This window comes from Epibacterium sp. ABV4_022 (genome assembly GCF_056159345.1).
The window spans coordinates 3549496-3770563 of sequence record NZ_JBSWVA010000001.1; the positions used below are offsets into that span (position 1 = coordinate 3549496).

At 61.7% G+C, this 221068-nt stretch carries 244 protein-coding genes and 1 tRNA gene (2 of these 245 running past the window's edge); 80 read left to right on the forward strand and 165 right to left on the reverse strand.

Annotated elements, in window-relative coordinates; translation table 11 throughout:
* Positions 1-1317, forward strand: partial view of a multicopper oxidase family protein gene (locus ACXAF5_RS16610; RefSeq protein ID WP_474947447.1) — the 3' portion only. The gene continues 63 nt to the left of window position 1, outside the view; the window shows 1317 of its 1380 coding nt (coding positions 64-1380); the start codon falls outside the window, past its left edge; the stop codon is at positions 1315-1317.
* A 65-nt stretch (positions 1318-1382) separates the two neighbouring features.
* On the opposite strand, the gene ACXAF5_RS16615 is transcribed toward ACXAF5_RS16610, so the two are convergent.
* The 3 genes from ACXAF5_RS16615 to ACXAF5_RS16625 form a co-directional block, all read right to left on the reverse strand.
* Positions 1383-2714 (reverse strand): replication-associated recombination protein A, encoded by a 1332-nt coding sequence (locus ACXAF5_RS16615; protein ID WP_474947448.1) that lies wholly within the window; start codon positions 2712-2714, stop codon positions 1383-1385.
* 3 nt (positions 2715-2717) lie between these two features.
* Positions 2718-4115, reverse strand: coding sequence for a trypsin-like peptidase domain-containing protein (locus ACXAF5_RS16620; RefSeq protein WP_474947449.1), 1398 nt, complete (start codon positions 4113-4115; stop codon positions 2718-2720).
* A 191-nt stretch (positions 4116-4306) separates the two neighbouring features.
* Entirely contained in the window at positions 4307-5401 is a 1095-nt protein-coding gene (locus ACXAF5_RS16625) for a 3-deoxy-7-phosphoheptulonate synthase (RefSeq protein ID WP_474947450.1), read from the reverse strand.
* Positions 5402-5731: 330 nt separating this feature from the next.
* Here ACXAF5_RS16625 and ACXAF5_RS16630 point away from each other — a divergent pair, with 330 nt between their 5' ends.
* A complete protein-coding gene (locus ACXAF5_RS16630) occupies positions 5732-7129 on the forward strand; it encodes an MATE family efflux transporter (RefSeq protein ID WP_474947451.1) in 1398 nt (465 codons plus the stop codon).
* On the opposite strand, the gene ACXAF5_RS16635 is transcribed toward ACXAF5_RS16630, so the two are convergent.
* On the reverse strand, positions 7116-7769 hold the full coding sequence (locus tag ACXAF5_RS16635; protein WP_474947452.1) for a YitT family protein: 654 nt from the start codon (positions 7767-7769) through the stop codon (positions 7116-7118). The two genes, ACXAF5_RS16630 and ACXAF5_RS16635, sit on opposite strands and share 14 nt — an antisense overlap.
* 139 nt (positions 7770-7908) lie before the next feature.
* On the opposite strand from ACXAF5_RS16635, the gene ACXAF5_RS16640 reads away from it, so the two are divergent.
* The 3 genes from ACXAF5_RS16640 to ACXAF5_RS16650 all read left to right on the forward strand — a co-directional run bounded on the left by ACXAF5_RS16640 (position 7909) and on the right by ACXAF5_RS16650 (position 10356).
* Positions 7909-8808: an NAD-dependent epimerase/dehydratase family protein gene (locus ACXAF5_RS16640; protein WP_239323277.1), complete on the forward strand. Its 900-nt coding sequence runs from the start codon at positions 7909-7911 to the stop codon at positions 8806-8808.
* An 85-nt stretch (positions 8809-8893) separates the two neighbouring features.
* A complete protein-coding gene (locus ACXAF5_RS16645) occupies positions 8894-10009 on the forward strand; it encodes a glycine cleavage T C-terminal barrel domain-containing protein (RefSeq protein ID WP_474947453.1) in 1116 nt (371 codons plus the stop codon).
* A gap of 8 nt (positions 10010-10017) precedes the next feature.
* The gene (locus tag ACXAF5_RS16650; protein ID WP_474947454.1) at positions 10018-10356 is read left to right on the forward strand and encodes a zinc ribbon domain-containing protein YjdM; all 339 of its coding nucleotides are present in this window, start codon (positions 10018-10020) and stop codon (positions 10354-10356) included.
* Between the two features lie 25 nt (positions 10357-10381).
* On the opposite strand, the gene ACXAF5_RS16655 is transcribed toward ACXAF5_RS16650, so the two are convergent.
* The 22 genes from ACXAF5_RS16655 to rpmC all read right to left on the reverse strand — a co-directional run bounded on the left by ACXAF5_RS16655 (position 10382) and on the right by rpmC (position 23456).
* Positions 10382-11287 (reverse strand): hypothetical protein, encoded by a 906-nt coding sequence (locus ACXAF5_RS16655; protein WP_474947455.1) that lies wholly within the window; start codon positions 11285-11287, stop codon positions 10382-10384.
* Between the two features lie 135 nt (positions 11288-11422).
* Entirely contained in the window at positions 11423-11848 is a 426-nt protein-coding gene (gene rplQ, locus ACXAF5_RS16660) for a 50S ribosomal protein L17 (protein ID WP_474947456.1), read from the reverse strand.
* Between the two features lie 146 nt (positions 11849-11994).
* Positions 11995-13011, reverse strand: a complete 1017-nt coding sequence (locus tag ACXAF5_RS16665) for a DNA-directed RNA polymerase subunit alpha (protein WP_005621805.1) — start codon at positions 13009-13011, stop codon at positions 11995-11997.
* A gap of 113 nt (positions 13012-13124) precedes the next feature.
* Complete coding sequence (gene rpsK, locus ACXAF5_RS16670) at positions 13125-13514, reverse strand: 30S ribosomal protein S11 (RefSeq protein ID WP_239323282.1); 390 nt, start codon at positions 13512-13514, stop codon at positions 13125-13127.
* A 15-nt stretch (positions 13515-13529) separates the two neighbouring features.
* Complete coding sequence (gene rpsM / locus ACXAF5_RS16675; protein WP_011537626.1) at positions 13530-13898, reverse strand: 30S ribosomal protein S13; 369 nt, start codon at positions 13896-13898, stop codon at positions 13530-13532.
* Between the two features lie 319 nt (positions 13899-14217).
* Positions 14218-14799: an adenylate kinase gene (locus ACXAF5_RS16680; protein ID WP_239323283.1), complete on the reverse strand. Its 582-nt coding sequence runs from the start codon at positions 14797-14799 to the stop codon at positions 14218-14220.
* On the reverse strand, positions 14796-16160 hold the full coding sequence (gene secY / locus ACXAF5_RS16685) for a preprotein translocase subunit SecY (RefSeq protein ID WP_239323284.1): 1365 nt from the start codon (positions 16158-16160) through the stop codon (positions 14796-14798). The genes ACXAF5_RS16680 and secY overlap by 4 nt, the downstream gene beginning before the upstream one ends.
* 110 nt (positions 16161-16270) lie before the next feature.
* Positions 16271-16741, reverse strand: a complete 471-nt coding sequence (rplO, locus tag ACXAF5_RS16690) for a 50S ribosomal protein L15 (protein ID WP_239323285.1) — start codon at positions 16739-16741, stop codon at positions 16271-16273.
* Positions 16742-16923: 182 nt separating this feature from the next.
* The gene (locus tag ACXAF5_RS16695; protein ID WP_474947457.1) at positions 16924-17616 is read right to left on the reverse strand and encodes a hypothetical protein; all 693 of its coding nucleotides are present in this window, start codon (positions 17614-17616) and stop codon (positions 16924-16926) included.
* Positions 17617-18048: 432 nt separating this feature from the next.
* Positions 18049-18264, reverse strand: a complete 216-nt coding sequence (locus ACXAF5_RS16700; protein ID WP_239323287.1) for a DUF1127 domain-containing protein — start codon at positions 18262-18264, stop codon at positions 18049-18051.
* A gap of 265 nt (positions 18265-18529) precedes the next feature.
* Positions 18530-18910, reverse strand: a complete 381-nt coding sequence (locus ACXAF5_RS16705) for a COG4315 family predicted lipoprotein (RefSeq protein ID WP_474947458.1) — start codon at positions 18908-18910, stop codon at positions 18530-18532.
* A gap of 167 nt (positions 18911-19077) precedes the next feature.
* Positions 19078-19266: a 50S ribosomal protein L30 gene (rpmD, locus tag ACXAF5_RS16710; protein ID WP_239323289.1), complete on the reverse strand. Its 189-nt coding sequence runs from the start codon at positions 19264-19266 to the stop codon at positions 19078-19080.
* 12 nt (positions 19267-19278) lie between these two features.
* Positions 19279-19857, reverse strand: coding sequence for a 30S ribosomal protein S5 (gene rpsE / locus ACXAF5_RS16715; protein ID WP_239323290.1), 579 nt, complete (start codon positions 19855-19857; stop codon positions 19279-19281).
* Between the two features lie 166 nt (positions 19858-20023).
* Positions 20024-20383: a 50S ribosomal protein L18 gene (gene rplR / locus ACXAF5_RS16720; protein ID WP_474947459.1), complete on the reverse strand. Its 360-nt coding sequence runs from the start codon at positions 20381-20383 to the stop codon at positions 20024-20026.
* An 11-nt stretch (positions 20384-20394) separates the two neighbouring features.
* Complete coding sequence (gene rplF, locus ACXAF5_RS16725) at positions 20395-20928, reverse strand: 50S ribosomal protein L6 (RefSeq protein ID WP_239323292.1); 534 nt, start codon at positions 20926-20928, stop codon at positions 20395-20397.
* 15 nt (positions 20929-20943) lie between these two features.
* On the reverse strand, positions 20944-21336 hold the full coding sequence (rpsH, locus tag ACXAF5_RS16730; RefSeq protein WP_239323293.1) for a 30S ribosomal protein S8: 393 nt from the start codon (positions 21334-21336) through the stop codon (positions 20944-20946).
* Between the two features lie 12 nt (positions 21337-21348).
* A complete protein-coding gene (gene rpsN, locus ACXAF5_RS16735; RefSeq protein WP_239323294.1) occupies positions 21349-21654 on the reverse strand; it encodes a 30S ribosomal protein S14 in 306 nt (101 codons plus the stop codon).
* 19 nt (positions 21655-21673) lie between these two features.
* Positions 21674-22237, reverse strand: coding sequence for a 50S ribosomal protein L5 (gene rplE, locus ACXAF5_RS16740; protein WP_239323295.1), 564 nt, complete (start codon positions 22235-22237; stop codon positions 21674-21676).
* Complete coding sequence (gene rplX, locus ACXAF5_RS16745; RefSeq protein WP_239323296.1) at positions 22237-22542, reverse strand: 50S ribosomal protein L24; 306 nt, start codon at positions 22540-22542, stop codon at positions 22237-22239. Before rplX ends, rplE begins: the two co-directional genes overlap by 1 nt.
* The gene (rplN, locus tag ACXAF5_RS16750; RefSeq protein ID WP_005621870.1) at positions 22542-22910 is read right to left on the reverse strand and encodes a 50S ribosomal protein L14; all 369 of its coding nucleotides are present in this window, start codon (positions 22908-22910) and stop codon (positions 22542-22544) included. Before rplN ends, rplX begins: the two co-directional genes overlap by 1 nt.
* A 102-nt stretch (positions 22911-23012) precedes the next feature.
* Entirely contained in the window at positions 23013-23243 is a 231-nt protein-coding gene (gene rpsQ / locus ACXAF5_RS16755) for a 30S ribosomal protein S17 (protein ID WP_239323297.1), read from the reverse strand.
* Positions 23244-23255: 12 nt separating this feature from the next.
* Positions 23256-23456, reverse strand: coding sequence for a 50S ribosomal protein L29 (rpmC, locus tag ACXAF5_RS16760; RefSeq protein WP_005621881.1), 201 nt, complete (start codon positions 23454-23456; stop codon positions 23256-23258).
* Positions 23457-23800: 344 nt separating this feature from the next.
* Between rpmC and ACXAF5_RS16765 the strand changes: the two genes are divergently transcribed.
* Positions 23801-24412, forward strand: a complete 612-nt coding sequence (locus tag ACXAF5_RS16765; protein WP_239323298.1) for a hypothetical protein — start codon at positions 23801-23803, stop codon at positions 24410-24412.
* Between the two features lie 60 nt (positions 24413-24472).
* On the opposite strand, the gene ACXAF5_RS16770 is transcribed toward ACXAF5_RS16765, so the two are convergent.
* The 16 genes from ACXAF5_RS16770 to ACXAF5_RS16845 form a co-directional block, all read right to left on the reverse strand.
* Positions 24473-25516 carry a succinylglutamate desuccinylase/aspartoacylase family protein gene (locus ACXAF5_RS16770; protein ID WP_474947460.1) on the reverse strand — a complete coding sequence of 348 codons (1044 nt, stop codon included), beginning with the start codon at positions 25514-25516 and terminating at the stop codon, positions 24473-24475.
* 91 nt (positions 25517-25607) lie between these two features.
* Positions 25608-26318 (reverse strand): sulfotransferase family protein, encoded by a 711-nt coding sequence (locus ACXAF5_RS16775; RefSeq protein WP_239323300.1) that lies wholly within the window; start codon positions 26316-26318, stop codon positions 25608-25610.
* A 119-nt stretch (positions 26319-26437) separates the two neighbouring features.
* Entirely contained in the window at positions 26438-27058 is a 621-nt protein-coding gene (locus ACXAF5_RS16780) for a TIGR02466 family protein (protein WP_474947461.1), read from the reverse strand.
* 149 nt (positions 27059-27207) lie between these two features.
* Entirely contained in the window at positions 27208-27918 is a 711-nt protein-coding gene (locus ACXAF5_RS16785; RefSeq protein WP_474947462.1) for a substrate-binding periplasmic protein, read from the reverse strand.
* 134 nt (positions 27919-28052) lie between these two features.
* Entirely contained in the window at positions 28053-28376 is a 324-nt protein-coding gene (locus ACXAF5_RS16790; RefSeq protein ID WP_474947463.1) for a hypothetical protein, read from the reverse strand.
* Between the two features lie 237 nt (positions 28377-28613).
* On the reverse strand, positions 28614-29027 hold the full coding sequence (gene rplP / locus ACXAF5_RS16795) for a 50S ribosomal protein L16 (RefSeq protein WP_239323304.1): 414 nt from the start codon (positions 29025-29027) through the stop codon (positions 28614-28616).
* Positions 29028-29040: 13 nt separating this feature from the next.
* Positions 29041-29760 carry a 30S ribosomal protein S3 gene (gene rpsC / locus ACXAF5_RS16800; protein WP_239323305.1) on the reverse strand — a complete coding sequence of 240 codons (720 nt, stop codon included), beginning with the start codon at positions 29758-29760 and terminating at the stop codon, positions 29041-29043.
* A complete protein-coding gene (gene rplV / locus ACXAF5_RS16805; RefSeq protein ID WP_005621907.1) occupies positions 29760-30140 on the reverse strand; it encodes a 50S ribosomal protein L22 in 381 nt (126 codons plus the stop codon). Before rplV ends, rpsC begins: the two co-directional genes overlap by 1 nt.
* A 3-nt stretch (positions 30141-30143) precedes the next feature.
* Positions 30144-30422 carry a 30S ribosomal protein S19 gene (gene rpsS, locus ACXAF5_RS16810; protein WP_005621910.1) on the reverse strand — a complete coding sequence of 93 codons (279 nt, stop codon included), beginning with the start codon at positions 30420-30422 and terminating at the stop codon, positions 30144-30146.
* A gap of 3 nt (positions 30423-30425) precedes the next feature.
* Positions 30426-31268, reverse strand: a complete 843-nt coding sequence (rplB, locus tag ACXAF5_RS16815) for a 50S ribosomal protein L2 (RefSeq protein ID WP_005621914.1) — start codon at positions 31266-31268, stop codon at positions 30426-30428.
* Positions 31269-31520: 252 nt separating this feature from the next.
* Positions 31521-32393, reverse strand: a complete 873-nt coding sequence (locus tag ACXAF5_RS16820) for a hypothetical protein (RefSeq protein WP_474947464.1) — start codon at positions 32391-32393, stop codon at positions 31521-31523.
* An 82-nt stretch (positions 32394-32475) separates the two neighbouring features.
* The gene (locus tag ACXAF5_RS16825) at positions 32476-32772 is read right to left on the reverse strand and encodes a 50S ribosomal protein L23 (protein WP_005621923.1); all 297 of its coding nucleotides are present in this window, start codon (positions 32770-32772) and stop codon (positions 32476-32478) included.
* Complete coding sequence (rplD, locus tag ACXAF5_RS16830) at positions 32769-33386, reverse strand: 50S ribosomal protein L4 (RefSeq protein ID WP_413220150.1); 618 nt, start codon at positions 33384-33386, stop codon at positions 32769-32771. The genes ACXAF5_RS16825 and rplD overlap by 4 nt, the downstream gene beginning before the upstream one ends.
* Positions 33383-34102: a 50S ribosomal protein L3 gene (gene rplC, locus ACXAF5_RS16835; protein WP_239323307.1), complete on the reverse strand. Its 720-nt coding sequence runs from the start codon at positions 34100-34102 to the stop codon at positions 33383-33385. The genes rplD and rplC overlap by 4 nt, the downstream gene beginning before the upstream one ends.
* A gap of 18 nt (positions 34103-34120) precedes the next feature.
* Positions 34121-34435 (reverse strand): 30S ribosomal protein S10, encoded by a 315-nt coding sequence (gene rpsJ / locus ACXAF5_RS16840; protein WP_005621947.1) that lies wholly within the window; start codon positions 34433-34435, stop codon positions 34121-34123.
* A 170-nt stretch (positions 34436-34605) separates the two neighbouring features.
* Positions 34606-35166 carry a hypothetical protein gene (locus ACXAF5_RS16845; RefSeq protein WP_474947465.1) on the reverse strand — a complete coding sequence of 187 codons (561 nt, stop codon included), beginning with the start codon at positions 35164-35166 and terminating at the stop codon, positions 34606-34608.
* A 337-nt stretch (positions 35167-35503) separates the two neighbouring features.
* On the opposite strand from ACXAF5_RS16845, the gene ACXAF5_RS16850 reads away from it, so the two are divergent.
* The 3 genes from ACXAF5_RS16850 to ACXAF5_RS16860 all read left to right on the forward strand — a co-directional run bounded on the left by ACXAF5_RS16850 (position 35504) and on the right by ACXAF5_RS16860 (position 38560).
* On the forward strand, positions 35504-36358 hold the full coding sequence (locus ACXAF5_RS16850) for a glycosyltransferase family 2 protein (RefSeq protein ID WP_239366052.1): 855 nt from the start codon (positions 35504-35506) through the stop codon (positions 36356-36358).
* A 444-nt stretch (positions 36359-36802) separates the two neighbouring features.
* The gene (locus ACXAF5_RS16855; protein WP_474947466.1) at positions 36803-37642 is read left to right on the forward strand and encodes a phytanoyl-CoA dioxygenase family protein; all 840 of its coding nucleotides are present in this window, start codon (positions 36803-36805) and stop codon (positions 37640-37642) included.
* 3 nt (positions 37643-37645) lie between these two features.
* Positions 37646-38560 carry an aldo/keto reductase gene (locus ACXAF5_RS16860; RefSeq protein ID WP_474947467.1) on the forward strand — a complete coding sequence of 305 codons (915 nt, stop codon included), beginning with the start codon at positions 37646-37648 and terminating at the stop codon, positions 38558-38560.
* A 203-nt stretch (positions 38561-38763) separates the two neighbouring features.
* Here ACXAF5_RS16860 and tuf (ACXAF5_RS16865) read toward each other — a convergent pair whose 3' ends face one another.
* From tuf (ACXAF5_RS16865) to rpsL, 4 genes are all read right to left on the reverse strand, one after another.
* Complete coding sequence (gene tuf, locus ACXAF5_RS16865) at positions 38764-39939, reverse strand: elongation factor Tu (RefSeq protein WP_239322645.1); 1176 nt, start codon at positions 39937-39939, stop codon at positions 38764-38766.
* A 62-nt stretch (positions 39940-40001) separates the two neighbouring features.
* Positions 40002-42119, reverse strand: coding sequence for an elongation factor G (gene fusA / locus ACXAF5_RS16870; protein ID WP_474947468.1), 2118 nt, complete (start codon positions 42117-42119; stop codon positions 40002-40004).
* Positions 42120-42139: 20 nt separating this feature from the next.
* A complete protein-coding gene (gene rpsG, locus ACXAF5_RS16875) occupies positions 42140-42610 on the reverse strand; it encodes a 30S ribosomal protein S7 (protein ID WP_239325784.1) in 471 nt (156 codons plus the stop codon).
* Between the two features lie 18 nt (positions 42611-42628).
* Positions 42629-43000, reverse strand: a complete 372-nt coding sequence (rpsL, locus tag ACXAF5_RS16880; RefSeq protein WP_005621086.1) for a 30S ribosomal protein S12 — start codon at positions 42998-43000, stop codon at positions 42629-42631.
* A 366-nt stretch (positions 43001-43366) separates the two neighbouring features.
* On the opposite strand from rpsL, the gene ACXAF5_RS16885 reads away from it, so the two are divergent.
* Entirely contained in the window at positions 43367-44173 is an 807-nt protein-coding gene (locus ACXAF5_RS16885) for a putative rhamnosyl transferase (RefSeq protein ID WP_474947469.1), read from the forward strand.
* On the opposite strand, the gene ACXAF5_RS16890 is transcribed toward ACXAF5_RS16885, so the two are convergent.
* The 13 genes from ACXAF5_RS16890 to secE form a co-directional block, all read right to left on the reverse strand.
* The gene (locus ACXAF5_RS16890; RefSeq protein ID WP_474947470.1) at positions 44152-45033 is read right to left on the reverse strand and encodes a DMT family transporter; all 882 of its coding nucleotides are present in this window, start codon (positions 45031-45033) and stop codon (positions 44152-44154) included. The genes ACXAF5_RS16885 and ACXAF5_RS16890 overlap by 22 nt on opposite strands.
* Position 45034: 1 nt before the next feature.
* A complete protein-coding gene (locus ACXAF5_RS16895) occupies positions 45035-45847 on the reverse strand; it encodes a glycosyltransferase (RefSeq protein ID WP_474947471.1) in 813 nt (270 codons plus the stop codon).
* Between the two features lie 163 nt (positions 45848-46010).
* On the reverse strand, positions 46011-50243 hold the full coding sequence (rpoC, locus tag ACXAF5_RS16900) for a DNA-directed RNA polymerase subunit beta' (protein ID WP_474947472.1): 4233 nt from the start codon (positions 50241-50243) through the stop codon (positions 46011-46013).
* A gap of 53 nt (positions 50244-50296) precedes the next feature.
* Positions 50297-54436 (reverse strand): DNA-directed RNA polymerase subunit beta, encoded by a 4140-nt coding sequence (gene rpoB, locus ACXAF5_RS16905; protein ID WP_474947473.1) that lies wholly within the window; start codon positions 54434-54436, stop codon positions 50297-50299.
* Positions 54437-54731: 295 nt separating this feature from the next.
* Positions 54732-55106: a 50S ribosomal protein L7/L12 gene (rplL, locus tag ACXAF5_RS16910; protein WP_239325797.1), complete on the reverse strand. Its 375-nt coding sequence runs from the start codon at positions 55104-55106 to the stop codon at positions 54732-54734.
* Positions 55107-55186: 80 nt separating this feature from the next.
* Entirely contained in the window at positions 55187-55705 is a 519-nt protein-coding gene (rplJ, locus tag ACXAF5_RS16915) for a 50S ribosomal protein L10 (protein ID WP_474947474.1), read from the reverse strand.
* Between the two features lie 313 nt (positions 55706-56018).
* Positions 56019-56924 (reverse strand): glycosyltransferase family 2 protein, encoded by a 906-nt coding sequence (locus ACXAF5_RS16920; protein WP_474947475.1) that lies wholly within the window; start codon positions 56922-56924, stop codon positions 56019-56021.
* 28 nt (positions 56925-56952) lie between these two features.
* Positions 56953-57909: a glycosyltransferase family 2 protein gene (locus ACXAF5_RS16925; RefSeq protein WP_474947476.1), complete on the reverse strand. Its 957-nt coding sequence runs from the start codon at positions 57907-57909 to the stop codon at positions 56953-56955.
* Between the two features lie 149 nt (positions 57910-58058).
* Positions 58059-58757 (reverse strand): 50S ribosomal protein L1, encoded by a 699-nt coding sequence (rplA, locus tag ACXAF5_RS16930; RefSeq protein WP_239325805.1) that lies wholly within the window; start codon positions 58755-58757, stop codon positions 58059-58061.
* Between the two features lies 1 nt (position 58758).
* Positions 58759-59184, reverse strand: coding sequence for a 50S ribosomal protein L11 (rplK, locus tag ACXAF5_RS16935; RefSeq protein ID WP_474947477.1), 426 nt, complete (start codon positions 59182-59184; stop codon positions 58759-58761).
* 160 nt (positions 59185-59344) lie between these two features.
* Positions 59345-60592: a glycosyltransferase family 4 protein gene (locus ACXAF5_RS16940; protein ID WP_474947478.1), complete on the reverse strand. Its 1248-nt coding sequence runs from the start codon at positions 60590-60592 to the stop codon at positions 59345-59347.
* 104 nt (positions 60593-60696) lie between these two features.
* Positions 60697-61230, reverse strand: a complete 534-nt coding sequence (gene nusG / locus ACXAF5_RS16945; RefSeq protein ID WP_474947479.1) for a transcription termination/antitermination protein NusG — start codon at positions 61228-61230, stop codon at positions 60697-60699.
* A gap of 192 nt (positions 61231-61422) precedes the next feature.
* Complete coding sequence (gene secE, locus ACXAF5_RS16950; RefSeq protein ID WP_239325811.1) at positions 61423-61620, reverse strand: preprotein translocase subunit SecE; 198 nt, start codon at positions 61618-61620, stop codon at positions 61423-61425.
* A 212-nt stretch (positions 61621-61832) separates the two neighbouring features.
* Between secE and ACXAF5_RS16955 the strand changes: the two genes are divergently transcribed.
* The 3 genes from ACXAF5_RS16955 to ACXAF5_RS16965 all read left to right on the forward strand — a co-directional run bounded on the left by ACXAF5_RS16955 (position 61833) and on the right by ACXAF5_RS16965 (position 65071).
* Positions 61833-63983 carry an O-linked N-acetylglucosamine transferase, SPINDLY family protein gene (locus tag ACXAF5_RS16955; RefSeq protein ID WP_474947480.1) on the forward strand — a complete coding sequence of 717 codons (2151 nt, stop codon included), beginning with the start codon at positions 61833-61835 and terminating at the stop codon, positions 63981-63983.
* Between the two features lie 330 nt (positions 63984-64313).
* Complete coding sequence (locus tag ACXAF5_RS16960; RefSeq protein WP_474947481.1) at positions 64314-64847, forward strand: hypothetical protein; 534 nt, start codon at positions 64314-64316, stop codon at positions 64845-64847.
* Positions 64847-65071 carry a helix-turn-helix domain-containing protein gene (locus ACXAF5_RS16965; RefSeq protein WP_474947482.1) on the forward strand — a complete coding sequence of 75 codons (225 nt, stop codon included), beginning with the start codon at positions 64847-64849 and terminating at the stop codon, positions 65069-65071. Before ACXAF5_RS16960 ends, ACXAF5_RS16965 begins: the two co-directional genes overlap by 1 nt.
* Positions 65072-65731: 660 nt before the next feature.
* Here ACXAF5_RS16965 and ACXAF5_RS16970 read toward each other — a convergent pair.
* From ACXAF5_RS16970 to ACXAF5_RS17090, 25 genes are all read right to left on the reverse strand, one after another.
* The gene (locus ACXAF5_RS16970) at positions 65732-66052 is read right to left on the reverse strand and encodes a hypothetical protein (protein WP_474947483.1); all 321 of its coding nucleotides are present in this window, start codon (positions 66050-66052) and stop codon (positions 65732-65734) included.
* 154 nt (positions 66053-66206) lie between these two features.
* Positions 66207-67499 carry a phospholipase effector Tle1 domain-containing protein gene (locus ACXAF5_RS16975; protein WP_474947484.1) on the reverse strand — a complete coding sequence of 431 codons (1293 nt, stop codon included), beginning with the start codon at positions 67497-67499 and terminating at the stop codon, positions 66207-66209.
* A gap of 3 nt (positions 67500-67502) precedes the next feature.
* On the reverse strand, positions 67503-68156 hold the full coding sequence (locus ACXAF5_RS16980) for a hypothetical protein (protein WP_474947485.1): 654 nt from the start codon (positions 68154-68156) through the stop codon (positions 67503-67505).
* Positions 68157-68329: 173 nt separating this feature from the next.
* Positions 68330-69001 carry a hypothetical protein gene (locus tag ACXAF5_RS16985; RefSeq protein WP_474947486.1) on the reverse strand — a complete coding sequence of 224 codons (672 nt, stop codon included), beginning with the start codon at positions 68999-69001 and terminating at the stop codon, positions 68330-68332.
* 158 nt (positions 69002-69159) lie between these two features.
* Positions 69160-69804, reverse strand: coding sequence for a hypothetical protein (locus ACXAF5_RS16990; protein WP_474947487.1), 645 nt, complete (start codon positions 69802-69804; stop codon positions 69160-69162).
* Positions 69805-69806: 2 nt separating this feature from the next.
* Positions 69807-70835, reverse strand: a complete 1029-nt coding sequence (locus ACXAF5_RS16995) for a DUF4123 domain-containing protein (RefSeq protein ID WP_474947848.1) — start codon at positions 70833-70835, stop codon at positions 69807-69809.
* A gap of 410 nt (positions 70836-71245) precedes the next feature.
* The gene (locus tag ACXAF5_RS17000; protein WP_474947488.1) at positions 71246-71521 is read right to left on the reverse strand and encodes a hypothetical protein; all 276 of its coding nucleotides are present in this window, start codon (positions 71519-71521) and stop codon (positions 71246-71248) included.
* On the reverse strand, positions 71518-72240 hold the full coding sequence (locus ACXAF5_RS17005; protein WP_474947489.1) for a lysozyme: 723 nt from the start codon (positions 72238-72240) through the stop codon (positions 71518-71520). The genes ACXAF5_RS17000 and ACXAF5_RS17005 overlap by 4 nt, the downstream gene beginning before the upstream one ends.
* A gap of 65 nt (positions 72241-72305) precedes the next feature.
* Complete coding sequence (locus ACXAF5_RS17010; RefSeq protein ID WP_239369115.1) at positions 72306-72632, reverse strand: hypothetical protein; 327 nt, start codon at positions 72630-72632, stop codon at positions 72306-72308.
* Between the two features lie 11 nt (positions 72633-72643).
* Complete coding sequence (locus ACXAF5_RS17015; RefSeq protein WP_474947490.1) at positions 72644-74209, reverse strand: tail fiber domain-containing protein; 1566 nt, start codon at positions 74207-74209, stop codon at positions 72644-72646.
* Between the two features lie 13 nt (positions 74210-74222).
* Positions 74223-75128: a hypothetical protein gene (locus ACXAF5_RS17020; RefSeq protein WP_239322891.1), complete on the reverse strand. Its 906-nt coding sequence runs from the start codon at positions 75126-75128 to the stop codon at positions 74223-74225.
* The gene (locus ACXAF5_RS17025) at positions 75128-79945 is read right to left on the reverse strand and encodes a hypothetical protein (RefSeq protein WP_474947491.1); all 4818 of its coding nucleotides are present in this window, start codon (positions 79943-79945) and stop codon (positions 75128-75130) included. The genes ACXAF5_RS17020 and ACXAF5_RS17025 overlap by 1 nt, the downstream gene beginning before the upstream one ends.
* Positions 79946-80224 carry a hypothetical protein gene (locus ACXAF5_RS17030; protein ID WP_474947492.1) on the reverse strand — a complete coding sequence of 93 codons (279 nt, stop codon included), beginning with the start codon at positions 80222-80224 and terminating at the stop codon, positions 79946-79948. It lies immediately after the preceding gene.
* A gap of 38 nt (positions 80225-80262) precedes the next feature.
* Complete coding sequence (locus tag ACXAF5_RS17035; protein WP_474947493.1) at positions 80263-80628, reverse strand: GTA-gp10 family protein; 366 nt, start codon at positions 80626-80628, stop codon at positions 80263-80265.
* 3 nt (positions 80629-80631) lie between these two features.
* On the reverse strand, positions 80632-81075 hold the full coding sequence (locus tag ACXAF5_RS17040; RefSeq protein WP_474947494.1) for a phage tail protein: 444 nt from the start codon (positions 81073-81075) through the stop codon (positions 80632-80634).
* A gap of 47 nt (positions 81076-81122) precedes the next feature.
* The gene (gene gp17 / locus ACXAF5_RS17045) at positions 81123-81485 is read right to left on the reverse strand and encodes a tail completion protein gp17 (protein ID WP_474947495.1); all 363 of its coding nucleotides are present in this window, start codon (positions 81483-81485) and stop codon (positions 81123-81125) included.
* A complete protein-coding gene (locus ACXAF5_RS17050) occupies positions 81482-81955 on the reverse strand; it encodes an HK97-gp10 family putative phage morphogenesis protein (RefSeq protein ID WP_474947496.1) in 474 nt (157 codons plus the stop codon). The genes gp17 and ACXAF5_RS17050 overlap by 4 nt, the downstream gene beginning before the upstream one ends.
* Complete coding sequence (locus tag ACXAF5_RS17055) at positions 81955-82290, reverse strand: phage head completion protein (RefSeq protein ID WP_474947497.1); 336 nt, start codon at positions 82288-82290, stop codon at positions 81955-81957. Before ACXAF5_RS17055 ends, ACXAF5_RS17050 begins: the two co-directional genes overlap by 1 nt.
* Entirely contained in the window at positions 82290-82856 is a 567-nt protein-coding gene (locus tag ACXAF5_RS17060; protein WP_474947498.1) for a head-tail connector protein, read from the reverse strand. The genes ACXAF5_RS17055 and ACXAF5_RS17060 overlap by 1 nt, the downstream gene beginning before the upstream one ends.
* 9 nt (positions 82857-82865) lie before the next feature.
* Entirely contained in the window at positions 82866-84149 is a 1284-nt protein-coding gene (locus tag ACXAF5_RS17065; RefSeq protein ID WP_474947499.1) for a phage major capsid protein, read from the reverse strand.
* A gap of 73 nt (positions 84150-84222) precedes the next feature.
* Positions 84223-84816 (reverse strand): HK97 family phage prohead protease, encoded by a 594-nt coding sequence (locus ACXAF5_RS17070; RefSeq protein WP_474947500.1) that lies wholly within the window; start codon positions 84814-84816, stop codon positions 84223-84225.
* Between the two features lie 11 nt (positions 84817-84827).
* On the reverse strand, positions 84828-86120 hold the full coding sequence (locus tag ACXAF5_RS17075) for a phage portal protein (protein ID WP_474947501.1): 1293 nt from the start codon (positions 86118-86120) through the stop codon (positions 84828-84830).
* A complete protein-coding gene (locus ACXAF5_RS17080; RefSeq protein WP_474947502.1) occupies positions 86120-87955 on the reverse strand; it encodes a terminase large subunit in 1836 nt (611 codons plus the stop codon). The genes ACXAF5_RS17075 and ACXAF5_RS17080 overlap by 1 nt, the downstream gene beginning before the upstream one ends.
* Positions 87952-88431 (reverse strand): P27 family phage terminase small subunit, encoded by a 480-nt coding sequence (locus tag ACXAF5_RS17085; RefSeq protein ID WP_239321439.1) that lies wholly within the window; start codon positions 88429-88431, stop codon positions 87952-87954. The genes ACXAF5_RS17080 and ACXAF5_RS17085 overlap by 4 nt, the downstream gene beginning before the upstream one ends.
* A gap of 134 nt (positions 88432-88565) precedes the next feature.
* Positions 88566-88928, reverse strand: coding sequence for an HNH endonuclease signature motif containing protein (locus ACXAF5_RS17090; RefSeq protein WP_474947503.1), 363 nt, complete (start codon positions 88926-88928; stop codon positions 88566-88568).
* A gap of 389 nt (positions 88929-89317) precedes the next feature.
* Between ACXAF5_RS17090 and ACXAF5_RS17095 the strand changes: the two genes are divergently transcribed.
* The 5 genes from ACXAF5_RS17095 to ACXAF5_RS17115 all read left to right on the forward strand — a co-directional run bounded on the left by ACXAF5_RS17095 (position 89318) and on the right by ACXAF5_RS17115 (position 94994).
* The gene (locus ACXAF5_RS17095) at positions 89318-89746 is read left to right on the forward strand and encodes a hypothetical protein (protein ID WP_474947504.1); all 429 of its coding nucleotides are present in this window, start codon (positions 89318-89320) and stop codon (positions 89744-89746) included.
* A 383-nt stretch (positions 89747-90129) separates the two neighbouring features.
* Positions 90130-90921: a helix-turn-helix domain-containing protein gene (locus ACXAF5_RS17100; protein ID WP_474947505.1), complete on the forward strand. Its 792-nt coding sequence runs from the start codon at positions 90130-90132 to the stop codon at positions 90919-90921.
* Positions 90896-92434: a GNAT family N-acetyltransferase gene (locus tag ACXAF5_RS17105; RefSeq protein ID WP_474947506.1), complete on the forward strand. Its 1539-nt coding sequence runs from the start codon at positions 90896-90898 to the stop codon at positions 92432-92434. Before ACXAF5_RS17100 ends, ACXAF5_RS17105 begins: the two co-directional genes overlap by 26 nt.
* Positions 92431-92970, forward strand: a complete 540-nt coding sequence (locus ACXAF5_RS17110) for an ATP-binding protein (protein ID WP_474947507.1) — start codon at positions 92431-92433, stop codon at positions 92968-92970. The genes ACXAF5_RS17105 and ACXAF5_RS17110 overlap by 4 nt, the downstream gene beginning before the upstream one ends.
* A 482-nt stretch (positions 92971-93452) precedes the next feature.
* Complete coding sequence (locus ACXAF5_RS17115) at positions 93453-94994, forward strand: P-loop ATPase, Sll1717 family (RefSeq protein WP_474947508.1); 1542 nt, start codon at positions 93453-93455, stop codon at positions 94992-94994.
* A 250-nt stretch (positions 94995-95244) separates the two neighbouring features.
* Here ACXAF5_RS17115 and ACXAF5_RS17120 read toward each other — a convergent pair whose 3' ends face one another.
* From ACXAF5_RS17120 to ACXAF5_RS17140, 5 genes are all read right to left on the reverse strand, one after another.
* A complete protein-coding gene (locus ACXAF5_RS17120) occupies positions 95245-95979 on the reverse strand; it encodes a hypothetical protein (protein WP_474947509.1) in 735 nt (244 codons plus the stop codon).
* Complete coding sequence (locus tag ACXAF5_RS17125) at positions 95976-96560, reverse strand: hypothetical protein (RefSeq protein ID WP_474947510.1); 585 nt, start codon at positions 96558-96560, stop codon at positions 95976-95978. The genes ACXAF5_RS17120 and ACXAF5_RS17125 overlap by 4 nt, the downstream gene beginning before the upstream one ends.
* Before the next feature lie 170 nt (positions 96561-96730).
* Positions 96731-97378, reverse strand: a complete 648-nt coding sequence (locus tag ACXAF5_RS17130) for a hypothetical protein (RefSeq protein WP_474947511.1) — start codon at positions 97376-97378, stop codon at positions 96731-96733.
* Entirely contained in the window at positions 97378-97644 is a 267-nt protein-coding gene (locus ACXAF5_RS17135) for a hypothetical protein (protein ID WP_474947512.1), read from the reverse strand. Before ACXAF5_RS17135 ends, ACXAF5_RS17130 begins: the two co-directional genes overlap by 1 nt.
* Positions 97641-97964, reverse strand: a complete 324-nt coding sequence (locus ACXAF5_RS17140; RefSeq protein ID WP_239321455.1) for a hypothetical protein — start codon at positions 97962-97964, stop codon at positions 97641-97643. The genes ACXAF5_RS17135 and ACXAF5_RS17140 overlap by 4 nt, the downstream gene beginning before the upstream one ends.
* Positions 97965-98281: 317 nt before the next feature.
* Here ACXAF5_RS17140 and ACXAF5_RS17145 point away from each other — a divergent pair, with 317 nt between their 5' ends.
* The 5 genes from ACXAF5_RS17145 (at position 98282) to ACXAF5_RS17165 (ending at position 101155) form a co-directional block, all read left to right on the forward strand.
* A complete protein-coding gene (locus tag ACXAF5_RS17145) occupies positions 98282-98584 on the forward strand; it encodes a transcriptional regulator (protein WP_065321304.1) in 303 nt (100 codons plus the stop codon).
* 229 nt (positions 98585-98813) lie between these two features.
* Positions 98814-99095, forward strand: coding sequence for a hypothetical protein (locus tag ACXAF5_RS17150; protein WP_474947513.1), 282 nt, complete (start codon positions 98814-98816; stop codon positions 99093-99095).
* Between the two features lie 50 nt (positions 99096-99145).
* Positions 99146-99619 (forward strand): hypothetical protein, encoded by a 474-nt coding sequence (locus ACXAF5_RS17155; RefSeq protein WP_474947514.1) that lies wholly within the window; start codon positions 99146-99148, stop codon positions 99617-99619.
* Positions 99620-99927: 308 nt separating this feature from the next.
* A complete protein-coding gene (locus tag ACXAF5_RS17160; protein WP_474947515.1) occupies positions 99928-100119 on the forward strand; it encodes a hypothetical protein in 192 nt (63 codons plus the stop codon).
* Complete coding sequence (locus tag ACXAF5_RS17165; protein ID WP_474947516.1) at positions 100109-101155, forward strand: tyrosine-type recombinase/integrase; 1047 nt, start codon at positions 100109-100111, stop codon at positions 101153-101155. The genes ACXAF5_RS17160 and ACXAF5_RS17165 overlap by 11 nt, the downstream gene beginning before the upstream one ends.
* A 56-nt stretch (positions 101156-101211) precedes the next feature.
* Here the strand turns inward: ACXAF5_RS17165 and ACXAF5_RS17170 are convergent.
* The 4 genes from ACXAF5_RS17170 to parC all read right to left on the reverse strand — a co-directional run bounded on the left by ACXAF5_RS17170 (position 101212) and on the right by parC (position 105906).
* A tRNA-Trp gene (locus ACXAF5_RS17170) sits at positions 101212-101287 on the reverse strand.
* Positions 101288-101537: 250 nt separating this feature from the next.
* Positions 101538-102713 carry an elongation factor Tu gene (tuf, locus tag ACXAF5_RS17175; RefSeq protein WP_239322645.1) on the reverse strand — a complete coding sequence of 392 codons (1176 nt, stop codon included), beginning with the start codon at positions 102711-102713 and terminating at the stop codon, positions 101538-101540.
* Positions 102714-102826: 113 nt separating this feature from the next.
* On the reverse strand, positions 102827-103423 hold the full coding sequence (locus tag ACXAF5_RS17180) for a hypothetical protein (RefSeq protein ID WP_474947517.1): 597 nt from the start codon (positions 103421-103423) through the stop codon (positions 102827-102829).
* Between the two features lie 134 nt (positions 103424-103557).
* The gene (parC, locus tag ACXAF5_RS17185; RefSeq protein WP_474947518.1) at positions 103558-105906 is read right to left on the reverse strand and encodes a DNA topoisomerase IV subunit A; all 2349 of its coding nucleotides are present in this window, start codon (positions 105904-105906) and stop codon (positions 103558-103560) included.
* A 314-nt stretch (positions 105907-106220) separates the two neighbouring features.
* On the opposite strand from parC, the gene ACXAF5_RS17190 reads away from it, so the two are divergent.
* From ACXAF5_RS17190 to ACXAF5_RS17205, 4 genes are all read left to right on the forward strand, one after another.
* Entirely contained in the window at positions 106221-106865 is a 645-nt protein-coding gene (locus tag ACXAF5_RS17190) for an SH3 domain-containing protein (RefSeq protein WP_474947519.1), read from the forward strand.
* 32 nt (positions 106866-106897) lie between these two features.
* Entirely contained in the window at positions 106898-107728 is an 831-nt protein-coding gene (locus ACXAF5_RS17195) for an SDR family NAD(P)-dependent oxidoreductase (protein WP_474947520.1), read from the forward strand.
* 69 nt (positions 107729-107797) lie between these two features.
* Positions 107798-108001 (forward strand): twin transmembrane helix small protein, encoded by a 204-nt coding sequence (locus ACXAF5_RS17200; protein WP_239322640.1) that lies wholly within the window; start codon positions 107798-107800, stop codon positions 107999-108001.
* A 3-nt stretch (positions 108002-108004) separates the two neighbouring features.
* A complete protein-coding gene (locus ACXAF5_RS17205) occupies positions 108005-108577 on the forward strand; it encodes a cob(I)yrinic acid a,c-diamide adenosyltransferase (RefSeq protein WP_474947521.1) in 573 nt (190 codons plus the stop codon).
* Between the two features lie 142 nt (positions 108578-108719).
* Here ACXAF5_RS17205 and ACXAF5_RS17210 read toward each other — a convergent pair whose 3' ends face one another.
* Positions 108720-109466 carry a CatB-related O-acetyltransferase gene (locus tag ACXAF5_RS17210; RefSeq protein WP_474947522.1) on the reverse strand — a complete coding sequence of 249 codons (747 nt, stop codon included), beginning with the start codon at positions 109464-109466 and terminating at the stop codon, positions 108720-108722.
* A gap of 357 nt (positions 109467-109823) precedes the next feature.
* Here ACXAF5_RS17210 and ACXAF5_RS17215 point away from each other — a divergent pair, with 357 nt between their 5' ends.
* Both ACXAF5_RS17215 and ACXAF5_RS17220 read left to right on the forward strand, forming a co-directional pair.
* Entirely contained in the window at positions 109824-110582 is a 759-nt protein-coding gene (locus ACXAF5_RS17215) for an electron transfer flavoprotein subunit beta/FixA family protein (RefSeq protein WP_474947523.1), read from the forward strand.
* Positions 110582-111511, forward strand: coding sequence for an electron transfer flavoprotein subunit alpha/FixB family protein (locus tag ACXAF5_RS17220; protein ID WP_239368949.1), 930 nt, complete (start codon positions 110582-110584; stop codon positions 111509-111511). Before ACXAF5_RS17215 ends, ACXAF5_RS17220 begins: the two co-directional genes overlap by 1 nt.
* A 103-nt stretch (positions 111512-111614) precedes the next feature.
* Here the strand turns inward: ACXAF5_RS17220 and ACXAF5_RS17225 are convergent, their stop codons facing one another.
* The gene (locus ACXAF5_RS17225; RefSeq protein WP_239322636.1) at positions 111615-112439 is read right to left on the reverse strand and encodes a DUF6473 family protein; all 825 of its coding nucleotides are present in this window, start codon (positions 112437-112439) and stop codon (positions 111615-111617) included.
* Between the two features lie 168 nt (positions 112440-112607).
* Here ACXAF5_RS17225 and ACXAF5_RS17230 point away from each other — a divergent pair, with 168 nt between their 5' ends.
* Positions 112608-113483 carry a 3-hydroxybutyryl-CoA dehydrogenase gene (locus ACXAF5_RS17230; RefSeq protein WP_239322635.1) on the forward strand — a complete coding sequence of 292 codons (876 nt, stop codon included), beginning with the start codon at positions 112608-112610 and terminating at the stop codon, positions 113481-113483.
* A 212-nt stretch (positions 113484-113695) separates the two neighbouring features.
* Here the strand turns inward: ACXAF5_RS17230 and ACXAF5_RS17235 are convergent, their stop codons facing one another.
* The 7 genes from ACXAF5_RS17235 to ACXAF5_RS17265 are packed head-to-tail and all read right to left on the reverse strand — an operon-like array spanning position 113696 to position 119152.
* Positions 113696-114604: a lysophospholipid acyltransferase family protein gene (locus ACXAF5_RS17235; protein ID WP_239368994.1), complete on the reverse strand. Its 909-nt coding sequence runs from the start codon at positions 114602-114604 to the stop codon at positions 113696-113698.
* Positions 114605-114641: 37 nt separating this feature from the next.
* Positions 114642-114911, reverse strand: a complete 270-nt coding sequence (locus ACXAF5_RS17240) for an HPr family phosphocarrier protein (RefSeq protein WP_239322634.1) — start codon at positions 114909-114911, stop codon at positions 114642-114644.
* Positions 114912-115319: a PTS sugar transporter subunit IIA gene (locus ACXAF5_RS17245; RefSeq protein ID WP_239322633.1), complete on the reverse strand. Its 408-nt coding sequence runs from the start codon at positions 115317-115319 to the stop codon at positions 114912-114914.
* Positions 115320-115328: 9 nt separating this feature from the next.
* Entirely contained in the window at positions 115329-116228 is a 900-nt protein-coding gene (gene rapZ / locus ACXAF5_RS17250) for an RNase adapter RapZ (RefSeq protein WP_474947849.1), read from the reverse strand.
* Positions 116212-116664 carry an HPr kinase/phosphorylase gene (locus tag ACXAF5_RS17255; RefSeq protein ID WP_474947850.1) on the reverse strand — a complete coding sequence of 151 codons (453 nt, stop codon included), beginning with the start codon at positions 116662-116664 and terminating at the stop codon, positions 116212-116214. Before ACXAF5_RS17255 ends, rapZ begins: the two co-directional genes overlap by 17 nt.
* A 10-nt stretch (positions 116665-116674) precedes the next feature.
* Positions 116675-118411, reverse strand: a complete 1737-nt coding sequence (locus tag ACXAF5_RS17260; RefSeq protein ID WP_474947524.1) for a sensor histidine kinase — start codon at positions 118409-118411, stop codon at positions 116675-116677.
* Between the two features lie 39 nt (positions 118412-118450).
* Positions 118451-119152, reverse strand: coding sequence for a response regulator transcription factor (locus ACXAF5_RS17265; protein ID WP_239322631.1), 702 nt, complete (start codon positions 119150-119152; stop codon positions 118451-118453).
* Positions 119153-119539: 387 nt separating this feature from the next.
* Between ACXAF5_RS17265 and ACXAF5_RS17270 the strand changes: the two genes are divergently transcribed.
* Positions 119540-121138 (forward strand): phosphoenolpyruvate carboxykinase, encoded by a 1599-nt coding sequence (locus ACXAF5_RS17270; protein ID WP_474947525.1) that lies wholly within the window; start codon positions 119540-119542, stop codon positions 121136-121138.
* 100 nt (positions 121139-121238) lie between these two features.
* Here ACXAF5_RS17270 and ACXAF5_RS17275 read toward each other — a convergent pair whose 3' ends face one another.
* Complete coding sequence (locus tag ACXAF5_RS17275) at positions 121239-121931, reverse strand: SGNH/GDSL hydrolase family protein (RefSeq protein WP_474947526.1); 693 nt, start codon at positions 121929-121931, stop codon at positions 121239-121241.
* Between the two features lie 121 nt (positions 121932-122052).
* Complete coding sequence (locus ACXAF5_RS17280; protein ID WP_474947527.1) at positions 122053-123750, reverse strand: acyl-CoA dehydrogenase family protein; 1698 nt, start codon at positions 123748-123750, stop codon at positions 122053-122055.
* Between the two features lie 144 nt (positions 123751-123894).
* Here ACXAF5_RS17280 and ACXAF5_RS17285 point away from each other — a divergent pair, with 144 nt between their 5' ends.
* The 3 genes from ACXAF5_RS17285 (at position 123895) to dgt (ending at position 127231) form a co-directional block, all read left to right on the forward strand.
* Positions 123895-124662 (forward strand): sulfite exporter TauE/SafE family protein, encoded by a 768-nt coding sequence (locus ACXAF5_RS17285; RefSeq protein ID WP_474947528.1) that lies wholly within the window; start codon positions 123895-123897, stop codon positions 124660-124662.
* 4 nt (positions 124663-124666) lie between these two features.
* Positions 124667-125581: a cation diffusion facilitator family transporter gene (locus ACXAF5_RS17290; protein WP_474947529.1), complete on the forward strand. Its 915-nt coding sequence runs from the start codon at positions 124667-124669 to the stop codon at positions 125579-125581.
* Positions 125582-125854: 273 nt separating this feature from the next.
* Positions 125855-127231, forward strand: coding sequence for a dGTP triphosphohydrolase (gene dgt, locus ACXAF5_RS17295; protein WP_474947530.1), 1377 nt, complete (start codon positions 125855-125857; stop codon positions 127229-127231).
* Between the two features lie 190 nt (positions 127232-127421).
* On the opposite strand, the gene ACXAF5_RS17300 is transcribed toward dgt, so the two are convergent.
* Positions 127422-129305 (reverse strand): PhoX family protein, encoded by a 1884-nt coding sequence (locus ACXAF5_RS17300; RefSeq protein ID WP_474947531.1) that lies wholly within the window; start codon positions 129303-129305, stop codon positions 127422-127424.
* 322 nt (positions 129306-129627) lie between these two features.
* Between ACXAF5_RS17300 and ACXAF5_RS17305 the strand changes: the two genes are divergently transcribed.
* Entirely contained in the window at positions 129628-130554 is a 927-nt protein-coding gene (locus ACXAF5_RS17305; protein ID WP_474947532.1) for a ricin-type beta-trefoil lectin domain protein, read from the forward strand.
* Positions 130555-130577: 23 nt separating this feature from the next.
* Here ACXAF5_RS17305 and recO read toward each other — a convergent pair whose 3' ends face one another.
* From recO to folK, 14 genes are all read right to left on the reverse strand, one after another.
* Positions 130578-131303, reverse strand: a complete 726-nt coding sequence (gene recO / locus ACXAF5_RS17310) for a DNA repair protein RecO (protein ID WP_474947533.1) — start codon at positions 131301-131303, stop codon at positions 130578-130580.
* A gap of 3 nt (positions 131304-131306) precedes the next feature.
* Positions 131307-131636 (reverse strand): DUF1491 family protein, encoded by a 330-nt coding sequence (locus tag ACXAF5_RS17315; RefSeq protein ID WP_474947534.1) that lies wholly within the window; start codon positions 131634-131636, stop codon positions 131307-131309.
* Positions 131637-131847: 211 nt separating this feature from the next.
* On the reverse strand, positions 131848-132753 hold the full coding sequence (era, locus tag ACXAF5_RS17320) for a GTPase Era (protein WP_239368968.1): 906 nt from the start codon (positions 132751-132753) through the stop codon (positions 131848-131850).
* Positions 132750-133436, reverse strand: a complete 687-nt coding sequence (gene rnc, locus ACXAF5_RS17325) for a ribonuclease III (RefSeq protein WP_239368970.1) — start codon at positions 133434-133436, stop codon at positions 132750-132752. The genes era and rnc overlap by 4 nt, the downstream gene beginning before the upstream one ends.
* Positions 133437-133657: 221 nt before the next feature.
* Positions 133658-134494 carry a signal peptidase I gene (gene lepB, locus ACXAF5_RS17330; protein WP_239322618.1) on the reverse strand — a complete coding sequence of 279 codons (837 nt, stop codon included), beginning with the start codon at positions 134492-134494 and terminating at the stop codon, positions 133658-133660.
* A gap of 346 nt (positions 134495-134840) precedes the next feature.
* The gene (gene acpS, locus ACXAF5_RS17335) at positions 134841-135272 is read right to left on the reverse strand and encodes a holo-ACP synthase (protein ID WP_474947535.1); all 432 of its coding nucleotides are present in this window, start codon (positions 135270-135272) and stop codon (positions 134841-134843) included.
* A gap of 19 nt (positions 135273-135291) precedes the next feature.
* Positions 135292-135921, reverse strand: a complete 630-nt coding sequence (locus tag ACXAF5_RS17340) for a LysE family transporter (protein ID WP_474947536.1) — start codon at positions 135919-135921, stop codon at positions 135292-135294.
* A 23-nt stretch (positions 135922-135944) separates the two neighbouring features.
* Positions 135945-136571: a LysE family translocator gene (locus ACXAF5_RS17345; RefSeq protein WP_474947537.1), complete on the reverse strand. Its 627-nt coding sequence runs from the start codon at positions 136569-136571 to the stop codon at positions 135945-135947.
* A 23-nt stretch (positions 136572-136594) separates the two neighbouring features.
* Positions 136595-137032, reverse strand: a complete 438-nt coding sequence (locus ACXAF5_RS17350; RefSeq protein WP_474947538.1) for an ABZJ_00895 family protein — start codon at positions 137030-137032, stop codon at positions 136595-136597.
* A complete protein-coding gene (locus ACXAF5_RS17355) occupies positions 137029-137787 on the reverse strand; it encodes a pyridoxine 5'-phosphate synthase (RefSeq protein ID WP_474947539.1) in 759 nt (252 codons plus the stop codon). The genes ACXAF5_RS17350 and ACXAF5_RS17355 overlap by 4 nt, the downstream gene beginning before the upstream one ends.
* 174 nt (positions 137788-137961) lie before the next feature.
* On the reverse strand, positions 137962-138666 hold the full coding sequence (locus tag ACXAF5_RS17360; protein WP_474947540.1) for a DUF2062 domain-containing protein: 705 nt from the start codon (positions 138664-138666) through the stop codon (positions 137962-137964).
* A 31-nt stretch (positions 138667-138697) separates the two neighbouring features.
* Positions 138698-140830, reverse strand: a complete 2133-nt coding sequence (locus ACXAF5_RS17365; protein WP_474947541.1) for a RelA/SpoT family protein — start codon at positions 140828-140830, stop codon at positions 138698-138700.
* A 36-nt stretch (positions 140831-140866) separates the two neighbouring features.
* Positions 140867-141220, reverse strand: coding sequence for a DNA-directed RNA polymerase subunit omega (gene rpoZ, locus ACXAF5_RS17370; protein WP_005615037.1), 354 nt, complete (start codon positions 141218-141220; stop codon positions 140867-140869).
* 113 nt (positions 141221-141333) lie between these two features.
* A complete protein-coding gene (folK, locus tag ACXAF5_RS17375; protein WP_474947542.1) occupies positions 141334-141921 on the reverse strand; it encodes a 2-amino-4-hydroxy-6-hydroxymethyldihydropteridine diphosphokinase in 588 nt (195 codons plus the stop codon).
* A gap of 120 nt (positions 141922-142041) precedes the next feature.
* Between folK and ACXAF5_RS17380 the strand changes: the two genes are divergently transcribed.
* From ACXAF5_RS17380 to ACXAF5_RS17410, 7 genes are all read left to right on the forward strand, one after another.
* Positions 142042-142611, forward strand: coding sequence for a LabA-like NYN domain-containing protein (locus ACXAF5_RS17380; protein ID WP_239322609.1), 570 nt, complete (start codon positions 142042-142044; stop codon positions 142609-142611).
* A 160-nt stretch (positions 142612-142771) separates the two neighbouring features.
* Complete coding sequence (gene ispH / locus ACXAF5_RS17385) at positions 142772-143722, forward strand: 4-hydroxy-3-methylbut-2-enyl diphosphate reductase (protein WP_474947543.1); 951 nt, start codon at positions 142772-142774, stop codon at positions 143720-143722.
* Positions 143723-143861: 139 nt separating this feature from the next.
* Positions 143862-144479: a LysE family translocator gene (locus ACXAF5_RS17390; protein ID WP_474947544.1), complete on the forward strand. Its 618-nt coding sequence runs from the start codon at positions 143862-143864 to the stop codon at positions 144477-144479.
* Positions 144479-144937 carry a DUF3429 domain-containing protein gene (locus ACXAF5_RS17395; RefSeq protein ID WP_474947545.1) on the forward strand — a complete coding sequence of 153 codons (459 nt, stop codon included), beginning with the start codon at positions 144479-144481 and terminating at the stop codon, positions 144935-144937. The genes ACXAF5_RS17390 and ACXAF5_RS17395 overlap by 1 nt, the downstream gene beginning before the upstream one ends.
* A complete protein-coding gene (locus ACXAF5_RS17400; protein WP_474947546.1) occupies positions 144934-145533 on the forward strand; it encodes a class I SAM-dependent methyltransferase in 600 nt (199 codons plus the stop codon). The genes ACXAF5_RS17395 and ACXAF5_RS17400 overlap by 4 nt, the downstream gene beginning before the upstream one ends.
* Positions 145526-145999: a ribonuclease HI gene (gene rnhA, locus ACXAF5_RS17405; protein ID WP_239322604.1), complete on the forward strand. Its 474-nt coding sequence runs from the start codon at positions 145526-145528 to the stop codon at positions 145997-145999. Before ACXAF5_RS17400 ends, rnhA begins: the two co-directional genes overlap by 8 nt.
* A gap of 96 nt (positions 146000-146095) precedes the next feature.
* Positions 146096-146719, forward strand: coding sequence for a trimeric intracellular cation channel family protein (locus tag ACXAF5_RS17410; RefSeq protein WP_474947547.1), 624 nt, complete (start codon positions 146096-146098; stop codon positions 146717-146719).
* Between the two features lie 183 nt (positions 146720-146902).
* Here ACXAF5_RS17410 and ACXAF5_RS17415 read toward each other — a convergent pair whose 3' ends face one another.
* From ACXAF5_RS17415 to def (ACXAF5_RS17440), 6 genes are all read right to left on the reverse strand, one after another.
* Positions 146903-147139, reverse strand: coding sequence for a GlsB/YeaQ/YmgE family stress response membrane protein (locus ACXAF5_RS17415; protein WP_239322602.1), 237 nt, complete (start codon positions 147137-147139; stop codon positions 146903-146905).
* Positions 147140-147214: 75 nt separating this feature from the next.
* Positions 147215-147451, reverse strand: a complete 237-nt coding sequence (locus ACXAF5_RS17420) for a hypothetical protein (protein ID WP_239322601.1) — start codon at positions 147449-147451, stop codon at positions 147215-147217.
* Complete coding sequence (gene fmt, locus ACXAF5_RS17425; protein ID WP_474947548.1) at positions 147448-148374, reverse strand: methionyl-tRNA formyltransferase; 927 nt, start codon at positions 148372-148374, stop codon at positions 147448-147450. Before fmt ends, ACXAF5_RS17420 begins: the two co-directional genes overlap by 4 nt.
* Positions 148375-148542: 168 nt before the next feature.
* Positions 148543-149040 carry a peptide deformylase gene (gene def / locus ACXAF5_RS17430; RefSeq protein WP_474947549.1) on the reverse strand — a complete coding sequence of 166 codons (498 nt, stop codon included), beginning with the start codon at positions 149038-149040 and terminating at the stop codon, positions 148543-148545.
* A 14-nt stretch (positions 149041-149054) separates the two neighbouring features.
* Complete coding sequence (gene def, locus ACXAF5_RS17435; protein WP_474947550.1) at positions 149055-149546, reverse strand: peptide deformylase; 492 nt, start codon at positions 149544-149546, stop codon at positions 149055-149057.
* A complete protein-coding gene (gene def / locus ACXAF5_RS17440; protein WP_474947551.1) occupies positions 149543-150067 on the reverse strand; it encodes a peptide deformylase in 525 nt (174 codons plus the stop codon). The genes def (ACXAF5_RS17435) and def (ACXAF5_RS17440) overlap by 4 nt, the downstream gene beginning before the upstream one ends.
* Positions 150068-150229: 162 nt before the next feature.
* On the opposite strand from def (ACXAF5_RS17440), the gene ACXAF5_RS17445 reads away from it, so the two are divergent.
* The gene (locus tag ACXAF5_RS17445; protein WP_474947552.1) at positions 150230-151402 is read left to right on the forward strand and encodes a MalY/PatB family protein; all 1173 of its coding nucleotides are present in this window, start codon (positions 150230-150232) and stop codon (positions 151400-151402) included.
* Between the two features lie 535 nt (positions 151403-151937).
* On the opposite strand, the gene ACXAF5_RS17450 is transcribed toward ACXAF5_RS17445, so the two are convergent.
* Entirely contained in the window at positions 151938-152303 is a 366-nt protein-coding gene (locus ACXAF5_RS17450; protein WP_239322595.1) for a hypothetical protein, read from the reverse strand.
* Positions 152304-152567: 264 nt separating this feature from the next.
* On the opposite strand from ACXAF5_RS17450, the gene ACXAF5_RS17455 reads away from it, so the two are divergent.
* The 4 genes from ACXAF5_RS17455 (at position 152568) to ACXAF5_RS17470 (ending at position 156793) form a co-directional block, all read left to right on the forward strand.
* Positions 152568-153542 carry a glutathione S-transferase family protein gene (locus ACXAF5_RS17455; RefSeq protein ID WP_474947553.1) on the forward strand — a complete coding sequence of 325 codons (975 nt, stop codon included), beginning with the start codon at positions 152568-152570 and terminating at the stop codon, positions 153540-153542.
* Positions 153543-153646: 104 nt separating this feature from the next.
* A complete protein-coding gene (locus ACXAF5_RS17460; RefSeq protein ID WP_474947554.1) occupies positions 153647-154645 on the forward strand; it encodes a threonine-phosphate decarboxylase in 999 nt (332 codons plus the stop codon).
* On the forward strand, positions 154642-155553 hold the full coding sequence (gene cbiB / locus ACXAF5_RS17465) for an adenosylcobinamide-phosphate synthase CbiB (RefSeq protein WP_474947555.1): 912 nt from the start codon (positions 154642-154644) through the stop codon (positions 155551-155553). The genes ACXAF5_RS17460 and cbiB overlap by 4 nt, the downstream gene beginning before the upstream one ends.
* 43 nt (positions 155554-155596) lie before the next feature.
* Complete coding sequence (locus tag ACXAF5_RS17470) at positions 155597-156793, forward strand: lytic murein transglycosylase (protein WP_474947556.1); 1197 nt, start codon at positions 155597-155599, stop codon at positions 156791-156793.
* On the opposite strand, the gene ACXAF5_RS17475 is transcribed toward ACXAF5_RS17470, so the two are convergent.
* Together ACXAF5_RS17475 and ACXAF5_RS17480 are read right to left on the reverse strand one after the other, a co-directional pair.
* Positions 156794-160249 (reverse strand): chromosome segregation SMC family protein, encoded by a 3456-nt coding sequence (locus ACXAF5_RS17475; RefSeq protein WP_474947557.1) that lies wholly within the window; start codon positions 160247-160249, stop codon positions 156794-156796.
* 129 nt (positions 160250-160378) lie between these two features.
* Positions 160379-161593 carry an aminotransferase-like domain-containing protein gene (locus tag ACXAF5_RS17480; RefSeq protein WP_474947558.1) on the reverse strand — a complete coding sequence of 405 codons (1215 nt, stop codon included), beginning with the start codon at positions 161591-161593 and terminating at the stop codon, positions 160379-160381.
* A 153-nt stretch (positions 161594-161746) separates the two neighbouring features.
* Here ACXAF5_RS17480 and ACXAF5_RS17485 point away from each other — a divergent pair, with 153 nt between their 5' ends.
* Entirely contained in the window at positions 161747-162514 is a 768-nt protein-coding gene (locus tag ACXAF5_RS17485) for a FadR/GntR family transcriptional regulator (protein ID WP_239322588.1), read from the forward strand.
* 6 nt (positions 162515-162520) lie between these two features.
* Here the strand turns inward: ACXAF5_RS17485 and ACXAF5_RS17490 are convergent, their stop codons facing one another.
* From ACXAF5_RS17490 to ACXAF5_RS17520, 7 genes are all read right to left on the reverse strand, one after another.
* Positions 162521-163345 carry a phosphate ABC transporter ATP-binding protein gene (locus tag ACXAF5_RS17490; protein WP_474947559.1) on the reverse strand — a complete coding sequence of 275 codons (825 nt, stop codon included), beginning with the start codon at positions 163343-163345 and terminating at the stop codon, positions 162521-162523.
* A 160-nt stretch (positions 163346-163505) separates the two neighbouring features.
* A complete protein-coding gene (locus tag ACXAF5_RS17495; RefSeq protein WP_474947851.1) occupies positions 163506-164063 on the reverse strand; it encodes a F0F1 ATP synthase subunit B in 558 nt (185 codons plus the stop codon).
* A 4-nt stretch (positions 164064-164067) separates the two neighbouring features.
* Positions 164068-164613 (reverse strand): F0F1 ATP synthase subunit B', encoded by a 546-nt coding sequence (locus ACXAF5_RS17500; RefSeq protein WP_474947560.1) that lies wholly within the window; start codon positions 164611-164613, stop codon positions 164068-164070.
* An 86-nt stretch (positions 164614-164699) separates the two neighbouring features.
* Positions 164700-164924, reverse strand: coding sequence for a F0F1 ATP synthase subunit C (locus tag ACXAF5_RS17505; protein ID WP_005636439.1), 225 nt, complete (start codon positions 164922-164924; stop codon positions 164700-164702).
* Between the two features lie 56 nt (positions 164925-164980).
* Complete coding sequence (locus ACXAF5_RS17510) at positions 164981-165784, reverse strand: F0F1 ATP synthase subunit A (RefSeq protein ID WP_239322584.1); 804 nt, start codon at positions 165782-165784, stop codon at positions 164981-164983.
* Between the two features lie 39 nt (positions 165785-165823).
* Positions 165824-166165 (reverse strand): AtpZ/AtpI family protein, encoded by a 342-nt coding sequence (locus ACXAF5_RS17515; RefSeq protein WP_239322583.1) that lies wholly within the window; start codon positions 166163-166165, stop codon positions 165824-165826.
* 209 nt (positions 166166-166374) lie between these two features.
* Positions 166375-167262 (reverse strand): DMT family transporter, encoded by an 888-nt coding sequence (locus ACXAF5_RS17520; RefSeq protein ID WP_474947561.1) that lies wholly within the window; start codon positions 167260-167262, stop codon positions 166375-166377.
* Positions 167263-167349: 87 nt separating this feature from the next.
* On the opposite strand from ACXAF5_RS17520, the gene ACXAF5_RS17525 reads away from it, so the two are divergent.
* Positions 167350-167679 carry an ArsR/SmtB family transcription factor gene (locus ACXAF5_RS17525; protein WP_005636424.1) on the forward strand — a complete coding sequence of 110 codons (330 nt, stop codon included), beginning with the start codon at positions 167350-167352 and terminating at the stop codon, positions 167677-167679.
* 39 nt (positions 167680-167718) lie between these two features.
* Here the strand turns inward: ACXAF5_RS17525 and ACXAF5_RS17530 are convergent, their stop codons facing one another.
* Together ACXAF5_RS17530 and ACXAF5_RS17535 are read right to left on the reverse strand one after the other, a co-directional pair.
* The gene (locus ACXAF5_RS17530; RefSeq protein WP_474947562.1) at positions 167719-168639 is read right to left on the reverse strand and encodes a DMT family transporter; all 921 of its coding nucleotides are present in this window, start codon (positions 168637-168639) and stop codon (positions 167719-167721) included.
* Positions 168639-169517: a LysR family transcriptional regulator gene (locus tag ACXAF5_RS17535; RefSeq protein WP_283966641.1), complete on the reverse strand. Its 879-nt coding sequence runs from the start codon at positions 169515-169517 to the stop codon at positions 168639-168641. The genes ACXAF5_RS17530 and ACXAF5_RS17535 overlap by 1 nt, the downstream gene beginning before the upstream one ends.
* 140 nt (positions 169518-169657) lie before the next feature.
* Here ACXAF5_RS17535 and ACXAF5_RS17540 point away from each other — a divergent pair, with 140 nt between their 5' ends.
* The gene (locus tag ACXAF5_RS17540) at positions 169658-170239 is read left to right on the forward strand and encodes an FMN-dependent NADH-azoreductase (RefSeq protein ID WP_474947563.1); all 582 of its coding nucleotides are present in this window, start codon (positions 169658-169660) and stop codon (positions 170237-170239) included.
* Positions 170240-170399: 160 nt separating this feature from the next.
* Here ACXAF5_RS17540 and ACXAF5_RS17545 read toward each other — a convergent pair whose 3' ends face one another.
* Positions 170400-170927, reverse strand: a complete 528-nt coding sequence (locus tag ACXAF5_RS17545) for a prolyl-tRNA synthetase associated domain-containing protein (RefSeq protein ID WP_474947564.1) — start codon at positions 170925-170927, stop codon at positions 170400-170402.
* Positions 170928-171026: 99 nt separating this feature from the next.
* Positions 171027-171731, reverse strand: coding sequence for a hypothetical protein (locus ACXAF5_RS17550; protein ID WP_474947565.1), 705 nt, complete (start codon positions 171729-171731; stop codon positions 171027-171029).
* 458 nt (positions 171732-172189) lie between these two features.
* Here ACXAF5_RS17550 and ffh point away from each other — a divergent pair, with 458 nt between their 5' ends.
* From ffh to rimM, 8 genes are read left to right on the forward strand one after another with little or no spacing between them, the layout of a single operon-like run.
* Positions 172190-173728 carry a signal recognition particle protein gene (ffh, locus tag ACXAF5_RS17555; RefSeq protein WP_474947566.1) on the forward strand — a complete coding sequence of 513 codons (1539 nt, stop codon included), beginning with the start codon at positions 172190-172192 and terminating at the stop codon, positions 173726-173728.
* Between the two features lie 9 nt (positions 173729-173737).
* A complete protein-coding gene (locus ACXAF5_RS17560; protein WP_239322575.1) occupies positions 173738-174268 on the forward strand; it encodes a GNAT family N-acetyltransferase in 531 nt (176 codons plus the stop codon).
* Positions 174265-174870: a GNAT family N-acetyltransferase gene (locus ACXAF5_RS17565; RefSeq protein WP_474947567.1), complete on the forward strand. Its 606-nt coding sequence runs from the start codon at positions 174265-174267 to the stop codon at positions 174868-174870. Before ACXAF5_RS17560 ends, ACXAF5_RS17565 begins: the two co-directional genes overlap by 4 nt.
* Positions 174863-175171, forward strand: coding sequence for a chorismate mutase (locus ACXAF5_RS17570; RefSeq protein ID WP_474947568.1), 309 nt, complete (start codon positions 174863-174865; stop codon positions 175169-175171). Before ACXAF5_RS17565 ends, ACXAF5_RS17570 begins: the two co-directional genes overlap by 8 nt.
* 58 nt (positions 175172-175229) lie before the next feature.
* The gene (gene rpsP / locus ACXAF5_RS17575; protein ID WP_474947569.1) at positions 175230-175598 is read left to right on the forward strand and encodes a 30S ribosomal protein S16; all 369 of its coding nucleotides are present in this window, start codon (positions 175230-175232) and stop codon (positions 175596-175598) included.
* Positions 175599-175602: 4 nt separating this feature from the next.
* Positions 175603-176256 carry a 5,6-dimethylbenzimidazole synthase gene (gene bluB / locus ACXAF5_RS17580; protein WP_239322571.1) on the forward strand — a complete coding sequence of 218 codons (654 nt, stop codon included), beginning with the start codon at positions 175603-175605 and terminating at the stop codon, positions 176254-176256.
* A gap of 6 nt (positions 176257-176262) precedes the next feature.
* On the forward strand, positions 176263-176412 hold the full coding sequence (locus ACXAF5_RS17585) for a hypothetical protein (protein ID WP_474947570.1): 150 nt from the start codon (positions 176263-176265) through the stop codon (positions 176410-176412).
* Position 176413: 1 nt separating this feature from the next.
* Positions 176414-176929 (forward strand): ribosome maturation factor RimM, encoded by a 516-nt coding sequence (gene rimM, locus ACXAF5_RS17590; protein WP_474947571.1) that lies wholly within the window; start codon positions 176414-176416, stop codon positions 176927-176929.
* A gap of 32 nt (positions 176930-176961) precedes the next feature.
* Here the strand turns inward: rimM and ACXAF5_RS17595 are convergent, their stop codons facing one another.
* Positions 176962-178005, reverse strand: coding sequence for an aminoglycoside phosphotransferase family protein (locus ACXAF5_RS17595; protein ID WP_474947572.1), 1044 nt, complete (start codon positions 178003-178005; stop codon positions 176962-176964).
* Between the two features lie 54 nt (positions 178006-178059).
* Here ACXAF5_RS17595 and trmD point away from each other — a divergent pair, with 54 nt between their 5' ends.
* Complete coding sequence (gene trmD, locus ACXAF5_RS17600) at positions 178060-178863, forward strand: tRNA (guanosine(37)-N1)-methyltransferase TrmD (RefSeq protein WP_474947573.1); 804 nt, start codon at positions 178060-178062, stop codon at positions 178861-178863.
* Between the two features lie 79 nt (positions 178864-178942).
* Positions 178943-179275, forward strand: a complete 333-nt coding sequence (locus ACXAF5_RS17605; RefSeq protein WP_474947574.1) for a YegP family protein — start codon at positions 178943-178945, stop codon at positions 179273-179275.
* 37 nt (positions 179276-179312) lie between these two features.
* Here ACXAF5_RS17605 and ACXAF5_RS17610 read toward each other — a convergent pair whose 3' ends face one another.
* Entirely contained in the window at positions 179313-179756 is a 444-nt protein-coding gene (locus ACXAF5_RS17610; protein ID WP_239322565.1) for a helix-turn-helix domain-containing protein, read from the reverse strand.
* A gap of 67 nt (positions 179757-179823) precedes the next feature.
* Here ACXAF5_RS17610 and ACXAF5_RS17615 point away from each other — a divergent pair, with 67 nt between their 5' ends.
* The 4 genes from ACXAF5_RS17615 to ACXAF5_RS17630 all read left to right on the forward strand — a co-directional run bounded on the left by ACXAF5_RS17615 (position 179824) and on the right by ACXAF5_RS17630 (position 182992).
* Positions 179824-181032 carry an MFS transporter gene (locus ACXAF5_RS17615; RefSeq protein ID WP_474947575.1) on the forward strand — a complete coding sequence of 403 codons (1209 nt, stop codon included), beginning with the start codon at positions 179824-179826 and terminating at the stop codon, positions 181030-181032.
* 302 nt (positions 181033-181334) lie between these two features.
* Complete coding sequence (rplS, locus tag ACXAF5_RS17620) at positions 181335-181706, forward strand: 50S ribosomal protein L19 (protein WP_239322563.1); 372 nt, start codon at positions 181335-181337, stop codon at positions 181704-181706.
* An 11-nt stretch (positions 181707-181717) separates the two neighbouring features.
* Positions 181718-181939 (forward strand): 50S ribosomal protein L31, encoded by a 222-nt coding sequence (gene rpmE / locus ACXAF5_RS17625; protein WP_239322562.1) that lies wholly within the window; start codon positions 181718-181720, stop codon positions 181937-181939.
* Between the two features lie 243 nt (positions 181940-182182).
* Complete coding sequence (locus ACXAF5_RS17630) at positions 182183-182992, forward strand: division plane positioning ATPase MipZ (RefSeq protein WP_239322561.1); 810 nt, start codon at positions 182183-182185, stop codon at positions 182990-182992.
* Between the two features lie 183 nt (positions 182993-183175).
* Here the strand turns inward: ACXAF5_RS17630 and ACXAF5_RS17635 are convergent, their stop codons facing one another.
* Positions 183176-184423 (reverse strand): adenylate/guanylate cyclase domain-containing protein, encoded by a 1248-nt coding sequence (locus tag ACXAF5_RS17635; RefSeq protein WP_474947576.1) that lies wholly within the window; start codon positions 184421-184423, stop codon positions 183176-183178.
* Positions 184420-184878: a MarR family winged helix-turn-helix transcriptional regulator gene (locus ACXAF5_RS17640; protein ID WP_474947577.1), complete on the reverse strand. Its 459-nt coding sequence runs from the start codon at positions 184876-184878 to the stop codon at positions 184420-184422. The genes ACXAF5_RS17635 and ACXAF5_RS17640 overlap by 4 nt, the downstream gene beginning before the upstream one ends.
* Before the next feature lie 76 nt (positions 184879-184954).
* Between ACXAF5_RS17640 and hmgA the strand changes: the two genes are divergently transcribed.
* The 6 genes from hmgA (at position 184955) to maiA (ending at position 191289) form a co-directional block, all read left to right on the forward strand.
* Complete coding sequence (gene hmgA / locus ACXAF5_RS17645; RefSeq protein ID WP_474947578.1) at positions 184955-186310, forward strand: homogentisate 1,2-dioxygenase; 1356 nt, start codon at positions 184955-184957, stop codon at positions 186308-186310.
* A gap of 116 nt (positions 186311-186426) precedes the next feature.
* Positions 186427-187683 carry a fumarylacetoacetase gene (gene fahA / locus ACXAF5_RS17650; protein ID WP_474947579.1) on the forward strand — a complete coding sequence of 419 codons (1257 nt, stop codon included), beginning with the start codon at positions 186427-186429 and terminating at the stop codon, positions 187681-187683.
* An 82-nt stretch (positions 187684-187765) separates the two neighbouring features.
* On the forward strand, positions 187766-188716 hold the full coding sequence (locus ACXAF5_RS17655; protein ID WP_009178110.1) for an MBL fold metallo-hydrolase: 951 nt from the start codon (positions 187766-187768) through the stop codon (positions 188714-188716).
* Between the two features lie 125 nt (positions 188717-188841).
* Positions 188842-190449: an FAD-dependent oxidoreductase gene (locus ACXAF5_RS17660; protein ID WP_474947580.1), complete on the forward strand. Its 1608-nt coding sequence runs from the start codon at positions 188842-188844 to the stop codon at positions 190447-190449.
* A gap of 5 nt (positions 190450-190454) precedes the next feature.
* The gene (locus ACXAF5_RS17665) at positions 190455-190661 is read left to right on the forward strand and encodes a DUF2783 domain-containing protein (RefSeq protein WP_005631765.1); all 207 of its coding nucleotides are present in this window, start codon (positions 190455-190457) and stop codon (positions 190659-190661) included.
* Positions 190654-191289 (forward strand): maleylacetoacetate isomerase, encoded by a 636-nt coding sequence (gene maiA, locus ACXAF5_RS17670; RefSeq protein WP_474947581.1) that lies wholly within the window; start codon positions 190654-190656, stop codon positions 191287-191289. Before ACXAF5_RS17665 ends, maiA begins: the two co-directional genes overlap by 8 nt.
* A 51-nt stretch (positions 191290-191340) precedes the next feature.
* Here the strand turns inward: maiA and ACXAF5_RS17675 are convergent, their stop codons facing one another.
* Genes ACXAF5_RS17675 through ACXAF5_RS17705 form a run of 7 tightly spaced genes read right to left on the reverse strand, consistent with a single transcriptional unit; the run spans position 191341 to position 197772 of the window.
* Positions 191341-191634 (reverse strand): amphi-Trp domain-containing protein, encoded by a 294-nt coding sequence (locus tag ACXAF5_RS17675; protein WP_474947582.1) that lies wholly within the window; start codon positions 191632-191634, stop codon positions 191341-191343.
* Between the two features lie 38 nt (positions 191635-191672).
* On the reverse strand, positions 191673-193013 hold the full coding sequence (locus ACXAF5_RS17680) for a metallophosphoesterase (protein WP_474947583.1): 1341 nt from the start codon (positions 193011-193013) through the stop codon (positions 191673-191675).
* An 11-nt stretch (positions 193014-193024) separates the two neighbouring features.
* Complete coding sequence (locus ACXAF5_RS17685) at positions 193025-193723, reverse strand: histidine phosphatase family protein (RefSeq protein ID WP_474947584.1); 699 nt, start codon at positions 193721-193723, stop codon at positions 193025-193027.
* The gene (locus ACXAF5_RS17690) at positions 193716-194804 is read right to left on the reverse strand and encodes an HprK-related kinase B (protein WP_474947585.1); all 1089 of its coding nucleotides are present in this window, start codon (positions 194802-194804) and stop codon (positions 193716-193718) included. The genes ACXAF5_RS17685 and ACXAF5_RS17690 overlap by 8 nt, the downstream gene beginning before the upstream one ends.
* Positions 194801-195688 (reverse strand): GAK system ATP-grasp enzyme, encoded by an 888-nt coding sequence (locus ACXAF5_RS17695; RefSeq protein WP_474947586.1) that lies wholly within the window; start codon positions 195686-195688, stop codon positions 194801-194803. Before ACXAF5_RS17695 ends, ACXAF5_RS17690 begins: the two co-directional genes overlap by 4 nt.
* Positions 195681-197315 carry an aminoglycoside phosphotransferase family protein gene (locus ACXAF5_RS17700; RefSeq protein ID WP_474947587.1) on the reverse strand — a complete coding sequence of 545 codons (1635 nt, stop codon included), beginning with the start codon at positions 197313-197315 and terminating at the stop codon, positions 195681-195683. The genes ACXAF5_RS17695 and ACXAF5_RS17700 overlap by 8 nt, the downstream gene beginning before the upstream one ends.
* Positions 197302-197772, reverse strand: coding sequence for an NUDIX domain-containing protein (locus tag ACXAF5_RS17705; RefSeq protein ID WP_474947588.1), 471 nt, complete (start codon positions 197770-197772; stop codon positions 197302-197304). Before ACXAF5_RS17705 ends, ACXAF5_RS17700 begins: the two co-directional genes overlap by 14 nt.
* A gap of 66 nt (positions 197773-197838) precedes the next feature.
* On the opposite strand from ACXAF5_RS17705, the gene ACXAF5_RS17710 reads away from it, so the two are divergent.
* Together ACXAF5_RS17710 and ACXAF5_RS17715 are read left to right on the forward strand one after the other, a co-directional pair.
* On the forward strand, positions 197839-199020 hold the full coding sequence (locus ACXAF5_RS17710) for a GAK system CofD-like protein (protein WP_474947589.1): 1182 nt from the start codon (positions 197839-197841) through the stop codon (positions 199018-199020).
* 187 nt (positions 199021-199207) lie between these two features.
* A complete protein-coding gene (locus ACXAF5_RS17715; RefSeq protein WP_474947590.1) occupies positions 199208-199630 on the forward strand; it encodes a hypothetical protein in 423 nt (140 codons plus the stop codon).
* Between the two features lie 70 nt (positions 199631-199700).
* Here the strand turns inward: ACXAF5_RS17715 and ACXAF5_RS17720 are convergent, their stop codons facing one another.
* Positions 199701-201917, reverse strand: coding sequence for a transglycosylase domain-containing protein (locus ACXAF5_RS17720; RefSeq protein ID WP_474947591.1), 2217 nt, complete (start codon positions 201915-201917; stop codon positions 199701-199703).
* Between the two features lie 288 nt (positions 201918-202205).
* Between ACXAF5_RS17720 and ACXAF5_RS17725 the strand changes: the two genes are divergently transcribed.
* Both ACXAF5_RS17725 and amt read left to right on the forward strand, forming a co-directional pair.
* Entirely contained in the window at positions 202206-202544 is a 339-nt protein-coding gene (locus tag ACXAF5_RS17725; RefSeq protein WP_239322547.1) for a P-II family nitrogen regulator, read from the forward strand.
* Positions 202545-202574: 30 nt separating this feature from the next.
* The gene (gene amt / locus ACXAF5_RS17730; protein WP_239322546.1) at positions 202575-203894 is read left to right on the forward strand and encodes an ammonium transporter; all 1320 of its coding nucleotides are present in this window, start codon (positions 202575-202577) and stop codon (positions 203892-203894) included.
* Positions 203895-204045: 151 nt separating this feature from the next.
* Here the strand turns inward: amt and ACXAF5_RS17735 are convergent, their stop codons facing one another.
* The 4 genes from ACXAF5_RS17735 to ACXAF5_RS17750 all read right to left on the reverse strand — a co-directional run bounded on the left by ACXAF5_RS17735 (position 204046) and on the right by ACXAF5_RS17750 (position 207732).
* Positions 204046-205230 carry an amino acid aminotransferase gene (locus ACXAF5_RS17735; protein WP_474947592.1) on the reverse strand — a complete coding sequence of 395 codons (1185 nt, stop codon included), beginning with the start codon at positions 205228-205230 and terminating at the stop codon, positions 204046-204048.
* Positions 205230-206081 carry a 3-mercaptopyruvate sulfurtransferase gene (gene sseA / locus ACXAF5_RS17740; protein WP_474947593.1) on the reverse strand — a complete coding sequence of 284 codons (852 nt, stop codon included), beginning with the start codon at positions 206079-206081 and terminating at the stop codon, positions 205230-205232. Before sseA ends, ACXAF5_RS17735 begins: the two co-directional genes overlap by 1 nt.
* Before the next feature lie 129 nt (positions 206082-206210).
* Positions 206211-206711: a hypothetical protein gene (locus ACXAF5_RS17745; RefSeq protein WP_474947594.1), complete on the reverse strand. Its 501-nt coding sequence runs from the start codon at positions 206709-206711 to the stop codon at positions 206211-206213.
* Positions 206712-206964: 253 nt separating this feature from the next.
* Positions 206965-207732 (reverse strand): DUF1013 domain-containing protein, encoded by a 768-nt coding sequence (locus tag ACXAF5_RS17750; protein WP_474947595.1) that lies wholly within the window; start codon positions 207730-207732, stop codon positions 206965-206967.
* Positions 207733-207906: 174 nt separating this feature from the next.
* On the opposite strand from ACXAF5_RS17750, the gene ACXAF5_RS17755 reads away from it, so the two are divergent.
* Together ACXAF5_RS17755 and ACXAF5_RS17760 are read left to right on the forward strand one after the other, a co-directional pair.
* Positions 207907-208551 carry a ribonuclease T2 family protein gene (locus tag ACXAF5_RS17755; protein ID WP_474947596.1) on the forward strand — a complete coding sequence of 215 codons (645 nt, stop codon included), beginning with the start codon at positions 207907-207909 and terminating at the stop codon, positions 208549-208551.
* A 222-nt stretch (positions 208552-208773) separates the two neighbouring features.
* Complete coding sequence (locus ACXAF5_RS17760; protein WP_474947597.1) at positions 208774-209640, forward strand: DUF2189 domain-containing protein; 867 nt, start codon at positions 208774-208776, stop codon at positions 209638-209640.
* Between the two features lie 48 nt (positions 209641-209688).
* Here ACXAF5_RS17760 and ACXAF5_RS17765 read toward each other — a convergent pair whose 3' ends face one another.
* Both ACXAF5_RS17765 and ACXAF5_RS17770 read right to left on the reverse strand, forming a co-directional pair.
* A complete protein-coding gene (locus tag ACXAF5_RS17765; protein WP_474947598.1) occupies positions 209689-210693 on the reverse strand; it encodes an NAD(P)H-quinone oxidoreductase in 1005 nt (334 codons plus the stop codon).
* A 154-nt stretch (positions 210694-210847) separates the two neighbouring features.
* On the reverse strand, positions 210848-211552 hold the full coding sequence (locus tag ACXAF5_RS17770) for a COQ9 family protein (RefSeq protein WP_474947852.1): 705 nt from the start codon (positions 211550-211552) through the stop codon (positions 210848-210850).
* A gap of 117 nt (positions 211553-211669) precedes the next feature.
* Between ACXAF5_RS17770 and rpsU the strand changes: the two genes are divergently transcribed.
* Positions 211670-211876, forward strand: a complete 207-nt coding sequence (rpsU, locus tag ACXAF5_RS17775) for a 30S ribosomal protein S21 (protein WP_005614280.1) — start codon at positions 211670-211672, stop codon at positions 211874-211876.
* A 176-nt stretch (positions 211877-212052) separates the two neighbouring features.
* On the opposite strand, the gene ppk2 is transcribed toward rpsU, so the two are convergent.
* Positions 212053-212970, reverse strand: a complete 918-nt coding sequence (gene ppk2 / locus ACXAF5_RS17780; protein WP_239322537.1) for a polyphosphate kinase 2 — start codon at positions 212968-212970, stop codon at positions 212053-212055.
* Positions 212971-213188: 218 nt separating this feature from the next.
* Complete coding sequence (locus ACXAF5_RS17785) at positions 213189-213650, reverse strand: Lrp/AsnC family transcriptional regulator (RefSeq protein WP_239322536.1); 462 nt, start codon at positions 213648-213650, stop codon at positions 213189-213191.
* A 139-nt stretch (positions 213651-213789) separates the two neighbouring features.
* On the opposite strand from ACXAF5_RS17785, the gene ald reads away from it, so the two are divergent.
* Positions 213790-214914, forward strand: coding sequence for an alanine dehydrogenase (gene ald, locus ACXAF5_RS17790; RefSeq protein WP_474947599.1), 1125 nt, complete (start codon positions 213790-213792; stop codon positions 214912-214914).
* A 252-nt stretch (positions 214915-215166) separates the two neighbouring features.
* Entirely contained in the window at positions 215167-215973 is an 807-nt protein-coding gene (locus ACXAF5_RS17795; RefSeq protein WP_239322534.1) for a mechanosensitive ion channel family protein, read from the forward strand.
* A gap of 28 nt (positions 215974-216001) precedes the next feature.
* On the opposite strand, the gene ACXAF5_RS17800 is transcribed toward ACXAF5_RS17795, so the two are convergent.
* The 5 genes from ACXAF5_RS17800 to ACXAF5_RS17820 all read right to left on the reverse strand — a co-directional run bounded on the left by ACXAF5_RS17800 (position 216002) and on the right by ACXAF5_RS17820 (position 219109).
* On the reverse strand, positions 216002-216571 hold the full coding sequence (locus tag ACXAF5_RS17800; protein ID WP_474947600.1) for a hypothetical protein: 570 nt from the start codon (positions 216569-216571) through the stop codon (positions 216002-216004).
* Between the two features lie 149 nt (positions 216572-216720).
* Positions 216721-217344 carry a hypothetical protein gene (locus ACXAF5_RS17805; RefSeq protein WP_474947601.1) on the reverse strand — a complete coding sequence of 208 codons (624 nt, stop codon included), beginning with the start codon at positions 217342-217344 and terminating at the stop codon, positions 216721-216723.
* A 37-nt stretch (positions 217345-217381) separates the two neighbouring features.
* Entirely contained in the window at positions 217382-217945 is a 564-nt protein-coding gene (locus ACXAF5_RS17810; RefSeq protein WP_474947602.1) for a GNAT family N-acetyltransferase, read from the reverse strand.
* Positions 217942-218391 (reverse strand): YtoQ family protein, encoded by a 450-nt coding sequence (locus ACXAF5_RS17815; protein ID WP_239322530.1) that lies wholly within the window; start codon positions 218389-218391, stop codon positions 217942-217944. Before ACXAF5_RS17815 ends, ACXAF5_RS17810 begins: the two co-directional genes overlap by 4 nt.
* Before the next feature lie 82 nt (positions 218392-218473).
* On the reverse strand, positions 218474-219109 hold the full coding sequence (locus ACXAF5_RS17820; protein WP_474947603.1) for a class I SAM-dependent methyltransferase: 636 nt from the start codon (positions 219107-219109) through the stop codon (positions 218474-218476).
* A gap of 88 nt (positions 219110-219197) precedes the next feature.
* On the opposite strand from ACXAF5_RS17820, the gene ACXAF5_RS17825 reads away from it, so the two are divergent.
* Positions 219198-220088, forward strand: coding sequence for a LysR family transcriptional regulator (locus ACXAF5_RS17825; RefSeq protein WP_474947604.1), 891 nt, complete (start codon positions 219198-219200; stop codon positions 220086-220088).
* Positions 220089-220170: 82 nt separating this feature from the next.
* On the opposite strand, the gene pheT is transcribed toward ACXAF5_RS17825, so the two are convergent.
* Positions 220171-221068: the 3' end of a phenylalanine--tRNA ligase subunit beta gene (gene pheT, locus ACXAF5_RS17830; RefSeq protein ID WP_474947605.1), read on the reverse strand. The gene runs 1499 nt beyond the window's last position; only the last 898 of its 2397 coding nucleotides appear in the window; its start codon lies beyond the right edge, outside the window; the stop codon is at positions 220171-220173.

Consider the following 221068-nt stretch of genomic DNA (forward strand, 5'->3'; position numbering starts at 1 on the left):
CCCCGGCTGGCACAGGCGGCGCCGCACCGCCTGACGCTTGCACCGGCAACGCAGCAGATCGCCCCGCCGAACTACCCGGCCACGGATCTGTGGTGCGTCAACGGCACCATGCCAGGCGAGACCCTGCGCCTGAAACAGGGCGCGCGGCTGGTGGCCGAAGTCGAAAACCGCCTGCCACAGCCCACCAGCCTCCATTGGCACGGCATCCGCATCAACAACGCCATGGACGGGGTGCCCGGCGTCACACAAGACCCGATCCAGCCCGGTGAAACCTTCACCTATGATTTTGCCCTGCCCGATGCAGGCAGCTACTGGTACCATTCCCACGCGCAATCGGTGGAACAGGTCGAACGCGGCCTGCAAGGCGTGTTGATCGTAGAGGAACCGGATGCGCCGGATGTGGATCAGGACCTGCCGCTGGTGATCGACGACCTGCGTGTCACGGCTGAGGCCGCTGTCGATACCACGTTCAATGCCCCGCATGACCTGTCGCACGCGGGCCGCATGGGCAACGTGCTCTTGTGCAACGGCAAGATGGTGGCGGACCACCCCGTCAAAACCGGCGACCGCCTGCGCCTGCGCCTCATCAACAGCGCCAATGCGCGCATTTTCACCCTCGGCCTTCAGGGACTGGAAGGCTGGGTGATGGCCTATGACGGCATGCCACTGGCCACGCCCATGCCTCTGCCGGACCAGCTTGTCCTCGCCCCCGCCCAGCGCATCGACCTCTTTGTCGACGTAACTTCCAAGGCTGGCGAGGACGCATTTCTCGTCCAATTTGAGCGCGATGGCGGCTATGAGCTGGCCCGCTTTCCGGTGTCACCCGGCACCCGCACACGCCGCACCGCGCCCGCGGCACTACCGCCCAATCCCAACTTTCCCATCGATCTGAACGCCGCCCGCAGCGTCGATCTGATCACCGAGGGCGGCGCGATGGCGTGGCTGCAAAGCGCCAATTTCAAAGGCGAAGACCTCTCCGGCCAGGACCTCGCCCAATTGGGCCAGTTCTGGTCCTTCAACGGCACCGCAGGCCGCCCGATTGACCCGCTGATCACCGCAAGCCGAGGCGAAACCATCCGCATCCGCATGGTCAACGACACCCAGTTCCCGCACGCCATGCATCTGCACGGCATGCATTTTTCCGAGGTCCTGCCAGACGGCACCCTCGGTCCCTTACGCGACACGCTCCTGATGCTGCGCGGAGAAACCCGCGAGATCGCCTTTCAGGCCCATAACCCGGGTGATTGGCTGTTTCACTGCCATATGCTGTCGCATCACGCTGCGGGCATGGGCACATGGGTGCGGGTGACAGCGTGAGCCTTTCGGCTTCTTCGTGAAATATCCCCGCCGGAGGCCTTCAGGTTTTGCCCGCAAAACCTGAATTACTCTCCCTGGCGCTGGATGCGCTTCTTGGCAAAGAACTCCGTGCGCTTGCGCAGCTCGCGCTCAAACCCGCGCTCCACCGGCTGATAGAGCACAGGCCGCTTCACCCCGTCGGGAAAGTAGTTCTGCCCCGAAAACCCATCCTCGGCGTTGTGGTCGTAGTCATAGCCTTTGCCATAGCCCTGCTCTTCCATCAGCTTGGTCGGCGCATTGAGGATATGTTTGGGCGGTGGCTCTGACCCCGTCTCCTTGGCCAGGCGCCGCGCCGCCTTATAGGCCATGTAGCCCGCGTTGGTTTTGGGCGCGAGCGCGAGGTAAATCACCGCCTGCGCCAGCGCCAACTCCCCCTCGGGCGAGCCAAGCCGCTCATAGGCCTCCCAGGCCTGAAGGCAGATCGCCTGCGCCTGCGGATCGGCAAGCGCGATATCCTCCACCGCCATGCGGGTCAGACGCCGGGCGAGATACTTGGGGTCCTCGCCGCCCTCCAGCATGCGTGCAAACCAATACAGCGCCGCATCCGGGTCGGAGCCGCGCACGGATTTATGCAGCGCCGAGATGAGGTTATAATGCTCATCGCCGGATTTGTCGTATTTCGCCGCCCGCCGCATCAACCGTGTCGCCAGCGCCTCTCGGCCCAGGGGCTGATCGACCTTCCAGGCTGCGACCTGCTCGATCAGGTTCAAGAGCGCCCGCCCGTCGCCATCGGCCATCTGATGCAGCGCATCGCGCGCCTCGGGCAACAGCGGCAACCGGCGCACCAGCGCCTGTTCCGCGCGCTGCGTCAGCCGCTCCAGATCCGCAAGGCTCAGACGTTCCAGCACCAAAACCTGCGAACGCGACAACACGGCGGCATTGAGTTCAAAGCTCGGGTTTTCCGTCGTGGCCCCCACCAGAAGGATGGTGCCATCCTCCATATGCGGCAGGAACCCGTCCTGCTGGGCCTTGTTGAAACGGTGGATCTCGTCAACGAACAGCAGCGTGCCCTGCCCGTTCTGGCGCCGGATCTTGGCCGCCTCGAACACTTTCTTCAGGTCCGGCACACCGGTGAAAATGGCCGAGATCTGCACAAAATGCAGATCGGTTTCCTGCGCCAACAGCCGCGCGATGGTGGTCTTGCCCACCCCCGGCGGCCCCCAGAAGATCAGCGACGACAGCGCCCCGGAGGCCAGCATCACCCCCAGCGGTGCCTCTTCGCCCAAGACCTGCTCCTGACCGATCACCTCGGCAAGCGTGCGGGGCCGCAACCGGTCCGCGAGCGGGCGCGGAGCGTCATTGGCCGCATCGTGATCGCGCTGAGCGCCCGCCTCCCCGCTGTCAAACAGATCCGCCATGGCTCAGAGCCGGAACCGCAGCGACACGCGCTGGCCCTGTCGCAACAGATCCAGCCGCATCCAGCGACCACTGTTCATCAGAAGGTTCGCCACATCCTCAGGCGCTGTGATCTCCTCGCCATTGATGGCCAGCAACAGATCCCCCGCGCGTACCCCGCCGCGCCCGGCATAGGGGCCGGGGTCCATCACCACCACGCCTTCGGTCGACAGCGGCAGCTGCATCTTGGTGATGACCTGCGGGTTTACCTGCCCCACCACCAGCCCCGGCATCGGGGTTTGCTCGTTCAGCGTGATCGGATCAGCGGCCGGGGTGTCGGGCGCTTCCATCAGCGCGACCTCAACGGTCTCGGTTTCGCCCTGACGCACCCGCGTCACCTTGCTGGTGCCGCCCAGTTCCGCCACCGACAGGCGAAAGGCCATCTCGGAGGGCGAGTTCACCGGCTCACCGTCCACGGCCAGCACCACATCGCCCACCTCAAAACCCGCCGCGACAAAGGGGCTTTGTGGATGCAACTCGGAGATCAGCATGCCGTCCACCTGCCCGAGACCCAGCGCCTCGGCCAGATCGGAATCCACCGGCTGGCCCGTCATCCCCGCCCAGGGGCGCTGGAAGTCCTCTTCGCCCGCACGCGCCTGACGCACAAACTCGCGCACCAGATTGGCCGGGATGGCAAAGCCAATCCCGTTCGAGCCGCCCGAGCGGCTGAGGATACGGGTGTTGATGCCAATGAGATCGCCATTCACATCAATCAGCGCCCCACCGGAGTTGCCCGGATTGATCGGCGCATCGGTCTGGATGTAATAGCCAAACCCCTGCCCGCCGCCGGTGCCCGTGCGCGCAAGGCCCGAGATAATGCCCGAGGACACCGTCTGCCCCACCCCAAAGGGGTTGCCGATGGCCAGGGTCAACTCGCCCACCTCGACCTCATCGCTGTTGCGCAAGCCAAGGAATGGCAAGCCTTCGGCGTCCTTCAACTGCAAGATCGCCAGATCGGACGCCTGATCCGCAAGGATCACCTCGGCCTGATACTCACGCCGGTCATTGGTCACCACGCGGATATCGGATGCCTCGCCAACGACGTGATAGTTGGAGACCACGATGCCATCCTCGGATAGGATCACGCCAGAGCCGAGCGAGTTCTGCACCCTTGGGCGCGGCTGGGCAAACTGGCGAAAGAAATCATCAAAGAACGGGTCATCCGCAAAGGGGCTGCGGGCGCGGTCCTGACGGATGATCTTGGCGTAAATATTCACAACCGCCGGTGCGGCCTCTTTGACCAGTGGCGCAAACCCCAGTGAAATCTCGGTCTGGCTCTGTGGGACTTTGGTCTCGGCCTGCGCCGCAAGCGGCAAGCTGGTCACCAGAGCGAGGGTCAGGGGAAGGGCAAGACTGCGGATCATGGGGCCTCCGGGACGTTATTTTGGTCCTGATGATATGCGAAGGTGCGCAGGGGATTGCAAGCATGTGCAGAAAAACCGGGGCTTAAGGGGCGCTGCCCCTCCTGACCTGCGGTCAGTTCACCCCGGGATATTTTGGGTTAGAAGATGAAGGGGGGCGGGATTGCGCCGCCCCGTTTCGTTTTGATCCGGTCTCAGCCCGCTAGGCGGGCGCCCTGGGTGCGGCGGGTTTGGACCGCCTGCGCCAGTTTACGAAGCTCGGCCTCGGTTTCCTCCCAACCGATGCAACCGTCAGTGATCGATTGACCGTAGGTGAGTTGTGACAGATCCCCGTCCTTGGGCAGATCTTGGCGGCCATGCACCAGATGGCTTTCGATCATGATGCCGGTGATACGGGTTTCGCCCTGCGCCATCTGACCGGCCACATCCGAGAGCACCTCGGGCTGTTTGGCCGGGTCCTTGGCGGAATTGGCATGGCTTGCGTCGATCATCACCTGCGGGCGAATGCCGTCGGCCGCGGCCTTTTGGCAGGCGGCATCAATGCTGGCCGCATCATAATTGGTGCCACCGCCCCCACGCAGGATGATGTGGCAATCCGGGTTGCCCGCTGTGGCCGCAATCGCCGCAAGGCCCGAGGGCGCCAGCGCCATGAAATGATGCGGCGTTGCGGCAGATCGCACCGCGTCGATGGCAATCTGCACATTGCCGCGGGTGCCGTTCTTGAACCCCACCGGACAGCTCAGGCCCGAGGCCATCTCGCGGTGGATCTGGCTCTCGGTGGTGCGGGCGCCGATCGCGGCCCAGCTGACCAGATCGCTGATGTATTGCGGCACCGCCGCATCGAGGAATTCGGTCCCCACCGGCAGGCCCATCTCGCTCAGGTCGAGGCAGAGTTTGCGGGCAATCGACAAGCCCTTGTTGATGCGGAAAGACCCGTCGAGGTTGGGGTCGTTGATCAGCCCCTTCCAGCCCGCGATGGTGCGGGGTTTTTCAAAGTAGACCCGCATCACGATCTCCAGCTGGTCGCCCAGCTCGGCGCGCAGCGGGGCGAGGCGGCGGGCGTAGTCCAATGCGGCCTCCGGGTCGTGGATGGAACAGGGGCCGACCACCACAACCAGCCGGTCATCCGCGCCATGCAGGATCTTTTGAATGCTGGCGCGTGCGGACAGGACGGTCTCGCGCGCGGCGTCGGTCAGCGGGTGTATCACCGCGAGGGCTTCGGGGCAGATCAATTCCTGCATATCGGTAATCCGGAGGTCATTTGTCGGGGTCGTAGAGAGCGTTGTCATCGGGGCTTTCCTTTGGCGGGTGCCCCGTCTGGACCTCTGGACAACAAAAAACCGCCCTTGGTCCCGGGGCGGTTTGGTGCGGTGTTCTGGTGTTTCTGTCAGTTCAATTCAGAAACGCGAAGACCCTCCGTCCGCCATGTGGCGCGGATAAAAGTAATACCAGAACTGGGCGAACTGTTGGGTCATGCGCCGGACGCTAGCGGAGATTCGCGCCCCTGTCGATCCCCAAACGCAGAGGTTTGCCGGCGCAAGGTGATTGTACCTGCGCGCCGTGCGACTAAATAGGACCGGCGGATGCTCCGCAAAGATCAAGATGACGGAGACCCGCACATGCAACAGGCCAAGTTTCTCAAAGGCAATTTGCTGCGCCATATCACGGTGATGTCGCTCACCTCCTCGGTGGGGTTGATGGCGGTGTTTGCGGTGGATTTCATCGACATGGTCTTTATCGCCATGCTCGGCAAAGAAGAGCTAGCCGCCGCCGTGGGCTATGCCGGTGCGATCCTGTTTTTCACCACCTCATTCAACATCGGGATTGCCATTGCGGCAGGCGCGTTGGTGGCACGGGCCTTGGGCGCGGGGGATCATGTCCTGGCCCGGCAGCAGGCCTCTAACGCCTTGATATGGGGCGGGGTTTTCTCGACTCTCTTTGCCGTGGTGATCTGGATATACCTCTCGCCGCTGGTGTCGCTTCTGGGGGCCAGTGGGCGGGCGCATGATCTGGCGGTGGACTATCTGCAAATCATCGTGCCGACCTTGCCGCTCCTGTTGATGGGGATGGCGGGCGGGGCAATCCTGCGCGCCCATGGCGATGCGCGCCGCGCCATGATGGCCACCATTGCCGGGGGGCTGGTCAATGCGGTCTTGGACCCGATCCTGATCTTTGGCCTCAATATGGAACTGACCGGCGCGGCCCTGGCCAGTGCGGCCTCGCGCGTGGCGGTTGCGGTCTTTGCCTTGGGGCCGATCTTTCGCCACCACGGCGGGTTGGAGCGCCCGCCGCTGTCGCTGTTCATTGCCGGGCTTGCGCCGATCTTTGCGATTTCCTTTCCGGCGATTCTGACACAGCTGGCCACTCCGGTCGGGCAAGCCTTTGTCACCCGCGCCATGGCGGAGTTTGGCGAGGACGCGGTGGCGGGCATGGCGATTATCGCCCGGATGTCGCCGCTGGCCTTTGGCACCATCTTTGCGCTGTCGGGTGCCGTGGGACCAATTGTCGGACAGAACTACGGGGCAGGGAATTTTGCCCGTGTGCGGCGCGCGTTCTGGGATGCGCTCCTGTTCACAGGCATCTTTGTGACGGTGATGACGGCGATCCTGTTTGCCCTGCGCACGCATGTTGCAGCCCTGTTTGACGCCGATGGCACCGCGCTCACGCTGATCTATCTGTTTTGCGGCCCGCTTGCGCTGGCGTTCTTCTTCAACGGAGCGATCTTTGTGGCCAATGCCAGCTTCAACAACCTTGGCCGCCCGTTCAACTCCACCTGGCTGAACTGGGGGCGCAATACAATCGGGACCATCCCGCTGGTCTGGCTGGGCGCGCATTTTTATGGCGCATCCGGCGCATTGATCGGTCAGGCGGTGGGCGGTGTGATCTTTGGCGTCTTTGCGATCTGGCTTGCGCGGCGCGTGATTGCAGAGGTTGAGGCCACGGGTGGCGCCCCCAAGGGCCCCGGCCTGTTCCAGCGCCAGGCGCGTCAGATCATCCTTGCCTTCAGTCGGCGCTAGGCTCTTTCGGCGTGGCACGACCATAGCCGGGGCGCCCGGTGCCGCTTTGGGCGACGTCGAAATTCCACACGATGCAGAGGTTGGTGATCATCGCGCCGAAAAAGGAATAGATCAGCTGTTCGGGTGACAGCACCAGCGCCGCAGCGGCAAAAACGCAAGCGTCGACGCCCAGTTGGAACCAGCCGGCCTTGAACCCGGTGCGGTGCTCGATGATGATGCCAAGAATGGTCATGCCACCGGCAGAGGCATTGTGGCGAAAGATCGCGATCAGCCCGGCCCCGCTGCAGGCCCCACCCAAAAGCGCCGCAACGCCGATGTGCAGCGCATCAAAGCTCAGGTAGTGCGGCAGGATCTGCGCCCCTGCGGAGATCCCCAGAACCACCATCACCGTGCGCAGGGCAAAAACCGCGCCGCGTCTCGTCCAGGCGAGGATCAGGAACGGCACGCCGATGGCAAAGAACAGCGGCCCGAACCCCAGCGGCAACACATAAGAGAGCAGCAGCGCGATGCCCGCGGTCTGCCCGGTCACCAGCCCGGCGGCCTTGAGGAACACCACGCCGAGCGAACACATCACCACGCCAAAAACCAGACCTTGCAGGTCGAAGGCGGTCAACAGGGGCTTTGGGGCGGCGCTGCGCATGGTGGATCCTCGGTGATGGGGTGCCTCCGTGATAGGCCGCTGCATTGCAGAAAACAACGGTCGAGATGTCGACATCTTCGACTGGACCTTGCCCGGATCACCACTATCCTCCCCCGCAAGGATAATGAGGAGGCTCACAATGCGCATTCTGTTCACCGGCGGCTCCGGCAAGGCCGGACGTCACGCCATCGCCTATCTGCTGGCGCAGGGGCATCGGGTGGTCAATGTGGATCTCAAGCCGCTCGACCTGCCGGGAGTCGACAATCGCATCGCCGATATGACCGACGCCGGCCAGATGCATGACGTGATGCACGCCTGGGCCGGATATGACGAGATGGAAAGCCACCGCAGCCCGCCCCGCTTTGACGCGGTGGTGCATTTTGCCGCCGTGCCGCGCCTGCTGATGACCTCGGACAACGAATGCTACCGGATCAATACGGTTGGGACCTACAATGTGATCGACGCGGCGCTGAAGGCTGGCGTGCACAAGGTGATCTTTGCCTCCTCGGAAACCACCTACGGGATCTGTTTTGCGGGCGGGGAGCGCCTGCCGGAGTATCTGCCCATCGACGAGGATCACCCGGTGGTGCCCGAGGACGCCTATGCCATGTCCAAAGTCGCCAACGAGCACGCCGCGCAGAGCTTTCAACGCCGCACCGGCGCCGACATCTACGGGCTGCGCATCAACAATGTGATCGAGCCGCATGAGTACAAGGCGAACTTCCCCGCCTATATGGCCGATCCGGACATGCGGCGGCGCAATATCTTTGCCTATATCGACGCCCGGGATCTGGGCCATATGGTGCAGAAATGCCTCGAGGCGGACGGGCTGGGGTATCAGATCTTCAACGTCGCCAATCGCGATCATTCCGTGAACCTCTCCACCTCGGAGATCATCACCCATTATTACGAGGGTGTCCCCGCCCGGGAAATGGGCGCGCGCGAGACCTTCTATTCGATCCGCAAGGCGGAGCGGATGCTGGGCTTTGATCCGCAGCACAATTGGCGCATGTATCTGGACGACCCGCGCGAGGTCTGAGCCGGGACGCGGCAAATCCCCTTGCGCTTGCGCTGCCCGGGTGGAATGCAGGACACAGATGATGTGCCATGCCCGGGGAGCGCCCATGACGTTTTCGATCGCGATCGGACCCAACATCCGGAAATCCGCCTATTTCGACGCCACCGTGCGCGACGGGGTGCGCGGGTTTTCGGTCTACAATCACATGTATATCCCCGGCAATTTCGGCGACCCGGCGGGCGAATACGACCGGCTCATCAATGGTGTCGCCATGTGGGACGTGGCAGCACAGCGGCAGGTGGAGTTGCACGGGCCGGACGCCGGACGGCTGGCGCAATATCTGACACCGCGCGACCTGTCCAAGACCAGGGTCGGTCAGGGGCGCTATGTGCCCCTGTGCGATCATGCCGGCTGGCTGATCAATGACCCGGTGCTGCTGAAGCTCTCGGAGGATCGCTACTGGCTGTCGGTGGCCGACAGCGACATCCACCTCTGGGCCGCCGCCATCGGGCGCGAGCGTGGCTGGGCGGTGGAGGTGCGCGAGCCCGATGTCTCGCCGCTGGCGATCCAGGGGCCAAAGGCCGCGGACGTCACCGCCGCCTTGTTCGGCGACTGGGTGCGCGAGCTGCGCTATTTCGGCTTCCGCCAGACGGAGCTTGACGGCATTCCGCTGGTGCTGGCGCGCTCGGGCTGGTCCAAACAGGGCGGATTTGAACTCTACCTGCAAGACCGCAGCCGCGGGCTGGAGCTCTGGGATCGGGTCAAGGCGGCAGGCGCGCCCTTTGACATCGGCCCCGGCGCCCCCAACGACGTCGAGCGGCTGGAGAGCGGCCTCATTTCCTACGGCGCCGACATGCGCTGGCAGGACACCCGTGCCACGCCGTTCGAGATGGGCTTTGGTCCGCTAATCGACCTCGACAGCGGGCATGACTTTGTCGGCCGCGCCGCCCTGTCGCGCCTGGCTGCGGAACCGCCCGCGCGCCAGCGGGTTGGTCTGACCATCGCCGACACGCCGCCCCTGCCAGGCAGCCCGGTGCCGCTGTGGCAGGGCGACACGCAGGTGGGCCATGTGACCGAATTTGCCTTCTCGCCCCGCCTCGGCACCACCATCGGCCATGCGCTGATCCGCGCGGATCTCGCCGAGGCTGCCGACGGGCTGCACCTGCGCCTTGAAGGGCGGCACCATGCAGCCGCCCTGCACCCCATCCCCTTTGTCAAGTGAGCCCGCTGATGCCTGAGACCCTGCCCCCCTGCCCCGCCTGTGCCTCCGTCTACACCTACGAGATGGACGCGCTGCTGGTCTGCCCGGAGTGCGGCCACGAGTGGTCCGCCACCGCGGAAGCGGACGCCGCCGTGGTGCGCGACAGCGTCGGAAACATCCTGACCGACGGCGACACGGTGACGGTGATCAAGGACCTCAAGGTCAAGGGATCGTCGAGTGTCGTCAAAGTCGGCACCAAGGTGCGCGGCATCCGTCTTGTTGACGGCGATCACGACATTGATTGCAAGGTGCCGGGCATCGGGCAGATGGGCCTGAAGAGCCAGTTTGTGAAAAAGGCGGCAGACTGATGCGGATCGCATAGGCCGGGGGGGGTCAGGCGGTCGATTTTTCCACCGTGCTGGCCAGCTCCCTGATCTTGAGGTCTGCAAGCTTCAGAGATTTGTCGAAACCGTCGAGGAGATCGGTCAACGTCTTGCTGTTGTCCGCCGCCTTGATGTCCTTGACGCATTTCTTGCGCGCCTTCTGATAATCTCCGACCAGTTTTTTCAGGTCTTTCAGTTTTCGCGCGCCGGCCTTCAGTTGACCTTCGGCGCCCCGCGCATCGGTTTCGGCGAGGGCGCTGCCCTTCTTGTGCGCGGCAAGGATCTCGCCGAGCAGCTTCTTGATCCGGGCGCCGTTGCGCTTCAGCTGGGCCGCGTCCAGCAGCTTGGGCAGATCGGCCTCCGCGGTGGCCTCCTTGCCTGCGTCCTTGATCATCTTGTCGAGGATCTTCTTGTACTGAAGCGCATAGAACTTTTCGGCTGGCTTCAGCTTGCCCTCACATTTGACCACCGTGGCCAGCTCCTTGCCGGCCGCTCCCAGCCGCGCCGCCAGCGCCTCTGCGGCCTTCTTGTCGGCAGAGCCCTTGGCGGCGACCTTGGCCTCCTTCTCCGTCAGCTTGGCGAGGCTGTCGATGTCCTTTTGTGCAGCCTTGGCGGCGACGATCATCTGCGCCAGCGCGGTCAGCTCTTTCTTCTGCGCCGCCACTGCCTTTTCCCACAGCACCCGCGCGGATTTGAAGCCGCGGTCCTTGTCGAGCTCGGACACCGATTTGCCGGCGTGGCCGTTCTCGCGGGCGGCGGCGAGTGCGGCGCGCAGGTCGTCCTCGCGATCCCAGCATGTATTGAGCGCAAGGGTAATGGATTTGAGCTGCTTCAGCGCATCCGCCTTGGTCAATGGCTTCAGCTTGGGCAACAGCTTTTTGAAATCACCTTCAATCTTGTCCAACCCTTTGGGCATGACACAACTCCCACTGGCAAACTCTCAACACGTGAATGCCCGCGAGTATGCCGCAGTTTTGCCTGCAGCCCAAAGAAAAACCCCGCCCTGTTGCCAGAGCGGGGGTAAGTCCGTCGGTCAGATGACCGCGAGATCTTATTCTTCGTCTTCGACGGCTTCCAGCTCCGCCAGGCGGGCCTTGTCGGCTGCGCCTTTGGCGTTGAGGTCGCGGTCGACGAATTCGATGATCGCCATCGGTGCCATGTCACCGTAACGGAAACCGGCCTTCAGGATGCGGACGTAACCGCCCTGACGATCCTTGTAGCGCGGGCCCAGGACTTCGAACAGCTTCGCGACGTCCTTTTCCTCTTTCAGCTTGGACGCGGCCTGACGGCGGGCGTGCAGGTCGCCGCGCTTTGCCAGCGTGATCATCTTTTCGATGATCGGACGCAGTTCTTTTGCTTTCGGAAGGGTGGTCTTGATCTGTTCGTGTTCGATCAGCGAGCCAGCCATGTTGGAGAACAGGGCCTTACGGTGCTCGTGAGTACGGTTCAGGCGGCGATAACCACGTGCGTGACGCATTTTTGATATCCTTTAACTTGCGTTTTGCTTTGTCAGGCAGCTGATGCGTGTCGGCTGCTCACCTTGGGGCGGAAGGCCCAGATTTTCCCCGGCAACTCCGGGAATTTTGAAGGGGGCCTTAGCCCCCTTCGGATCGAAAGTCCAGCTTAGAAGCTGTCTTCGAATTTCTTGGCCAGCTCTTCGATGTTGTCCGGCGGCCAGTCCTCGACGTCCATACCGAGGTGCAGACCCATGCCAGACAGCACTTCCTTGATCTCGTTCAAGGACTTGCGGCCGAAGTTCGGGGTGCGGAGCATCTCGGCTTCGGTCTTCTGGATCAGATCGCCGATATAGACGATGTTGTCGTTCTTCAGGCAGTTCGCCGAACGCACGGAGAGTTCCAGTTCGTCCACTTTCTTCAAGAGAAGCGGGTTGAACTCGAGACCATCGTCCTCGTCCTGACGGCCTGCGGATTCCGGTTCGTCGAAGTTCACGAAGATCGACAGCTGGTCCTGCAGGATGCGGGCTGCAAAAGCCAGCGCGTCCTCGGGCGTGATGGAGCCGTCGGTGTCAACTTTGAGGGTCAGCTTGTCATAATCCAGCACCTGGCCCTCACGGGTGGGCTGAACGTCATAAGAGACCTTCTTGACCGGGGAATAGATTGCGTCGATCGGGATCAGACCAATCGGCGCGTCCTCGGGCTTGTTCTTGTCGGCAGAGACATAGCCTTTGCCGGTGTTGACGGTCAGTTCCATGAACAGATCCGCACCATCGTCGAGGTGGCAGATGACGTGCTCGCGGTTCAGAACCTCGATGCCGGCGGTTTCGGCAATGTCGCCTGCGGTGACGACGGCCGGACCCTTGGCATTGATCGACAGGCGCTTGGGCCCTTCGACTTCCATGCGCAGGGAGACCTGCTTGAGGTTCAGGATGATGTCGGTGACGTCTTCACGAACACCGGCCACGGAGGAAAACTCGTGCAGCACGTTGTCGATCTGAACGGATGTGATGGCGGCGCCTTGCAGCGAGCTCATCAGGATGCGGCGCAGTGCGTTGCCGAGCGTCAGACCAAAGCCACGCTCCAGCGGTTCCGCCACAAGCGTTGCCTGACGTGCCGGATCATTGCCCGGTTTCACCTCAAGCTGCGTGGGCTTGATCAATTCTGCCCAATTCTTATGGATCATGCGTTCCCTCCATTCCTGTCTGGTCCCCATGTCCAAAGGATCAGACGCCCGAGGTTTCTAATGACGAACGGGGGCCCTGCGCGTGGCAAGGCCCCTGTTTTTCTGGGTGTCGCTTAGACGCGGCGGCGCTTCGGCGGGCGGCAGCCGTTGTGGGCGATCGGGGTCACATCACGGATGTTGGTGATGTTGAATCCGATCGCGGCCAGCGCGCGCAGGGCGGATTCACGACCCGAACCGGGGCCCTGAACTTCGACCTCAAGCGTCTTTACGCCGTGATCCTGAGCCTTGCGGCCTGCGTCCTCGGCAGCCATCTGCGCAGCATAGGGCGTGGACTTACGGGAGCCCTTGAAGCCCATGGTGCCAGCGGAGGACCAGGAGATCGCATTGCCCTGAACGTCGGAGATCAGGATCTTGGTGTTGTTGAACGAGGAATTCACATGCGCAACACCGGAGGCGATGTTCTTGCGTTCCTTGCGTTTAACGCGGGTTTTGTCACGTGCCATTGGTCAGACCCTCCCTTACTTCTTCTTACCGGCAATGGCCTTTGCGGGGCCTTTGCGAGTACGAGCGTTGGTGTGGGTGCGCTGACCACGAACCGGCAGGTTGCGACGGTGGCGCAGGCCACGGTAGCAGCCCAGGTCCATCAGGCGCTTGATGTTCATCTGCACTTCACGACGCAGGTCACCTTCGACGGTGTAGGTCGCGTCGATGTGCTCGCGGATGGCCAGAACTTCTGCGTCGGAGAGTTCGTTCACACGACGGGTTGCGTCGATGTTCACGGCCTCGCAGATGGCTTTGGCGGAGGCAGGACCGATACCCGTGATATAGGTCAGGGCGATCGGAACCCGTTTGGCAGTCGGGATGTTAACGCCGGCAATACGTGCCACGTGTCACTTTCCTTTTTGGTTGCGGTTCCGTAACTCCAGAACCTTTTTTCACAACACTTGACCGTGGCAGTGAGGCCAGAGGGTCCAGCATGTCTCGAGGTGGTCAGGTGGACAACGCAAATTGCCCGCCTGGAATGATTCCCAGCAGGGATGTCGGTTCGTATTTGGAATTGGCGGATGGGTCAACCCTCAAACCAGCATCCGGCGCCGCTGGCTGCGGGCTCCGCGATATTCTGCCGCGACCTGCCCCCTGCCCGATTACAAAACAGGCCGCCCTGGGGCGGCCTGTTGTCAGAACGTTCCGTGCTGGATGCGGGGATCAATCGCCCAGGATCCAGGCGATGGATTTCTGCACCTCGTCGATGGAGGCCATGCCGTCCAGCCGTTGCAGATTGCCCTTGGCCCAGTAGTAACCGATCAGCGGCGAGGTCTTCTTGTAGTATTCCATCAGGCGAATACGGACCGATTCCTCGTTGTCGTCCGCGCGCGCTTCCTTGCCGGCAGCGCGGGCTTCTTCGGCGCGGTTGACGATGCGCTTGACCAGCACCTCGTCATCGACCTGCATCTCGATCACCGCGTCGAGTTTCAGATCCATGTCCGCCAGCAGTTTCTCCAGCGCATCCGCCTGCGCCAGCGTGCGCGGGAAACCGTCGAAGATGAAGCCGCCCTTGGACCCTTCTTGCAGGCGTTCGCGGATCAGGCCGATCACGATCTGGTCGGTGACCAGCTTGCCTTCGGCCATGATCGCCGCGACCTTCTTGCCCATCTCCGTGCCGGAGGACTGTGCCGCGCGCAGCATGTCACCGGTGGACAGTTGGGTCATGTTGCGGCTTTCGACCAGATGGCTGGCCTGCGTACCCTTGCCGGCGCCCGGCGGGCCCAGGAGAATGATATTGGTCATCGACGTGCGGGCCCCCGTTTGGTGCGTTTCTTGTTGCGCCCGCGCAGCTGGCTCTTCTCGATGAGGCCTTCGTATTGATGCGCGAGGAGATGGCTCTGAACCTGCTGGATGGTGTCCATGGTCACGGAGACCACAATCAGTACCGAGGTACCGCCAAAATACACCGGAATGGCAAAGTTGGCGCGCAGGACTTCGGGCAGCAGACAGACAAGCGCCAGGTAGCCGGAGCCCAGAACCAGGATGCGGTTCACCACATATTCGATGTATTCCGCAGTCTTCTTGCCGGGACGGATGCCGGGCACAAAGCCGTTCTGGTTCTTCAGGTTCTGCGCCACGTCATCCGGTTTGAAGGAGACGTTGAAGGTGTAGAAATAGGCAAAGAACACGATCATCGCGGTAAAGAACAGCAGATAGAGCGGCTGACCGGGACCGAAGTTCGCCAGGAGCCAGCTCATCACCGGGCTGGTGGCAGAGCCCTGGCTGAAGGTGGAGATCGTGGTCGGCAAGAGCAGCAGCGAGGAGGCAAAGATCGCCGGGATCACGCCCGCCGGGTTGACCTTGACCGGCAGGTGCGAGGAGCCCCCGTCATAGACCTTCATACCGACCTGGCGACGCGGGTACTGGATGTGGATTTTGCGCAGGGCGCGCTCCATGAACACCACGAACATGATCACAGCCACCACCATCACGATCACCGCGATGATGACCGCCGGCGAGATCGCACCGGAGCGACCGGAGGCGAAGAACTGCGCCATGGCGGCGGGAACCTCGGCGATGATGCCGACAAAGATGATCAGCGAAATGCCGTTGCCGATGCCGCGGTTGGTGATCTGCTCACCCAGCCACATCAGGAACATGGTGCCGCCCACCAGGGTGATCATGCAGGCCAGACGGAAGTACAGGCCGGGATCGAGCGCCAGGTCACCGGCCTCAAGCGAAGCGGCCAGACCGTAGGACTGCGCGGTGGCCAGCAACACCGTGCCGTAGCGGGTGTACTGGTTGATCTTCTTGCGGCCCTGCTCGCCCTCTTTTTTCAGCTGTTCGAGCGCGGGCACCATGGAGGTCAGCAACTGCACGATAATGGAGGCCGAAATATAGGGCATGATCCCGAGGGCAAAGATGCCCATGCGCCCAAGCGCGCCGCCGGTGAACATCGACACCATGCCGCCAATGCCCTGCCCCGCTGAATCCATGAACTGGCGCAATGCATCGGTGTCGATTCCCGGCACGGGAATCCAGGTGCCCAGACGATAGACAATCAAAAGTCCGATCGTGAACAGGATGCGGTTGCGCAGATCAGTGGCCTTGCCGAGCGCGGCCCAGCTGGTGTTCGCCGCCATTTGTTCTGCTGCTGATACCATGAAATAGGTCTCTTCTTGCGAAAACGCCGCCCGGAACCGTTTTCCGGCTCGGACGGCGTATAGGAAAACTGATGACTTATGTAAGCGGCTTGCGCGCCGCTCACAAGCCGTTACTCAGCTGCGGCCTCGGATGCCACGGTCAGGGCGCCGCCTGCCTTGGAAACTGCCTCGACGGCAGCTTTGGATGCACCGGTCACGGCGATGGTCGCCTTGGCGGTGAATTCACCCTTGGCCAGCACGCGAATGCCGTCCAGCTTGCGGCGCACGACACCGGATGCCACCAGGCTGTCCTCGGTCACGGAAGCCGCGTCGAGCTTGCCTGCGTCGATGAATTTCTGGATCAGGCCGAGGTTCACAACAGCGTATTTCTTGGCGTTGGGCTTGTTGAAGCCACGCTTGGGCAGACGCTGGTAGAGCGGCATCTGGCCACCTTCGTAGCCGTTGATCGCCACACCGGAACGGGACTTCTGACCTTTGATACCGCGGCCACCCATTTTACCTTTGCCGGAACCCGGACCACGGCCAACGCGGGTCCGTTTCGGGGCTGCACCTGGGTTGTCGCGCAGTTCGTTGAGTTTCATATCGCTTCTCCTAAAGCCGGAAGTGGCCCCCTGAAGCGTATGGGGCCAGACACGGCATTTCTTGGTTTTGATTCTGTGGCGCGGGACGCCACCGGGGGCGTATAGACGGGATACCCCGCAGGATCAAGAGCACCCTCGCCCGATCCCGCCTCACGGACCAAGCCGGGCGCGGCGCCGAGGGGCTATTTCTTCAACGCGCTGGTGATGGTGACCGTCTCCTTGGCGCCGGATTCCAGATTGACCGTGCCGCCCGTCACCGAGACCTCACCCAGAAGGCGCCCCAACTCATAGCCCCAGGCATGATAGTCATGACACCCCGGCTGTACCGAAAACGCACGGGTCTGACCGGGCTCGATGGTCTCTTTCGGGGCCATGGCATCAGGGGTGCGCTTGCCGCAGGGGCTGATGCTGACCGATGTCAGCGCAAAAGGAGTGGCATTCCTGACGATCACTTGCGCCTTGGCCTGCGCCGCAGGGGGCGTAGTTGGCGTGGTGGATCGCCCCGCGCCGGAGCCGTCCTTGCGCGCCTCCAGCACATATCTCTGCGCCGTCGCATCAAACCGGTAGTTCTCCACCCGGTAGATCACTTCGGTGTCGGCATTATACTGCACTGCGCTATACCCCGACGTGCCGGAATAGCTGGAGAAATTCGCCTGCATGGTCCGTCCACCCTGCGGGTTTTTGGCCACCGGCTTCCCGTAGAGCGCAATCACCTCGGATATCGTGGTGCGCCCGGGGTCAATCGCGCTCATCAGTGCTGCGCGCCCCTCCGGTGAATCCCCGATCTGGTTGGAGCCGCTGATGTCATCGCTCATACAGCCTGCGGCCACAGTCAGACAAAACAGGGCGATCAGGCTGCGTCGGGCGCGTGACATTGCATATTCCTCTCAGACAGGTTGAGTGGACCGTGCCGTATCGCGGCCACGGATGCAAATCCCCGATGCACCGTCACCGGCGCATGGGATCGATATGTGTCGTGTCTGTGTCGCTGGCGCTATGGTTGAGAAAGGCGGCGCCGCCGGATCGGAAGAGGATCGGAGGCGTCACCCTCCAAGAAGACCAGATATCTGACCTCGCGCTCCGGGGCGTCACCCCCAAAGCCCAGTTCCAGGTTGGGTCCGGCTTGCCACACCGGCCCGCGAGTTGCGCAACTCGCCGAACACAATGCCCTATCCGCCCAAAGATCCCCTCACCAGGGCGCGCGCCGGGCGCGCAACAAAAACGCCCCCACGATGTGGAGGCGTTCTGTTCAGCCGGCATGCACCCCGAGGGAGGAGGAAGGGCGCGGCCGCTGTATGGGAATGTCTTCAGGCGCCGTAGACGTGGGTCCGGGCCAGATCCGCGATGTCGCAGCGGCGGATGCCGATGTCGGCCAGGTCGCGGTCGGTCAGCGCATCCAGCTCCTCGTAGGTCCGCTTGTACTCCTTGTAGAGATCCCAGCTGGTGCGGGCGTTCTCTGCCAGGCCGCGCAGGCGGGCGACGACGGAGGGGGTTGCAACGGTGCTGTTCAGTGCGTGTGCCATAGTGGTCTTTCCTTATCTCTAGCCGGGACGGGTTTCCGCGGCTCTTGGTGTCTCTGTTCAATTCCTTTGACACTTGCGAAGATAAGGCAGGGCGTTGGCGCTAACAACTGACGGTTCGGAACACCCGCTATGCCGCAGATGCATAGTAAGCGCAGTTGTCGTTAACGCGACTTTCACATGTTTTGCACAAATCCGCGCCACATCATTTGGACTGCCCAAAAAAGCGCCTCCGCAGGCATGCGAAGGCGCCGGAATCAGTCGCGTCTTACGGCTTTACGATATGCCAGGCGCCGCCGACACCGTCGCCGCTGGTCTGTCCCGGGGCCGTGTCATTGACCCAGAGGTACAGCGGCTTGCCGTCAAAGGCGACCTGCTGGCTTCCATCCGTGCGGGTCACCAGCGAGGCCCCCTCGGGCAGGTCGGTGCCCGCCTCGACCACCAGCGGCGGCCATTTCTGGGCGCAACCGCCATAGCAATTGGATTGGCCGTCGGCATCCTTGTCGAAGGAATAGAGCGTCATCCCATGCGCATCGGTCAGGTAGCCGGCGTCAGAGGTCTGCAAGGCTGCGGCGCTGTGGTCGCCGGCAATGGCGCTGGCGGCAGCGGTGAGGGCAAAACAGGTTGTGAGGGCGGCAAAGCGGATCATGTCATTCTCCAGTCAAGTGCCTGCGTCGGTGCAGGTACAAGGAGAACACCCCGGCGACGGTTTCTATTCGCCCCGCCGGCAATTTTTTCTGTGTCACCCCCCCCCGCCAATAAAAAACGCCCCCGGATCACTCCGAGGGCGCTTCTATTCGGAAGGTCGAAAGAGGCTTAGCCGCGCTCTTCGACGATTTCCACCAGATGCGGGATCTTGTTGATCATGCCGCGCACGGAGGGGGTGTCCTCCAGTTCGCGGGTCTTGTGCATCTTGTTCAGGCCCAGACCGATCAGGGTTGCGCGCTGGTCGGCGGGGCGACGGATCGGAGAGCCGATCTGTTTCACGACGATGGTTTTAGCCATGGATCAGGTTCCTTACGCTTCTTCAGCCACTTGGCTGGACTCGGCCGGAGCCTCGTCCCGCTTGGGCAGGATGTCCGCAACTTTCTTGCCACGACGCTGAGCAACAGCGCGGGGGCTCTGCTCTTTCTTCAGACCGTCGATGGTGGCGCGGATCATGTTGTAAGGGTTCTGAGAGCCAACGGACTTGGAAACCACGTCCTTGATGCCCAGCATCTCGAAGACGGCACGCATCGGACCACCTGCGATGATCCCGGTACCTTCCGGAGCGGTGCGCATGACCACCTTGCCGGCGCCGTGGCGACCATACATGTCGTGGTGCAGGGTGCGACCCTCTTTCAGCGGCACGCGGATCATCTGGCGCTTGGCTTGCTCGGTTGCCTTGCGGATCGCCTCGGGCACCTCTTTGGCCTTGCCTTTGCCGAAGCCGACGCGACCTTTTTGGTCACCCACGACGACGAGCGCGGCGAAGCCGAAGCGCTTACCACCCTTAACGGTTTTGGACACGCGGTTGATCGCGACCAGACGATCTGCGAATTCCGGTGTCTCTTCACGGTCGCGGCGGTTGCCGCGGCGGTTTTCACGTTCTGCCATTTGGCATTCCTTCATGATGTGACGAGGACGTCAGACCGCCCCGTCAAATGTTCCAATCCTGGTGAGCAGGTCAGCGGACCTGCTCCCGGATCATCGGGACCACTGACGTGATCCACTCTGTCAAAATCGGTCGGGCGCCCCGGCCAGCGCGGCGCCCGGTTGATCCTTAGATGTTCAGACCACCTTCACGCGCCGCGTCGGCCAGAGCCTTCACTTTGCCGTGGTACAGGAAACCGCCGCGATCGAAGTAGGCTTCGCTCACGCCAGCGGCTTTCGCGCGCTCTGCGATCACGGAACCCACTTTGGTTGCCGCTTCGATGTTGTTCTTGCCCACAAAACCAAGATCCTTTTCCAGGGTCGAGGCTGCGGCCAGGGTCACACCTTTGACGTCGTCGATCAGCTGAACAGAGATGTTCTTGTTCGAGCGGTGCACGGAGAGACGCAGACGGCCTGCGTTCACCTTGCGAAGCTTGTTCCGGACGCGCAGACGACGCTTCAGAAACAGGGTACGTTTGCTGTTTGCCATTTTGCTTGTCCTTACTTCTTCTTGCCTTCCTTGCGGAAGATGAATTCGCCCTTGTAGCGGATGCCTTTGCCTTTGTAGGGCTCGGGACGACGCCAGTCGCGGATCTGTGCCGCCACTTCGCCCACCACTTGTGCGTCTGCACCTTCCACAACGACTTCGGTCTGCTTCGGCGCGGTGATGGTGACACCTTCCGGAGCAGTGAAATCGACGTCGTGGCTGTAACCGAGGTTCAGCTTCAGGGTGTTGCCCTGCATCTGCGCCCGGTAACCAACACCCTGGATCTCAAGCTCTTTCTTGAAGCCCTGGGTGACGCCGTGAACCATGTTGGCAACCATGGTGCGGGACATGCCCCACTGCTGGCGCGCGCGCTTGGATTTGCCGCGCGGCTCAACTTTCACCAGGTTGTCCTCGACGGTCAGGGTGACGTCGTCGGTTGCGGTGAAGGTCTGGGCGCCTTTCGGGCCCTTCACTTCGATGGTCTGGCCGGACAGGCTGGCGGAGACGCCGCTGGGCAGTTCGACCGGTTTCTTACCAATACGAGACATTGTGCTGAGGCCTCCTTAGAATACGGTGCAAAGCACTTCGCCACCGACGTTGGCCGCGCGTGCATTTGCATCCGACATCACACCTTTGGGGGTGGAGACAATCGACACGCCAAGGCCCTGACGGACCTGCGGAATGTCATTGACGCCCATGTACACGCGACGACCGGGCGTGGAGACACGCTTCAGTTCGCGAATGACAGGTTCGCCTTCGTAGTACTTGAGGCTGATTTCCAGCGCCGGGTGGCCGCGTTCATCAGTCGCTTTCTCATAGCCGCGGATGTAACCCTCGGACTGCAGCACATCCAGAACCCAGGCGCGCAATTTGGACGCCGGAGTCATGACAGTGGATTTGCCACGCAGCTGAGAGTTACGGATACGGGTGAGCATATCGCCGATAGGATCGTTCATATTGTCTCTCCCTTACCAGCTCGATTTCACCATGCCGGGGATCTGGCCGTTGGAGCCAAGGTCCCGCAGAGCGATACGGCTGACCTTCAGCTTACGATAGTAAGCGTGGGGACGGCCGGTCAGCTGGCAGCGGTTATGCAGACGGGTTGCCGACGAGTTGCGCGGCAGTTTCGCCAGTTTCAGACGCGCTTTGAAACGCTCTTCCATCGGGCGGGATTCGTCATTCGCGATCTCTTTGAGCTCGGCACGTTTGGCAGCGTATTTGGCCACCAGGCGCTCGCGCTTCTTTTCGCGTTCGATCATTGCTTTTTTAGCCATGGTCTCTTCCTCTCCGCGATCAGCTGTTGAAGGGCATGTTGAAAGCTTTCAACAGCGCCTTAGCTTCCGCGTCGGTGTTCGCGGTGGTGGCAATTACGATGTCCATGCCCCAGGATTCGTCGATCTTGTCGAAATCGATTTCCGGGAACACGATGTGCTCTTTCAGGCCCATGGCGTAGTTGCCACGACCGTCGAAAGAGGTGCCGGACACACCGCGGAAGTCGCGGATCCGGGGCATCGCGATGGTGATCAGACGGTCGAGGAATTCATACATCCGCTCGCCACGCAGGGTCACCTTTGCACCCATCGGCATGCCTTCACGAACGCGGAAGCCAGCGATGGAGTTCTTTGCAACGGTGGTCAGCGCTTTCTGACCGGCGATCTTGGTCAGGTCTTCCTGAGCCGATTTCGCCTTCTTGCTGTCCTTGACGGCCGCACGGCCGCAGCCGATGTTCAGAACGATCTTCTCCAGCTTGGGGATCTGCATCTCGTTCTTGTAGCCGAATTCCTCTTTCAGGGCGCCACGGATGGTGTCCTTGTAGAGGGTCTTCAGACGCGGGGTGTAGGTTGCATCGTCAAGCATCAGACAGTCTCCCCGGTGGTTTTTGCAAAGCGCACCTTCTTGCCGTCTTCTTCGCGGAAGCCGACGCGGGTTGCCTTGCCGTTGGAGTCCAGCAGAGCCAGGTTCGACAGGTCGATCGGCAGGGCCTTGGGCAGGCGGCCGCCTTGCGACGTCTGGGTCTGACGGGTGTGACGGATGGCCATGTTCACGCCATCTACGACAGCTTTGCCGGCTTTGGGGTCAACGGAAGAAATGGTGCCTTCCTTGCCCTTGTCGCGACCAGCAAGCACGACGACCTTGTCGCCTTTGCGCAGTTTAGCAGCCATTAGAGCACCTCCGGAGCGAGCGAGATGATCTTCATGAAGTTCTTCGCGCGAAGTTCGCGAACAACCGGGCCGAAGATACGGGTGCCGACCGGCTCGTTGTTGTTATTCAGGATAACAGCAGCGTTGCGGTCAAAACGGATGGCGGTGCCGTCTTCACGACGGACCTCTTTGGCGGTGCGAACGACAACGGCCTTGCGGACGTCACCCTTCTTCACGCGACCGCGCGGGATGGCTTCTTTAACCGAGACGACGATGATGTCGCCAACGGAAGCGTATTTACGCTTGGAGCCACCCAGAACCTTGATGCACTGAACTCGGCGTGCGCCGGAGTTGTCAGCTACATCCAGATTTGTTTGCATCTGGATCATGTGGTTTCTCCCGACCTTTGGGGCAGCGATGCGTGCTGTGATCCCCCAGGGTTTCGACTGTGCTGATCAGCAAAGTCGCCAGGAGCCTGTGGTTACAGGCTCTTAGGCGTCAATGACTTCCCAGCGTTTCGTTTTCGATTTCGGCGCGCATTCGATGATGCGTACGGAGTCGCCGACCTTGAAAGCGTTCTTTTCATCGTGAGCCCGGTACTTCTTGGACTTACGGATGGTTTTCTTCAGAACCGGGTGTGTGAAACGACGTTCCACGGACACGGTGACGGTCTGAGCGTTTGCGTCGGAGGTCACGACGCCTTGCAGGATACGTTTGGGCATCTGTAGAGCTCCTTATTCAGCCGCTGCTGCGGCTTTTTCGTTCAGGATGGTTTTCACGCGAGCAGCGTTGCGGCGGGCCGCCTTGATGCCTGCAGTGTTTTCCAGCTGACCGGTCGCTTGTTGAAAGCGCAGGTTGAAGCTCTCTTTTTTGAGGTTTGCGAGTTCGTCGCGGAGCTCGTCCACGGTTTTGTCGCGCAGATCCTTGGCGTTCATCGCCTTGCGTTCCTTTCCTTGGCACCAGAGGGCCCCTTATGGTGGGTCACCCTTTACCCTGGTGGGTTATGTCGTCTGCACAGGACGTGCAGAAAAAAGAATCGCCCGACACAATCCGACTCGCGAATTGCGGGAGCGATGCGTCCCTCTACAGGAGGGCGGCCGGGAGGGCAAGGGAAACCTCCGGATTATCCGGCGGGTCGGGTTTTCCCCCTGCGGGTCCGGTGCGGTTGCATCGGCAACGGCGTCTGCGCCGGGCCGCCCCGCCGCCGGGCGCGGGCTTGACTTTGATCCTGCGAGCACGCAGCACTGGGCGTTGCGCACACCTGTAAAAGGCCCCTGTTATGGTTGCAACCGAGACCGATGATGCCTTGGTCGAACGGCCGAAACTGACCTTCGCACCCGAGGTCTGTGCCTGGGTCGAGGCGCATTATGCCGCGGCGGATGTGATCCTGGAATACGGCAGCGGCGGCTCCACCGTTCTGGGCGCGGAAATGCCGGGCAAGACGCTCTATTCGGTCGAGAGCAGCCGGGACTGGCACCTGATGATGCAGCGGTATTTCGAACAGAATGACGTCCCCTCGCCGCCCGAGCTGCACTATGTCAATATCGGCGAGACCGGCAAATGGGGCCTGCCGGTCAATACCGAGCAGCAGCACCGTTATCACAAATACCCGCTGGCGATCTGGGACCAGGAAGGGTTTCGCCATCCGGATCTGATCCTGATCGACGGAAGGTTTCGCGTCGCCTGCGCGCTGACGGCGATGCTGCGCTGCACCCGGAAGGCAACGATCCTGTTTGACGACTACCGCGACCGCAAACGCTATCAGGTGCTCGAAGAGTTCCTCGAGCTCAAGGAAATGCGCGGCTACATGGCGCGCTTCGAGGTGGAGCCGACCGCCCTGCCCCGAGACAAGATGACCCGTATAATCGGCTTGTTCGCGCGCCCGTTTTAAGCGCCCCGATCAGCGCGCTCACGCCTGGGCAACGCACCCCCGCGCCTTTGTGCGGACGCGTCAGATAATCTCGTCCTCATCAAACATCGCCGCGCCTTCAAGCTGCGCGTTCAGGCTCTCGATCCGGCTTTCCGCCTCTGACGTGTTCACGACGCGGGCGATATGAAACAGCGCGTCGCCTTCGTTGACGATGGGCAGGTTGGCGCGTCCGATCACCAGGCCGGACTGGCTGGCGGTCAGCTCCATCTCTTCCTCGCCAAAGGGGTCAGCCACGATGCCAAGCACGTCGCCGGCCTCCACCATCTCGCCGGTGGTCTTGTAGGCCCTCAGCAGCCCGCCCGCCGGCGCGCGCTCCCAGGTGGAGTCGCTGGCACGTACCGGCACCACTTCGGCCAGGGGCACGCCGTCATCGGGGATCATGCCAAGCGCGTGCATCACCCGCAGGATGCCCGCCACCCCGACCCGCGCCGATTGTTCGTCGAACCGCAGCCCCTCCCCCGCCTCATAGAGCAGGATGTCGACGCCCGCCTTCTGGGCCTCGTGCCGCAGCGAGCCGTCGCGCAGGGCCGAGCGGATCACCACCGGCGCGCCAAAGGCATCGGCATAGGCCAGCGTCTCCTGCGCCTTGGGCGAGACCCGGATCTGCGGCATGTTGGTGCGGTGGATGGCGGCGGAATGCAGATCGATCCCGAGGTCGGAGCGGGCGACGATCTCGGTCATGAACAGATGCGCCAGGCGGCTGGCGAGCGAGCCGCCCTCGCTGCCCGGGAAACAGCGATTGAGATCCCGCCGGTCCGGCAGATAGCGCGAGTGATTGAGAAAGCCGAAGGTGTTGACGATCGGCACCACGATCAATGTGCCTTTCAGCCGCGCGAACTGTCGGCTGCGCAAGAGCCGGCGGGCAATCTCCACCCCGATCACCTCGTCGCCGTGGATGGCGGCAGAGACAAACAGCGTCGGCCCCTCCTCCGCGCCATGGATCACATGGGCCGACATGTTGACCGGCGTGTGATCCGACAACACGCTGACCGGCAGATCCACCGTGCGCCGGGTGCCCGGGGGAATGTGAAAGCCGCCGATGTCAAAGGGGGAGCGCCGCGCCATATTTGTGCCTCTTGGAAAACTTCGCCCAGACGCTAAGCGGCTTTGATCGTTTTGACAATCACACCCGTGCCGCGTGCAGCACGGTCTGCGCTCACTGTGCGTAGGCGGCCTCGGTCACCCCGGCCAGCGGCGCCTCCGCTTTGGGCCGCAGTTTCTGGGCCGCACCGATCCGGCGATAGCCGAAGTTGTCGAAATCGGCGGCATAATAGTCCTCGATAATGGCGCGGCTGCGGGCATTCAGATCGGAGACGGTGGTGCCGCACAGCCGTTCGGTCCGGTTGCGCATCGGCAGGTCCACATCGGATTGCGTCAACCGCTGGACCATGGTCCAGTCGTCGTCGATTTCCTCGAGGCGACAGACCAGTTTCACCAATGGTGCCCCGGCATCGTCGACCACCCAGGGCAGACAGGGGTGCAGGGACATTTCGGTGTCGAGCGCCTCCGGATCACGATCCTCAAGAGCCTCGGCCACCCAGTCATTGAGCGACAGATCGATCCCCGCCTCTTCGCCCTCCGCGATCTGGGACCGGTACCGGTAGAGCGAACAGACCCGCTCGTAAGGGCGACGCACCAGAGCAAAGGTTCGGAGCGAGTCCCAGGACGCACCGCCGGTCTTCTGCCGCCATTCCCGCGCCTTGCCATGCAGGTAGTATCCCTTCAGCGCGTCGGCGACGGCGGTGCCGCCACATTTTGGAATGTGGACAAAGAAATACGGCCGCTGAAAGGTCTCAACCAGCCACTTTATGGCCAGATCACCGGGCACGGTCTGCTTTGCAGCAGCGTGTTCTGGATATTCGATCATGGGGCACCTGTTGGTCGGGGGTCACCGCGGCAGGCTCGCAGAGGGCCCTTAAGGAACCCTGAAGTCCCCGGTGATTTCACGACCAAATTGCGCCGGCGCCCTCTTACACCCTTGCCTGCTCAGGCCCAGGCGTAGTTGAAGGAGACCGAGATCCGCTCGTCCTCGGCCATGTTCATCGGCACCTCATGGCGGATGAAGCTTTCCCACAGCAGCACGTCGCCGACCTTGGGGCTCTCATAGACAAAGGTCTTCAGCTCCCGGCGGCAGTCCTGATTGCGTGGCGGATGCGCCATCATCATCGCGTGGCGCGGGTCCTCCAGCTTCAGCGCGGAAGCGCCATCGGGCATGGCCACATAGGTGGTGCCCGAAATCACCGAATGCGGGTGGATGTGGCTGGCATGGGTGCCCCCTTCGGGCAGGATGTTGATCCAGAGATCCTCCAGCTTCAGCGCGCGCCCATCCAGGTTCAGTTCCAGATCCTGCGCAAAGGCCATCACATGCGCATCGAGCGATGCCACCAGATCGGCAAAGATCGGGAACCGCCACGGCAGATCCGTGAGCGAGGCATAGGAGGTATAGCCGGGATAGCCGTTCTGCTCGCACCAGTCCTGCCCCGCCTCGTCATCTTCGGCGATGGTGATGCAGGAGGTTTCCATCTCCTGCGGGTCAATGCTGGGGCCATGCTCGGACAGCGCGGCACGGTAAAGGCGGGTCACAAAGAGGGAATCGATCTGGGCCATGGCGTCCTCTTACCGCAGGCCGCAGCGATTTGGCGAGAGGCTTCTGTGCCCATAAGATCTGCACCCATGAGAAAAGACCCCGCGCCCCGGCTGGGGGCACGAGGTCGTTTCGGCAGGTCGGCCGGGGCGCGCTGCCCGGGCCGCCAGTGTTATTCGTATTTCGCCGCGATCTCGGCCTGGGTGCCGTCGTCGATCATCGTTTGCAGCGCCGCCTGCATGCGGTCGACCAGCTCCTGATCGGTCTTCAGGCTACAGGCCAGCGACATGGTCGTGGTGGAGAGAACTAGGGCTTCTTCGACCTCGACCCCATCCGCGCGCGAGGCTTCGAGGAAGGAACCGGAGGTGGCCATCAGGTCGATGCGCCCTTGCAGCAGCTTCTTGACCGTCGCGGCCTGATTGGGCGCCAGGTCGATTTGCTGAAAGCCCGCTTCCTCCAGCACGCCAACGGTATAGTCGCCGGTCTGGCTGCCGGTGCGGTAGGCTGCAGCCTCTTCGATCGTGGCGGGCGCCACATCGCTGCCGGCCTTGCGCACCAGAATGGTGCTGTCGGAGGCCAGAGGCTCCACCCATTTGAAATTCGGATCACGCTCTTCGGTATGCGTGGTGCTGAACACGCAGGTGTTGGGGCGACGCTCCGCCTGACCGATGGCACGGGACCACTGGGTCAGCTCCACCTCGTAGGAGATACCGGCCCGATCCATCATTTCGAACACCTGATCCGCGCCGAGACCGACGATCTCGCCGTCCCGCTCAAAGTTCAAGGGCGCGTAGTCTTCGGTAAACAGCATGACATCTGCTGCCTGGGCGCCGCCGGCAAGGCCGAGAAAAAGCGCGGTGGCAAAGGTGGGAGCAAGCTTCATCGTGAGGGTCCTTCCGTGATCACTGAACTGCCCGGACCGTAGCGCGCAAGATTAAAGGAAACGTTCCCGGATTTGAGGTTTTCAAATCTAATTTTAGCGCTTCAAAAGCGGGCATCGCCGCCTTCCAAATGGTGTCATATTCCCGGGCCATCCCCCTCGAACACATAGGCACAGCCCTCGTGCACCATCGGCCGCTCCGGTGACAGCGGATTGTTCACCAGGAACCAGCGCCAGCCCCCGGTCGAACCCGGCGCGCCGGGTGCGGGGGAGTAGGTACATCCGTTGGCCAGCGTCCAATAGGTGGCGTGCCGGTAGCGATAGGGCGCCTGGCTGATCGCCGTCAGCCGCGCCTGCCGGGTGACGGCCTCTGTCGCATCGTCCTGTCCGGTCGACCCGACGTAAAGATCACAGCCGGCAACCGCGACCAATGTCACCAACAGCCCAACCTGCAGTCTCATCACCTGCCCTCCTGAGGATCAAAAGCGGAGGTCAACAGATATAGGGGTATAAGGTGAACATTTGCTCTCCGTTCCGACAACTGATCGCAAAACGGGGCAGTTCTCCCCCGCGCGCCCGCCTGCGGAGGACGTTCAGCCGGCACATCGGGCCGCATCCAACGGAAGGCAGCGCGCAAAGAAAAAACCCCCCGCCAGTTTCCTGACGAGGGGCTTTCAATCATTTGCAGAAGTCTGGAGTTACCAGTCTTCACGCACCACGATGCGGGTCTGCACCGGCAGCTTCATGGCTGCGAGGCGAAGCGCTTCGCGGGCGATGTCTTCATTGACGCCGTCAATTTCAAACATCACACGGCCCGGCTTCACTTTGCACGCCCAGAAGTCCACGGAGCCTTTACCCTTACCCATACGCACTTCGACGGGTTTGGAGGTCACCGGGGTGTCCGGGAAGATCCGGATCCAGACACGACCCTGACGCTTCATGTGACGGGTCATGGCACGACGGGCTGCCTCGATCTGACGGGCGGTCACACGCTCGGGTGTCACTGCCTTCAGGCCGTAGGTGCCGAAGTTCAGATCAGAGCCACCCTTGGCGTCGCCCTTGATCCGGCCTTTGTGCATCTTACGGAATTTAGTACGCTTTGGCTGAAGCATATCGCGTTACTCCTTAGCGGTCGCCACGACGGTTACCGCCTGCACCGCGAGGTGCCGGACCGTCCTGGATTTCCTGAGCCTTGCGATCACGCGCCTGGGGATCATGCTCCATGATCTCGCCTTTGAAGATCCACACCTTGATACCGATGATACCATAGGGGGTGGAGGCTTCAGAGTGTGCGTAATCGATGTCTGCGCGCAGGGTGTGCAACGGCACACGACCTTCACGGTACCATTCGGTCCGTGCGATTTCTGCACCGCCCAGACGACCAGCGACGTTCACCCGGATACCCAGGGCGCCCATGCGCATGGCGTTCTGCACGGCCCGCTTCATCGCGCGACGGAAGGACACACGGCGCTCCAGCTGCTGGGCGATGGACTCGCCAACGAGCTGTGCGTCGAGTTCCGGCTTGCGAACCTCAACAATGTTCAGGTGCAGCTCGGAGTCGGTCATGGAAGCGATCTTCTTGCGAAGAACTTCGATGTCCGCGCCTTTTTTGCCGATGATCACGCCCGGACGCGCGGTGTGAATGGTCACACGGCACTTCTTGTGGGGGCGTTCGATGATCACGCGGGCAACACCGGCCTGCTTGCACTCTTCCTTGATGAACTCACGGATCTTGATGTCCTCGAGGAGGAGATCACCGTAGTCCTTGGTGTCAGCGTACCAGCGGCTGTCCCAGGTGCGGTTGATCTGCAGGCGCATGCCAACCGGATTGACTTTATGTCCCATTAGGCTTGCTCCTCAACTTGACGCACCTTGATGGTGATCTCAGCGAACGGCTTCAGGATCTTGCCGAAGCGACCACGGGCCCGCGGACGACCGCGCTTCATGGTCAGGTTCTTGCCGACCCATGCCTCGGCGACGATCAGTTCATCGACGTCAAGGTTGTGGTTGTTTTCGGCGTTCGCGATGGCGGACTGAAGGCATTTCTTCACGTCCTGCGCGATCCGCTTGTTGGAGAAAGTGAGGTCGGTCAGAGCCTTGTCCACTTTCTTGCCACGGATCATCTGAGCCACCAGGTTCAGTTTCTGCGGGCTGGTGCGAAGCATGCGGATTTTCGCCATTGCTTCGTTGTCTGCCACGCGGCGGGGGTTTTTATCCTTGCCCATGACTTACTTCCGCTTCGCTTTTTTGTCAGCGGCGTGACCATAATAGGTGCGGGTCGGGGAGTACTCACCGAACTTCTGACCAATCATGTCTTCCGAGACGTTGACAGGAATGTGCTTCTGGCCGTTGTACACACCAAAGGTCAGACCCACGAACTGGGGCAGAATGGTGGAACGACGGGACCAGATCTTGATCACTTCATTGCGGCCGGATTCGCGCGCTGCTTCGGCTTTTTTCAGCACGTAAGCATCGACGAAGGGGCCTTTCCATACAGAGCGAGTCATAGATTAGCGCCCTTTCTTCTTAGCGTGACGCGAGCGGATGATCAGCTTCTGCGACGCCTTGTTGGTGTTGCGGGTGCGCTTACCCTTGGTCGGCTTACCCCATGGGGTCACCGGGTGACGACCACCGGAGGTCCGACCTTCACCACCACCATGGGGGTGGTCGATCGGGTTCATAACCACACCACGGACGCTCGGACGCTTGCCTTTGTGGCGCATACGACCGGCTTTACCGTAGTTCTGGTTGGAGTTGTCGGGGTTCGACACGGCACCGACGGTGGCCATGCATTCCTGACGGACCAAACGCAGCTCGCCCGAGGACAGGCGGATCTGAGCGTAGCCACCATCACGACCAACGAACTGAGCATACGTACCGGCAGCACGGGCGATCTGGCCGCCTTTGCCGGGCTTCATTTCGATGTTGTGAACGATGGTACCGATCGGCATGCCCGAGAACGGCATTGCGTTGCCCGGCTTGATGTCTGCCTTTGCGGAGGCGATGACCTTGTCACCAACTGCCAGACGCTGCGGCGCGAGGATATAAGCCTGCTCGCCGTCGTCATACTTCACCAATGCGATGAAGGCAGTCCGGTTGGGGTCATATTCAATGCGCTCGACGGTCGCGGCGACATCAAATTTATTCCGTTTGAAGTCAACGATCCGGTAAAGACGCTTTGCGCCACCACCACGGCGGCGAGAAGTGATCCGTCCGGTGTTGTTCCGGCCGCCCGATTTGGTCAAACCCTCAGTGAGAGACTTGACCGGACGCCCTTTCCAAAGCTCCGAACGGTCGATCAGAACCAGCCCACGCTGGCCCGGCGTCGTCGGTTTATACGACTTAAGTGCCATGCTTTCTGTCTTCCGTTTAGCGTGCCGAGCCTTAGGTTATTATCTTTGGCCCAGCTATGTTAAAGCCCCCTGCCTTGGCGTATCCGCGCCGGGTTCAGGTGACCGATGAAGGGCCCCGAAGGTCCCTGGGTCGAATGTCCCGACAAAGATAACGGCCCCGGAACGAATCCGAGGCCTGTCAGGATTGGTGCGATGTAGCAGAGGTTGGGGGAGGTGGCAATGGGGAAGGTGTGGCACTATCCGGTTCAGCACTTAGACGAACTTTTTCAGTTGCTCACGCAACTTGGGAAACAACTCATCTGAAGGCATCGCATTCTCAACTTCAGGCAAAAGCTCGAAACGCAGTAGCCCCTCATCTCTTTTGAGCGTATTTTCAAATGCTATTAGCTGATCGAGCACTAACCGCCAAAAATCCATAGAGAAATCTGTATTCTCAACTAATGCGTTGGCTTCGCCAGCAAGCATTTGGCTAAAGTACAAAACTCGTCCCTCCGGTAGCCCGTGCGGAGCAGCACTTTCCTTCGCGAGTTCCGAAATAAGTAAATTCCTAGCTTCGCCAGCCCTATTACACTCCTCCATGCAACCCAAAGCCCTGTGCACAAACAGACTTAAGGCTGGCATCTGACGACTACCCGACGAGAACTCACTGAAATCGGGAGGGCGCATTATTTGAATGGGTTGAACGCTTTGATAGAAATATCGCATCGTGGAACAGAGTTCGACTAATTCTTGGACCTTCGCGGGGCGGCTCGATGGGTCGGATTCAAAAGCGGCCTCTGCTAACTCCTTTACACGATCAGCCTCCGGCTTGAGATCGTCCAACAACTGCAATTTCAATTGGACTAGTGCTTCAACATTAGCACCTGCGGAAGTTATCAAACGGTTCAGCGCATCTAACAGCGCCAGACGCTCCTCTCTTGCGGCCGCACGAAGGTGGCTGCGTTGCTGCAATCCGAAAGCCAATATACCAAGGAAAAAACCTAGAAAACTACCAATCGCGGCCTTTCCAACCTCGCTCCAAAATGAAGTCGGCACGGTTCCGAAGCACTTCAGTAGAGAAACGAAGCCATTAGAAATCTGATCTATTACCGCAATCACTTCGGAAAGTAAGTTTAGGACCCACATAGAAAACAATTCCTGCTTAAGCTTGGTAAAAAAAAGGCCCCCGCTTTCGCAGGGGCCTTCTCAATTCTCAGACAACCAAATCTCAGAGTCCGGTGGACACGTCGATGGTGTTGCCTTCTTCCAGGGTGACGTAGGCTTTTTTCACGTCTTTCCGCTTGCCCAGCTGGCCGCGGAAGCGCTTGACCTTACCCTTGGTGACGGTGGTGTTGACCGCTTTGACCTTCACACCAAAGAGAGCTTCGACAGCTTCCTTGATCTGCGGTTTGTTGGAGTCGATTGCCACCTCGAACACCACTGCGCCGTGCTCGGACGCCATGGTGGATTTCTCGGTGATGATCGGCTTGCGGATCACGTCGTAGTGTTCTGCCTTCGCGCTCATTTCAGGCGAGCCTCCAGTGCTTCGACAGCCGACTTCGTGAGCACGAGGGTGTCACGCTTCAGGATGTCATAGACGTTTGCGCCCATCGACGGCAGGATATCCAGACCTTCGATGTTCTTGGCGGCACGAGCGAAGCCTTCGTTGACGGCAGCACCGTCGATGACCAGAGCGCGTTTCCAGCCCAGGTTTGCAACCTGTTTGGCCAGAGCGGCGGTCTTGCCTTCGGCTTCTGCGTTCTCGATCACGACCAGTTCACCCGCTTTTGCTTTGGCGGACAGCGCGTGGCGCAGACCCAGCTTGCGGAATTTCTTGGTCAGATCGTGGCCGTGGCTCCGCGGGGTCGGACCCTTGTAGATACCACCTTTGCGGAAGATCGGCGCGTTCCGGTCGCCGTGGCGTGCGCCACCGGTGCCTTTTTGGCGGTAGATCTTCTTGGTGGAGTAGGAGGTCTCGGAGCGGGTCTTCACCTTGTGGGTGCCGGCCTGCGCGTTGTTGCGCTGCCAACGGACCACACGGTGCAGGATGTCCGCACGCGGCTCCAGGCCAAACAGCTCTTCGGACAGTTCGATGTCGCCCGCTTTGCCGCCGTCCAGTTTGATCACGTCAAGTTTCATGCTTCACCCCCTTCCGCGGGTGCTTCAGCCGCAGCTTCAGCAGCAGTCTTCAGAGCCGCCGGGAACGGCAGACCTTCGGGTGCTTTCTTCTTCACGGCGTCTTTGACGGTGACCCAGCCGGATTTCGGACCGGGAACAGCGCCTTTGATGAAGACCAGACCACGGTCGGCGTCGGTTTTGACAACCTCGAGGTTCTGGGTGGTCACGCGTGCAGCGCCCATGTGACCGGCCATCTTCTTGCCTTTGAAAACTTTGCCCGGATCCTGACACTGACCGGTGGAACCGTGCGAACGGTGAGAGATCGACACACCGTGGGAAGCCCGCAGACCGCCGAAGTTGTGACGCTTCATCGCACCGGCGAAACCTTTACCGATGGAGGTCCCGGTGACGTCGACTTTCTGGCCTTCGAGGAAGTGCTCGGCGGAGATTTCCGCGCCGACTTCGATCAGGCCATCCGCGGGGACGCGGAATTCGACCAGCTTGCGCTTGGGCTCAACCTTGGAGGCCGCGAAGTGACCGCGCATCGCCTTGGAGACGCGCTTGACCTTTGCGGAACCGGCACCGAGCTGAACGGCGGTGTAGCCGTCTTTGTCATCGGTACGCTGAGCGACAACCTGCAGGCCATCGAGGGAAAGAACGGTCACAGGGATCTGCTTGCCGTCTTCCATGAACAAGCGGGTCATGCCCACTTTCTTTGCGATAATACCAGAGCGCATATGAATTACCCTCCGATCTTATGACTGCAGCTTGATTTCGACGTCAACGCCAGCAGCCAGGTCGAGCTTCATCAGCGCGTCCACGGTCTGCGGGGTCGGGTCGACGATGTCGAGAAGACGCTTGTGCGTCCGGATCTCGAACTGATCGCGGGATTTCTTGTCCACGTGGGGACCACGCAGAACAGTGAATTTCTCGATCTTGTTCGGCAGCGGGATCGGGCCGCGCACTTGGGCGCCGGTCCGCTTGGCAGTGTTGACGATCTCTTGTGTGGACGCATCCAGCACACGATAGTCAAATGCCTTCAGCCGGATACGGATGTTTTGGCTTTGCATCGTATAGCCTTTTAGTCAGGCGTTGGGGTTGAGAGGAAGGTCCCGTGCCCATCACGTACCCTCATCGAACCCAAAAGGCGGGAATCACCCCGCCCATTTCCCGCAGTGCGGGATGGGGCCTGTTACACCTGTTGGTACAGTGTGGCAAGGGGGAGGAGCGGCTTTCTAGATCATCGCGCGGTCTCTCTCTCTGAACGGATCAAAACAAAGCCAACAAACACCATAACGACACTAAAGCCCAGGAGACCAACTTCACGGCCCCAAAGGAAAGCAAGTGTTCGCCTGCGCCGATCCGTGAAGACCTCCACATAGTATATTCGGCCTCGCAGAACGTGCCCCTTGCGTCGAAGGTCCCGCTTAATCTCGAAATCGTAATACTCCCGGACGTCCATAAAGCCACGGATGCGAACCTGTGCCGGCAACGACCGCTTCCCCCGCAAGATTGCGCGCAGATACGCGCGAATGCCATCATCTTGTCGCACTGCAATCAGATGCGGGCCGTCGGCACCACCGGGGGTGGCGCTGAACACGGCGTAGGATTTGACGACGTTCTTTTCGACAACGAAGGAGCCAAACAAACCGTTGAACCAACCGCTGGCTTCAAACTCATTGAAGGCACCGACAAAATAGCCGGGATGCAGAAAACGAAGCTGAACAGCCTCCGGACGCACGCCATTGTCATTGATGGATTTCTCGGCATTGTCCTGAAGCGAAAGGAGCGCAACAAGCATGAGGGCACCTCCCATGCACATAACAACAGCGCCCCATATCCCAATCGCAACGCTCCGCAGAAAAGAGAACAGCTGCGCAATCAAATCCGAACCCCAAACATGCAGTCGTCAATCTGGCCGATCACCGCAACGGCGTGCCAGCCACATGCCACTTAGTCCGCGCGACGTACATCAGAAAGGGGATAGCGACTCGGCGCTTCCCCCTCCCCCAAACGGGTGCACCGCTGGGCGGCCTGCCTCGCAAGCAAGCGCAGAGGCTTCACTCGATTTAAAGGAATTGAACGTACCACGTTTGCACGCGGCTTAGAGGGCTGTTCAGTTGAGGTGTAACCGATCCATGCATATTGAAAATCTTTCGATGCAACTGCCAAAACCCAATCTTGAGATGGACCATTTGGACGTCGTTGTCATCACGGTCACCTACAACCACGAAGCTTTCATCGAGCAGTGCCTGAATTCCGTACTGACCCAAGAGTTTTCGGGTACATTAGGGCTCGTGATCTTTAATGATTGCTCGACCGATCAGACACCCCAGAAAATACATGAGTGCCTTGAGAGATTTCGGGACAAACCCATCGAAGTCAGAGTGATCAATGCCGCAGACAACTTCTGGAGCAAAGGCGCCTTTCCGTTCAAACGCATCGTCAACGCCATGAGTCCGAAGTACATCGCTCTTTGCGATGGAGATGACGCCTGGTCAGATGTATCCAAGATCCAGAAGCAATTTGACTTCTTGGAAGCAAACAAGAGCTTTGTCGCATGCGGGCATAACTCTACCGTCGTTGATGTGAATTACGACGTACAATCCGACAGTAAGCTACCACCGGCCTTTCAACGCGACTATTCTCCCGCGGAGTTGAAGAGATGTGCCTGCTGGCTGTTGACCAACACACTCTTCTTCCGCGGTGGAATCTCGATCCCTGAGAAAATCGGCACTGTGGTCAATGAGGACCGGGTTCTCTGGAGCACGCTCGGCAGCTACGGTGGCTTCAAGTATATGCAGGACGTGGAGCCGTCCATTTATCGTGTCCACGCTGGCGGGGTGTGGTCACCGCGGGAGCCGCTGGATCAGATTCTGACGCAGTCAGGCACTGATTTGAGGCTGTCCCAATACCATCTTTCGGAGGGGGACCAACAGACCGCGTTACACATGCTCCTGGCCGTGCGCAAACAGTTGGACAGAATTCGCTAGCCCGCCACCTATCGGCGCGCGAATTCGACAACCATTCATGACGACGCGCACCTCGGATCACGTCCACACCACGTTGGGCGCGTCAGCGAGCCAGAGCATCTCACCGCCGTCATCGCGGGTGCGGTGCGACCAAGGGCCAAATTCAGCAAAGTCGGTTCCACAGGTAACGCGCTGTAAGGGTGCCGATCCCGACACTCCAGCGGCGGCAATGGCTTGTTTGACCTTTGCGCAAAGTCTCGGAGCGCAAGGCCGCACCGTCACCTACTTGGTCCACGATCTCCTAAGTCGGTTTCGCCTTTCCCCCTTTGGACTGATCGCGATGCGCCACTGCCCCGCACGTGGCCAGCGCCCCAATCGCTAGAATTTTTCACTCGTTTTAAACGAATTACGGACATCATTCTGAGAGACTCGCAACGGGTCCAATCAACTTTAGAGCGACCAATTATGAAAACCCAATATCTCATCAACGGCACAGAAATCCCAGTACAGCTTGCAGCTGAGGACGTTTACGGTGTGGGATCAGACGAGGTGTTGTCCACCAAGTTCGACGATATCACCAAACACACCGACTGGTATGACGCCGGCTATACGACGCTGAAGGCTGATGACTTTTATGATCCAGCCACGATCTATACAGAAACCACAGCAGCAATCATGCAGATCGTCACAGAGTTGCGCCCGGAGATCGACCTCAGCGGTTTCACGCTTGAACGGTATCACGCTTACGTCGACGATGCGCTCCATGGCGAGGTGATCAAACGCAGCCGACGCCTGTTTCCCGCCGACCTCGGCTTTGACAGTGCCAAGATCGTCAAGAATTTCAGCACCTATCTCGGGGTTGATCTGAGCTTTACCAATCCGCAGACCAATACGGATGTCTGGATGATCGCGCGCATCAACAAGCCCCAAAGTCACAACTACAATACGGTTCACAAAGACATCTACGAAGCCTTCGACCAACACGGTTCCGTGCCCAAAATGGTCAATATCTGGATCCCTGTGTGTGGCGTAAATGATTGTAGTGGGCTCCCGATGGCCCCTGGAAGCCACCTTCTGCCTGAGAGCAAGATCACCCGCACCAAAGCCGGCAGCACGATGAACGCTCAGCGCTACAGCGTTGCAAGTATTCTCGATTGGGGCGGAAACACCGCTCTGGTCCGTGAAAACCCCAAACCTGATGAATTCCTGATCTTTTCCTCCCACCTGATTCATGGTCTCGCCCTGAACAACAACGAGGATGAAACGCGCGTCTCCTTTGAATTCAGACTGTACGAAAAGCTCTGACAAATGGGCTATGGCAAGATCGGGTTTGGTTGCTGGCAACTTGGCGGGGAACAGACCCTCAACGGAATGCAAAACGGTTGGCGCGCCGGTCCCGAGGCGCAACGCATCAAGCTGATCGAAGACGCAATCTCGAGCGGGATTGATGTTTTCGACACGGCGCAAGCCTATGGTGACGGTGTCAGTGAAACCCTGCTGGGGACAGCCGTAAACCGTTCCGGGCAGAGAGATAATCTGCTGATTGTGACAAAACTCTCGCGCCTCAACGCAGCTGCACCGGACGAGATCAATTGGCAGACATTCCTCTCCTGCCTCGATGACAGCCGCAGGCGGCTCCAGATGGATGCGATCGATGTGGTCTTGCTGCATGGTCCACCCCCAGCGCTGCTCTCCGATAAGATCCGGACGCTGTTCGCGAGGGCGCAGGAGGAGGGCTACATCGGATCTTATGGTGTCAGCCCGCGCAGCTGGGAGGAGCTGCAACATGCGGCTGACATCGGGTTTGGCAGCTATCTGCAATGGAACTATTCAGCACTCGAGCGTCGATGCGATGAGCCGTTCTTATCGAGGCTACATCAGCGCGGGCAGAAGTTTATTGGCCGCTCCACCTTATTTCGCGGCCTGATAACCGAGACCTTCTTTCGCGAAGGTCCGGCCTGCCGCTTTCATGACGCCAGAGACCAGCTCCCTCAGGCGCTCTTGGCCGAAATCCACGAGAAAATCTCCGCCTTGCGCCCAGTCGCACAGGCGCTTGATCTCACGCTCAGCGAGTTTGCTGTTGCTGCGACTCTGTTGAATGAGGTGTCGCTGTGCAGCCTTGTCGGCATCAGCAAACCAGACCATCTGACCTCTATCATCAAGGTCAGAACCCTCCCGCAATTCAAGCTCGACGAGATCAAATCTGCGCTTGTGTCCCTATAGATGTACCACAGCGCTAGGGTGGAGTGCCGCCTAACCTCCTAAGGCGGGCGCTTCATCTTTTTACAAATACCTCGGAGCGCGAGGCAGCGCCTCGCAACAAAAAAGGGCCTCCCGTTGGGAGGCCCTCTCTATTCCCAGATCTTCGCGAGACTTACGCGAGGATCTTCGACACAGTCCGTATGGCGCGTCGATGCGATCCTGGCTTACGCCAGGATCTTCGACACGACGCCCGCGCCGACGGTGCGGCCGCCTTCGCGGATGGCGAAACGCAGACCGTCTTCCATCGCGATCGGGGCGATCAGTTCAACTTCGAACTTCAGGTTGTCGCCCGGCATCACCATCTCGGTGCCTTCCGGCAGGGTCACGGTGCCGGTCACGTCGGTGGTGCGGAAGTAGAACTGCGGACGGTAGTTCGCAAAGAACGGGGTGTGACGGCCACCCTCTTCTTTGGTCAGAATGTATGCTTCTGCCTCGAATTTGGTGTGCGGGGTCACGGAGCCCGGCTTACACAGAACCTGACCACGCTCAACGCCGTCACGGTCAACACCGCGCAGCAGCGCGCCGATGTTGTCGCCGGCTTCACCGCGGTCCAGCAGCTTGCGGAACATTTCCACACCGGTGCAGGTGGTTTTCTTGGTGTCGTGGATGCCGACGATTTCGATTTCGTCGCCAACATTGATCACGCCACGCTCCACACGGCCGGTCACAACGGTACCGCGGCCGGAGATCGAGAACACGTCTTCGATCGGCATCAGGAACGGCTGGTCGACAGCGCGCTCGGGGGTCGGGATGTAGTCATCCACGGCCGCCATCAGTTCCTTGATCTTCTCTTCGCCGATTTCCGGGTTGTTGCCTTCCATCGCCGCCAGCGCGGAGCCCGCGATGATCGGGATATCGTCGCCCGGGAAGTCGTAGGAGGACAGCAGTTCGCGGATTTCCATCTCGACGAGCTCCAGCAGCTCTTCGTCGTCGACCTGGTCAACCTTGTTCATGAACACGACCAGCGCGGGAACGCCAACCTGACGCGCCAGCAGGATGTGCTCGCGGGTCTGGGGCATCGGGCCGTCGGCTGCGTTCACAACCAGGATGGCGCCGTCCATCTGCGCCGCACCGGTGATCATGTTTTTCACATAGTCAGCGTGGCCGGGGCAGTCGACGTGCGCGTAGTGGCGGGTCTCGGTTTCATATTCCACGTGGGCGGTGGAGATGGTGATACCGCGAGCTTTTTCCTCCGGTGCGCCGTCGATCTGGTCGTAGGCGCGGAAGTCGCCGAAGTATTTGGTGATTGCTGCGGTCAGCGTGGTTTTACCGTGGTCAACGTGGCCAACGGTGCCGATGTTGACGTGCGGTTTATTACGTTCAAACTTTTCCTTAGCCATGATGGCCTCCTTTTAGCTTTGGGAGGGAGCGCCGCCCCCGGCACTCCCCCAAATCGTCACGCTTACGCGTATTTCGCCTGGATCTCGTCAGAGATGTTCTGCGGGACCGGATCGTAGTGAGAGAACTGCATCGTGAACTGCGCGCGGCCCGAGGACATGGAGCGCAGGGTGTTGATGTAGCCAAACATGTTCGCCAGCGGCACGTTTGCGTCGATCGCAATCGCGTTGCCGCGCGGCTCCTGGCCGGACACCTGGCCGCGACGGGAGGTCAGATCGCCGATGATACCGCCGGTGTATTCTTCCGGGGTGATCACTTCGACTTTCATGATCGGCTCGAGCAGCTTCGCACCAGCCTTGCGCATGCCTTCACGCATACACATGCGCGATGCGATCTCGAACGCCAGAACGCTGGAGTCAACGTCGTGGAACTTACCGTCGATCAGGGCAACCTTGAAGTCGATCACGGGGAAGCCAGCCAGCGGGCCGCTGTCCATGACCGAGGTGATGCCTTTTTCAACACCGGGGATGTATTCTTTCGGAACGGCACCACCAACGATGCGGGACTCGAAGGAATAGCCTTCACCGGCTTCTGTCGGCGAGATGATCATCTTCACCTCGGCGAACTGACCCGAACCACCCGACTGTTTCTTGTGGGTGTAGGTGTGCTCGACCTCGTGACCAATGGTCTCGCGGTAGGCAACCTGCGGGGCACCGATGTTGGCCTCAACCTTGAACTCGCGCTTCAGACGGTCCACCAGGATGTCCAGGTGAAGTTCGCCCATGCCCTTCATGATGGTCTGACCGGACTCGAGGTCGGTTTCGACGCGGAAAGACGGGTCTTCGGCGGCCAGACGGGCCAGACCCTGGGACATTTTCTCCTGGTCGCCCTTGGTTTTGGGCTCCACGGCAATCTCGATCACCGGATCCGGGAAGGTCATGGTTTCCAGAACCACCGGCTCCTTGGCGTCGCAGAGGGTGTCACCGGTGGTGGTGTCCTTCAGACCCGCCAGCGCGATGATGTCGCCTGCAAACGCTTCTTCGATCTCCTCGCGGTTGTTGGAGTGCATCATCATCATACGACCGATGCGCTCTTTCTTACCTTTGGTGGAGTTCAGGATCGAGTCGCCCTTGTTCATCACGCCGGAGTAGATCCGGGTGAAGGTCAGGGAGCCGACGAAGGGGTCGTTCATGATTTTGAACGCCAGACCGGCAAACGGCATCGAGTCGTCTGCACGACGCGGAATGTTACGGGTCTCGGTTTCGTCGCCCGGCTTAAAGCCCATGTAATCAACAACGTCGAGCGGGCTCGGCAGATAGTCGATCACGGCGTTCAGCAGCGGCTGCACACCTTTGTTCTTGAACGCGGAACCGCCCAGAACCGGAACGAAGGCCATGTCCAGGGTCCCTTTGCGCAGCAGTTTGCGCAGGGTCGGAACGTCGGGCTCTTCGCCTTCGAGGTAGGCCATCATCGCGTCGTCGTCCATTTCGACGGCCGCTTCGATCATCTTGCCGCGCCATTCGTCCGCCATCTCCTTGAGGGAGTCGCGGATGTCTTCCTGGTACCAGGACGCGCCGAGGTCTTCGCCGCGCCACACCCATTCTTTCATGGTGACGAGGTCGACGAGGCCTTCCAGCTCGTTCTCGGCGCCGATCGGAATACCGACGGGAACGGCGCGGGCGCCGGTGCGGTCTTCGATCATGTTGACGCAGTTGAAGAAGTCAGCGCCGATCTTGTCCATCTTGTTGACGAACACGATGCGCGGAACCTTGTAGCGGTCAGCCTGACGCCACACGGTTTCGGTCTGGGGTTCAACGCCGGCGTTGGCGTCAAGCACGCAGACAGCACCATCGAGAACCGCCAGCGAGCGTTCAACTTCAATGGTGAAGTCAACGTGGCCGGGGGTGTCGATGATGTTCAGACGGTGCTTTTCGGTGTCGGCAGTCTTACCGTCCTCAGTGCGTTCCCAGAAGGTGGTGGTTGCAGCCGAGGTGATGGTGATGCCGCGTTCCTGCTCCTGCTCCATCCAGTCCATGGTGGCTGCACCATCGTGCACCTCACCGATGTTGTGGGATTTGCCGGTGTAAAACAGGATGCGCTCAGAGCAGGTGGTTTTACCTGCATCGATGTGCGCCATGATACCGAAGTTACGGTAGCGGTCTAGCGGATAGTCGCGTGCCATTTGGATGAGCCTCTAAAGAGTTACCAGCGATAGTGCGAGAAGGCTTTGTTTGCCTCAGCCATCTTGTGCGTGTCTTCGCGCTTCTTAACGGCAGTACCCCGGCTTTGTACAGCGTCGAGGAGTTCACCGGCGAGGCGTTCTTCCATTGTGTTCTCGTTGCGACCACGCGCAGCGGTGATCAGCCAGCGGATCGCCAGCGCTTCACGACGCTCGGGGCGGACTTCAACGGGAACCTGGTAGGTTGCACCACCCACACGACGCGAACGGACCTCGACGGAGGGTTTCACGTTGTCGAGGGCCTCGTGGAACACTTCCACGGGCGCGCGCTTGATTTTCGCTTCAACGCGGTCAAAGGCGTTGTAAACGATGCTTTCTGCGACCGATTTCTTACCATCGATCATCAGGTTGTTCATGAATTTGGTGAGAACGCGGTCGCCGAACTTGGCGTCGGGCAGAACTTCGCGTTTTTCAGCAGCGTGACGACGGGACATCTATGCTTATCCTTCTTCTTACTTAGGACGCTTCGCGCCGTACTTGGAGCGACGCTGCTTACGGTCTTTGACACCCTGGGTATCCAGAACACCACGCAGGATGTGGTAACGGACACCCGGAAGGTCTTTTACACGACCGCCACGGATCAGAACCACGGAGTGTTCCTGAAGGTTGTGGCTTTCACCCGGGATGTAGGAGATCACTTCGAAACCGTTGGTCAGGCGGACCTTCGCAACTTTCCGCATCGCGGAGTTCGGTTTCTTCGGCGTGGTGGTGTAGACGCGGGTGCAGACGCCGCGCTTCTGCGGGCACTGCTCCAGGTGCATGGATTTGGAGCGTTTTACTTTCGGCTGACGCGGCTTGCGGATCAGCTGTTGGATCGTTGGCATTCCGGTTGGTTCCCCGTTTTGCAACACTATGTCATGCACGCGGACCGGAATGCCCGGAGACGTGCGGCGAATTCATCTGCATCTGCCACATACGCAAACGCAAAAACCGCAAACGTTCCCATTCCGAGGTGAACGTCGCGGTGGGTTTACAGAGGGTCGGGGTGGTAAAAGTGCCCTGACCTTGAGCCACTACAGATATGATATCGGCGTAGGAGGGACTTCTCCCCTGAGCCGGATAGCGCGCGTATATTGAGAGTCGCGAGGGATGTCAACACGTGGCCCGGCGGGCGGGCCTTGCTCAGCACCGGTTGCCCCGGCATAGTCGCAGGCGGACGAGAAGTGTTTTATTCACAGGAATTGTCAGGAATGCAAGTCATTGGTCTGTGCCGGTTTTCCTACCCCGCCATCGGCGGTTTTCAGGTGGAGCACGACAGCATCGAGGACCGCATTGCCTTTCTTTATGCCGAGGCCCGGCTGGAAGAGCGCTTTCGCCTGTTCGAGACGGTCGCCCTGCCCTGCCTGCGGGCGCAGACCGATCCCGATTTCGATCTGATCGTCGTCATCGGCGACAGCCTGCCCGCCCACCACCAGGCGCGCCTGCGGGATCTCGTGGCGGGAATGCCGCAGGTCCGCATCGAGACGCATCCGCCCCGGCGCCAGCGCGCCGTCATGAAGGACATCCTGAACGCGGCCCGCCGCGACCCCGACGCGCCCTGTCTGCAATTTCGCCATGATGATGATGACGCGGTCTCGGTCGATTTCATCGAGCGCCTGCGCGGCACCATTTCGGATTGCCCCGGGCTGGTGGCACGGCACCGCAGCGTGGCGGTGGATTTCAACATGGGCTACGCGGCGGAGTTCGGCGCCGACGGGATCGCCGCGTCAGAGATCCATCGCCCCTATTATGTCGCCGGGCTTGGCATGTATGTGCGGGGCGGCGACAAGGTGACGATCATGAACTTTGCCCATGAAAAGATCCTGCGGTTCATGCCCACGATTACCCTGTCGGACGCGCCGATGTTTGTGCGCGGGCTGCATTCCTCGAACGACTCCCGGCAGAAACCCGTGAAACCCATCCCCGTGACGCCGCTTACCCCTGAACAGGCCGCAGAGTTCGAGGCCCGTTTTGCCATCTCCGAGGCCGAGGTGCGTCAGGTGTTCTCGGCCACCTGACGTTCGCGCAGCAGCGTGAACAGCCCCGCCGCCACCACGATGCCAGCACCGAGGAGCGTGAGACCCGAGGGAAACTCGCCAAAGACAACCCACCCCAGCAACAGCGCCCAGACCAGCCCCGTATAGCGCAGCGGCGCCACCGCCGAGACCTCGCCCACACGGATGGTCATCACCGCCGAGAGATAGGCCAGCAGGATCAGAACCGCCGTGGCGCAGAGCAGGCCCCACTCTCTCAGCCCCACCGGTTGCCAGCTTTCTCCCACCCCCAGCCCGATACCAAACAGCATCACGGAAAAGGCCGCCAGAAAGGTCACGGTCAGCGATGGCACCGCGGGCGACATCTTGCGCGTGACCAGGTCGCGCAGGGTCAGCACTGCCACCGCCAGCAGCGCATAGATCGTCGCGGGGCCGAAATCCGCCCCCCCGGGCCGCACGATCAACAACATCCCGACAAAGCCGACGCCGATCGCCAGGCTGCGGCGCCAGCCGACGCTTTCGCCCAGGAACAACGCCGCACAGAGCGTGACCGTGAGGGGCAGGATTTGCAGCACCGCTGTCACATTCGCCAGCGGCAGTTGCAGCAGCGCCGACAGAAAGAAGTAGGTCGCCGCCATCTCGGTGGCGCAGCGGGCCAGGACCAGCGCCCAGTCGCGGCGGCAAAAATCGAACCGCAACGCCCCCATCGCCCGCGCCAGCCCGGCGAGCAGCAGGCTCGCCAGTACACCGCGGATGGTCACGATCTGCCACAGGGGAACGGTTTCGCCGACCAGTTTCACCAGCGTATCGTTGAAGGTGAAAAAGGCCATGCTGCCCAGCATCAGGAGCGCGCCTTTCTGGTTCGGGCTCAGAGATCCTGTCATGTCAGATCGCTTTCAATTCGCTGAGGCTCAGACCGAAATGGGCGTGCAGGTCGGCATCGATCTCCGCCTCGCTCTGCCGCGCCGTCAGCCCCATCATCGCCGGGGTGGAATGGTTGTCCCCGTGCACCGTGCGGATAAAGGACGGCACGGATATATCCGAAAACAGCGGATAGTGCTGCGCGAATTTGCGGTGGTTGTAGCGATAGGGATTGCCCTTGCCCGACACAGGCCGCACCAACGCAGTCCCCGCCGAGAGCGGCGCCCGTTCGCAACTGTCCACCACGGCGGGCGGCTGGCCTTCTTCGCGGACCAGGTAGAGGCCGCGGTTGAACGCCATGGCAAAGGGCGTCTCGGCGCTGGCCTGAAGCGGAAGCAGACCCGTAGCCAGCCGCTTGCAGCGGGCCACATAGTCGCGATCCAATGCGTCATCATCATCCAGACGGAACAGGATACGGTGGCTTTCGCCCTGTTCCGGTATTGCGGCATAGGCCTCTTTCAGGATCTGAAAGTGGTTGTCCGGGGCGAATTGCAGCAGTGTCATATGGGCGTGCGGCGCAAGCAAATCCTGTAGGCGCGTCAATACTGGTTGCGGCAGGCGATCAGAGGTCGCCACCACCAGGTGAAACTCAGCATCCCCCTGCCGCACGAGGGATGGCAGGCACAGCTTTTCGAACAGATGCAGCCGCAGTGCCATGCGCTCGGGCGCAAAGATGGCCTCAGCCGCGGTCTCCAGATCCGGGTAGCGATCAGCGTTGAAGGTCGGCGTCAGGAGCGAAAAGCGGATCACGCCGACCATATTGAATGTTGCCGCCATCGCGTTGCCTCTCTCCCCGGCCTTGACCTCCAACAGAAACCACGCCCCCGGCCGCTTGCCAAGGGTCTTGATGCACCGCCTGCCCGGCCCCGCGCGCGCAACGAAAAAGCCCCGCGTCACGGTGGACGCGGGGCTTTCTCAAGTCAGTGACACGAGGTCAGGCTCAGTCGCGGCTTTCCGGGGTTTCCACCAGGAAATCCGCATCCGCAACATCATCCGCCATCGGCGCTGCAAGGGCTGCTGCCGCTTCGGCCTCTTCGCGACGGGCCTCCAGGACCACATTGTCGCGCGAGGACGCGATATGGCGCACCTGCTGGGTGGCACCGCCGGTACCCGCCGGGATCAGGCGACCCACGATGACGTTTTCCTTGAGGCCGACCAGCTTGTCCTTCTTGCCCTGCACGGACGCCTCGGTGAGGACCCGTGTGGTCTCCTGGAAGGAGGCCGCGGAAATGAAGGAGCGGGTCTGCAGCGACGCCTTGGTGATACCAAGCAGGATGGGCTCGCCCTGCGCCGGGCGCTTGCCACGGCTGAGCGCCTTCTCGTTGGCGGCGTCGAACTCCTGCTTGTCCACATGTTCGCCCTTGAGGAGCGTGGTCTCGCCGGAGTCGGAGATCTCCCACTTTTGCAGCATCTGGCGAACGATCACCTCGATGTGCTTGTCGTTGATCTTCACGCCTTGCAGACGATAAACGTCCTGGACCTCGTCGATCATGTAGTTCGCCAGCGCTTCGACCCCCATGATGGACAGGATGTCATGCGGCGCCGGGTTGCCGTCCATGATGTAGTCGCCCTTCTGAACGAAGTCGCCTTCGACCACCGGGATGTGCTTGCCCTTGGGCACCATGTATTCCACGGCCTCCATGGACTCATCTGCCGGCTCGATGGAGATGCGGCGCTTGTTCTTGTAGTCGCGACCAAAGCGCACGTAACCATCGATTTCGGCGATGATCGCGTGATCTTTCGGACGACGGGCTTCGAACAGTTCGGCCACACGCGGCAGACCACCGGTAATGTCCTTGGTCTTGGCACCTTCACGCGGGATACGCGCGACAACGTCACCGGTTTCGATCTTCTGACCATCTTCGCAGGACAGGATCGCATCCACCGACATCGGGTAGGTCACCGGGTTGCCCAGGTCGTTGCGGACCGGTTCACCGTCGGCATCCACGAGGATGATTTCCGGCTTCAGGTCAGAACCCTTCGGTGCCGCACGCCAGTCGATCACGATCTTCTGGGTCATGCCGGTGGCATCGTCGGTTTCTTCGCGCACGGCCAGACCGGAAACAAGGTCCACGTATTTCGCGGTACCCGGCTTCTCGGCGATGATCGGCAGGGTGTAGGGGTCCCACTCGAACAGCTTATCGCCGCGCTTGACGTCCTGACCTTCCTTGACGAACAGCTTGGTGCCGTAGCCCAGCTTGTGGCTGGAGCGTTCTTCACCGTGCTCGTCCTGGATGATCAGCTTCATGTTCCGACCGACGGTCAGCACTTCGCCGTTGACGTTGGTGAGCGTGTTCGTGTTCTCGAACACGATCTTGCCCTCCTGGGACGCCTCGAGGAAGGACTGCTGACCACCCTGGGCCACGCCGCCGATGTGGAAGGTCCGCATCGTCAGCTGGGTACCGGGTTCACCGATCGACTGCGCCGCGATGATGCCGACGGCCTCACCGGAGTTGACCATGGTACCGCGCGCAAGGTCACGGCCATAGCACATGGCGCAGACGCCCTCTTCGCTTTCACAGGTCAGCGGGCTGCGGATGCGCATGGACTGAACGCCAGCGTCCTCGATGGCGTCGGCCATACGCTCGTCGATGAGCTGACCCGCGGCAACGAGGATTTCTTCGGTGCCCGGACGCTTGACGTCATCTGCCGCCACACGACCCAGCACACGCTCGCCAAGGGAGGCCACAACCTCGCCGTCGTTGACCGCGGTTTCCGCCGTGATCGCACGCTCGGTGCCACAGTCGTGCTCGCGCACGATGCAGTCCTGCGCAACGTCCACCAGACGACGGGTCAGGTAACCGGAGTTCGCCGTCTTCAGAGCGGTATCCGACAGACCCTTACGGGCACCGTGGGTGGAGTTGAAGTACTCCAGAACGGTCAGACCTTCTTTAAAGTTCGAGATAACCGGGGTCTCGATGATGTCGCCGTTCGGCTTTGCCATCAGACCACGCATCCCGCCCAGCTGACGCATCTGCGTCACGGAGCCACGCGCACCGGAGTGAGCCATCATATAGACCGAGTTCGGTTCCATGTCGGAGCCGTCTTCCGCCTTTTTGACCGCCGAAATGGTGGACATCATGGCTTCGGTCAGCTTGTCGTTACACTTCGACCAAGCATCCACGACTTTGTTGTACTTTTCGCCCTGAGTGATCAGGCCGTCCATGTACTGCTGTTCAAAGTCTTTCACCTGATCGCGGGTGTCGTCGACGATGGTCCACTTGGAATCCGGGATCACCATGTCGTCCTTGCCGAACGAGATGCCCGCCTTGAACGCCTCGCGGAAGCCCATGGTCATGATCTGGTCACAGAAGATCACGGACTCTTTCTGACCGCAGTAACGGTAGACGGTGTCGATGACCTGCTGAACTTCACGTTTGCGCAGCAGACGGTTGACCAGTTCAAACGGAGCTTTGGCGTTCTTCGGCAGCAGCGCACCAAGACGGGCACGGCCCGGCGTGGTCTCGAACCGCTGGAAGACCTCGTTGCCCTCTTCGTCGATCTGCGGAACCCGCACGGTGACTTTGGAGTGCAGATGCACCTCGCCGGCGTCCAGCGCGTGCTGAACTTCGTTGAGGTTACCAAAGATCTTGCCTTCGCCCTTCATGCCTTCACGCTCCAGCGTGAGGTAGTAGAGGCCCAAGATCATATCCTGCGACGGAACGATGATCGGCGCGCCGTTTGCCGGCGACAGAACGTTGTTCGTGGACATCATCAGGACGCGCGCTTCCAGCTGAGCCTCAAGGCTCAGCGGGACGTGCACAGCCATCTGGTCACCGTCGAAGTCCGCGTTGAACGCCGAACAGACCAGCGGGTGCAGCTGGATCGCTTTACCTTCGATCAGCGTGGGTTCGAACGCCTGAATACCAAGACGGTGCAGCGTCGGTGCGCGGTTCAGCATCACCGGGTGTTCGCGGATCACCTCGTCGAGGATATCCCAAACTTCGGGACGCTCTTTTTCAACGAGCTTCTTCGCCTGCTTCACGGTGGAGGACAGACCTTTGGCCTCCAGACGCGAGTAGATGAAGGGCTTGAAGAGTTCGAGCGCCATCTTCTTGGGCAGGCCGCACTGGTGCAGCTTCAGCTCGGGGCCGGTCACAATGACCGAACGACCGGAGAAGTCGACGCGTTTACCCAAAAGGTTCTGACGGAAGCGGCCCTGCTTACCCTTCAGCATGTCGGAGAGCGACTTCAGCGGGCGTTTGTTGGCACCGGTGATGACGCGGCCACGACGGCCGTTGTCGAACAGAGCATCAACGGATTCCTGCAGCATCCGCTTTTCGTTGCGGACGATGATGTCAGGCGCGCGCAGCTCGATCAGACGCTTCAGACGGTTGTTCCGGTTGATCACACGACGATAGAGGTCGTTGAGGTCGGAGGTCGCAAAACGGCCCCCATCCAGCGGAACCAGCGGACGCAGTTCCGGCGGGATGACCGGGATCACGGTCATGATCATCCACTCAGGACGGTTGCCCGACTCGAGGAAGGATTCCACGACTTTCAGACGCTTGATGATCTTCTTGGGCTTCAGTTCGCCGGTGGCCTCGGCCAGTTCGGCGCGCAGGTGCTCAGCTTCTGCCTCAAGATCGATCGCCGCCAGCATTTCGCGGATCGCTTCCGCACCGATATTGGCGGTGAAAGCGTCCATGCCATAGGCGTCTTGCGCGTCCATGTACTCTTCTTCGGTCATCATCTGGCCGTATTGCAGGTCGGTGAGACCCGGCTCGATGACAACGTAGTTTTCGAAATACAGAACGCGTTCGAGATCACGCAGGGTCATGTCCAGCATGAGGCCGATCCGGGACGGAAGCGACTTCAGGAACCAGATATGCGCAACGGGTGCCGCCAGTTCGATGTGGCCCATGCGCTCGCGGCGCACTTTTTGAAGGGTAACTTCAACACCACATTTCTCGCAGACAACGCCGCGATACTTCATGCGCTTATATTTGCCGCAGAGACATTCGTAGTCTTTGATCGGGCCAAAGATACGCGCGCAGAACAGGCCGTCACGCTCGGGCTTGAACGTGCGGTAGTTGATGGTTTCCGGCTTTTTGATCTCGCCGTAGGACCACGAGAGGATCCGTTCCGGGCTGGCCAGCGACACCTTGATCTCGTCAAAGACCTTCGGCGGGGTCAGCGGGTTGAACGGGTTATTGGTGATTTCCTGGTTCATTTTGATACCTCAAATCTTGCGGAAGGGGGGACGTGGGGTGAGGGGAAGCCCCCTCACTCCTCAACCTCCGCATCCAGGAGTTCCATGTTCAGGCCGAGGCCACGGACTTCTTTCACCAGAACGTTGAACGATTCCGGGACGCCCGCTTCGAAGTTGTCCTCGCCCTTGACGATCGACTCATAGACCTTGGTCCGGCCAGCGACGTCATCCGATTTCACGGTGAGCATCTCTTGCAGGGTGTAGGCGGCGCCGTAAGCTTCCAGAGCCCAGACTTCCATCTCACCAAAGCGCTGACCACCGAACTGCGCCTTACCACCAAGCGGCTGCTGGGTAACCAGCGAGTACGGACCGGTGGAACGGGCGTGGATTTTGTCATCCACGAGGTGGTGCAGCTTCAAGAGATACTTGATGCCCACGGTCACCGGACGTGCGAACTGCTCACCCGTGCGGCCGTCGAACAGGATCGACTGACCGGACTGGTCAAAGCCCGCGCGCACCAGCGCATCGTTGACGTCATCTTCTTTCGCACCGTCAAAGACCGGCGTTGCGATCGGCACACCACGGGTCACGTTGCCTGCGGCCTCGATGAGCTGGGTTTCGTCCATGGAAGAGATGCCCTCTTCATAGACGTTCTCACCATAGGCGTCGCGCATCGCATCACGCACGGGGGTCAGATCGCCAGTGCGGCGATAGTCCTGCAATGCGTCGTCGATTTTCAGACCCAGACCGCGTGCGGCCCAACCCATGTGGGTTTCAAGGATCTGACCAACGTTCATACGCGACGGCACGCCGAGCGGGTTAAGGCAGAAGTCCACCGGGGTACCATCAGAGAGGAACGGCATGTCCTCCATCGGCACCACGCGGGAGATAACACCTTTGTTCCCGTGACGACCGGCCATCTTGTCGCCCGGCTGCAGCTTGCGCTTCACGGCGATGAAGACTTTGACCATCTTCATCACACCCGGGGGCAGATCGTCGCCGCGACGGACTTTCTCGACCTTGTCCTCGAAACGGGCGTCCAGAGCACGTTTTTGTGCTTCGTACTGCTCGTTCAGAGCCTCAAGGATCTGGGCGTCCTGCTCTTCTTCCAGAGCAAGCATCCACCACTGACCACGGGTCAGCTGGTTGTCCAGCAGATCCTCGTCGATGACGGTGTTGCCACGCACGCCTTTGGGGCCTTTGACGGCAGTTTTGCCGAGCAGCAGATCCCGCAGACGGGCGTAGATGTTGCGGTCCAGAATGCCGAGTTCGTCGTCCCGGTCACGGGCCAGACGTTCGACTTCTTCACGCTCGATCTGCAGCGCACGTTCGTCTTTTTCAACGCCGTGACGGTTGAAGACGCGGACCTCAACAACGGTACCGTAATCGCCCGGCTTCACGCGCAGCGAGGTGTCACGCACGTCGGAGGCTTTCTCACCAAAGATGGCGCGCAGCAGTTTTTCTTCCGGCGTCATCGGGCTTTCGCCCTTCGGTGTGATCTTACCCACGAGGATATCGCCCGGTTCCACATCGGCACCGATGTAGACGATGCCCGCCTCGTCGAGGTTGCGCAGGGCTTCCTCACCGACGTTCGGGATGTCGCGGGTGATCTCTTCCGGCCCAAGCTTGGTGTCACGAGCGGCGACTTCGAATTCCTCGATGTGGATCGAGGTGAAGACGTCGTCACGCGCGATGCGCTCGGAGATCAGGATGGAGTCCTCATAGTTGTAACCGTTCCACGGCATAAACGCGACAACCACGTTCTTGCCGAGGGCCAGTTCACCCATATCGGTAGAGGGACCATCTGCGATCACTTCGCCCTTCTCGACCGTCTGACCCACTTTCACCAGCGGACGCTGGTTGATGCAGGTGTTCTGGTTCGAGCGCTGGAACTTGCGCATGCGGTAGATGTCCACGCCTGCGTCGCCCAGTTCGAGGTCGGAGGTGGCACGGATCACGATACGCTGAGCGTCGATCTGGTCGATCACGCCTGCGCGCTTCGCCATAATCGCCGCGCCAGAGTCGCGGGCCACGATTTCCTCAATCCCGGTGCCGACCAGCGGCGCTTCTGCGCGCAAGAGCGGAACCGCCTGACGTTGCATGTTCGAACCCATCAGAGCGCGGTTGGCGTCGTCGTTTTCCAGGAACGGAATGAGCGAGGCCGCAACCGACACCAGCTGCTTGGGCGACACGTCGATCAGGTCAACGCTTTCGTTCGGTGCCAGCGTGTAGTCGCCCGACTGACGGGTGGACACGAGGTCGTTCACAAAGCGGTTGTCTTCATCGAGGTTGGCGTTCGCCTGCGCCACGGTGTGACGCATTTCCTCGGTGGCGGACATGTAGTGAACCTCGTCGGTCACCTGTCCTTCTTTCACCACACGATACGGGGTCTCGATGAAGCCGTATTTGTTCACGCGGGCAAAGGTCGCCAGCGAGTTGATCAGACCAATGTTCGGACCTTCCGGCGTTTCAATCGGACACATCCGGCCATAGTGGGTCGGGTGAACGTCGCGCACCTCAAAGCCGGCACGCTCGCGGGTCAGACCACCGGGGCCAAGCGCCGAGAGACGGCGTTTGTGGGTGACTTCCGACAGCGGGTTGGTCTGGTCCATGAACTGCGACAGCTGCGAGGAGCCGAAGAATTCGCGCACAGCCGCGGCAGCGGGCTTGGCGTTGATCAGGTCCTGCGGCATCACGGTGTCGATCTCGACAGAGGACATACGCTCTTTGATCGCGCGCTCCATGCGCAAGAGACCAACGCGGTACTGGTTCTCCATCAGCTCGCCCACGGACCGCACACGACGGTTGCCGAGGTGGTCGATGTCGTCGATGTCGCCCTTGCCGTCGCGCAGTTCCACCAGCGCCTTGATGCAGGCGACGATGTCTTCTTTGCGCAGGGTGCGCTGGGTGTCTTCGGCATCCAGAGCCAGACGCATGTTCATCTTCACCCGGCCAACGGCAGAGAGGTCATAGCGCTCGCTGTCGAAGAACAGGGTGTCAAACAGCGCAGAGGCCGCTTCGACGGTGGGCGGCTCGCCCGGACGCATCACGCGGTAGATGTCCATCAGCGCGGTTTCGCGGGACATGTTCTTGTCCTGCGCCATGGTGTTGCGCATGTAGGGGCCGACGTTGACGTTGTCGATGTCCAGAACCGGAATGTCGGTGATACCCGCATCCAGCAGTTCCTTGACGGTGCCACCGATGATGTCGCCGTCCTTGTCAAACTCGAGGGTCAGCTCATCGCCGGCCTCGACGTAGATGGCGCCGTTTTCCTCGTTGATGATGTCCTTGGCGACATATTTGCCAACGATATGCTCGAAGGGCACCAGAAGCTCGGTGATGGTGCCTTCGTCGATCATCTTCTTGACCGCGCGCGGGGTCACTTTCTTGCCCGCTTCGCAGATGATTTCGCCGGTGGCGGCATCCACGAGGTCATAGGTCGGGCGGGTGCCGCGCACACGCTCGGGGAAGAAGGGGGTGACCCAGCCGCGCGACTTCTCAAGCTTGAAGTCGACGGTGTTGTAATAGGCATCCATGATGCCTTCCTGGTCGAGACCCAGCGCATAAAGAAGCGTGGTCACCGGCAGCTTGCGGCGACGGTCGATGCGGGCAAAGACGATGTCTTTGGCGTCGAATTCGAAATCGAGCCAGGAGCCGCGATACGGGATGATGCGGCAGGCAAACAGCAATTTACCGGAAGAGTGGGTCTTGCCCTTGTCGTGGTCGAAGAACACACCCGGTGAGCGGTGCATCTGGGACACGATCACACGTTCGGTGCCGTTCACGATGAACGTCCCGTTCGGGGTCATCAGGGGCATATCGCCCATAAAGACATCCTGTTCCTTGATGTCTTTTACCGATTTCGCGCCGGTGTCCTCGTCGACATCGAACACGATCAGACGCAGGGTGACCTTCAGCGGGGCCGAATAGGTCATGTCGCGCTGCATGCATTCGTCGACGTCGTATTTGGGACGCTCAAGCGCGTAGCTCACGAACTCCAGAACGGAGGTTTCGTTGAAATCCTTGATCGGGAAAACCGATTGGAACACCCCTTTGATGCCCTCGCCGTCAAGCGGCTGGGGTTCATCACCGGAGCGCAGGAAAAGATCGTAGGAAGATTTCTGGACCTCGATGAGGTTCGGCATGTCCAGCACTTCGCGGATCTTGCCGTAATATTTGCGAAGACGTTTCTGGCCAAGGAACGTTTGAGCCATGTCAGATGTCACCTTTCAGAGTTCTCAACACACAAGGATGCCGCCGGGCCCCGGCACCTCGTCCGTCAGAGACAGCGTGGTCTGGATCAATTCATGGCCACCGTCCCGAATGGCGACCTCCCGATCCAGCGAACCTCGCCTGAAAAAAGGGCCCACCCGCGTCAGGTGAAAAAGGCCCCTTTCTGAGACAGGTTCAGCCGGACCCGGGTTTCCCCGGATCCAGCCAAATGATGTGAGGCCTATAGAGCAGATATCCTGATCGGAAATCCAGCCCGAATGTCCTCTATCGCGGTGCTTAGGCCAGCTCGACTTCGGCGCCAGCTGCTTCCAGCTTGCCTTTGATGTCTTCGGCTTCGGCTTTGTCCACGCCTTCTTTGATCTTGCCGCCGGCTTCAACGAGCTCTTTGGCTTCTTTGAGGCCCAGGCCGGTGATGCCGCGGACTTCTTTGATGACGTTGATTTTGGACGCGCCGGCGTTCTTCAGAACGACGTCGAATTCGGTTTTCTCTTCCTCAGCAGCAGCTTCGCCGCCTGCCGGGCCAGCCATCACAACAGCGCCGCCAGCTGCGGGCTCGATGCCGTACTCGTCTTTGAGGATGGTTTTCAGTTCTTGTGCTTCCAGCAGGGTCAGACCAACGATGCTTTCCGCGAGTGCTTTCAGATCAGCCATTTTATCAGCTCTTTCCGTTTACAGATGTGTGTTCCAACGTGGGTGAGTTCACCCTACGCCAGTCAATAAGTGCCAACCGCTTACGCAGCTTCCGCCTTCTCTTCGATGGTCGAAAGGATGCTTGCGATGTTGCTTGCAGGTGCGCCAATCGCGCCGGCGATGTTGGAAGCGGGTGCACCGAGCATGCCTGCGATCTGAGCAATGAGCTCATCACGGGAGGGCATTTTCGACACGGCTTCAACGCCTGCACGGTCCAGAGCGTTCTCGCCCATTGCACCGCCGAGGATCTCAAACTTCTTGTTATCCTTGGCGAAGTCCTCGGCCACCTTGGCTGCTGCCACGGGGTCCTCGGAATAGGTCAGAACGGTCATCCCTGTCAGCAGGTCAGACATGCTTTCACACGGCTTACCCTCGAGGGCGATTTTGGCGAGCCTGTTTTTGGCAACACGCACGGAGCCACCCGCGTCACGAGCACGTGCGCGAAGGTCCTGCATCTCGGCAACTGTCAGACCGGTGTAGTGGGCAACGACCACCACGCCAGAGCTTTCGAAGATCTGGCCGAGTTCCTCGACCACTTTCTCTTTCTGGGCTCTATCCACAGTTCTCTCCAAGTTAGGGGCAGATGCCCCGGCTCATTTTCTGCCGCACCCCGAGAGGCACGGCGGTCAAGTCCGTTTTACGGGGTTTCAGCCAAAGTCGCCCGAGAGTAGGAAACTCTCGATCTATCATTGGTCTTACCCGTCTCAGGAGGGAAATTAAGGCCTGATCGACCGGCCACCCACCATCTTGGACGAAAAGGCACAAAGCGCGCGACGAATCGCACGCTTTGCACCGTGGGAGTTCTATAGTCCTGCAAACACGGATTTCCAACCCCTTAATTGGGCGGAAAGGCACCGCACGGATGCCACGCACTTAGGCCAAGGCAAGCTCAGAAAGCGGCGGATACGCGGTGTCCACCTCCAACAAGCGGCCGCGGGAGGCCAGCAAATTCACCTGACGGGCATTGAGGTAATGCATCCGCATGTAGAAGTCGCGAAGCCCCTCTTCATCCCCGGCCTCCAAGTACCCCTGCAGCGCCTTGAGAATCTCGTTGCGCCGGTTGCGGGCTTGCGCACCGACACGATATTCGAGCTTGCGGCGCCAGACATCATAATCGTCGCCATAATAATGGAGGATACCGACGCCGTCTTCTGCAGTGATTTTCTGGTCGACGATCCGCTTGCCATCCTCCCCAACCAGCCAGTGCGGATGAAACCGTTTGGAGGGGAGACCCGTTCGGACGACACTCTTGCCCACTGTGTGCCCGATCAACCCCCGGTTCGGCTCCATGTAACAGGAGAAGTCCCGGTAGACGCGCCGCGACAGACCGGGCCACATGGGGAGCCGGAACTGATCGCATGCCGCCGCCGCGTCGTCGCGCCTCACGTGCTCTGCCACACCCATCAGGATGCTGCGGACATCCGCCGGCTGCCGGGCGAGCAGATCTGACAAGCGATCATCGCGGCAATAGACCAGCTCATCCCCGTCAAGGTTCACAACCCAGTCGCTGGTCGCCCGCTGATAGAGGTAGCGCATCGCATGGTTCTGACGACGGGTGAAATGCTCCGCTTTGCCAATGCCGCACGCCTGCCAGAAGGCCTCTGTCGCAGGGTGAATATCCAGAGCGGGGATCCCCTCCAATCGCGGGATGGCCGGATCATCCGGATCGTCGAACACCAGATGCATGCGTTCCGCTCCCGCCGCGAGATGCCACGCGATGAAACGCTCAAGCACCGGCCAAGGCTCTCGGAGGATCGCAACCACCGACCATGTTGTCATGTTTTGCCCTCCCAGCATCACGCTGCGCCTAAAGCTTCGCCCCCAATGCGCCCAGATCCGCGAGCGACACCCCAAAGTGCTGCTGCATGGCTGCATCTATATTCATGTTCAACGTCAGGAGCACCCCATACGCCTCCATACGCTTCAGGCGATCAGACGTCGAACAATGAATACGAGAATGCAAATCCCGCAGCGCCTCATCCGGAGCGCTGCATGTCAGCGCCGATGCGACCCGCTCCGTCAGCCCGTCCGTAAATCCCCGCGAACCAGAACGCCAGTCAAGCTTCTGACGCCAGACGTCATAGTCCGCCCCGATCATATGGAGCAGGTAGGCATCGTGCTCGGGCCTCAACACCACCTCGTCGGCACCCCCCGGGCGCAATCCGCGGGGCCAATGCTGACGCAGAGCCAGGCCGTTGATGCCGCAGCGCACCAGAGATTTGCCGTGCGAATGCCCCACCAGCCCCTCGCGCCGCGGCCCGAACAAGGGGGCATCCTCGCCATAGACCGCGCGTCGCACCGCGCGTTCCATCGGCAGGCGAAAATGCAGTAGCGTATCCTCCCCTTCGACCAAGACCCGCTCCGCCGTGCGCACACGCACGGAGATCTTGCCCGTCGGCACCGCCGCCAACAGCGATGCGACCGAGCCCCCGTCCACAAACAGGAATTCATCCGCATCCACATTCAGCAGCCAACCGTCCGCATACTGCCGATAGACCCAGGTCAGGGCCGCGTTCTGGCGGGCGACAAAGGTCTCCGAGGGCGACAGCCCGAGCTGCGCCCAAAACGCTGGCGTGCAGGGGATGCAGCGGATGCGGGGATGCTCCGACAGAACCTCCAGCGCCGGGTCCTGCGGATCGTCGAAACAGATGACCAGCTCATCGGCGCCCTGCGCGAGGTACCAGGCGCAGAACTTCAGCACCTCGGCGAGGGGTTCGTTCATGATCGCCCCGACCCGCCAGACCGGCATCATGGTCTCTGCCATTCCCGCGCCTTCCCCATTGCTCCCGGCTTTCTGCCATCCCTCGTGCCCGCGCCAGCGGCCACGACTTGCATGTGCTTAGCCCGCGATCATGGACAAAAAAAGGCGGCACCGCAGCGCCGCCTTTCTTTTCGATCATGGAAGGGGTCCGATTACTCGGAAACCGCGCCTTCCACGTCAACAGTCACGCCCGGGCCCATGGTGGAGGACAGAGCGATTTTCTTCATGTAGGTGCCTTTGGCGCCCGAGGGCTTTGCCTTGGACACGGCAGAGATGAAGGCACGCACGTTTTCGACCAGCTTGGCTTCGTCGAAGGATGCCTTGCCAACACCGGCGTGCACAACGCCGCCTTTTTCCGCTTTGAACTGGACTTCGCCACCCTTGGCTGCTTCCACGGCCGCTTTCACGTCCATGGTCACGGTGCCGACCTTGGGGTTCGGCATCAGGTTGCGCGGGCCGAGGATCTTACCCAGACGGCCGACGACGGGCATCATGTCCGGGGTTGCGATGCAGCGGTCAAATTCGATGGTGCCGCCCTGGATGGTTTCCATCAGGTCTTCTGCGCCAACGATGTCTGCGCCAGCGGCCTGAGCTTCTTCCGCCTTGGGGCCACGTGCGAACACGGCAACACGCATGGTTTTGCCTGTGCCGTTGGGCAGGCCAACAACGCCGCGAACCATCTGGTCTGCGTGACGGGTGTCAACACCGAGGTTCATCGCGATTTCGACGGTCTCGTCGAATTTGGTGTTGGCGTTTGCCTTCACCAGTGCGACGGCTTCCTCGACGGTGAGGTTCGATTTGCCAGCGAAGGCTTCGCGCGCTGCGCGGGTACGTTTACCGAGCTTTGCCATCTTACTTCACCTCGATGCCCATGGAGCGGGCGGAGCCCAGGATGATCTGCATCGCGGCTTCGATGTCGTTCGCGTTCAGATCTTTCATCTTCGCTTCGGCGATCTCTTTCACCTGAGCGGCAGTGACGGTGCCTGCGGTCTCACGGCTCGGGTTGTTCGCGCCGGATTTGATCTTCGCAGCCTTCTTCAGGTAGTAAGACGCGGGCGGCGTCTTGATGTCCATGGTGAAGGACTTATCCTGATAGTAGGTGATCACGGTCGGGCACGGCGCACCGGGCTCCATTTCCTGCGTCTTGGCGTTGAACGCCTTGCAGAATTCCATGATGTTGATGCCGCGCTGACCCAGCGCCGGACCTACCGGCGGGGACGGGTTTGCCTGACCTGCAGGAACCTGCAGTTTCATCGTACCAGCAAGCTTCTTAGCCATCTGGTTGTCTCCTTTTCAACAGCCTCCGGGCGCGCCCGTCAGCTCTTTTGCGTTGCGTGGTCCGACCCCGTGCGTCGCGACGTCGGGGCCTCCCACAAGAATCACACCCGGTTGAGGAACCGGGCGGATTGGCGGCTGATACGCCCCATTGCTGCGGGAATCAACCCCCGGCGCGGCGCTTTGCTGCATGCTCGGCCGTGCTGCCGGGATCGGACGCGGCCTTGGCATGCGCCGCCAGCGCGGCGGCATACCAGCTCTGCGCCACCTGCGACCACGGGAACTCGGTCTCCGCCTTGATCCGCGCCGCTTTCGACAGGGCCTCCGCCCGCTCAGGGTGCTGCGTCAACTGCGTGACCGCCGCGGCCAGATCCCGCACGACCTGGGCTTCGTCCCCTGCCTCGACAAACAGCGCCTCCTCCTCGGTGGCCAGCCCAAGCGGCCCGCCCCACCGCAAGGGGACCACCGGCAGGCCGATGGCCATGCATTCCTGCACGATGATGCCGTTTGCTTCCTTGAGGCTCGGAAACAGGAGCGCGCGGTATTGGCCCAGCGCCTGCGACAGATCCTCATGCGCAAGCCAGCCCGCAAATGTCACCCGCTCGGACAGGCCGAGATCGCGCGCCAGCGCCTCCAGCTCTGTGCGTTGCGGGCCATCACCGTATAGCGTGAGGCGCGCCTCTTGCGGAGCCTGCGACAGGGCGCAAATGGCCAGATCCGCGCCCTTGTAAGGCACCATGCGGCCGATCCAGACAAAATGCGCGGGATTGTCGGCCGGGCGCACACGGGGCCGCGCAAGGAGGTCATCGCTGAGCCCGGCATCCCAGACATCCAACATGCGCCCCTCGGGGCAACCGGCCCAGCGCAGCGCCTCTCGCGTGCGGTCATAGCCCGAGACCAGCACCCGATCCGCGCGGGCAAACTGTCGCGACACCAGTGCCAGCGCTTGTTGCAGCGGTCGATAGACGCGCTGCTGCATCCGCAATCCGCGCCCGGCCAGATGCCGGAACCCCGGAGGATAGAAGATATTGCCCGACAGCGGCCCGATCACATAGCGGTAGCCCTTAGGCGGAAAGCGCTGCTCCACCGGGGAAATCGGGCACAGGTAGTGGATCACCACCTGAGCGGGATCAAAGCCGCGGCAGATCCGGGCGACCTCGAGATGGAAAAAACTGTTCACAAACCGCGCCAGTCCCGGCGTGCGCCAACAGGCCTTCATCAGGGTGCTGTCACGCACATAGATCACCCGATCCGCCGGCAGTTCTTCGGCAAGGGCGTCGCGGCAGCGTTCGTGGGTAATCAGCGTGGCGTCACGTCCATCTGCCAGCAGCTGCTGCATGTATTGCAGCGCCTTCATCGCCTCCCCGCCCATGGTCAGGGCAGCATTCGTCGACACGACGAGCAGTTTCATGGGCGCGGGCCTCCAATGGGACAAAACAAAATCGGCCCCACTCTAGGGGCCGATCGTCAGGTTCCCAATGGGAATTAAGGATAGCGCGCCGATACTCGCGGCGATCAGGCCTGCTTGGTGACCTGGGTGAAGTCCAGCTCCACCGGGGTTTCGCGACCAAAGATCGACACGGTGACCTTGAGCTTCTGGTTCTCGTCGTCGACGCCCTCGACCATACCGTCGAAATCCTCGAACGGGCCGTCGTTGACTTTGACCTTCTCGCCCACCTCGAAAGAGATCAGCGTGCGCGGTGCCTCGACACCTTCTTCGACGCGGCCCAGGATGCCCTGCACTTCGGCGTCGCGCATCGGCATCGGACGGCCTTGAGGGCCGAGGAAGCCGGTGACGCGGTTGATGGAGGAAATCAGGTGATAGCCCTGATCGGACATCTCCATATGCACCAGCACGTAGCCCGGCATGAAGCGGCGCTCTGTCGAGACTTTCTTGCCCCGACGAATTTCGATCACTTCCTCGGTGGGAACCAGAACCTCGTCGATCTCGTCCTCAAGACCCTGCTCCGCGACCGCGGTGCGAATCTGTTCTGCGATTTTCTTTTCGAAGTTCGAAAGAACGCTGACCGAATACCACCGTTTCGCCATGAACCTGCTCGTCCTTCTTGTTCCCTGCGGGCCTTGCCGCGTATCTCCGTGCAGCCTTTGGCTGCGGTCCAACAAAAATCGGCGTGCGAATCGCCGCACGCCTCATCCAGTATCGGCTGACCTATCCCTGTGCGCGGGCAAGATCAAGAGGCAACGGCGCACGGACCGCCATCGCACACTCGGGCACGCCCCTTAGCCGAACATCCCGAGAATGCCGTTCAGCCCGGTGCGGATCAACAGGTCCACCAGTGCAAAGAACACAGCAGTCAGCGCCGCCATGATGAACACCATGACCGTGGTCAGCAGAACCTCGCGGCGGGTCGGCCAGACAACCTTGCTGACTTCGGCGCGCACCTGCTGGATGAACTGTACGGGATTGATGGTGGCCATCGGGCTCTCACACTCTCTCTTGTCGACTGGAGCGCGATGTAACCGAGCAGCCCGGTAAATTCAAGGCCCCGTGCCGGGAATGCAGGTCGGGTGAGGTCAATTCAATCTTAATTGTTTGGGACGACAGTTTCAGCACCGGCAGGCAGAACCGCCTTCCTGTCCCTCGACAGGTCCGACCGGGGACATAGTGCGCGAATACGAGATTGGATTCCATGACCCTTGCACCCGCTCTGCAGAACGCTGACCTCCTGTCCCAGACCGCTTCGCAAGAAGCCCCCCACAGACCGAGCACCCCGCCCCCCATCCAACTGCACCCCGATCCGGAGGCCGACCCGCTGCCCGCGGAGCTGGCCCGCAATCTCTCCATCGTTTATGACGCCGGGCAGTACGACGATACCAGTGCCGCCTGCGCGAAACTGCTGACCGCCTATCGCGACTCCGCCTTCCTGTGGACCCTGCAAGGCCTGTGCCACCTGCGCCGCCGGGCGTTGAACGATGCGCTGACCTGCCTCAACCGCGCCCGTGAACTGGCGCCGCGCCAGCCCGACGCCTATCTGGGCATGGCGGATGTGTATGTGCAGCAGAATCGCGCCGCAGACGCGGAGACCCATTTCCGCATGGCGCTCAACCTCGACGCCAACCACGTCATGACGCTGAACAACTATGCCAATTTCCTGACCGCCTGCGGACGCATCGACGAGGCGGCGCCCCTGCTGGAAGCCGCAGTGCACCAGGCCCCCCACAACGCGATTCTGCGCTACAACCTGGCCAATGCCAAACGGCACCTGGGGGAGACCGACATCGCACGCAGCCTCTATGAGGAGGCGCTGGAACGCGCTCCGGGGCTGCTCGAAGCGCGCTACAACCTAGGCCAGATGCTCTATGTTGACCGCGCCTACGAGGCGGCGGCGGCACAGTTTGACATCCTGCTGGAGGCCAACCCCGAGGATGACCGCGCCCGGGCCTACAAGCTCTTTGTCACGGCGATGCTGAACGATTTCAGCTGGGTGGACGACTATCAGACCCATCGCCGCCACCTGGGATTGCGCGGCAGTCCGGTGTCGCCCTTCACCGCCCTGGCCCTGGAAGACAACCCGGACCTGCTGCGCCTGCGCACGCAGGCCTACGCCAGTCCGATCTATTGCGCCCGCCTGCCCGCGCCCCCGGACCGGGAGCGCCCCTCGATCCGGCCGCCGCGGCTGCGCATCGGCTATTTCTCCGCCGATTTTCACAGCCACGCGACCATGTATCTGATGGCTGGCCTTCTGCGCGAACACGACCGCTCCCGTTTTGAGATCCACGCGTTTTCCTACGGGCCGGAGCGCGACGACAGCCAGCAGGCCCTGGCCCGCACTAGTGTCGAACACTTCCATGAGGTTTCAGGTCTGTCGGATCAGGATCTGGTCGCCCTCGCCCAAGAGCAGCAGCTGGACATTGCCATCGACCTCAAGGGGTTCACCGGTGGCACCCGCGCGCCCCTCTTTGCCGAACGGCTGGCGCCGGTGCAGATCTCCTACCTCGGTTATCCCGGCTCTCTGGGCACCCCCGCGATCGACTATGTGATCACCGACAATGTGGTCAGCCCCCCGGGCAGCGAGCGTCATTTCGAAGAACATCTGATCCGCCTGCCGCACAGCTATCAACCCAATGACGACCAGCGCCACATCGTGCCGCGCCAGTTCACCCGCGCGGATTGCGGCCTGCCCGAAGAAGGCTTCATCTTCTGCTGCTTCAACAACAGCTACAAGATCACACCGCGCGAGTTCGACGTCTGGATGCGCCTGCTTTGTCAGGTCGAGGGCAGCATCCTGTGGCTGCTCTCCAGTGGTCCGACATCAGAAGCCAATCTGCGCCGCGAGGCCGCCTCCCGTGGCGTCGATCCCGCGCGGCTGGTCTTTGCCGAACGCATGGCCCAGGATGAGCATCTGGCGCGGCAGAAGGTGGCAGATCTCTTTCTCGACACCTTTACGGTCAATGCCCACACAACCTGCAGCGACGCGCTCTGGGCCGGCCTGCCGGTGCTCACCCTGCCCGGGCGCCAGTTTGCCGCAAGGGTCGGCGCCAGCCTCGTCAGCGCGGCCAACCTGCCGGAACTGATCGCGGACAGCGAGGCCGATTACGAAGCCCGCGCATATGCGCTTGCGCTGGATCCGGAGCATCTGCTGTCCCTGCGCAGCAAGCTGATGGTGAACCGCCGCAAGGCGCCATTGTTTGACAGCGCAGGCTACGCCCGCCACCTGGAAGCCGCCTTCGACGCGGCCTTCGAGCGCTGGCGGACCGGCGAAGCGCCGACACATCTGACGCTGCTTGCGAACGACCATGCGCAAAGCGGGCCCGCATCCGCGGTGATCGCCGCCGAATAACTCCGCTGCAACTGGCGCGCCGGTGCATCCCCTATGGACCTGCGCGCCAAACACGCCGCGCCCCCGGGGGGCTTGTCACCGGGCTCATGTCGGCAGCGCAGCTCACGCGCTGCTGCAACGCGGCGTCACAACGCGCCATCCTCCGCTCACTCCGCTTCCCTGCCCTCGGGGCGACAACTGCCCGCTGCGCGAACACCTGACCCGCGCGGCAAGGCGCTTAGATGATGCGGCACGTCAGAAGATCACCCATAGCAGCAATTATTTATTGCAATACGATAAGAATCAGTCCAAATGCGATAAGCACATATCTACAACGCTATGAGGTTTCACATGGGTGAACATCGCCTGTCCCGCTTGTCGTGGTGGTTGCATCTGCTCTCCACGCTCTTTGTCGTCGGCATCGTGGTCCTGGTCGTGGTCGTTGGCTTTCTCTTTGCCACCGACCCCGGCGCCATCGATCTGACGAGTTTTCAGGTTCCCGCTGAGGTGATCGTGATCGGTCCCATGTTCTGGCTGGGCTTCGCCGTCAGCCTGATCCCCACCGGCTTTGCCATTTGGGCGATCCTGCTGCTGCGCAGGCTGTTTCGCTGCTACATGGAGCGCGAAGTCCTGACCGCCAATTGCGCCACGCTGATCAAGAAAAGCGGCCTCGCCCTACTGTTCATGGCCGTCTCCCGCATCCTCCTCCAGCCGCTCGTCACCGCGTTGATGAGCTGGTCGGCACCGCCGGGCGAACGTGTGCTGGCGTTGGGATTTGGAACGGAGGATCTCAACTTCTTCTTTGTCGCGGGCGTATTGGTGGTGATCGGCTGGGCCATGCATGAGGCCGCAAGCGCCGCAGAAGAAAACAAAGCGTTTGTCTGATGGAAGTCATCGTCAGGCTGGATGTCGTGATGGCGCAGCGTAAGGTGAGAGGGCGCGAACTGGCCAAGGAGATCGGCATCACCGAACAGAACCTGAGCCTTCTGAAGTCTGGCCGTGTCAAAGGGATTCGCTTTGAAACCCTCGCCAAACTGTGCGCTGCGCTGGAGTGTCAGCCGGGCGACCTGCTCGAAGTGATCGACCCGGTCGCATCAGACCCGCCCTAGGCACTCCCGACCTCCCCGGCACGTCATCCGCGCCATGAGGCAGGCTGCCGGCACAAGACAACCAAATCGGTTGCACGGGACGATCTGACTGGCTGTGGCCATCGGGTCGTCCCTATCCGTCGCGCTGTTTTTTGTGCCAAGCACCCGTACAGCTCTGCGCCCCCTAGGGTGTACGTAGCCCAGACATGGGCCGAGAGCACGAAGAAACGCCCACCAATCCGTCAGCGACAGCAGAAATTTGCGCCGCCCCCGCAAACGGGGCTCTTAGCCAAACGTTGAATCGGCTTTTGTGCGGGAGGAGACTGGCAGGGGCAGCAGGGTTCGAACCCGCGACCTACGGTTTTGGAGACCAAATTAACACTCTGAAATTAAACAGTACTCCCTCAAAAAGCTCGAATTCTCATCTCAATAGTATCAACGAGTTAGGGGAGTTTCTCCAATCAAAGAGCAACGCTCTAGTGAGGCAATCTCGTGAACGTGCGGAACACCAACCACATCGAAGACGACGCGGATTTCAGCAGCCTTGCCAACCTCCTCCACACGTCCCTCGTCAACGCTCAACTCAATGCGTACAACGGCGAGACGAAGCGGCGGCGGAACGAATTCCGCCCTTCCCCATGCTGAGGAGAATTTCCATAGCTGCGGGATCGAATGAATGATTCATTTCGCGACACGCTGAATTGAATTGACCTCGGTCACAACACCGTCTTCACCGTATCGTATCTGTACCTGCGCACGCAGATCGGCCTGCCAAAATCTTCTGGCCAAACCAAATGTAGCAAAGGCGAATTGGTCACCAGCCTTCACCCCATCACCGAGATCATTTCCTTTTGGAAGATCGCTTGCACCGATGTCTACTAGCAAGGGGCTATTGGCTCCCACATTCGCTAGGACTTCATCCACTTCGGACAAAGGCACCCCTACTAGAGCGTTTTGAAGGTAAGCCTCAAGCTGATCTGGCTTGTCAGTAGATTTCAGCATAGTAGTTTCACTTCTCGCCAAGGTAGGAAGCGCGTTTAATCCGAGCACGCACAAACGCCGGTTAATCACAGCTTCATGCCTACACCTAGAGCTGTCCCTGGATGATGCTTAAGCGGAAAGGGGGCGTCGACCTCGTACCACGGGCGTGCATCGATCAGGGCTGGTTGGGATAGACTTCTCGTCTGTGATTGATGTCCAGCATGTTCGGCCCAGCCCCACCATGCGACATGCGGATGTATTTTGTCCGGATCAAACGGCGCTCACTCTCCGGCAAGCTACGGCCTTCGATCATGAGTTGTGTCATGACTTGCAGATCCGGTGGAACAGGCACCGGTTTGTTACGCAAAGGCGCGCCCGCTTGCTGAGCGCGCGCGAGCATCGCCGTGTAGCCGACGGTCCAAATCCCTGGCTCAATCGTGCGCCGATAGTTGTAGTCCCAGTTCCGCATTAGACGGTCGACGTTGTTGGTCGGGGCAATGTCCTCGCGATAGCTATTGTCCCAATACCCACGCTCGAGCAGGAAGCGCGGCGGGTTCATCGTCTCTTCGATATACTGCGCAGGAGGGCTGGAACCACCGACGTCGCCGTGGCTCCCTGGCATCACCACTTCAACCCCGTGACCCGGCTTCACACTAGACAACGGGAAGAACGCGCGAAATTCATCATCGGCGACGATGTGATACACGTTTGTCGCGGTGTTGGCGCGCACATCAAGGTCCGCTGCTTCCTGCTTTGGAACCAACAAACACATCGGACTAAGACCAAGATTCACCTCGCAAACAAGATTTGCGAGGTCGTCTCCGACCGTGTATTCGGAGTCATCCCCAGGAATACCGAAAGAACCAACGGTATCGTAGAGACCAAGGAAACGAACCTCCGCATTCGCCAGTTCACCCTGTGCGATGATATTGGCGAATACCCGCGCCGTCGCAGCGCCACGCGAGAAGCCGAAAATATCAAGTTTGATCGAACGAATTGAGGCGGGACCGCCGAAATCATCGATAGCTTCCCTTAGGTCTTGCGTCGCCTTTTCAATGGCGTTCTCAAGCCCATATTTACCAAAGCCAGTGGCGCCGGCAGCGGCATCGTCAGGCTTGCCATTGGATGAACCAATACCTGGAACGTAGGTGGATCGATAAGCCTCACCCGGCTGGCCACAATCATTCGGGACATCGTCGTCGAAGGTATAATACTGCTGGCTCAACCGCGCGACGTTAGTGATGTAGTTGTCATAGCTCCCGCCAGTCTCAGACGTGGTGCCACTGTTAAAGGCAGCCACATTGGCGGCATTATTGTAGGTGCCATCGAAAAACACACCGAAGTTCAGTGCAACATCAGGGCAGGTTGAAACTGCTGCATCTACTTGCGCATTCGCACTCGGCGATCCATCCGCGTTGACCGCTTGAGCGCCGTCAAGCAGGGCGGTCAAGTTGTTGCCGTCTGCCATCTTCTAATCTCCGAATCCAGAACATCTGGCAGGGGGCAACGGACTATCTCGATTGGCTTCGAGGCGCTCGATATCCGCGGCCCATATTTGGTTCAATTGCGCTCTAATCTCGGCTTCGCCAAGTGATGGTCCGTCCAGTCGAGATGCACATGTGTCGAAAGCGATAATGTAGTCCGCCAATGCAAGCGGCCCAGAGCTCTTCATCTCAATAACTTCTTCCCAAAGTTCCTCTGAAGCGAGCCGTATGGTCAATCCGCCGTTTTGTTCGAAGGTTATATTCATTCTCATCACTTCCTCAAACCACGGATAGTGCTCTTCGTTGAGTAGCGTTTCTGCCTGGTACCGTTGTCCGGACCATATTTCGGTCCATTCGACCTTGATATCAATTTTTGTGGTGTTCGGAGCCGATAAGCGAGGAACATAAGCCACGATAGCCCCACTCCCAACAGGAGGTACTCTTGCTGCGCCGAAGCTTGCGATGCCAGGTGGATGCAGAACACTTCCGTTTACCGTCAGAGTGTATATCACCGGAGCGCCAGCATGCGCTCCGACGGCGTATGAAACAGTGACAGGCAATGGCTGACGTGACATCGCTTGAGTTGCAAGCGTCGTACACAAGCTGACCGTTAGAGCGAAGAACACGCGAGCAAAGAACATTTTTTATCCGTTCATAATTAGCTAATCAACGTCACGACCTTAGAAAACGGTTGAATGTCAGGGCGGAGGGAAGCCGTAGCATCCACCAGCGCATTCGCGTTCGGTGGCTCATCCGCATTGACCGCTTGAGCGTCATCAAGAACAGAACTTGAAAAAGATCCATCTGCAATATTTTAGTCCTCCGACGCAACGCAGCGTGAAGGGGGTAAAGAACGGTTTCGGTTTGCCTCCAACCGTTCAACATCAACTCCCCAAATAGCGCTCAGCTGCTCTGAAATTTCGGCTTCGCTGAGAGCTGGCAGCTTCTGTCGAGGGGCGCATGTTTCGAAAGCTATGGGGTAGTCTTCAAGCGTCGGCAAAGTGGTGGAGCTCATGGTCATAGCATCTTTCCAACGCTCCTCGGATATAATCCGAATTGCAAATCCACCATGATCCTCAAAAATCATGTTTAAGCGCAGGCCCTTCCCTTCAAACCATGGATAGTGCTCTTCGTTAAGTAGCGCTTTCGCCTGGTACCGTTGTCCGGACCAGATTTCAGTCCACTCGACCTTGATGTCCAATCTCGTGTCATCGGGAGCAGGCAATCGAGGAAAATAGGCTACGATTGATCTACCATTATCCGGGGGCACGCGTGACGCACCAGAAGCCGCTACACTCGAAAAAGAAAGGACCTGCCCATTGATCGTCAATTTGTAGATAACCGGGGATGCACGATAGGCTCCCACGGCGTATGAAACACTCATTGGTACCGGCTGACGTGACATCGCTTGTGTTGTAAGCGTCGTACACAAGCTGACCGTTAGAGCGAAGAACACGCGAGCAAGAAACATTTCATATCCGTTCATAAATAGCTGATCAACTTCACGACCTTAGAAAACGGTCGAAGGCCAGTGCCGGCGGAAGCCGCAGCATCCACCAGCACATTCGCATTCGGTGAGGAACCTGCACTGAACGCTTCGGGTGCATGGAGAACCGATTTTGGATAGGATCCATCCGCCACCTCTTACCTTCCAGGATTAGGGCATCGTGGCTCCGGAAGTGGGTCTTTCCGGTGCTTTTCAACGAACGCGGCATCATGGCCGAAGACCTGCTGCAACTGGGTCTTGAGCTGCGTCTCGCTCCATGCCTTTGTCGCTATTCGCCGAGCACAGCCTTCTGCAACAATATCCATATCGTCTAGTTCAATCGCTTTCGCTACTGGTTCTGTTACACGGGCTTTTGACAGGGTGCGCACCGTATATTCGCCGTGTTGCCCAAACGTAACATACAACGGAATGCCTTCGTCCTCGAACCAACTATAGGAATTTTCATCGACCTCGAAATCAGCGATATAGTGGCGCCCGGTAGACAACTCGGTCCAATTGATTGTGGTTTCCAGAATATGGCTACGCGGGCTTTGCAAACGAGGAATTGTGGCAGCGTAAGACGCTCCGTTTGTAGGAGGAACTGCATCGGCACTGCTGAGCGCATCATTTACAAATCCAACCGTCACGTTGTTGACAGTGAACCGATAGATAACAGGCCAAGCTCGCCATGCGCCGGTTTCAAACACTACCGTAGCCGGCTTGTTGCTGCGCGCCATGGCCTGCATTGCAAATGCCAAGCATAGACCGCCCGCTAAGATAGAAAAGAAACGGGCAAACGTCATTCTCAAACCGTTCTCAAATAGTTGATTAACATGGTCAATTTATCAGCTTCCGGCGCCTGGGACAGCAGGATCTCATTTGTTCTCAATGCCTGGTCGTCAAAGGCCTGAGGCATGGCATTGCGGATCATTAGGTAACTGTGTAGCGACTTGCGCTTACGCAGCCCGTAGGCTTGTCGCGCGTGAACACCCAAACTCACCAGTCTGTCACGTTGCTTGGGCCAATCCAAAGACGACGGTGCCACGCTACCATCCAAAATGATTTTCTCAGCGATATCAACAAGCACCTGATGCTGGCGGATCTCTGACAGAACTGAAAGAGTTTCCTTTGACAGCACGACCCGTTCAGTTCGTTTGATCGCAGGGGAGAGGTTGATGACATGCCCCACCGTGTGCATGTCCAGCGGGGCCACCACAGACTGGAGCGGCGCACAAATCTGGTTGGCAATCGGAAGCGCATGTGCCGCAAGGCCATAAAGAACGAACGGCTCCCAGAACCTAAAATAGTACCACTTTCCGGCCTCATCTTGCACCCTAGTGAACCTACGGAAATGCGCGCAAATACCGTCAAGCGAGCCGAGCGAGCGTAGAAAAATCCCCGGCCGATTGCTCCACACGTGTAGCGGGGCATCAGAGCACGTGAAGAGGTCTCGCGTGAGGGAGTTACCCTCCTCGAGCCGCACGATCCACGGCGCGACATCTTTCATGTCGTCGTAGGCGGCCCCTTTGAACAAGCATCTGTGCTCCAGCCCCGATGCCTCTAACAATTCACCAAGGTTCACGACCTTGGCAGCATCAAGAACAGCGTAGGTATTCGGGAGGGGGGATGGTTTCGTTGAGCGCGCAGCATTCTGTAGCTCGTCTATTGAACCAAATAACGCGGAATAGAGCGTATCCGGCACTGCTTTGAGCGTCTCTAAGCCAAACTGGGCATCAAGAGGCTCAACACCTTCTATTGCACAGAAGTTGAAAGATAATTCGACAGGCTCATCTCTTGGTGGCAGTTGTGTCCACGGATCGAAGTCGTCTTCCACTCTCAACACGAAACTCCAGCACCAGATAAAACTCTGTAACATATGCGATATTTAGAATTTCCCGATCTATCGGGCTTACTTCCTGACTAAGTCTCTCGCGCATAGTTTTCAAGGCTCGTGCTGGCTGTGAGCGCCCAGACGGTAGATGCGAAGCGAAACGCATGAACCGATAGGCACTCGCATCTGGATGGCTACAAGGCACCCTCAACCGCCCTCGCTGCTCGTGCAAAAGGGACGGCCTGTCCGCCTCTTACCCGTCCGCCCCCGCCACCGCTCGCCCACTGAGCACCTCGACCTTCCCGCCACAATCCAGCAATGCGCGCCGGTCCTGCGCCCACATCAGTTCGACCTCCCTGTCCGACAGCCACCGTTCCGGCAGCAGCACCGGTACTGCGCAAGGGTCGGTGCTTTTAACGGAGATGGTTGAGGCGGCGCAGGCGTTGAGGGCCAAGGCAGCGAGGCACGGCAACAGGATCCGCATGGGCTTTCTCCTCGAGGGTTCTGGCAAGGGTGGCGCGGGCGCGTTCGCTGGCAATGCGGGCGCGATCCAGTTGATTGGCCCGCTCGATCTGCGCGAGCGCGCGGGCTTGATAGCTGGCGCGACAATCGGAGGCCCCGCGTTGGTAGGCAAAGCCCGCGACCACCGCGATCAGCGCCAGGGCGGGCAGAAGGGTGATCGCCCTCACGCCTCCAGCGCCTTCAAGCACATGGCGCGTTCAGACATGCGCCGATTGGTGAGCCCTCGGATCACCCGGCCACCTGCGCGGTTCCAGCGTGGCAGCTCATTGCAGGCGCCGGTGAGATCGCCCGCATTGGCTTTGCGCAGCAATGTGGAGCGACAGGCGGCAGCGGGGCCGACATTGTAGGTCCAGGAGACCAGAGCGACTTTCATGCCGATGGGCACATCAGCGGTGAGGCAACGGTCCAGCGCCGCCTCATAGGCAATGATCTCGCGCGCCAGCATCGCGTCGCATTCAGCTTTGCTGTAGCTGTCACCGGGGCGCACGCTCTTGGTTTCGCCATAGCACACGGTCCAGACGCCGATGACATCGCGGTAAGCTTCTGTCCTGAGCCCTTCCCATTGGCCGATGAAGCTGATCGCGGTGGCAAGGGCAACGCCGCCCCCGGCCAGCACACCAATGGTGCGTTTGCGCACGACCCCGCTTTCATCGCGTCGGAAGGCCGACCACAAGCCGGAGGTTGGTTGCACCAGGATCCGCGCCGGGATGGCGGCAAGATTCACCAGGGCGGCAATCCCGGCAAAGACCAGGGGATCGAGGCCCAGAAGATCCGGGCTGACCAGCGAGACAAAGACCGGCAGTACCGAGATCACAGCGGCGAGGATCAACAGCCGCACCGACCAGGCTCTGGTGAGAGTGGTTTTCCAATTGGGTGTGAGTTTCATGGGGATCTCCATGGCAAAAAAGCCCGCAGGCGGGCTTGGTGTGGATTTGATTGTCGGGTGGTGGATCAGCGGATCGGAGCGCGTTCCATGCGTTCGAGCCGGTTGTCGATCTTGTTGAGGGTGGAGAGGATGAGGGACAAGCGCTCATCCTGGCGGGCGAGCGCGGTTTCATTGGTGCGCACGCGGGCGGTCAGGGTCACCTGGCGCGCCTCCGAGGCGGTCAGATCCGCGCGCAAGGCGTTGATGGTCCTGGACAGCCCGGCGGTTTCCCCGCGCAGGGTGGCCACCTGAATGCCGACCCAGAGCCCTGCCCCAACCAGCCCGCAGGCCACGGTCCAGGCAAGGGATTTGTTCATGGTGATCCCGCGATCGCTGTTTTCAATCATGGCCATTCTTCTGCCCCTCAGATCGCTGCGAGAATAAAGGCGAACAGCTCGTCATAGCGCACGCCTTGCCGGTTGTGGTACGTGGCACCCGCTGGGGCGTCCTCGGCGCTGGTGAAGGTCTGAAGCTCTGTGCGGGCTTCCACGAGGGTTTCGAATTCCCCGGTCAGCACGCCGTTTTCATCGGTGATCGGCGCGGTCTCGGCCGGGATCTCCACCTCGGCTGACCACCATTCATCCCAGCACAACACGCCATACCGCCAGGGGTCCAACCCCTCGGCTTCGAAGGCAGCTGCAAGCTCCTGGGCGATCACGCCAAAGTGCCAGCGGGCAGTGTCGCCTTTCTTAGCCACGGCATCGCGCATGCGGAACTTCTTCAGCAGACCTTTTGCCACCACCGCCACCCGGCGCTCGGCGGCATCCAGGCCCTGAATGTCCTGCTTGCTGCGCGCGTCAGAGGTGTTGATTGTCCCGGTGCCCGCATAGACCTGAGACCACCGGAACGAGGGGAACCCGAGGGGCTGCGTGTTGTCATTGCCGGGACGAAAGGTCCCGTCCGGGGCCAGCCGCGCATTGGACATACCACCGGTGTAAAAATTGATCCCACCGTTTTCGCCGGTGGATCCTGTGCCGCTGATCAACACATCAAAGGACACAATGCCGACAGCCCCCGTGACATTGCCCCGCTGGAACACCGCCCGGCTGTCCTGGACGCCTGAACCTTTTATGTGCAGGGCAGCCACAGGGTCATCTGCACCGATGCCAAGGGAGCCCTTGATCGGCACCTCGAACTCAACCTCATCCTTTGAGACAGTGATTTGACGCCTGCCCTGTGTCTCGATGACCAGATCCGCACCCTCCAGCGTTTCGCCCGGGTCCGTCCTGATGTAGAGGTTCCCGACACTGGAGGATCCGCTGATTTCATGTTTCACCCCGGTGCCACTGTCCGTGACAGCCAGGACGGGAGCGCTGTTCCTGACCTCAATGTCCCGCGCAGTCCTCCCGTACTCATCCAGCGCCAGGACCTGATGCCAACCGGACCAGCTCACGCCATCATCGTCGGAGCGGCGCATAAATATCGTCTGCTCGCTGCTGCCCTCATAGGCCACTTGCCGCAAACGCGCCCCGCCCGTGCGATAGACGATGACAGCCCCCTCGCGGCCATGCCCTGAAGGTTCATCCGGATCACTGCCGCTGTAGCGATAGATACCATTGCACAGCGCCGCCGCGAGAGGCGTTGTCTCGATCCCGCCAGAGTTCATTCCCAGCCCAAACGCTGGGACAGTCATCAACCTGCCCGCTGTCACATCATAGGGGCCTTGCATGACAGCAGTACCGCCAACGCTGTCCGCCTCCAGCGTGGTGAACTTCGCCGCCGCCGGATCGGTGAGGCCGATGGTTGTGCCGTTCAGCGCCGCATCGATCACGGTGGAGTTGGTTTCCAAGAATTCGATAAAGGCCAGCAGCTCATTGCGATGGGTGGTCGCGAAGTGCTGGAACAGAGCGTACATCTTGGCGTCAAAATCCGCCTCTGGCGTGCTGCGCTGAGGGATCTCAGGGAAGGGTGAGAAGCCTGGAATGCTCATCTGTGGCACTCTCCTATTTTAAGGTTTTCAAAATCAGGGGGAAGACGGACTCGCCGGCCACATCGATGGGCTGGCTGTGGTCATCGACAAAGCCCAGGCCCTCGATCCCGAAGGACGGGGCATCGCCGGAGACGTAAAACGCCGTCGCCAGACCATCGACCTCGGCCACGATGTCCATCACCCGCTGCGCCTGGTGCGTCGGCACCAGGAGCGACAGGTCGACCTTGCGGGTGGAGCCGCGCTTGACCAGGATCTCATTGCCAAAGTCGTCATAGCCCTTGCGGCTGTGGCTGACGAACTGGACCGTGGGCCGGTTGCGCACCCGCCCCAGCAGATTGTTGCGCCCCATGACGATATGGCCCACCTCGGCCATGGCGCCGGTGGCATCGATGGTGATGTCGATGCGGTGGCCGATATAGCCGGGAAAGCCGTTCAGCACCTTCTGGCGGGCATAGACCACGCCGCCAAAGAACCAGGTATAGGCGCTGACCACATGGCCGGTGTCCGCCATGGCAAAACTCCGGTCATAGATGCGCGCCGCCCCGTCCCAGACCTCGATCCGCACCGTGCCCGCGGTCAGACCAAAGAGCGCAATCGCATCGCAATCCTGCGTCGGCACCACCGAATAGGTGATGCGATCCGCCTGTTTTGCGGTGTTGGAGCGGCGCTGGTCGAAGGCCCGCCAGCGGTTGGTGGCGCTGATCTCCAGCCAATGGCTGCCGTCATCCCCCAGCGGATCATGGCCCTGGTTGTTGTCCACCAGACTTTCATAGATCCGGTGCGACAGGGTGGAGATCACCCGCGCGCCCTGGTCATAGGTGGCGGCGCTGTCCCAGTCCGGATGATCATCCTCTGGGATGTTCGAGGCGATCAGCTCCACCTCACTCACGGGCATCGGTGCAATGATGTTGAAGTCCATCAGCTCCGCTCCCCCGGCAGGCCGATCTCGTCCCAATCGTCCATCTGATTGGCGATCCGGTCCACGACCAGCTGCAGCGCCTGGCCCTGCGCCACCACATGGCGGGTCAGATCCTCGATCCCGCGCGCCAGCGGGCGGTTGTCGAGCATCGCCACCGACTCCGCATGGCTGTGGATGCGCGCGGGGCCGGTGTGCTCGATCTCCCAGCCGCGCTCGCCGACGATGCGCGCGCCGCCCTTATGCGCCCCGCCCCGGGCAAAGGCGGGAATGCCGCCGAGATCCCGGATCTGCGCTCGCAGGGTCTCGATCTGATCCTCATTGACGTTGTAGCTCTGGTTATAGGCGCGGATCTGCGCCTCCAGCCCATCCGCACCCCAGAAGGCAGAGCGGAAGCCCGCCAGATCCGCCCCGCCCCCATAGGTGACATAATCCGCGTCATAGATGATCCGCCCGGAGACCTCTGAGAGCCGCAGCTCCGCATCGCGGCCGCCAGAGCGGGTCAGGCTCACGCCGGTGCGGCGCTCCAGCGCCTCGATCTGGCCAATCAGCCCCGCCGCCTCGCTGCGATCCGCAAGGCTGCTGGCCACGGTCTGCCCCTGCGCCTGCAGTGCGGCAATCTGGGTCTGCGCCGCCCGTGCCAGCCGATCCGCCTCTACCGCATCGCGCAGCTCGCCCAGCATGCCGCGCAGCCGGTCCAGCGGGTCCTGCAGCCGTTCGGTCTGTGTCGCCAGATCGGCAAAGACATCATCGGCCTCCAGCACCACGCCGCCGCCAAAGGTCAGCCGACCGCTGCCGCCGCCATCGCCGATCAGCCCGGCGATCTCGCTCAGCCGCGCCACCGTGTCGGCCCCCGCCCCGGTCAGGGCCACAGTCACCCGGCGCGACAGGTTGGCGGAGCGGGTCAGCACCAGCGACCGGGTCTCCGGGTCGAGATCCCGGGTCAGATCCAGCATCACACGGCGGCGCAGATCCGCCGCCGTGGTCAGCGCCAGCCTACGGCTTTCCGCATCCAGATCGGCGCCCAGCACCAGATCCAGCGTTGCCACATGCTGCGAGAGCGCATGGGTGGCGATCCAGCGATCCGCCGGTGTCAGGTCATCGCGGCGGATGATAAAATCGAGCGTGGTGCGAATGCCGGTGTCGGCCTGTTCGACCAGCTCGCGCAGCCAGCCCGGGGCGCTGTCATCCAGGGTCACCGCCACATCCAGCGCGCCGACCAGATCGTCATAGCTGAAGGCCTCGGCACTCTCGATGGCGCTTTCCAGCGCCGTGAGCGACGCCTCGAAGGAGGCCACCGTGCCATCCCAATCCTCGGCCAGCGCCTGCACGCCCGCGCTCAGATTGGCGACCTCATCCGCCGTCAGCCCCTCAAATTGCAGGAAGGTGCCAAGCGCGGTCAGAACCTCGATCTGCTGCTCGTAAAGCCCCGCCAGCACCTCATCATTGCCCGCTTCCAGATCCGCGATCCCCGCCGCATAGGTGAGGCGCGCCTGCACCTCGGCAGCAATCCGGCGATAGTCGAGATCCGATCCAGCCATGTCTCGGGCGCTGCGCAGGTAGCTGCGGGCGAGATCCGGCAGCGCCGCTGCCGCTGATGCATCGCCCGCCTGCACCCCGGCAAAGGCCGCATCAAGGCGCGCCTTCTGCGCCGTGGCGGTCTGGGCATCGCTGGCCGCGCTTAGTTCGGTGCTGAGCAGGTCGGAGACAAAGCCGCGCAGATCCTCGGAGGTGCGCCGCCAGTCCGCCGCCGCCTCTCGTGCGGCGCTGACCATATCCTGGGCCGCATCGATCTGGACGCCAATCTCGCCGCCGATCTCCTGCGCCAGCCCGGCCAGTTCCGCCGTGAAGGCGCCCACCTGGGGCAGCACCTCATCCATCGCCCCGGCCAGCCGCAGCAGCTCCGCATAGAGGCTCTGCCCGCCCTCGGTGCTGAGATCGAGACTTTCGACCAGCTCGCGGAAGGCGGCGCGCGAGGCGGGCATGGCAAGCCCCAGCTCTTCGAATTCCTCTTCCAGCCGCCGCAGGACGGTCTCGCTGCGCTCCGCCTCCGTATAAAAGCCGTCAAAATAGCGCGAGATTGCCACCGAGAAGGCCTCCGAGCCGCCGAAGGCCGCCAGCAGGTCAGAGGCCAGATCACCGCCCGCCAGCGACACGTCAAAGGCCGCGCCGCCCAACAGATCCATGGCGTCATTCACCGCCACCAGGCTGCCCGAAAGCCGCGCCAGCGTGTCCGAGGCGCTTTCCCCGGCGCGCGTGAAGTCATCGGTGCCGAGGATCAGATCCGCCATCTGATTGGAGGCCGCCGCCATGTGATCGGCGATGTCCTGCTGGATCTGCTCCTGCGTGCGTCCGGAGGTCATCACCGACAGCGTATAGCCCTCAAACTCCGCCAGCGCATCGGAGCCCAGCCCCAGCGCCTCCGACATCGACAGAAGGCCCGAGGTCAGCCCGGCAACCTGCTGATCCAGCGCCGCATCCAGCCCCGCATCCACCGCGCCATAGACATTCTTGTCGCTGCGGAACCAGCCGCCCTTGTAAAAATCCCGGGTGTAGCCATCGAAGCCATCGGCCCCGATGGTGCCCTCCAGCGCCGAATATTCGAACTTGCGGCTGAAGGCCTTGGACAGGAGGGCAACGCCGCCCGCCAGAAGCCCCACAACAGGCAGGGCCGCGCCAATGGTCGAGACAAGCGCGCTGGCTCCTGTTGCGGCCGAGGCCAGGGCCGCATTGGCCCCAACGCTGAACAGCCCCGCGCTGGTAAAGCCGCCGAGCCCCAAAGCCGCCTGGAAGCCGCCGCCCAGACCCGCAACAAGGCTGGTGCCGCCCAGAAGGCCGCTTGCCCCCTGCCCCAGAATGCCGGACAGCAGACCACCGCCACCACCGCCGCCCGAGAGCAGCCCGCCCGCCGCATTGGCTGCGGTGCCAGCACCGCCGAGCGACAGCCCCAGGGCAATGCGGATCTGGTTTTTGGCAAAGCTTGCCGCCAGCTCCGCCAGCCCGCGTTTGGCCGCCTGTTTGATCCCGTCCCACATCGAGCGAAAGTCGCTCAGGCCATCGGCAATCCAATCGCCAAAGGAGCGCGCCACCCCATCCACTGCCGAGGACAGCGGCCCGTCCAGTTCCGCGCCAAGATCCCCCGCCGCCTCGGTGGTTTTGGACAGATCGCCCGCAACACCGCCGCCGCTGCCGTCATCCAGCGTGTCGCCGAGCTGATCCAGCCTGGTCTTCAGCGCGTCGGTACTGTCGTCCCCCGCATCCAGTTCGGCATTGGCAGATCCCATTTGCGTCGACAGCTCACCCATGGCCGCAGCCGCCTTGTCAAAGCCCTTCTGCAGCTTTTCCCCTGCTTCCCTGCGCAGGCGGATCGCGGACCCCTCCAGTTTGCTGGCGGCCAGATCCAGCTTCATCACATTATCGAGGGCACCAGCGGAGGCTTTGGCGAGGTTTTCCCGCACCTCCGCGAGCCCCGGCACACCGCGCATCCCCTGTGTCAGGGTCGCCAGGAAGTTCCGCCACTCCATAGACAGATCCTGCAGCATGCGCGTGAACCCCGCCTGCACATCCGCCCAAATCGCCGAGAGTGACGGCGCAATTGCCGAGGCGCTGGTCCTGATCCCCTCCCAGACGCCCACCGCCAGAGTGCCAAGTGATCTGAGCGCCGCGCCCCAACCGCCGGTAGCCACCACCAGCTCGTGGAACTTCATCGCCAGATAGCCCGCCCCCACCACCAGCGCGCCGATCCCGGTCGCAATCACCGCGCCGCGCAAGAGCACCAGCCCCCGCTGCAGGCCTTTCATCGCCAGGCTGGTCACCGCCGCCTTGGTGCTGGTGGCCCCCAGCGCCATTTCCAGCGCAATCGCCGATTTGGCCGCCGCCGCAAAGCGCAAGGGCGCCAGCGCCACCGTCGAGACCACGCCCCCCAGCGCCACCACCAGCGGCGCCGAGACCTTCAGCACCAGACCCAGCGCCAGCGCCGCCGGGCCGACCGTGCCGGCGATCAGCGCGCCGGTGGCAATGAACCGCTTGGTGCCATCGGAGAGTTCGTTGAACCAGCCCGCCACATCTGCCACCCGGTCACTCAGCCCCTGCAGCGCCGGGGCCAGCGCCACCGTCACCTGATTGGCCAGGCCCCGCCCGGCCAGGCTCATCCGCGACAGCGCGTCATTGGTCAGCTCGATCTGATCCGCATCGACCTCCGACACCGCCACGCCAAAACGGTTCACATCCTGCGCCGCCGTGCGCAGCGCCGCCCCGTCGATTCGGGTGAAGATCAGCCCCGCCCGGCTGCCAAAGAGATCCGAGGCCACTGCCGCGCGCTCCGCCTCCGGCACATACTCCGCCAACGCGCCCTGGATCTGCTCCAGCCGCTGATCGAGCGGCAGCGCCTGCAGCTCTGACGCGCTCAGATGCAGCCGGTCCAGCGCCTTGGCCGCCGCCCCCGTGCCGCCCGCCGCCTGGCTCAGCCGTTTCGTGAGCTGGATCGTGGCCTGCTGCACCTCGCCCATGGAGACGCCCGAGAGATCCGCCGCCCGCTCCAGCACCTGCATCGAGGCCACGGTGGTCTCCAGCGATTGCGCCATCTTGGCCTGCGCATCCACCACCCGCAGGCTGGAGCGCACCGCAATGCTGGCCGCCGTTGCCATCGGAACGGTGAGGCCAAGCGCCATGCGCCGCCCGGCCCCTTCCATCCGCCCCGCCATCCGCTCCATCCGGCGCTCCACCGTGCCCATGGTGGCCTTGGCGCGTTTGGCCCCGGTCTCAAAGGCCGCGGAATCCATTGAAAGCACGCCGCGCAGCGCGCCAATAACTGCGGACATCTAGGCCCCCTGTTTGCTGTTGAAGTGCATGGTCATCAGGCCTGCGCGCAGCTGTTCGAGATCCTGCGTCGCATCGGCCTTGCTGCGGCCCGCCTGGCCCGCAGCCCGGGTAAAATCGGGCATCTTTTTGGGATTGTGGAAAGCATGGCTGACCAGGACGCCCAGTTCCTGGTTCAGCACCCGCCGCGCCGCCACCTGCGCCTCCCTGCCCCGGATTTTGGACCGGGTAATCAGGTCGTATTCGCGCAAGGTAAGATCGTGGAAATCGGCGTGATGCAAGCCCAGCTCACACCACGCCGCAAACAGCGCCGCCCAGTCTACGCCCCCGCCGGGGGGCTGGCCTTTCCCGCTGACACCTCCCCGTCACCCTTGGCCGTCTTGGCCTCTGGCGCCGGGAAGGCTTTGGCAATGGCCTCGGCAATGAACGGCACCACCTGGCGCGCGCCGCCCGCCGCATCAATGACGTCCATCGCCTCTTCCTTGGAGATGCCCTTGCCATCCCCCAGACCCGCCGCCAGCGCCGAGACCAGAAGCCGGATCCCGCCACTGCCCTGGATCAACTTGTCCAGCAGCCCGTCAAAGGGCTGGCCGTCGTTGTCTTCTTCAAACCGCATCAGCGCGCCGGTGGTCAGGCGCAGTTTGTGGGTGGTGTCCCCCACGTTCAGAGTTGCTGCCGGGATCATGGGTTACGCTCCTTTGGTCCAGGTGATGAGGCCCGTGGGGCGCAGTTTGAGATCCATCATCAGATCGCCGTCCTGATCGACGGAGGGCATCGAAGGATTGACGAAGGCCTTGTATTTGAAGACGTCGCCACTGTTGGCCTGGTCGCCGATCTTCGGCAGCTTGACCCGGAAGAACACCGGCACCCCCGAGGTCTTGAAGGCCAGCGCCTGCTCATACAGCTCTGTCGAGTAAAAGCAGGAGAGCGTCAGCTCGCTGACCTCGGTGAGGCCGACGCCGTATTCGCGGGTGCGCCCAGGGCTGTCGAGCGAGGTGCGGTCGCGGTATTCCGGGTTCTCCTCCGGAATACCCACGGTCTTGCAGCCCTTGATGACTGCATAGTTCTCATCGGTGTCATCGGCGGACCATTCGATGTCCACCAGATCGCCTGCAATGACATTCTCTGCCATGGCTCGTCCTTTCATAATGTTTGGAAGTTGCCGGTCTCCCGGCCAGATCAGGCGCGGTAGCGCACCTGCACATCCAGCATTTGCAGCCGGATCACATCGCCGCCGGTCTCCTCGAAAGAGTCCCGCCGGGAGAGTTCTTTGATGCGGATCACTGATCCGCCCCGATAGTCGGTGAGCGTGGTCGAGATCTGCGGCATCAGGGTCAGCAGCGCGCCATAAGTCGTGGCCGCGACATTCACCTGCACCCGGGCGGTCTCGATATTGCCGCGCCCCCGCAGCGAGTAGACCGTCACCGTGCCGATCCGCTGCAGGGTGATGCGGGGAAAGCCGACGCCCTCGTCAAACGCGCCCCAGACCACCGGATGCCCCAGGGTCTTCAGGAGATCCTTGACCTCGCGCTCCATGCTCATGCGCGCGCCGCCTTGCGCCGGGCCCGCTCCAGGCTCTTCTCGATCTCCGCCCAGACCTCGCGTTTGAGGGTGGCGAGCATCAGCGCCTGGCCGGCATCCCAGGCCGGGCGCAGGAAGGGCCGCGCCGGCATCGCCCCGGTCGCCCGCCCGGTCGAGGCTTGCACCCGGGGGCCGGTGCCAAACTCATAAAGATGGGCATGCGGGGCATCACCGCCATCCGGCTCAACCGGCCCCACGTAAAGCACCACCTTGGTGCGACCCCGATCCCTGCGCGCCTCGCGCTGCTGCCGCGCGGTCAGCTTCGACGTGACGGCAATGGCAAAGGGCGAGACCCCCTCGGCCATCTGCGCCACCGGTTTGAGGCTCTTCTTCATGGCGCGCCGCATCACCCCTTTGGCGGTGCCACGCGGCAATGCTGCCAGTGCGCGCTCAATGTCGCCCGCGCCTTCAATGCGCATCTTCACGGCCATCAAGACACCTCCGGGATCTTCCAGGCGGTGATCTCGATCTCCCCCTTGAAGCCGCGCTGTTTGAGGCCGGTGATCTGCCAGTCCGCGCCGTCAAACCGCAGCCGATGCGCGCCGGTGATCTGCACCATCGGCCTCGACCACAGCACCCGGAACCGCGCATCGCTGCGCTGTTCCACCGCCGCCGCCCGCAGCCGCTCGCCATCGCTCACCGGCTCATAGATCGCCCAGCGATAAAACAGCGCGTCCCAGCCGGTGACTTCCTGTTCGCCCGCATCATTCTCCGCGCGCCGTGCCTCAAGAAAGAGAATGCGGCGATCCCGTTCCGTGATGCCCATCACCGCCACCAGCTCTTGTAAGGGGCCACCAGCTGCGCGATTGACATCGGCACTTCCGCCGGCCTGCCGTCCATCACCACCGGCTCGCGCGCCTGATAGAGATGCGCGGCAAACAAGAGAATGGCATGGCAGATCGGTTTGGGCACATCCGCAGCTGTGCCAAAGCCCGCGGTAAAGCGGATCTTCAGCGGCAGCGGGCAGCGCCCCGGACGCGGCCAGCTGCGCGCCTGGACATAAAACCGCCCGCCGAGTTCAAAGAGCTCCGGTGCGGTCACACCCTCCCAGGTTCCCGCAGGCGTATAGACCTCGATCTGATCCACCGCGGCCACCGGCCCCAGCATCAGCTCCACCGATCCACCAGCTCCGGGCACATGGGGAAAGCTCTGCTGCCAGACCTGATGCACCAGTGCGAGGCCCAGCTCGCCATCGTCGCCGTCAAACTGCGCCACCGCCACATCCAGACAATGCTGCAGGTGGCCATCCTCCTCGCCCTCTTCCAGCCGCAGATGCGCGCGCAGTTGGGCGAGATCCACCGGCGCCTCCGCCGGTGGGACAAGACGCTCCATCGCCATGGCTCAGGCCGCTTTCATCTGCAGGACCTTGATGGCCTTGCTCTGCGCCGGGGCCCCATCGATGCGATGCACCCCCATGATGGCGAGGTTGGGGAAGAACTTCTCGCGCGCCACGCCAAGGAGCGGATTGCCCACCTTGCGCACGTAATATTCCGAGAAGTCACCGTAAGCGATGGGTTTGGTGCCGGCGCCGATCTGCGCCATCGCCTGGTTGAAGGACACGGGCCGCCCGTTGAGCGTCGCCGGCACGCCCTTGGTGACATCACCATCGGACCACAGATAGCGGCCATTGCCATCCTTGAGTTTGCGCAGCGCCTTCACCGACTGATCGTGCATCTGGTAGCGCACCTTGGGCCCGCCGCGATAGGCCGGGTCCACCGAATGCTCCAGATCCAGGATCTCATCAAAGGTGAGCGCATCGGTGGCAGTGGCCACATGGCCCACCGGCGCGCCGGTCACAAAGCCCAGGGGCTCATTATTGCCGCTGCCGGTGGTGAGCCAGGCATTGCCCTTGCGCCCGATCCGCTCGCCAATCAGCTTGCCCAGCAGTGGCTCAAAGCCAAAGGCGGAATCTTGCGCCAGCTCAAAGGACCATTTGATCCAGGGCGTGGCCAGCGCGTATGCCAGCAATGTGGTCTTGCCAAGCGCGATGTCGCCGCTGTCATCATCCACGCCCTCATCGCCCTCACTATGCGGATGGGCCTCCTGGTCGGTGTCATCCACCGTCGGCAGATCAAACGGCGCGCCATTGGCGAGGTTGATCTCCGTGGCGATCTGCCCATCCATCATCGGGCCATGGGCGGCCGCGGCCACATTGATAAAACCCGCCAGCGTGGTCGGCACCAGAAAGCCGCCCTGCGCCCCGGTGCCGGCGTTCTGCGCCCGGTCCTCGCGGTAGCCCCGGCGCAGCGCCGCGCGCACGTCCCGGTCCAGCTCCGACAGATCCGCCCCGGTGGCCAGGTAAAGCCGGAAGGCCTCGCGGTATTCCTCGCTCACATCCGCGTCGGGCTGATGGCGGGTCTCTTCCTGTCCCGGACGGCGGCTCTCGCGTTCTTCGCGCTCCTGCTGTTCCTGGCGCGCCTCGGCCTCGCGTTGCGCCTTCAGGGCCCGCTCTTCGCGATCCGCCTCTTTCACCAGGGCGTCATATTGATCCATCATCGCGTCAAACCTGTCATTGGCGGCGCGCGCCTCTTCTTCCGGCGTCTTGTCGGTGATCCCGTCGCGCAGGCTGGTGGCCTCGGTCAGAACGGTTTGCGCCTTGTCGCGCAGCTCTTTGATCTTGCTCATGATATCCTCATTGAATGTGGGGGTGTGCGCTTGCCCAGGGCGCGGCATGGAAAAGGGCAGGACAAAGCGCCGATCAGCGCAGCCCGGACAGACGCCCGCGCATCTGCATCTGGCGGCGATAGCGCTGCGCGCCGCCGCCAAGAGCCGCCGCTTTGGAGCGAAGGCCTATCTCTGTGCCCTGGTAGGCAGGGTCGGTGACAATCGAGACATCAAAGAGCCGCACCGACCCGATGCTGCGCAGCGGATGCGCGCCGCTCTCATCCCAGGACTCTTTCTCGGCAATGAAGGCAAAGCTCATCTTGGAGAGATCGCCGCGCCGCATCTTGGGCAGGATCCGCTGCACATCCGGATCCTGCGGATCCAGCTCCGTCTCCACCCGCAGACCGCGCTGATCCTGCGACAGCATCAGCGTGCCGGAGCTGGTGCGCGCCAGCGGCAGGCCTTCGTGGTCGATCAGAAAGGTCACATCATCGCGCCGGTCCAGCGCGGCGCTGAAGGCACCGGCCTCCACCACCTCTTCCCAGCCCCATTTATCCAGCGGGCCGATGGCGGTGCGCTCGCCAAAGACCGCCGCATAGCCAAGCACCCGCAGGGGTTGGCCACTGTCTTCGCGCAGCTCTATGGGCGCGACGGCGCAATAGCGCACCTCGCGTGTTGGATCGCTCATCCAAGCCTCCGTCAGTTTGTGTTGGTGTCCGCGTCGCCGGCGTCCGTCTCGGGCGCGGCATCGTCATCAGGCTCCGGCGCAGCCGCGCCCTTGGCAAAGGCCTTGCCGGCCAGCTCAATCGGCACGGTGGCGCCCTGCACCAGGAGCACATCGCCCCCGGCCTTGGGCGCGCGGTTTTCCAGCGCGCGGCCCTCGTTTGGGGTCATCAGCCCGTTCTGGATCGCTTTGACAATCGCCTCGATCCGGGTCTTGAAGTCGCCCCGCATGATCCCGTCGAGGTTCAGTTTGACATAGCGTTTGGAGCCGCGCCCGAAGATCTTCAGCGTCAGCTCCTGTTCGAACTTCTTCACCCAGCGCCGCAGCGTGTGTTTGACCAGGTGAAGATCCTGATGCTCGATATTGTTGTAATTGCCCTTGCTCAGCTCCTGCAGGAACACCGGCGGCAGCTGATAGATCCGCGCCACCTGCCCCACCGCAAAGACCTGCACCGGGGTGAGCTGCATCTTCTCCGGATCATCGCCGAGCCGCTTCAGCTCATGCCCCGCCGGCAGCGGCAGCACCGGCTTGCCCTCATCCGCCGCCCGCCGCGTCACCCGCATCAGATCCGCCGCCGAACGCATCATTTCCTTGGCGGCCTGGAACGGGCCTGTCAGCACATAAGGCGGCACGCCGTTCTTGCCAAAGACCGTCAGCGCATAGCGATTGGCATTGAGCCCCTGGCGGATGGCGCTGGCGCAGGTCATCACCGGATTGTGGCTGCCCACATGATCCGGTTTGAGCAAAAAGGCGATGTCGATCACATCGCGGCCCGGGTAGGTCTTCACCCGCCCCGACGGCTCGCGGTAGTCGTAAAACAGCCGCCCCTGCTCCTTGCGCACCGTGGTGCGGTGATACTCCATCGGAAACAGGTTGATCACCCGCCCCTGCGCGTTGCGCTCGATGTAGGTATAGGCGCGCCCGGGGCCAAAGACCTCGGCAAAGAAGGTCTCACGCCAGCTGAAGGACGTGGTGCTGTCATTCACCGCCGCGCCCAGAACATCCACCACACCGCCCTTGAGCTTCCTGTCGCCGCCCTCATCACTTGTGGTCTCAAAGACCTCGATGGGCAGACCGGCCATCGCCGCCGACAGGAAGTTGATCGCCGCCCAGACCCCGGGCAGCGACAGCGCCTCGCGCATGCTCACCCCTTCGCCCACCTCGCCGGAGAGAACCTGCGCAATCGCCGCCTCGCCACTGTCCACCAGCTCGGCGCGCTGCTCCGGCGGGCCTGCGCCCTCGACCGCCGCGCGCCTGCGCCACCCCATCAATCCCACAGCATATCCTCCAGAGAGTAGTCCTCATCGCCCCAGGGCGAGTGTTCCTTGCCCGCCCGCTCGCGGCACAGCGCGATCCCCGCCGACATCGCCAACGAGACCATGCCGTCGATGCGACCATGGGCCTTTTCCTTGTCAAACATCCGGTGCCCGGTGCGGTTCTCCGCGTAAGTCACCGAGGCCGCCATACTGTCCAGGAGCGGGTTCTGCGCGACGGTTTGGCGGCCGTCATAGATGGCGTTTTCCAGCTTGTTGATGGAATCCGGCATCCACAGATAGATCTCCACCTCCTGCCCCGGATTGGTCGGATCCGGCACCTTCTCCAGCACCCGCTTCTGGAAGCCTTGCGGATGCACCTCGGTGGGCAGCACTAGGCCTTTTTCCGTCAGACTGTCTTTGAGACGCTCCAAGCCATATTGATCGCAGGCAATCACCTCCGGCTGATAGCGCGAGGTGAGATCCGCCAGCGCGTCGGCCAGCCACGGGTATTTAAGCCGATCCCCCGGCACCGCCTCGATAAACCCCTGCCGCACCCAGAGATCATAGGGGGCCTGATCGCGCGCCGCCCGCTCCATCAGCGTGCCCTTGGGCGTCCAGAACCAGGTCTTTGAGACCAGACGCTCGGCATCCTTGGTGGCATCCAGCACCCAGGTGAGCGTCAGCGCCGAGAAGTCGCGCACCTGGCTCAGATCCAGCCCGCCAAAACAGGGATAGCCCTGCGCGGTCAGCTCTTCGGGATCCACATCGCCATGGCAGGCCACCCAAGCCTCGCGCCGGATCGCCGCCGTCACCGATTGCGTCCACTGGCAAAAATGCAGCCGCGCAATGCCGTTGCGCTTGCCCGGCATCATCTTGGCCTGGTTCACCACCTTGGTGAGATATTCCTCATCGATGGTGACCCCCAGAAGCGGGTTCACCTTGACCCAGCAGCTGGGGTCATTCTCCCAGTCATCGCCCTCATCCAGCGAACAGATGAAGGCAAATGTGCTGTCATCCTCAATGGCGCCGGTGACGACATTGACGCCATGCTGATGCTCCTCCCAGCAGATCGATTTTTTGTCGGTGCCGGAGTTGGTCGCCATGCACAGGAGCGGCTGTTTGCGGAACTTGAAGCCCCGCTCCAGCATATCGATCACATCCCGGTTGGGATGCTCATGCACCTCATCGGTGAGCGCGCAATGTGGACGCGGGCCGGATTGCGCCTTTTCCGCCGAGAGCGGTTTGAACTTGCGCTTGTCGCCCCCGCGGCCCCGGTAGGTCATTTGCCAGACGGGGTTCTCGCCCTGCTGCTGCACCTTCCGCTTCAGCACCGGCGACTGATCCACCATCGCCACCGCATCCTGAAACAGGATCCCCGCCTGGTCTTTCTTGGCCGCCGCCGCATAGATCTCGGCCCTGGGCTCGCCATCGGCCACCATCATGTACAGGCCAATGCCGCCCAGCATCGGCGATTTGCCGTTGCCCTTGCCTTCCTCATCGTAAAACCGCGTGAACCGCCGGAGCCACGCCCCGTGCTGGGCGCTGTACTGTTTCCAGCCAAAAAGCGAGCCGATGCGGAACGCCTGGCTTGGGTGCAACTCAAAGGGCCGGCCCTCGAACTGCCCCCCATTGAGCCGCAGCACCTGCGGAAAGAACCGGATCGCCCGCAGCGCCGCCGCCAGATCCCATTTGAGCCCGCGTTTGGGCCCCTCCACCAGATCGCGCAGATGCCGCGCCGCTGCTGCCCGCACATAGGGCCCGGCCACAACCTCGCCGGCCTCGACCGCTTGCGCCCAGGCTGTCACCGGATCCTCGCTGGCCGAGACCCGGTCAGAGGATGCGCTCACGTCAGATAGCTCTCGGGCCCATCGGGATCGGCAAAGCTGAACCCCATCTGCCCTGCCCCCGACAGCCCCCGCTCCGCCGCCGGCGTCATGCCAAAGTCATTGGCCAGCCCGCGGATCTGGCGGAAGGTCTCATTGAGCTGCGCCACCTCGGGCCGCGCCTTGATCTGCACCCCGTTGCGCGTCTCGCTCTCATAGGTCTCGCCGGTCTCTTCCAACTCCAGCTCCAGACGTTCAAACCGCAGCACCGCTTTGCAGAGCTGTTTGAACATCATCACATTGCTGGGCTTCAACCGATCCACGGTCGGGTGACACAGCGGCAGCGCCAGCCGGTCAAAGGTCCAGCGCAGCTCACCGGTCAGCCCCTCGGGCCGGATCTCCTCCAGGCGCAGCCGCGCCCGCTCTTCCAGATTGTGAAGCGGCGCCCCCTCTTCCGCGAGGGCCACAACTTTTTCCTCTGCCGGTCTGCGCCCTCGCATATCCCGATCAACTCCTTGTTCATGTGGCTTTTTCTATTCAATTTCCACTTTGCGCAGAAAAAGGCTCCCCCTCCGGTTGCCAGCGCATCCGGAATTCCTTCGAACCCTCCCCCCGGGGCATTCGCCCCGCTGCGTCAGCGGTTGGCGGGGTGCTGTGGATCCACCGGCCAGCCATCCGCGCCGCGCTCTTGCGAGTACCCGCGCGCCTCCAGCCGTTGTTTGTTCTGATCATGATCATCCAGGCACAGCGTCTGCAGATTGCCTGGATCCAGAAACAGCGCCGGATCGCCCCGATGCGGGATCACATGATCCACCACCAGGCGGCAGCGCTTTGGGTTCACCTGTCGAGATCCCGACGCCGTCAGCGAACCATCGTTCAGGATCCCCCGCCGCAGACACGCCCGGCACAGCGGCTCCCGCGCCAGATGCTGAGGCCGCAGGCGACGCCGCCACGCCGACAGGTTGTACAAACGGTGATACGCGCTCCGTGCCGTCATACCAAACCCCCGGAACGCAAAAGCGCCCGCCGGTTTCCCGTGGGCGCAGTTATCGATGATGCATATTTACTGGCATGCCGGTGACTTTGGCGTCAAGGGGGGGATGTGGGGTGCTGGAATGCGCAGAAAGTGACCTTCGTAAAGTTGGCGCTCGGCAACCACTAGGCAGATTGGGTCGGCCCTGAGCCGTCGTCCAGTGATGTACTCGATTTCTGCAGCCGCGATCCGCTTTGCCGCCATTCGCCGCAAGCGCAAAACTCGGAGGCTGCTGTAGGTTGGTAGCACGGACAAACCTTCCATTCGACTTAATCTAAGCATTGATTGCTTAAAGCGCACACCGACCGGTGCTATACTTCAGCTAAAACGTGTGTTGGCTTGAGGGAACGGATTTGACTAAAAACGCTAGATGGGCATTCATCACCGCGCTTGACGACGAAATGTTGAAGAGCGGCGCGACTATGTCGGAATGGTGCGCCTTCATCGTTCGCGATTGCGATTATGCCTTCGTCGGTGGCGCGAACCTAGCAACCGTAATATCCGCTACCGCTGCAATCGAAACGTATCTTCGCGCCGAGTATGCAGGCGGGAAGCGTATTCGTCTTGCTGATTTGATTGATAGCTCGCCTATCCAACAGGGACTTCGAGACGACATTCATAAGCTGCGAAAATACCGCAACACATGGGTTCATGTGGCAACGCCGGAAGACGATGAAGAAATTCTACGGAACCCAAAGGCATATGAAGAGCAACTAGAAGAATGGGCCAAGCTGGCGCAACGTACACTGCGTCGGACCATCTATGAAAGTCAGTGGATATAAAAGGGTCTGCCCGCGCGAGCGCCGCTACCTACGCATAGCTTGTCATTTGGGCGAAACGCAGCACCTGAGCTCCTAGTGGAGATGCGGCGACGCAGCGGGTCGGGCGCCTCGTAGGCAGCGGCGATCTCGGCCCCGAGCTCCCGTTTGTGAGGCCGACAGCTTGCTGCTCTGAAGACCGTCGAACCGAACATGCTCCGCAGACAAAAAACTGCCAGCCGTTTCACTCTCACTGTCGGCTCGATGCGGCCCCGGGCGGCTGCCAACTCAGGTGACGGCCTCGCTTTAAGGCAGCACCTTTTCCGCCAGAAAGGTACGAGTTGGCTCAGCATTCCTTGCATGGAATACCGCTTTGTCGTAAGAAAGGGAAAAAAAGAGAGGTCAAGATGGGCAAGCTCACAGGAACAATCGTAGAAGCACAAGCCGTTTCAGTGGCTGACGGCACAGCCATGGTCGGACCAGAGCTGCGCAGGCTGCGACTTTTGGCGGACCTGACCCAGAAGCAAATTGCGGCGCGCATGGATGTGCAACAGGCCGCCATCTCGAAAATCGAAAAGGGCGGCGAGATATACCTCAGCACGGTGCAGCGCTATGTCGAAGCGCTTGGAGCATCACTGCGTTTAAACGCGCAATTTCCGACTGACGCACCGTTGTCTCTGCGCCTTTGCGAGGCCTTCGATGTTGAGCGGGGGAACGATGACCAGTTGGTTCTGCCGTTGCTGGGAGATGAGCCGTTCAAGCCGCAGCGGGACGTCGTCTTGTCGATCAAGCCCGTCTACTCCGAAAAGATTCTCGCAGGTCACAAGACGGTTGAACTGCGGCGCAGGTTTCCGGTCTCCGCACCAAGCGGCGCACTAGCCTATATCTATTCAACCTCTCCGGTCAAAGCGATGGTCGGCACAGCATCGATCCGCGAAGTCCTCAAGCTCCCCGTGGAGCAGATTTGGGCCGAATTTGAGAGCACTGCATTTATCGAACGGCCACACTTTGACAGGTATTTTGACGGCTTGGACCACGGCTTCGCATTGGTTTTTGACCATGTGAAAGCTTTCACGCGTCCCCTGCCTCTAAACGAACTACGGGAAAAGTTCGGATTTGAGCCCCCCCAATCCTTCCTCTATGCAAAACGTGACCTGAGAAAGGCCCTTAAAGATGAGCCAGCAATCGTATCTCATTGATACGAACATCCTGATTGGGCTCGAAGATTACCACACAGTTGAAGCAGCCTACGCCAGGTTCCACGCCCTCGCCTCGGCCCACAAGGTCGACATCTATGTGCATGAGGCCGCGAAGGATGACATCGCGCGCGACAAGGATGTCGAGCGGCGGAAAATCTCACTCAGTAAGATTGCGAAATACCGCGCGCTCAAGAAGCAGCGCGGTCTAACCGACTCCGATCTTGATACAGCCTACGGTCCGTGCAAAAAGCCCAATGATGTTGTAGATGCGACGCTTCTCCACGCCCTAGAGAACGGCGCTTCGGATTTTCTTGTCACGCAGGACAAGGGGCTTCACGAGCGTGCACAGAAACGTTCGCCCGATCTCGCCCGACGTGTCCTGTTTATAGGTGACGCGACCGAACTACTGATCCAGACCTATGAGCCCAAGGGGGTTCCGATCCGCCACGTGGCGGAGGTTGAGGCCCATGAAATCAATCATCAAGATCGGTTTTTCGACAGCCTGCGTGACGGATACCCCGAATTTAACGGTTGGTGGCGCGAGAAATGTGTCAAACAACATCGCTCATGCTGGGTGGTTTATGATGACGGCCATCTTGCGGGTCTGATCGTCCGTAAGAACGAGACGGCGGGCGACACCGACGCGATCACTCCAGCCGAGAAAGTCCTGAAAATCTGTACCTTCAAGGTCGCTCCCGAAAGCCGCGGTGTGAAGCTCGGCGAGTTGCTGTTGAAGCAGGTCCTCTGGTATGCGCAGACCAACGGGTATGACCTGACTTATCTGACCACATATGAGGATCAGGTCTCGCTAATGGACCTTTTAGAGTACTACGGTTTCCGGAAGGCTGGCACGAATGCCAATGGCGAATACATCTACGAACGTGGGTTTTCCTCTGCAGCGCTGGTCCCTGCTGAAGCGAGTTCTCCCTTCGATCTTGCGCGCGAAAACTACCCGCGATTTCTCGTTGACGAAAAAACGCGCGGGTTCGGCATTCCTATCAAAGAAGGCTATCACGACACCCTTTTCCCGGATCTCTGGCAACCGCAACAGCCCGATCTCTTTTCCGGCGCATCCCCTGCCGAGACAATCACCCGTCCGGGCAATACGATCCGAAAGGTCTATCTGTGCCAGGCGCAATCGAATCTCGGCCCCCCAGGGTCGATCCTGTTTTTCTACAAGGGGGTCTCTAAAGACCCGCCCTCCCAAGCGATCACTGCGCTTGGCATTTTGGAAAGCATGACGTTAGCGCGATCGACAAAAGAATTGATGCAAATGACCGGCGGCCGCTCTGTCTACAGTGAAGCGCAGCTGGATGCCTGGAAGGCGACACCCGAACGACCAGTCAAGGTGATCAACTACCTACTGATCGCTTACATCGACCCACCCGTGTCGAAGGATGAGTTGGAAAACATGGGCGTCATAAACGGGCACCCGCAACAGTCCATCTATAAGCTGCGCCATGATCTGATGACGAGGCTCGTCGAACGTTCGAACCTAGAGTTTGCCGTATGAACCAGCAGATTGTTGCATTTACAGGACTGTCCGGCGTCGGAAAAACGACTTTTCTCCGGCATTTGGCCGAACACATCCCATTCCAGCATCTCACCGGTGGCAGTCTTATTGCCGCGGCACGCGATGCGCATCCGGACGAGAGAGACGCTATCCGCAATGCAGATCTCGACGAAAATCAACGGCTCTTGATCGATGGCTTTGCGTTGGCACGCGATACCGCTGCGCGGCTTGTCATCATGGACGGTCACGTTGTCATCGACAGCAGCGCAGGCATACAGGAACTGCCAGCCGACGTTTTTCGTGCGCTTGGCATCGCAAAAATGGTACATCTTGAAGCCGAGCCCGCACGCATCAGCACCAACCGTTCAAACGACGCCTCACGACGTCGACCGACTCATGATCTCGAAACACTGTCTCAGCATCAGCTTGCTTCCCGCGCACATGCCAAATCTATTGCGGCCGCAATGGATATCGAATTTCACATCGTCACGCATAATGATATTGCGCACTTGGCCTTAACTCTTCAGAAAGCCTGAGCACTGCTGCACGGCTGCGGCAGAGATGATCCGTGTTTGCCCTTGAATGGCAGCATTCGCGATATCCCATTGCGAGTACACGCCTGCAGGGAAAGTCAGCTACCCGCCCCCTCCTGTTCGAGCGTCACCTCATGATGCATCTAGCGTGGATGTCAGCTAAGTGCAGGTAGCAGACTTTGCAAAGATGAACGACCGGTCCAAGTCCGACGTTCGTGCCATGTCCAAACGGGTGATCGGAGGCGACCAATTAAGGTGCGGCAAAAGAAGCGCCAACTCGAAAACAGCCGAACAGATTGCGCCACGCTCCCCCCTCCCCGGGGAACGAGGTCACGAGAGTTCATGCGGCAACAGAGATTAGGCCGAAGATTACCTTCCGGTTTGCCCTGAGAGCCGATTCTTGCACTTGTGGTTAGAAACGGCGCCCCATAAGATTCGCGCCAAGAACGTACACTAAACTCTCTAAAAACCGTCAGGGTCGACCAATGAAAATTAAAGACATTTATCTCGGTGAAGTCGATGCGAAGAATGAAATCCTAAAGCAAAAGAGAGCCGGGGTAGACTATTTCATGAGCTCCTTCAGTATTCCGAAGAGAGTTGATATCGATGAATACCTTACTGGCCAAAAGTATTTCATCTATGGCCTCAAGGGCGCTGGAAAAACCGCACTCCTCAGATATATTCACGATAGGCTATTGACGTCTGGACGACACTCTGAGGTGATTTTGTTCAAATCGCATGTGAGCGAAGAGGATCGGCAGGGCCTATCAAAGGGGGCGGGGTTTCAAATCTTGAGCACCGAAGGGGTGCCATCCTTTGCACAGGACTTCAAAGAGTCGTGGAAGTGGATGATATACCAAAAGATTGCAGAGCTACTTAAGGAGAAAAATTTTTACGGACCAGATGTTGAAAAGCTTTGTAAACTTACAGGTGTATCTGAGGGTGGATTTTCGAGCTCATTGGGGGCGCTATTCTCTAAGATTAGCTCTGGAAGGTTAAAGCTTAGCGGAGAGGCGCTTGGTATTGCCGTTGAACTAGGAATAGAAGGGGAAAAAGGTCCGGAGCAGATCACAGTGTCTCCAGCGAATGCAAACAGAGTTTGCTCAAAGCTTCTCAACAAGATTGACTTTGGAAACGGAATGTACCTTTTGTTCGACGAGCTTGAGTTGGTTCATCATACGCAAGATCAATTTGATAGGGATCGCAGAATTCTACGCGATTTAATTTATGTAATATCTCAACTTAATGCGGAGTCCGCCGAGGGTGGGAGGGCTTTGTTCATCATATCCACTCTTCGGTCGGAGGTCCTTCATTCTATACTGGAGCTAGGTCACGAGATCGGAAAGGAAGTAGATGATTTTGGAGACAAAATAGACTGGTCCGATGCAAACGACAGTGCAGACCATCCATTGTTGAGACTTGTAGGTAGAAAAATATCCACCTCTACTTCAGTTGAGGAGGAAAAGGTTTGGGCGCATTTCTTTCCAAGAGATATTAACAACCAAGAGTATTTTAAATTTATTTTGAGGTCATCCTACTACCGGCCGCGAGATGTTGTCAGACTCTTGAAGGTAGCAAGGAGCTTCAATGATCAGGCAGAGAAATTCACAACTGCTCACTTTGATGAGACAGCTTTAGAATTTTCCAAGCAGACATGGCTTGAAATAACCGAAGAGCTCTTAGCTACGTACACCCCCAAAGAGATTGAATCCCTTCAAAAGTTTTTTCTTGGATTCAATACCATGTTCTTCAAGTCTTCGATAGGGCGCAGACTTGAAGAACGCTACAAAAACGATGAGTTGGTATCAGAACTGTTCCGAAGCAAGGGTGTAGAAAGAATTCTCGCAGATCTCTATCGGATAGGAGTCGTCGGGAACAATTTTCTGGTCAAAAAACAGCGTGGCGGCAATGAACGGAGGGATAGATGGATATTTCGGGGAAACACTACCCTCAATGATGCGGAGCGTATGGCCATCCACAAATCGCTTTGGAAGCATCTATCTTTGGTTCCTGGGGTGGCAAGCTAACTTCCGAGAACCTTTTCTATAGGGCATCGATTTTGATGATAGCTGAGTTGGGCGGTAGTCTTGGCGCGAGATCCAATGTCCTCATTCGCTGCTACCCCAGCGGTCAGGGGGGGGGAGGGATCAAGATTGATTTCAACGCGTCGCGACCATTTGAGCGGGTCGGCGAAGGGCAGCTGTCCGGCCTTTCCTATCAGCGTCGCGTGTCATTCTGCACTCCGCATGAACGTCTCGTTTGGGCTGATTTCAGCCCTCACCAAACCATCCGCTCCAACACCTCAGCCAGAGCCTGCCGCAACGCACCGGACGTCTGCCCCCGGACACTCCACCCATGCGCCCGCAGGACCGCGCTGATCGGCTTGTCCTCCAGGCACACCATATCCACCAGCCGCCGATCCGTGATATTCACGCGTGAACCGCGTTTGGACGGGCGGATCTTGCGCACGGCAATGGCAGTACCCGTGCCGATGCGCCTTTGGATGCGCTCGATCTCTTCGCGATCCCGCAGCACCGCATCGATGAAGCTGCCACTGCCTCCACCACCGCCGCTGCGGATGGCCTCGACAGATGAGCACCGGACACCTGCGCAGGCGTGGCGCTCGACCAGATCTCGATAATATCGCCCCGCCGCAACCTGGGCGCGGGTAAATGGCGCGGGCTTGCCGTTGCTGGCCGCCTTGGCCGCCATCACATCAAACACATCCGCGCACTGCATGGCCGACCGGCCACGGTAGCCAGAGGGGCGGGCTTTCCAGTCGCTTTCACCATCGGGAAACAGGCTCATCGGCTGGAACACGCGAATGGCTCCGCGGGCCGGCGCCTCGGGGATCGCATCGCCGCAGACCTCCGGCACCTGCCCTCGCGCCTTCACCGCCTGGATGCGTTCCGCCTCTGCCTTCAGGCGCAGTTGGCGCGCCGCCATAAACTTAGCCATCGGGGTCAGATCCGCCACGCCATCGGGCGCCACGATCACAACATGCTCGCTCATGCTGCTGCACCCCGCTGCGCCTGGTCTGCGATCTCCCGGCATTTCTGCAGAGCCTCTGCCCGCCGCACCCGAAAGCGCGCATCCTCGGCCGACAGGCGATCCCCGCGCCCTGCCCGCATTTCGATATCCGCCATCCGGCGCACCGCCTCATCCGCCTCATTGCGAATCTGGGTGATGGTGTAGCGTCCCGGCCATTCCCGCGCCCCACGCAGATAGCGCAGCAGCTCAGGCGCCCAGCCGCCGGCCAGCGCCTCCTGCCCCAGCGGATGGCCGAATACCTTGAGCATCAGCGGCGATGGCCCGCTCTCCGGCGGCTGGATCTCGCGCGCCTTGTTCAGGATCTTCAGCCCAATCGGAAACCGATCCTTGTCCTTGCCACCGGGGTGTGCCTCAACCCAATCCCGCAGCACTGCGAGGCTGGCGGGCGTCATATACGCCAGCTTCTGGCGCAGCTCGCCCAGCATCACCGCAAACTGCGCCTTGGTCAGCGTCGAGGGCCGCGCCAGCCCCAACGCCTCCAGCGGCGTGATCAACATGTCCTGCACCCGCGCCTCACCGGCGGCCTGTTCCTTTGCATCCATTTCTGCACCTCATTCTCAGCAAATCCGAGTTATCCACAGCCGCCGACGTCAATGTGTCCGGCGACTGTCCTTCTGTTTTGTTATGTCTCTGTCTCTATCCCTGTCGTGCAGGACAGTCTGAGACTGTCCGAGACTGTCTTGAACTGTCCGCCGGACAGTCTTGGACAGTGTCAGGACACTGTTCGGTGGGTTCTGGAGCGCGCCTGCCCGAGGTCAAACATATGCGTCGACCAGGACTGCATCGCGCGTTCGATCCAGGTGGCGTTGCGGTATTCGCAGCCCTCCTGGACAAGCCACTCATCCATCCAGCGAATGGCGGCGTCATTCTTCGCGAGCTCCGCGTGGTAGCCCGCCACGGTCGAGCGCAAGCGCTGCAAGCGCTTGGCGGCGTTGGCCGCCTCGTGCTTGGCGCGGTTGTCCTCCTTGCGTGACAGCGCCTCGGTGAGGGTGCGCAGTACCATCGGGTGCATCAGCCGAACCTCGCCGCCCTCGCAGATACAGGGCGTCCATTTGTGCAGCGGGCCGTAGTCCAGCTTGCACAACGCCCGAAAGTGCCCCGGATCCACCAACAGCAACTTGGCCAGCGTCTCCAGATCCTGCGGCACGGTGCCGACCGGCGTCTGATCGTAAGAGATATTGATCAGGTCAAAATAGAGCGCGCGGCACTCTGGCGTGCCCTTGAGCCGCATATCGGAGTTGAGCCAGCGCCGACGCTCCCAGGCCATGAAGTAATGGCTGTCCAGCCGATCCTCGACGCCCAGCGGATACTCCGGCAGATCATCGGTCGAGACTGGCTGCAAACCTGCTGCATTCAACATCAGGCGGCCTCCCCGAACAGAGCGGACAGCTCACCATCCAGCGCCTCGATCATCCGCGGGCCACTCTCCGCCGCGGGCCGCTGCACCATCTTGCGATAGGCCCCGGCCCAGCCGCGATAGCGGCAGATCTGGGTGCAGGTGCGCATCGAGGCGCCGGTAAACTCCGCCATATCTTGCAGTGTGCACTCGCCGGCACTGTCCTGGATCAGCCACCAGATCTGATAGGCAATCCGCTCGATCCGGGGTGAGGAATTCCGTACCATCATGCGGCCCTCGCCAATTGATCCTGGAAGAACGCCGCCGCGCCGGGATCGGTAAGGATCATCAGTAGGGCGGTATGGCTGGCAGGCGCCGTCACAGCGCCCCACCAATTCAGCGCGGTCTGAAACGAGACATCGCAAAACAGCGCCACCTCGCGTGGGCTGTGAAACCGCGCGTGGAAATAGGCCGACCAAAGGTCAGGCGCGCTGACCTTCAGCGCATGAGGGTCCAACTGATTTGACCAAGACGCTTGGTCAGCTGACGTGCCAGGCTGGTCGCATGGCACATCATTGTTCACGATCAGGGTTAGACGCGGGCGGCTCATGCGGCTGCGCCCTTTGCATCATTTTCACCCGCAACTGCAAGAAATGAGAAGAGACCTCGATTTGGTTCACAAACCTCAGCCTCCACTGCCATCACACAGAGTGCATCATACCAAGCCGCAGGTAGGACGCCCGCCTGCATATGGGTGTGTACTGTCGTCGGACTCTTGCCGAGACGTGCAGCGACGGCCCTGTACCCGCCAAGCTCATTCATCAGATTTCTTGTGCTCATGCACAACCGATAGTCCGAATTATTCAGACCATCAAGGTCCGACGATGAGAAAGTTCAATTTATTCGGACCTGAAGTAGATAGTCCCTATGAACATCGACACCAAAGAACGCCTAGCCCGCACGGGCGATGTATCGCCCGAAGCTATTCGAGTGCGCCTTCTGGCCGCACGCAATTCTCTTGGCCTGCAGCAGCTAGAAGTCGCGAAGCAACTTGGCTTGAAGAAGACTACATTCCACAGCCAGGAGAGTAGAGGCGCTCCAAGCATTGCCACCATGAAGTATTACTACCGGCAGCATCGGATCGACTTTAATTTCATTCTCCACGGTGACTTTGCTCAACTTCCGCAGGACGTTCAGGACAGGCTCTTCTCAGCACTGCAAGACGAATAGTCCAAAGCGGATCACAAATAAGGTTGAGATCCACCCCAATACGGCGCGCCAACGCCAACACCTGTAACAACCTTACCTCTCCGATTCCCGATTGTTCTCTTTTTGTTCTCATATAATCCGAACTCTCAAACAAACGCCAACAGGAATTTATCCGAATTTTTTGAACCATTGACTTGACCAGTTCATATTTTTCGGATTACGTCATCCCCATCAACCGATGGAGGATTGAATGCAAGACAGACTGGAAACCGTGCTGCGGGACGCGCAGCAGATCGCAGGCTCGCCCGAGGACCACCTGGACAGCCCGCATCTTTTCACAACAGCCTGGGCAACCCTGAAGGCCGCGCGCGGCCAGGGCTTTGACCCGGCGCGCCTGCGCGCTGCGCATCTGGTCGAGCGCCCGGCGCCGACGCCAGAACCGACCGAGCAGGTCCTCGACCGCGTCGGCCAGAAGGTCCGCCGCGTGATGGCGGATCGCCAGATCACCCCGCACGGCCCCCATGCGGCGTAAGGCGAGGCGCACCCGCAATGACACACCCTATCTCTCCAGATTCCGCATCCATGGCGGACGCATCCCGAGGGCCCCGCCCCTCTGAGACCATTGAACACACGCGGCGCGTTGGAGGATTGCGCGCCGCCGGCTGTCCCGAGGTTTCGCACCGCTCCCGCGGTGCGGATCAGGCGCGGGCGGATCAATCCTCCAAGTTGCCCACCGCCCGCGCATCATCCACCGAGATCAACACGCTCGCGCTCTATGCTGCGGCGGAGACGCTCAGGGCGACGCCGATGCATCAGAGGTCCGAGCAATTCGCGGACCTCGGCGGTCGCATCACTGCGCCGATGTCAGATGCATGGACCCACGATGAGGCGCTCTGGCTGGTCGATCTGATGGGCATTCAAAGCACCGACACATCCCGCCAAAGCGCGCTGAGCCGCTGGATCAAGACCGCCTCTGCGCGCTTACCGCGCCGCGCCAGGGATGGCCGCCCGGATTGCCCATACAACGGGCAATTGCCTGCGCCACAAACGCGCTGACCACCACTCACGATACACGCGCCGCACCCCCAAACGATGGATGTAGCAATGCCGCCTCTTCAGAAGCCGCTGCCCTGTACAGTGGCAGCCACTACACAGACACCGCCTCAGCCGAAGCGCAGAAACCAGCCATTTGGCCTAAAGGCCATGTGGCTTCACTTCGCGCAAGACGCGGAGCTGCGCCGACTAGCAAAGCTCCACGTGCGGATCGAACTAAAGAAAGCAAATCTGTCTGACCTCATCAGTGAGCGCCAAACAATCATGAACCGTTGCATTCGGAGAATGCGCAGATCTGAAGGGAAAAACTGATGGCCAAAAAACAGCAGTTCACCGCCGCACAAATTCAGCGCTTCATCAACGCAGCACGCACCAACGACCCCAGAGCAGTTGTGGAGATCGTGACCGATGCAGGAACTGTGCGCTTCCTGCCGGAAAATGAGCAAGCTGCGATCCCGGCCTCCCCCTTCGACGAATGGAAGACAAAACAACATGCGAGTTAAGCTAAAGGGCATCAACAAGGTTACGTCCAGATTGGCCAGCGGCGCGAAGGTCACTTACTACTACGCGTGGAAGGGCGGACCGCGCCTTCCCGGGAAACCGGGCGGTCCCGAGTTCATGGCAGCATACAACGACGCTGTTCAGCAGAAGGTGACGCACAACAAAGACAACCTTCAAGCCATACTCAATCAGTATCAAGACACACCAAAGTGGGCAGGCCTCGCGGAACGAACACGCCGTGACTACGTGGGACATATTCGGAGGATTGAGGAACGGTTTGGGGACTTTCCCATAAAGGCCCTCACCGACCGCAGAGCTCGAGCGGAGTTTTTGTCTTGGCGCGACGAGATGGCGCTCAAGTCGCGACGTCAGGCCGACTATGTCTTCGCCACTTTAGCCTCGATTCTCGCTTGGGCGTATGATCGCGGTTTGACCGATGCCAACCCGTGCGAAAGGCCGGGGAAACTCTATCGCGCGAAACGCTCCGAAAGCATATGGACGCACGCCGATGAGGCGGCCTTCCTCAAAATAGCGCCACAGAGGCTCTGCCTTGCGTATCTGATGGCCGTGTGGACCGGACAGAGGCAAGGTGACCTTCTACGGCTCACCTGGGGCGCCTACGATGGCACCCACATTCGCCTGCGACAGAGCAAGACCCAGCGCCGGGTGGTTATTCCCATCGCAACGCCCCTGCGAGCGGCACTGGATGCCGTGGAAAAGAGCGAGACCGCCGAAACCATTCTGACAACCAGTCACGGCACATCTTGGACCAGCCAAGGCTTTAGCGCCTCATGGCGCAAAGCTGTCGCTAAAGCAAAGATCGTCGGGCTCACGTTCCACGACTTGCGAGGCACGGCTGTGACACGCCTCGCCATCGCGGGCTGCTCTGAAGCTGAGATTGCGACCATCACCGGTCACAGCATGAAGGACGTCGGGGCCATCCTGGACGAACACTATCTAAGCCGGGATTCGGAGCTTGCTGAATCGGCCATCAAAAAGCTGGAAATGTTCGGAAACAGCGGCACAATTCCCAAATGAATTCCCAAACGCAGCTGCTGCGCTATCGGTCACTCGGCTCATGTCGTTGATTTTACTGGCAGGGGCAGCAGGGTTCGAACCCGCGACCTACGGTTTTGGAGACCGTCGCTCTACCAACTGAGCTATACCCCTGTAGTGCGGCAGTTCCTATGCCAGACGGGCAGGCTGTGCAAGAGGGAAGTTGGCGTTCCGTGCAGGGAATTTGCCCTCTGCGCCTGACGTTGCTCTGTGCAGCACCGGCCATCGGGCAAAACACGTGGCAGGCTTCCTGACACCATAAAAAGGGCCTCCCGTTGGGAGGCCCTCTCTATTCTCGGATCTTCGCGAGACTTACGCGAGGATCTTCGACACGGTCCGTATGGCGCGTCGATGCGATCCTGCCTTACGCGAGGATCTTCGACACGACGCCCGCGCCGACGGTGCGGCCGCCTTCGCGGATGGCGAAACGCAGACCGTCTTCCATCGCGATCGGGGCGATCAGTTCAACTTCGAACTTCAGGTTGTCGCCCGGCATCACCATCTCGGTGCCTTCCGGCAGGGTCACGGTGCCGGTCACGTCGGTGGTGCGGAAGTAGAACTGCGGACGGTAGTTCGCAAAGAACGGGGTGTGACGGCCACCCTCTTCTTTGGTCAGAATGTATGCTTCTGCCTCGAATTTGGTGTGCGGGGTCACGGAGCCCGGCTTACACAGAACCTGACCACGCTCAACGCCGTCACGGTCAACACCGCGCAGCAGCGCGCCGATGTTGTCGCCGGCTTCACCGCGGTCCAGCAGCTTGCGGAACATTTCCACACCGGTGCAGGTGGTTTTCTTGGTGTCGTGGATGCCGACGATTTCGATTTCGTCGCCAACATTGATCACGCCACGCTCCACACGGCCGGTCACAACGGTACCGCGGCCGGAGATCGAGAACACGTCTTCGATCGGCATCAGGAACGGCTGGTCGACAGCGCGCTCGGGGGTCGGGATGTAGTCATCCACGGCCGCCATCAGTTCCTTGATCTTCTCTTCGCCGATTTCCGGGTTGTTGCCTTCCATCGCCGCCAGCGCGGAGCCCGCGATGATCGGGATATCGTCGCCCGGGAAGTCGTAGGAGGACAGCAGTTCGCGGATTTCCATCTCGACGAGCTCCAGCAGCTCTTCGTCGTCGACCTGGTCAACCTTGTTCATGAACACGACCAGCGCGGGAACGCCAACCTGACGCGCCAGCAGGATGTGCTCGCGGGTCTGGGGCATCGGGCCGTCGGCTGCGTTCACAACCAGGATGGCGCCGTCCATCTGCGCCGCACCGGTGATCATGTTTTTCACATAGTCAGCGTGGCCGGGGCAGTCGACGTGCGCGTAGTGGCGGGTCTCGGTTTCATATTCCACGTGGGCGGTGGAGATGGTGATACCGCGAGCTTTTTCCTCCGGTGCGCCGTCGATCTGGTCGTAGGCGCGGAAGTCGCCGAAGTATTTGGTGATTGCTGCGGTCAGCGTGGTTTTACCGTGGTCAACGTGGCCAACGGTGCCGATGTTGACGTGCGGTTTATTACGCTCAAACTTTTCCTTTGCCATTCCTTAGGCGCCCTTTTGAAAATTGGGGGGTCCGACCGGACCCGGTTTCCTCTGCGCGCGCGGCTTATTTGGTTTACGCGCAAAAATCAAGCGGTTCGTTCTTGACAAACGCGCTACTCGCTGGCCGGGGTCGCATCCGCCTGCGGCGGCACCTCTGCGGCCTCCGGGGCATCGGGCGCGAACCAGCCGTTTTCCTGGTGCTGCTCCGCCATCCAGACCTCGATCTCCCTGACCGCGTTGCGCGCCAGCCCCAGCATCTGCTCTTCGCGGGTACGGGCATGCCCCGAGCCCACGAGGAAGCTCTCGCCCGAGGTGGTCTCGAACACGGTGAAAGTCTTCGGCTCGGCGTTCAGCTTCTGGTTCGCGGCGTCATCCCAGACGGTGACCTTCACGGCGAGCACCGATTTCGGGCTCAGCACCAATGGCACGCCGCCGGGCGCGACAAAATAGCCCTCCACGCTCAGGCCGAAGTGATAAAGCTGGTCGCCCTCGTATTGCGAAAAGCGCGCTGCCATTTCGTTGGTCAGCAGATCGACCCATTCATCCGGCTCCACCTTGCGGGACCCGGGCACCATCTGCACCTTGGGGGCGACAACGATGTTATGGCCAAGCTTGAAACTGCCGAGATCACGCAACGCGTCATCGGGGCTGGGCGGGGTACAGGCGGCCAGCAGGGCGGTGACGGCCAGAAGCGCAAAGGTGCGGATCATCAACATTCTCTATCTCGCGGTCGGATCAGGGTCGCCAAGTGATAGACCGGGACTTCCCTGCCGGTAAACCCGCACAACGGCGAACCCCCGCGCGGTTGCGCGGGGGCCACATGTTTTCCGGCAAGTTGTTGCCGCTATTTGAACTTGTAGGACTTCGGGAACCCATAGGGCGGCCGCTTGCCAACCCCCGCCCGCTTGCCGAGCCATTGGCTGAGGTCGGTCTCGTGGCGGGTCTTGCCGCCCCCCATTTCCCACTGAAGCCCTTCGTCCCAGTTGAACGTGGTGACATCGGCCAGCCCGCCGTCCAGTTCCAGAGCCCCCTGACGCCCGCGTGCCATATTGTATTTCTGCAGCCGCACGCCCTTGCCGCGGGTCAGTTCCGGCATTTCCTCGATCGAGAACACCAGGAATTTGCCATTCTCCGAGACCACCGCGACGTGATCGCCCGAGACAGGAATACAGATCTTGGCGCGCTCGTCATCCTTGACGTTCAGAACCTGTTTGCCGCCTCGGGTCTGCGCCACGATTTCCCTTTCGGCACAGACAAACCCGTTGCCCGCATCCGAGGCCACCAGCAGGCGGCCTTCGGGATTGTGGATGAACAGATCGACGATCTCCACCTCGTTGGGCAGATCCACCATCAGGCGCAGAGGTTCCCCCATGCCGCGCCCACCTGGCAGGTTGGCCGCCGACAGGGTGTAGAACCGCCCGTTGGAGCCGAACACCAGGAGCCGGTCGGTGGTTTCCGCGTGAAAGATGAAACGCGGGCCGTCGCCGTCCTTGAACTTCAGCTCGCGACCCAGGTCGATATGGCCCGTCATCGCGCGAATCCAGCCCATCTGCGAGCACACCACGGTGATCGGCTCGCGGTCGATCATCGCCTCAAGCGGCACGTCCTCGACCTCGCCCGCCTCGGCAAACTGGGTGCGCCGCGCGCCGCCCGAATAGTCCTTGCCGAACTGTTTCTTGGTCTCGCGCAGCTGTTCGGTGATCTTCTTCCACTGCAGATCTTCGCTGTCCAGAAGCTCCGCAAGGCTCTTGCGTTCTTCACGCAGAGCATCGCGCTCGCGGGTGAGTTCGATCTCTTCAAGCTTGCGCAAGGAGCGCAGGCGCATGTTGAGGATCGCCTCGGCCTGCACCTCGGAGAGTTCGCCGTCGCCGGCAGCTGGCGTGATATATTCCGCCTCGGTAAAGGCGCGGGGATGTTCGCGATCCCAGTTTTCACGCATCAGCGCCGCTTTGGGATCCTCGTCATAACGGATGATGTCGATCACCCGGTCGAGGTTCAAGAAGGCGATGATGAAACCGTCGAGCACCTCAAGCCGATGGTCGATCTTCGCCATCCGGTGGCGCGAGCGACGCTGGAGCACATCGCGGCGGTGATCGAGGAAGGCGCGCAGCACCTCCTTCATCGAGCAGACCTTGGGCGTCACCCCGTCGATCAGCACGTTCATGTTGAGCGAGAACCGCACCTCCAGATCGGAGTTGCGATACATCAGCCCCATCAGGACCTCCGGGTCGACGTTCTTGGATTTCGGCTCCAGAATGATGCGGATGTCTTCGGCGCTCTCGTCGCGTACATCCGCGAGGATCGGCACCTTCTTGGTCTGGATGACCTCGGCAATCTTCTCGATCAGCTTGGACTTCTGCACCTGATAGGGGATCTCGGTGATGACAATCTGCCATTGCCCCCGCCCCAGATCCTCGATCTCGTGGGTGGCGCGCAGACGGAAAGAGCCGCGCCCGGTGCGATAGGCCTGGGCGATGTTTTCCTTGGGCTCCACAATGGTGCCCCCGGTCGGGAAATCCGGCCCCGGCACATATTGCAGCAGCGTGTCGTCGCCCGCGTTCGGCGCCTTGATCAGATGGATACAGGCGTCGATCAGCTCGGCGATGTTATGCGGCGGGATATTGGTCGCCATCCCCACGGCAATGCCGCTGGCGCCGTTCGCAAGGATATTCGGGAAGGTCGCCGGCAGGACCGAGGGTTCCTGGAGGCGGCCGTCGTAGTTGTCGCGAAAATCGACCGAGTCTTCGTTCAACCCCTCCAGCATCGCCTCGGCGATGAAGGTCATGCGCGCCTCGGTGTAGCGCGAGGCCGCCGGGTTGTCGCCGTCGATATTGCCAAAGTTGCCCTGGCCGTCGACCAGCGGGTAGCGCACCGCAAAATCCTGCGCCAATCGCGCCATCGCGTCGTAGATCGCCGCATCGCCATGGGGGTGGAAATCGCCCATCGTGTCGCCGGAGATCTTGGCGGACTTCAGAAAGCCGCCACTGGAGCTGAGCCGCAGGCGGTTCATCGCATAGAGGATGCGCCGATGCACCGGCTTCAGCCCGTCGCGCGCATCGGGCAGTGCCCGGTGCATGATCGTGCTCAGCGCATAGGTCAGGTAACGCTCGCCGATCGCGCGGCGCAACGGTTCCAGAATCTCGCCTTCTTGAGGCATTTCGGGGGGAGTCGGATCATCTACCAGGTCGGTCATGTTCTTGTGATACTGCTCCCCTCGTCGAGCGGCAAGCGGCCTTGGCAGGTTATCAACAGATGAAAACCGTGACCGGCGCGCTCGACACGCGTTGCGTCGCCTTTGGCCTCTGCACGCGGCCTAAGGGGAGGAAAGCGCCGCGGCTCCCCTCATTTTATGCTAAGATTGTGATGTATTGATCGCGTCACGGGCGATTCTCCCAACTGCCATTGGGACCCCGGCCGCCGTCCCCGACGCTGTCCAAGCGCGAGGGGAAGCCGTCGACACCGGGACCGCACGAGGTCTGAAGCGATCATTTGTAGGGGGTACGCGCCATGTCGCGGTTTTTGATTGTGTCCTTTGCCGGGTTGGCATTGGCGTTCTACGAATTGAGCGGTGGTGCCGATTTTGAGCCACCCGCACCGCCCGACAGCCTCATCCAGCGGCAGGAAGCCCTCGCCGATTCAAAACGAAACCGGAATCGCATTGTCAGCAGCCCGGCTGAAATCCGCCTCGGTGCGCCGGTGCTGACACCTTATCAGGGACCGCCACCTGCGGCGATCAAGACTGCATCCGGCAATCGCGACAACCCCGCGCCCGGCGCCCCGCGCGGCACGGGGCTGAACACCACCCATCACAGCACGCCCGAACCGCAGCGGGTCTCGCTCAGCCTGCCGGCCACCGGCTTGCAGATCGGCGCGCTCGAAGGCGGATTGGCGTCGATCACCGCAGCCGCCCCGCAGCCCGTCGCCACAGCTGCCGCACCGGAACCGGTCGGAGACATACGCCGCGTGCGGGCATCGCGGGCCAATGTACGGCTTGGACCCGGAACCCGCTTTCCGGTGCTGGTGCAGCTGCTGGCGGGCGATCAGGTGCGGGTGCTGAACGACGATCCCTCGGGCTGGGCATTGCTTGAAACCCCCAAAACCGGTCAGGTGGGCTGGATTGCCGCTTCCCTGCTGAGCGCGAAAGGGTCATAACTCGGCCCCGGACCCTACTTCCGGAGCCCGAAATGACCAAGACACTGCTGATCACAGGCTGTTCGACCGGCATTGGCTATGCCGCCGCCCACGATATGCGGGCACGCGGCTGGCGCGTCTTTGCCTCCTGCCGGCAGGCCAGCGACTGTGACCGGTTGCGCGGCGAAGGCTTTGACAGTCCCCGCATCGACTACACCGACCCCGACAGCATCCGCAGCGGCCTCGCAGAGGCACTGGACGCAACCGGCGGCACCCTGGACGCGCTGTTCAACAATGGCGCTCACGGCCTGCCCGGTGCGGTCGAAGATCTGCCCACAGACGGTCTGCGCGAGATCTTCGAAACCAACTTCTTTGGCTGGCATGAGCTGACCCGGCAGGTGATTCCGGTGATGCGGGCGCAGGGGCATGGCCGGATCGTCCAGAATTCTTCCGTGCTGGGGCTGGTCAGCTACCCCTGGCGAGGCGCCTATGCGGCCACCAAATTCGCCCTCGAAGGGCTGACGGACACCTTGCGGCTGGAGCTGGCCGACGCCGGCATTCACGTCGTGCTGATCGAACCCGGCCCGGTGACATCGCACATCCGACAGAACTCGATCCCGCATTTCGAGAAACACATCGACTGGAAGGCCTCTCCCATCCGCGCCCGTTACGAGGCGACGCTGCTGAAGCGGCTGTATCATTCCAGCGGTCCCGATACCTTTGAACTGCCACCTGCGGCGGTATCGCAAAAACTGGCCCATGCGCTGGAGGCCCGCCGTCCGCGTCCGCGCTACTACGTGACCACTCCCACCTACATCGCCGGCACCCTGCGACGGTTTCTCTCGACACGGGCGATTGACCGCATTCTCCTGCGCTTTAGATAGTCGCATCACCTGTCGAGCGGCCCGGCCCCGACGCCGCGCGCCACCGGACAACAAAGGATCAGATCAACAATGGGCACACCACTTTACATCCTGGGCATACTGGCAATGGCGGCCGTGGTCATTGTCCTGGCGATCGGGATTGGCGGCTTTGGAATCGGAGGCGACTTCAACCGCAAGAATGCCAACAAGATGATGCGTCTGCGCATCTTCTTTCAATTCCTGGCAGTGGTTCTGCTGCTGGGCTTCGTCGCTCTCAGCGCAGGAGGAAACTGACCCATGGTGGTCCTGAACAAGATCTACACCCGCACCGGGGACAAGGGCGATACCGCGCTCGGCAACGGTGATCGCGTCGCCAAACACTCTGCCCGCGTCACCGCCTATGGCACCTCGGACGAGTTGAACGCCCAGCTGGGCGTGGCCCGCCTGGTTGCCGAGGGCGAGATGGACGCGGCGCTGGCGCGGATCCAGAATGACCTCTTTGACCTTGGCGCCGACCTGTGCCGCCCGGACATGCATCTGGACGCCGAGGCCGAGTACCCCCCTCTGCGCATGGCGCAAGCCCAGGTGGACCGGCTGGAGGCCGAAATCGACGTGATGAACAAGGCGTTGGCCCCTCTGCGCAGCTTTGTCCTGCCGGGCGGCAGTGCCCTTTCGGCGCATCTCCATGTCTGCCGCACCGTGGCGCGCCGCGCGGAACGATTGGCAACCGAACTCGCCACCGAGGAGGACGTCAATCCCTCGGTCCTGATCTACCTCAACCGCCTGTCGGACTGGTTTTTCGTGGCCTCTCGCGTCGCCAATGACAACGGTGCACAGGACGTGCTCTGGGTCCCCGGCGCTAACCGGTAGTGCTTTTTAGCCAGTGGAGCAGATTCCAAACTCAGCAAAGAGAACGCAGTGCACTTGCGAGTGCCCACAGTCAACGAACGCCTAAACGCAACCTGCACCTTGAGGATACCGCTCTGGGGATCCGCAAGGTTTGGTTGACTGACTACATTCCGATCGCAAGTGTTGGGCAATCGGCAAAATGCATCTCGGAGGTGTCCAAGGCCTCGACTGCATCAAGAAATGACAGAACATTGCCCGATTGGAATGCGTTAAGCGTTTCCAGTGGCAGGTCCCACCACTGTGATTGCAGCAGTCGCTCCCGCACATTTTCTGGGAAACGAAACCGAATGTGACGTGCGGGACTTCCTGCAACTATCGAGTATGGGGAGACATCTTTTGTTACCACGGCATTCGCGCCAATCACGGCTCCTGTCCCCACGGTCACTCCCGGCATGACAATTGCCCCATCTCCTATCCAGACATCCGCCTGTAGGATGGTTGGCGCATCTCCCCTAGAGGCAACCGAGAACTCAAGAGCCTCTATCTCATCTGCGCTATAGAACGCTTCGGCAGGCCCCTGTGCCAGAGCAGGGTTTGTAGACACTCCCGTCATGCAATGCGCACCTGCTGCGATCGACACGCGGCGGCCGATACTGCAGTACCGTCCGATAAAGACCCTGTCCCGCACAATGCCCGAATCATTCATATAGCTGTGCGCACCGATGAACACGCTGTGCTGCGAAATAGGGGCCTGGCTTTCCATTCGAGCGCTTTGCTCAAAAAGGAAGAAACGCAGAGGCGCGAACTCTCGCCCCAATCCAGCAGCGCTTATGCGCTTAGTATCCAGCCTGATCGAGGGTTCGAGTGTGCCCGCAATAAACTGTGCTTCCTTGCTGGCCAAAGACTGCATTCGTAAATTTCTCTTCGATTTGTTTGCGAATGCAGTGAACTACACAACTGTTAACAAAACCCGTTCAAAAGCCCTGAAGCACACGCGAGGTTCAGCCGCGATCTGCGTTTCGACCAAATCGTGATGAGACTCGGCACTGCCCCACTTTCGGCGAGAGGAACTTTCCTAAGCCCCTCGGCAGGTTTCCGGAAAGAAAATTCCGCAACGAAATTAAACGTTCTTTTGGCGAACGCGACGTCCGCGGGCCAAAACGTGACGATTTTACCCTGTTGCCACGCCCGTCTAGCCGGTATCAACACCCCGAGAGCACTCATGGGGCCGCGCAAGCGAACCCCGATTGTTAAGGAGAAACGCCCAATGAAGGTACTCGTACCTGTCAAACGCGTGATCGACTACAACGTGAAAGTCCGCGTCAAAGCGGACGGCAGCGGTGTCGACCTCGCCAACGTCAAGATGTCGATGAACCCCTTCGACGAAATCGCCGTGGAAGAGGCGATCCGCCTCAAGGAAGCGGGCAAGGCCGATGAGGTCGTCGCCGTCTCCATTGGCGTCAAGCAGGCGCAGGAAACCCTGCGCACCGCGCTGGCCATGGGTGCTGACCGTGCGATCCTCGTGGTGGCCGCAGATGACGTTCACCAGGACATCGAGCCGCTCGCCGTCGCCAAGATCCTCGCCAAAGTTGTCGAGGAAGAGCAGCCGGGCCTCGTGCTCGCCGGCAAGCAGGCGATCGACAACGACATGAACGCCACCGGCCAGATGCTCTCCGCACTGCTGGGCTGGTCGCAGGCGACGTTTGCCTCCGCCGTGGACATCGAGGGCGACGACGCCAAGGTGACCCGCGAAGTGGATGGCGGTCTGCAGACCATCTCCGTCAAGATGCCGACGATCGTCACCGTGGACCTGCGCCTCAATGAGCCGCGCTATGCCTCGCTTCCGAACATCATGAAGGCAAAGAAAAAGCCGCTCGACGAGAAAACCGCCGCCGATTACGGCGTCGACGTCACCCCGCGCCTGACCGTGGTGGAGACCAAGGAACCCGAAGCCCGCTCCGCTGGCATCATGGTGAGCTCCGTCGACGAGCTGGTTGAGAAACTCAAAGAAGCGGGAGCTGTGTAATGGCTGTTCTTCTCCTTGCCGAAGTCACCGGTGGCGAACTGTCCCTTGACGCAACCGCCAAGGCCGTTTCCGCCGCAAAATCCCTGGGCGATGTCACCGTCCTGGCGGCAGGCGCCGCAGCGGCTGCTGCCGGTGAAGCCGCGGCCAAGATCGACGGCGTCGCCAAGGTTCTGGTTGCTGAAGACGAAAGCCTCGGCCACCGCCTGGCGGAACCGACCGCCGCGCTGATCGCCGGTCTGGCCTCCGACTACAGCCACATCGTTGCGCCTGCGACCACCGACGCCAAGAACATCCTGCCCCGCGTGGCAGCCCTGCTTGACGTGATGGTGATCTCCGACGTGACCGCCGTGGTGGACGCCGACACCTTCGAACGCCCGATCTATGCGGGCAACGCGATCCAGGTTGTGAAATCCTCCGACGCGAAAAAAGTCATCTCCTTCCGGACCTCGACATTCGACGCAGCCGGCGAAGGTGGGTCCGCCTCCGTGGACACCATCTCCGCGGCAGAAAACCCCGGTCTGTCGTCCTGGGTCGAGGACAAGGTCGCAGAGAGCGATCGCCCCGAACTCACCTCTGCAGGCGTGGTTGTCTCCGGTGGTCGCGGTGTCGGCTCCGAGGAAGACTTCAAGATCATCGAAGCTCTGGCCGACAAGCTGGGCGCGGCGGTTGGTGCCTCCCGTGCGGCAGTCGATTCGGGGTTTGCACCGAACGACTGGCAGGTGGGTCAGACCGGCAAGGTCGTCGCCCCCGAGCTCTATATCGCGGTCGGCATCTCCGGCGCGATCCAGCACCTCGCGGGCATGAAGGACTCCAAGATCATCGTCGCGATCAACAAGGACGAAGAGGCCCCGATCTTCCAGGTCGCCGATTACGGTCTGGTTGCGGATCTCTTCGAGGCGGTTCCGGCGCTGACCGAAAAGCTCGGCTGAGCCAGCCCCTTTCAGAAATGACAGGAGCCCACGCATTGCGTGGGCTCTTTTCTTTTGCGCTGCCCCCTAATCCCGCCCGCCCCTCCGGTGGGCGGCCCGCGCATCAGGCCGCGGCCAGGACCCGCAGCAACCGCGAGGCCACCGCATCGGCAATCCGGTCATGCTCCTTTGGCCCCAGCATCAGCCGTGCCGCAGGCAGATCCATCGCGCCAAAGATCATCCCGGGGATATCCTGCGCCTGTTCGGCCGTGGCCACATCCAGCTCGATCACATCCGCAACACTGGGCCGCAGGACATCAAGCATCGAGGGCTCCACCAGCGTCGGCGACGGGCCCAGCGTCTCTGCCGCGCCCATGTCGTAGCGCAACCACAACAGCACAACGTCACCGTTCAGCATGCCGATCAGCCTTCCCATGCGGGTCAGCCAGGTTTCCTGCAGATCAGCACAGACCCGCGCAAAGCGATCCTCAGAAATGGCCCGCAACGAGGTCAGCATGTGCTTGTTGAAATGGTAGTCAGTGAAATCCACTTCGGGAAACAGATGCACAAGCGCATCATAGGGCCGCAGGAAGCGGTCGTTGCGGCGCGGGTGCACCTTGTAGAAACTGTTGCTGAGGTTCTGCGCCCCCATCACCTGCAGGATCGTCAATTGCCCTCCCGCGGCAATTTCCATCAGGCTGTCGTCATGCAGAAAGGCATCCACCCCTGCGTTCACACACCCGAGGTTGACGCAGGCCAGCCCCACCTGCCCTTCGACACCTTGCGGAAAGGGACGTTCGATAAACCGTCCAAAAACCTCGGTCCCGCCGAGAAAACTGATATAAGGATCGCGCAGATCGCGCTCTGGGCCCCGGACCCGAAGCCGTGACTCGCCGTAGCTGCACAGCTCGCTCACAAGCGCATCCGCGCTTTTGAGTTCATAGCTCATTTCTTCCACCACTTTTTCACCCAAGAGCCATATTGCAGCCCGAATCTTTCCAAACCGCTAATCGGCGAATTTGCTGAAAACGGCGTCGATCAGCCTTGTTTCTGCGGGCGCGAAACCATTAGTATCCGGCCGCAGGCACTGGGCAGGCACAAGGAAAGGCCATCCATCATGGACGTTAAAACAGTCGGGGTTATCGGTGCGGGTCAAATGGGCAACGGCATTGCCCATGTCATGGCACTCTCCGGATTTCATGTTGTTCTCAACGACATAAGCCAGCAAGCGCTGGACAGCGCCCTGTCCCTGATCCAGAAAAACCTTGCCCGTCAGGCCAGCCGGGGCAAGATCTCGGATGCCGATGTCACCGCGGCGATGGAGCGGATCTCCACCACACTGACCCTGGCGGATCTGGGGCAGACCGACCTGGTGATCGAGGCGGCAACGGAGCGCGAGGCCGTCAAGCAGGCGATTTTCGAAGATCTCCTGCCGCATCTGCAACCGCATACGATTCTCACGTCGAACACGTCGTCGATCTCGATCACCCGTCTTGCCAGCCGCACCGACCGTCCGGAGCGCTTCATGGGGTTCCACTTCATGAATCCGGTGCCGGTGATGCAACTGGTGGAACTCATCCGCGGCATCGCCACCGACGAGGAAACCTTCCAGACCTGCCAGGCCGTGGTCGAAAAGCTCGGCAAGACGGCTGCCAGCGCCGAGGACTTCCCCGCCTTCATCGTCAACCGCATCCTGATGCCGATGATCAACGAGGCGGTCTATACGCTCTACGAGGGCGTGGGCTCCGTGCGCTCGATCGACGAATCGATGAAGCTGGGCGCCAACCACCCGATGGGCCCGCTGGAACTGGCCGATTTCATCGGCCTGGACACCTGCCTGGCGATCATGAACGTATTGCACGACGGGCTCGCCGATACCAAATACCGCCCCTGCCCACTGCTCACCAAATATGTCGAGGCCGGTTGGCTTGGCCGCAAGACGCAGCGCGGCTTCTACGACTACCGCGGCGAAACACCCGTCCCGACGCGCTGAAACCCGGCTCTTGCTGCTGCTTCGGAGCCCTCGTCGCCTGAGCTCCAACGGGCAAGGCCGCGCCCGGGCCGCCAGACAAATCGCGGAGGCTCCGCGCCCCTAAGGCGTGGAAACCGCTATTTTTCTTGCGGAATGGGGGCGGTTTTGCCAGGACGGGATCAGGGGACGAGGGCTTCGGGCTGCTGCTTTGGTGACTCAGAAGCCCTTCAACCTCAGTCTTTCTGGCCCAGGCTGAGCGTATGCTCCCGCAGCCAGGCCATGAAACCGCGCGGATCGCTGTGCAGACGCTCCATCTGCGCCTCCGTCAGCGCCTCACCTACCACAGGGGCCTGGGGTTTGTTGCAGGACCGCACGATCTCATGCAGCAGCAATCCCTGCCGCAGTATCGGCGAGACCTGGCAGGCGATCTGATAGGCGCGCGAGTTTCGCCCGGGGAAGAACATCGGCACCACCTTGGCGCCGGACCGGCGGATCAGCTGTGCGGTGAACACATTCCACTCCCGCTCCACTGCCGGGCCCCACCAGCTGTCAGAGGACATCACCACGCCGGACGGGAACAGCGCCACGACGCCGCCCTCCTTCAGATGAGCCATCGCCTTGGCACGCATTTCCACCATCTTGCGCTGCGCATCCGGATCATGCGGGAAGGGCACCGGGATCATGAAAGACGTTGCGGCCTCGTCCAGCCCGGTCAGGACCGACCGTGTCAGGATACGATAGTCCAGACGCCGCCGACCAATAAGATCGGCAAAGATCATGCCGTCCACCATGCCATGCGGATGGTTGGCCACGACCACCACCGGCCCCTCCTCGGGGATACGCTGGATCTGCTCCTCGGGCGTTTGCAGCTTGATGCCCATGACATCCAGCGCCCCGCGCCAGAACTTGTTACCGCGGTAGTCGGCATTGCGCTTTTCGAATTTCGACACCATGCGCAGGATGGTGAATTTGCCCGTGAACCACTCCAGCGTGCGGATCGCCAGCGAGGTCCAGCGATCATCGAAGGAATTGGCATAGGTCAGGGTGCGCCGATCATAGATCTCGCCCGTGGATGTGCCCTTGGGGGCCTGCGTGTCCTGCGGCGCGAGGCCGGAGTTGTTGTTATGCGCGGTGTCAGCCACTTTCACCCGTCCCGTCTTTTTGGACCGTTCCGACAGACTAGTAGCCTTCGCCGAACTTGTCAGCCACCAAGGCTTCGACGGCAGAGGCCAACGCATCCGCGTCCGGTCCCGAGGTTTCGACGTCAATAGTCGTTCCCTTGGACGCTGCCAACATCAAAAGCCCCATGATACTGTCGCCGGAGGCGGACATGCCGTCCTTGACCACTTCGGCAGATGCGTCAAAGCCCTCGACAACCTCCACCAGCTTGGCCGAGGCGCGGGCGTGCAGGCCCTTTTCATTTATGATTTTGAGTGTTTTTCGAGCCATTTATTCTGCCGCTCCCCCTTCGGGGTTCACATTTTGGGAATTGATATACTTGCGCCCCGCTTCCATCGCGTGACGCACCGCATCCGCCACCGGCAGATGGCGGGACTTTGCCAGTTTGATCAGCATGGGGAGATTGGCGCCGTAGAGAATCCGGCGATTGGCGGGTGCGCAGGCGCGCAGGCTGAGATTCGAGGGGCTGCCCCCAAACAGATCCGTCACCACGACCACGCCGTCGCCGATGTCGACCGAATTCGCCGCCGAACAGATCTCGTCTTGCTTGGCATCGCGGTCGTCTTCAGGGCCGATGGCAATCGCCATCAGCGCAGGCTGGCGCCCAACGACATGTTCAACGGCGGCCAGGTATTCCTTGGCCAAACCTCCGTGTGCGACGATCACGATCCCGATCAAGCGGCTCTCTCACTTCAATTGCTGGCCAGGCAGCTCGCGGTGCCTAATTGACACCTGCTGCCCCTCGCGCGCAAGGGCCTTTGCCAGTGTTTCCGCCAATGTGACGGAACGGTGTTGCCCACCTGTGCAGCCAAAGGCAATGGAAAAATGCGACTTCCCCTCCTCGCGGTAGGCAGGGAGCAAACTCAGCGTCAGATCGAGAACCCGGTCAAAGAAGCCCTGGAACCGTGCATCCGCGCGCACGTGATCCTGTACCACCTGGTCCCGCCCGTCATAGTCGCGCAGTGCAGGGTCCCAATACGGGTTGGCGAGAAACCGGCAATCGAACACCATATCGACGCTGCGGGGGATCCCCCGTTTGTAGGAAAAACTGTGCAACGCCACGGCAAGCATGCGCCCCTTCGGCGCAAAGAGCTGCTCGACCTCCGCGCGCAGCTGGTGCACGTTCAGCTCCGACGTGTCGACCAGCATGTCCGCGCGATCCCGGATCGGGCGCATCAGGTCCAGCTCTCGCGCGACGCCCAGCTCCGGGCTTTCCGCGGGCGACAACGGATGCCGGCGTCGCGTTTCGGAGAAACGCCGCAGCAACACCTCGGGCTTTGCATCCAGGTAGAACACCGTGGTCTCGAAACTGCGGCGCGCCTTCAACCTGTCGATCAGATCCACCAGCGCCTCGGTCGAGAAATCACGGTTGCGTGGATCAAGCCCCAGCACCAACGGCCGATCTGCACCGCCGGCATCCACCAGCCCCGGCACCAGCCGCAGCGGCAAATTGTCGATCGCCTCGAAATCCAGATCCTCCAGCACGTTGATCGCCGTGGTCCGCCCGGCCCCCGAGGGGCCGGTCACCAGCACCAGAGGTGGGCGCGGCGAGGCGCCAGAAGGGGCCGTGTCAGGGCCGGTCTCGATCTCCGTCGGGGTCAATGGCTCCGCCTTTCAGATATTGGATCAGCGCCGCTGGAAAATGGCGCGCATCCACGCGCTTCAACAGGGGCAGCGTCACCCCCAGGATCTGCTTGGTTACGTGGCGTGGGAGCCGCTGCGTTTCAAGTTCATCCATGTCGACAATGAGATGGAGTTGTACCTCCGCCACGGCTGCCGCCTTCAAGAGACCAACACCGCGCGCCTCGATCAGGCCTGAAATCGCCTCCGGTGCGCGGGCGAACAGCTGCGTTTGGGATCGGCTCACCTCGGTGCGATCATCCGCCACAAGCGCCGCGCCCCGCGACATCAATTCCAGCGCCAGCGTCGATTTGCCACTTCCGGACGTGCCACAAATCAGAACGCCGCGCCCATGGAGCGCGACGCAACTGGCGTGCAGTGTTGTTGTATCAGTGGCGCGCAGGGCCACCGGGTCAGACCGGCAGGCCGACCACGAAACGCGCGCCGAGGGGTTCCGAGGTCAGGTCCGCTTCGGTCGGGCGGATGTTCTCGGCCCAGATGACGCCGCCATGAGCCTCGACGATCTGCTTGGAGATCGCCAGGCCAAGGCCCGAGTTGTTGCCGAAATGCTCGTCCGGACGCTGCGAGTAGAAGCGTTTAAAGATCTTGGACAGCGCCTGTTCGGGAATGCCGGGCCCGGTGTCCTCGACTACCACCAGCACGCGATTGTCGCGGCGGCGGGCCCAGACCCGGATCGCGTCGCCCTCTTCGCAGAAAGAGATCGCGTTGGTGATCAAATTCACAAAGACCTGCGCCAGCCGCGCCTCCAGCCCTCGAATGAGAATCGGCTCATTCGGCAGCTCGGTGATATAGTCGATGCCCTTGCCGCGCGCATCCTCGCCCAGATACTGGTTCAGATTGCCGAGCATGGTCAGCAGGTCGAAATCTTCCTCGTCCTCCTTCACCAGTTCGGCATCCAGCCGCGACGCGTTGGAGATGTCACTCACCAACCGGTCGAGACGACGCACATCATGTTCAATCACTTCCATCAGCTTCTCCCGCTGGTCCTCCCGATGAACCATGCGCAGCGTGCCAACAGCAGACTGCAAACTGGCCAGAGGGTTCTTGATCTCATGTGCCACATCAGCTGCAAATTGTTCGTTACTATCGATACGATTATAGAGCGCTTTTACCATTCCGCGCAGCGCGCGGCTCAATCGGCCGATTTCATCGGGGCGGGCGGAGAGGTCCGGAATGCGGATGCGTCCCGGTTTGACCTTGTCGCTGTCACGGTCCTTGCCCAGCTCTGCCGCCTCTGCCAGATCGGCCAGCGGGTTGGCGATCGTGGAGGCCAGCACCAGGCTCAGCCCGACGGAGACCAGCAGCGCCACCACGAACATCTGCAACACCCTTTCCCGCTCGCTGCGGACCAGCCGGTCGATTTCGCCGGTGGCCGAGGTCATGACCAGAACACCCGCGGTGTCGCCCAAATGCAGAATCGGAGTCGCCGCCGCATAGACGGTGCCCCCGGCCGTATCCGGCACCGCGCTGACCTGCGTGCCTTCCGCCAGGGCGCGCTGGGTCAGATCCGCCAATTGCGCTTCGGGTATTTCGATCACATCCGGAGGGGTCGCCGCGCGGTTGCCACCGCCCAGCGCCGTCCAGATCGCGGTCAGCGAATCGGTGATCAGCGTGCGCCCTTCGTCGTTTTCATTCAGCCGGTTCAGCGCATCGGCGCGCATCACCCCCTGCTGTCGCCCCACCAGCGTCAGGTCGGCGTCATAGACAAAGACCTCGACCCCGCCGCGCAAGGACAGGCTTTGCAGCGCCCCGGAGACATCAATGCCCTCGCCTGCCGCCAGGCTGACGGCACTTTCGGCGGGCAGTTCCGCTTCCAGCACATCCGACGCCAGCATCGCCTCCGACACCAGCGTGCCGAGACGTTGGTACACCAGGCTCTGACGGGAGGAATTCAGGTACAGGATGCCGGAGACAAGAATGATCAGGGCAATCAGGTTGAAGGTGATGATCTTGCGGGTCAGCGGCGAACTGCGCAGGGAAAACAGCCCTCTGCGGGCCCGGCGCGCCTGCATCTCCCGTCCGACCGTCTGCTCCGGGGCGACCCAGTCATCGCCCAGCACCACATCACCATCGCGGCGTCGGTCCCGGCCCGAAAGCCGGTCATTGTCAGTCACGCTCGAGTCGCGCATGCGCGCCTATCTCCGCCAAAGCTCCCGACCACCGGGACCCTATTCTTCGTTATAGCGGTAGCCGATCCCATAGAGGGTCTCGATCGCCGCGAAATCCGCATCGGCGCTGCGCATCTTCTTGCGCAGACGCTTGATATGGCTGTCGATGGTACGGTCGTCCACATAGACCTGATCATCATAGGCCACATCCATCAGCTGATCGCGGCTTTTGACAAATCCGGGACGTTGCGCCAGCGCTTGCAACAGCAGGAACTCGGTCACGGTCAGGGACACATCCTGGCCTTTCCAGCTCACCGCATGGCGCAGCGGGTCCATCCGCAGGTGGCCGCGCTCCATCACCTTGGTTTCCGGCGCGGTGCCGACCTCATCGGTGGCGACGGCCTCCTGGCGGCGCAGCAGCGCCCGGATGCGTTCCACCAGCAGCCGTTGCGAAAAGGGTTTCTTGACGTAGTCATCCGCCCCCATGCGCAGGCCCAGAACCTCGTCGATCTCGTCATCCTTCGAGGTCAGGAAGATCACCGGCATCTGGCTTTTCTGGCGCAGACGCTGCAACAGGTCCATGCCATCCATGCGGGGCATCTTGATGTCCAGAACCGCCATATCCGGAAGTTTCTTGTTGAACGCGTCGAGTGCCGCCTGCCCGTCATTATAGGTTTCGACTTCGAACCCCTCGGCCTCCAGTGTCATCGACACCGAGGTCAGGATGTTCCTGTCGTCATCGACCAAAGCAATCTTTGACATCGGATTTGCCCTTATCTGCTCATTATTCGTTTGTTTTGCGTCCTTTGTCGCGTGGAAGACGCCCCGAATCAATCCCTGATTAACGAATCAGGCAAAATCTTGGCGCCCATTGACGCAAAAATGTCTTAGCAATCGTTAAAGACGCGGTCGTGAAACATCGGTGACACGCGTGTGAAACAGTATCGTTCACTATGCGAAACTTCTGGTGGCGCTAAAGGTTTGCGTGGTTGCGCTAACGTCGCCAAAGCGTCCTGTTCTTCCTGCAAAACCTCATGTTAAGACCCGGGCAAGAGGTGCTATTATTGCGCCTCGGCGCCGTTCGGCGCAGCGAAAGTTCCATGCGGCCGCAATCCTACGCAACAGGCCGACACCCAGGAGAGACACAAGATGACATCTGGACGGGTCAACCCGCACTTCCGCCTCGAGGATCAAGGGATCGAGGGTCTGGGCAATGTCTATTACAACCTCATGGAGCCTGCGTTGGTCGAAGCGGCCCTGGGCCGCGGCGAAGGCACTCTCGGCAAGGGCGGCGCCTTTCTGGTGACCACCGGCAAGTTCACCGGCCGCTCGCCCAAGGACAAACATGTCGTCAAGACCGACAGCGTTGCAGACACCATCTGGTGGGAGAACAACGCCGAAATGAGCCCTGCGGGGTTCGACGCGCTCTATGAAGACATGCTGGAGCACATGAAGGGCCGCGACTACTTCGTGCAGGATCTGGTCGGTGGCGCCGATCCGGTGCATGCGATCAACGTGCGCATGGTGACCGAACTGGCCTGGCACAACCTGTTCATCCGTCACCTGCTGCGGCGTCCCGACCGCGAGGATCTGGATGATTTCACCTCTGATTTCACCATCATCAACTGCCCCAGCTTTCAGGCGGACCCGAAAAAGCACGACTGCAAATCGGAAACCGTCATCGCGCTGAACTTCGACCGCAAGCTGATCCTGATCGGCGGCACCGAATATGCAGGCGAGAACAAGAAGTCCGTTTTCACCCTGCTGAACTACCTGCTGCCGGAAAAGGGCATCATGCCGATGCACTGCTCCGCCAACCACGCCAAGGGCAACCCGGTCGACACGGCCGTGTTCTTCGGCCTCTCCGGCACCGGCAAGACCACCCTGTCGGCAGACCCCGACCGCGTGCTGATCGGCGATGACGAGCATGGCTGGGCCTCCAACGGCACCTTCAATTTCGAGGGCGGCTGCTACGCCAAGACCATCAACCTCAACCCCGAGGCAGAGCCCGAGATCTACGCCACCACCGAGAAATTCGGCACCGTGATCGAGAACATGACGTTTGATCCGGAGACCTTCGATCTCAACTTCGAGGATGACAGCCTGACCGCCAACATGCGCTGTGCCTACCCGCTGCATTACATCTCCAATGCATCCGAGTCGGCGCGTGGCGGCCATCCGAAGAATATCATCATGCTGACCTGTGATGCCTTTGGCGTGCTGCCTCCGATCGCGCGGCTGACTCCTGCGCAGGCGATGTATCACTTCCTGTCCGGCTTCACCTCCAAGGTGGCCGGGACCGAGCGTGGTGTGACCGAGCCGGAGCCGACCTTCTCCACCTGCTTTGGTGCGCCCTTCATGCCGCGCCGCCCAGAGGTTTATGGCAACCTGCTGCGCGAGAAGATCGCCGCCCATGGTGCGACCTGCTGGCTGGTGAACACCGGCTGGACCGGCGGCGCTTATGGCACCGGCTCCCGCATGCCGATCAAAGCCACCCGCGCCCTGCTGACCGCAGCGCTGGACGGCTCCCTCGCCAATGCGGAGTTCCGCAAGGATCCGAATTTCGGCTTTGATGTGCCGGTGGCTGCGCCGGGCGTGGCCGAAGTGCTGCTGGACCCGCGCCGCACCTGGGATGACAAGGATGCCTATGACACCCAGGCCGAAAAACTGGTGCAGATGTTCTCTGACAACTTTGAGCAGTACCTGCCCTACATCGACGACGACGTGAAGGCTGCCGCGATCTGCTGATCCTGCCGCTGTCGTGAAATCAGAAAGCCCCCGCCTCGGCGGGGGCTTTTGCGTTCCAAAGCGTCGGGCGCTGTCTGTCAGATCTGACGGATCGTGAAACTTACTGAGATGTCGTGGGGATAGGCGCCGACTGAATGACCTTTGCCACCCTACCGCCGATGATCCGGCTGGCCTTGGGCGAAGGGTGGATGCGGTCAAGCGAATGAAAGCTCAGATCGCCATGAGGCACCAGGTCAGCCGCAGGCAGGAAGGTCACGGCGGCGTCTGCTTGGGCCAGTCTCAATAGACGGGCATCCAGCTCATCGCCTTCGTCGCGACAGCTCTCGATCGGGGAGGACCGGCCCGGGGTGCGCAAATAGCCCAGCAGGATCACACGCGCGCCGTCCTGGCGGATGCGGGACACAAGCTCCGGGAAGGCCCCGGTCGTGGTATCTTCGGAGATCAGCCTATCCATCTTCCGGTCACACTGACCGCAGCCGCACCCAAGCCACAGATCGTTGCCGCCACCGCTGAGGATCACCCAGTCCCAAGGGCCTGCGCGATATTGTTTCGGGATCGACAGGCCCGCGGCACCGCTGATCGGCAGGCGATAGATCATCCGCGCGCCTGACACGGAGCGATCAACGACCGGCTCTCCCAACTGATCCGCGACAACATCCGGGATCGACTGTCCAGCAAGGCTGTTCCACGCCATCATGGAATCGCCCATGGCGAGGATGCGGGCCTCGCGCCCAACGGGGCTGTCGCCGCAGGCACTCAGGAAGAGCAGGCTGAGGAAAAGGAAGCGCATCATACCGGAGCGATATCACAGATCTCGCCAGATGCGCCTGGCAATTTGGCGAAAATGCTCGACGTCCCCACGGGAGGGGGGGGGCGAGCCCACCCGTGGGCGAGCGCAGTGCTATTCGCGTCTTCTAGGCCAGCAGTCGCCGCGCGATCACCTGCGCCTGGATCTCTGCCGCACCTTCAAAGATATTCAGAATGCGCGCATCACACAGCACGCGGGAAATCTTGTATTCCAGCGCAAAGCCGTTGCCGCCATGGATCTGCAACCCGTTGTCCGCCGCCGCCCAGGCCACTCGTGCGCCCAGCAGTTTCGCCATTCCGGCCTCCAGATCGCAGCGGTGGCCGTTATCTTTTTCCCATGCCGAGAAATACGTGAGCTGCCGCGCCACCATGATCTCGACCGCCATCATCGCCAGTTTCGACGACACCCGGGGGAAGTTGATCAGCGCCTTGCCGAATTGCTTGCGGTCCTGCGCGTATTGCATGGAGATATCCAGCGCCGATTGCGCCACCCCGATAGCCCGCGCCGCGGTCTGGATGCGGGCGGATTCAAAGGTCTCCATCAGCTGTTTGAAGCCCTTGCCCTCCTCGCCGCCCAAGAGGTTTTCGCCCTTCACATGGAAGCCATCGAAGGCCAGTTCGTATTCCTTCATGCCGCGATAGCCGAGGACCTCGATCTCACCGCCGGTCATGCCCTCAGTCGGGAACGGATTATCCTCTGTTCCCGGCGTTTTCTCAGCGAGGAGCATGCTGAGACCGCGATGGTCGGTGGTCTCCGGGTCGGTCCGCGCCAGAAGCGTCATCACATGGGTCCGCGCCGCATGTGTGATCCAGGTCTTGTTGCCGGTGATCGTGTAATCGCCATTGTCATCCTTGACCGCGCGGGTGCGCAGAGATCCGAGGTCAGACCCCGTGTTCGGCTCGGTGAAAACAGCGGTCGGCAGGATCTCCGCGCTGGCGATCTTGGGCAGCCAGTTCGCTTTCTGGGCGTGGGTGCCCCCGGCGAGGATCAACTCGGCTGCGATCTCGGACCGCGTACCAAGGCTGCCCACCCCGATATAGCCACGCGACAACTCCTCGGAGACCACGCACATTGAGGCCTTGGATAGACCAAAACCGCCGAATTCCTCGGGTATAGTCAGGCCAAAGACGCCCATCTCCGCCAGTTCTTCGATCACCTCGATCGGGATCAGCTCGTCCTTCAGGTGCCAGTCATGTGCAAAAGGTTCGACCTTTTCCTGAGCATAGCGGCGGAATTGATCTCGGATCATCTCCAGCTCGTCGTCCAGACCTGATGCTCCGAACATGGTGCTACCAGCTTGCTGCTCCATCAGCTCCACCAGCCGCACCCGCGCCGCCTGGGTGTTGCCGGACTGCGTCAACGTCATCACCGCCGATGCCATCATCGCCCGCTGGTCATCCTGGCTGAGACCCAGATCCTGCAGGCGCAGAACCTCGCCCTGATTCATTTGAATGCCGCCGTAGATCTGCCAGAGGTATTCTCCAAAGGCGATCTGGTGGATCAGCTGCTCCATCTCGCCAAACTTGCCCGCGCCCGAGAGTGCCTCGGCCCAGCGGTGCATCTGGCGCAGGGCATAGACATAGGTGGCCAGCCACGCGAGCCCATGGGCAGCGTATTGATTCTGCTCGACCAGAGCGCCCGACACGCGCCCGCTGTCGCTGACGGTCTCACGCACCCGCGATGTTGCGATTTCCAGCAGCGCATCCAGCGGCGCCAGAGCGCCCTCGGTCAGCGACAGTAGGTCTGGCAGCAACGGCGTCGTGGGGGTCATATCCTGTCCATCCAGTTGTCCATCATGGGGCATGAGCATCCTCCTCAAAGCTGCACTGGTGATAGGCCACTTCGCACCTGCAGCGCAACATTAAATCCTGAATGGTCGCAATAATGTTCTATTGTTACCCTGCTGTTTTGCGCGTGCAGCACGTGCTGGTTGTGCTAAACGCAGGGCATGACGGAGCTCTTTCCCTTTCTTGCCCCTGCCGGGTTTGTCCTCGCCTTTGCCGTGGCGCTGCTTGCCGGCACCATCAAGGGCCTTGTGGGTTTTGCCATGCCGATGATCATGGTGTCGGGTCTCAGCTCGATCATGGCACCGGATCTGGCGCTGGCAGGGCTGATTCTGCCGACACTGGTGACCAACGGGTTTCAGGCGCTCAAACAGGGGCCGGGCGCCGCATGGGAGTCGATGAAGCGTTTTCGCGCCTTTTTGCTGGTGGGCGGGCTGTTCCTGCTGCTGAGCGCGCAGATGGTGCGGGTCCTGCCTGCTCAGGTGATGTTGTTGATCATCGGAGCGCCGATCACACTCTTTGCGCTGACGCAGCTGATGGGCAGACAGCTGGTGCTGCATGAGGCCTCGCGCCGCATGGAAATCGGCATTGGTGCCTTTGCCGGGTTCATCGGCGGGTTCTCCGGCATCTGGGGGCCGCCCACGGTGGCCTATCTGACGGCGCTTGGCACCGAAAAGAAGGAACAGATGCGCATACAGGGCGTAATTTACGGCCTTGGGGCGGTGGTGCTGTTCTTTGCCCATATCGGTTCAGGCGTGATGCGCCGTGAAACCTTGCCGTTCTCGGTCCTGATGATCCTGCCTGCGGTGCTGGGGATGTGGATCGGCGGCCGGTTGCAGGATCGCATCGAGCAGAGCACCTTTCGCCGGGCAACGCTGTTTGTCCTGCTGATCGCCGGCCTCAACCTCTTGCGCCGTGCCTGGGTGGGCTGAGCGGATGTGCTTTGGTTTGGAGACCCGCCTCACGGTCCGCCAGGTTGCAGGTGGCACCATTCTTGTTTCCGTGCTGGTTCTCGCCCTGAAACTCGGGGCCTGGGGGCTGAGCGGATCGGTGGCCCTGTTCTCCGACGCGATGGAGAGCCTCGTCAACGTATCGGCGGCGGTCCTGGCCTGGTTTGCCATCCGCTACGCGGAACGTCCCGCTGATGCCGGACACCCGTTTGGCCACCACAAGGCAGAATATTTTTCCGCGGTGATCGAAGGCATCATGATCATCCTGGCCGCCGCACTGATCCTGCACGAGGCCTACGGGGCGCTGTTCGGCATGACCAAAGCAGCGCTGACACCGCTTGCGCTGACCGTAAACTGCATCGCCCTGGGGGTGAATCTGATCTGGGCGCAAGTCCTGCTGCGCAGCGGGACACGCCTGAACTCGCCCGCTTTCAAGGCTGGAGGACGGCATCTCATGGGGGATGTCTGGACCTCCTTCGGGGTCATTTGCGGGTTGGTTCTGGTGCTGCTGACGGGGTGGCATATGCTGGACCCGGTGATCGCGCTGCTGGTGGCCCTGAACATCCTGCGCGAAGGCCTGCATGTCGTCTCGGTCTCGGTCGACGGATTGATGGACAAAGCCGCAAGCGCCGAGGAACAGGAAACGATCCAAACGGTCATCCTGGGCTCCGGCGGCGGCGCGCTCCAGATCCACGACATCAAGACCCGGCGGGCGGGCAAGGCGATGTTCGTGGAATTCCACATGGTCGTCGACGGTGACATGTCCGTTGCCGAAAGCCATGTGATCTGTGATCGACTGGAGGCGGAGATCGAAGCCGCCCTGCCCGGCGTGCATGTCACGATCCATGTGGAACCGGACCACAAGCTCGAGGACAGCGGATTGGAGCCACCGGCTCCCTAGTCCTCCCACACATCCAGATCGGGCGAACTGTCAGAGGTTTTGCGCTGCGCCAAGCGCATCGCGCGGGGGCGGCGGCGCGCCTTCGGCGCGGCGCCGCCCGGCCCAACCGTTCTGTATCAGCCGCCGTGGGCGGGTGGTGCAGATGGGCGGGAGCGCCCCCGCTCCCCGATTATCTGCTTCGTTCCCGTTGGTTGCCTGGCCACAGACCGGTTGCATTTCGCCCCCCGACAGGCTTTCTAGGCACCACCCGACGGACTGGCACAGGAGAGCCCCATGGACTGGACGCAACTGCTGAACCCGGGACGCCTGTGTCGACCGGATTTCCCCGATACGCCTGATCGTCCTGCCTATCTGCAGGACTATGACCGCATCCTGTTTTCGGAACCCTTCCGGCGGCTGGCGCAGAAAACCCAGGTGCACCCCCTCTATGACCACGACCATGTCCACCACCGGATGATCCACTCGATGGAGACCTCTTCGGTGGGGCGGTCGCTTGGCATCCAGGTCGGTCAGGCGCTGGTCAAGGAGGGGCTTCTGGCCGATGGCCTCCAGCACGTGATGGCCGGGACGGTGCAGGCGGCCTGTCTGGTCCATGACATCGGCAATCCCCCCTTCGGCCACTCCGGCGAGGCCAGCATCGGTGCCTGGTTCAGCCGCCAGTTCGCCGCCAATGGAGGTCAGGGCACAGGCATCGCGGCGGGTATCCCTGCCCGGCATCGCGGCGAGTTCGAGGCCTTCGAGGGCAATGCCCAGGGGTTTCGCATCGTTGCACGCCTGGAAATGGCGCGGCGCGCAGGCGGAATGCGGCTCTCCTACGCAACGCTGGGCGCCTTTGCGAAATACCCCACCACACGCCACGCCGCCCTCGAGGCGATGGAGGCAGGAACCGCATATGTCGGCCTCAAGAAATTCGGCTGTTTTGCAGCTGAGGAAGAGCTCTTTGCAGAGGCCGCCACGGCGCTTGGCCTGCCCGAGGAACGCACCCCGCAGGGCCAGCGTTGGTGGCGCCGGCACCCGCTGGCCTTCCTGGTCGAAGCGGCGGATGACATTTGCTATCGCATTCTCGACCTCGAGGATGCGGCAACTGTTGGTGATCTGGACAATGAGACCGTGTCCGGCATCCTCGAGGAGATCACCGGCAAACCCAACCGCGCCGACGATGCGATGATGACCCGCCGCGACAGGGTCGGCATGCTGAGGGCCATGGCCATCGGGGCGTCGATCGACAGTGCGGTGCAGGCGTTTCTGGAGAAATACGACGCCATCATGGCGGGAACATTCAATGATGGGTTGATGGAAGTTTCCTCCAAGGCGCGGGCCTTTGCTCAGCTGAAGGAGATCTCCAATGCGCGAATTTTCACCGCGCGGCGCAAGACCGAGCTGGAGGTGGTGGGGCGGCACGTCATCTTCACGATCCTCGACGAATTCCACGGGCTGTTCGACGCGCTGAAGGCCTGCGACTGGGACCCCGAGCGGTTGCTGGAGCAGCACAGTTACTGGGCGCAGTTGGTGCGGGCGGTGGATCTCGACCTGCGCGGGGTGGTCGACAACCACACGGCGGCCCATGCGCTGACAGATTTTGTGTCCGGCATGACCGACCGCTATGCGCTGCGCGTACGGGACATGATTACCGGCCAGGTTCCAGGGTAGATCCAAGAAGACATCAGCCCGCCTGTCCTGTTGCCCCTCAAGCGCAACCTTCGGTCAGAAGGCTGACATATCACACTGACAGTATTGAATAAAGTCAGAGAACGACCCCACAGACGCCCACTGCAACGACGTCAATGCAAAAGCCCCCTCCAACCGGAGAGGGCTCTGCTTGGTTTGTACGCGCCGAAGCTTAGCCGATCATGGCGCCGTCTTCGCGCCAGACGGCAACGATGGACGACCGCGGCTTGCCTTCACCATCGGGCCAGGCACCACCGGGGTGCTGGACGCCGACAAAGGCGACTGTCTTGTCGAGCGACCAGCACAGGCCGGTGACCTCGGCGCCGTTGGGCACCGTCATGAAGCGGGCAATCTCGCCCGATTCCGGATCGCCGACCAGCATCTGGTTGTTGCCCTGGCCCTCGAACTCGCCTTCGTTGTCGTCATCGCCATCGGTCTGGATCCAGAGCATGCCGTCCGAAGAAAACGCCATGCCATCGGGCGAGTTGAACATATTGCCTTCGTTGATGTTGGCAGAACCCGCATAGATGTTGTCATAGACCTTCGGATTGCCCGCCATCACATAGAGATCCCAAGTGAAATCCGCGCCGGCGTGGTTGTCCTCGGCCGGGGTCCAGCGCACGATCTGACCAAAGTTGTTGGTCTCGCGCGGGTTCGGACCGTTGACGGAGGTGTCGTCGCCGCCGGCGTTCGGCTTCACACCGCGGTTCTTGTTGTTGGTCAGCGCGCAATAGCCTTCGGCCTTGAGCGGGTTGCAGGCAACCCATTCCGGACGGTCCATGGTGGTGCCACCCACCGCCGATGCCGCCATACGGGTGAAGCAGAGGATCTCTGCCGCATCCATACCGGTGGCCTCCGGCGTCAGGGCCAGCCATTCGCCAGTCTGATCGTCGTTGAACTTCGCCACATAAAGCTGACCGTCGTCCAGCAGACCGTCTGTCGGCTCGCCTTCGGCCCAGGTGTTGGTGGACACATATTTGTAGAGATATTCGCCCCGCTCATCATCGCCCATATAGACCACGATGCGCCCATCGGAGGCGTGGACCATCTCCGCATTCTCATGCTTGAAGCGCCCCAGAGCGGTGCGCTTGACAGGCGTGGAGCTCGCGTCGGCGGGGTTGATTTCGGTCACGAACCCATGGCGGTGCGGCTCGTTCGGCTCTTTCGACAGATCATAACGCGCGTCGAATTTCTCGTAGGCGTAGCGCCCCTCACCCCCGATGCCGTAGCGGATGTAGCCTTCGCCCTCGGGCATCTCGCCGGTGGCGCCGAAGTAGCCGTTGAAGTTTTCCTCGCAGGTCAGATAGGTGCCCCAGAGGGTCTTGCCCGAACCGCAGTTGTTCATGGTGCCCTTGACGGTGCGGCCCTCGGGATCGGCATTCGTCTTGACCAGGTCGTGCCCAGCCAGGGGGCCGGCGAGGGTCATTTCGGTTTCATGGGTGATGCGGCGGTTGTAGGGACTGTCCTTGACCACCTGATAGCCGCTGTCGCCCTTGGCAATCTCCATGACGGTGACACCCTGCAGGTTCTTCAGCAGCGTTACCTCTTCGGCGGTCTGCGGCACACCTTCGGAGGCGGCGGGCAGGTTGATCTTGGGGTTCACATACTCGGAGTTGACGGTGATGATCTCACGCCCGTCGACCTCGAACAGTTCCATGCCGTCGGTGTTCTCACCAAAGACCTTGTCGGACATCTCGGGTGACACGCCGGTTTCGGCGGAATAGGCACCATCGGCGTCAGACCAGAGCGCATCCCCCCAGCGCACCAGCACCTGGGATTTATAGCCTTCGGGGACGTGAACCGCGTGGTCGGTGGCGATGTCGATGGGTTTGAACGCAAATTTTGCCTGTCCCGCCGCGCGCGAGGCGGTGGTGGAGGACATCAGCCCGGTGCCGAAGACCGCCGCACCGGACCCGAAGGCCAGCGCACCGCCAAGGAACCCGCGACGCGATACCGCGCGTTCGACTACGGCATCAAACTCGTTCGATGCCGGGCGCGGATCGCGATGCTCGTCAAAATCGTCCCAGGAGAGATCGAGGAGCGTCTTATCAACCATGTTCATTCCTTCCTTGCTGATAACCACCTTGGTGGAGTGTGCTGGGAAAGACCGCGGGCAGCGGCGGTCCCATTGTGAATCGCCGGCACTATCTTTGCCCGAGGTATCAACACTGTGACGGTTTCCGCATCGCGGCTGGCGCGATTGTCCCGAAGGCGGTCCCTGACGGCAAAAACCCGCGCATTGGCCCGCGCAGTGGAGAGGGTTATCTCTTCGTCCGCTTCGCGCCCACAAACCACCTGAGGTTGTTCGCGACCCGCATTAAAGACTCCTTAGATTGTTTTCATGCCTAATCGCACAACCATAAAAGGAGTATTGGTTCGTGTTTGATCTTTTCCATCCCATCCCCCGGCTCTGCCGCCTCCTCTCTATTGTTGCGTTCTCCCTTCCTGCGGCATCGGTCATGGCGCAGGACAGCACCTCACCGACCGGCGTCATGGTGATCAATGCCTCTGACGATGACAATCGGGTCTGCCTCGGCGTCCGGACCCACCCGCCCGCGGCCGGTACCGCCGTTGTCGGCGTCGACTGCGACAGAGAAGCGCCGCGCTGGCATGTGTCCGAGAACACGGCAACGCCGCAGCGCATCGTCTTCGGCACCCCCGGGCAGCAGGATCAATGTCTCGACGTGGATACCGCGAATCCCGGCAAGGGCACCAAGGTCCAGGTCTGGAACTGTGTCGGCAGCACCGATACCAACCAGCTTTTCACCTGGACGGGACAGGGGGCGCTGACGCTGGCGTCGAACCAGTGGTGCATCCAGAGCGATCTGCAAATCGGCGATCAGGCGGAAATCGCCGCCTGCGGTGCGGAGGATGATGTCACCCTCTTCGCGCCGGTGCCGATCGACCTGGAACCGTTCCAGAGCGGCACCAGCGGCGGTCACCTGGCGGTCTTCATCCAGGGCGCGCAGACCTCGGGCTATACTCAGCGGCTGTCGTTGTTCGGTGACGGGCTGAACTACGTGCAGAAAGACAGTGTCGGCGGGGCATCGGGATCGCAATATGCGCTGGACCACGTCACCATCTCCACCACCGAAGGGGTGCCGGAACAGCTGACCTATTTCGGCAATGTGCAATACCACGACAATGATGTCTGGCAGCGGTCGCCCATCGTGGTGGCCACCCAGCAGATGGATGTGGCCGCAAACGGGCTGGCGACCATGCTGGCCTCCAACGATGGCGGCTCGGATGCAGATAACAACGATACGATGGTGTTGTTCTCGGTCTGGCGCAACACCACCGACTGAGCGTCAGGCGGCTCGAGTCGGACCTAGGCGCGTCGGGCCAGAGCGTCAAGGAACCGCCCCCGCGCCTGCGGCAGGGGGCGGTTCCCCAGTGCCGGGGCCAGCTTAGTCTCGAGAAAGTAGCCGGTGGTGCCGAGCGCGGTCAAGATCTCGGAGTCCGCCGCCACACCCTGCCCCAGCATCACCGGCGGCAGCGGCAGCAGCCGGTCGGCCCAGTCCCCCGCCCCGGCGACAGACACGGCGCGGCCAGTCTTGGGGGAGACATACGCCAGCCCCTCGGTTGCGCCGGTCACCGCGCATGCGGTCAGATCAAGGCCATAGCCCAGCTCTTCGAGCAGGCCCAGTTCCCAGCGCAGATAGCCCAGAGGCCAGAGGTCGGCATTGTCGAGCAGCTCCAGCAGCGCCTCGCTGCGCCGGTAGAGATCCGGATGTGGTTCGCGATCCGGCAGCGCAAAGGCCAGCAGCGCGCAGACCGCATTGAGCCCGGCCAGGGCCAGCCGCCCCGACATCGCCAGCGCCGCGCGGCTGCGCAGGGGTTCGGCCTTGTAGGTGCCGAGGTGATCTTCGAGCCGCGCCGACCAACCGAGATCCAGTTGCGCCCCCGGTTGCAGATGCGGGGCCATCTTGCGGCCGGCGCCCCCCCGCACAAGCCCCGCATGCCGCCCGTGATGTTCGGTAAAGACCTCGATCAGGGCGGAGGATTCGCCATGCCGGCGCACCGTCAGCAGAATGCCGTGATCGCGCCAGTCCATCGCCTAGTCCAACCCCGGCTCATCCAGCAGGTGGCGCCCTGCGCGGTCTTCGACCTCGATCACCCAGAGGTCGCTGTCGAACTGGCGTTGCCGGGCGATGGAGGCCTCGGCCTCGGCATCCGCGCCTGCGGTCAGCTCGACCCATTTGCGGTCTCCGGTCATCAGGTCAAACGAACGCTGAAAGACCCGGGCCTGCCCGTCGAGCGTATTGAGCTTGACCAGCACCGCTCCGGCAGTGTCATCGCCATGGGCGGTGACAAAGGCCGGTATGTCCTGAAACCGCAAGCGGGCCAGATAGGCATCAACCCAGAAACGGGCGGTAAGGCGGGACATGGGCGCTCCTGCTGCAATGGCGGCCTGCGGGGCATCCCATGGGCGCCTCCGGCGAGAGTATTTAGGGAAAGATGACGGCGCGGCGCAAGGGCCGCAGAAGGCGCGCCGAACGCAGCGGCGGAGCCTCCGGCGGGGATATTTTGGAGAAGATGAAGACCCTCTCGTGATCGCCCCGGGCTGCGGTGGCGTTATGTCGGAGGTCAGCGCGGCGTCAGTTGCCGTCCTTGAATTCCAGCCCCATTTCCGAGTAGCGCTCGGATTCCTCGAGCCAGTTCGGGCGCACCTTGACCTGCAGGAAGAGGTGGATCTTGCGATCCAGAAACTCTTCCAACTCGGCGCGCGCGGCTTGGCCCACCGCCTTGATCGTCTCACCCCGTTTGCCGAGAACGATGCCCTTGTGACCGTCGCGCACCACATAGACCACCTGATCGATACGGGCGGAACCATCTTTGCGCTCTTCCCATTTCTCGGTCTCGACGGTGAGCTGATAGGGCAGTTCCTGATGCAGGCGCAGGGTCAGCTTTTCCCGGGTCATTTCCGCCGCGATCATCCGCAGAGGCAGATCGGCGATCTGATCCTCGGGATAGAGCCAGGGGCTCTCGGGAAGTTCCGCTGCCAACCAGCTGCGCAGATCGTCGGTGCCGTAGCCTTTTTCCGCCGAGATCATGAATGTCTCGGCAAAGGGGAACCGGTCGTTCAGGTCCTTGGTGAGGCCAAGGAGCACATCGGACTGCACCCGATCAATCTTGTTGATCGCAAGGGCCACGCGGCGGCCTTGTGCGACTTCGCCGAGGTTTTCGATGATACGCTCGACGCCTTCGGTGACACCGCGATGAGCCTCGATGAGCAGCACGATCACATCCGCATCCGCGGCCCCGCCCCAAGCGGCCGCGACCATGGCGCGGTCAAGCCGGCGGCGCGGCTGGAACAGACCGGGAGTGTCGACAAACACCAGCTGGCTGTCGCCTTCCATGGCCACGCCGCGGATGCGGGCGCGGGTGGTCTGCACCTTGTGGGTCACGATGGACACCTTTGCCCCCACCATGCGGTTCAGGAGCGTGGATTTGCCGGCGTTGGGCTCGCCGATGAGGGCGATGAAGCCTGCGCGAGTGGTCATGTCTCTTGCTCCAGTTTGGCCAGCAGGGCCTTTGCGGCAGCCTGTTCCGCAAGGCGTTTGGATCCTGCGGTGGCCTGTTCTTCGGTGCCATCCTCGAGCCGGGCGGCGATCGTAAAGACGGGTTCGTGATCGGGGCCTGTCCGGGCAACAAGCACATAGGCCGGAGGCGGCTGGCGGCGGGCCTGGACAAATTCCTGGAGCGCTGTCTTGGGGTCGCGCGCGTCATCCTCGACTGTGCCGATCCGCTTGCCCCAGAGACGCAGGATAACACTCTGCGCCGCCTCGAAGCCCGCATCCTTGTAGATCGCGGCGATCACCGCCTCCATCGCGTCCCCCAGCAGCGCCTGTTTGCGCCGCCCGCCCGAGAGCATTTCTGAACGGCCCAATTTCAGCACCGCACCGATATCGATCTGACGGGCGACATCGGCGCAGGTTTCCTTGCGCACCAGCGCGTTGAACCGCGGGGCCAGCTGGCCTTCGGTGGCCTGTTTGTCATGTTCCAGCAATGCGGTCGCCATCACCAGCCCCAACACCCGGTCGCCGAGGAATTCCAGACGCTGGTTGTCCTGTCGAGTCGGCGACGACACAGAGGGATGCGTCAGCGCGCGCAACAGCAGCTCCGGGCTGGCAAAACGGTAGCCAAGCCGGTCCTGAAAAGCGAGCATATCGCGGGAAAGCTTCACGTGTGGTCCTCGAACAACGGTAGGGCACGCTGGCCCCGGTGGATTTGTTCCATATCCCACCACCGCGAAAGAGGAAAGCACCCCGCGCGGGATCCTGCCTTGCGTTTGCGGTAAAATCATCCCGGTCACGCCCGCGCTACCAACCCGGAGCGCCCCGCAACGCAAAGAGCCGCAGGCGGGGATGCCTGCGGCTCTCGCCAGCAACGATAGGACGGGAAAGATCAGTAAATACCTTTGAAAAAGCGGTCCCCGCGCCAGGTCCAGAAGAACAACATCGACCGACCGGCAGAAGAGAACATGATCCGGTCGGCGCGCCCGATCAGGTTTTCATAGGGCACATAGCCGACCCCGCCCACGGCCTGCGGCACGCGACTGTCGGCTGAGTTGTCCCGATTGTCCCCCATGAAGAAGTAATGGCCATCGGGGACGTGATAGATGCCGGTATTGTCACTGCCCTGCATGCCGATATTGATGACGGCATGGGACGTGCCACCTGGCAGGGTCTCGATCCGGCGTGATTTCTCGCAGGTGCCGCCCTGCCCGACCGGATCGTTTTCGCAGCGGGGAAAGGTCCCCTGCGGCCCCTGGCGTTCCATGGTTTCTTCGAACACGCCATCATCCATCAGCCCGACGGCGGTGCCATTGATGTGCAGCACCCCGTCTTTCATTTGCAGCTTGTCTCCCGGCAGCCCGACAAGGCGCTTGATGTAGTCGGTGCCATTCACGGGGTGGCGAAAGACGACCACATCGCCCCGCTCCGGCGTGCCGCCGAGGATTCGGTTGTTGTCGCCATCAAGAAAGCCGCAGATATCCTTGGCATCGATATTGACCCCGATCGCCCCGAGGCGGATCGAGGGGCAGGACGCGTAGGAGTATCCATAGGCCATCTTGTTGACGAAGAGAAAATCGCCGACCAGCAGCGTTTCCTTCATCGAGCCGGACGGGATCCAGAAAGGTTGAAAGAACAGGGTGCGGAAGACACCGGCAATCAGCAGCGCATAGACAATGGTCTTGATCGTCTCGACGATTGAATTCCCAGCAGTGGTTTTCGACGCCATCAGGCTCTCCGGTCGTTTGTGGGCGGGTCCGGGCGTACATGCGGGGCCGCCCGCCGCAAGTCAAGCGGTGGCGTTGGCACGGGCATGATGTGGCGCAGCAAGGGACGCGGCGTCGCAACGCAAGGTTGGTGCCGCCGGCGGACCTCATGGGCTCCGCGCAGCCGCGGACTCTCCGGGCACCGATCCGGTTGCGGCCACCGGCTTCGGTCGACAGGCGGGGCGATTGGGCAGGCCGGTTGGTCTTGATCGGGCGGGCGCCGCACCGCAGGTGCGGCGCCCGCCCCCCGCGCGATGCGCGTGGCGCAGCGCAACCCCTCTTGGCAACGGTGGCGTGATGCAACCGGGGTTACAGCTGGTCCGGAGCTGGCGTCGACCCGGCCGCCACCGGGCGCGCTTCGATCAGCACGATCGCCTGGGCCCAGGGATGGTCGTCGGTCAGCGTCACATGGATGACCGCTTCATGGCCCGGTGGCGTAATCTCGGCCAGCCGCGCTTCCGCCCAGCCGCTCAACTGCATCACCGGCTGGCCGCTGCGCAGGTTCGACACCGCCATGTCCTTCCAGGCAATTCCCATCCGTAGCCCGGTGCCCAGCGCCTTGGAACAGGCCTCCTTGGCGGCCCAGCGTTTGGCATAGGTGCCAGCCACATCGCGACGGCGTTCCGATTTGGCCTGCTCCACATCGGTAAAGACACGATTGCGAAACCGGTCGCCAAACCGGTCCAGCGTCCGCTGGATACGGTCGATATTGGCCAGATCCGTGCCAATCCCCAAAATCATGCGCGCCTCCTGTGAGACATCACAAGGCCAACCGCAACGTCAGGATCTTGAGGCTCGCGGCACCAAACAGGAGCCCGAAGGCCAGTTCAAACCCACGACGCGTGCGGGCATAGGCGCGACCGATCACGGCAACCGAAAACAGCAGCGCATAGCCGACAAACACCATCGCGGAGACACAGATCAGCAGGCCATAAAGCTGCCAGATCGCCGCCGTGGGCGCCCCGGGCGCCAGTGCAATGGCATAGATCGCGCCCCAGGCGAGAACTGCCTTCGGATTGGTCAGATGCAGCAGCAGCCCCTTGACAAAGAGCACCCCATCCGCCGCCGGAGGCGTCCGCCGTGCCTGCCCCCGCCAGGCCGCGCGCAGCGACTTTACCGCCAGATAGAACAGATAGGCCGCTCCGGCGTAGCGGATGACCTCGAACATCCAGACATTGGCCCGCATGATCGCTGCAAAGCCAAGCGCCGCGACCAGCCCCCAGAGTGCGGAGCCGCTCAGCACCCCCAGCGCCAGCACCACGGCAGCCCGCCGCCCCTGGGCCATGGCCGTGCCGGAAATGGTCAGCGTCGCCGGTCCGGGACTGCCGCCTGCCAGCACCCAACCCAGAACAACAGTCGCAAGCGGCAACAGAAAATGTGACGTATCCATCCTTACGCTCCTTTGCAGCGGTTTCAGCGATCCAGGATCGCGCGCAACAGGCCCAGCCCGGCGATAGCAAACAGCCCCGCCACCGCCCACTCGATCCAGCCGCGCATTCGATCATAGGCGCGCATGGCGGGTCGGGTGGAAAACACGACCGCCCAGAGCAGGTAGTTGACCGCTCCGAGACCCATGCAGAGCAGCGCCGCCAGCAACATCGGCCCCAGACCGCCCTCCGCTTCAAGCCCCATCGAAAGCGCCGCCATCCAGGCAAACACCGCTTTGGGATTGGAGAGGTTCAAGATCAGCCCGCGGCGAAACCGGCTGCGCCCCGAGACAGGCAGAACCGGTGGCGTGACCCGTGTCGCGGATCGGGCCGCATCCATGGCCAACCACAGCAGATACGCCGCCCCTAACAGTTTCAGCAGTACCAGCGCGCCTTCGAACCGGCTCAACAGGGTCCCAAGTCCCGCCACCGCCGCCAGCCCCCAGACCGACAGCCCCAACGCCAGTCCAAGCGCCATGCGCAGTCCCGCCCTGCGACCCTCGGACATCGCCACCGCCGCGCAGGCCAGATTGGCCGGGCCTGGCGAGGCCGTGACCACAAGGAACGCCAGCGCAATCAGGCCAAAGGACGCTGCGGGTGTCTCAAGGATCATTTGCGGTTTCGCCCCCTCCTTATCTAGCTCCGGTCACTCTTCCGGCTTGCGGCCTTAAGCGCAGATTTTGCGCCGCTCGCCAGGAACAGGCGCATCAGGAAGAACGACACCAGCGTTTGGAACAGGATCGCCAGCAGCAGCAGCACCGCCCCGTTTGGCTGGCGCAGCATATAGGCGATCTCCGGCACTGCGATGCTGAAGACCGCAGCCGACATCATGGTGAGGCCCAGAACAATGACCGAGGCCCGGCGCGCAAAGCGCCACATCTCCGGGCTTTCGGGCAGGCGGTTTTCGGCGCGGGCGAAGGACTGCCCTTCGACAAGCGCCGCCACCATCGCCGGGATAATCGCCATGCCAGAATTGCTGATATCGAACCGGGCGATCGCCTGCACCAGAAGGACGATCACCAGCATTCCGACAATGGTCGCCAGATAGACGACGGCAAAACGACCCAGCTTCATTGCGCAGCGCCCTCCCGGGCCAGATCCATCAGGCGGCGCATTTCCTGTACGGCCGGGGTGAGACCGCGAAAGATCGCCTCGCCGATCAGGAAATGCCCGATGTTCAACTCCATCACCTCCGGGAAGGCCGCCACCGGCTGCACGGTCTCATAGGTCAGGCCATGCCCCGCGTGCACCTCAAGACCGAGGGAATGCGCAAAGCTGGCCATCTCCCGCAGCGCTTCCAGCTCCGCATCGCGGGCGGCCAGATTGCCCTCGGCGTGATGGTCGCAATAGGCGCCGGTGTGCAGCTCGATCACCTCTGCGCCGATGCGATGGGCAGCCTCGATCTGTTTGCGGTCCGCAGCGATAAAGATCGACACGCGACACCCCGCATCGCGCAGCGGGGCAATGAAATGCGCCAGTCTGTTTTCCTCGCGCGCGACTTCAAGCCCGCCCTCGGTGGTGCGCTCCTCGCGCTTTTCGGGCACGATGCAGACGGCATGCGGTTTGTGACGCAGCGCGATCTTCTGCATTTCGTCGGTCGCCGCCATTTCAAAATTCAGCGGAACCGAGAGCGCCTCCATCAGACCATCGATGTCCGCGTCGGTGATGTGGCGGCGATCTTCGCGCAGATGCGCGGTAATCCCGTCCGCACCCGCCTCTTCCGCCAGTTTGGCGGCACGGATCGGATCCGGGTAGGCACCACCGCGCGCATTGCGCACCGTGGCCACGTGATCGATATTGACGCCGAGGCGCAGGGAAGTCTTGGACATGAGAGAAGCTCTTTGTCGTTGCTGTCTTTGAGCGCGAGCCTAGCGGGCCGCGGCGCAGAGGCAAGGCGCAAGGCGGCAAGTGATACAATTCTCCGTCACCCCCGCTGACCCGTCGCGCGGGCCACGCAGCCGTCCCGAAGAGTCACGCAAGTCGAACTTGGGTGACGCGCCCCGTTAGTCCGGACGCAGAACACGCGGCGTGCGGCCGGGCGGCTTGGTCCCGCTGGGGGCATGCGGGCTGTTGACCGCTTCCAGTTCGGCGCGTTTCTTGATCGCCTCGAACTTGGCCTTGATCTTGCGGCGGCGGCGATGCTGATAGGTTCGGATGACCGGCACCGACAGGATATAGCCGATGGTACCCACGATGATCCCCGGGATGACCCCGCCGATCATGTAGGGATAGAACACCTCGTCATAGAAGATCTCCAGCCCGGACCAATCCGTCGGCATGCCGGTGGCAATGGCATAGACGTTGTACCAAAGGTCCGACCCGGCGGCGAGGAACTTGTCGGTGAGCGTGGCATCCACCTCTGCCACCGGCTGGCTGCCAAGCAGCCAATGGCCGGTCTGGAGCGAAATCACCCCGATCGGCACATAAGTCAGCGGATTGCCAAAAAAGGTTGCCGAAAGCGCGGCCAGCAGGTTGCCGTTCATCAACCGCGACAGCACCGCGGCGACAATGAAGTGGACCCCGTAAAACGGCGTGAACGTGGTGAAAAGCCCCGCCCAGATCCCGCGCGCGATGCGTTCCGGGCTGTCTGGCAGCCGGCGAATCCGGTGTTTGACATACAGGAACGCCCGGCCCCAGCCCCCACGGGGCCAGAGAAACTCCGCAACCGCCCTCAGCGGCGGGCGTCTGTCTCGGCGCCTGAATACCAAAGGATCGTCCCTGTACTTGCTGCCAAAGAGGCTAGATCGGACGGTGTTGCGTTCCAGGCTGTTCCCGGTAGCGCGCGACCGCAGCGACGTCGCTTTCAGCTTCCAATGTCAATATCAACGAGTGCAACTGTTCCACATCACGCAATTCCACATTGATCATCAAGCGGTAAAAGTCGGGTTTCCGGTCAACGAATTCAAGATTGGAGATATTGGCCTTTTTTTCACCGATCAGCGTGCAGATGCGGCCCAGGACACCGGCATCATTGCCGATCGTCAGTTCCAGCGTGGTGCTGTAGGCCGCCGGATGGGTGCCGGAATGCCAATGCACATCGACCCAGCGCTCCATCTGATCCTCGAACTCCCCGAGGCGATCACAATCGGCCGTATGCACCACCACACCATGCCCGCGCGAGGTGATCCCGATGATCCGCTCGCCCGGCAGCGGCTCGCAACAGGAGGCGCGCTCGAACTTCTGTCCCGGCTCCAGCCCGATGACCGCGCGGCGGGGGGAGACCTCCTCGCCCTCCTTGTCGGTGAGCTCGGGATAGACCGACTGTACCACATCATGGGCGGTGATCACTGCCGCGCCAAGGCGGGCCAGCAATTCGGTCACATCGCTCACCCGCAGGGCGCGGGCGGCGGTTTCAAGCGCCTTGTCGGTGGCCTTCTTGTTCACATGCTCAAAGGCGGAACGGGCCAGCTCATGCCCGAGTTTCACAAAGCGTTCGCGGTCCGCCTCGCGCAGGGCCCGGCGAATGGCGGTGCGGGCCTTGCCGGTGGTGGCGATTTCCAGCCAGCTGACCTGTGGCGTCTGACCTTCGGCGGTGATGACCTCGACCGACTGGCCGTTGCGCAGTCGTGTCCACAGCGGCACCCGGATGCCATCGACCTTGGCGCCGACGCAGGCATGACCGATGCGGGTGTGGATGGCATAGGCAAAGTCGATCGGCGTCGCGCCCTTGGGCAGCTTGATCACGTCGCCCTTGGGCGTGAAGCAGAACACCTGGTCCGAATACATCTCGAGCTTGACCGCTTCGAGGAATTCGTCGTGATCGTCCTCGCCATCGAACTGCTCGGTCAGCGAGGCGATCCACTTGGCCGGATCGACGGCAAAGGGGTTCTCGGTACGCACGCCGTCGCGATAGGACCAATGCGCGGCCACGCCCGACTCGGCCACGTCATGCATCTGGCGGGTGCGGATCTGCACCTCCACCCGCTTGCCGTCGCGCCCCGACACCGTGGTGTGGATCGAGCGATAGCCGTTGGATTTCGGCTGGCTGATGTAGTCCTTGAACCGCCCCGGCACCGCGCGCCAGCGCTGGTGGATGGTTCCAAGGGTGCGATAGCAGTCCTCTTCGGATCGGGTAATGACCCGGAACCCATAGATGTCGGAGAGGCGTGAAAAGCCCTGATCCTTCTCCTGCATCTTGCGCCAGATCGAATAGGGTTTCTTGGCGCGGCCAAAGACCTCCGCCTCGATGCCGGCCTTTTCCAGCTCGCCGCGCATGTCGCCGGTGATCCGGTGGATCACATCGCCGGTTTCCCGTTGCAGGGTGACAAAGCGACGGATGATCGATTGGCGCCCTTCGGGGTTCAACACCTTGAAGGCGAGGTCTTCGAGCTCTTCGCGCATCCACTGCATGCCCATGCGGCCCGCCAGCGGCGCGTAGATGTCCATCGTCTCGCGCGCCTTCTGGGCCTGTTTCTCGGGCCGCATGGCGCGGATGGTACGCATGTTGTGCAAACGGTCGGCGAGCTTCACGAGAATGACCCGCAGGTCCTTCGACATCGCCATAAACAGCTTGCGGAAGTTTTCCGCCTGTTTGGTCTCGCGCGAGGACAGTTGCAGGTTGGTCAGCTTGGTGACCCCATCCACCAGCATCGCCACCTCCTCGCCAAAGCGCGAGGAGACCTCTTCATAAGAGGCCTTGGTATCTTCGATGGTGTCGTGAAGCAGCGCGGTGATAATGGTCGCATCATCCAGCCGCTGTTCCGTCAGGATCGCGGCCACCGCTACGGGATGCGTAAAATAGGGCTCTCCCGAATGCCGGAACTGCCCCTCGTGCATGTCCTCGCCAAAGGCATAGGCATCACGCAGGCGTTGTTCATTTGCCTTTGGGTTGTAGTCGCGGACCAAGGAAATCAGGTCATCAGCAGATGTCATTGCCGGTCCGCAACCTCTCGTTTCATGCAGCCCGGATCAGCCTTGACCCTGAGCCTCCATCAGCGCCCGCAGGAGCTTTTCTTCGCTCATGTCGTCTTCTTGCGGCTTGTCGGCTTCGCCACCCATCAGAAGCGCCATGGAATCTTCTTCCGGCTCGTCCACCTCGATCTGAGACTGGTTGCTCTCGATCAGGCGTTCGCGCAGGGCGTCGGCGCTCTGGGTTTCCTCGGCAATCTCGCGCAGGGAGACGACCGGGTTCTTGTCGTTGTCGCGATCCACAGTGAGTTCGGCACCGGCAGAGATCTCACGCGCACGATGCGCGGCCAGCATCACCAGCTCAAATCGGTTGGGAACCTTGTCAACGCAGTCTTCGACCGTCACGCGGGCCATGGGCGACTCTCCAATACAGTTCTGGGTCCAGAAGACGTGCTTCTATGATGAATCACCGGACTTGACAAGTCGACAGAGTTCACAATTGCAGGAAAACCTCGCGTGATTGCCCGCTAGAGCGCCTGCACCTCGGCCAGATCCGCCGCATCACAGTCCGCCAGCATATGCCCGACGCTGCGGTTCAGGATCGGATGCACCCAGTCGCGCGCCACATCCGCCAGGGGCACCAGCACAAAGGCGCGGTCCTGTATCCGCGGATGCGGCAGGACCAGCTGATCCGGAGCCTCCTGGCGCTGACGCTCTGGTGGCAAGGTGCGCCAGGTCTCGTAGGTCTGCACATCCGGCAGAATCCGTTGCTCTGCCGCCAGCAGGTCCAGGTCCAGGGTCCGCATGCCCCATCTCTGTGTCCGGGTGCGTTGAAACTGTGCCTCAATTTTGTGCAATCGCGACAGAACCTCCGCCGGTGAGAGGCTTGCACGGAGTTCTACCGCCGCATTGACATAGTCGGGCCCCGCCCCGGCCGGGAAACACGGAGTGCGATAGAAGTTCGAAATTGCAATAACTTGCAGCCCCGCCGGAGCGAATTCCGCTAGGCAAGCCTGTACAGTCTTCAGCGGTGTGGTGCCCGCATTCTGCAGGTTGCTGCCGAGTGCAACCAGAAATGACGACCGGATTTCGGCCATGCTTGACCCCAATTCCATAAGAGCTAACACTTGCGGGGAGTGCCAAATAACCTAAATTAAGTCCACCCGCAGGATCGGCATTTATTTCACTCACTCACGGACATCCGGTCGCTGCGACACCAGAAGGACACATTTAAAATGTTTTACAAGGACGAACGGCTCGCGCTGTTCATAGATGGCTCGAATTTATATGCCTCTGCCAAGGCATTGGGATTTGACATCGACTACAAACTTCTGCGCCAGGAATTCATGCGGCGCGGCAAGCTTGTTCGGGCCTTCTACTACACCGCGTTGCTGGAAAACGACGAGTACTCACCGATTCGCCCGCTTGTGGACTGGCTCCATTACAACGGGTTCACCATGGTGACCAAACCCGCCAAGGAATACACCGACAGCATGGGCCGTCGCAAAGTCAAAGGCAACATGGATATTGAACTGACCGTCGATGCCATGGAACTGGCACCGCGCGTCGATCATATCGTGCTGTTTTCCGGCGACGGAGACTTCCGCCCTCTGATCGCCAGCCTGCAACGTCAGGGCGTCCGGGTTTCGGTCGTCTCGACGATCCGCAGCCAGCCGCCAATGATCTCCGACGAGTTGCGCCGTCAGGCCGACAATTTCATCGAGCTTGAAGAGCTGCGCGAAGTCATCGGCCGACCACCGCGCGAAGTTCCGAGCGAGACACGCTCTGCCTCGACAGGCAGCTGAGCCCTAAACAACCACTCACATGGAAAGCACCCGGCCCCCAACCGCCGGGTGTTTTCTTTTGGGCGCTTGCGATGTCGCCGGCACTGGACCTCGCAGGCCACAGGCCTTACCTCTGGGGCACATCCTGCCTGTCCTCCGCCTGCCCCGGGAACGTCGATCCATGACCGAGAAACCACCCCTGACCCTCTATCTTGCCGCGCCGCGCGGATTTTGCGCCGGCGTCGACCGGGCCATCAAGATCGTGGAGATGGCGCTGGAGAAATGGGGCGCGCCGGTTTTTGTGCGTCACGAGATCGTGCACAACAAATTCGTTGTCGACGAACTGCGGGCCAAGGGCGCGGTGTTTGTCGAGGAACTGGAAGAATGCCCCGATGACCGGCCGGTGATCTTTTCCGCACATGGGGTGCCGAAATCGGTGCCCGCTGCCGCGCAGGCCCGCGAGATGGTTTTTGTCGATGCCACCTGCCCGCTGGTCTCCAAGGTCCATATCGAGGCGCAGCGCCATGCCGAGGCAGGCTTGCAGATGATCATGATCGGTCACAAGGGCCACCCGGAAACCATCGGCACCATGGGCCAGCTACCCGAGGGCGAAGTTCTGCTCGTCGAGACCGTCGAGGATGTGGCCCGGGTGGCGGTCCGCGATCCGGAGCGTCTCGCCTTTGTCACCCAGACCACCCTGTCGGTCGATGACACCAAGGACATCGTCGCCGCCCTACAGGAGCGGTTTCCCGCCATCATCGGCCCGCATAAAGAAGACATCTGCTACGCCACCACCAACCGTCAGGAGGCGGTGAAGGCGGTGGCGCCGAAATCCGACGCCCTCCTGGTGGTGGGAGCGCCGAATTCCTCCAACTCCCGGCGTCTGGTCGAAGTGGGGGCGAAGGCCGGCTGCACCTATGCGCAGTTGGTACAACGCGCTGAAAACATCGACTGGCGCGCGCTCAACGGCATTCGCTCCATTGCCATCACCGCCGGGGCTTCGGCACCGGAATTGCTGGTCAATGAGGTCATCGATGCCTTCCGCAGCCGCTATGAGGTCACCGTGGAACTGGTGGAAACGGCGGTGGAAAACGTGGAATTCAAGGTCCCACGCGCCCTGCGCACCGCCTGATCCCGCTGTCTTATCCTTCTGGGTGATCCGGCTCTGCACGACCGCAATCAACGCAAAGGCTTGCGATCCGGGGCGCTGCGACTACCTTGAGGAGGCATTTGTTTTTGCCGCCTCATTCGCATCATAAGGAACCGGTTCATTGATTTCCCTGCAATTCCTGCTGACGGCCTTTGTTGTCGTTCTCGCACCGGGCACCGGTGTCATCTACACGCTGGCGCTTGGCCTTGGTCGCGGGCGACGGGCGGCGGTCTGGGCCGCCTTTGGCTGCACCATCGGCATCCTGCCCCACCTGGCGGCGGCCACGCTTGGACTGGCGGCGGTGCTGCATTCCTCGGCACTTCTGTTTCAGGGCGTGAAGATCGCGGGCGTTCTCTACCTCCTGTACCTCGCCTGGCAAATGCTGAAATCCGGTGGCGCGCTGTCGGTTTCCGCCGCCAAACCCGACCCGCAGCCGGGGATCAAGATCGCCCAGCGCGGCGCGCTCATCAACATCCTGAACCCGAAGCTCTCGGTCTTTTTTCTGGCCTTGATGCCGCCGTTCCTGAGCGGAAACGCAGCCAGCACAACCCAGGAGATGGTCAGCCTCGGCGCGGTCTTCATGGCGATGACCTTTGCGGTGTTTGTCCTCTACGGCCTGTTCGCCGCCCAGGCCCGCAGCCTGATCCTCGGGTCGGACCGGGTGGTCAAATGGCTGAACCGCAGCTTTGCCGCCATTTTTGGCGCCCTGGCCATACGCCTTGCGATGGAGCGCGCCTGATGCTGCGCGGCACTCCAACCGCACCGCTGGTCCTTGGGCTGGCCGGGGTGATCCCCTTTGTCTGGGGCGCGTTGACGCTGCTGGTCCCCTCCCTGCAAAGTTGGGGCAGCAGCGCCCTCGGCCCGCGGTTTGTCGGCCCCTATGTGCAGCTTTTCTATGGCTCGGTCATCCTCAGCTTCATGTCCGGCGTGCTCTGGGGCTATGCCACCCGCGCCTCGGGTCGCCTGCAATCGGCGGCCTGCTACGCCCTGTCGGTGATCCCGGCGCTCTGGGCGTTTTTCATGACCGGCGGCGGGCCGGTCAGTGCGGGCATGAACCTGATCTGGGGGTTTCTCGGCCTGCTGCTGCTGGACATGATGTTCAGCCTCTGGCGGCTGACGCCGGGCTGGTGGATGCGGTTGCGCGTGCTTCTGACCGCCATTGTCGTCCTGTCCCTGTCCGTCGGAGTGTTCCTATGAGCGATGAAGAAACCATGGCCGTCTATGCAAAGGCCGCCGAAGACTATGCCAAGGGATTTGCCCGCGCCAAGGACACCGACCACGAACAGGATTACGGCGCCTTTGTCGCCGGGCTGCCCGCGGGCGGCACTGTCCTGGATCTGGGCTGCGGTCCCGGCCATTGGGCGGCGCGGTTTCGCGATGATGGCTATCGGGTGGCGGCGGTGGATGCCTCGCCCGAGATGGCAGCCTATGCGCTCGACACCTACGGGGTCGAGGTCAGCGTGGCCGAGTTCGAGGACATCGCCGTCGAGGGCGTATTCGACGGCATCTGGGCCTTCTTCAGCCTTCTGCATGCGCCGCGGGACGATTTTCCCACCCACCTGATGCGCTTGCGCCGTGCTCTCAAGCCCGGTGGCCGCCTGGCCCTTGGCATGAAGCTGGGCGAAGGCGAAGGCCGTGATGATCTGGGGCGGTTCTACGCCTATTATCGTGAGGAGGAACTGCGGGATATTCTGGAGTTCTTCGGCTTCACCATCGTCAACGTGTCGCGCGGAAATGGCCAAGGATTGGCTGGCGCCGAGGAGACCTTTGTCGTACTGACCGCCCATGCCTGATTTATTTGCCTATACCGACGGAGCCTGCTCCGGAAATCCCGGCCCTGGCGGCTGGGGCGCCCTGTTGCGTGCCATGGACGGCGAGACCGTCGTCAAGGAACGCGAGCTGAAGGGCGGCGAGAAAGAAACCACCAACAACCGGATGGAGCTGCTGGCCGCGATCCACGCGCTGGAAAGCCTCGCCCGGCCGTCAAAGATCACCGTGGTGACCGACTCGGCCTATGTTAAGAACGGCGTCACCGGCTGGATCTTCGGCTGGAAGAAGAACGGCTGGAAAACGGCGGCCAAAAAGCCGGTGAAGAATGTGGAACTGTGGCAGCGCCTCGATGCGGCACAGGCGCGCCATGATGTGACCTGGGAATGGGTCAAGGGCCATGCGGGCCACCCGGAAAACGAACGTGCGGATGAGCTGGCCCGCGCGGGCATGGCGCCGTTCAAATCCTCCGGCAAGGCGCCTGCGGGATAGCGATCACGCTGCGCGGGCCAGAGCCTGCTCTGTGATCGACCGCAACGCAGCCTTCCGGGGACATTCGCGCCACACCGTCACACAGGGGATCACCGCATGAGCTTTCTGACCCTTCTCGATTACGCATCGGTCATTGTGTTCGCGGCCTCCGGGGCGATGGTTGCCAGCCGCGCGCAACTGGACATCGTCGGCTTTGCCTTCATCGCCTGCCTGACCGCCGTGGGTGGCGGCACTGTGCGCGATGTGCTGCTTGATCGGCATCCGATCTTCTGGGTCGGCGACCCGATGCCCATCCTGCTGGCCTCCGGCGTTGCCGTTCTGGTGTTCTTCACCGCCCACCTGGTGGAAAGCCGCCTGCGCTGGGTGATCTGGCTCGACACCTTTGCCCTGGCGATCGCGGTGCCGGCCGGCACCGGCGCGGCGATGGAGCTGGGCCATGGTCCGGTGATCGTGGTGTTGATGGGCATGGCAACCGGCAGCCTCGGCGGGCTGTTGCGCGATGTAGTCTGCAACGAGCTTCCACTGGTGTTGAAACAGGGAGAGCTCTACATTTCCTGCGCCATGGCCGGGGCGATTGTGGCAGTGACGCTGATCTGGCTCGGGCTGGCACCAGGCTCGGCCCTGATCGGATGCGCTGTGGTGACCTGGGCAACCCGCGCCGGATCCCTGGCCTTCGGGTGGCATCTGCCTGTTTACAAACCCCGACCGCCACGCCGATAGCGCACGCCTGCCCGTGTCGCACAGCTGCCCCCATCGCAACCGCAGCTGGGGGGACACAGACCTTGGAGGCCCCAAGCGCGGCGGCGCGCCCGCAAGGGCGCGCCGCCGCGCTGGTCGTTTCGGGCAAAGCCCGAAGCGAAACACCTTACCGCCGGAGCAGAGGCGTCCCCCGCACCCGGGGCCTCACCTGTTCTGAATCTTCTGCCACAGATAGATCAACGCAAGCGCGCCCAACACGGCCCCCACCAACCCGGCAAGCAGTCCCATAACCGCCAGCAGGGTGCGCAGCACCAGCCCTCCGATCAGGGCTCCGGCCATGCCGATGCAAATGGTGGTGATGACATCCGTCTCGATACGCATGATCCGCGTGGCGAGGAACCCCGCCGCCGCGCCGATGATAATCAGGAAAACAACCGACATTCTTCTGCCTTTCTTTCCGGCCCGTCTTTAACCGTCCGAGGGGGGGGCAGCCTGGACAGCAGGCCCCGAATACAGTCAACGCCGCCAATGAAACGGCACGATGATCAGCGCCCCGACCGACGACAACACGGCATTCCAGCCCGGCGCGTGAAAGCCGATGCCGAACATCAGCCGCAGAAAGAAGAACAGGAATGCTCCGCCAACACAAATGATGATCGACTGGATGATCCCATTGTGGGTGAACCCGCTGCGTTCCGCCGCATAGCCAACGATCCCGGCGATCACCACTGTTCCAAACAGCGCCAGCATCATGCCTCTTCCTCCTTCGACGCCAACCGCGCCCCGATGGCAATCGGGAACCCGCGCAGGAAGGTCTCCCGGTCCTGCACCCCCTTCCCGGCCCGCTGGAGGCGCAGCAATTCCACCGCGCCATCGCCGCATGCCACGGTCAGGGTTTCATCCAGCACCGTGCCGGGGGCCCCGCTGCCCGGCGCGACCCGCGAGGCCAGCACCTTGATCCGCTGTCCGTCCACCTCGCACCACGCCCCGGGAAAGGGCGATAGCCCGCGGATCTTGCGATCCACCTCGATGGCCGGCGCCTGCCAGTCGATCCGCGCCTCGGCCTTGTCGATCTTGGTCGCATAGGTGACGCCCTGATCCGGCTGCGCCTCCGGCACCAGATCCGGCAGGGTCGAGAGCGCGTTGACGATCAATCCCGCCCCGATTTCGGACAGCCGGTCATGCAGCTCAGAGGTCAGCTCCGACGCGCCGATTTCCGTTTCCTGACGCAGCAGAACAGGCCCGGTGTCGAGACCCGCCTCCATCTGCATGATGCAAATGCCTGTGCGCGCATCGCCCGCCATGATGGCGCGATGAATGGGCGCGGCCCCGCGCCAGCGCGGCAGCAGGCTGGCGTGGATATTGAGACACCCGAACCGGGGCGCATCCAGAACGGGCTGCGGCAGGATCAGCCCATAGGCCACCACCACGGCCACATCCGCATCGAGCGCGGCAATTGCCGCCTGCTCTTGCGCTCCCCTCAGGGAAACCGGATGGCGCACCTCCAGACCCAGCTCGATGGCACGCGCATGCACCGGTGTCGGACGGTCCTTCTTGCCGCGGCCGGCCGGGCGCGGGGGTTGGCAATAGACAGCAGCGATCTCGTGACCGGCATCGACCAGCGCCTCCAGCACCGGCACCGAAAACTCCGGTGTTCCCATAAAGATAACCCGCATGACCCTGCCCTTTCGCCCCGTTTGTTCACTACTGGCAACAGGCTTAGCGCAGGTGATCAAGCGGTACCAGAGAGGACGCGCATGCGCGCGCCAGTCTCAGCCTGCCCCTGCCGGGCAGGCCGGGTCGCTGAACGAAACCCTCTGACACGAACGCGGACCCGAGGCGGTTCAACGCGCCAGTTTGCGGGCCTTCTTGATCAGCATGTCGCGCTTCATCCGGGACAGGTGGTCAAAATACATCTTGCCGTTCAGGTGATCGATCTGATGCTGCACCGACGTGGCCTCGATCCCGACAAAATCGCGACGGTCCACCACCCCGTTTTCATTGAGAAACCGCACGGTGACCGCACGCGGGCGCGTGATCCGGGCTGACACGCCAGGCAGGTTGGGGCTGGCTTCGTCATGCTCGCGCAGCTCGATCGACGCGTGCAATATCTCAGGATTGGCCAGTCGCACCACGCGTCCCCGCTCGGAGGAGCCATCCACCACCGCCAGCCGCAACATCACCCCGATCTGGGGCGCGGCGAGCCCGACCCCGGGCATCGCCTCCATCGTGTCGATCATGTCGTCCCAGATGGCGCGGATCGCATCGGTGATCTCCGACACCTCTTCTGCGGCAGTGCGCAAGCGCTTGTCGGGCCAGGGCAGGCAGGGGCGAATGGTCATGGCAAAGCCTCCTTTTACGCGCAATAGCGAGCTTCGGCGGCGTCACGGTCCGCAGCCGATAAATGGTCAAAGGTCACGCGACCGTCGAGGTGATCGTATTCGTGCTGGATGCAGCGCGCCGCAAATCCGTCGAAACTGCCTTCCAAGCTCTCGCCCTCGGCGTTCTGCCAGCGGACACGGATCTGCACGGGGCGGATCACCTCCGTCAGGACACCGGGGATCGAGAGACACCCTTCCTCTCCCGGCGCGACGTCCTGCGAACGCCAGAGGATTTCCGGGTTCACCATCACAACCGGGGTGCGCGCGCCCGTCTTCCAGTCCACGTCCATCACAAAAAGGCGCTTCAGGACGCCTACCTGCGGTGCGGCAAGGCCGCGTCCCGGCGCGTCATACATCGTCTCCAGCATGTCCGCGATCAATGTGGCGAGGTCCTCATCCGCCTGAACCGGGGCGCAGACTGTCGCCAGGCGCGGATCGGGCCACCGGACGATGGGCAGCAGGCTCATCCGTTGCCACGAGCGCGTTCGCGCTTCAGCTTCTGCATCTTGCGCGTGATCATCTGACGCTTCAGCGGCTTCAGATAGTCAATGAACAGCTTACCATCGAGGTGATCGATCTCGTGCTGCACGCAGGTGGCCCAGAGACCATCGAAGGTCTCGCTGCGGAGGTTGCCGTCGCGGTCGAGCCATTCCACATCCACCACCCGGGGCCGAGTGACTTCGGCGTATTGCTCGGGGATCGAGAGGCAGCCTTCCTCGTAGACATTGGTGTCCTCCGAGGCGGCAATGACGCGCGGGTTGAACATCACAAGCGGGCGCGCATCGCCCTCGCCTTCCTTGACGCAATCCAGGACGATCAGGCGATCCAGCACACCGATCTGCGGCGCGGCAAGACCGATTCCCGGCGCGGCATACATGGTTTCCAGCATGTCGTCCGCCAATTGGCGCAGATCGTCAGAGAGATCGGGCACTTCGGCGGCGGTCTTTTTCAGACGCGGGTCGGGATGGATCAGGATCGGGCGTTTCATGGCCCATCGCTTTAGGACAATCCCCGCAGCGCCGCAACGGCTCATGTCCGTTCCTGCGGTCGGCGGGGCCCTGCCCTGTGTTTGTACCAGCACATTGGAGGGGCTTTGCAGCGCTCGCGTGATCCCCTAGCCTCCCGCCAAACATGACGGAGACAGAGTTTCATGGATTTCGACAAGATCATTGACCGCCGCAACACCCATTCCATCAAATGGGACATGATGGAGCCCCTCTATGGCGTGTCCCCCGAGGACGGTCTGGCGATGTGGGTAGCGGATACCGATTTTGCGGTACCGGATGTGGTGTCGGCGCGGATGCGGGCGATGGCCGATCACGGCATCTATGGCTACGTGAACTGCGAATCCGAGTACAAGGGGGCGATTCAGTGGTGGATGGAGAACCGCCACGGCTGGCGCGTCGATGCCGATGCGATCTTTACCACCACCGGGCTGGTGAACGGTGTCGGCATGTGTCTGGACACCTTCACCAATGAAGGCGACGGCATCGTGCTGTTCACCCCGGTCTACCACGCCTTTGCCAAGGTGATCCGCCTTGCCGGGCGTGAAGTGGTGGAATGCCAGATGGTGCAGGAAGACGGCGCCTACAAGATGGATTTCGCCGCCTATGACGCGCAGATGACCGGCAAGGAAAAAATGGTGATCCTGTGTTCCCCACATAACCCAGGCGGTCGCGTCTGGACGCAGGAGGAATTGCAGGGTGTTGCCGACTTCTGCAAGCGCCACGACCTGATGCTGATCTCCGACGAAATCCACCACGACCTGGTGTTTGAGGGCCATACCCACATCCCGATGGCAGTGGCCGCCCCCGACATTGCAGATCGGCTGATCATGCTGACTGCGCCGTCGAAGACATTCAACTTTGCCGGCCTGCACACCGGCCAGGTGATCATCCAGGACGAGACCCTGCGCGAGCGTTTCCGTCGGCGCATGCTGGCAATCTACCTGCAAGGCAACACCGCTGGCGAGTTTGCGACCCTGGCCGCCTACTCGCCCGAGGGGGCGTCCTATGTCGCGGAGCTGGTGCCCTATCTCGCCGCCAACAAGGCCCTGTTTGACGAGGCGGTGAATGCGATCCCCGGCCTGAGTTCTATGGAGCTGCAATCCACCTATCTGGCCTGGGTCGACTTCTCCGGCACCGGTATGGAGCGGGAGGAATTCACGCGCCGGGTGGAACAGGTGGCCAAAATTGCCGTCAACCACGGAACCACATTCGGCACCGGCGGCGAGAGTTTCCTGCGCTTCAACCTCGGCACCCAGCGTGTTCGGGTGGAAGAAGCGTGCGAGCGACTGGCAAAGGCCTTTGCCGATTTGCAGTGACGCTGACCGGACGGGTGACTATCAGGAGAAACGGTTCCACGGCAGTCACCCGTTTTGGATGAATGCTGCGGCGGGGTGGCGGTTCGACGGCGCTTATGCCTTTGGGGCGATCACCCTAAAGACTGGCCAGGGTCGCCGACACTGTGTCGACGCAGCGGCGATCGGCGACCAAGGCCCTCGACGGGATTGCCGATCTTCAGTTACGGGCCCGTGGCAAAACACACAGCCTCCGGCGAAGTCTTATCTCTGTCGGAGGCTACTTGCGGAGGCTACTTGTTTCGATCCCTGAAAACGGACCGCCACGTTTTGCGCACTCCTAAGCCAGATGCATTCGTTAACGGTACTATTGAGGTGTTTCGCTTCGGGCTTTGCCCGAAGCGACCCGCGCGCTGCACGCCCGTACCGGGCGCGCAGCGCGCGGGGCCCAACTATTGATGTCAGGTCCTGAAAGGACGTGGCGCCAATGGGCGGGAGCCTCCCCCCCCTTGCATCCCACTCCCCCCCTTGCATCCCACTCCCCCGGTGCGCTGAGGCGTCAGCTGTCTCCCAGGTGGTCGTGTCCCAACAATCCAACTGGCGCATCGGGTGCACGATAGAAGTCCAGCGGCGCCGTTTCCGCAGCGGCGGTTGCGCGCTTGAACTCATAGCGCATCTCGCCCGCCTCCGCTTCGGACGCGACAATCAGGCACTGGGACAGGTGACGAGTGCCATCGTAGAGATCCACAAGGCCGCGCAATTGCGGAACGGTCTCCTCTTCCACCGAAAACCCGCTCTCCCATTGACGCAGCACCGGATAGATCTCTTCGCCGGCGTGCACGCGAAGACGATTCTTCTTCTTCATGCCCTGGAGGCGCGCCTTGTCCAGCGCATCCTGCACGGATTTAGGTACATATGTGGTCATGGTCTCAACCTCCGGCTCACGAGGACCGATCTACAGGGTGACGTCAAATTGGCTAAAATCAAGTGAATACACCGCATGTTCCGTTGAGCCGATGTGAGTGTTGTGGTCATGCCGCGCCCTGGCTTTGAACCTCCGCCCCCACGGGCTCTGCCCATCCCCTCCGCACCTGTGCGGCTGCGCAGGGACGCTGCGCAACGACACAGGTGGTCGAGCTTCGCCCGCGCCCCTATCCTTTTCAGCAACCGAGGAAAGAAAGGGCTGATCATGGGACTGCTGGTCGACGGCACGTGGCACGATGTCTGGTATGACACCAAATCGCATGGAGGCGCGTTCAAGCGCTCCGAATCGCAATTTCGCAACTGGCTCAGCGCGGACGGGAGCCCCGGCCCGGCGGGTCAGACCGGGTTCAAGGCAGAGAGCGGGCGGTTTCACCTCTATGTCTCCTACGCCTGTCCCTGGGCACACCGCACGCTGATCTTTCGCAAGCTGAAAGAGTTGGAGGATCACATATCGGTATCTGTCGTCCATCCCGATATGCTCGACAAAGGCTGGGAGTTCAAAACCGACGACGCGGGCGCGACCGGCGATACGCTTTTCGGGTTTGACTACATGCACCAGATCTACACCAAGGCGGATCCGGAGTACTCTGGTCGGGTGACGGTGCCCGTGCTGTGGGACAAGCAGGAAAACACCATCGTCTCGAACGAGAGCGCGGAGATCATCCGCATGTTCAACTCCGCCTTCGACGACATCACCGGCAATACCCGCGATTTCTGGCCGGAAGCGCTGCGTGAGCCGATCGAGGCGGTGAACGCGCGGGTCTATGACACCGTCAACAACGGCGTCTACAAGGCCGGGTTCGCCACCTCGCAAGAGGCCTATGACGCAGCTGTAGGACCGCTGTTTGACAGCCTCGACTGGCTGGAGGACATCCTGAGCCAGCACCGCTATCTGATGGGCGATACGCTGACCGAAGCCGACTGGCGCCTGTTCACCACGCTGGTGCGGTTCGACCCGGTCTACCACCTGCATTTCAAATGCAACCGGCGCCGGATCATCGACTACCCCAACCTCTGGGCCTATACCCGGGAGCTTTACCAGATGCCGGGCGTGGCAGAGACCGTGGTGATGCCGCATATCGTGCGCCACTATCATTACAGCCACGACACCATCAATCCGCACCGGATCCTGCCGATCAACCCGGTGCTGGACTGGGATGCCCCGCACGGACGCGGCTAACAGCGGGGGCGAACAAGGCGCGGCGGAGGATCCCGCCGCGCTTGCTTTATGCAGGCGTCAGAGGCATATCGTCCCGAGACCCTGTGAATAGAGACCGCTCCGCCATGTCAGACAGCCCCCCCAGCGCCGAAGACAGCGCCCCGGCGACCGCCCTGCCGGAACAGGCTTCGGTGCGAGACCACGGCGGCAACCTGGCCGCCGCGATCGCGCGCTTCGGCGGGCAACGCGCAGACTGGATCGACCTCTCCACCGGCATCAACCCGTCGCCCTATCCGCTCCCGCCGCTGCTGGCGGAGGACTGGACCGCCCTGCCCGACGCCGATGCTCAACAGGCGCTGATTGCCGCAGCCCGCCGCTTCTGGCAGGTCCCAGACGAGGCGGATATTCTTGCAGCGCCGGGGGCCTCCGCCCTGATCGCGCGGCTGCCCGCACTCCGCCCGGCCCGCACCGTCAGCATCAGCACGCCGACCTACAATGAACACGCTGCCGCTTTTGACCAGAACGGCTGGCAGATCCTCGACACCGGCCCGGCCGAGGCACAGGTGGTGGTTCATCCCAACAACCCGGATGGCCGTCTCTGGATGCCCGAAGAGGTCAACGCGCCCTTCTGCATCATCGACGAAAGCTTTTGTGACATCTGCCCGGATCAGAGCCTGATCGCCCGCGCCACCATCCCCGGCACGGTGATCCTGAAGAGCTTTGGCAAGTTCTGGGGACTGGCTGGCCTGCGGCTGGGATTTGCCATTGGTGATCCGGAACTGATCGCAGGTCTGCGCGCCACCATGGGGCCATGGGCGGTCTCCGGCCCGGCCCTGCGCATTGCCACACATGCCTTGAACGATCCGGACTGGGCCACCACCACCCGGCTGGAGCTGGCCGATGCCGCCGCGCGGCTGGACCAGCTGATGCAACAGGCCGGGGCGCAGACCGTTGGCGGCACCGACCTGTTCCGGCTTTATGACGTGGGGGATGCGCAGGCCTGGCAGGACCGCCTCGCCCGCGCCCGGATCTGGAGCCGCATCTTTCCCTATTCCACCCGCTTCCTGCGCCTTGGCCTGCCGCCGATGTCCCGCTGGAGCCAACTGGAGACCGCCCTGACATGAGCACCGCCGCGCTGCTGATCCCTGCCCTGCTTATCGACGCCGCCCTGGGAGAGCCGAAATGGCTGTGGTCCCGCATTCCGCATCCGGCTGTGCTGATGGGGCGGCTTGTGCAGGCGCTGGATGATGGGTTCAACGATGGCGAAGGCAAGCGTGGCAAGGGTGTCATGGCCGTGTGCGTGCTGGTCCTGACCGGGCTGCTCCTTGGCTGGATACTGTCCTGGCTCGGTGCGGTGGCCAGCGTCCTGATCGCTGCCGTCCTGATCGCGCAGCGGTCGCTGACCGATCACGTCAGTGCGGTGGCCGCCGGCCTCCGGGACGGCCTGACCGACGGGCGCACGGCGGTTGCACAGATCGTCAGCCGCGATACGGCCAGCATGACGGGGCCGCAGGTGGCACGCGCCGCCATCGAAAGCGGTGCGGAGAACTTCTCCGACGGGGTTGTCGCGCCGGCCTTCTGGTTCCTGGTCGCCGGCCTGCCGGGGCTGCTGATCTATAAACTGGTCAACACCGCCGACAGCATGATCGGCTATCGCACCGAAGCCTACGAGGAATTCGGATGGGCGGCTGCGCGGCTGGACGATGTGCTGAACATCATCCCGGCCCGGCTGAGCGCCCTGTTGCTGGCCATCGTCACCCGCCGGACAGGAGACTGGGGCATGATCAGCACCGATGCGCGCAAGCACCGCTCGCCCAACGCGGGCTGGCCCGAGGCGGCGATGGCGCGCGCGCTTGGCGTGGCACTGGCGGGGCCGCGATCCTATGATGGCGCGGTGCGCGACTTTGCCTGGGTCAATGAAACCGGCTCCAAAAGCGCCGGCGCTCATGACATCACACGCTGCTGCGAAATTCTTTGGAAATCCTGGGGGCTGACACTTGTTCTAGTGGTTGCATTGGGGCTGCTATTCTAGATACCGTTAGCGCGAAACCGATCCGACCAAAGGACATATGGCCATGCGCGTGCTGCCGAGCCCCAAAGCGGTCCTGCACCGCACCGCCCTGATCGCTCTGCTGAGCGTCCCGAGCCTTGTCGCGGCCCAATGCGGGGGCGGTTTCCAGAATTTCGTGCGCGGCCTCAAGGATGAGGCGGTCTCTGCCGGCTACGCGATCAATCTTGTCAACGACTTCTTCAAGGGCGTATCACAGGATCAGAGCGTGCTGCGCGCGGACCGCTCCCAGGGCGTCTTCCAGAAACCCTTCATTGAATTCTCGCGCCGGTTGATCTCTCAGGACCGGCTGATCCGCGGGCGTCGCAAGGGCGAGGAATTCGACAAGATCTTCGAACGCATCGAGACGACCTATGGCATCGACCGCGGCGTGCTCCTGGCCTTCTGGGCCTTCGAAACCGATTACGGTGCCGTGCAGGGGAATTTCAACACGCGCGACGCGCTGGTGACCCTCGCCCATGACTGCCGCCGCCCGGATCTGTTCCGCCCGCAGATTTTCTCGGCTCTGGAGCTGTATCGCAAAGGCGACTTTGATCCCGCGCGCACCACCGGTGCCTGGGCGGGCGAAATCGGCATGGTGCAGATGCTTCCCAGCGATATCCTCGAACACGGTGTGGATGCGGACGGGGACGGGCATGTCACGCTCAAGACCTCTGCCGCCGATGCGCTGATGTCGGCCGCGCGGATGCTGTCTCACCTGGGCTGGCGCGCGAATGAGCCCTGGCTGCAAGAGGTCACCATCCCCGCCGACATGGATGTCTCCGCCTCCGGACCTGCGCATAAGAAAACCGTCTCCGAGTGGGATGCGATGGGCGTTGTGCCGCGGTCCGGTGGGTTTGCGATGAAAGAGGCCAAAGCCTCCTTGTTGCTGCCGCAAGGCCACAAGGGGCCGGCCTTTCTCGCCTATCCGAATTTCGACATCTATTTCGAGTGGAACCAGAGCTTTACCTATGTTCTGACCGCCGCCTATTTCGCCACACGGCTGGAAGGCGCGCAGGTCTATAATGCCGGAGATTCCGAGCAGGGCCTATCAGGCGACCAGATGAAGGAACTCCAGCGCCGCCTGCAAGCGCGCGGGCATGATGTGGGGGATGTGGACGGTATTCTGGGCGCCAATACCCGGCTCGCCGTACAAAGGGAACAACAGCGCCTGGGCCTGCCGGCGGATGCCTGGCCCACACCGGATCTGCTGAACGCGCTTTAATCAGGCCACCAGTGCCTCTGCCTTTTTCAGATCGACGGACACCAGCTGGCTGACGCCTTTTTCCTGCATCGTCACGCCAAACAGGCGGTCCATGCGTGCCATGGTGACGGCGTGGTGGGTGATGATGAGGAACCGGGTGTCGGTCTGGCGGCACATCTCATCGAGCAGATCGCAGAAGCGGGTGACGTTGGCATCGTCCAGCGGTGCGTCAACCTCGTCGAGCACGCAGATCGGCGCCGGATTCGACAGGAACACCGCAAAGATCAGCGCCATCGCGGTCAGGGTCTGTTCCCCCCCCGACAACAGCGACAGGGTCGACAGTTTCTTGCCCGGCGGCTGGCACATGATTTCCAGACCGGCGTCCAGCGGATCGTCGCTTTCGACCATCAGCAGGTTCGCCTCGCCGCCGCCGAACAGATGCGTGAACAGCATCGCAAAGGAGCTGTTGACCTGTTCAAAGGCGGTCAGCAGGCGCTCCCGCCCTTCTCGGTTGAGCGAGGCAATGCCCGCGCGCAGGGTCTTTACCGCCTCTTCCAGATCGAGCTTTTCCGCCACCAGCGTATCATGCTCTTCCTGCACCTCGCGGGCGTCCTCTTCGGCCCGCAGGTTCACCGCGCCAAGCGCATCGCGTTGACGCTTGTGGCGCGCCACCTCGATTTCCAGCTCTTCGGCGTTGGGCATGTCTTCGGGGGCGACCTGTAGCTGCTCCAGCAGCTCCGCAGGCTCCATCTGCATGACCTCGTCGATGCGCTCGGCGGTGGCCTCGACGGTTTCGCGGGCGGCCTCAGTGCGGGCTTCGGATCGGGCCCGCGCCTCCCGCGCCTCAGACGCCAGGCGTTCGCATTCGCGCTCATTGTGGACCGCTTCGCGCAGCACCGCTTCGGCGGCGACCAGCGCATCCGATGCCTCTGCCTTGCGCGCCTCCGCATCGGTGATCTGTTCGTTCAGCTCCTCGCGGGTCTCGGCGATCTCGCCGGGCACCGCCATCGCGTCCTCAAGCTCCTCCTGACTGGCCTCGCGGCGCTCTTCCAGCTCGGCAATCCGCTTGCCCGCGGAGTCCAGACGGTGCCGCCAGCCGGAGATTTCCTTGGTCACGGTCTGCGCGCGTTTGGTCCGTGCCTCCCCCTCACGGCGCAATTCGTCCAGCGCCGAGCGATGGGTGAGCATGGTGATCCGCGCGGCTTCGACGCCGTGTTTGATCTCTTCGACCTTGGCGCGCGCCTCGGACAGATCCCCAAGGGCCGCCTGCGCGGCCTCGGCCTCCTTCAACTGCAGGGAGGCCGTCAGCGCATCCTCTTCGTGGCGGGCCACCGCGATGCCAAAGTTTTCCAGCTTGCCTTCGGCGAGGTTCTTTTCCGCCTCGGCGCGGCTGAGGGCGCGGGCGGCATCGGCGACACGCTGATCGGCAACGCGGCGGGCCTGACGGGCGGCCTGGTCGGCGCGCGTGACCTCTTCGAGCTTGCGCACCAGCGCCTCATGCGCGGCCTGCGCGCCCTCGGTGCGGGCGGTGGCATGGGCCAGATCCTGCTTCAGCGCCTCCAGCCGGTTCATCTGCTCCAGCCGCAGCGCCGCCGCCGACGGCGCATCCTCGGCCCAGGAGCGGAACCCGTCCCAGCGCCAGAGATCGCCCTCCAGCGTCACCAGTCGCTGCCCGGGCTGCAACAACGGCTGCAAACGCGCCGCCTCGTCCGGGTCAACGACACCGATCTGGGCAATCCGGCGCCACAGCGCATCGGGGCCGTCCACATATTTGCCCAAGGGCTCCACCCCATCCGGCAGGGGGGCATCCCGCTCATAGGACGGCAGGGTCAGCCAGCCAGTCGGCCCGTCGCTGTTCGCCAACGGTGCGCGCAAGTCATCGGCCAACGCAGCCCCGAGGGCCTTTTCATAGCCCGGCGTCACCCGCAGATCATCCATGACCTGGCCGCCCTCGGCGGTGTCACGCTCGACCAGCTTTGCAAGCGCCGTGACCTCGGCCCGCAGGGCGCCCAACTCGCCTTCGGCCTCAGAGCGTTTGGCGCGCGCTTCGGTTTCCTGCGCCTGGGTCTCGGTACGCAGCTCATCAGCTTCGGCCAGCGCGTCTTCTGCCATTTCCGCGGCTTCGCGGGCCTCTTCCTCAGCCTCGACGGCGGCCTCATAGCTGGCTTCGGAGGCCGTCAGGGCCTCGCGCGCCGCCTCCTGCGCAGCACGTGATTTCGCGCCCTCGCCTTCGGCCCGCTCCAGCGCGCGGCGGCAATCCTCGACCAGACGTTGCGCAGACTGATGGCGGGCGGCGAGACGTGCGACATCTTCCGTCACCTGCGAAAGATGCTCTTCGCCGCTGTGCAGAATCGACGTGGATTCCTGAGCCACCTCGGCGGCCTCCGTCATACGCTCGTCGTGTCCTTCCCCCGCCTTGGCCAGTTCGCGCTTTTCCCATTCCAGACGCTCGATCGTTTCACCGGCGTCCTTGTTCAGCCCCGCTTCGCGCTCGATGTCGTTGCCAAGCTGCTGGATGCGGCTGTTCAGACGCTCGATATTCTGTCGGGCCTGCGCCTCCTGGTCCGACAGCGCATCACGCTGCACCACCAGCCGCTGCAACACGGCGGCGGCGATGGCGTCTTCTTCGCGCAGCGGGGGCAGACCTTCTTCGGCGCTGGCCCGTTTCTCGGCAGCGACGCGGGCCAGCGCCTCCGCCTTGGCGACCTGGGTGACGCGGGTGCGCAGCTCGTCCTCTGCCGCAAGCCGCGCATCGTCGGCCTCGCGCCAGCGGCGATAAAGCAGCATACCCTCGGCCAGCCGCAGCTTCTCGCCAATCTCGCGATAGCGCTGCGCCTGTTTGGCCTGGCGTCCGAGCTGTCCCAGCTGCGTCGCCAGCTGCTCGATCACGTCATCGACACGCAGCAGGTTCTGTTCGGTGTTCTTCAGCTTCAGCTCTGCCTCGTGCCGGCGCTGATACAGGCCCGAGATCCCGGCTGCCTCTTCGAGTACCCGCCGGCGCGCCTTTGGCTTGGCGTTGATCAGCTCGGAAATCTGCCCCTGCCGCACCAGCGCGGGCGAATGCGCCCCGGTGGAGGCATCGGCAAAGAGCATCTGCACGTCCTTGGCCCGCACATCCTTGGCGTTCGCCTTGTAGGCGGAGCCGACGTCGCGCGTGATCCGGCGCACAATATCGAGCTGGTCCGCGTCATTGAAACCCGACGGCGCCAGCCGCTCCGAATTGTCGATCTGCAGGCTGACCTCTGCAAAGTTGCGCGCCGACCGCGAGGCCGTACCTGCAAAGATCACGTCCTCCATGCCACCACCGCGCATGGCTTTGGCGCGCGTCTCCCCCATCACCCAGCGCAACGCCTCCAGCAGGTTCGACTTGCCACAGCCATTCGGCCCCACAACGCCTGTCAGACCATCGGCGATGATCAGGTCGGTGGGATCGACAAAGCTCTTGAAGCCGTTGAGCCTGAGTTTCGAAAAGCGCAAGATCGCCCTTTCTGGTGATTCCGTTGCCGGAAATCACATCAGGCTTGCAGGCCGAGTGTCAACGGCGCGTGACGCAAAATCGGCACTTTGAAGCAGGTGACCCCACCATATCTTGTGGATAACCAGGTTTTACAGCACCGAGCGCAACACTCGGCCCAGACGCGCCATGCCCTCCGTGATCGTAGTCTCATTGCTATTGGAGAAACTCAGGCGCAAGCAATTCTGGCCCGATCCATCCGCAAAGAACGCCTGTCCGGGCACAAACGCAAGCTTCTCCTGTTCCAGCGCCTGCTCCAACAGGCGCGCTGCGTCCACGTCGGCCGGCAGGGTCACCCAGATGAACATACCCCCCTCGGGCCGGGTCCAGGTCACGCCTGCGGGCATATGCTCCGCGAGCGCCGCCAGCATGGCGTCGCGACGGCGCACATAGACCGCGCGCAGGTTGGCAACATGGGGCTCGAAATGCTGCTGGGCGACCTGATGCGTTGCGATCTGGTTGATGGTGGCCGAATGCAGGTCGGCGGCCTGTTTCATCAGCACCAACTGCTGGATCACCGGCGTCGCCGCAACAACCCAACCGACCCGCAGCCCGGGTGACAGGGTCTTGGAAAAGGTGCCGCAATAGATGGTGCGGCATGCCTCGAGGTCGCCACCGTTCTGCGCCAGTTCGAGCGCCAGGATCGGCGGGATCTCATCACCGTCATAGCGCAGCGCCTGATATGCGGCATCCTCGATCAGAGCGGCGTCCAGCGATGTGGCCATGTCCAGCGCGGCAAGCCGCTCTGCCCGGGTCATTGTGACGCCCGTGGGATTTGCAAAATCGGGACTGACATAGGCAAACTTCACCCGGCCGCCTGCGGCTTCGGCCGCTGCGGCATATGCGGCAGGGGATTGATTCTCGCCCGCGCGCAGGGGGCTGTAGCGCGGCTCATAGGCGTTGAAGGCTGCCAACGCCCCGAGGTAGGTGGGCCACCCCACAAGCGCCGTGTCGCCGGGATCGAGGAACAATTTGCCAAGGTAGTCCAGCGCCTGCTGCGAACCGGAAGTGATGAGGACATTCTCGGGCGTGCAGGGAATCCCGCGCCCGGCCATATGCGCTGCAATCCACTGCCGCAGGGGCAGATACCCCTCTGACACGGAATACTGAAGAGACTGGGCCTGATGCCCTGGCGAAAGCGCGTCTTGAAACGCGCCGGCGAAGGCCTCGGCAGGAAACAGCGCCGGATCCGGGATCCCTCCGGCGAAGGAAAGCATCCCCGGTTGATCCAACAGCTTGAGCAGCTCGCGAATTTCCGAAGCTTTCATGCGGTTCATTCGTTTCGCAAATTGCGCGGTTTTGCTCATTTGGGTTACTTCCTTTCAATTCTTTGGTTGCACCTGATCGAACAGATCAAAACAAGTCAATACTGCTGACCTATTATTTCAACCATCGTGATCTTGCAGGCGGTCTCGGTTGGTGGTCATATGATTTGACCAATCGCTGCCCTTCGAGACCCCATGCCCTTTCAGAAAGTTCAACCCGAAAAGCTCTCTGCCGCGGTCGTGCGCCAGATCGAGAAACTGATCCTGCGGGGCATCCTGTGCCCGGGGGAGCGTTTGCCGTCTGAACGGGAACTGGCGGAGCGACTGGGCGTGTCGCGCCCCTCGCTGCGCGATGCATTGGCAGAGCTTCAGGACCGCGGCCTATTGGCCAGCCGCGCGGGGTCCGGCGTATATGTGGCCGATGTGCTGGGATCGGCGTTTTCGCCGGCGCTGATACAGCTTTTTGCCAGCGATGATGAGGCGGTGTTTGACTACCTGTCGTTTCGTCGGGACCTGGAAGGCATGGCCGCAGAACGGGCGGCGCGGTTTGGCTCCGACGCCGATCTCGGCGTGATCCAGGAGATCTTCGACAAGATGGAGCTTGCGGGGGACCCGAGCATCTCCGAGGCTGCGGCGGAACTCGATGCGCAATTCCATTCCGCGATCCTCGAAGCGAGCCATAACGTGGTGCTCTTGCACATGATGCGCTCGATGTTCGACATGTTGCGAAAAGGGGTGTTCTACAACCGGCGGATCATGTTCGGTCAGCACACCACCTATGAGGCCCTGCTGGAACAGCACAGGGCCATCAACGCGGCCCTGCAAAGCCGCGATGCCACCGCAGCCAAAGCCGCGGTCGAGGCGCATCTGGATTATGTCAAACAGGCGCTGGAGGAACAGATCCGCGCGGATCGCAATGCGGAAATCGCAGCGCAGCGACTGGAGCACGAACGCAACCGCTAGGGGCGCTTACATCGCGGTGCTGTTGATGAAATCACGGGTCTGCTGCTGCAACGCGGCCGTAAACATCATCTCTGCGGTGTCGATCTCCACCAGCTGTCCCTCGTCGAGAAACGCCACCCGGTCCGCAACCTGTGCCGTTTCGGTGAGCGAGGCGGTCACGATCACGAGGGTGTAGTCCCGCTTCAGATCCATCACCAGACGGTTCAGCATCTCCAGCTCCATCCGGTCGATCGACCCGGTCGGACGGTCCAGAAGCAGCACCTGCGGCTGGATGGCGATGCTCCGGGCGAGACAGAGCTGGCGCTGTTGATGAATGGGCAGATCAGTGCCCCGCAGACTGTGCAGATGATCCTTGACCTGATCCCACAACAAGCAGCGGCGCAGGGCGCCTTCGACGACCTCGGCGATGGCAGGCGTGGTGGTGGCAACCCGGTTCAACCGCACCCCATAGGCGATGTTGTCCCAGATCGAGACCGGAAACGGATTTGCCTCCTGGGGCATATAGGCCAAACGCCGGCGCAATGTCGGCAGATCACACGACCGCCGATGAATATCCTCACCCTCGAACAGAATGCGTCCTGTGGTGACGATGCCGCGATCCTCGTCAAGCAGGCGACACATCGCCCGCAGGAGCGCCGTCTTGCCCGCTCCGGCGCGACCGATGAGGCCAAGAACCTCTGCGCGCATCAGATCGAAAGTCAGGTCGCGCAGAACCGGCTTGCCACCAACAGCTGCGCCAAATCCGCAGAAAGACACCAGGGCACCGTCATCGCGATCACCATTCCCGGATGGCCGTGTCTGCTTCAGATGCAGGGGGCGAGAGTGGAACATGGGCAAGCCTTGACGTCTGTGTCTTCCATTTACCTGATGTCACACAAGAAGGTTAACCGGTCATCGCGAAAATCACGGTTTCATAAAAACTTCACACAGCACGAACGCAAAAGGCCCCGGAGCATCCCCGGGGCCTGTTGCTTGTCACATGTAGAGCTGCTTAGTGCAGTTTCGCGTCCACGTCCTGGATCGCTGCATCGATCAGCTTGTTTGCGTCAGCGGCGGTCATCTGCTTCGAAATCACCTGATCGGCAACTTCGACGGCGATGACGATCGCACGGTCCCGCACTTCTTTGACGGCCGAAGCTTCCGCAGATGCGATCTGCTCTTCCGCAGCGGCCAGGCGGCGCGCGATGGACGTCGCAAGGTCAGTCTTGGCCTGTTCCGCAGCGGCAGCGGCCTCGTCACGGGCGTTGGCGACGATGCGCTCCGCCTGTGCCTGGACGTCCTGCTGCTTGCGCTCGTAGGAGGCCAGAAGGGTCTGGGCCTCTTCGCGCAGCGCGCGGGCTTCTTCCAGTTCCGACTTGATGCTGTCCGCGCGATTGTCGAGCTGTTTGCCGATCAAAGACGGCACTTTGGCAGCGAGCAGGATGCCAATGAACAGCAGGAATGCGAGAACAACAACAAAATCGGTGTTGCCGAGGTTCCAGCCACCGCCAGCAGCGAAGGCAGGAGATGCGGTTGCGAGGGTCAGAGCAATTGCAAGAGTTGCACGCATGGTCTTAGCCCTCCGTCCGTTTGGCGACAGCAGCCGCCACAGCATCAGCGTCGTCCTTGCCACCCAGAGCCGCAACCAGAGCGGATGCGGTATCGGTCGCAACAACTTTGACACTTTCCAGCGCGGTGGCGCGGATTTCGGCAATGGCTTTCTCGGATTCCGCTGCTTTCGCAGAGATTTCCTCATCCGCCTTTGCGATTGCCTCGTCGACCTCGGCCTGAATTTCGGCACGGGTCTCGGCGGCGATGCGCTGCGCTTCCGCGCGGGCGTCGGCCAGAGCCTTGTTATAAGCGTTCTCGGCCTCGACAGCTTTGGCCTTGAGGTCTTCAGCCGCGGCGAGGTCGTTGGTGATGGTGCCCTGACGCTCGTTCAGAATGGCTGCAATACGGGGCAGCGCGACGCGCGACAGGATCAGATAGATCACGACAAGCGTGACCAGAAGCCAGAAGATCTGGTTTCCGTAGGTCGAGAAGTCCAGCTGCGGCATGCCGGAAGACCCGTGCGCCGCTTCGGCAGCTCCATGACCTGCGTCATGCGTATTAGATGCCATGTCGTCCTCCTATGGAACTTGCCGTTACACCGGGCGGGGCGCGGTTGGCACTCCGCCCGGCCGTAAGGAAAAAGTGTTCCGGAGTCTTAGACGGCGAACATCAGGAGCAGAGCAACCAGGAACGAGAAGATGCCCAGAGCTTCTGCAAATGCGATGCCGATGAAGAGGGTTGCGGTCTGGGAAGCAGCCGCGGAGGGGTTGCGCAGAGCGCCCGCCAGGAAGTTAGCAGCAACGTTGCCAACACCCAGAGCAGCAATACCAGTACCCATGCCAGCCAGGCCAGCGCCGATGTATGCGAGATCGCCTTCCATTTGATATCTCCTTACGATTGGAAGTTGAGGTAGTATTTCAGACCAGCAGCCTGCCCTTAGTGGGACGGATGCAGCGCGTCTTTCAGATAGACGCAGGTCAGAATGGTGAACACGTAAGCCTGAATGAAGGCCACGAGAACTTCGAGTGCGTAGACCGCGGTGATGGCAAAGATCGGCAGGAAGGCACCGGCGCCCAGCGCGCCAGCAAAACCTGCGAACACCTTCAGAACCGCGTGGCCGGCCATCACGTTACCTGCAAGACGGATGCAGTGGCTGACGGGGCGCACGAAGTAGGAAATCAGTTCGATGATGGCCAGGATCGGACGCAGCGCCAGCGGTGCGGAGCTGACCCAGAACAGGCCGAGGAATTTCGCACCATGCAGCACGAAGCCGGTGATGGTCACGGTCACGAAGACCAGCATCGCCAGGATCGCGGTCACGGCAAAATGCGAAGTGGTGGTGAAGGACATCGGGATCAGGCCAAGGAAGTTGGCGGTCACGATGAACATGAAGAGCGTCATGATGTAGGGGAAGAACTTCACCGCGTCCTTGCCGGTGACGTCTTCGACCATCTTGTAGATGAACCCATAGGCAAGCTCTGCAACAGACTGAGCGCGCGAGGGCACGATGCCGCGGTTCGAAGAGCCCAGAACCAGCAGCCCGATGATCGCCACCACGGCAAACAGCATCCAGAGCGTCACATTGGTGGGCGTGTACCAGGCGATGTGGTCACCGCCAAACAGCGGCTTCACGGTGAACTGGTCCATCGGGTGAATGGCAAGTCCGGCGTGTTCCGGTGCAAACACCAGACCCGATACGAGCACCAGAGCCAAAGCTACGTAAAAGAACAGTTTGCCCATCGTTCCGCTTCTCCTGTCGCTTAGGCCGTCGCCCAGCATTCATGCGTCTTTGTCAGCGTCGGCGTGTTTCTCCGCCTCGGCCATTTGTTTGTCCTGAATCTCGCGTGCGCTGCGGAGCATCACGTTCACCCCGGCGGCCAGACCCAGCAATATGAACAGCACCATGAAGATGGGGGTCGTTCCCAAGAGAACATCCAGCCCGTATCCGATGCCGAGGCCGATCACGAGACCGGCCACCAATTCCGTCACCATCCGCCAGGCCTGATTGGCCATGGAATAGTGTTCATCCGCGCGAGGTTCCGGCTCTTCATGCGCCTTCTTGGCGGCTGCCAGTTTCTCCTCCAGCTGCGCCATGCGCTGCTTTTGGTCGTCGTCGATCAAGGTGACGCTTCCTCTCGCGAAATCTGAAGGTGTGCTAAGCGGTCCCCCGCTCAGAGTCAATTGCGCATTGCGCGCAGCTTCTGCGATCTGAAATCATTTAATATCAATGCCTTAACTTGACAGATCAGGTCAGACCCTGCCTCTCTACCCCGCCGGACTGCAGCAAAACGGGCCAGATCTCATATTCAACCAAACGGTTGATCTTGAAATTACGCGGCCGCGACCTGTCGACGGAACAGCCGGCCGTCGATCAGCAACAGACCAAAGAGGATGGCAAACAACCCCGTCAGGTGGCTGATCTCGAGCGGCTCTCCCAGAACCAAGACCCCCAAGGTCAGCGCTGAGGCGGGCGCGATCAGCGTCGGAAGGGTGACATTGGTCGGGCCAATCTTCGGGAGCACCCAGTACATGGCGATGAAGGCGGCAGAGGTCAGCGCAAACCCGATGATCAGCAACGCTCCCCATGCCTGTACGGACAGCGCGCCCGGCACCCCATCGGACCAGAGGGCCAGTGGCAGAATAAACACCGTCGCCCCGGTCAAGGCCCAGGCCACCAGCACGACTGGTTCCATATCGCGAAACTGGCGCGCGACATTGACCGAAAAGGCATAACACAGTGGCGCGCCCAAGGTGACGAGGATCGCCCAGATGGCAGAGCTCTCCCCGCCCTGCAGGATCGGCAGAGACAGCAGAACGATCCCCGCCAGCCCGGACGCAACACCCAAACTCTTGCGCCAATTGGCGCGCTCGCCGCCCGGCCAGAAATGGGTCACCACCACTGCGAGCGCCGGGGTACAGGCATTGACGATCCCCGCAACACCGCTGGCGATATGCTGCTGCCCGAGCGCATAACAGGAAAACGGGATCGCATAACTCAGGGCTCCAAACCCCGCCAGCGCCAGCGCGCGCGATGGCGATATGCGCCAGTTGCGCCCGCGGGCCAGCAGGAAAACCCAGCACCCCAAGGCGCCAAGCCCGACACGCCCGACAGAGATCCACAAGGGTGCCAGCTCGCGCAGCAACACCGCGTTGAACATAAAGGACATCCCCCAGCCAATGCCGAGGATCACGATGATGGCCCAATACCGCAATGCCATGGTGGCCTCCCTCAATAGCGCCCGCGCCGTTTTGCGCATGCGCTTCGGGATTGTCGACCCGCTTCCTGCGCTTTAGGAGATATCCCCATGAGCGATACTCTTGATACTGTCTTTGCGGCCCTCGCAGACCCGACCCGTCGGGCGATCCTGTCGATGCTGCTCGAAGACGATATGGCCGTCACCGATGTGGCAGAGCCGTTTGAGATGTCGCTGGCGGCGATTTCGAAACATCTCACCATCCTCACCCGTGCCGGTCTGATCCAGCAGGAAAAGCGCGGGCGGGTGAAATGGTGCAAGCTGCAACCGGATGCTCTGCGCGCGGCCTCGGTCTGGATGCAGGGCTTTGGTCAGTTTGAGCCGGTGAACCTGGATGCCTTTGAACGGTTTCTCGAAGAAGAGCTCCGCGACGGCGAGTGAGGCACACGCCCGAAGCGGACCAAGTGCAACTTGGCGTCTTTAACCGTGCTCATCCTTCAACAGCAGCCAGAGCGCCACGATCGTCAGCGCGATCCCCACAAAGATCAGTGCCGGAGGCCAACCTTTGCCCAGCGCGATCTCCCACAGGATCACCCACGAGGGCACAAGATAGGTATAGGCCATGACCTTTGCCGACGGCAGCCGCAGCGTTGCATATTGCAGCAGGACAAAGGTACAGGCCGAGGCACAGACCGACACATAAATAAGACCGATCCAGACGATGGGCTTCAGTCCCGCCCAATCCGTGGCGATCAGATCGCGCCACGCCAGCGCGATCAGCGCCACCGCCCCGGCGACCAGCACCCCAAAGGTGAAGACCAGCGCAGGCTCGCCCCGGTTCAACTTGCGCACCATCGGCGTATAGAGCGCGTGGGCTACACAGCCGACGAAATAGATCACCTCGCCCTGGCCGATCTCAAAGCGGACCGCAGCCTCAAGATCTGCGCGAAAGATCACCCAAAGCGCCCCCGCCCCGCCGATCATCAAGGCCAGCGCCATGCGCGGCGTTGTGATCTGGCGCAGCAAGAACCAGCCAAAGACGCCGCTCATCGCGGGCGTCAGCGTAAAGACCGCCGCCGCGCTCACCGGATCTGCGGTTTTCAGCCCGTAGAACATCAGCACGAAATACGTCGCGAACACCCCGCCCAGTAGCGCATAGCGCCAGGGCGCGCTGAAATGTTGCGACTTCAGGCCCGGCCCGATGGCCGCCGCCGCACCGATCAAGATCCCCGCCAGCACAAAGCGCACGGCGTTCAGAGCCGCAGGCGTGACCTCATTCGCGATCAACGCGCCGAGCGAAAACGACCCCGCCACCAGCGCCGAGAACGCCAGCATCGCCAGATGCCCCTTGTGGCTGTCGCTGAGACCGCCTCGCATGGGTGCCAGATCCAGATCGCTCATCACTGAGGCCAGGTTTTTGCGTGCTCTTTCAAAAAGCGCACGAAGCTCTGCACCTTATTGGTGCGATGCAGGTCCACATGGGTCACCAGCCAGATTTTGCCCGACCATTCGTCACGGGGGTCCATCATCATCACCAGATCCGGACAGCTTGCCGCCTCCCACAAGGAGATAAACCCGATGCCCGCCCCAGCCCGGATGGCCTTATGTCCGGCCACCGCATCCGAACAGCGAAACACGATGTTCTCTGCCGGGATGGTCGCGCGCAGCCAGCGTTCGAACGGGGCGCGGGTGTTTTCATTGTCACTGGCAACGAACCGGTGGTTCACCATATCGTCTTGCCCTTTGAGCATGCCGTGGCGCGCGACGTAGTCTTGCGAGGCATAAAGCGCGAGGCGCTGCCCCACGAAGGGTTGAACCACATTGTCCGGCTGTTCCGGTGCCGCCCCTGCGCGCAAGGCCACATGCGCCTCGCCATATTCCAGCCGGAACAACCGATCACCGGTCAGATAGCGGATCACCAGATCCGGGTGCATCTGCTGGAACTCCGTCAGCGCAGGCGCCAGCATAGGCGCCATGGAGGACAGGGATGTCACCACCAATTCGCCGGACACCTCGTCGCCCTGCCCCTTGAGCCGCCCAACCAACTGGCTGAACTGATCGTCTGTCGCCTGCGCGACACGCAACAGATCCAGCCCGGCCTCAGTCGGCGTGTACCCCCGCGCATGGCGCTGGAACAGTTTCACACCAAGGCGCGCTTCGATTGCATCAATATGCCGGATGACCGTCGCATGATGCACGCCCAGCACTTCTGCCGCGCCGCTCACCGTGCCAAGCCGCGCAACCTGATACGCGGTGCGCACTTCGTCCCAATTCTCCACCTGATCCCCCGTCGCGAAGATATCTGCAAGTATTTGCGCGGATGCGCACAGACTTTGTTCAATATCACAAATTGTGTTCGGGTGTGCAAATATCCATTCTCAGCCTCAGATGAATTTTCCTCCTCACAAGGACCAAGACGATGGCTCACACCGTACTCCATATCGACAGCTCCGCCCGCCAATCCGGCTCCACCTCCCGCGTATTGACCGCGCAGGTGGTGGAGCGGCTGAATGCCGAAACCGTTATTCGACGCGATCTGTCGACGCCACTGCCGCTGCTGGATGAGGCATGGATTGGCGCAAACTTCACCCCTGCCGATCAACGCAGCGATGAGCAAAAAACGACGCTGGCCTTGTCGGACAGTTTGATTGAGGAGCTCAAAGAGGCGGACACCGTGGTGATCGGTGTCCCGATCTACAATTTCACCATCCCCACCACGCTCAAGGCCTGGATCGACCTGGTCGCCCGCGTTGGCGTGACCTTTCAATACACCGAGACTGGGCCCGAAGGTCTGCTGAAGGGCAAACGGGCCATTCTGGCGGTTGCATCGGGCGGCACCGAAGCCGGATCAGACATCGACTACGCCAGCCGCTACCTGCGGCACATGCTGGGTTTTATCGGAATTACCGACATTGAAATCGTCGCGGCGGACCAGCAAGCCATTGACGCCGAAGGCTCCGTACAAAAGGCCAAGGACGCCATCGCAGAACTGGCCGCATAAGTAAGAAGAACGTGGAGGAGGGGCGCTCCCGCCCGTCCGCCGATCAGCCACAGGCTGCTCGCGTCCCGTTGGGCCCGGCAGGCCGCGCCGCAGGCGCGGCCTGCCCCCCGGCGATCCGCAACGCGGAGCGCAACACCTCGAACCTCAGGTCTGAGACAGTTCAGATCCACTCGGGCGTGATGCCAATTTTCTCACAAAACGCCATAAAATCCGCGCGCGGCATTGCAACCGTGCGGTCATTCACCAGCGGATGCATATATATGCGATCCGCCGTCTGAGCCTCAGCGTCCATAAAGAACCTGACGCCCTTTGGCGCACCGTTGATCATCGCCAGCGGGGTGACCGCACCGGGGCGAATGCCAAGATGTTCCATCAGGCGCCCTTCGGACCCAAATGACAGCCCTCCCACCCCCAATTGCGCGCCAAGCGCCTTCAGGTCGATCTCACGATCCTGCTGCAAGGAGACGAGATAATTTCGCTTCTTGCGATCCCGCAGATAGAGGTTCTTGAGGCGGAGCGCCGTTTCACCGGGCACCAGCAATTCGTCCTCCACCGCTTTGGACTCTTCGACCGTGCGCAATGGCACGTGCTTATGCAGCGTATAAGACAGTCCCCAGGCATCAAGCTGGGCCAGCAAAGCATCAGAAGACAGAGGCATAGAAACCGGTGCGGCGGTCGGCGCGTCCATAATCGCTCCTTCAGGTCAGGGAATTCAGGCCGTAACAGGCATACACCCGCCCTTTTGGCAGATTGCCCGGTATCTGTGCAACGCGGTTGCGACCGAACTTCAGGCGACTGCGGCAACCCGTGGGGCAAAACATCTGAGCCAAGCAGCATCGATGTCGGCCATGTCAGGCGCCGGCACAGCCGTGCCGACAGCCGCGGGCGCCTCCCAACGCCGCTCGCGTTGCCGCGCGGGTTCTGCATCCGGTGGAGACACGGATGCGGGGCGCAGGCGGTCCAACCCCTCAAGCGTCACACGCTGATACGGAAGCGCACTGCGATACGGGCTGAGATTGCCGATGTCGCACCCTGCCTGAGCCGCAAAATACTCCAACCGACGCGCCTTGGCGGTGAGGTTCTCGCCGCCCCGCTGCGCAGGGCGCATCTCACCCGGCCCGTCTTGGCCCTCACAAAGCTGCCCGCCGCCAAGCTCGACCATATCACACCCGAAGTAGTAGATCCACGACGGGGCCAGGGACGCAAGGACCCAGTATCCCGCCACGAACGCCATGCCACCGCCCGTGAAAGGCGCGCCGCCATAAAGGGTCTGAACCGGTGAAAACTCTGCCTCGGTGACAACCCTCTGGTCGCCCTCAAGCAGAACTGGCCTCCTGTCCACGGAAAAGTCCCTTCTATGGATCATATGCGTCCAGTCCTCACGGATGCTCCACGCATCATGGATTGCAACCACATGATCAAACAGTCCGAGCGGCCAGCCGGCGGCCTCGATTGCATAGGGCGCACAGCCAAGAATGAGGACTTTTGTCATAATTTCTTTACAACTCCTTGCCGAACCCGGCTTTGAGCAAATGCAATGGGGCAAGGTCAACGGCACGATCTGAAAATCTGCATGCCGGACGCACCTTTGGGTAACGATCCGCCAGAAATGGCGGGCACCGGTGAAAAACTGCCGACGCCCCGCACCGCCCACGCATTTGCACTTGCGCCCTTCTTCTTGACTCTCAGGTGCCCCCAGAGTAGGGCAGAGCCAATTCCGGGAGTCGTCGTGTCTTCCGGTCCTCGGCATGGGTCGGGGATCGCCCTCCACCAGCGCGTTGCGCCCGTGGGGGCAAACCTTGTTGGTTTGCACCCACATTTCTTGCACGGCGGGGGCAAACCTTGTTGGTTTGTGCCTGTGGTTGCGATCTGGTGGCAGGTGATTGAGGTTCGTTCCACCGCTCCTTACATCAGGAGCACACATCGTAACCGGCAATGGAGGCCGAAGGCATGTTTGAAAATCTATCCGAACGCCTGTCTGGTGTCTTTGACCGGCTGACGAAACAGGGCGCCCTCTCTGAGGATGACGTAAAAACCGCTCTGCGCGAAGTGCGCGTGGCCCTGCTCGAAGCTGACGTTTCGCTGCCCGTCGCCCGTGATTTCGTCAAGAAGGTGCAGGAGCAGGCCACGGGTCAGGCCGTCACCAAATCGGTGACACCGGGCCAGCAGGTTGTGAAGATCGTCCATGACGCGCTTGTCGATACGCTGCGCGGCGAAGACGATCCCGGCGCGCTGAAGATCGACAGCCCCCCCGCACCGATCCTGATGGTTGGTCTGCAAGGCTCCGGTAAGACCACCACCACCGGGAAACTCGCCAAGCGCCTGAAGGAAAAAGAGGGCAAGAAAGTCCTGCTTGCGTCGCTCGACGTCTATCGCCCGGCGGCGATGGATCAGCTGGCGGTGCTCGGCACCCAGATCGGCGTCGACACCCTGCCGATCGTCAAGGGTCAGACGCCTGTTGATATCGCCAAACGCGCCAAACAGCAGGCGGCGCTGGGTGGTTATGACGTCTATATGCTCGACACCGCCGGTCGTTTGCAGATCGACGAAGTCCTGATGAAAGAGGTCGAAGACGTCCGCGACGTGGTCTCCCCGCGCGAGACCCTGCTGGTCGTCGATGGCCTGACCGGTCAGGTCGCCGTCGAGGTGGCCGAGGAGTTCGACAACAAGATCGGCATCTCCGGCGTGGTCCTCACCCGGATGGACGGTGACGGTCGCGGCGGCGCGGCGCTCTCGATGCGCGCGGTGACCGGCAAGCCGATCCGCTTTGTCGGCCTTGGCGAAAAGATGGACGCCATCGAGACCTTCGAGCCGGACCGGATCGCAGGCCGCATCCTCGGTATGGGCGATATCGTCGCCCTTGTTGAGAAGGCCCAGGACACCATCGAGGCCGAACAGGCCGAGCGCATGATGAAGCGCATGATGAAGGGTCAGTTCAACATGAACGACCTGCGCATGCAGCTGGAACAGATGCAGCAGATGGGCGGCATGCAAGGCATGATGCAGATGATGCCGGGCATGAACAAAATGGCCAAACAGGTCGAGGATTCGGGCTTTGACGACAAGATGGTCAAACGCCAGATCGCCATGATCCAATCCATGACCAAGAAGGAACGCGCCAACCCCGCGCTGTTGCAGGCCAGCCGCAAGAAACGCATTGCGGCCGGTTCCGGCATGGAAGTCGCTGACCTCAACAAGCTTCTGAAGATGCACCGTCAGATGGCGGACATGATGAAGAAAATGGGCAAGATGGGCAAAGGCAAGATGCTGAAACAGGCTATGAAAGGCATGTTCGGCAAAGGCGGCGGCATGCCGGACATGCCGGGTGGTATGCCCGGCGGCATGGATCCGTCGCAGATGGACCCCAAGGCCCTGGAAGCCGCGGCCAAGGCGATGGGCGGCAAGGGCGGACTGCCCGGCGGTCTCGGAGGCTTGGGCGGCGGCATGGACCTGCCCGGCGGTCTCTCCGGTTTTGGCAAGAAGAAGTAACCGCAGCAGATGACCTCCGCGCCCACCATAGAAACCGACCGCCTGGTCCTGCGCCCGCATGAGGCCGCAGACCTGGATGCCTTCTGGGCATTCTATCAGAGCGACCGGTCGAAATACATGGACGCGCCCGACAGCCCCTCGCAGCTCTGGACGGGGCTTCTGGCCGAAGTGGGGTCGTGGGAGTTCTTCGGCTGGGGTGGCCTCGCGATCGAAACCAAGGACGGCCAGCTGGCGGGTCAGGTCTGCATCAGCCAGCCACCGCATTTTCCGGAGCTGGAACTGGGCTGGATCGTGTTTTCCGGTTTCGAGGGGGCAAGCTACGCCTTCGAGGCGGCCTCGGCGATGCGCGATTATGCCTTCGAGATCCTCGAGGTGCCGACCCTGGTCAGCTACATCGATCGCAAGAACCTGCGCTCGATCGCCCTGGCCGAACGCATGGGCGCCGTGCACGACCCGGATGCGCGCACCTATGATCCGATGGACCTGGTCTATCGCCACGCACCGGACAGTTCCGGCCCCGGACTGGAGGCCTATGCATGAGCACCTCCTCCATTCCGGTGATCGAAACCAGACGTCTGATCCTGCGCGGCCCCGAGGCCTCGGATTATCCGAATTTCAAGGCGACCTTCACTTCGTACCGCGCGCGGTTCATGGGCGGGCCGCTGAATACCTACGAGGCGTGGATGCTCTATGCCGCCGAGATCGGCCATTGGCAGGTGCGCGGCTTTGGCATGTGGATGATCCACGACAAGGTGACGGATGAGACCTATGGCATGGCCGGCGGCTGGCAACCCGCAGGTTGGCCCGAGCGCGAGATCGCCTGGATCATCTGGCCGGAAAAATCCGGCAAGGGCTATGCCCTTGAAGCGACCCATGCGGCGCGGGATTACTTTTACACCCAAGCCGGATGGGACGGCGCGGTCAGCTATATTGACCCCAAGAACCTCGACTCGATCCGCCTTGCGGAACGTCTGGGTGCCAAAAAGGACCATGCCGCGCAGACCATCGACGGCAACGACGCGGTCTATCGCCACCCAAGCCCCGCGCAACTGCGCGACAGCCAGCTGGCACATGGCATCGAGATGGAGATCGGCCACTACGCCGACCCGCTGTTCAAACCGAAAGGATGGGCCATTGACTGAAACAACGACCGATCCTGTCGCCCGCGCCGCGGAGATCCTGAAAGGGCATCGCGAGAGCATTGATCGTCTCGACGCGATCCTTGTCTATACCCTGGGAGAACGCTTCAAGCACACCCAGGCGGTGGGCCAGCTCAAGGCGACACACGACCTTCCCCCGTCCGATCCCTCGCGTGAGGCAACGCAGATCGCGCGGCTCGAAGAATTGGCGAAGGAGGCCGATCTGGACCCCGCATTCGCCAAGGCGTTCTTGAACTTCATCATCGATGAGGTCATCCGCCACCACAAGAAACACCAGGAATAAGCGGGGGCGACCTGAACACAGGACACCCCGTTCAACGCCATCAAAGGAGAATGAAACCATGGCAATGAAAATTCGTCTCGCCCGCGGCGGCTCCAAGAAGCGCCCCTTCTACCGCATCGTGGCTGCTGACAGCCGCATGCCGCGCGACGGCCGCTTCATCGAGAAGCTGGGCACCTACAACCCGCTCCTGCCGAAAGACAGCGAAGAGCGCGTGAAAATGGACATCGAGAAGGTCCAGGCCTGGCTCGAAAAAGGCGCACAGCCGACCGACCGTGTTGCACGTATGCTCGAAGCAGCAGGCGTTCGCGAGAAAGCCACGCGCAACAACCCCAACAAAGGCACCCCGGGCAAGAAAGCCCAGGAGCGCGCTGAAGAAAAAGCCGCCAAGGCAGCTGAAGCAGCCGAAGCCGCAGCAGACGCGGAATAATCACATGACGGGCCCGGTGCAGGATGCAAAGGGATGTTTCCCGCAGGCGTTCCGCGCCGAGCTCGATCTGTTGATGAAGTTGCGCCGGGACGTCCGGCGCTTCCGCACCGATCCGGTAGACGAGGCAGTGCTGACGCGCTGCCTCTCTGCTGTTTCGCTGGCCCCCTCCGTGGGCCTCAGCGAACCCTGGCGCATCATCCGCGTCGAAAGTGAGGCCGCGCGTGCGGCAGCGCTGAAGAATTTCGAAGCCGCCAATGCCGAGGCGCTGGCGGATTACAGCGAGGACCGCGCCGCCACCTATGCGCGCCTCAAACTCTCCGGCATGCGCGAAGCCCCGGTTCAGATCGCGTTTTTCTGCGATGACGAGACCGAAAAAGGTCACGGCCTCGGCGCGCGCACCATGCCGGAAATGCGCCGCTATTCGGTGGTTACGGCCATCACCCTGTTCTGGCTGTCCTTGCGGGCAGAAGGGCTTGGCCTCGGCTGGGTCTCGGTCCTTGACCCCGACCAGATGGCGCGTGATCTGAATGTCCCTGCGGGCTGGAGTCTCATCGGATATTTCTGCATTGGCCATCCGGAACGCCTGTCCGACACGCCGGAACTGGAGCAGGAAGGCTGGGAAGACCGTTTCAACCTCCTGCCGATCGAGACACGATAACGGACCATGGGACTGATCCGGATGCTGATCTTTACCCTTGTCGCCTTTGGCGCCGGGGTCCTTTATGAACGCAGCGGTGCCCGCGAGCGCTGTGCCGCCGAGGGCGGTGACTGGGCAAGAACTGAAACGGGGACCGGCATGATTTGCCGGATGTGACATGAGCGACGACAGCAACGATCTGATCTGCGTAGGCGCGCTGGCTGGCTCTTTCGGCGTGCGCGGCGAAGTACGGCTGAAGAGCTTTTGCGCCGATCCGCAAGAAATCGAGGACTACTCCCCCCTGCTGGGTGAGGACGGCCAGACCAGCTACAGCCTGGCCATCACCCGCGCCGTAAAGAACGGATTTGCCGTGCGCATTGTGGGGGTGGACACCAAGGAGGAGGCGGATGCGCTGAAGGGGGTGCAGCTGTTCGCGCCCCGGACGCGGCTGCCCTCGCTGCCCGATGATGAATTCTACCATGCCGACCTGATCGGCCTCGAAGTTGTAGATACCGGGGGCGCTTCGCTGGGGCGCGTGAAGGCGGTGCAGAACTACGGTGCCGATGACCTCCTGGAAATCCACAGCCCGGGGCTCTCGGCAACGGTGCTTCTGCCTTTTACCAAGGCGGCGGTGCCCACGGTTGACCTGACACAGGGCCGCATCATCGCAGACCCACCGGAAGGCGTGTTTTAAAGGGCAGCCCGGTCGGTATGGCAGTCAGGCGCTCAGCCCGGGTGATGCGCCTGAAACCATGAGAACACACGCTGAGTACCCACAAAGGCCTCCTGCTCCCACTGCGCCATCTCGCCTCCCTGCGGGGGCAGTTTTCTCCACACCTTGTAAAGCCGATACAGATAGATGAACTGAAAGACGGGATCCTCGGTCAGAGCCTGGCCATACCCGCTTTCAAAGGCCTGCCAGTCCGCAGCCGCGACGCAGCCGAAATCCCGCTCTCGATCATGCTCCGTCAGGCTCTCCGGCAACTTGACCTGCCAGAGATTGACCAAATCGATGTGATTGCAGGCAGTTCCCGCGGCGGAGAAATCGATAAAAGACACCAGATCCTGCGTCATCAGAATATTCCTGAAGTGAAGATCCCCGTGCAGCGCAACGGTGCGATAGGCCTCTCCGCGCGCGCGATTGGCGAACCGGTGCAGCATCGCGCAGAGCCCCAGGAACCGCTTGGGTTTGCGAAGTGCGATCTCCCCCGCCCGCACGCGCGTTGCACATGCCGCGACGTCCCGGAGATATTCCCTCGGCCAGAAGCGCCGGTCCTGCGGAGTGCCGATGTCATGCAGCGCAGCCACCGCCCCACCGATCCGCCGTAGCAAGGACGCGCGGTCGGCAATGCCATAGCTCGCAAAGGTCAGCTCTCGATGGGCGGTCTCGCCGGGTGCGACCTCGAACAGTGCATAGGGGCGCGTTTCATCCTGCCACAACAGCGCCGGTACGTTCACCCCCGGGACATCGCGCAGCGCTCGCGCCGCCATCCGGTGCCGTTCAAGGTGCTTCATATGCGCGGAGACGTTGTCCGTCGCAAACTCCGCCCGCAGAACATATCGCTGTCCGGTTGTGGTTCTCACCCCCAAAACCGCGCGCTGGTCCCGGCCTGAGGAGTTCACCAGCATCATGCTGAAGGCGGCATCTTCGGCAGGCAGGCCCATCTCTCTTGCGATGCGCGGCCACAGGGCGACAGCACGGCGCTCCGCCTCCGCCACAGCGGCATCCCGATGGTAGAGCGGCAACCGGTTCGGGATTTCATTCGTCATCGGACATCGCAGCTTTCGGTTGCGGTTCGGGTTGTTTCAACTAAACAGCTTCTTATGAGCAAGCCAATCAAATCCCACGGGCGCCTCTCGATCGGCGCCAGTCTGAAACCGCGCGAGTTGATGAGCGACACGCCGGATCTCGCTGGTGTGTGGAAAGCCAAAATCCTGACGCTCTTTCCCGGCGCATTTCCCGGTGTCCTCGGTGAAAGCCTGACCGGCAAGGCGCTACAGCAGGGATTGTGGCAGCTGGAGACCATCGACCTGCGTCCGTTCGGGATCGGCAAGCACAAGAATGTCGACGACACGCCTGCAGGCGGCGGCGCGGGCATGGTGCTGCGCGCCGATGTGCTGGGCGAGGCGATCGATCACGCGATGCAGGGCACCCGGGGCAACTGGCCCCTGATCTACCTGTCGCCGCGCGGTCGCCGGATGGACCAGCAGATGATGCAGAACCTCGCCCGTTGCGATGGTATGACGTTGCTCTGTGGCCGTTTTGAGGGCGTCGACGAACGTGTGCTGGAACACTACGGCATCATGGAGGTCTCGCTGGGGGATTTCGTGATGACGGGCGGCGAGTTGGCCGCGCAGGCGCTGATAGATGCCACCGTCCGGCTGATCCCCGGCGTCCTGGGCAACCAGGCCTCCACCGAGGAAGAGAGCTTTTCCTCCGGTCTCCTCGAACACCCGCAATACACCCGCCCCGCGGAATGGAATGGACGCGCCATTCCCGAGGTTCTGATGTCCGGTCATCACGGCAAAATCGCACAATGGCGGCGGGAGATGAGTGAACAAATCACCCGCGAACGCCGCCCGGATCTGTGGGACGCCTATACCCGCAAGCCCGCCCCTAAGGACTGAGCCGCCGCCTGCAACGTTGCCGAACACCAAAAGCCGTGCTTTAGTCCCTTCTATTCACTCAGGAATAGGAGACCACAGGGTGGCTGGGAAATTTGAACTCTATACCGACAACGCCGGCGAATACCGCTTTCGCCTGAAGGCCGGCAATGGCGAGAACATTCTGGCAAGCGAAGGCTACAAGCAAAAGGCCAGCGCCGAGAACGGCATCGCATCCGTCAAGAGCAACGCCGCTGACGATGGCCGTTACGAGCGCAAGGAAACCGCTGCCGGCAAGCATATGTTCAACCTGAAGGCCAGCAACGGCCAGGTGATCGGCACCTCGCAAAGCTATGCCAGCGCCTCGGGTCGCGACAATGGCATCGAGTCGGTGAAGAACAATGCGCCTGACGCCCGGATCGAAGATCTGACCTGATCCCCTTATCCTTGGCGGGCCGCAGCCGGACTGCGGCTCAGCTGTCCTGCCGCATGCGCGCAGACCGCGACGCCCGGGCCTCGCGCTGTTGGGCGCGGATGGCCACCCGCAGCATCTGCTGGAACCGGGCACATTCCAGGTGGTTGGGCTCCGGGCATTCCGCGACATGGCGCATCATCTGCGCCAGCGCTTCCATCTGTTTTGCCTGTCGCAGCATATCATCGGCGCGGCTGTGCAGTTCATCCCGTGGCAGCTCCGGCTGGCCCTTTGCTCCGAACATCGCCGCAATCTCGTCAAGCGCAAACCCGCCCTGTTTCCCAAGCGCGATCAGCGCCAGCTGTTGCAGGACCTCTGGCCCATATTGGCGCCGCAACCCGTTGCGGGACAGGGACTGGATCAGGCCCTTTTCCTCATAATACCGCAGCGCCGAGGGCTTTACACCGCTGCGATCTGAAACCTCGCCAATATCGAGCAATTTCATCCTTGACCTCAAGTTGACTTGAATTCGTAGCCTGCATTCAATCCCGAACTTTGGCAAGGAGATCCTCGTGTCCCAATCTCTCTCTCCGCTCCCATCCCTCGATCGCCGCGCCGTGGCGCTTTTGCTTGCGGCGACCCTTACCACCATGGCCAATGCCGCCATCAGCCCCGCCCTGCCGGGGCTGGAGGCCCGGTTTGCCGACCATCCGCAGGCCGCACTTCTGACCCGGTTTCTGGTACCCGCGCCGTCGGTGGCCGTGGTGCTGATTGCTGGCTGGACCGGCGTCCTTGCCGACCGCATCGGCAAACGGATCCTCCTGCTGGGCGGTGTGTTTCTGTTCGCACTGGCCGGATGTCTGGGCATGTTCCTGAACAGTCTCGAAGCGATCCTCGCCAGTCGCCTGGCACTTGGTGTTGCGGTTGCCCTGATCATGACCGCTCAAACGGCGCTCATCGCGGATTATTTCGATGGCGCGGCCCGGAGCCGTTTGCTTGGCCTTCAGATCTCGGCCCGCAACATCGGCGGTCTGGTTTCGATCACCCTCGCTGGCGTTCTGGCACTGATGTCGCCGATGCATGCCTTCGCCATTCACGGCATCGCGCTATTGATCCTGCCGGTGCTGTGGGTCGCCATCACCGAACCCAAGCGCCCGACGTCCTCCCCCGCCGAAACACTCGCGAGTGTGCCAGCCAGTGGCGCGCCAGGGCTCGGCGCCGGGCTGTGGTCGATGGCCGCGCTGCAACTGCTGACGACCTTGTGCTTCTTCACCATGCCGACCCAGGTCCCGTTCTTCGTCGCCAGCCACGGCATCGACAACACCGCGGTCATGGGAGCCGTGATGGGGGCGCTGACGCTGGCCGGCGCATTCGCCGCGACGCGCTATTCTGTTCTCAAGCCCCGGCTCGGTCATGCACGGCTGTTCATGCTCGGCTACGGCCTGATGGGCAGCGGCATGGCGACGCTGGCGCTGGCACCCGGGTTGCCCTTGATCTTTGCCGGCGCGACGCTCGTAGGCCTTGGTTTTGCAACCGTCTCCCCAAACTTCAATGAGATTGCACTGAAGTCCGCACCAGCCAGCCGGCGTGGGCGCGCTGCCGGCGTGATGACCACCTCGGTCTTTCTCGGTCAGATCATTTCGCCGTTCCTGACCCTGCCGCTGGTCCGTGCCAGCGGCTACCCCGGCACCTTCGCGGCCCTTGCCGTTATGCTCATGCTGGGCGCAGTCGGGGCGCTGGTTATCCACAGCCAGCAAAAACCGCTGACCAAACAGGTCTGATGCCTGCACCGCAGGGGGACACCCCTCTGCGGACGGCGCCGTATCGGGCTTGCAAACAGGCCCGAACTGGCCTATCAACCGCGCGTCCGGGGCTCCTCTTGAGTCGTCCGGACCTGTTCCGTTTTGCCTGTGCCACCCTTCTTCGGCGGCGATACAGCACGCGGATCGAGACGAAAAGCAACGAGACCGTATCTCTGGCGGGCGCAGCAGGTGAGAGCCGTTTGCGGACCCGGTGAAGACCAGGAGCTCTGGGGATCACAAGACCTTCGTGGATATAACCACGAGCAGCATAGGAGACGATCATGGATCTGATCGCACAACTCGAAGCGGAGCAGATTGCTGCGCTGGGGAAAACCATCCCCGACTTCAAGGCCGGTGACACCATCCGCGTCGGCTACAAGGTGACCGAAGGCACCCGCACCCGTGTGCAGGCCTACGAGGGCGTCTGCATCAGCCGCAAAAACGGCTCCGGTATCGCCGGCTCCTTCACGGTTCGCAAGATTTCCTTTGGCGAAGGTGTGGAACGTGTGTTCCCGCTGTTCTCCACCAACATCGAGTACATCGAAGTCGTGCGCCGCGGTCGCGTGCGTCGCGCCAAGCTGTACTACCTGCGCTCGCGTCGCGGCAAATCCGCCCGTATCGCAGAAGACGCAAACTACAAAGCCAAAGCGTAAGGAGTGGTCTCATGAAAAAAGACACCCATCCCGATTACCACTTCATCGACGTCAAGCTGACCGACGGTACCATCATCAAGATGCGTTCCACCTGGGGCAGCGAAGGCGATCAGCTGGCACTGGACATTGACCCCTCCGCGCACCCCGCGTGGACCGGCGGCTCCTCCCGCCTGATGGACACCGGCGGCCGCGTGTCCAAGTTCAAGAAGAAATACGAAGGTCTCGGCTTCTGAGCCAACCCTTCCACCGGTTTATCCACAAGGATACACCTGTCAAACGCCGTCCCTCCGGGGGCGGCGTTTTGTGTTTGGGCCGTCGGGATGCCCCCCTGCTGCCGCTGCGGGCGTTACTTCAGGACAATAGGCTCTAACTTGGGTGTTTTGGCCGCTTTCCATTGATTCGCTTGGGTCTTATAGTCCCGGAAAAAGCAAAGGGCGCTGCCACGCAAGCGGCGCAGATTTGAAGGGATCCGTGAGATGGCGCATATCATTGTCGTCGGCAACGAAAAGGGCGGCGCAGGGAAATCCACCGTCTCCATGCATGTGGCCACCACACTGGCGCGCATGGGGTACAAGGTCGCGGGACTGGACCTCGACCTCAGGCAGCGTTCGCTCGGACGGTATCTGGAAAACCGTCTCGCCTTCATCGCCGCGTCCAATATGGATCTGCCGATGGTGGCCCTGCACGAACTGCCAGAGATCGATCCCGACACCTTGCAACCGGGCGAAAACATCTATGACCTGCGCTTGTCGGCAGCGGTTTCGGAGTTGGAGCCGGAGTATGACTTCATTCTCATTGACTGTCCGGGCTCCCACACCCGGCTGAGCCAAGTCGCGCATTCGCTGGCCGACACATTGATCACGCCGCTCAACGACAGTTTTGTGGATTTTGACCTGCTGGCGCATACCGATGAGAAGGGCGAAAAGATCAAAGGCCCCTCGGTCTATTCCGAAATGGTCTGGAACGCGCGCCAGCTGCGCGCGCAGGCGGGCTTGCCCCCCATCGACTGGATCGTGATCCGCAACCGGGTCGGCACCCAGCGCATGGTCAACAAGGAAAAGATGGAGCGCGCGATCAATATGCTCTCCAAGCGGATCGGCTTTCGCGTCGCACCGGGCTTTTCCGAACGGGTGATCTTCCGCGAACTCTTCCCGCGCGGCCTGACCTTGCTGGACCTGAAGGATGTGGGCGTCAAACAGCTCAACATCTCGAATATCGCCGCACGTCAGGAGCTGCGCGATATGATGAAGGCGTTGGAGCTGCCCGAAGTCGAGATCGACATCTGACCTAACGGTCTGCGTAAGGTCGCTAAGGGGTTCCGCTCCCTGCCCTGACCCACCTTCGGTGTGCCAGATCGGGATCGGCGAAGGGCGCGGGGGGGGGGGGGGTCCACCCGGTCACGGGTGGAAACCTCTTCAAGCAACAGCGCTTAGGCCCCCACAGTAAGGTCCGGGGGCTTGTTTGGCGTCTCACACCTCGGGTTGATACAGCGTAAAAAGCTCTACCGGCTCCGCCACCCCACGCAACATGTAGCGTCCGACCGAGATCAGACCCTCTCCGTCACGCCCTGCCGCATTGCGCACGTCTTCCGAGAGGATGATCGAACGTTCCACCGTGCGATGCATGTCCGCAATTCGCGCGGTCAGATTCACGGCTGGGCCGATCACGGTGAAATCCAGCCGGTTGGGCGCGCCGATATTGCCATAGAGAATCTCGCCCGCATGCAGGGCCATGGTATATTCGGCCAGCGGCAGGCCTTCTGCGGCGCGGGCAGCATTGACCGCTTTCATCCGTGGCCCCAGTTCTGCAACAGCACGCAATGCGGCCTGCGCATCCTCTTGTAGCGTTCCAAGGTTGAACATCGCCATGACCGCATCGCCCATGAATTTCAGGATATTGCCGCCGTGCGACTGGATCAACTCCACCACATGGCCGAAATAGTCGTTCAGCAAATCGACCATTGCCTCGCCCGGCAGAGCCTCAGAGAGCGCCGTAAAGCCGCGCAGGTCGAACAGGCAGATCACCGCATCGATATGCTGAGACGACCCGCGCGCGATTTCCCCGGACAGTACGCGCGCCCCGGCATCCCGGCCCAGATAGACCTGCAACAGCGCGCGCCCCATTTCGCGGTTCCCTGCGGCTGCGAGCACAAGAGCCAGCGTGTCAAATACACCCCGAATGATGTCCAGATAGGGCGCGGCCTCCACGGGCGCGCCGTCAAAACTCCAGGACACCACGAGGCCCTCGGCGTCAGGGCGTTCAGGCCCATAGGCGGTATCGCTTGCGGGCCCCAACGGCTGCCAATGGGCAAAGTAACGCGTTGCGCCCATCTCCTTGAGGCGGGCGAATATCGGAAAACGCGACACATCCCGCGCGCTGAACACACTGTGCATCTCAGCCTCGCCCGAGGTGAGAAGCGCATGAAACGGGCTTTGCAGCCACTCATGATGCGGTTCTTTATGATCGACGCGGCCAAAATACTCGGCGTTCATCCCGTCCTTGCGGGTCCAGGTAAAACCAATGCCGCCAAACTCAGGGTGCAGCGCGCGCTGTGCCAGCTGCATCCGCAGCAAAGGCACCCCGTGGTTGACCAGTCGTTCGCAAAAGGCGCGCAACAGCTCTTCGCGTCCGCGGGATTTGAGCCCCTGACGGGTGAGCCAGTTCTTTAGATCTTCGGTGGCGGCGTGAATTGCCCCATCCTCCTCATGGCGGGTCATGACTCAAGATCGACCGGGCATTCCATGCTGGCCAACTGCCGTAACATACGGCGCAATAGCGCCACATCGCCAGCCGAAAACCCTTTGGTCAGTTGCAGGTCATACGCCCGAGCCTGCTTGCGCAGATCGTCGTAGACGCCACGTCCCGCCGCCGTCAACTCAAGGTGCTCTGCCCTGCGATCTGATTCATCCCGGCTGCGACTGACCCAGCGGCGTTCCGCCAGTTTTGCAACGGCGCGGCTGATCTTAGTCTTGTGGATCTTGGCCCGCTGACTGATGTCCCGCGCGGTCATGCGATTGTACATGCCGAGATGGAACAACACCCGCCATTCGGTTCGCAGCATGCCATAGCGCCCCTTGTAGAGCTTTTGGAACTCCAGCGAGGAATCCTCTGCCGCCCGGTTCAGGAGAAACGGCAGGAAATCCTGCACTATAAAATCATCATTTTTGTCCATACGCGCGCTCCGCATCACTTGTTAGTTACAAAATCAACTATTACCGAGAGGGAAATGCAAGAGGAGGTTGGCTAAAATGACCCGTCACGCTTTGCCTGACCAGATGATTCAAGCCCCGTCCAATCAGGGCACCCATGAGGGTTACATGCCCGGATTTGGGAATGATTTCGAAACCGAAGCCCTGCCCGGCGCCCTGCCCCAAGGCATGAACAGCCCGCAGAAATGCGAATATGGGCTCTATGGCGAACAGCTCTCTGGCACCGCCTTTACCGCAGAACGCCCCGAGCGCACCTGGTGTTATCGCATTCGCCCCAGCGTCAAACATTCGCACCGCTATGAGAAAATCGACCTGCCTTACTGGAAGAGCGCGCCGCATATTCCAGAGGATGTGATTTCGCTCGGCCAATACCGCTGGGACCCGGTGCCGCATTCGGATCAGGGGCTGACCTGGCTCACGGGGATGCGCACCATGACGACGGCGGGGGATGTGAACACCCAGGTCGGCATGGCGACCCATATCTACCTTGTGACAGAGTCGATGAAGGATGAATATTTCTTCTCCGCCGACTCGGAGCTTCTGGTGGTCCCGCAGGAGGGCCGCCTGCGCTTTGCCACCGAACTCGGTATCATCGACATTGAGCCTAAAGAAATCGCCATCCTCCCGCGTGGTCTGGTGTACCGTGTCGAAGTGCTGGATGGCCCGGCGCGCGGTTTTGTCTGCGAAAACTACGGTCAGAAATTCGATCTGCCCGGCCGTGGTCCGATCGGTGCAAACTGCATGGCCAACCCGCGGGATTTCAAGGCACCGGTGGCCGCCTATGAGGACCGCGAAGTGCCCTCGACACTGACCGTGAAATGGTGTGGTCAGTTCCATGAGACCAAGATCGGCCAGAGCCCGCTGGACGTGGTGGCCTGGCACGGCAACTACGCGCCCTATAAATACGATCTGCGCACCTATTGCCCGGTGGGCGCGATCCTGTTTGACCACCCTGACCCGTCGATCTTTACCGTGCTGACCGCGCCCTCCGGCCAGCCGGGAACCGCCAATATCGATTTTGTGCTGTTCCGCGAACGCTGGATGGTGGCCGAGAACACCTTCCGCCCGCCGTGGTATCATAAGAACATCATGTCCGAGCTGATGGGCAACATCTACGGCCAGTATGACGCCAAGCCGCAGGGCTTTGTTCCCGGTGGTGTGAGCCTTCACAACATGATGCTGCCGCATGGTCCCGACCGAGAGGCCTTTGAGGGCGCGTCGAATTCCAACCTCGGGCCGGAGAAGCTGGAGAACACCATGTCCTTCATGTTTGAAACCCGCTTCCCTCAGCATCTGACGGAGTTTGCCGCCAAGGAAGCACCGTTGCAGGATGAATACATCGACTGCTGGAGCGATCTGGAAAAGAAATTCGACGGAACACCCGGTAAGAAGTAAGGGGCGGGGGCGCTGCCCCCTCTGCGGCCCCCAATCGGGGCCGCATTCACCCCCGAGATATTTGTAAAAAGCTGAAGGAGGGCCAACAGAGCCCTCACCACCAAAAAGGAACGCGCATGCCTTTGAAAAAATCCTGGGTGACGTCGGCCAATTCCGCTGACCACCCTTTTCCGCTGAACAACCTTCCCTATGGTGTGTTTTCGACCACTGACAGCGATCCGCGCTGTGGCGTGGCGATTGGTGACATGATCCTCGACCTGCAGGCGGCAGAAGCGGCTGGACTGGTTGATATGGGCGAGGAAGCGCTGTTCGAGTTGCCCTTCTGGAACGAATTTATGGAAGAAGGTCCTGCGGTCTGGGCCACGCTTCGCAATCGCCTGATCGCGCTTTTGCAAGAGGGCGCAGAAGAGCAAAAGAAAGTCGAAGCCTGCCTTGTGCCGATGGCGGATGCCGAGATGCACATGCCCTTTATGGTATCGGAATACACCGATTTCTATGCCGGGCGTCACCACGCCACCAATGTCGGCACCATGTTCCGCGGCGCGGAGAACGCGCTGCCACCAAACTGGCTGCACATCCCGATCGGGTACAACGGTCGTGCGTCCTCTGTCGTGGTGTCTGGCACCGATGTGCGGCGTCCTTGGGGCCAGCTCAAGGGGCCAAATGATGACGCGCCCCGTTGGGCGCCTTGCGCACGATTTGATATCGAGCTGGAAATGGGCGCGATTGTTGGCACGCCATCGGATGGACCGGTCACGGTGCAGGAAGCGGATGATCACATCTTTGGCTATGTGCTGCTGAACGACTGGTCCGCCCGCGATATCCAGGCTTGGGAGTACCAGCCGCTCGGCCCTTTTCAAGCCAAAGCGACTGCCACCACCATCAGCCCGTGGATCGTCACCAAAGCCGCATTAGAGCCTTTCCGCTGCGACACACCTGCACGCGAAGTAGAGCTTCTGGATCACCTGAAGGACTGCGGTCCGATGCTCTATGACATCGACCTTGCCGTGAGCCTGCGTCCTGAGGGTGGCGAAGAGGCCACCATCGCACGCACCAACTACAAGGAAATGTATTATTCCGCCGCGCAGCAATTGGCGCATCACACCACCTCGGGCTGTCCGATGAACGCGGGCGATCTGCTGGGATCGGGCACCATATCAGGCCCTAACAAGGACGAACGTGGCTCGCTCCTTGAACTCAGCTGGGGCGGCAAGGAGCCACTCACGCTGCCCTCGGGCGACACCCGCAGCTTTATCGAGAACGGCGACACGCTCACGCTGAAGGGCGCAGCCAAAGGCGATGGCTATACCATCGGGTTTGGCGACTGCACCGGCACGGTCCTCCCCGCGCTCAGCGATCCTTTCGCACGCTGACGCCTTCATCTTTTCATAAATACCTCCGCCGGAGGCATCCCAACCTGACCTCCGGCGGAACAGACAAAAAGGATACGCAACCATGGCCAAGGCATTCGCATCCCAAGGCGACATGAGCGAAAAGACAATTTCCTTCACCGAAGTGGGCGAGGGCCTTTATGCCTTCACCGCCGAGGGCGACCCGAATTCGGGCGTCATCATCGGGGATGACTCGGTGATGATCGTCGAGGCGCAGGCTACCCCGCGTCTGGCCAACAAGGTGATCGAATGTGTGCGCTCCGTCACCGACAAACCGATCAGCCATGTGGTGCTCACCCATTACCACGCGGTGCGTGTGCTGGGGGCCTCGGCCTTTGGCGCCCAGAACATCATCATGTCCGACACCGCGCGCGCCATGGTCGTCGAACGCGGCCAGGAGGACTGGGACAGCGAATTCCAACGCTTCCCGCGCCTGTTCGAGGGTCATGAAAGCATCCCCGGCCTCACATGGCCGACCACAACATTCTCGGACAGCATGACCGTCTACCTCGGCAATCGCCGCATCGACATCAAACATCTGGGCCGCGCCCATACCGCAGGGGATGCGGTGATCCATGTGCCGGATCAGAACGTCATGTTCACTGGTGATATCGTCGAATACCACTCCGCCTGCTACTGCGGCGACGGGCATTTTGGCGACTGGGGCAACACCCTCGACAATATCAAGGCCTATGATGTGGACGCCATCGCCCCCGGTCGTGGCGACGCGCTGGTCGGCAAGGACATGGTCAACGCCGCCATTGAAAACACCCGCGATTTTGTCGAGAGCACCTATCGCCCGGCAGCCAAGGTTGCCGCCCGTGGTGGGTCCCTCAAGGAAGCATGGGACGCGGTGCGCGAGGCCTGTGATCCCAAGTTCAAAGACTACGCGATCTACGAACATTGCCTGCCGTTCAACGTCGCACGCGCCTATGACGAGGCCCGTGGCATCGACACCCCCCGCATCTGGACCGCCCAGCGCGATCTGGAGATGTGGGAGGCGCTGCAGTCCTGATTTTCGGCTCTAACGCCTGATTTAGAGCCTATTTTTGAACGCATCGGCGGCCTTGTCCGCCCCTGCACCGGTCCCCAAGTCGCGGGACCGGACCCGTGCCTGCTTGCCCGGAGGGAGGAAACCGGATGAACAAGATTTTCGAGGTGCCGCTATACCCGTATACGCGCCATGCGGATCAGGACGCGCATCCGCCTGCGCGCCACAAGGTGGTTGTGGTGGGGGCAGGTCCCGTGGGCCTTGCCGCCGCCATCGACCTTGCACAATCCGGCGTTCCGGTCGTGGTACTGGACGACAATGACAAGGTGAGCTTTGGCTCTCGTGCGATCTGTTTTGCAAAACGCACGCTGGAAATCGCGGACCGCCTTGGTGTTGGCCATGCGATGGCGGGTAAGGGAGAGGAATGGAACGTCGGTAAGGTGTTTTTTGGCGATCGCAAGGTCTATGACTTCAACCTTCTGCCCGAAGATGGCCACCAGTTTCCGGCCTTTGTGAACCTGCAACAATACTACATCGAGGAATATCTCGTTGACCGCGTCCGCGCCCTGCAAGCTGAGGGCGCGCCGATTGAAATGCGCGGCAAGAACCGCGTCACGGATGTCTCGGACCACGGCGATTTTGCCGCGCTGACAGTGGAGACCCCGGACGGGGCCTATAGGCTGGAAACCGAGTGGCTCATTGCCTGTGATGGAGCGGGGTCGCCCATTCGCGCGCAGATGGGGCTCGATTTTGTGGGTCGAGTGTTTGAGGACAACTTCCTTATTGCCGATGTGGTCATGGATGCGGATTTCCCGACCGAACGCTGGTTCTGGTTCGATCCGCCCTTCAACAAAGGTCAGTCGGCGCTGTTGCACAAACAGCCCGATGGCGTCTGGCGCATCGACCTGCAACTGGGCTGGGACATCGATAAAGAGGCCGAGAAAAAACCCGAAAACGTGATCCCGCGCCTCAAGGCGATGCTGGGCGACGACGTTCAGTTCGAGCTGGAGTGGGTCTCCATCTACACGTTCCAGTGCCGCCGGATGGAGAAATTTCGCCACGGGCGGGTGATCTTTGCCGGGGATAGCGCGCATCAGGTTTCGCCCTTTGGCGCACGCGGGGCAAATTCCGGCCTGCAAGACACTGACAACCTGATCTGGAAGCTGAAACTGGTGCTGGACGGCGTCGCGGATCAGAGCCTTCTCGATACCTACGATGCCGAGCGGCTGGCGGCGGCGGATGAGAATATCCTCAACTCTTCCCGCTCAACCGACTTCATTACGCCCAAGTCAGAGATGTCGCGCATCTTCCGCGATGCGGTGCTGGATCTCTCCGAACATCACGGCTTTGCCCGCCCGCTGGTGAACTCGGGCCGCCTCTCGCTGCCCTCTGTCTATGACGGCTCTCGGCTCAATTCTGCCGACCAGTTGCCCGGTGGCCCAGCCCGCACGCGTCCCGGTGCGCCCTGCCCCGATGTACCGCTGGACGCAGGCTACCTGTTGGCGCAACTCGGCGGCGGGTTCACCTTGCTGTCGATCAATGCAGAGGTGCCCAACGGGTTCGAGGAGGCCGGCGTGACCGTCTCGTCTTTGGTGCTCACCACCGAAACCCACACGGCATTGGCCGAGCGTTACTTGGGAGACGCCGCATCCGCCGTTTATCTGATCCGCCCGGATCAGCATGTCGCCACCCGGATGGACCGCTTTGACGCGCCCCATTTCCGCGCCGCCCTGCGCCGCGCCATCGGTAAGGAGTGACCCATATGACCGATGCCCTGACCCTGACCCCGAACCTTGCGAAACCTGATGACAGTTACGCCCTGCTGCTGGCTGCGCATGAGGGACTGACCAAGGCCCAAAGTGATGCGCTGAATGCCCGCTTGATCCTGCTGCTGGCCAACCACATTGGCGACCCACAGGTTCTGAAACAGGCTCTAACAGAGGCCAAACGAGGGCTGCGCGATGACTGAGGCGGTGCTTTATGATTACTGGCGCTCCTCGGCCAGCTACCGTCTGCGCATCGCGCTGAACCTTGCAGGGGTCGCATACGAGAGTCGCGTCGTTGATCTGGTTGCAGGCAATCAGCGGTCGCCAGATCATCTGGCGCTTAATCCTCAGGGGTTTGTGCCGGTGCTGGAAATCGACGGGCATCGGTTTACGCAGTCGCTGGCCTGTCTCACCTATCTGAACACAACCCGCGATCTTGGCTTGTTGCCCAGCGCCCCGTCCGAGCGTGCCCATGTCGAGGCTCTGGCACAGTCAATCGCGGTCGATCTGCATCCGGTCTGCAACCTCTCTGTCGCCCGTTTCGGCGTCGCGCAAAGCGGCGGCAGCTTGCAGATGGGTGACTGGATGCGCCAGTTTATTGGCCCCGGGCTTGCGGCATTTGATGCGCTGCTCAATCGCTGGGAGGAGGCCCCCTATTGCACCGGTGATCGCCCTGGGCTGGCTGACATCTGCCTGATGCCCCAGCTTTATAATGCGCGGCGCTGGGAAGTGGATTTGACACCCTACCCGCGGCTCCTGAAGATCGAGGCCACCTGCGCGGATCATCCAGCCTTTGCCGCCGCGCATCCGGACCAGCAGTCGCACACCTGAGCGCGCGCCGGACATCTGCCGGGCCGTTAATCAGGTGGGCGGGGGTGGCCCCTAGCCTCGTGACTTCACCTTGGGCGCGTTCTTTTCCTGCAGGTCGGCATCCCGCTCTGTCCAGCTGACGCGGAAATCAACCTTGCATTGTCCGTCGTTGCGCTCTGCCCGGATGCGCAGCGTCAACAGGCCTTCCGGCGTCAACACGATCTCGCCATCCTCGTCACTGAGGCTCAGCTCGCCTTTTGCCAACCCTTTGCTGATCGCGTCGATCAGGGTCTTGATCGTTTTGCGATCCTGCAGGGAATCATGGCGAAAACGGGCGTCGTCGCGTGTCTTTTCATCCTTGGCCATTGGTGCCTGCCCTGTTGTGTCCCGACGTCCGCGCAGCGCTAGCGCGAAAGAAACTGTCGCTCCGGTGCAAAATGCTTGGCCCGGGGATAGTCCCTACTCAGACCGATGACATCGCCACTGGGAAAGATCAAGGTCGCCCCGGCCCCGATCCCGGGCAAGCCCTCGGATCGACGCGACGCCCGATCAAGGGTCACGTCCCCTTCCAGATGCAACAGGCCCTGCTTGGTCAGAAGGCGCTGACCGCTCTGGTTGTTGACATGGCCCTGGACCACCATGTGGATACCAAGTTCATGCAGCATCGCCACCCCCCGGTCCGTCAGCGCGGCGTCGGAGCTGCGATATTTGGTCCGCACGAGGTTCGCGAGGGGACCGAAGTAAAACGCAAACGGATGCGCCCCCTGTTCCGCGCGGTAGCGCGCGTTGACGGCACCTGCTCCACCCTCTGCCAGCAGCGCGCACATGCTGTCGTCCAAACCTGCGTGCACAAACAGCAATGAGCCCAGTTGGCACACGACATCCATCGACTCGTAGAACCACGCGTAGTCGCCATCTGGCGCAAAGAACACATCGTGACACTTGAGCGCGGCCGCCAGGACCATACGCGCGGTCATCCCCGCCTGCGCCACTTCGCGGTCGAATTGCGCGGCCTTCTTTTCAAGCTTTACAACTTCACGCGCGACGGCGGCGGAGTTCAGATGCGCCACAGCCTCGATCGAGAAACGCTCCGCCCAGTCGGGGCGTGGATGCAACCGCGCGCGGCAAGCGGCTTCATCCGGTAGCGCGGCAAAATCGGCATCGGTCACGTATCGATCATGGATTTCACGCAGGAGCGGGATGATCTTGCGCCCCATCCGCACCAGAAGATGTTCCGTCAGGGCAGTCGGTGGCGTGCGCAAGGCCCCCACCGCGAGCCGGAGGCGCAGGTCATGGTTGCCAGCGAGAATGCGCAGATCGGGGCCCTTGGCCATCAGCCGCCCCAGCGCATCCAGCATATCCAGATCGCTCGGCCCTTTGTCGAGGCAATCCCCGCCGATCAAGATCGTGGCGCTTTGCCCGAACTCTGTCAGGCCGAAGCCCCCCGCTTCGCGCCGGTCTCGCCGGATCAGCCCTGCGGCGGTAAGCGATCGCAAAAAGCCCTCGGCATCAGCATGGGTATCGGAGAGGAACACCACCGGTCTGGTCGGCCAGCGCCAGCCGCCGTGGGCCTGAGCACGGGCCAGGCAGGCGCGCAGATGCGCGGCGCTTTCGGGGGCGGCACTGCCGGAATGCTCTGCGGTGATGGCCCAGCGCTCCAGTTGGTGCGGCAGGTCTGACAAGTCGCCAACGGGGTCGTGAACAGGCGGCAGAAGCGGCGAACGGTCGGTGCGGCAGGTCTGCAAGTCGTAGATCCCTAGTCCAGATGGGTCTCCTGTCTTTGTCGCTGCTTCCAGGCACCGCCAAAGTGCGCCCATCTACCATGCCCCATGTAACAGAGCAGTAACGGCTGTGCATGAAACATCGACAGCTGCGGGATCTCGCTCAGTTGCAACAGCCCAAGGTGGTGCGCTGCGTGTCGGAAGGATGCCCCATGGCCGACACAGATCGTCAGGGTCCCGGCATCGGCTGCCCGGGCCACATCGGTGAGATGCGAGGCCACACGCGCACCCGCCTCCATCAGCGATTCCGCCCCCTGAAACGGCAGGCGATAGTGACTGTCAGATTTCCAGCCTGCGGGGGCAGATGCGTAGCGCGGGTCGACGTCCAGCAGGGTCTCGATTTCCGAAGTGGTCAAATTCGCCACGGCCCCGACGCTGCGTTCGGCCAGGTCTGCCGTCTCGGAGATCTGTGCCACGTGATGTCCTGCGGCGCGGAGGGTTTGCGCAATCAGATCCGCCGTTTGCCATGCCCGCAACTGGTGCGAGGCATGAATGACCGGAGCAAGCGAAAGCGTTTCCGCGTTCAGGATCCGGTCCAGCGCCGAACCGCAGGCCTGCGCCTGTGCCTTACCCTCCTCGGTCAGCGGGAAGGGCTGCAACGCCGAGGGCGCAGCTGATCGCTGCGCATAGGCCCCGTGGCGCACCAGTGCGATGACACGCCGTGGCTCAGGCATCGAACAACTCGCGCCCGAAATAGGCAATGGCATCAAAATTCACCTGCCCGGTGACCTCCTGCACGCGCACATTGCGCAACGCCGCAAGATAGCCCTGCGGATCGGGGGCTTCATTGTCATGCAGGAAGCGGCCATCGGGATATTGATAGAATGGCCCAGGGCTCTTCATGATTGCGCTCAGCAAATCCGGGCGCTCCGCAAGATCGACCTCTTCGATCATGGTCACCTTGTCGGCATCCCGCTGCCAGTTCAGCACCCAGAAATCCGTCAACGGGCCCGCATAGGCAATGCGGTTCTCGCCATAGATGTCCGGGATTATCAGGTCGTGTTTCTCTTCCAGCTCCCACAGGTCGCGTTCCGGCATGGCACGCAGTTCAGCAATGCGCGCCGTACTCAGCATGCCGTGCAAGCGGCCATTGCCAAGGATGGTACCGGGGTTGATGCGCGGATGTTTCGGGATGCCCAGCCCTTGGGCCCCGCTGTCGTCAGACGTTGCCAGCAACCTGTCATTGGTCATGAACGCTGTACCCGGGATATCCATCAGGCGAAGGATGGACGTGGACTTGCCGCCTCCCGAAAGACCGGCGATCGCAAGCGTGCGCGCGCCCCGGGTAACAGCCGCGGCATGACAGATCTGCCACCCCATGCGCTGGCCATGGTTCAGCACCTGCGTATTGATGAAGTTCACCACCTGATTGGGATGTGCCGAAACCGGACCAAACGCCACCAGCAGGTCCGGCGATTGCAGGAACGTGACGCCGGTGCGCCATTTGTGAATCAAACGACCGTCTCTCAGATCGAAGATTGCATCCTTGCGTCCGGTCTTGCCCGGCTCTCGCGCCCAGTCCTGCCAGACCGGGGCCGGCTCCAGCAGTTGCCCCTCGACCACGTAGACAGTGATGTCAGGCGCCACGACCGTGGCAACGGCATCCTTGAAGTAGTCTGCTAGCGCCTCGCGCAGGGTCCCCTCGCAGAGGATGCGCAACGTCACCGGCCCGACCTGCAAATCCAGCGGCGCGGCGGCCATGGCGCGGGTCAGGTCGAAATGGGCGCGCATGTCAGCAACAGTCCGTGCCGTCATGCAGTGCCCCCCGCCAGCACGTGATCTGCCACCAGCGCCGCCGCATCAATGCCGCAACCGTCCCGAACCCCGCGATAGCCCCCAAAGGCAGAGACCTCGAACACGATCGGGCCTGTCTCGGTCAGGGCCACATCCACGGTGGTAAAGCTCAAGCCAAAGGGGGCCTGTGCGCGCTGCCCCAACGCGATCAGCGCCGCGTCCGGTTCAAACGCCTCGTACTTGCCGCCCGACAGGATGGTCGTGTTCCAACTGCTCTCGTCCTGTTTCACCCGCGCATAGGTGCACAGATAGCGACCGCCGAGAAACACCATGCCCAGGTCCTGACCGGAGAGTTCGCGTTTGGCCTGCACATACATCACCGGGTTATCCGCCTTGAAGGCCGCGACCCGGTCCGCCGCATCCGCATCGTCCGCTGAGATCACGCACATGCCGCGCGCCTTGGTCGAGAACAGCGGCTTGAACACCGCACTGCCATAGGTTTCCACCGCCTGCAACGCCGCGCCTTCGTCTTCTGTGATCGTGGTTGGCGGCATCGGGATGTCGGCATTTGCCAGCGTCACCGTACAGGCCAGCCGGTCCATCAACCGCAAGATGGCTTCGGGGCGGCTGTAGATCTTCACGCCCTTGGCTTCGGCCACGCGCAGCATTTCCAGCCGGTCAAGCGCATGGACGCTGTAGTCTTCGGAAATTTTCTTGATCACCAACCCGTCAAGCTGGCACAGATCCTCGCCGCGATACATCAGCGCGCCAGACGCAAGATCCAGCGAGACCTCTGCCATGTCGATCACCAGGCGAAATCCCGTCCGCGCTTCCAGCGCCTCTGCGATCGCTTCGGTCGACCACTTGCCCGGGATGCCGACCACCCCGATTCTCCGTTCAGTCACCAAACAGCTCCTTGATTGGCAATTTCAATCGGCCTTCGCGGCCTTCCGGCACGGCAAGGGCACTCTCCAGCAGGTAGCGCGCGCGCAGGAACATCCGCCGAGCGTGTTCCTTGTCGAAGACAAACCGCGTGGATGAGGCAAAGCTCCGCGCCAGTCCCAACGCCAGCCGGTATTCGAATGTCGTGTCCTTTTCGGCACGGGCGAACTTTGCCGCCATCCGGTGCAGCCCCAACGCCGTGTCGGCAATCCGCGCCCGGACCGGGCCGTCCTGCACCTGCAACCGGTAGTTCGACACCATGAACACCGATACATCCTGCACGTAGTCCATATAGCGCGAGCGATGCAAATCGATAAACCGGACCTTCTTTTCACCGGGATCATAGATCACATTGTCGAGGTTGAAGTCCCCGTGAATGTAAACCGAGAACGGTGCGGCCACCTTTGATTCGCGCTTCTCCGCCGCTTTTAACAGACCTTCGAAAGCAGGGTGGCTTACGCCCTGGATGCACGCGGTGCCGGTGTCGAATTCGGGATGAACACGATAGACGTCCTTCATGCGGTCCGCCAGTTGCTTCATCGCGCGCATCTCGACCGGATCATCCGCGCGCGTGCGGGTCCAGATGTCTCGAAGGGTCTTGTACAAAGCCCGCTGAGCCGCGGACAACGCCGCCTCGCCCTCGTTCAGCAGTGCGTGTTCGAAGGTGTAGCCCGGCAGGTGTTCAATCAGCAGCGCCGCAGACTGGCCGCGTTTTTCATAGGACAGGATTCGCGGCGCCAGCCCGGGATAGATCGCATGCCAGCTCTTGACCCCTGCCCGCTCCTCCTTGACCTTGCGTTTCTCGCCGTCCTTGAACACCGCATCGATCAGATCTCCGCCCTTGTCACGGGTGCTGACAGCAGAAATCGCGCTACCGGAACGGGTTTCAGCCAGCGGTTTCAACACCAGGTCCTCGTCGGAGACCTTGCTGCCCGACAGCACGCTGCGCAGGGTGAAATAGCGTTCGAACTGCACATTCTGCCCGATCGAGATCGACAGCAGCGCCTCGGAAATACCTTGCAGGCTTTCGCCCATGCGGCGCACCTCGTTCAGGACCAAAAGCGCATTGGCAAGGTCTTCGGTGTGGCGGGTGTCGCGCATATCGCGCGTGTAGGTCCGGAACATCCGGTCGTAGAAGTCATCGACCTCGGCCTTGTGCTGCCCGATGGCGATCGCGCTCTTGCCATCGGTGGCCTCCAGCGCCGGCAACACCTCGTGTAGCGCGCCCGCCACCTGTTTCAGGACCTTCCGATAAGCCTCGGGGCGCAATAACTTCCCCCGCTCCACATCCTCCGCATGCAGCAAGGCCATGCGAGACAGGCGCGACAGCTGATCGAGGTTGCGGGCAATGGTGTCCACATTCTGAAGCACCAGCCGCCGGGATTGCGAGGGTTTGCCCCGGGTGGCAGCGCTGCGGCAGGCCGACTGCACCCGTGACCACAGGTTGTGGGCATAGCCCGCGCGCTGCACCACCTTCTGTGCCGCCTCCGGCGACGGAGCCTTGAAATAGGCCAGCAGGCCGGACATCTGCCCGTCCAGCTCCGCCAGCAGAAACGCCAGGTTTTCTTGTGCCGCCTCAGGCAGTTTCATCTTGTACTACCCCTCGGTAGATCTCGGCGATCTGATCCGTCAGCAACGCACCATAGGGTGGATCAAACAGATCGGCCTCGGCAACGGGATCGGCCCAGCGCACCGCGATCTGCTTGGAATCCGGATGTTTCCCCATCTGCGGGACATATGTGTCATCCACATGACAGGTGAACAGATGTTCCACCTGATGGCGTATCCCCTCGGGGCGCTGGCGGTAGGTTTCCAGAACCTGGATCAGCGCGCCGACCTGAACGTCGGCGCCGACTTCCTCTTCGGCTTCGCGCCGGGCGGCTTCGGCCAGTGTTTCTCCCGGCTCCAGCCGTCCGCCCGGAAGACCGAGGTATATGCGCCCGTCCGCGGCCTGCTTGACCTGAACAAGAACACATCCTTCACGCCAGATCACCGCTCGCGCCGCAACGCGGATGACATCAAGGAACTCTGGTGCAGGAGAGGGCATGGCAAGTCTGTGGTGTTTTGGCAAAAGGAGTGGCATGGTCGCCGCGAGCAGCACGAGTGGAGATCCATGACCGATTTCGCGATCCTACGCCAAGCCTCGGTTCCCGACAACCTGCGCATCGCACGCTCGCGGGCTGCGCCCAACCTCGGACCGCGCCTGCTGTTCTTTTCCGGTGGCAGCGCGCTCAACGAGATTTCCCGCAAACTCAAGCACTATACGCATAATTCGGTCCATCTCATCACTCCGTTCGACAGTGGCGGCTCTTCGCAGGTCCTGCGCGAAGCCTTCGCCATGCCCGCCGTGGGAGATTTGCGAAGCCGCCTGATGGCACTGGCTGATGAAACCGAACTGGGCCAGCCGGACATCTATCGACTGTTTTCCCACCGGTTGCCGAAAACGGCCAGCGACAAGGATCTGGCGCGCGAGGTGGCCAGCCTTTTCGACGGATCGCATCCGCTGCTGAAAGCGCTGTCCAAGCCGATGCGGCAGCTGATTGTCGGCTACCTGCGCCATTTCTCCGAGGCCGCGCCTGATGATCTGGACTATCGCAACGCCAGCATCGGCAACCTGATCCTCGCCGGCGGCTACCTCGACAATGACAAGGGGCTCGAACCGGTGCTGTTCCTGATGTCGAAGATGGTCGATGTGCGTGGAACCGTGCGCCCCATTGCCGATGTGAACCTGCAGATCGGTGCCGAGCTGGAAGACGGGCGGCGCGTCATCGGACAACGCCAGATGACAGGGAAGGAGAGCGCGCCGCTCGGCACCCGCATCCTGCGCCTCTTCCTGTCGGATGGCACCGGAGAACTGCCTGCCGACTCGGTGCGCCTGCCGAAACGGAACCAAAAGCTGATCGCGGCCAGCGATTTGATCTGCTACCCGCCCGGCAGCCTCTATTCCAGTGTGATCTCCAACCTGCTGCCCGCCGGTGTCGGACGCGCTGTCGCGTCGCGAACCGTGCCGAAAATCTATGTGCCAAGCCTCGGTGACGACCCGGAGTGCCATGGCATGCGGCTGACCGATCAGGTCGCCGCCCTGCTGGACGCATTGCGCCGCGACGCCGGACCCGTCTCCACGTCAGCGCTTCTGACCCATGTGGTCTGTGACGGGCAAACCCCGGCCAAGGACCGCGACCAGGTCAGCCGCGACCATGACATCCCCTGCATCGGCCAGCCGCTTGCACATGCACTCAAGCCGCACCGATACGATCCGGAAGCCTTGTGCGAACTCCTGATCTCACTCAGCTGAGGGCCTCTCTGTCATCGGGGTCCGCCGACGCTCAACCAAGCATCAGACTGACATCATTGGAACTTCGGAACAATTCTTACCAAACTGATAACAAGCTCCGCAATTTCGCCATAGGCTGATCCCAGCCCGTCCGCGCGCCGCACCTACTCCTGTCCCCAAGTTGAAACTCACTTGCGAGGACCGGACCATGTCTCTTTCCAAAGCTCTCTCCCGCGTCGTCTCCGCCGCGCAACAGACCAATGACCAGACGCGGCCCCTCGCCGCCGGCCCTGTGATCGTTGCCATGGCGGCCTTGGTGACCCTGGCTGGCGCCCAGATGGTCGGGGCCACCACCAGCGGCCCCCGATCCGCAGCCTATACCGTGCAGAATGAGCGGGGCGGTCCCCTCCATGACCGCCTTGTCCGGCTGAATACCCTGCGCGCCGACAAAGGCGCTGTCGCGTTTCGCGGTCGAGTTTGCAACGCGACCTGCACGATGGTTCGGGGCCTGCCGCAAACCTGCGGCACGCCCGAAACCGCGTTTGGATTGCAGGGGGTGTCCCGATCCCATCGCCTGATGGAGCCTGGCAAAACCGGGTCTGCGGCGCAGCGGCACCCGGGATTGTTTTGATCCCATCCGGGCGGAGCGCCCTCTTGCGACAGGCGCTCGGGCAAACTCGGGTGGAGCCTGTACCGCCGCGTCAGTTGCCGAAGATGTCGCGCAGCACGCCGTTCAGGGCCCGCTCGATCCCACGCCCGACGCCATCTCCTTGTCGACGCGGAGCCGGCTGTGGCTCCGGCACCGCGATCGGCTCCGGGGCCTTCATCGGCAGCGGCTGCGGCTCCAGACCGGCATGAACACGCACCATGGCCTCGCGCCAGATCTCGGCTGGCAGACCACCGCCGGTCACACCGGTCAGGGGCGTGTTGTCATCGTAGCCCATCCAGACCCCCGCGACATATTCGGCGGTAAACCCGATGAACCAGGCATCCTTTGCCGCCGAGGTCGTGCCGGATTTACCCGCCGCCTGCCAGCCCGGGATCTGCGCGCGCCTTCCGGTGCCCTCGGCGATGACTTTTTCCATCATCCAGATCAATTCCTGCGCGGCGGCAGGGCGGATCACCCGCTCTCCCATGCCGCCGGACGCGCCCATCAAGGGCTCGGCGTCCCCGACCAGCGTCAGGGCCTCCACGCCATAGGGGGTCACAGAAGATCCCCCGTTCAGAATACCGGCATAGGCGCCGGTCATCTCGATCAGCGTACTCTCGGAGGCACCAAGCGCGAGCGACGGACCATCCGCCAGGCTGCTCTCGATACCGAATTCGCCCGCCACGTGACGCACGTTATCCCGCCCCACGGCTTCTGACACTTTGACCGCCGGCACGTTGAGCGAGTCGCGCAAGGCGCGGGTCAGGGTGATTTCGCCATAGTGCTTGCGGGTATAGTTCTGCGGACACCACGGGCCGGATCCCGGAATGTCGATGCAATATTCCGCATCCAGCACCCGGTCGTAGGGCGAATAGCCAAGTTCGAGCGCCGCCGCATAGACGAAGGGCTTGAACGAAGATCCAGTCTGCCGCTTGGCCTGCGTGGCCCGGTTGAACACACCCGAGGCCCGGACCTTGCGCCCGCCGACCATCGCACGCACGGCGCCATCCGCACTCATGACCACCACGGCAGCCTGTGCCTTGGAGCCCTCGCGCACCTTGTTTTCGAACACATAGGTGACCGCGTCCTCGGCCGCCTGCTGCAGTCGTTGGTCGAGCGTGGTGCGGATGACCACATCCTCGGTGGTCTGGTCGCCCAGGAACCCCGGCACCGTATCCATGATCCAATCCGCAAAATAGCCACCGGCGCGGGCTGCTGCCGCTTCGCTGAGCTCTGCGGGATTGGCTGCTGCCATCTGGCGTTCTTGTTCGCTCAGATAGCCTTGCTCCTCCATCAGACGCAGCACCGTTGCCGCGCGATTGCGCGAACGTTCGATGTTGTTGGTCGGCGCCAGGGTCGAGGGCGCGGTCAGCAAACCGGCCAGCATTGCGGCTTCGGGCGGGTTCACCTGATTGGCGGATTTGCCAAAGAACCGCTGCGATGCCGCTTCGGCGCCATAGGCCCCGCCGCCCATATAGGCGCGGTTCATGTAGATCGAGAGGATCTCATTTTTCGAGTATTTAGCCTCCATCGCCATGGCAAAGATCGCTTCCTTTGCCTTGCGCCAGAGTGAGGACTGGCGGCAGTCGCCCTCATAAGCGGCTTCGCTGTCCCAGATCTCGGGGTCGTATTCAACGCCGAGGCACATCAGCTTTGCGGTCTGCTGGGTGATGGTGGAGCCACCGTGCCCGGACAGCGGGCCGCGCCCTTCGCGCAGGTTGATCCGCACCGCGCTGGCGATCCCGCGCGGCGAGACGCCGAAATGGCGATAGAAACGTTTGTCCTCCGTCGCAACGATCGCGTTCTTCAGGTGTGGAGAGACGGTTTCGGCCGTCACCACGCCACCAAACTGGTCACCGCGCCAGGCAAATGTCTTGCCGTCGCGATCCAGAAGCGTGACCGAGCCCTGATTTCGCCCATCGAGCAGCGCTTGGTATTCCGGCAACTTCGAATAGTGATAGGCCACCGCCGCCACGAGAAACAGCCCGACCAGCACCCCCATGCGCCAGCTGACCGCCCAAATCGCACGCAAGACGATCTGGAACGGCATCAGCAGCCAGCCCAGCAGGCCGCGCTTGCGCGGAGGCCGCCGCACCGCCTTGCGCCGCCCGAACAGGCGCCATCCGGATTTGGCCTTGGCTGAGGTTTTCCTGCGGGGCGCTTTCTTGGCGGGTTTGCGTGCGCTCCCGCCAGGGTAACGCTTGTCCGCAACCAGCGGACCACGTCCACGTCCCGAAGTTCCGCGCCCGGAATTGCGCCCCTGCGTCATGCTGAAATCCTGTTCTGACTGCTCATCTTTGACGTCTGGGCGGGCTTAAGCCCTGCCTCTTTGGCACAGAATAGCGCCTCTTGCGCAGGATGTAGAGAGGCGGTTTTCCGCCACACCCCATCCAAAATGCGCCTAATTAACAAGCAGAGCCCCTTTTTTGAGCGAATTTATTGAGCCGACGCCCAGAAAGCAGGCGTCTTAACCCAGCTGTAACGTTCCCCCGACTCGAGCGGGACGATCTTCTGCACCTGCAAACATCGGGCGCAGGGCCCGGGAAAGGGTGACGAGATGAAATTGATCATTGCAGCCATCAAACCCTTCAAGCTGGAGGAGGTCCGCGAGGCGCTGACCGCGCTTGGGGTGTCAGGTTTGATGGTAACCGAAATCAAGGGCTTTGGCGCACAGGCGGGTCACACCGAGATCTACCGCGGCGCCGAATACGAAGTGAATTTCGTACCGAAGGTGAAACTGGAAATCGTGGTGCCCTCCGACCTGGCCGACCAGGTGGTTGAAACCATCACCCAGACCGCCCGCACCGGCAAGATCGGCGACGGCAAGATCTTCGTGCTGGACGTGGCCCAGGCCGTGCGCGTGCGCACCGGCGAAACCAATCAGGACGCGCTCTAACGCGCCTTTCGCAAAGGAAAGCCAAAACCAATGAAAAAACTGACAGTGACACTCGCCGCCACGGCGCTGGCGGCCCTGCCGGGTCTGGCCTTCGCGCAGGAAGCTGCGGCGGAGACACCGGACATCAACCCCTATATTTTCACCACGCTCCTGTTCCTGATCGGCGGGTTCCTGGTGTTCTGGATGGCCGCCGGCTTTGCCATGCTCGAAGCAGGTCTGGTCCGGTCCAAGAACGTGACCATGCAGCTGACCAAGAACATCGCGCTGTTCTCCATCGCGGCCATCATGTACTGGCTGATCGGCTTCAACCTGATGTATCCGGGTGAATGGATGATCGAAGGCGTGATGGGACCGTGGTTCTCCATCACTTCGCTGGAAACCGTTGGTCTCGACGCGGCGGATGCCTCGCTGGATTATGCATCGGTCGGCTCCGACTTCTTCTTCCAGCTGATGTTCTGCGCCACCACCGCATCGATCGTGTCGGGCACCCTGGCTGAACGCATCAAACTCTGGCCTTTCCTGATCTTCGTCGCCATTCTGACGGGTGTGATCTACCCGATCGAGGCGTCCTGGCAGTGGGGCGGTGGCTTCCTCTCCGAAATGGGCTTCTCCGACTTCGCCGGTTCGACCCTGGTGCACGCTGCTGGTGGCTTTGCCGCGCTGGCCGGTGCCCTGATCCTGGGCCCGCGTATCGGCAAATACAAAGACGGCAAGACCATCCCGATGCCCGGCTCCAACCTGGCGCTGGCGACTCTCGGTACCTTCATCCTGTGGCTCGGCTGGTTCGGTTTCAACGGTGGTTCGCAGCTGGCGATGGGCACCGTGGGTGATGTGACCGATGTGTCCCGTATCTTTGCCAACACCAACATGGCCGCTGCCGCTGGCGCTGTCGCCGCCCTGCTGCTGACCCAGGCTCTGTTCAAGAAGCCGGACCTGACCATGGTGCTGAACGGTGCGCTTGCCGGCCTGGTGTCGATCACCGCAGGCCCCCTCGATCCCAGCCTGTTTGGCGCTCTGTGGATCGGTGCCATCGGCGGTGTGATCGTGGTCTTTGTGGTGCCGATGCTCGACAAGCTGCAGATCGATGACGTGGTCGGCGCGATCCCGGTTCACCTGGTGGCGGGCTTCTGGGGCACTTTCGCGGTTCCCTTCTACACCGAGGGTACCTCCTTCGTGACCCAGATCATCGGCTTTGTCGCAATCGGCGCCTTCACCTTCATCGTCTCGGGCATCGTCTGGTTCATCCTGAAGGCCACCATGGGCATCCGCGTGAGCGAAGAGGACGAAATCAACGGCCTCGACATGGCGGAACTGGGCATGGAAGCCTACCCGGAGTTCAAGGCCGGCTGACACGCCGGTCCAAGACCCAAACACCTCAAACGCGGCGCTCCGGCGCCGCGTTTTGCGTTTCCAGACCGGGCATTTTTGCACGTCGCCCAACAAAAAACGCGCCCCCGCTGGACGGGGGCGCGTTGTCAATTCTGAACGAACCAGGAAAGGATCAGACGCCCGCGTCGACGATCGCCTTGGCCAGGATCGGGACCGTCTGCGCATTGAGACCGGCGATGTTCAACCGGCTGTCACCCACCATGTAGATCCCCGCATCCACGCGCATCTTTTCCACCAGTTCCGGCGTGGTGCCCAACAGCGAGAACATGCCCCGGTGTTCGGCGATGAAGCCAAAGCGATCAGATCCGGTCAGACGCTGCAACTCGTCTGCCAGCTGTTGACGCAGGGCCAGCATGCCGAGACGGGTCTCTTCCAGCTCTTTCTGCCAATCGGCGCGCAGCTCAGGATCGTTCAGGATCGTGGTCACCACACGCGCGCCGTGATCCGGCGGGAACGAGTAGTTCTGGCGGTTGAGAAAGGCGAGCGTCTTCTGGTTGAGCCCCTCTGCGTCCCCTTGTTGGCTGATTGCCATCAACAGGCCGGTGCGCTCGCGGTAGATGCCGAAGTTCTTGGAACAGCTTGCCGCGATCAGGCATTCCGGCACCGAAGAGGCCACAAGACGCACGCCCGCCGCATCTTCCTCCAGACCGTCGCCAAAGCCCTGATAGGCGATGTCGATCATCGGAATGAGACCGCGTTCATTCAGCAGCTCAACTACCGCTTTCCACTGGCTCTGGTTCAGGTTTGCCCCGGTGGGGTTGTGGCAGCACCCGTGTAGCAACACCACATCACCCTCTTTGGCGGTTTTCAGGTCCTCGACCATACCGTCGAAATCCACCGCACGGGTCTCGGCGTCAAAGTAGCGATAGACCACCGTCTCGATGCCAACGTATTTCAGGATCGACACGTGGTTCGGCCAGGTGGGGTCAGATACAAAGACGCGTGCGCCGGGGTTCGCCATCTTGATCAGCTCAAACGCCTGGCGCACCGCGCCGGTGCCGCCGGGGGTCGCGACGGCTGCAATCTTGCTGCGCTCGACGGCATTGTCGAGGATCAAGCCGATCATCGCATCCGCATAGGCCGGATCACCCGCCAGCCCGGTGTAGGCCTTGGTGGTCTGCTCGTCGATGATGCGCTGTTCGGCGGCCTTGACCGCCCGCATGACCGGGGTCACGCCCTCGGCATTCTTGTAGACCCCCACACCCAGATCCACCTTCTGGTCCCGCGGGTCATCGCGGTACATCTGCATCAGCGCCAGGATCTTGTCGGCGGGCTGGGGTTTCAGGTTCTCGAACATCAGTCGTCTCCGGTTGCAACGGGAAGGGTCGGGAAAGCGCCCCATTCGGACCAGGATCCGTCATAGAGCGCGTGATCGTGCTTGCCCATGCGTTCCAACGCTAGGCTGAGCACGGCGGCGGTGACGCCCGACCCGCAAGAGGTAATGGCAGGTTTGCCAAGGTCGACACCGGCCGCCTCGAAGATCGCGCGCAGATCGTCTGCCGCTTTCATGGTGCCATCGTCATTGAGAAGCGTGGTAAAAGGCACGTTCCGGGAGCCCGGAATGTGCCCCGCCCGCATGCCCGGGCGCGGCTCAGGCGCCTCTCCGCGAAACCGCTCCGCAGCGCGCGCGTCGATGATTTCGTGATCGCCAAGCTTGGCGGCGGAGGAGACCTGGGTCACATCGCGCACCATGTGGTTCTGCACGCGAACGGTCATGTGGCGGTCCCGGATCACCGGCGGCAGATCCTCCAGAGGGCGGCCCTCGGCGGTCCACTTGGGCAGGCCACCGTCCAGCACCGCGACATTGGTCTGCCCCATCAGGCGGAACAACCACCAGACGCGGGCCGCGGAAAACAGCCCCATCCCATCGTAGACAACCACCTGGTGGCCATCCCCAACGCCCATGGCGCGCAGCCGCGACATGAACTTTTCCACCGGCGGGGCCATATGCGGCAGATCCGAGCGGTGATCAGAGATCTCATCGATATCAAAGAAGCGCGCGCCTGGAATATGCCCGGCCTCGTACTCGGCCTTCGCATCGCGTTCCATCTGCGGCAGATACCAGGACGCGTCGAGGACCCGCAAATCGGGGTCCCTCAGATGCGCCGCCAGCCAGTCGGTGGAAACCAGGGTTTTTGGATCGTCCATGCTCAACGCCTCCCGGGACTTGCGTTGGCGAAATGCCTACTACCCGCGCCCCGGTCGTGCAAGGCTGCTTGCTGTGCTTTCCCGCCGGCCGTTACGAAACTTCGGGAACGCGGCCTGGCGCGGCGGCGCTTAACGGACCACCCGCAGCGCCGGCGCGCCCCGCAGACGCTGACGCGCCCCGGATGGAAAGCGATCCGAAAACGACAGTCCCGCCCGGATCAGCTCCGGGTCCATGCGCCCCAACGTCAGCGCGTCAACGGCATCCCGGGCGCGGTTGGTCTCATCCCGCCGCATGTGATGCAGCATCGCCAGGAATTGTGCCTCATCCGCGGTCAGCAGATCCCGCGTGTCCAGATCCAGTGGATCGTTGCAGGCAAAATCATCGCCCCGCAGCGCCAGCACCTCACGCACCACCGGCCAGAGCGCGTAGGCCACCGCCAGCCCCTGTGCCTCGCCCCAGGTTTCCGCCGCAATTACAAAGCCACGGTGCCAGGCCTGACTGTCCGGCGCGCGCGATGTCGTCACGAGATGCCGCGTCACCGCCAGCAGGCGGGTTTCAAACGGGTCAAACCCGAAGGCCGCCACAGGGGCCTGTCCCAGTTCTGGCGCGATGGGAACCTGAAGTGTCATGGACGTTCACCCTCTTTACCTGCCGCGCCGGAACCTTCGGCGGGCGCTGCATTTGCTACGGATTGGTCCGGGCAGGTTCGACGCGTCGGAGGCGGTCGATAAGCTGGGTGTATATTTCCTAGTTATTTACTCAGTTATTTGCAAGGGTGAAAAAACAAACGCCGCCCCTCGTCAAAAGGGCGGCGTTTGTTGTTTTTCTACAATGCTTTACCCAGTGGCTTGGCAGAGTGCCAAAGCGGGCGCGTCGCAGGACTTAGTACCGCGGATCGTCACTATCGTCGTCTTCATCCTCATCGTCAGAAGCCGGCAGATTGAAGAAGCTGTCCGCATCGACGATTTCTTCTTCTTTCTTGTCATCCTCATCGGACGACCCAAGGGTAAAGGTTTCCAGCCCTTCGATCGCGGTTGGGATTTTGGGCTCTGCGTCCATCTCCAGCGACTGTTCGGTGGACACCAGTTTGCGACGCTCATCATCGCTCATGATCCCGCCCTCGGCGGCGCGTGCCTTGGCCGCTTTCTGGACGGCTGCGTCAAGTTCGGACTGTTTACACAGGCCCAACGCCACCGGGTCGATCGGCTCCATGTTGGAGATGTTCCAGTGGGTGCGTTCCCGGATCGACTGGATCGTCGGCTTGGTGGTGCCCACCAGCTTGGCGATCTGACCATCGGACAGCTCCGGATGGAATTTGACCAGCCACAGGATCGAGTTCGGACGATCCTGACGCTTGGACAGCGGGGTGTAGCGCGGACCACGGCGCTTTTCCTCGCCTGCGGCGGCGGCGTTGAACTTCAGCTTCAGCTTGTGCAGCGGATTGTTCTCGGCGGTGTTGATTTCATCCTGGGTCAGCTGGTTGTTGGAAATCGGGTCGAACCCTTTCACGCCAGCCGCGACGTCGCCGTCCGCAATGCCCTGGATCTCCAGTTCGTGCATGCCCACGAAATCTGCGATCTGCTTGAAGCTGATCGTGGTATTGTCCACCAGCCACACGGCGGTCGCCTTGGCCATCAACGGTTTTGCCATGTGCTTTACTCCTTCGAAACACGTCTGTCCCCGAATGTCACGCTGGACCGGACAACCTGCGGGTAAACCTCTCCCGTCGCCTTAAATCGGCTTCCCCGGTCTGCGGGGCGGGTTTCCGTTGTCGGGGAACTTCAGGTCTATATAGTCGCCTTGAAACCATAAGGAAAGAGGCGAATGCGGCGGTTGATCTTTACAATTCTGGCAAGTCTGGCCGGCTTTGCCCCTTCTGCGCAGGCCGAGGGCGAACCGGCGGGCCAGTTCGACTATTACGTTCTGGCGCTCAGCTGGTCCCCCAACTGGTGTGCGATCGAGGGGGACGCAAAAGGATCAGACCAATGTGATGACCGCCACGATCACGGCTGGACCCTGCATGGCCTGTGGCCGCAGTTTCACCAGGGCTGGCCAAGCTACTGCCGCACAACCGAAGCGCCCCCGAACCGCCGCATGACCGGCGAAATGGCCGATATCATGGGCACGTCCGGCCTTGCCTGGCATCAGTGGAAAAAACACGGGACCTGTTCCGGCCTGTCGCCCCGGACCTACTTCGACCTGTCCCGCCGGGCCTTCGACAGCGTCACGCGGCCCGTGGCCTTCCGCCGCCTCGACAAGCCGGTGACACTGCCCGCTGCCGTGGTCGAAGAGGCGTTTCTGAAGGAAAATCCCGCGCTTGATGAGGACAGCCTGACCATCACCTGCCGCGACGGATTTATCCAGGAAGCGCGAATCTGCCTGTCCCGCGCGCTGGATCCGGTTCCCTGCGGACGTGACGTGATCCGGGACTGCGCCCTAACCGACGCGCGGTTCGAACCCCTGCGGTGATCCGGCCACGCGCCGGATCTGCTCCCGCGACTGTGACAGACAAAACCGCGCAGGCGTGTTAGGCTGGGAATCCGACATGCCGCGCGACGGCCCAATCGAGGGTTTCCCACCGGGACCATCCGAGACGCAGACGCGCATGATCGCATATCTTGGCCTGGTCCCGGCTTAGATCCCAGCTGTTCCGCGCGGCACGCCCCGGCGAGCCACAGGAGGAGCCAAGCTATGTCAGAGACCGCCCCCAAGACCATCGGCAACCCCGCAAGCTGGGTGTTGCAATCGCTGAAATCCGCCAGTCACGGCACCACCGAGGCGCTTGACGAGATACGCAGCGACACCAACGCCCGCCCCCGGGTGCGGACCATGGACATGGGCGATATCTCGCACGCGCTGCGAGCGGGCTGGGCGGATTTCAAGGCCGCACGTTCAGATGCCATGTTCCTGGTGTTCATCTACCCTCTGATCGGCCTCGCCATGGTGATGAGCGGCTTTCATCTGGACGTTCTGCCATTGTTGGTGCCGATGGTGATGGGCTTTGCCATCGTCGGCCCCGCAGCCGCCATCGGGCTATATGAAATGTCCCGGCGCCGCGAAGCCGGCGAACCGAGCGGCTGGATGTCAGCCTTTTCCGTGCTGCGCTCTCCCGCCTTTGCTTCGGTCCTGATGCTGGCATTCTATCTCGCGGCTCTGTTTGTGATCTGGATCATGGTGGCGCAGGCGATCATTGGCGCGACGCTGGGACCGGACACGCCCGCCTCGCTCACGGCGTTTGCCCGTGATGTGTTCACCACATCCTCTGGCTGGACCATGATCGTGGTCGGCACCCTCGTCGGCGCGGCCTTCGCCTATGCAGCGCTTGCAGTCAGCATCGTATCCTTCCCGCTCCTGCTGGACCGGCATGTGGGTTTGCCCATGGCTGTGGCGACGTCCCTGCAGGTGATGCGCCAGAACCGCCTTGTCTGCCTGTTGTGGGGCGCTCTGGTCGGAGCCTTGCTGGTGCTTGGATCGGTGCCGCTCTTTGCGGGGCTGATATTTGTTGTCCCCCTGCTGGGGCACGCCACGTGGCATTTCTATCGCCGTGCCGTGATGTGATCCCGGGGCGCGGAACAGCCGGTCGGCGTGCCGCAGCGATCTTTTGGCTTAGGCGTCAGCCCCCACATCCAGGACAATCTTGCCGATATGGGTGGAGGCTTCCATCCGCGCATGAGCCGCTGCCGCCTCTGCCAGGGGGTAGGTTGAATCCATGACCGGGCGCACCTTGCCCGCTGCAATCATCGGCCAGACCGCCTCGACCAGATCCCGCGCGATCCGCGCCTTGGCGAGGTCGCTCTGCGGGCGCAGCGTAGAGCCTGTCACGGTCAGCCGGCGCGCCATGATCTGAGCAAAGTTCAGCTCCGCCTTTGGCCCCTGCAGAAAAGCAATATGAACCAGCCGACCATCATCCGCCAGCGCCCGAATATTGCGGGGGATATAGTCCCCACCCACCATGTCGAGGATCAGATTCGCGCCACCATCTGCCTTCAGGATCTCCACAAAATCCTCGTCGCGGTAGTTGATCGCCACGTCCGCGCCCAATCCGACACAGGCGGCGCATTTGTCATCAGACCCGGCGGTTGTATAAACCCGCGCGCCAAGGGCCGACGCCAGTTGGATCGCGGTTGTGCCGATCCCGGAGGACCCACCATGCACCAGGAACCGCTCTCCCGCCGTCAAACCGCCGCGCGTGACCACGTTTGACCAGACCGTGAAACAGGTCTCAGGCAGGCACGCCGCCTCTTTCAGGCTGAGGCCCTCCGGGATCGGCAGGCAATGGGCCACAGGGGTCGCGACAAACTCGCCATATCCGCCCCCCGGCAACAGGGCGCATACCTGATCGCCCAGGGTCCAACCGGTCACCCCGGCGCCAAGCGCGACAATCTCCCCCGCGGCCTCAAGCCCCGGCAGGTCGCTTGCGCCCTTGGGCGGTGCATAGGCGCCCGCCCGTTGCAGGGCATCGGGACGGTTCACACCGGCATAGGCCACCCGGATCACGACCTGACCGTGGCCGGGCTGCGGCACCGGGCGCTCCACCAGTTTCAGCACCTCCGGCGCACCGTGTTCTGAGATTTCAACCGCGCGCATCATGGCAGGCAGGGCATGTGTCATCGGCAGGGATCCTCTTTCGGGATGTCAGTCTCCGCTCAGAGCTAACACCCCTTCCGCCCCCGGCCAAGCCACCACCTGCGCCCGGCCCCGCGTGCGCAGGCGTCGCGCACAGGCGCCCCGCCCGACGCGGGGCCACCGGGGATCACACCGGCGATCAGGAGTGCCAGCGCCCCGGCAGGTCCTCGCGACGCGCAGGGGCATGGATCCGGCTCATCACCCACGCCGGCCCCGCCAGCAGCGGTTTCAACAACGGGTTCTTGCCAACGCTGGCCTTGAACTTCTCAAACTGCATTACGTCGTCGATACGCCGGTCCAGAAAGTCCCAGGTCGCCTGGTGCTCCGGGCTGTCATCGCCCAGCCAGAATAGGACGGACGAGGAATAGACCGCCGACAGTGTCGCCCGTTTTGTGTACCAGTTGGCATCCTCGGACGTATCCCCCAGCGCGGTCCAGATCGCATCCGCCGTCTCCCAGATCAGCCGCGACCCGGTGGCCGCATGGTGCGGCAGTGCAAACAGCGTGGCACCACGGCGCACCGCTTCCTTGTCCTCGACCGCCTCGAGACGATATCGCACAGCCGCCGCGACCCGGTCCCGGAACCGCAAGGTGTCCAGCTCAGCCTCCGCCAGCCGCGCCAGCATCAGCGCATCACCGCGCTTGTGATAGGCCACCGCGAGATCGAGCGCCCGGCGCGGAAACAAGGCCTCGGCCACGGTCGGCTTCACGCCCGAATCAGCCACCGCGGCCGCCCAGGTGGGCGCGGTCCAACCGTCAAACGGGACATGCATCAGAGCCGCGTTCAGCAGCCTGTCCCGCAATTCAGCACTCTGATCGCTGGAATTTCCGTTGTTTTCGACCATAATGGACATGCTCCTCTGTCTCGGCGGTTCCAGTACTAGACAATTTAGGTCCGCCTTGCTATACGGCCACCTCCTGCAAATCCTTGCAACTCAACTTAGAAAGGTGGTGAAAACCACATGCAGGTTAGTGTTCGCGACAACAACGTCGATCAGGCGCTCCGTGCCCTGAAGAAGAAGCTGCAGCGCGAAGGCGTCTTCCGCGAAATGAAGCTCAAGCAACATTTCGAGAAGCCCTCCGAGAAAAAAGCGCGCGAGAAAGCTGAAGCTATCCGCCGTGCCCGCAAGCTGGCACGCAAAAAAGCACAGCGCGAAGGTCTCCTCTAAGACCCCTCGCCCGTTTCCAGTCTCTTCTGGATACTGTTTAAGACTTAAACCCCCGAGGCATCCGCTCCGGGGGTTTCACTTTGTCGGCCTCGTAGTCTGCCTGCTCCCTCTGCCTGCTGCCTGCTCGGCCCAATCGGTCGGAACAGGGGGCCGCCCCCCCTGTCACAGCGTCGGGATCAGTAGATCTTCGGCACGTATAATTCGTCCGGCAGCACCCGGCGTTCGTAGCTCGGGTTGTATTCCCGATCCGGCAGCGTGACCTTCTCGCTTGGAACATCGTGATACGGGATCTTGGTCAACAGGTGCTCGATGCAGTTGAGGCGTTCACGCTTCTTGTCGTTGCCTTCGACAATGTACCAGGGCGCTTCTTCGATATTGGTGCGGAAGAACATGTCTTCCTTGGCCTTGGTGTACTGCTCCCAGCGGATACGACTTTCCAGATCCATCGGAGACAGTTTCCACTGTTTCATCGGATCATGGATGCGCATGAGGAATCGCAACTGCTGTTCTTCGTCGGTGATCGAGAACCAGTATTTCAGCAGGATGATACCGGACCGGACCAGCATGCGTTCAAATTCCGGAACGTCCTGAAAGAACTGTTCCACCTGATCGTCATTGGCAAAGCCCATGACACGCTCGACCCCGGCCCGGTTGTACCAGGAGCGGTCGAACAGCACGATCTCGCCCGCGGCCGGCAGATGCGGCACATAGCGCTGGAAATACCACTGGCTCTGCTCGCGACGGCTGGGCGCGGGCAGCGCCACGACCCGGGCGACACGCGGGTTCAGGCGCTGGGTGATCCGCTTGATAACGCCCCCCTTACCGGCGCTGTCGCGGCCCTCGAACAGGATGCAGACCTTGGCGCCGGTGTGCTGCACCCAGTCCTGCACCTTGATCAGCTCCGCCTGCAGCCGCAGCAGGTTGCGGAAATAAACCTTGCGGTCCAGCATTTCCGGATGCTGGGCGCGATAGATCTTGCGAAGCTCCATGGACAGCATGGGCTCGGCAAATTCGATTTCGAAATCCTCGTCCAGCGTGTCCTGCAGCTCGGCTTCCAGCCACTCGAAGGAGGTATTTTCCTGATCGCTGCTCACACTGTGTCTCCTTAGTCTTGCTATAGCGTTGTACCACCGCATAGCGGCGTCATGTGATCCTTTGGTGTCAAATGGCGGCATGTCGGTCGAAAATCGCCCGTCTCCGCCTGAATTTCTCGCCCGCGCGATCATTGTGCCTCCGGATCAGGCCACGTGGTAGATCCATGTCGGCGGGCACGATGATTTTACGGTCCCCGACCGCTAATGCGCAGCCTGCGTCAATTGATCGGCAGCGCCGTGGTCTTGAACACCGTTCGCAGCGCAAAGCTCGATTGCATCTGCGCGACCCCGGGCAACCGGGTCAGATGTTGGCGGTGGATGCGGGCAAAGTCATCCGTGTTCTCCGCCACCACCTTGAGGATATAGTCTGCCGTTCCGGCCATCAGGTGACACTCCAGCACATCCGGAATGCGTGCCACCGCCTTCTCAAAGGCCTCCAGCACTTCATCAGCCTGGGTTTGCAGGGTAATCTCCACAAACACCGTGGTCGGCACCCCCAGCTTGCGTGCGTCCAGCAACGCAACATAATTGCGAATATAGCCGTCGCTCTCCAGACGCTGCACCCGCCGGTGACAGGCCGACGCCGAGAGGTTCACGGCCTCGCTCAACTCCGCGTTCGAGATCCGGCCCTGCTTTTGCAGCACCTCGAGGATTCGACGATCCACCTGATCTAACGCCAAATGACCCACCTATTCTTGCGTAGGATTGAGTTCTATTCGAAGATCCTTCGAAAGTCGAGTTTTCAAACTGCTGAAAAAAGCAGCACATTTGAAACCGAACCTGCGACACTCTGTCCCAAAGGGAACGGAGGAGAGACCCATGAAAATCGGATGCCCCACGGAAATCAAACCCCAGGAATTCCGCGTCGGCATGACACCCGACGCCGCGCGCGAGGCCGTCAGCCATGGCCATCAGGTCATGATCCAGTCCGGTGCGGGACTGGGGGCCGGCTTTCCGGATGCGGATTACACCGCCGCCGGTGCGACGATCATCGACAGCGCCGAAGAGATCTTTGCCAGTGCCGACATGATCGTCAAGGTAAAGGAGCCCCAGGCGGTCGAACGCAAGATGCTGCGCGAGGGGCAGCTTCTGTTCACCTATCTGCACCTGGCTCCGGACCCGGAGCAGACCCACGACCTGCTGGCCTCCGGCTGCACCGCCATCGCCTATGAGACCGTGACCGATGACCGCGGCGGCCTGCCGCTGCTGGCGCCGATGTCGGAGGTCGCCGGTCGGCTGGCGCCACAGGTGGGCGCCTACACGCTGCAAAAGGCCAATGGCGGACGCGGTGTCCTGATGGGCGGCGTACCAGGTGTCGCCCCGGCGAAGGTCGTCGTGGTGGGCGGGGGCGTTGTCGGCACCCATGCGGCCAAGATCGCTGCCGGCATGGGCGCCGACGTGACCGTTCTGGATCGCTCGCTGCCGCGCCTGAAGTATCTCGATGATGTGTTCGGCACCACGTTCAAGAACCGCTATTCCACCGCTGGCGCCACCGCGGAGCTGATCCGGGAGGCCGATATGGTCATCGGTGCGGTGCTGATCCCCGGCGCCGCAGCGCCCAAGCTGGTGTCGCGTGCGGATCTTTCCGACATGCAACCGGGCGCGGTTCTGGTCGATGTCGCCATTGATCAGGGCGGCTGCTTTGAGACGTCTCGCGCCACCACCCATGCCGACCCGATCTATGAGGTCGATGGCATCATGCACTATTGCGTCGCCAACATGCCCGGCGCGGTGGCCCGCACCTCGACCCAGGCGCTTGGCAACGCCACGCTCCCCTTCCTGCTGGCATTGGCCGACAAGGGGTGGAAACAGGCCTGCGCCGACGATCCGCATCTGCTGAACGGGTTGAACGTGCACGCGGGCAAGCTGACCTACTATGCCGTGGGCAAGGCGCTTGGCCTTGACGTTCTGTCGCCGACGCTTGCCCTGCGCGACGCCGCCTGACCCGGCCGAGTGACGCGGCGTCCTGACATCGGCGCCGCGTCGCCCTGCCCGGACCCCGCGCGTTTTGTGTGACACGCGGCACAATTTCCCCGTGCCGCGTGTCAAAAACCTCTCGATTCTCCCCACCCTCCTGACGCAAGAAGGACAGGAGCAGCGGCTGCGATCCGCGCCGCCGCACAGATGACGGCCCCGCACAGCCGCCGGATCCTTGTTCGGCCCATTGCGGGGTGAACAGAAAACGTGGGGACTGACATGGAAGAATTCATCGAACAGGCTGGTGCGATGTGGCCGCTGGTGGTCAGTGGCATCAAGGCACTGGTGGTGCTGGTACTCGGCTGGATAGCCGCAGGTCTGATTTCAAGCGCGGTACGCAGCCGCATCAACAAGACACCGCAAATTGACGAGACGCTGGGCAACTTCGTCGCCAGCATGGTGCGCTGGGTGCTGCTGGCAATCGTTCTGGTCGCCGTGCTTGGCGTCTTTGGCATCGAGGCCACCAGCCTGGTGGCCATGCTCGGGGCAGCCACTCTCGCCATCGGTCTTGCGCTTCAGGGCACGCTGAGTGATCTGGCGGCCGGTTTCATGCTGATCCTGTTTCGGCCCTACAAGCTCGGCCAGTTTGTCGACATCGGCGGCACTGCCGGGACGGTGAAGGACCTGAACCTGTTTGTGACGGAGCTGGTCACCCCTGACAACGTGCAGATCATCGTTCCCAATGGTCAGGCCTGGGGCGCCATCATCACCAATTACTCCGCGCATGACACCCGCCGCCTCGATATCACCTATGGCATCGACTACGGCGACGACATCGAAAAGGCCAAGGGCATTATCCTGCGCCTGGCCGAGGCCGACGGACGCGTGCTTGCAAACCCGGAACCCTGGGTGCGCGTGACCAACCTTGGTGACAGCTCGGTCGACATTTCCACCCGCCTCTGGTGCACGGCGGGCGATTATTGGGAACTGAAGTGGGCGATGATCCAAGGCGTGAAAGAAGCCTTTGACGCAGAAGGCATCTCCATTCCCTATCCCCACAGCGTGGAAATCCAGAAAGAAGGCTGAAACCGGCCCCGGCCCTAGGGTCAGGACCCTAGCGGCTGAACGCGGCTCCCGGCCCTCGGGTCGGGGGCCAGGTACCCGCTCCAAACCCGGTCGTTTCCCCCTGATCCCTGGGGGCGGCCTTGGGGCGCTCCGCGATGAGCGGTGCAGTTCCGAACCGCAGGGTCTGCCCGTCATGCGCCTGAAAGGCCCAGCGCGCCAACATGAATTGCAGACTTCGGCGTTCCTGCCCGTTTTCATCCACCAGCATCCGGGCCCGCCATGCCCCTTCGCATTGCACCTGCAACTGGATGTCATTCACATCGCGCATTTTGACACCACGAATGGCGTCCATGTGATGTGCCTGGGCATACATATATCGAAGCTGGTTATAGATGGCCTCGAAGTGGGGCCGCCGCCGTCCGGCAAAGACAACTGACACCTCGCAGCCGTCCGCATTGAAACCTCGGGTGGTGCAATCACCCCGAGATGTGGTGCCAAAAACCGGAACCAGCGCCAGTTGCACCTGAATCACACCGCCTTTGAACAGGCCGCTATCCTCGTATTCCGGGGACACGGGAGTTTGCGCACGACGGTCGATTCTGGATGTGGGAGGCATCATGTTTTCAGCAGCAATTCCATTGTCATTACGAGAGACCCGCCGTGACGGTGCCCCTGCACATATAGTGGATTTCAAATCTTAAGAATCCATGGCGCTCACCGTGTTACAAAGGCGTCGAAACACGCTCGCCGCGGTATGCGATGCGCCGTTCAGATAGCGCCGGTATCGCTGCTGCGGTTGCCATAAAGCGCCTGCTTGCCGCTGGTGATCGTCTCGCCGTTGCGGTCCAGAAACCCCCAGCGGGCCGCGAGAAACTGCAACACCCGAATATCCTCGCCGGTATTGCTGCGTTCGAACCGCACCCGCCAGGCGCCTTCGATCTGCGCGGGCAGGCGAATGCTGTTGACCGGAGGCGGGTCCTTGCGGCGCCGTTGAGCCGAATAATTCGCCTCCGTCAGCAGGCGGCGCAGCTCTTCGTGCAGCGGCCCAAATTCCTTGATCCGCCGCCCAGCAAAAATGACAGAAATCTCTTCGCTTTCACTGACGTAGCCGCGCACCGAAATATCGCCGCGCGCCGTCTTGCCGATCACTGGAACCAAGGTCAGCGCAACCTGTGTCAAACCGCGCTTAAACAAACCGCGGTCTTCGGTTTCCGGTGTAACTTCGAACCGGGATCTACGGCGATCTGTTTTATTCGTGTCGGACATAGAACCACTTGAATTGTCTGAAATGGAATGCGCTCTCGCGGCGGCGTCACTCTCACTTAACAAGCCCACCGTTAAAAAACAGTTCAGGTGCATATTTTCAGCGCAAATCCAACGCGCGACATTCAACCGGTGGATGTGCCTTTGAGATCAGACCCCTACCGGTTCACCGGGGGATATCACGCTGCATCACCAGGGTAGGTTTTTCGTTGTAGAGCGCCGAGTCCGACACCGTGTGATAGCCCAGTTTGACCGCGACCTTCTGCGACACCTTATGGTCGGGATCGAAGATGCAGCAGGTGCGCGCCCATTTGGTCTGCGCCTCGGCCCAGTGATGGATACACCGCACCGCCTCTGTGGCGATACCACGCCCGTGTACCGCAGGTGACAAGACCCAACCGGCTTCTGGCACCGCGCCAAGGTCTGGCGCGATCATCCGTTTGTAGTCGGCAAACCCCACATCGCCCGCATAGACCCCGGTGTCGCGCAGGATCACCGCCCAGTAGCCGAAACCCAATGCCTGCCAATGGCCGATGTAGCGCAGGAGCCGCGACCAGCTTGCCTCGGCGGTCGACGGCACGCCACTGATGTAGCGCACCACCTCCGGATCTGCCCACATCGCGGCGAGATCGTCAAAATCCTCGATGCCGTGCGGACGCAGAATCAGCCGTTCCGTTTCCAGAATCGGGGGCCCGCCCGCGGCAACAGATGCCGCCGACCCGGCGCTCATTCGGGCAATGCCCCGGTCAGCACATAGGTTAGGATCTCGACCACCTGACGTGGCTCTTCGGCCACGGCGAGCGCCGCCGCATGAACTTCCTTCAGGGCGTGCTGATGCTCGGGCGGGTTCAGCACAATGATCGACTTGCCCAGCGCCGCTGCATAGCCCGCATCAAAGGCCGCATTCCATTGCTTGTATTTTTCACCAAAGCGGACCACGACGACGTCGGCTTCTTCAATGCCCTTGCGGGTGCGGATCGCATTCAGCTTCGCCCCCTTGTGGTCATGCCAGAACTTGCTGTCCTCAGCCCCGAGGATCGCCACACCGCAATCGTCGGACGCATCGTGATCTGTCACCGGGCTGTCGAAACGCAGGTTCAGATCCCGCGCACCTTCGATGATCTGCTCGCGCCAATCGGTGTGGATTTCGCCGGAAAGGTAAACGGATAGGGTCATGGTCGGTCCTCCTGCCGCGCCCCGGTCGGGGCCATGGGTTCGCGCCAAGACCTACCCGCTCCACCAGGAGAGGCCAACCCCGTCAGCGCTTGCGCGCCACCACAAAGTGATTGGGCGGATCCGCCGGGTAGTTGCCGGTTTCGATGATGTCGAAGCCCGCCGCTTCGATCCGCGCCTGCCAGTCGGCGACGGTCATGAAATGCACGACCTCAGGCGCCTTGCCCACCAGTTGCATCAGTGGGATCAATCCACGCATCAGGATGCGCTTGAACGCGCTGCGGGTGTCTTTCAGGCAGATCGTCTTTGAAATGAACAACCCGCCCGGACGCAGACGCATCGCGGCCGCGTGCAAGCTGTCGTCCTGCGCAGCGAGCAAGTGGAAAAGGTTGAAGGCGAGCACCACATCAAACGGGCCCTCCGGCGCGGTCAAGGGCTCTGCCACCTCAAGCTGGAGGTTGGTGACACCCGCCTCCAACGCCCGCCGCGCGCCAATATCAATCATCGCCTGCGACAGATCGGTCGCAATGATCTGCGCCACATGCGGCGCCAGCGTTACGGCTGTAGAGCCGGTCCCGCAGCCCAGTTCCAAGGCCACCTGATCGCCATCCAGATACTGCGCCACACGATCCAGCGTCTTTTGATAGGCCGCAGCATCGGCCACCGGGCGCGCGGCATAGGACTGTGCGATCCGGTTCCAGAACTGAGCATCCGCAGTCATCATTTTTTCTCCACCATTTCCCGAACCATACTCATGCAAAGAACCGGCAGGAATTGCGAAAATTCGCAGGAGATATATACAAATATGCATGATCATGCCGCCACCGACCGACTGGAACCATATCCGTGCTTTCCTCACCACCGCAGAGACGGGGTCCCTGTCGGCCGCGGCGCGGCGTCTCGGACTGACGCAGCCGACGCTTTCGCGCCAGGTGGCGATGCTGGAGAGCGAACTTGGCCTGATGCTGTTCGAACGGGTCGGACGCAGGCTGGTGCTGACGCAAGCGGGGCAACAATTGCTCAACCACAGCCGCCGCATGGGAGAAGCCGCCGCCGCCATGAGCTTTGCCGCCAGCGGTCAGGCTCAGGCGATCGAGGGCACGGTGCGCATCACCGCCAGCGACATGCTATCATCCTACCTGCTGCCGACAGTGTTGCAGAAACTGCGCCACCTGGCTCCGAACCTGCGGTTGGACCTGATTGCGACCAATGACATCCGCGACCTGATGAAACGGGAGGCGGACATAGCGATCCGCCACGTCCGACCGGAACAACCGGATCTGATTGCGCAACATGTGCTTGAAGGCACAGCCCGCTTTTACGCTGCGACCCGGTATCTTGATCGGCGCGGCCGCCCCGACACCGCCGAAGATCTCGCGGCCCATGATTTTGTCGGTTTTGGCGATGTGGACCGCATGATCGCGCATTTTCACGACTTCGGCCTGCGGTTGCAGCCGGGACAATTCAAGGTCAACTCGCAGAACGGGCTTGTGGCCTGGGATCTGGTGCGCAGCGGGTTCGGCATCGCGCCGATGTATGACAAGATCGCCCAGCAAACGCCTGACATCGAACGGGTCATGCACTGGGTTGAGCCGGTGCGTTTTCCGTTCTGGCTCACCACCCATCGCGAGCTGCACACCAGCAAGAAAATCCGCCTGGTCTTCGATCTCCTCGCGGACACCCTGCGCATGGAGGGCTGACCGGCACCTGTCGGAGCAGAAAAAAACGCGCCCCGTTTCCAGGACGCGTCTGCATTACAGGCCGGCGCCGCAAGGGCCCGGGTCAGCCGCGCAGGGTACCGCCGGTGGCCTTGGTCACCTTGGCAATGATCTTTTCGCTCACGGCCTCGATGTCCTTCTCGGTCAATGTCTTGTCCATCGGCTGCAAGCGCACGGTTATGGCCAGGGATTTCTTGCCTTCCCCCAGCGCACCGCCGATGAACTCGTCAAAGACACGCACCTCTTCGATCAGCGCCTTGTCGGCCCCACCGGCCGCATTGACCAGCGACAACGCCTCGACCTCCGCATCAACCACAAAGGCAAAATCGCGCTCGACCGCCTGAAGATCGCTGATCGCGAGCGCGCTGCGGCTGGCCCCGGATTTGCGCGGCAGCGGGATTTCATCGGGATAGATGGTAAAGGCCACAGCGCTGCCCTTGACGCCCAGCGCCTCTAGCACCTTGGGGTGCAGTTCCCCAAAGACACCCAGCGTCTTCTTCGGGCCAAGGCAGATCCGGCCATGGCGGCCCGGATGCCACCAGCCATCCCCGTCGCGCAGGATCTGTACCTTCGCGGGGGCGCCGATGGCCGCGAGCACGCCTTCGGCATCTGCCTTGGCGTCGTAGACATCCCAATTGCGCGAGGCGCCGTGTACATCTTTCGGCCCGTTGCGATTGACCAGCAAACCCGAGACCTGAATACGCTCCTCGCCCGGCTCGCCGCCGGTGAATGCAGGCCCCACCTCGAACAGAGACACGTCAGCAAAGCCGCGCGCCTGATTGCGCGCCGCGGCCTGCAACAGCCCCGGCAGCAGGTCCGGACGCAGATGCGACATTTCCGAGGAGATCGGGTTGGCCAGCATGGTCGCGTCCGTTCCGCCGCCGAACAGCGCCGCTGCCGCCTTGTCGATAAAGGTGTAGCTCACCACCTCGTTATAACCGAGCGCGGCAGCGGTGCGGCGT

Coding starts and splice junctions, on each gene's coding strand:
- ACXAF5_RS16615 (WP_474947448.1), bottom strand. CDS start 2,714: ATGGCGGATCTGTTTGACAGCGGGGAGGCGGGCGCTCAGCGCGATCAC.
- ACXAF5_RS16620 (WP_474947449.1), bottom strand. CDS start 4,115: ATGATCCGCAGTCTTGCCCTTCCCCTGACCCTCGCTCTGGTGACCAGC.
- ACXAF5_RS16625 (WP_474947450.1), bottom strand. CDS start 5,401: ATGACAACGCTCTCTACGACCCCGACAAATGACCTCCGGATTACCGAT.
- ACXAF5_RS16630 (WP_474947451.1), top strand. CDS start 5,732: ATGCAACAGGCCAAGTTTCTCAAAGGCAATTTGCTGCGCCATATCACG.
- ACXAF5_RS16635 (WP_474947452.1), bottom strand. CDS start 7,769: ATGCGCAGCGCCGCCCCAAAGCCCCTGTTGACCGCCTTCGACCTGCAA.
- ACXAF5_RS16640 (WP_239323277.1), top strand. CDS start 7,909: ATGCGCATTCTGTTCACCGGCGGCTCCGGCAAGGCCGGACGTCACGCC.
- ACXAF5_RS16645 (WP_474947453.1), top strand. CDS start 8,894: ATGACGTTTTCGATCGCGATCGGACCCAACATCCGGAAATCCGCCTAT.
- ACXAF5_RS16650 (WP_474947454.1), top strand. CDS start 10,018: ATGCCTGAGACCCTGCCCCCCTGCCCCGCCTGTGCCTCCGTCTACACC.
- ACXAF5_RS16655 (WP_474947455.1), bottom strand. CDS start 11,287: ATGCCCAAAGGGTTGGACAAGATTGAAGGTGATTTCAAAAAGCTGTTG.
- rplQ (WP_474947456.1), bottom strand. CDS start 11,848: ATGCGTCACGCACGTGGTTATCGCCGCCTGAACCGTACTCACGAGCAC.
- ACXAF5_RS16665 (WP_005621805.1), bottom strand. CDS start 13,011: ATGATCCATAAGAATTGGGCAGAATTGATCAAGCCCACGCAGCTTGAG.
- rpsK (WP_239323282.1), bottom strand. CDS start 13,514: ATGGCACGTGACAAAACCCGCGTTAAACGCAAGGAACGCAAGAACATC.
- ACXAF5_RS16680 (WP_239323283.1), bottom strand. CDS start 14,799: ATGACCAATATCATTCTCCTGGGCCCGCCGGGCGCCGGCAAGGGTACG.
- secY (WP_239323284.1), bottom strand. CDS start 16,160: ATGGTATCAGCAGCAGAACAAATGGCGGCGAACACCAGCTGGGCCGCG.
- rplO (WP_239323285.1), bottom strand. CDS start 16,741: ATGAAACTCAACGAACTGCGCGACAACCCAGGTGCAGCCCCGAAACGG.
- ACXAF5_RS16695 (WP_474947457.1), bottom strand. CDS start 17,616: ATGTCACGCGCCCGACGCAGCCTGATCGCCCTGTTTTGTCTGACTGTG.
- ACXAF5_RS16700 (WP_239323287.1), bottom strand. CDS start 18,264: ATGGCACACGCACTGAACAGCACCGTTGCAACCCCCTCCGTCGTCGCC.
- ACXAF5_RS16705 (WP_474947458.1), bottom strand. CDS start 18,910: ATGATCCGCTTTGCCGCCCTCACAACCTGTTTTGCCCTCACCGCTGCC.
- rpmD (WP_239323289.1), bottom strand. CDS start 19,266: ATGGCTAAAACCATCGTCGTGAAACAGATCGGCTCTCCGATCCGTCGC.
- rpsE (WP_239323290.1), bottom strand. CDS start 19,857: ATGGCAGAACGTGAAAACCGCCGCGGCAACCGCCGCGACCGTGAAGAG.
- rplR (WP_474947459.1), bottom strand. CDS start 20,383: ATGGCAAACAGCAAACGTACCCTGTTTCTGAAGCGTCGTCTGCGCGTC.
- rplF (WP_239323292.1), bottom strand. CDS start 20,928: ATGTCTCGTATTGGTAAGAAACCGGTCGAACTGCCCAGCGGCGTCTCC.
- rpsH (WP_239323293.1), bottom strand. CDS start 21,336: ATGAACGATCCTATCGGCGATATGCTCACCCGTATCCGTAACTCTCAG.
- rpsN (WP_239323294.1), bottom strand. CDS start 21,654: ATGGCTAAAAAAGCAATGATCGAACGCGAAAAGAAGCGCGAGCGCCTG.
- rplE (WP_239323295.1), bottom strand. CDS start 22,237: ATGCTTGACGATGCAACCTACACCCCGCGTCTGAAGACCCTCTACAAG.
- rplX (WP_239323296.1), bottom strand. CDS start 22,542: ATGGCTGCTAAACTGCGCAAAGGCGACAAGGTCGTCGTGCTTGCTGGT.
- rplN (WP_005621870.1), bottom strand. CDS start 22,910: ATGATCCAGATGCAAACAAATCTGGATGTAGCTGACAACTCCGGCGCA.
- rpsQ (WP_239323297.1), bottom strand. CDS start 23,243: ATGCCCAAACGTATCCTGCAAGGCGTCGTGACCTCCGACGCAAACGCT.
- rpmC (WP_005621881.1), bottom strand. CDS start 23,456: ATGAACGCCAAGGATCTGCGCGACAAAACCGTGGACGAGCTCCGCGAC.
- ACXAF5_RS16765 (WP_239323298.1), top strand. CDS start 23,801: ATGGTTGCAACCGAGACCGATGATGCCTTGGTCGAACGGCCGAAACTG.
- ACXAF5_RS16770 (WP_474947460.1), bottom strand. CDS start 25,516: ATGGCGCGGCGCTCCCCCTTTGACATCGGCGGCTTTCACATTCCCCCG.
- ACXAF5_RS16775 (WP_239323300.1), bottom strand. CDS start 26,318: ATGATCGAATATCCAGAACACGCTGCTGCAAAGCAGACCGTGCCCGGT.
- ACXAF5_RS16780 (WP_474947461.1), bottom strand. CDS start 27,058: ATGGCCCAGATCGATTCCCTCTTTGTGACCCGCCTTTACCGTGCCGCG.
- ACXAF5_RS16785 (WP_474947462.1), bottom strand. CDS start 27,918: ATGAAGCTTGCTCCCACCTTTGCCACCGCGCTTTTTCTCGGCCTTGCC.
- ACXAF5_RS16790 (WP_474947463.1), bottom strand. CDS start 28,376: ATGAGACTGCAGGTTGGGCTGTTGGTGACATTGGTCGCGGTTGCCGGC.
- rplP (WP_239323304.1), bottom strand. CDS start 29,027: ATGCTTCAGCCAAAGCGTACTAAATTCCGTAAGATGCACAAAGGCCGG.
- rpsC (WP_239323305.1), bottom strand. CDS start 29,760: ATGGGACATAAAGTCAATCCGGTTGGCATGCGCCTGCAGATCAACCGC.
- rplV (WP_005621907.1), bottom strand. CDS start 30,140: ATGGGCAAGGATAAAAACCCCCGCCGCGTGGCAGACAACGAAGCAATG.
- rpsS (WP_005621910.1), bottom strand. CDS start 30,422: ATGACTCGCTCTGTATGGAAAGGCCCCTTCGTCGATGCTTACGTGCTG.
- rplB (WP_005621914.1), bottom strand. CDS start 31,268: ATGGCACTTAAGTCGTATAAACCGACGACGCCGGGCCAGCGTGGGCTG.
- ACXAF5_RS16820 (WP_474947464.1), bottom strand. CDS start 32,393: ATGTGGGTCCTAAACTTACTTTCCGAAGTGATTGCGGTAATAGATCAG.
- ACXAF5_RS16825 (WP_005621923.1), bottom strand. CDS start 32,772: ATGAGCGCGAAGGCAGAACACTACGACGTGATCCGCAAGCCGATCATC.
- rplD (WP_413220150.1), bottom strand. CDS start 33,386: ATGAAACTTGACGTGATCAAACTGGACGGCGGCAAAGCGGGCGACATC.
- rplC (WP_239323307.1), bottom strand. CDS start 34,102: ATGCGCTCTGGTATTATCGCAAAGAAAGTGGGCATGACCCGCTTGTTC.
- rpsJ (WP_005621947.1), bottom strand. CDS start 34,435: ATGCAAAGCCAAAACATCCGTATCCGGCTGAAGGCATTTGACTATCGT.
- ACXAF5_RS16845 (WP_474947465.1), bottom strand. CDS start 35,166: ATGCTTGTTGCGCTCCTTTCGCTTCAGGACAATGCCGAGAAATCCATC.
- ACXAF5_RS16850 (WP_239366052.1), top strand. CDS start 35,504: ATGCATATTGAAAATCTTTCGATGCAACTGCCAAAACCCAATCTTGAG.
- ACXAF5_RS16855 (WP_474947466.1), top strand. CDS start 36,803: ATGAAAACCCAATATCTCATCAACGGCACAGAAATCCCAGTACAGCTT.
- ACXAF5_RS16860 (WP_474947467.1), top strand. CDS start 37,646: ATGGGCTATGGCAAGATCGGGTTTGGTTGCTGGCAACTTGGCGGGGAA.
- tuf (WP_239322645.1), bottom strand. CDS start 39,939: ATGGCTAAGGAAAAGTTTGAACGTAATAAACCGCACGTCAACATCGGC.
- fusA (WP_474947468.1), bottom strand. CDS start 42,119: ATGGCACGCGACTATCCGCTAGACCGCTACCGTAACTTCGGTATCATG.
- rpsG (WP_239325784.1), bottom strand. CDS start 42,610: ATGTCCCGTCGTCACGCTGCTGAAAAACGCGAAGTTCTGCCCGACGCC.
- rpsL (WP_005621086.1), bottom strand. CDS start 43,000: ATGCCAACGATCCAACAGCTGATCCGCAAGCCGCGTCAGCCGAAAGTA.
- ACXAF5_RS16885 (WP_474947469.1), top strand. CDS start 43,367: ATGCAAGTCATTGGTCTGTGCCGGTTTTCCTACCCCGCCATCGGCGGT.
- ACXAF5_RS16890 (WP_474947470.1), bottom strand. CDS start 45,033: ATGACAGGATCTCTGAGCCCGAACCAGAAAGGCGCGCTCCTGATGCTG.
- ACXAF5_RS16895 (WP_474947471.1), bottom strand. CDS start 45,847: ATGGCGGCAACATTCAATATGGTCGGCGTGATCCGCTTTTCGCTCCTG.
- rpoC (WP_474947472.1), bottom strand. CDS start 50,243: ATGAACCAGGAAATCACCAATAACCCGTTCAACCCGCTGACCCCGCCG.
- rpoB (WP_474947473.1), bottom strand. CDS start 54,436: ATGGCTCAAACGTTCCTTGGCCAGAAACGTCTTCGCAAATATTACGGC.
- rplL (WP_239325797.1), bottom strand. CDS start 55,106: ATGGCTGATCTGAAAGCACTCGCGGAAAGCATCGTTGGTCTGACCCTG.
- ACXAF5_RS16920 (WP_474947475.1), bottom strand. CDS start 56,924: ATGACAACATGGTCGGTGGTTGCGATCCTCCGAGAGCCTTGGCCGGTG.
- ACXAF5_RS16925 (WP_474947476.1), bottom strand. CDS start 57,909: ATGGCAGAGACCATGATGCCGGTCTGGCGGGTCGGGGCGATCATGAAC.
- rplA (WP_239325805.1), bottom strand. CDS start 58,757: ATGGCAAAGCTCGGTAAACGTACCCGCGCAGCGCGCGAAGCCTTCGCT.
- rplK (WP_474947477.1), bottom strand. CDS start 59,184: ATGGCTAAGAAGCTTGCTGGTACGATGAAACTGCAGGTTCCTGCAGGT.
- ACXAF5_RS16940 (WP_474947478.1), bottom strand. CDS start 60,592: ATGAAACTGCTCGTCGTGTCGACGAATGCTGCCCTGACCATGGGCGGG.
- nusG (WP_474947479.1), bottom strand. CDS start 61,230: ATGGCGAAACGGTGGTATTCGGTCAGCGTTCTTTCGAACTTCGAAAAG.
- secE (WP_239325811.1), bottom strand. CDS start 61,620: ATGGCCACCATCAATCCCGTACAGTTCATCCAGCAGGTGCGCGCCGAA.
- ACXAF5_RS16955 (WP_474947480.1), top strand. CDS start 61,833: ATGACCCTTGCACCCGCTCTGCAGAACGCTGACCTCCTGTCCCAGACC.
- ACXAF5_RS16960 (WP_474947481.1), top strand. CDS start 64,314: ATGGGTGAACATCGCCTGTCCCGCTTGTCGTGGTGGTTGCATCTGCTC.
- ACXAF5_RS16965 (WP_474947482.1), top strand. CDS start 64,847: ATGGAAGTCATCGTCAGGCTGGATGTCGTGATGGCGCAGCGTAAGGTG.
- ACXAF5_RS16970 (WP_474947483.1), bottom strand. CDS start 66,052: ATGCTGAAATCTACTGACAAGCCAGATCAGCTTGAGGCTTACCTTCAA.
- ACXAF5_RS16975 (WP_474947484.1), bottom strand. CDS start 67,499: ATGGCAGACGGCAACAACTTGACCGCCCTGCTTGACGGCGCTCAAGCG.
- ACXAF5_RS16980 (WP_474947485.1), bottom strand. CDS start 68,156: ATGTTCTTTGCTCGCGTGTTCTTCGCTCTAACGGTCAGCTTGTGTACG.
- ACXAF5_RS16985 (WP_474947486.1), bottom strand. CDS start 69,001: ATGAACGGATATGAAATGTTTCTTGCTCGCGTGTTCTTCGCTCTAACG.
- ACXAF5_RS16990 (WP_474947487.1), bottom strand. CDS start 69,804: ATGACGTTTGCCCGTTTCTTTTCTATCTTAGCGGGCGGTCTATGCTTG.
- ACXAF5_RS17005 (WP_474947489.1), bottom strand. CDS start 72,240: ATGAAACTCACACCCAATTGGAAAACCACTCTCACCAGAGCCTGGTCG.
- ACXAF5_RS17010 (WP_239369115.1), bottom strand. CDS start 72,632: ATGGCCATGATTGAAAACAGCGATCGCGGGATCACCATGAACAAATCC.
- ACXAF5_RS17015 (WP_474947490.1), bottom strand. CDS start 74,209: ATGAGCATTCCAGGCTTCTCACCCTTCCCTGAGATCCCTCAGCGCAGC.
- ACXAF5_RS17020 (WP_239322891.1), bottom strand. CDS start 75,128: ATGGACTTCAACATCATTGCACCGATGCCCGTGAGTGAGGTGGAGCTG.
- ACXAF5_RS17025 (WP_474947491.1), bottom strand. CDS start 79,945: ATGTCCGCAGTTATTGGCGCGCTGCGCGGCGTGCTTTCAATGGATTCC.
- ACXAF5_RS17035 (WP_474947493.1), bottom strand. CDS start 80,628: ATGATCCCGGCAGCAACTCTGAACGTGGGGGACACCACCCACAAACTG.
- ACXAF5_RS17040 (WP_474947494.1), bottom strand. CDS start 81,075: ATGGCAGAGAATGTCATTGCAGGCGATCTGGTGGACATCGAATGGTCC.
- gp17 (WP_474947495.1), bottom strand. CDS start 81,485: ATGAGCATGGAGCGCGAGGTCAAGGATCTCCTGAAGACCCTGGGGCAT.
- ACXAF5_RS17050 (WP_474947496.1), bottom strand. CDS start 81,955: ATGGCCGTGAAGATGCGCATTGAAGGCGCGGGCGACATTGAGCGCGCA.
- ACXAF5_RS17055 (WP_474947497.1), bottom strand. CDS start 82,290: ATGGGCATCACGGAACGGGATCGCCGCATTCTCTTTCTTGAGGCACGG.
- ACXAF5_RS17060 (WP_474947498.1), bottom strand. CDS start 82,856: ATGGAGCGTCTTGTCCCACCGGCGGAGGCGCCGGTGGATCTCGCCCAA.
- ACXAF5_RS17065 (WP_474947499.1), bottom strand. CDS start 84,149: ATGAGCAAGATCAAAGAGCTGCGCGACAAGGCGCAAACCGTTCTGACC.
- ACXAF5_RS17070 (WP_474947500.1), bottom strand. CDS start 84,816: ATGAGCGATCCAACACGCGAGGTGCGCTATTGCGCCGTCGCGCCCATA.
- ACXAF5_RS17075 (WP_474947501.1), bottom strand. CDS start 86,120: ATGGGGTGGCGCAGGCGCGCGGCGGTCGAGGGCGCAGGCCCGCCGGAG.
- ACXAF5_RS17085 (WP_239321439.1), bottom strand. CDS start 88,431: ATGCGAGGGCGCAGACCGGCAGAGGAAAAAGTTGTGGCCCTCGCGGAA.
- ACXAF5_RS17090 (WP_474947503.1), bottom strand. CDS start 88,928: ATGACGGCACGGAGCGCGTATCACCGTTTGTACAACCTGTCGGCGTGG.
- ACXAF5_RS17100 (WP_474947505.1), top strand. CDS start 90,130: ATGGGCAAGCTCACAGGAACAATCGTAGAAGCACAAGCCGTTTCAGTG.
- ACXAF5_RS17105 (WP_474947506.1), top strand. CDS start 90,896: ATGAGCCAGCAATCGTATCTCATTGATACGAACATCCTGATTGGGCTC.
- ACXAF5_RS17110 (WP_474947507.1), top strand. CDS start 92,431: ATGAACCAGCAGATTGTTGCATTTACAGGACTGTCCGGCGTCGGAAAA.
- ACXAF5_RS17115 (WP_474947508.1), top strand. CDS start 93,453: ATGAAAATTAAAGACATTTATCTCGGTGAAGTCGATGCGAAGAATGAA.
- ACXAF5_RS17120 (WP_474947509.1), bottom strand. CDS start 95,979: ATGAGCGAGCATGTTGTGATCGTGGCGCCCGATGGCGTGGCGGATCTG.
- ACXAF5_RS17125 (WP_474947510.1), bottom strand. CDS start 96,560: ATGGATGCAAAGGAACAGGCCGCCGGTGAGGCGCGGGTGCAGGACATG.
- ACXAF5_RS17130 (WP_474947511.1), bottom strand. CDS start 97,378: ATGTTGAATGCAGCAGGTTTGCAGCCAGTCTCGACCGATGATCTGCCG.
- ACXAF5_RS17135 (WP_474947512.1), bottom strand. CDS start 97,644: ATGATGGTACGGAATTCCTCACCCCGGATCGAGCGGATTGCCTATCAG.
- ACXAF5_RS17140 (WP_239321455.1), bottom strand. CDS start 97,964: ATGAGCCGCCCGCGTCTAACCCTGATCGTGAACAATGATGTGCCATGC.
- ACXAF5_RS17145 (WP_065321304.1), top strand. CDS start 98,282: ATGAACATCGACACCAAAGAACGCCTAGCCCGCACGGGCGATGTATCG.
- ACXAF5_RS17150 (WP_474947513.1), top strand. CDS start 98,814: ATGCAAGACAGACTGGAAACCGTGCTGCGGGACGCGCAGCAGATCGCA.
- ACXAF5_RS17155 (WP_474947514.1), top strand. CDS start 99,146: ATGGCGGACGCATCCCGAGGGCCCCGCCCCTCTGAGACCATTGAACAC.
- ACXAF5_RS17160 (WP_474947515.1), top strand. CDS start 99,928: ATGGCCAAAAAACAGCAGTTCACCGCCGCACAAATTCAGCGCTTCATC.
- ACXAF5_RS17165 (WP_474947516.1), top strand. CDS start 100,109: ATGCGAGTTAAGCTAAAGGGCATCAACAAGGTTACGTCCAGATTGGCC.
- tuf (WP_239322645.1), bottom strand. CDS start 102,713: ATGGCAAAGGAAAAGTTTGAGCGTAATAAACCGCACGTCAACATCGGC.
- ACXAF5_RS17180 (WP_474947517.1), bottom strand. CDS start 103,423: ATGATCCGCACCTTTGCGCTTCTGGCCGTCACCGCCCTGCTGGCCGCC.
- parC (WP_474947518.1), bottom strand. CDS start 105,906: ATGACCGACCTGGTAGATGATCCGACTCCCCCCGAAATGCCTCAAGAA.
- ACXAF5_RS17190 (WP_474947519.1), top strand. CDS start 106,221: ATGTCGCGGTTTTTGATTGTGTCCTTTGCCGGGTTGGCATTGGCGTTC.
- ACXAF5_RS17195 (WP_474947520.1), top strand. CDS start 106,898: ATGACCAAGACACTGCTGATCACAGGCTGTTCGACCGGCATTGGCTAT.
- ACXAF5_RS17200 (WP_239322640.1), top strand. CDS start 107,798: ATGGGCACACCACTTTACATCCTGGGCATACTGGCAATGGCGGCCGTG.
- ACXAF5_RS17205 (WP_474947521.1), top strand. CDS start 108,005: ATGGTGGTCCTGAACAAGATCTACACCCGCACCGGGGACAAGGGCGAT.
- ACXAF5_RS17210 (WP_474947522.1), bottom strand. CDS start 109,466: ATGCAGTCTTTGGCCAGCAAGGAAGCACAGTTTATTGCGGGCACACTC.
- ACXAF5_RS17215 (WP_474947523.1), top strand. CDS start 109,824: ATGAAGGTACTCGTACCTGTCAAACGCGTGATCGACTACAACGTGAAA.
- ACXAF5_RS17220 (WP_239368949.1), top strand. CDS start 110,582: ATGGCTGTTCTTCTCCTTGCCGAAGTCACCGGTGGCGAACTGTCCCTT.
- ACXAF5_RS17225 (WP_239322636.1), bottom strand. CDS start 112,439: ATGAGCTATGAACTCAAAAGCGCGGATGCGCTTGTGAGCGAGCTGTGC.
- ACXAF5_RS17230 (WP_239322635.1), top strand. CDS start 112,608: ATGGACGTTAAAACAGTCGGGGTTATCGGTGCGGGTCAAATGGGCAAC.
- ACXAF5_RS17240 (WP_239322634.1), bottom strand. CDS start 114,911: ATGGCTCGAAAAACACTCAAAATCATAAATGAAAAGGGCCTGCACGCC.
- ACXAF5_RS17260 (WP_474947524.1), bottom strand. CDS start 118,411: ATGCGCGACTCGAGCGTGACTGACAATGACCGGCTTTCGGGCCGGGAC.
- ACXAF5_RS17265 (WP_239322631.1), bottom strand. CDS start 119,152: ATGTCAAAGATTGCTTTGGTCGATGACGACAGGAACATCCTGACCTCG.
- ACXAF5_RS17270 (WP_474947525.1), top strand. CDS start 119,540: ATGACATCTGGACGGGTCAACCCGCACTTCCGCCTCGAGGATCAAGGG.
- ACXAF5_RS17275 (WP_474947526.1), bottom strand. CDS start 121,931: ATGATGCGCTTCCTTTTCCTCAGCCTGCTCTTCCTGAGTGCCTGCGGC.
- ACXAF5_RS17280 (WP_474947527.1), bottom strand. CDS start 123,750: ATGCCCCATGATGGACAACTGGATGGACAGGATATGACCCCCACGACG.
- ACXAF5_RS17285 (WP_474947528.1), top strand. CDS start 123,895: ATGACGGAGCTCTTTCCCTTTCTTGCCCCTGCCGGGTTTGTCCTCGCC.
- ACXAF5_RS17290 (WP_474947529.1), top strand. CDS start 124,667: ATGTGCTTTGGTTTGGAGACCCGCCTCACGGTCCGCCAGGTTGCAGGT.
- dgt (WP_474947530.1), top strand. CDS start 125,855: ATGGACTGGACGCAACTGCTGAACCCGGGACGCCTGTGTCGACCGGAT.
- ACXAF5_RS17300 (WP_474947531.1), bottom strand. CDS start 129,305: ATGGTTGATAAGACGCTCCTCGATCTCTCCTGGGACGATTTTGACGAG.
- recO (WP_474947533.1), bottom strand. CDS start 131,303: ATGGACTGGCGCGATCACGGCATTCTGCTGACGGTGCGCCGGCATGGC.
- ACXAF5_RS17315 (WP_474947534.1), bottom strand. CDS start 131,636: ATGTCCCGCCTTACCGCCCGTTTCTGGGTTGATGCCTATCTGGCCCGC.
- era (WP_239368968.1), bottom strand. CDS start 132,753: ATGACCACTCGCGCAGGCTTCATCGCCCTCATCGGCGAGCCCAACGCC.
- lepB (WP_239322618.1), bottom strand. CDS start 134,494: ATGGCGTCGAAAACCACTGCTGGGAATTCAATCGTCGAGACGATCAAG.
- acpS (WP_474947535.1), bottom strand. CDS start 135,272: ATGATTTTGGGGATTGGCACGGATCTGGCCAATATCGACCGTATCCAG.
- ACXAF5_RS17340 (WP_474947536.1), bottom strand. CDS start 135,921: ATGGATACGTCACATTTTCTGTTGCCGCTTGCGACTGTTGTTCTGGGT.
- ACXAF5_RS17345 (WP_474947537.1), bottom strand. CDS start 136,571: ATGATCCTTGAGACACCCGCAGCGTCCTTTGGCCTGATTGCGCTGGCG.
- ACXAF5_RS17350 (WP_474947538.1), bottom strand. CDS start 137,032: ATGAAGCTGGGTCGTTTTGCCGTCGTCTATCTGGCGACCATTGTCGGA.
- ACXAF5_RS17355 (WP_474947539.1), bottom strand. CDS start 137,787: ATGTCCAAGACTTCCCTGCGCCTCGGCGTCAATATCGATCACGTGGCC.
- ACXAF5_RS17365 (WP_474947541.1), bottom strand. CDS start 140,830: ATGACATCTGCTGATGACCTGATTTCCTTGGTCCGCGACTACAACCCA.
- rpoZ (WP_005615037.1), bottom strand. CDS start 141,220: ATGGCCCGCGTGACGGTCGAAGACTGCGTTGACAAGGTTCCCAACCGA.
- folK (WP_474947542.1), bottom strand. CDS start 141,921: ATGGAATTGGGGTCAAGCATGGCCGAAATCCGGTCGTCATTTCTGGTT.
- ACXAF5_RS17380 (WP_239322609.1), top strand. CDS start 142,042: ATGTTTTACAAGGACGAACGGCTCGCGCTGTTCATAGATGGCTCGAAT.
- ispH (WP_474947543.1), top strand. CDS start 142,772: ATGACCGAGAAACCACCCCTGACCCTCTATCTTGCCGCGCCGCGCGGA.
- ACXAF5_RS17395 (WP_474947545.1), top strand. CDS start 144,479: ATGCTGCGCGGCACTCCAACCGCACCGCTGGTCCTTGGGCTGGCCGGG.
- ACXAF5_RS17400 (WP_474947546.1), top strand. CDS start 144,934: ATGAGCGATGAAGAAACCATGGCCGTCTATGCAAAGGCCGCCGAAGAC.
- rnhA (WP_239322604.1), top strand. CDS start 145,526: ATGCCTGATTTATTTGCCTATACCGACGGAGCCTGCTCCGGAAATCCC.
- ACXAF5_RS17410 (WP_474947547.1), top strand. CDS start 146,096: ATGAGCTTTCTGACCCTTCTCGATTACGCATCGGTCATTGTGTTCGCG.
- ACXAF5_RS17415 (WP_239322602.1), bottom strand. CDS start 147,139: ATGTCGGTTGTTTTCCTGATTATCATCGGCGCGGCGGCGGGGTTCCTC.
- ACXAF5_RS17420 (WP_239322601.1), bottom strand. CDS start 147,451: ATGATGCTGGCGCTGTTTGGAACAGTGGTGATCGCCGGGATCGTTGGC.
- fmt (WP_474947548.1), bottom strand. CDS start 148,374: ATGCGGGTTATCTTTATGGGAACACCGGAGTTTTCGGTGCCGGTGCTG.
- def (WP_474947549.1), bottom strand. CDS start 149,040: ATGACCATTCGCCCCTGCCTGCCCTGGCCCGACAAGCGCTTGCGCACT.
- def (WP_474947550.1), bottom strand. CDS start 149,546: ATGAGCCTGCTGCCCATCGTCCGGTGGCCCGATCCGCGCCTGGCGACA.
- def (WP_474947551.1), bottom strand. CDS start 150,067: ATGAAACGCCCGATCCTGATCCATCCCGACCCGCGTCTGAAAAAGACC.
- ACXAF5_RS17445 (WP_474947552.1), top strand. CDS start 150,230: ATGGATTTCGACAAGATCATTGACCGCCGCAACACCCATTCCATCAAA.
- ACXAF5_RS17450 (WP_239322595.1), bottom strand. CDS start 152,303: ATGACCACATATGTACCTAAATCCGTGCAGGATGCGCTGGACAAGGCG.
- ACXAF5_RS17455 (WP_474947553.1), top strand. CDS start 152,568: ATGGGACTGCTGGTCGACGGCACGTGGCACGATGTCTGGTATGACACC.
- ACXAF5_RS17460 (WP_474947554.1), top strand. CDS start 153,647: ATGTCAGACAGCCCCCCCAGCGCCGAAGACAGCGCCCCGGCGACCGCC.
- cbiB (WP_474947555.1), top strand. CDS start 154,642: ATGAGCACCGCCGCGCTGCTGATCCCTGCCCTGCTTATCGACGCCGCC.
- ACXAF5_RS17470 (WP_474947556.1), top strand. CDS start 155,597: ATGCGCGTGCTGCCGAGCCCCAAAGCGGTCCTGCACCGCACCGCCCTG.
- ACXAF5_RS17480 (WP_474947558.1), bottom strand. CDS start 161,593: ATGAGCAAAACCGCGCAATTTGCGAAACGAATGAACCGCATGAAAGCT.
- ACXAF5_RS17485 (WP_239322588.1), top strand. CDS start 161,747: ATGCCCTTTCAGAAAGTTCAACCCGAAAAGCTCTCTGCCGCGGTCGTG.
- ACXAF5_RS17490 (WP_474947559.1), bottom strand. CDS start 163,345: ATGTTCCACTCTCGCCCCCTGCATCTGAAGCAGACACGGCCATCCGGG.
- ACXAF5_RS17495 (WP_474947851.1), bottom strand. CDS start 164,063: ATGCGTGCAACTCTTGCAATTGCTCTGACCCTCGCAACCGCATCTCCT.
- ACXAF5_RS17500 (WP_474947560.1), bottom strand. CDS start 164,613: ATGGCATCTAATACGCATGACGCAGGTCATGGAGCTGCCGAAGCGGCG.
- ACXAF5_RS17505 (WP_005636439.1), bottom strand. CDS start 164,924: ATGGAAGGCGATCTCGCATACATCGGCGCTGGCCTGGCTGGCATGGGT.
- ACXAF5_RS17510 (WP_239322584.1), bottom strand. CDS start 165,784: ATGGGCAAACTGTTCTTTTACGTAGCTTTGGCTCTGGTGCTCGTATCG.
- ACXAF5_RS17520 (WP_474947561.1), bottom strand. CDS start 167,262: ATGGCATTGCGGTATTGGGCCATCATCGTGATCCTCGGCATTGGCTGG.
- ACXAF5_RS17525 (WP_005636424.1), top strand. CDS start 167,350: ATGAGCGATACTCTTGATACTGTCTTTGCGGCCCTCGCAGACCCGACC.
- ACXAF5_RS17530 (WP_474947562.1), bottom strand. CDS start 168,639: ATGAGCGATCTGGATCTGGCACCCATGCGAGGCGGTCTCAGCGACAGC.
- ACXAF5_RS17540 (WP_474947563.1), top strand. CDS start 169,658: ATGGCTCACACCGTACTCCATATCGACAGCTCCGCCCGCCAATCCGGC.
- ACXAF5_RS17545 (WP_474947564.1), bottom strand. CDS start 170,927: ATGGACGCGCCGACCGCCGCACCGGTTTCTATGCCTCTGTCTTCTGAT.
- ACXAF5_RS17550 (WP_474947565.1), bottom strand. CDS start 171,731: ATGACAAAAGTCCTCATTCTTGGCTGTGCGCCCTATGCAATCGAGGCC.
- ffh (WP_474947566.1), top strand. CDS start 172,190: ATGTTTGAAAATCTATCCGAACGCCTGTCTGGTGTCTTTGACCGGCTG.
- ACXAF5_RS17560 (WP_239322575.1), top strand. CDS start 173,738: ATGACCTCCGCGCCCACCATAGAAACCGACCGCCTGGTCCTGCGCCCG.
- ACXAF5_RS17565 (WP_474947567.1), top strand. CDS start 174,265: ATGAGCACCTCCTCCATTCCGGTGATCGAAACCAGACGTCTGATCCTG.
- rpsP (WP_474947569.1), top strand. CDS start 175,230: ATGGCAATGAAAATTCGTCTCGCCCGCGGCGGCTCCAAGAAGCGCCCC.
- bluB (WP_239322571.1), top strand. CDS start 175,603: ATGACGGGCCCGGTGCAGGATGCAAAGGGATGTTTCCCGCAGGCGTTC.
- ACXAF5_RS17585 (WP_474947570.1), top strand. CDS start 176,263: ATGGGACTGATCCGGATGCTGATCTTTACCCTTGTCGCCTTTGGCGCC.
- rimM (WP_474947571.1), top strand. CDS start 176,414: ATGAGCGACGACAGCAACGATCTGATCTGCGTAGGCGCGCTGGCTGGC.
- ACXAF5_RS17595 (WP_474947572.1), bottom strand. CDS start 178,005: ATGACGAATGAAATCCCGAACCGGTTGCCGCTCTACCATCGGGATGCC.
- trmD (WP_474947573.1), top strand. CDS start 178,060: ATGAGCAAGCCAATCAAATCCCACGGGCGCCTCTCGATCGGCGCCAGT.
- ACXAF5_RS17610 (WP_239322565.1), bottom strand. CDS start 179,756: ATGAAATTGCTCGATATTGGCGAGGTTTCAGATCGCAGCGGTGTAAAG.
- rplS (WP_239322563.1), top strand. CDS start 181,335: ATGGATCTGATCGCACAACTCGAAGCGGAGCAGATTGCTGCGCTGGGG.
- rpmE (WP_239322562.1), top strand. CDS start 181,718: ATGAAAAAAGACACCCATCCCGATTACCACTTCATCGACGTCAAGCTG.
- ACXAF5_RS17630 (WP_239322561.1), top strand. CDS start 182,183: ATGGCGCATATCATTGTCGTCGGCAACGAAAAGGGCGGCGCAGGGAAA.
- ACXAF5_RS17635 (WP_474947576.1), bottom strand. CDS start 184,423: ATGACCCGCCATGAGGAGGATGGGGCAATTCACGCCGCCACCGAAGAT.
- ACXAF5_RS17640 (WP_474947577.1), bottom strand. CDS start 184,878: ATGGACAAAAATGATGATTTTATAGTGCAGGATTTCCTGCCGTTTCTC.
- hmgA (WP_474947578.1), top strand. CDS start 184,955: ATGACCCGTCACGCTTTGCCTGACCAGATGATTCAAGCCCCGTCCAAT.
- fahA (WP_474947579.1), top strand. CDS start 186,427: ATGCCTTTGAAAAAATCCTGGGTGACGTCGGCCAATTCCGCTGACCAC.
- ACXAF5_RS17655 (WP_009178110.1), top strand. CDS start 187,766: ATGGCCAAGGCATTCGCATCCCAAGGCGACATGAGCGAAAAGACAATT.
- ACXAF5_RS17660 (WP_474947580.1), top strand. CDS start 188,842: ATGAACAAGATTTTCGAGGTGCCGCTATACCCGTATACGCGCCATGCG.
- ACXAF5_RS17665 (WP_005631765.1), top strand. CDS start 190,455: ATGACCGATGCCCTGACCCTGACCCCGAACCTTGCGAAACCTGATGAC.
- maiA (WP_474947581.1), top strand. CDS start 190,654: ATGACTGAGGCGGTGCTTTATGATTACTGGCGCTCCTCGGCCAGCTAC.
- ACXAF5_RS17675 (WP_474947582.1), bottom strand. CDS start 191,634: ATGGCCAAGGATGAAAAGACACGCGACGACGCCCGTTTTCGCCATGAT.
- ACXAF5_RS17685 (WP_474947584.1), bottom strand. CDS start 193,723: ATGCCTGAGCCACGGCGTGTCATCGCACTGGTGCGCCACGGGGCCTAT.
- ACXAF5_RS17690 (WP_474947585.1), bottom strand. CDS start 194,804: ATGACGGCACGGACTGTTGCTGACATGCGCGCCCATTTCGACCTGACC.
- ACXAF5_RS17700 (WP_474947587.1), bottom strand. CDS start 197,315: ATGAAACTGCCTGAGGCGGCACAAGAAAACCTGGCGTTTCTGCTGGCG.
- ACXAF5_RS17705 (WP_474947588.1), bottom strand. CDS start 197,772: ATGCCCTCTCCTGCACCAGAGTTCCTTGATGTCATCCGCGTTGCGGCG.
- ACXAF5_RS17710 (WP_474947589.1), top strand. CDS start 197,839: ATGACCGATTTCGCGATCCTACGCCAAGCCTCGGTTCCCGACAACCTG.
- ACXAF5_RS17715 (WP_474947590.1), top strand. CDS start 199,208: ATGTCTCTTTCCAAAGCTCTCTCCCGCGTCGTCTCCGCCGCGCAACAG.
- ACXAF5_RS17720 (WP_474947591.1), bottom strand. CDS start 201,917: ATGACGCAGGGGCGCAATTCCGGGCGCGGAACTTCGGGACGTGGACGT.
- ACXAF5_RS17725 (WP_239322547.1), top strand. CDS start 202,206: ATGAAATTGATCATTGCAGCCATCAAACCCTTCAAGCTGGAGGAGGTC.
- amt (WP_239322546.1), top strand. CDS start 202,575: ATGAAAAAACTGACAGTGACACTCGCCGCCACGGCGCTGGCGGCCCTG.
- ACXAF5_RS17735 (WP_474947592.1), bottom strand. CDS start 205,230: ATGTTCGAGAACCTGAAACCCCAGCCCGCCGACAAGATCCTGGCGCTG.
- sseA (WP_474947593.1), bottom strand. CDS start 206,081: ATGGACGATCCAAAAACCCTGGTTTCCACCGACTGGCTGGCGGCGCAT.
- ACXAF5_RS17745 (WP_474947594.1), bottom strand. CDS start 206,711: ATGACACTTCAGGTTCCCATCGCGCCAGAACTGGGACAGGCCCCTGTG.
- ACXAF5_RS17750 (WP_474947595.1), bottom strand. CDS start 207,732: ATGGCAAAACCGTTGATGGCCAAGGCGACCGCCGTGTGGCTGGTGGAC.
- ACXAF5_RS17755 (WP_474947596.1), top strand. CDS start 207,907: ATGCGGCGGTTGATCTTTACAATTCTGGCAAGTCTGGCCGGCTTTGCC.
- ACXAF5_RS17760 (WP_474947597.1), top strand. CDS start 208,774: ATGTCAGAGACCGCCCCCAAGACCATCGGCAACCCCGCAAGCTGGGTG.
- ACXAF5_RS17765 (WP_474947598.1), bottom strand. CDS start 210,693: ATGACACATGCCCTGCCTGCCATGATGCGCGCGGTTGAAATCTCAGAA.
- ACXAF5_RS17770 (WP_474947852.1), bottom strand. CDS start 211,552: ATGGTCGAAAACAACGGAAATTCCAGCGATCAGAGTGCTGAATTGCGG.
- rpsU (WP_005614280.1), top strand. CDS start 211,670: ATGCAGGTTAGTGTTCGCGACAACAACGTCGATCAGGCGCTCCGTGCC.
- ald (WP_474947599.1), top strand. CDS start 213,790: ATGAAAATCGGATGCCCCACGGAAATCAAACCCCAGGAATTCCGCGTC.
- ACXAF5_RS17795 (WP_239322534.1), top strand. CDS start 215,167: ATGGAAGAATTCATCGAACAGGCTGGTGCGATGTGGCCGCTGGTGGTC.
- ACXAF5_RS17800 (WP_474947600.1), bottom strand. CDS start 216,571: ATGATGCCTCCCACATCCAGAATCGACCGTCGTGCGCAAACTCCCGTG.
- ACXAF5_RS17810 (WP_474947602.1), bottom strand. CDS start 217,945: ATGAGCGCCGGGTCGGCGGCATCTGTTGCCGCGGGCGGGCCCCCGATT.
- ACXAF5_RS17815 (WP_239322530.1), bottom strand. CDS start 218,391: ATGACCCTATCCGTTTACCTTTCCGGCGAAATCCACACCGATTGGCGC.
- ACXAF5_RS17820 (WP_474947603.1), bottom strand. CDS start 219,109: ATGACTGCGGATGCTCAGTTCTGGAACCGGATCGCACAGTCCTATGCC.
- ACXAF5_RS17825 (WP_474947604.1), top strand. CDS start 219,198: ATGATCATGCCGCCACCGACCGACTGGAACCATATCCGTGCTTTCCTC.